Origin of the sequence: Sediminibacterium sp., assembly GCF_051860225.1 — a bacterium.
In the GTDB taxonomy this organism is placed as follows: Bacteria; Bacteroidota; Bacteroidia; order Chitinophagales; family Chitinophagaceae; genus Sediminibacterium.
In genome coordinates this window covers 1-230,686 of sequence record NZ_JBHYEI010000003.1, presented here as the reverse complement: position 1 = coordinate 230,686, position 230,686 = coordinate 1, and the positions used below count along the sequence as shown (strand labels likewise).

At 35.9% G+C, this 230,686-nt stretch carries 211 protein-coding genes, 4 tRNA genes and 3 other RNA genes (1 of these 218 cut by a window edge); 71 read left to right on the top strand and 147 right to left on the bottom strand.

The annotated features are described in order from the left end of the window. The 16 genes from ACTIEI_RS11575 to ACTIEI_RS11500 all read right to left on the bottom strand — a co-directional run. Positions 1 to 907, bottom strand: partial view of a glucoamylase family protein gene (locus ACTIEI_RS11575; RefSeq protein ID WP_439506450.1) — the 5' portion only. 440 nt of this gene lie to the left of the window's left edge; only the first 907 of its 1,347 coding nucleotides appear in the window; it begins with the start codon at positions 905 to 907; its stop codon lies beyond the left edge, outside the window. Between the two features lie 81 nt (positions 908 to 988). Continuing rightward, entirely contained in the window at positions 989 to 1,504 is a 516-nt protein-coding gene (locus tag ACTIEI_RS11570) for a LamG-like jellyroll fold domain-containing protein (RefSeq protein WP_439506449.1), read from the bottom strand. A gap of 119 nt (positions 1,505 to 1,623) precedes the next feature. Further along, positions 1,624 to 1,917 carry a hypothetical protein gene (locus ACTIEI_RS11565; protein ID WP_439506448.1) on the bottom strand — a complete coding sequence of 98 codons (294 nt, stop codon included), beginning with the start codon at positions 1,915 to 1,917 and terminating at the stop codon, positions 1,624 to 1,626. A 23-nt stretch (positions 1,918 to 1,940) separates the two neighbouring features. Continuing rightward, positions 1,941 to 3,491 carry a RagB/SusD family nutrient uptake outer membrane protein gene (locus ACTIEI_RS11560; protein WP_439506447.1) on the bottom strand — a complete coding sequence of 517 codons (1,551 nt, stop codon included), beginning with the start codon at positions 3,489 to 3,491 and terminating at the stop codon, positions 1,941 to 1,943. A 24-nt stretch (positions 3,492 to 3,515) separates the two neighbouring features. Next, positions 3,516 to 6,848, bottom strand: a complete 3,333-nt coding sequence (locus tag ACTIEI_RS11555; protein WP_439506446.1) for a TonB-dependent receptor — start codon at positions 6,846 to 6,848, stop codon at positions 3,516 to 3,518. A 137-nt stretch (positions 6,849 to 6,985) separates the two neighbouring features. After that, positions 6,986 to 8,080, bottom strand: a complete 1,095-nt coding sequence (locus ACTIEI_RS11550) for a FecR family protein (RefSeq protein WP_439506445.1) — start codon at positions 8,078 to 8,080, stop codon at positions 6,986 to 6,988. A 61-nt stretch (positions 8,081 to 8,141) separates the two neighbouring features. Continuing rightward, positions 8,142 to 8,750, bottom strand: coding sequence for a sigma-70 family RNA polymerase sigma factor (locus tag ACTIEI_RS11545; RefSeq protein WP_439506444.1), 609 nt, complete (start codon positions 8,748 to 8,750; stop codon positions 8,142 to 8,144). Beyond that, the gene (locus ACTIEI_RS11540) at positions 8,719 to 10,212 is read right to left on the bottom strand and encodes a S10 family peptidase (RefSeq protein WP_439506443.1); all 1,494 of its coding nucleotides are present in this window, start codon (positions 10,210 to 10,212) and stop codon (positions 8,719 to 8,721) included. Before ACTIEI_RS11540 ends, ACTIEI_RS11545 begins: the two co-directional genes overlap by 32 nt. 32 nt (positions 10,213 to 10,244) lie before the next feature. Then, positions 10,245 to 11,906: a DUF3472 domain-containing protein gene (locus ACTIEI_RS11535; RefSeq protein ID WP_439506442.1), complete on the bottom strand. Its 1,662-nt coding sequence runs from the start codon at positions 11,904 to 11,906 to the stop codon at positions 10,245 to 10,247. A gap of 43 nt (positions 11,907 to 11,949) precedes the next feature. Then, on the bottom strand, positions 11,950 to 13,341 hold the full coding sequence (gene mgtE / locus ACTIEI_RS11530; RefSeq protein ID WP_439506441.1) for a magnesium transporter: 1,392 nt from the start codon (positions 13,339 to 13,341) through the stop codon (positions 11,950 to 11,952). 8 nt (positions 13,342 to 13,349) lie between these two features. Then, positions 13,350 to 14,439, bottom strand: a protein-coding gene (gene prfB / locus ACTIEI_RS11525) for a peptide chain release factor 2 (protein ID WP_439506440.1) whose coding sequence is annotated in 2 segments (ribosomal slippage) — positions 13,350 to 14,378 and positions 14,380 to 14,439 — 1,089 coding nt in all. Because the reading frame shifts where the segments join, the coding sequence is not laid out codon by codon here. Between the two features lie 35 nt (positions 14,440 to 14,474). Beyond that, positions 14,475 to 19,166 (bottom strand): hypothetical protein, encoded by a 4,692-nt coding sequence (locus tag ACTIEI_RS11520; RefSeq protein WP_439506439.1) that lies wholly within the window; start codon positions 19,164 to 19,166, stop codon positions 14,475 to 14,477. A 64-nt stretch (positions 19,167 to 19,230) separates the two neighbouring features. Beyond that, an RNA gene (rnpB, locus tag ACTIEI_RS11515) (RNase P RNA component class A) lies at positions 19,231 to 19,600 on the bottom strand. A 31-nt stretch (positions 19,601 to 19,631) separates the two neighbouring features. Beyond that, positions 19,632 to 20,657 carry a Smr/MutS family protein gene (locus ACTIEI_RS11510; protein ID WP_439506438.1) on the bottom strand — a complete coding sequence of 342 codons (1,026 nt, stop codon included), beginning with the start codon at positions 20,655 to 20,657 and terminating at the stop codon, positions 19,632 to 19,634. Continuing rightward, positions 20,654 to 22,351: an amino acid permease gene (locus tag ACTIEI_RS11505; RefSeq protein ID WP_439506437.1), complete on the bottom strand. Its 1,698-nt coding sequence runs from the start codon at positions 22,349 to 22,351 to the stop codon at positions 20,654 to 20,656. Before ACTIEI_RS11505 ends, ACTIEI_RS11510 begins: the two co-directional genes overlap by 4 nt. Before the next feature lie 31 nt (positions 22,352 to 22,382). Next, positions 22,383 to 23,348 (bottom strand): polyprenyl synthetase family protein, encoded by a 966-nt coding sequence (locus ACTIEI_RS11500; RefSeq protein WP_439506436.1) that lies wholly within the window; start codon positions 23,346 to 23,348, stop codon positions 22,383 to 22,385. Positions 23,349 to 23,458: 110 nt separating this feature from the next. Between ACTIEI_RS11500 and ACTIEI_RS11495 the strand changes: the two genes are divergently transcribed. Continuing rightward, positions 23,459 to 23,935, top strand: a complete 477-nt coding sequence (locus ACTIEI_RS11495; RefSeq protein ID WP_439506435.1) for a hypothetical protein — start codon at positions 23,459 to 23,461, stop codon at positions 23,933 to 23,935. On the opposite strand, the gene ACTIEI_RS11490 is transcribed toward ACTIEI_RS11495, so the two are convergent. From ACTIEI_RS11490 to rpmB, 5 genes are all read right to left on the bottom strand, one after another. Continuing rightward, entirely contained in the window at positions 23,932 to 24,342 is a 411-nt protein-coding gene (locus tag ACTIEI_RS11490; RefSeq protein WP_439506434.1) for a hypothetical protein, read from the bottom strand. The genes ACTIEI_RS11495 and ACTIEI_RS11490 overlap by 4 nt on opposite strands. Positions 24,343 to 24,347: 5 nt before the next feature. Next, entirely contained in the window at positions 24,348 to 25,310 is a 963-nt protein-coding gene (ftsY, locus tag ACTIEI_RS11485) for a signal recognition particle-docking protein FtsY (RefSeq protein WP_439506433.1), read from the bottom strand. A 79-nt stretch (positions 25,311 to 25,389) separates the two neighbouring features. Continuing rightward, positions 25,390 to 25,563 (bottom strand): DUF4295 domain-containing protein, encoded by a 174-nt coding sequence (locus ACTIEI_RS11480; RefSeq protein WP_439506432.1) that lies wholly within the window; start codon positions 25,561 to 25,563, stop codon positions 25,390 to 25,392. 2 nt (positions 25,564 to 25,565) lie between these two features. Beyond that, positions 25,566 to 25,748, bottom strand: a complete 183-nt coding sequence (rpmG, locus tag ACTIEI_RS11475; RefSeq protein ID WP_295189178.1) for a 50S ribosomal protein L33 — start codon at positions 25,746 to 25,748, stop codon at positions 25,566 to 25,568. Between the two features lie 24 nt (positions 25,749 to 25,772). Further along, positions 25,773 to 26,009: a 50S ribosomal protein L28 gene (gene rpmB / locus ACTIEI_RS11470; protein ID WP_295189181.1), complete on the bottom strand. Its 237-nt coding sequence runs from the start codon at positions 26,007 to 26,009 to the stop codon at positions 25,773 to 25,775. Positions 26,010 to 26,393: 384 nt separating this feature from the next. On the opposite strand from rpmB, the gene ACTIEI_RS11465 reads away from it, so the two are divergent. Then, positions 26,394 to 26,831: a hypothetical protein gene (locus tag ACTIEI_RS11465; RefSeq protein ID WP_439506431.1), complete on the top strand. Its 438-nt coding sequence runs from the start codon at positions 26,394 to 26,396 to the stop codon at positions 26,829 to 26,831. Positions 26,832 to 26,886: 55 nt separating this feature from the next. Here ACTIEI_RS11465 and ACTIEI_RS11460 read toward each other — a convergent pair whose 3' ends face one another. Continuing rightward, positions 26,887 to 28,092 (bottom strand): anhydro-N-acetylmuramic acid kinase, encoded by a 1,206-nt coding sequence (locus tag ACTIEI_RS11460; RefSeq protein ID WP_439506430.1) that lies wholly within the window; start codon positions 28,090 to 28,092, stop codon positions 26,887 to 26,889. Between the two features lie 51 nt (positions 28,093 to 28,143). Further along, positions 28,144 to 29,982: a UbiD family decarboxylase gene (locus tag ACTIEI_RS11455; protein WP_439506429.1), complete on the bottom strand. Its 1,839-nt coding sequence runs from the start codon at positions 29,980 to 29,982 to the stop codon at positions 28,144 to 28,146. A gap of 62 nt (positions 29,983 to 30,044) precedes the next feature. On the opposite strand from ACTIEI_RS11455, the gene ACTIEI_RS11450 reads away from it, so the two are divergent. Both ACTIEI_RS11450 and purE read left to right on the top strand, forming a co-directional pair. Further along, positions 30,045 to 30,767: a pyridoxine 5'-phosphate synthase gene (locus tag ACTIEI_RS11450; protein WP_439506428.1), complete on the top strand. Its 723-nt coding sequence runs from the start codon at positions 30,045 to 30,047 to the stop codon at positions 30,765 to 30,767. 10 nt (positions 30,768 to 30,777) lie between these two features. Then, on the top strand, positions 30,778 to 31,296 hold the full coding sequence (purE, locus tag ACTIEI_RS11445; RefSeq protein ID WP_439506427.1) for a 5-(carboxyamino)imidazole ribonucleotide mutase: 519 nt from the start codon (positions 30,778 to 30,780) through the stop codon (positions 31,294 to 31,296). 259 nt (positions 31,297 to 31,555) lie between these two features. On the opposite strand, the gene ACTIEI_RS11440 is transcribed toward purE, so the two are convergent. The 5 genes from ACTIEI_RS11440 to ACTIEI_RS11420 form a co-directional block, all read right to left on the bottom strand. Beyond that, a tRNA-Leu gene (locus ACTIEI_RS11440) sits at positions 31,556 to 31,641 on the bottom strand. Positions 31,642 to 31,683: 42 nt separating this feature from the next. Continuing rightward, positions 31,684 to 31,759 (bottom strand) — tRNA-Gly (locus ACTIEI_RS11435). A gap of 68 nt (positions 31,760 to 31,827) precedes the next feature. Next, positions 31,828 to 32,031 carry a hypothetical protein gene (locus ACTIEI_RS11430; protein WP_439506426.1) on the bottom strand — a complete coding sequence of 68 codons (204 nt, stop codon included), beginning with the start codon at positions 32,029 to 32,031 and terminating at the stop codon, positions 31,828 to 31,830. Positions 32,032 to 32,075: 44 nt separating this feature from the next. After that, entirely contained in the window at positions 32,076 to 33,098 is a 1,023-nt protein-coding gene (locus ACTIEI_RS11425; RefSeq protein WP_439506425.1) for a glycosyltransferase family 2 protein, read from the bottom strand. Between the two features lie 34 nt (positions 33,099 to 33,132). Next, positions 33,133 to 34,269: a serine hydrolase domain-containing protein gene (locus tag ACTIEI_RS11420; RefSeq protein ID WP_439506424.1), complete on the bottom strand. Its 1,137-nt coding sequence runs from the start codon at positions 34,267 to 34,269 to the stop codon at positions 33,133 to 33,135. A 200-nt stretch (positions 34,270 to 34,469) separates the two neighbouring features. Between ACTIEI_RS11420 and rocD the strand changes: the two genes are divergently transcribed. Beyond that, complete coding sequence (gene rocD, locus ACTIEI_RS11415) at positions 34,470 to 35,702, top strand: ornithine--oxo-acid transaminase (protein WP_439506423.1); 1,233 nt, start codon at positions 34,470 to 34,472, stop codon at positions 35,700 to 35,702. On the opposite strand, the gene ACTIEI_RS11410 is transcribed toward rocD, so the two are convergent. From ACTIEI_RS11410 to ACTIEI_RS11315, 20 genes are all read right to left on the bottom strand, one after another. Continuing rightward, the gene (locus ACTIEI_RS11410; protein WP_439506422.1) at positions 35,671 to 36,066 is read right to left on the bottom strand and encodes a hypothetical protein; all 396 of its coding nucleotides are present in this window, start codon (positions 36,064 to 36,066) and stop codon (positions 35,671 to 35,673) included. The genes rocD and ACTIEI_RS11410 overlap by 32 nt on opposite strands. 26 nt (positions 36,067 to 36,092) lie before the next feature. After that, positions 36,093 to 36,725, bottom strand: a complete 633-nt coding sequence (locus tag ACTIEI_RS11405) for a Crp/Fnr family transcriptional regulator (protein WP_439506421.1) — start codon at positions 36,723 to 36,725, stop codon at positions 36,093 to 36,095. Between the two features lies 1 nt (position 36,726). Beyond that, positions 36,727 to 38,151: an OprD family outer membrane porin gene (locus ACTIEI_RS11400; RefSeq protein WP_439506420.1), complete on the bottom strand. Its 1,425-nt coding sequence runs from the start codon at positions 38,149 to 38,151 to the stop codon at positions 36,727 to 36,729. 29 nt (positions 38,152 to 38,180) lie between these two features. Further along, on the bottom strand, positions 38,181 to 39,878 hold the full coding sequence (locus ACTIEI_RS11395; protein ID WP_439506419.1) for a bifunctional metallophosphatase/5'-nucleotidase: 1,698 nt from the start codon (positions 39,876 to 39,878) through the stop codon (positions 38,181 to 38,183). Positions 39,879 to 39,883: 5 nt separating this feature from the next. Beyond that, on the bottom strand, positions 39,884 to 40,957 hold the full coding sequence (locus tag ACTIEI_RS11390; RefSeq protein ID WP_439506418.1) for a c-type cytochrome: 1,074 nt from the start codon (positions 40,955 to 40,957) through the stop codon (positions 39,884 to 39,886). 36 nt (positions 40,958 to 40,993) lie between these two features. Beyond that, entirely contained in the window at positions 40,994 to 41,407 is a 414-nt protein-coding gene (locus ACTIEI_RS11385; RefSeq protein WP_439506417.1) for a DUF6691 family protein, read from the bottom strand. Between the two features lie 3 nt (positions 41,408 to 41,410). Continuing rightward, positions 41,411 to 41,968, bottom strand: coding sequence for a YeeE/YedE family protein (locus tag ACTIEI_RS11380; protein ID WP_439506416.1), 558 nt, complete (start codon positions 41,966 to 41,968; stop codon positions 41,411 to 41,413). Positions 41,969 to 41,979: 11 nt separating this feature from the next. Beyond that, a complete protein-coding gene (locus ACTIEI_RS11375; protein ID WP_439506415.1) occupies positions 41,980 to 42,813 on the bottom strand; it encodes a universal stress protein in 834 nt (277 codons plus the stop codon). A gap of 15 nt (positions 42,814 to 42,828) precedes the next feature. Further along, a complete protein-coding gene (locus ACTIEI_RS11370; RefSeq protein WP_439506414.1) occupies positions 42,829 to 43,140 on the bottom strand; it encodes a rhodanese-like domain-containing protein in 312 nt (103 codons plus the stop codon). Positions 43,141 to 43,148: 8 nt separating this feature from the next. After that, positions 43,149 to 43,442, bottom strand: coding sequence for a thioredoxin (trxA, locus tag ACTIEI_RS11365; protein WP_439506413.1), 294 nt, complete (start codon positions 43,440 to 43,442; stop codon positions 43,149 to 43,151). Positions 43,443 to 43,452: 10 nt separating this feature from the next. Continuing rightward, positions 43,453 to 43,668 (bottom strand): DUF6132 family protein, encoded by a 216-nt coding sequence (locus ACTIEI_RS11360; RefSeq protein ID WP_439506412.1) that lies wholly within the window; start codon positions 43,666 to 43,668, stop codon positions 43,453 to 43,455. Next, positions 43,649 to 43,888, bottom strand: a complete 240-nt coding sequence (locus tag ACTIEI_RS11355) for a hypothetical protein (RefSeq protein ID WP_439506411.1) — start codon at positions 43,886 to 43,888, stop codon at positions 43,649 to 43,651. Before ACTIEI_RS11355 ends, ACTIEI_RS11360 begins: the two co-directional genes overlap by 20 nt. Positions 43,889 to 43,946: 58 nt before the next feature. Further along, a complete protein-coding gene (locus ACTIEI_RS11350; RefSeq protein WP_439506410.1) occupies positions 43,947 to 45,179 on the bottom strand; it encodes an MFS transporter in 1,233 nt (410 codons plus the stop codon). Positions 45,180 to 45,248: 69 nt separating this feature from the next. Further along, positions 45,249 to 45,686, bottom strand: a complete 438-nt coding sequence (locus ACTIEI_RS11345) for a methyltransferase family protein (RefSeq protein WP_439506409.1) — start codon at positions 45,684 to 45,686, stop codon at positions 45,249 to 45,251. 38 nt (positions 45,687 to 45,724) lie between these two features. Next, positions 45,725 to 46,168: an OsmC family protein gene (locus tag ACTIEI_RS11340; RefSeq protein WP_439506408.1), complete on the bottom strand. Its 444-nt coding sequence runs from the start codon at positions 46,166 to 46,168 to the stop codon at positions 45,725 to 45,727. Positions 46,169 to 46,173: 5 nt separating this feature from the next. Further along, entirely contained in the window at positions 46,174 to 47,589 is a 1,416-nt protein-coding gene (locus ACTIEI_RS11335) for an MBL fold metallo-hydrolase (RefSeq protein WP_439506407.1), read from the bottom strand. Between the two features lie 89 nt (positions 47,590 to 47,678). Then, the gene (locus ACTIEI_RS11330) at positions 47,679 to 48,008 is read right to left on the bottom strand and encodes a YHS domain-containing protein (protein ID WP_439506406.1); all 330 of its coding nucleotides are present in this window, start codon (positions 48,006 to 48,008) and stop codon (positions 47,679 to 47,681) included. A 112-nt stretch (positions 48,009 to 48,120) separates the two neighbouring features. Then, positions 48,121 to 49,521, bottom strand: coding sequence for an MBL fold metallo-hydrolase (locus tag ACTIEI_RS11325; protein ID WP_439506405.1), 1,401 nt, complete (start codon positions 49,519 to 49,521; stop codon positions 48,121 to 48,123). Positions 49,522 to 49,602: 81 nt separating this feature from the next. After that, entirely contained in the window at positions 49,603 to 50,418 is an 816-nt protein-coding gene (locus tag ACTIEI_RS11320) for a sulfite exporter TauE/SafE family protein (RefSeq protein WP_439506404.1), read from the bottom strand. Between the two features lie 111 nt (positions 50,419 to 50,529). After that, a tRNA-Cys gene (locus tag ACTIEI_RS11315) sits at positions 50,530 to 50,600 on the bottom strand. Between the two features lie 87 nt (positions 50,601 to 50,687). Between ACTIEI_RS11315 and ACTIEI_RS11310 the strand changes: the two genes are divergently transcribed. Genes ACTIEI_RS11310 through ACTIEI_RS11295 form a run of 4 tightly spaced genes read left to right on the top strand, consistent with a single transcriptional unit; the run spans position 50,688 to position 53,770 of the window. Further along, complete coding sequence (locus tag ACTIEI_RS11310; protein ID WP_439506403.1) at positions 50,688 to 51,563, top strand: nucleoside phosphorylase; 876 nt, start codon at positions 50,688 to 50,690, stop codon at positions 51,561 to 51,563. Positions 51,564 to 51,571: 8 nt separating this feature from the next. Continuing rightward, positions 51,572 to 52,351, top strand: a complete 780-nt coding sequence (gene dapF / locus ACTIEI_RS11305) for a diaminopimelate epimerase (RefSeq protein WP_439506402.1) — start codon at positions 51,572 to 51,574, stop codon at positions 52,349 to 52,351. A gap of 20 nt (positions 52,352 to 52,371) precedes the next feature. Continuing rightward, positions 52,372 to 53,310 (top strand): magnesium transporter CorA family protein, encoded by a 939-nt coding sequence (locus tag ACTIEI_RS11300; protein WP_439506401.1) that lies wholly within the window; start codon positions 52,372 to 52,374, stop codon positions 53,308 to 53,310. 1 nt (position 53,311) lies between these two features. Further along, positions 53,312 to 53,770, top strand: a complete 459-nt coding sequence (locus ACTIEI_RS11295; RefSeq protein ID WP_439506400.1) for an NUDIX domain-containing protein — start codon at positions 53,312 to 53,314, stop codon at positions 53,768 to 53,770. Here ACTIEI_RS11295 and ACTIEI_RS11290 read toward each other — a convergent pair. The 4 genes from ACTIEI_RS11290 to ACTIEI_RS11275 are packed head-to-tail and all read right to left on the bottom strand — an operon-like array spanning position 53,753 to position 59,346. Beyond that, entirely contained in the window at positions 53,753 to 54,766 is a 1,014-nt protein-coding gene (locus ACTIEI_RS11290) for a dipeptide epimerase (protein ID WP_439506399.1), read from the bottom strand. The genes ACTIEI_RS11295 and ACTIEI_RS11290 overlap by 18 nt on opposite strands. Positions 54,767 to 54,775: 9 nt before the next feature. Next, positions 54,776 to 57,688: a 4-alpha-glucanotransferase gene (locus ACTIEI_RS11285; RefSeq protein WP_439506398.1), complete on the bottom strand. Its 2,913-nt coding sequence runs from the start codon at positions 57,686 to 57,688 to the stop codon at positions 54,776 to 54,778. A 53-nt stretch (positions 57,689 to 57,741) separates the two neighbouring features. Next, positions 57,742 to 58,359, bottom strand: coding sequence for a GMC family oxidoreductase (locus ACTIEI_RS11280; protein WP_439506397.1), 618 nt, complete (start codon positions 58,357 to 58,359; stop codon positions 57,742 to 57,744). A 9-nt stretch (positions 58,360 to 58,368) separates the two neighbouring features. Next, a complete protein-coding gene (locus ACTIEI_RS11275) occupies positions 58,369 to 59,346 on the bottom strand; it encodes a GMC family oxidoreductase (protein ID WP_439506396.1) in 978 nt (325 codons plus the stop codon). Between the two features lie 54 nt (positions 59,347 to 59,400). Between ACTIEI_RS11275 and ACTIEI_RS11270 the strand changes: the two genes are divergently transcribed. Next, on the top strand, positions 59,401 to 61,029 hold the full coding sequence (locus tag ACTIEI_RS11270; RefSeq protein WP_439506395.1) for an acyl-CoA carboxylase subunit beta: 1,629 nt from the start codon (positions 59,401 to 59,403) through the stop codon (positions 61,027 to 61,029). Positions 61,030 to 61,037: 8 nt separating this feature from the next. After that, positions 61,038 to 61,523, top strand: coding sequence for a ribonuclease HI (gene rnhA, locus ACTIEI_RS11265; RefSeq protein ID WP_439506394.1), 486 nt, complete (start codon positions 61,038 to 61,040; stop codon positions 61,521 to 61,523). Here the strand turns inward: rnhA and ACTIEI_RS11260 are convergent. Next, entirely contained in the window at positions 61,520 to 62,083 is a 564-nt protein-coding gene (locus ACTIEI_RS11260) for a DUF6580 family putative transport protein (protein ID WP_439506393.1), read from the bottom strand. The two genes, rnhA and ACTIEI_RS11260, sit on opposite strands and share 4 nt — an antisense overlap. 78 nt (positions 62,084 to 62,161) lie before the next feature. After that, positions 62,162 to 63,370 carry a mannose-6-phosphate isomerase, class I gene (gene manA / locus ACTIEI_RS11255; protein WP_439506392.1) on the bottom strand — a complete coding sequence of 403 codons (1,209 nt, stop codon included), beginning with the start codon at positions 63,368 to 63,370 and terminating at the stop codon, positions 62,162 to 62,164. 54 nt (positions 63,371 to 63,424) lie between these two features. Here manA and ACTIEI_RS11250 point away from each other — a divergent pair, with 54 nt between their 5' ends. From ACTIEI_RS11250 to ACTIEI_RS11230, 5 genes are all read left to right on the top strand, one after another. After that, a complete protein-coding gene (locus ACTIEI_RS11250) occupies positions 63,425 to 63,784 on the top strand; it encodes a YraN family protein (RefSeq protein WP_439506391.1) in 360 nt (119 codons plus the stop codon). A gap of 67 nt (positions 63,785 to 63,851) precedes the next feature. Then, positions 63,852 to 64,142: a hypothetical protein gene (locus ACTIEI_RS11245; protein ID WP_295233148.1), complete on the top strand. Its 291-nt coding sequence runs from the start codon at positions 63,852 to 63,854 to the stop codon at positions 64,140 to 64,142. A gap of 42 nt (positions 64,143 to 64,184) precedes the next feature. Next, positions 64,185 to 66,224: a DUF1684 domain-containing protein gene (locus ACTIEI_RS11240; RefSeq protein ID WP_439506390.1), complete on the top strand. Its 2,040-nt coding sequence runs from the start codon at positions 64,185 to 64,187 to the stop codon at positions 66,222 to 66,224. Positions 66,225 to 66,233: 9 nt separating this feature from the next. Next, the gene (locus ACTIEI_RS11235) at positions 66,234 to 66,530 is read left to right on the top strand and encodes a DUF167 domain-containing protein (RefSeq protein ID WP_439506389.1); all 297 of its coding nucleotides are present in this window, start codon (positions 66,234 to 66,236) and stop codon (positions 66,528 to 66,530) included. Between the two features lies 1 nt (position 66,531). Next, a complete protein-coding gene (locus ACTIEI_RS11230; RefSeq protein WP_439506388.1) occupies positions 66,532 to 67,047 on the top strand; it encodes a RidA family protein in 516 nt (171 codons plus the stop codon). On the opposite strand, the gene ACTIEI_RS11225 is transcribed toward ACTIEI_RS11230, so the two are convergent. From ACTIEI_RS11225 to ACTIEI_RS11200, 6 genes are all read right to left on the bottom strand, one after another. Then, positions 67,044 to 68,087, bottom strand: a complete 1,044-nt coding sequence (locus ACTIEI_RS11225; protein WP_439506387.1) for an NAD(P)-dependent alcohol dehydrogenase — start codon at positions 68,085 to 68,087, stop codon at positions 67,044 to 67,046. The genes ACTIEI_RS11230 and ACTIEI_RS11225 overlap by 4 nt on opposite strands. A 42-nt stretch (positions 68,088 to 68,129) precedes the next feature. Then, the gene (locus tag ACTIEI_RS11220; RefSeq protein ID WP_439506386.1) at positions 68,130 to 68,594 is read right to left on the bottom strand and encodes a DUF1569 domain-containing protein; all 465 of its coding nucleotides are present in this window, start codon (positions 68,592 to 68,594) and stop codon (positions 68,130 to 68,132) included. Positions 68,595 to 68,600: 6 nt separating this feature from the next. Next, entirely contained in the window at positions 68,601 to 69,203 is a 603-nt protein-coding gene (locus ACTIEI_RS11215; RefSeq protein WP_439506385.1) for an MCP four helix bundle domain-containing protein, read from the bottom strand. A 26-nt stretch (positions 69,204 to 69,229) separates the two neighbouring features. Further along, complete coding sequence (locus tag ACTIEI_RS11210; RefSeq protein ID WP_439506384.1) at positions 69,230 to 69,673, bottom strand: YciI family protein; 444 nt, start codon at positions 69,671 to 69,673, stop codon at positions 69,230 to 69,232. Further along, on the bottom strand, positions 69,670 to 70,812 hold the full coding sequence (locus ACTIEI_RS11205) for a glycoside hydrolase family 26 protein (RefSeq protein WP_439506383.1): 1,143 nt from the start codon (positions 70,810 to 70,812) through the stop codon (positions 69,670 to 69,672). The genes ACTIEI_RS11210 and ACTIEI_RS11205 overlap by 4 nt, the downstream gene beginning before the upstream one ends. Before the next feature lie 99 nt (positions 70,813 to 70,911). Next, positions 70,912 to 70,986 (bottom strand) — tRNA-Val (locus tag ACTIEI_RS11200). A 118-nt stretch (positions 70,987 to 71,104) separates the two neighbouring features. Here ACTIEI_RS11200 and ACTIEI_RS11195 point away from each other — a divergent pair. Then, a complete protein-coding gene (locus tag ACTIEI_RS11195; protein WP_439506382.1) occupies positions 71,105 to 71,410 on the top strand; it encodes an ATP-dependent Clp protease adaptor ClpS in 306 nt (101 codons plus the stop codon). Continuing rightward, positions 71,411 to 72,049 (top strand): leucyl/phenylalanyl-tRNA--protein transferase, encoded by a 639-nt coding sequence (aat, locus tag ACTIEI_RS11190; protein WP_439506381.1) that lies wholly within the window; start codon positions 71,411 to 71,413, stop codon positions 72,047 to 72,049. Here the strand turns inward: aat and ACTIEI_RS11185 are convergent. The 3 genes from ACTIEI_RS11185 to ACTIEI_RS11175 all read right to left on the bottom strand — a co-directional run bounded on the left by ACTIEI_RS11185 (position 72,046) and on the right by ACTIEI_RS11175 (position 75,617). Beyond that, positions 72,046 to 72,663 (bottom strand): DUF4294 domain-containing protein, encoded by a 618-nt coding sequence (locus ACTIEI_RS11185; protein ID WP_439506380.1) that lies wholly within the window; start codon positions 72,661 to 72,663, stop codon positions 72,046 to 72,048. The genes aat and ACTIEI_RS11185 overlap by 4 nt on opposite strands. A gap of 72 nt (positions 72,664 to 72,735) precedes the next feature. Then, a complete protein-coding gene (ccsA, locus tag ACTIEI_RS11180) occupies positions 72,736 to 75,183 on the bottom strand; it encodes a cytochrome c biogenesis protein CcsA (RefSeq protein WP_439506379.1) in 2,448 nt (815 codons plus the stop codon). A gap of 26 nt (positions 75,184 to 75,209) precedes the next feature. After that, on the bottom strand, positions 75,210 to 75,617 hold the full coding sequence (locus tag ACTIEI_RS11175; RefSeq protein WP_439506378.1) for a cytochrome c maturation protein CcmE domain-containing protein: 408 nt from the start codon (positions 75,615 to 75,617) through the stop codon (positions 75,210 to 75,212). A gap of 705 nt (positions 75,618 to 76,322) precedes the next feature. On the opposite strand from ACTIEI_RS11175, the gene ACTIEI_RS11170 reads away from it, so the two are divergent. Genes ACTIEI_RS11170 through ACTIEI_RS11150 form a run of 5 tightly spaced genes read left to right on the top strand, consistent with a single transcriptional unit; the run spans position 76,323 to position 80,897 of the window. After that, a complete protein-coding gene (locus tag ACTIEI_RS11170; RefSeq protein WP_439506377.1) occupies positions 76,323 to 77,357 on the top strand; it encodes an agmatinase family protein in 1,035 nt (344 codons plus the stop codon). Further along, a complete protein-coding gene (locus ACTIEI_RS11165; RefSeq protein ID WP_439506376.1) occupies positions 77,354 to 77,914 on the top strand; it encodes a hypothetical protein in 561 nt (186 codons plus the stop codon). The genes ACTIEI_RS11170 and ACTIEI_RS11165 overlap by 4 nt, the downstream gene beginning before the upstream one ends. Then, the gene (locus ACTIEI_RS11160) at positions 77,904 to 79,208 is read left to right on the top strand and encodes a radical SAM protein (protein WP_439506375.1); all 1,305 of its coding nucleotides are present in this window, start codon (positions 77,904 to 77,906) and stop codon (positions 79,206 to 79,208) included. The genes ACTIEI_RS11165 and ACTIEI_RS11160 overlap by 11 nt, the downstream gene beginning before the upstream one ends. Then, a complete protein-coding gene (locus ACTIEI_RS11155; RefSeq protein ID WP_439506374.1) occupies positions 79,208 to 80,119 on the top strand; it encodes a DMT family transporter in 912 nt (303 codons plus the stop codon). The genes ACTIEI_RS11160 and ACTIEI_RS11155 overlap by 1 nt, the downstream gene beginning before the upstream one ends. Before the next feature lie 7 nt (positions 80,120 to 80,126). Beyond that, positions 80,127 to 80,897, top strand: coding sequence for a sulfite exporter TauE/SafE family protein (locus ACTIEI_RS11150; RefSeq protein WP_439506373.1), 771 nt, complete (start codon positions 80,127 to 80,129; stop codon positions 80,895 to 80,897). Here ACTIEI_RS11150 and ACTIEI_RS11145 read toward each other — a convergent pair. Then, positions 80,894 to 82,114, bottom strand: coding sequence for a formylglycine-generating enzyme family protein (locus ACTIEI_RS11145; RefSeq protein ID WP_439506372.1), 1,221 nt, complete (start codon positions 82,112 to 82,114; stop codon positions 80,894 to 80,896). The genes ACTIEI_RS11150 and ACTIEI_RS11145 overlap by 4 nt on opposite strands. Before the next feature lie 83 nt (positions 82,115 to 82,197). On the opposite strand from ACTIEI_RS11145, the gene ACTIEI_RS11140 reads away from it, so the two are divergent. Together ACTIEI_RS11140 and ACTIEI_RS11135 are read left to right on the top strand one after the other, a co-directional pair. Next, positions 82,198 to 83,037 (top strand): hypothetical protein, encoded by an 840-nt coding sequence (locus tag ACTIEI_RS11140; protein ID WP_439506371.1) that lies wholly within the window; start codon positions 82,198 to 82,200, stop codon positions 83,035 to 83,037. A 23-nt stretch (positions 83,038 to 83,060) separates the two neighbouring features. Then, entirely contained in the window at positions 83,061 to 84,347 is a 1,287-nt protein-coding gene (locus tag ACTIEI_RS11135) for a bifunctional folylpolyglutamate synthase/dihydrofolate synthase (RefSeq protein ID WP_439506370.1), read from the top strand. Between the two features lies 1 nt (position 84,348). Here ACTIEI_RS11135 and ACTIEI_RS11130 read toward each other — a convergent pair whose 3' ends face one another. From ACTIEI_RS11130 to fbp, 6 genes are read right to left on the bottom strand one after another with little or no spacing between them, the layout of a single operon-like run. Continuing rightward, positions 84,349 to 84,909: an NUDIX hydrolase gene (locus tag ACTIEI_RS11130; RefSeq protein WP_439506369.1), complete on the bottom strand. Its 561-nt coding sequence runs from the start codon at positions 84,907 to 84,909 to the stop codon at positions 84,349 to 84,351. 1 nt (position 84,910) lies between these two features. Continuing rightward, positions 84,911 to 85,471 (bottom strand): NUDIX hydrolase, encoded by a 561-nt coding sequence (locus tag ACTIEI_RS11125; protein ID WP_439506368.1) that lies wholly within the window; start codon positions 85,469 to 85,471, stop codon positions 84,911 to 84,913. After that, positions 85,471 to 85,995, bottom strand: a complete 525-nt coding sequence (locus tag ACTIEI_RS11120) for a YfiT family bacillithiol transferase (RefSeq protein ID WP_439506367.1) — start codon at positions 85,993 to 85,995, stop codon at positions 85,471 to 85,473. Before ACTIEI_RS11120 ends, ACTIEI_RS11125 begins: the two co-directional genes overlap by 1 nt. A gap of 4 nt (positions 85,996 to 85,999) precedes the next feature. Continuing rightward, on the bottom strand, positions 86,000 to 86,764 hold the full coding sequence (locus tag ACTIEI_RS11115; protein WP_439506366.1) for an ABC transporter ATP-binding protein: 765 nt from the start codon (positions 86,762 to 86,764) through the stop codon (positions 86,000 to 86,002). 2 nt (positions 86,765 to 86,766) lie between these two features. Beyond that, on the bottom strand, positions 86,767 to 87,252 hold the full coding sequence (locus ACTIEI_RS11110; RefSeq protein WP_439506365.1) for a hypothetical protein: 486 nt from the start codon (positions 87,250 to 87,252) through the stop codon (positions 86,767 to 86,769). Positions 87,253 to 87,254: 2 nt separating this feature from the next. Next, the gene (gene fbp / locus ACTIEI_RS11105) at positions 87,255 to 88,271 is read right to left on the bottom strand and encodes a class 1 fructose-bisphosphatase (RefSeq protein WP_439506364.1); all 1,017 of its coding nucleotides are present in this window, start codon (positions 88,269 to 88,271) and stop codon (positions 87,255 to 87,257) included. Between the two features lie 92 nt (positions 88,272 to 88,363). On the opposite strand from fbp, the gene ACTIEI_RS11100 reads away from it, so the two are divergent. Continuing rightward, a complete protein-coding gene (locus ACTIEI_RS11100; protein ID WP_439506363.1) occupies positions 88,364 to 89,620 on the top strand; it encodes an aspartate kinase in 1,257 nt (418 codons plus the stop codon). Between the two features lie 9 nt (positions 89,621 to 89,629). On the opposite strand, the gene ACTIEI_RS11095 is transcribed toward ACTIEI_RS11100, so the two are convergent. The 7 genes from ACTIEI_RS11095 to ACTIEI_RS11065 all read right to left on the bottom strand — a co-directional run bounded on the left by ACTIEI_RS11095 (position 89,630) and on the right by ACTIEI_RS11065 (position 99,758). Beyond that, the gene (locus ACTIEI_RS11095) at positions 89,630 to 91,468 is read right to left on the bottom strand and encodes an ATP-binding response regulator (protein ID WP_439506362.1); all 1,839 of its coding nucleotides are present in this window, start codon (positions 91,466 to 91,468) and stop codon (positions 89,630 to 89,632) included. A gap of 86 nt (positions 91,469 to 91,554) precedes the next feature. Then, a complete protein-coding gene (locus ACTIEI_RS11090; protein ID WP_439506361.1) occupies positions 91,555 to 92,244 on the bottom strand; it encodes a L,D-transpeptidase family protein in 690 nt (229 codons plus the stop codon). Positions 92,245 to 92,310: 66 nt separating this feature from the next. After that, positions 92,311 to 94,863, bottom strand: coding sequence for a M14 family metallopeptidase (locus ACTIEI_RS11085; RefSeq protein WP_439506360.1), 2,553 nt, complete (start codon positions 94,861 to 94,863; stop codon positions 92,311 to 92,313). A gap of 43 nt (positions 94,864 to 94,906) precedes the next feature. Further along, complete coding sequence (locus tag ACTIEI_RS11080; RefSeq protein WP_439506359.1) at positions 94,907 to 96,532, bottom strand: ABC-F family ATP-binding cassette domain-containing protein; 1,626 nt, start codon at positions 96,530 to 96,532, stop codon at positions 94,907 to 94,909. A gap of 59 nt (positions 96,533 to 96,591) precedes the next feature. Beyond that, a complete protein-coding gene (locus ACTIEI_RS11075; protein ID WP_439506358.1) occupies positions 96,592 to 97,488 on the bottom strand; it encodes a glycosyltransferase family 8 protein in 897 nt (298 codons plus the stop codon). 14 nt (positions 97,489 to 97,502) lie between these two features. Beyond that, positions 97,503 to 98,498 carry a tRNA (adenosine(37)-N6)-threonylcarbamoyltransferase complex transferase subunit TsaD gene (tsaD, locus tag ACTIEI_RS11070; protein WP_439506357.1) on the bottom strand — a complete coding sequence of 332 codons (996 nt, stop codon included), beginning with the start codon at positions 98,496 to 98,498 and terminating at the stop codon, positions 97,503 to 97,505. A gap of 12 nt (positions 98,499 to 98,510) precedes the next feature. Next, on the bottom strand, positions 98,511 to 99,758 hold the full coding sequence (locus tag ACTIEI_RS11065; protein WP_439506356.1) for an ABC transporter permease: 1,248 nt from the start codon (positions 99,756 to 99,758) through the stop codon (positions 98,511 to 98,513). Between the two features lie 203 nt (positions 99,759 to 99,961). On the opposite strand from ACTIEI_RS11065, the gene ACTIEI_RS11060 reads away from it, so the two are divergent. Genes ACTIEI_RS11060 through ACTIEI_RS11050 form a run of 3 tightly spaced genes read left to right on the top strand, consistent with a single transcriptional unit; the run spans position 99,962 to position 103,499 of the window. After that, a complete protein-coding gene (locus ACTIEI_RS11060) occupies positions 99,962 to 100,663 on the top strand; it encodes a succinate dehydrogenase cytochrome b subunit (RefSeq protein WP_439506355.1) in 702 nt (233 codons plus the stop codon). Between the two features lie 52 nt (positions 100,664 to 100,715). Then, positions 100,716 to 102,689, top strand: coding sequence for a fumarate reductase/succinate dehydrogenase flavoprotein subunit (locus tag ACTIEI_RS11055; RefSeq protein ID WP_439506354.1), 1,974 nt, complete (start codon positions 100,716 to 100,718; stop codon positions 102,687 to 102,689). A gap of 60 nt (positions 102,690 to 102,749) precedes the next feature. Beyond that, positions 102,750 to 103,499 carry a succinate dehydrogenase/fumarate reductase iron-sulfur subunit gene (locus ACTIEI_RS11050; RefSeq protein WP_439506353.1) on the top strand — a complete coding sequence of 250 codons (750 nt, stop codon included), beginning with the start codon at positions 102,750 to 102,752 and terminating at the stop codon, positions 103,497 to 103,499. A 71-nt stretch (positions 103,500 to 103,570) separates the two neighbouring features. Here the strand turns inward: ACTIEI_RS11050 and ACTIEI_RS11045 are convergent, their stop codons facing one another. Continuing rightward, a complete protein-coding gene (locus ACTIEI_RS11045; protein ID WP_439506352.1) occupies positions 103,571 to 104,380 on the bottom strand; it encodes a hypothetical protein in 810 nt (269 codons plus the stop codon). A gap of 156 nt (positions 104,381 to 104,536) precedes the next feature. Here ACTIEI_RS11045 and ACTIEI_RS11040 point away from each other — a divergent pair, with 156 nt between their 5' ends. Genes ACTIEI_RS11040 through ACTIEI_RS11015 form a run of 6 tightly spaced genes read left to right on the top strand, consistent with a single transcriptional unit; the run spans position 104,537 to position 108,996 of the window. Beyond that, the gene (locus tag ACTIEI_RS11040; RefSeq protein WP_439506351.1) at positions 104,537 to 106,621 is read left to right on the top strand and encodes a S9 family peptidase; all 2,085 of its coding nucleotides are present in this window, start codon (positions 104,537 to 104,539) and stop codon (positions 106,619 to 106,621) included. 18 nt (positions 106,622 to 106,639) lie between these two features. After that, complete coding sequence (locus ACTIEI_RS11035; protein WP_439506350.1) at positions 106,640 to 107,359, top strand: tRNA1(Val) (adenine(37)-N6)-methyltransferase; 720 nt, start codon at positions 106,640 to 106,642, stop codon at positions 107,357 to 107,359. A 44-nt stretch (positions 107,360 to 107,403) separates the two neighbouring features. Further along, positions 107,404 to 107,805, top strand: a complete 402-nt coding sequence (locus tag ACTIEI_RS11030) for a hypothetical protein (RefSeq protein ID WP_439506349.1) — start codon at positions 107,404 to 107,406, stop codon at positions 107,803 to 107,805. A 13-nt stretch (positions 107,806 to 107,818) separates the two neighbouring features. Further along, positions 107,819 to 108,367: an inorganic diphosphatase gene (locus ACTIEI_RS11025; RefSeq protein ID WP_439506348.1), complete on the top strand. Its 549-nt coding sequence runs from the start codon at positions 107,819 to 107,821 to the stop codon at positions 108,365 to 108,367. 5 nt (positions 108,368 to 108,372) lie between these two features. Then, entirely contained in the window at positions 108,373 to 108,798 is a 426-nt protein-coding gene (locus ACTIEI_RS11020) for a sulfite exporter TauE/SafE family protein (RefSeq protein ID WP_439506347.1), read from the top strand. Between the two features lie 45 nt (positions 108,799 to 108,843). Then, a complete protein-coding gene (locus tag ACTIEI_RS11015) occupies positions 108,844 to 108,996 on the top strand; it encodes a hypothetical protein (protein ID WP_439506346.1) in 153 nt (50 codons plus the stop codon). Between the two features lie 14 nt (positions 108,997 to 109,010). On the opposite strand, the gene ACTIEI_RS11010 is transcribed toward ACTIEI_RS11015, so the two are convergent. Next, positions 109,011 to 109,793 (bottom strand): C40 family peptidase, encoded by a 783-nt coding sequence (locus ACTIEI_RS11010; protein ID WP_439506345.1) that lies wholly within the window; start codon positions 109,791 to 109,793, stop codon positions 109,011 to 109,013. A 72-nt stretch (positions 109,794 to 109,865) separates the two neighbouring features. On the opposite strand from ACTIEI_RS11010, the gene ACTIEI_RS11005 reads away from it, so the two are divergent. Together ACTIEI_RS11005 and ACTIEI_RS11000 are read left to right on the top strand one after the other, a co-directional pair. Further along, on the top strand, positions 109,866 to 110,429 hold the full coding sequence (locus tag ACTIEI_RS11005) for an RNA polymerase sigma factor (protein ID WP_439506344.1): 564 nt from the start codon (positions 109,866 to 109,868) through the stop codon (positions 110,427 to 110,429). Further along, positions 110,429 to 110,779 carry a hypothetical protein gene (locus ACTIEI_RS11000; RefSeq protein WP_439506343.1) on the top strand — a complete coding sequence of 117 codons (351 nt, stop codon included), beginning with the start codon at positions 110,429 to 110,431 and terminating at the stop codon, positions 110,777 to 110,779. The genes ACTIEI_RS11005 and ACTIEI_RS11000 overlap by 1 nt, the downstream gene beginning before the upstream one ends. Here the strand turns inward: ACTIEI_RS11000 and ACTIEI_RS10995 are convergent. From ACTIEI_RS10995 to ACTIEI_RS10985, 3 genes are read right to left on the bottom strand one after another with little or no spacing between them, the layout of a single operon-like run. Next, complete coding sequence (locus ACTIEI_RS10995; RefSeq protein ID WP_439506342.1) at positions 110,776 to 111,276, bottom strand: cupin domain-containing protein; 501 nt, start codon at positions 111,274 to 111,276, stop codon at positions 110,776 to 110,778. The genes ACTIEI_RS11000 and ACTIEI_RS10995 overlap by 4 nt on opposite strands. A gap of 8 nt (positions 111,277 to 111,284) precedes the next feature. Then, entirely contained in the window at positions 111,285 to 112,502 is a 1,218-nt protein-coding gene (locus tag ACTIEI_RS10990) for a glycoside hydrolase family 27 protein (protein WP_439506341.1), read from the bottom strand. A gap of 13 nt (positions 112,503 to 112,515) precedes the next feature. Next, positions 112,516 to 115,725: a glycoside hydrolase family 2 TIM barrel-domain containing protein gene (locus ACTIEI_RS10985; RefSeq protein WP_439506340.1), complete on the bottom strand. Its 3,210-nt coding sequence runs from the start codon at positions 115,723 to 115,725 to the stop codon at positions 112,516 to 112,518. A 367-nt stretch (positions 115,726 to 116,092) separates the two neighbouring features. On the opposite strand from ACTIEI_RS10985, the gene ACTIEI_RS10980 reads away from it, so the two are divergent. From ACTIEI_RS10980 to ACTIEI_RS10970, 3 genes are all read left to right on the top strand, one after another. Further along, positions 116,093 to 117,460: an ammonium transporter gene (locus tag ACTIEI_RS10980; RefSeq protein ID WP_439506339.1), complete on the top strand. Its 1,368-nt coding sequence runs from the start codon at positions 116,093 to 116,095 to the stop codon at positions 117,458 to 117,460. Between the two features lie 79 nt (positions 117,461 to 117,539). After that, complete coding sequence (locus tag ACTIEI_RS10975) at positions 117,540 to 118,559, top strand: outer membrane beta-barrel protein (RefSeq protein ID WP_439506338.1); 1,020 nt, start codon at positions 117,540 to 117,542, stop codon at positions 118,557 to 118,559. A gap of 154 nt (positions 118,560 to 118,713) precedes the next feature. After that, complete coding sequence (locus ACTIEI_RS10970) at positions 118,714 to 119,733, top strand: DUF6268 family outer membrane beta-barrel protein (protein ID WP_439506337.1); 1,020 nt, start codon at positions 118,714 to 118,716, stop codon at positions 119,731 to 119,733. 15 nt (positions 119,734 to 119,748) lie between these two features. On the opposite strand, the gene ACTIEI_RS10965 is transcribed toward ACTIEI_RS10970, so the two are convergent. From ACTIEI_RS10965 to ACTIEI_RS10940, 6 genes are all read right to left on the bottom strand, one after another. Next, positions 119,749 to 120,147 (bottom strand): DUF2147 domain-containing protein, encoded by a 399-nt coding sequence (locus tag ACTIEI_RS10965; RefSeq protein ID WP_439506336.1) that lies wholly within the window; start codon positions 120,145 to 120,147, stop codon positions 119,749 to 119,751. 229 nt (positions 120,148 to 120,376) lie between these two features. Further along, complete coding sequence (locus ACTIEI_RS10960) at positions 120,377 to 122,848, bottom strand: hypothetical protein (RefSeq protein ID WP_439506335.1); 2,472 nt, start codon at positions 122,846 to 122,848, stop codon at positions 120,377 to 120,379. A gap of 115 nt (positions 122,849 to 122,963) precedes the next feature. Beyond that, positions 122,964 to 123,335: a transfer-messenger RNA gene (gene ssrA, locus ACTIEI_RS10955) on the bottom strand. A gap of 6 nt (positions 123,336 to 123,341) precedes the next feature. After that, positions 123,342 to 124,691, bottom strand: a complete 1,350-nt coding sequence (gene rseP / locus ACTIEI_RS10950; protein ID WP_439506334.1) for an RIP metalloprotease RseP — start codon at positions 124,689 to 124,691, stop codon at positions 123,342 to 123,344. 31 nt (positions 124,692 to 124,722) lie between these two features. Beyond that, on the bottom strand, positions 124,723 to 125,907 hold the full coding sequence (locus ACTIEI_RS10945; protein ID WP_439506333.1) for a 1-deoxy-D-xylulose-5-phosphate reductoisomerase: 1,185 nt from the start codon (positions 125,905 to 125,907) through the stop codon (positions 124,723 to 124,725). 34 nt (positions 125,908 to 125,941) lie between these two features. Continuing rightward, on the bottom strand, positions 125,942 to 127,441 hold the full coding sequence (locus ACTIEI_RS10940; RefSeq protein WP_439506332.1) for a GH3 auxin-responsive promoter family protein: 1,500 nt from the start codon (positions 127,439 to 127,441) through the stop codon (positions 125,942 to 125,944). 149 nt (positions 127,442 to 127,590) lie between these two features. On the opposite strand from ACTIEI_RS10940, the gene rplU reads away from it, so the two are divergent. The 4 genes from rplU (at position 127,591) to ACTIEI_RS10920 (ending at position 130,328) form a co-directional block, all read left to right on the top strand. Further along, the gene (gene rplU / locus ACTIEI_RS10935; protein ID WP_439506331.1) at positions 127,591 to 127,896 is read left to right on the top strand and encodes a 50S ribosomal protein L21; all 306 of its coding nucleotides are present in this window, start codon (positions 127,591 to 127,593) and stop codon (positions 127,894 to 127,896) included. Between the two features lie 48 nt (positions 127,897 to 127,944). After that, positions 127,945 to 128,211, top strand: a complete 267-nt coding sequence (gene rpmA, locus ACTIEI_RS10930; protein WP_439506330.1) for a 50S ribosomal protein L27 — start codon at positions 127,945 to 127,947, stop codon at positions 128,209 to 128,211. A 74-nt stretch (positions 128,212 to 128,285) separates the two neighbouring features. Next, positions 128,286 to 128,531, top strand: a complete 246-nt coding sequence (locus ACTIEI_RS10925) for a hypothetical protein (protein ID WP_439506329.1) — start codon at positions 128,286 to 128,288, stop codon at positions 128,529 to 128,531. Positions 128,532 to 128,651: 120 nt separating this feature from the next. Further along, complete coding sequence (locus tag ACTIEI_RS10920) at positions 128,652 to 130,328, top strand: helix-hairpin-helix domain-containing protein (RefSeq protein ID WP_439506328.1); 1,677 nt, start codon at positions 128,652 to 128,654, stop codon at positions 130,326 to 130,328. Here the strand turns inward: ACTIEI_RS10920 and ACTIEI_RS10915 are convergent. From ACTIEI_RS10915 to ACTIEI_RS10905, 3 genes are read right to left on the bottom strand one after another with little or no spacing between them, the layout of a single operon-like run. Then, positions 130,325 to 134,068, bottom strand: coding sequence for a sensor histidine kinase (locus ACTIEI_RS10915; protein ID WP_439506327.1), 3,744 nt, complete (start codon positions 134,066 to 134,068; stop codon positions 130,325 to 130,327). The genes ACTIEI_RS10920 and ACTIEI_RS10915 overlap by 4 nt on opposite strands. Before the next feature lie 4 nt (positions 134,069 to 134,072). Continuing rightward, positions 134,073 to 134,846, bottom strand: coding sequence for a nucleoside triphosphate pyrophosphohydrolase (gene mazG / locus ACTIEI_RS10910; RefSeq protein WP_439506326.1), 774 nt, complete (start codon positions 134,844 to 134,846; stop codon positions 134,073 to 134,075). 4 nt (positions 134,847 to 134,850) lie between these two features. After that, complete coding sequence (locus tag ACTIEI_RS10905) at positions 134,851 to 135,816, bottom strand: DUF3667 domain-containing protein (protein WP_439506325.1); 966 nt, start codon at positions 135,814 to 135,816, stop codon at positions 134,851 to 134,853. 194 nt (positions 135,817 to 136,010) lie between these two features. On the opposite strand from ACTIEI_RS10905, the gene ACTIEI_RS10900 reads away from it, so the two are divergent. Both ACTIEI_RS10900 and ACTIEI_RS10895 read left to right on the top strand, forming a co-directional pair. Further along, positions 136,011 to 136,730 carry a hypothetical protein gene (locus ACTIEI_RS10900; protein ID WP_439506324.1) on the top strand — a complete coding sequence of 240 codons (720 nt, stop codon included), beginning with the start codon at positions 136,011 to 136,013 and terminating at the stop codon, positions 136,728 to 136,730. Then, a complete protein-coding gene (locus ACTIEI_RS10895) occupies positions 136,717 to 137,787 on the top strand; it encodes a Gfo/Idh/MocA family oxidoreductase (protein ID WP_439506323.1) in 1,071 nt (356 codons plus the stop codon). The genes ACTIEI_RS10900 and ACTIEI_RS10895 overlap by 14 nt, the downstream gene beginning before the upstream one ends. Here the strand turns inward: ACTIEI_RS10895 and ACTIEI_RS10890 are convergent. From ACTIEI_RS10890 to ACTIEI_RS10880, 3 genes are read right to left on the bottom strand one after another with little or no spacing between them, the layout of a single operon-like run. Beyond that, positions 137,784 to 139,649, bottom strand: coding sequence for a monovalent cation:proton antiporter-2 (CPA2) family protein (locus tag ACTIEI_RS10890; protein ID WP_439506322.1), 1,866 nt, complete (start codon positions 139,647 to 139,649; stop codon positions 137,784 to 137,786). The genes ACTIEI_RS10895 and ACTIEI_RS10890 overlap by 4 nt on opposite strands. Continuing rightward, a complete protein-coding gene (locus ACTIEI_RS10885; protein ID WP_439506321.1) occupies positions 139,619 to 140,245 on the bottom strand; it encodes an NAD(P)H-dependent oxidoreductase in 627 nt (208 codons plus the stop codon). The genes ACTIEI_RS10890 and ACTIEI_RS10885 overlap by 31 nt, the downstream gene beginning before the upstream one ends. A 19-nt stretch (positions 140,246 to 140,264) precedes the next feature. After that, on the bottom strand, positions 140,265 to 141,428 hold the full coding sequence (locus tag ACTIEI_RS10880; RefSeq protein WP_439506320.1) for an MFS transporter: 1,164 nt from the start codon (positions 141,426 to 141,428) through the stop codon (positions 140,265 to 140,267). An 88-nt stretch (positions 141,429 to 141,516) separates the two neighbouring features. Between ACTIEI_RS10880 and ACTIEI_RS10875 the strand changes: the two genes are divergently transcribed. Next, entirely contained in the window at positions 141,517 to 144,282 is a 2,766-nt protein-coding gene (locus ACTIEI_RS10875) for a prolyl oligopeptidase family serine peptidase (RefSeq protein WP_439506319.1), read from the top strand. Between the two features lie 94 nt (positions 144,283 to 144,376). Continuing rightward, positions 144,377 to 146,518, top strand: coding sequence for a prolyl oligopeptidase family serine peptidase (locus tag ACTIEI_RS10870; RefSeq protein ID WP_439506318.1), 2,142 nt, complete (start codon positions 144,377 to 144,379; stop codon positions 146,516 to 146,518). A 78-nt stretch (positions 146,519 to 146,596) separates the two neighbouring features. Here ACTIEI_RS10870 and fsa read toward each other — a convergent pair whose 3' ends face one another. Both fsa and ffs read right to left on the bottom strand, forming a co-directional pair. Then, positions 146,597 to 147,247: a fructose-6-phosphate aldolase gene (gene fsa, locus ACTIEI_RS10865; protein WP_439506317.1), complete on the bottom strand. Its 651-nt coding sequence runs from the start codon at positions 147,245 to 147,247 to the stop codon at positions 146,597 to 146,599. An 18-nt stretch (positions 147,248 to 147,265) separates the two neighbouring features. Next, positions 147,266 to 147,365, bottom strand: an RNA gene (gene ffs, locus ACTIEI_RS10860) — signal recognition particle sRNA small type. 47 nt (positions 147,366 to 147,412) lie between these two features. Here ffs and ACTIEI_RS10855 point away from each other — a divergent pair. Continuing rightward, positions 147,413 to 147,847: an FKBP-type peptidyl-prolyl cis-trans isomerase gene (locus ACTIEI_RS10855; RefSeq protein ID WP_439506316.1), complete on the top strand. Its 435-nt coding sequence runs from the start codon at positions 147,413 to 147,415 to the stop codon at positions 147,845 to 147,847. 5 nt (positions 147,848 to 147,852) lie between these two features. Here the strand turns inward: ACTIEI_RS10855 and ACTIEI_RS10850 are convergent, their stop codons facing one another. Beyond that, positions 147,853 to 149,766 carry an ABC-F family ATP-binding cassette domain-containing protein gene (locus tag ACTIEI_RS10850; protein ID WP_439506315.1) on the bottom strand — a complete coding sequence of 638 codons (1,914 nt, stop codon included), beginning with the start codon at positions 149,764 to 149,766 and terminating at the stop codon, positions 147,853 to 147,855. 63 nt (positions 149,767 to 149,829) lie between these two features. On the opposite strand from ACTIEI_RS10850, the gene ACTIEI_RS10845 reads away from it, so the two are divergent. The 3 genes from ACTIEI_RS10845 to ACTIEI_RS10835 all read left to right on the top strand — a co-directional run bounded on the left by ACTIEI_RS10845 (position 149,830) and on the right by ACTIEI_RS10835 (position 153,518). Next, on the top strand, positions 149,830 to 151,659 hold the full coding sequence (locus tag ACTIEI_RS10845; protein WP_439506314.1) for an ATP-binding protein: 1,830 nt from the start codon (positions 149,830 to 149,832) through the stop codon (positions 151,657 to 151,659). Continuing rightward, complete coding sequence (locus ACTIEI_RS10840; protein ID WP_439506313.1) at positions 151,659 to 152,249, top strand: pseudouridine synthase; 591 nt, start codon at positions 151,659 to 151,661, stop codon at positions 152,247 to 152,249. Before ACTIEI_RS10845 ends, ACTIEI_RS10840 begins: the two co-directional genes overlap by 1 nt. 63 nt (positions 152,250 to 152,312) lie before the next feature. Next, the gene (locus ACTIEI_RS10835) at positions 152,313 to 153,518 is read left to right on the top strand and encodes a 4-hydroxy-3-methylbut-2-enyl diphosphate reductase (protein ID WP_439506312.1); all 1,206 of its coding nucleotides are present in this window, start codon (positions 152,313 to 152,315) and stop codon (positions 153,516 to 153,518) included. On the opposite strand, the gene ACTIEI_RS10830 is transcribed toward ACTIEI_RS10835, so the two are convergent. The 4 genes from ACTIEI_RS10830 to ACTIEI_RS10815 all read right to left on the bottom strand — a co-directional run bounded on the left by ACTIEI_RS10830 (position 153,515) and on the right by ACTIEI_RS10815 (position 157,993). Then, positions 153,515 to 155,509 (bottom strand): putative porin, encoded by a 1,995-nt coding sequence (locus ACTIEI_RS10830; RefSeq protein WP_439506311.1) that lies wholly within the window; start codon positions 155,507 to 155,509, stop codon positions 153,515 to 153,517. The two genes, ACTIEI_RS10835 and ACTIEI_RS10830, sit on opposite strands and share 4 nt — an antisense overlap. A 19-nt stretch (positions 155,510 to 155,528) precedes the next feature. After that, the gene (locus tag ACTIEI_RS10825) at positions 155,529 to 156,350 is read right to left on the bottom strand and encodes a purine-nucleoside phosphorylase (protein WP_439506310.1); all 822 of its coding nucleotides are present in this window, start codon (positions 156,348 to 156,350) and stop codon (positions 155,529 to 155,531) included. Positions 156,351 to 156,443: 93 nt separating this feature from the next. Continuing rightward, positions 156,444 to 156,647, bottom strand: a complete 204-nt coding sequence (locus ACTIEI_RS10820; RefSeq protein WP_026751538.1) for a cold-shock protein — start codon at positions 156,645 to 156,647, stop codon at positions 156,444 to 156,446. A gap of 68 nt (positions 156,648 to 156,715) precedes the next feature. Beyond that, complete coding sequence (locus tag ACTIEI_RS10815; protein ID WP_439506309.1) at positions 156,716 to 157,993, bottom strand: DUF5103 domain-containing protein; 1,278 nt, start codon at positions 157,991 to 157,993, stop codon at positions 156,716 to 156,718. A 64-nt stretch (positions 157,994 to 158,057) separates the two neighbouring features. Here ACTIEI_RS10815 and ACTIEI_RS10810 point away from each other — a divergent pair, with 64 nt between their 5' ends. After that, complete coding sequence (locus ACTIEI_RS10810; protein ID WP_439506308.1) at positions 158,058 to 159,290, top strand: ABC transporter permease; 1,233 nt, start codon at positions 158,058 to 158,060, stop codon at positions 159,288 to 159,290. Between the two features lie 5 nt (positions 159,291 to 159,295). On the opposite strand, the gene ACTIEI_RS10805 is transcribed toward ACTIEI_RS10810, so the two are convergent. Further along, the gene (locus tag ACTIEI_RS10805; protein WP_439506307.1) at positions 159,296 to 160,021 is read right to left on the bottom strand and encodes an RNA methyltransferase; all 726 of its coding nucleotides are present in this window, start codon (positions 160,019 to 160,021) and stop codon (positions 159,296 to 159,298) included. A 5-nt stretch (positions 160,022 to 160,026) separates the two neighbouring features. Here ACTIEI_RS10805 and ACTIEI_RS10800 point away from each other — a divergent pair, with 5 nt between their 5' ends. After that, a complete protein-coding gene (locus tag ACTIEI_RS10800; protein ID WP_439506306.1) occupies positions 160,027 to 162,414 on the top strand; it encodes a BamA/TamA family outer membrane protein in 2,388 nt (795 codons plus the stop codon). Here ACTIEI_RS10800 and truB read toward each other — a convergent pair. From truB to proS, 4 genes are read right to left on the bottom strand one after another with little or no spacing between them, the layout of a single operon-like run. Further along, positions 162,403 to 163,113 carry a tRNA pseudouridine(55) synthase TruB gene (gene truB / locus ACTIEI_RS10795; protein WP_439506305.1) on the bottom strand — a complete coding sequence of 237 codons (711 nt, stop codon included), beginning with the start codon at positions 163,111 to 163,113 and terminating at the stop codon, positions 162,403 to 162,405. The two genes, ACTIEI_RS10800 and truB, sit on opposite strands and share 12 nt — an antisense overlap. A gap of 1 nt (position 163,114) precedes the next feature. Further along, entirely contained in the window at positions 163,115 to 164,188 is a 1,074-nt protein-coding gene (locus ACTIEI_RS10790) for a M48 family metallopeptidase (protein ID WP_439506304.1), read from the bottom strand. Then, positions 164,188 to 165,132, bottom strand: coding sequence for a YjgN family protein (locus ACTIEI_RS10785; RefSeq protein ID WP_439506303.1), 945 nt, complete (start codon positions 165,130 to 165,132; stop codon positions 164,188 to 164,190). Before ACTIEI_RS10785 ends, ACTIEI_RS10790 begins: the two co-directional genes overlap by 1 nt. A 12-nt stretch (positions 165,133 to 165,144) precedes the next feature. Then, the gene (proS, locus tag ACTIEI_RS10780) at positions 165,145 to 166,623 is read right to left on the bottom strand and encodes a proline--tRNA ligase (RefSeq protein ID WP_439506302.1); all 1,479 of its coding nucleotides are present in this window, start codon (positions 166,621 to 166,623) and stop codon (positions 165,145 to 165,147) included. A gap of 141 nt (positions 166,624 to 166,764) precedes the next feature. Here proS and ACTIEI_RS10775 point away from each other — a divergent pair, with 141 nt between their 5' ends. Beyond that, the gene (locus tag ACTIEI_RS10775; RefSeq protein WP_439506301.1) at positions 166,765 to 167,598 is read left to right on the top strand and encodes a hypothetical protein; all 834 of its coding nucleotides are present in this window, start codon (positions 166,765 to 166,767) and stop codon (positions 167,596 to 167,598) included. A gap of 12 nt (positions 167,599 to 167,610) precedes the next feature. Further along, on the top strand, positions 167,611 to 169,158 hold the full coding sequence (locus tag ACTIEI_RS10770) for an OmpP1/FadL family transporter (RefSeq protein WP_439506300.1): 1,548 nt from the start codon (positions 167,611 to 167,613) through the stop codon (positions 169,156 to 169,158). 9 nt (positions 169,159 to 169,167) lie between these two features. Here ACTIEI_RS10770 and rimO read toward each other — a convergent pair whose 3' ends face one another. The 7 genes from rimO to smc form a co-directional block, all read right to left on the bottom strand. Beyond that, positions 169,168 to 170,478, bottom strand: a complete 1,311-nt coding sequence (gene rimO, locus ACTIEI_RS10765) for a 30S ribosomal protein S12 methylthiotransferase RimO (RefSeq protein ID WP_439506299.1) — start codon at positions 170,476 to 170,478, stop codon at positions 169,168 to 169,170. Positions 170,479 to 170,520: 42 nt separating this feature from the next. After that, on the bottom strand, positions 170,521 to 170,787 hold the full coding sequence (locus ACTIEI_RS10760; protein WP_439506298.1) for a hypothetical protein: 267 nt from the start codon (positions 170,785 to 170,787) through the stop codon (positions 170,521 to 170,523). 8 nt (positions 170,788 to 170,795) lie between these two features. Then, the gene (locus ACTIEI_RS10755) at positions 170,796 to 171,413 is read right to left on the bottom strand and encodes a hypothetical protein (RefSeq protein WP_439506297.1); all 618 of its coding nucleotides are present in this window, start codon (positions 171,411 to 171,413) and stop codon (positions 170,796 to 170,798) included. Positions 171,414 to 171,480: 67 nt separating this feature from the next. After that, positions 171,481 to 173,037, bottom strand: a complete 1,557-nt coding sequence (locus tag ACTIEI_RS10750) for a M61 family metallopeptidase (protein WP_439506296.1) — start codon at positions 173,035 to 173,037, stop codon at positions 171,481 to 171,483. A gap of 10 nt (positions 173,038 to 173,047) precedes the next feature. Next, positions 173,048 to 174,304 (bottom strand): DUF389 domain-containing protein, encoded by a 1,257-nt coding sequence (locus tag ACTIEI_RS10745; protein ID WP_439506295.1) that lies wholly within the window; start codon positions 174,302 to 174,304, stop codon positions 173,048 to 173,050. Positions 174,305 to 174,349: 45 nt separating this feature from the next. Continuing rightward, positions 174,350 to 175,936: a peptide chain release factor 3 gene (locus ACTIEI_RS10740; protein WP_324483643.1), complete on the bottom strand. Its 1,587-nt coding sequence runs from the start codon at positions 175,934 to 175,936 to the stop codon at positions 174,350 to 174,352. A 59-nt stretch (positions 175,937 to 175,995) separates the two neighbouring features. Beyond that, positions 175,996 to 179,514, bottom strand: a complete 3,519-nt coding sequence (smc, locus tag ACTIEI_RS10735) for a chromosome segregation protein SMC (protein WP_439506294.1) — start codon at positions 179,512 to 179,514, stop codon at positions 175,996 to 175,998. A gap of 277 nt (positions 179,515 to 179,791) precedes the next feature. Here smc and ACTIEI_RS10730 point away from each other — a divergent pair, with 277 nt between their 5' ends. Beyond that, positions 179,792 to 181,000, top strand: coding sequence for a glycosyltransferase (locus ACTIEI_RS10730; RefSeq protein ID WP_439506293.1), 1,209 nt, complete (start codon positions 179,792 to 179,794; stop codon positions 180,998 to 181,000). A gap of 2 nt (positions 181,001 to 181,002) precedes the next feature. After that, entirely contained in the window at positions 181,003 to 182,127 is a 1,125-nt protein-coding gene (locus ACTIEI_RS10725) for a glycosyltransferase family 4 protein (RefSeq protein WP_439506292.1), read from the top strand. Here the strand turns inward: ACTIEI_RS10725 and ACTIEI_RS10720 are convergent. Together ACTIEI_RS10720 and ACTIEI_RS10715 are read right to left on the bottom strand one after the other, a co-directional pair. Then, a complete protein-coding gene (locus ACTIEI_RS10720) occupies positions 182,124 to 182,804 on the bottom strand; it encodes a cell division ATP-binding protein FtsE (protein ID WP_439506291.1) in 681 nt (226 codons plus the stop codon). The two genes, ACTIEI_RS10725 and ACTIEI_RS10720, sit on opposite strands and share 4 nt — an antisense overlap. Positions 182,805 to 182,856: 52 nt before the next feature. Continuing rightward, entirely contained in the window at positions 182,857 to 184,038 is a 1,182-nt protein-coding gene (locus tag ACTIEI_RS10715; RefSeq protein WP_439506290.1) for an AIR synthase related protein, read from the bottom strand. Positions 184,039 to 184,139: 101 nt separating this feature from the next. On the opposite strand from ACTIEI_RS10715, the gene ACTIEI_RS10710 reads away from it, so the two are divergent. Beyond that, positions 184,140 to 185,075 (top strand): bifunctional riboflavin kinase/FAD synthetase, encoded by a 936-nt coding sequence (locus ACTIEI_RS10710; protein WP_439506289.1) that lies wholly within the window; start codon positions 184,140 to 184,142, stop codon positions 185,073 to 185,075. Between the two features lie 55 nt (positions 185,076 to 185,130). On the opposite strand, the gene holA is transcribed toward ACTIEI_RS10710, so the two are convergent. Next, complete coding sequence (gene holA, locus ACTIEI_RS10705) at positions 185,131 to 186,132, bottom strand: DNA polymerase III subunit delta (protein WP_439506288.1); 1,002 nt, start codon at positions 186,130 to 186,132, stop codon at positions 185,131 to 185,133. Positions 186,133 to 186,273: 141 nt separating this feature from the next. Here holA and ACTIEI_RS10700 point away from each other — a divergent pair, with 141 nt between their 5' ends. Continuing rightward, positions 186,274 to 187,239 (top strand): hypothetical protein, encoded by a 966-nt coding sequence (locus tag ACTIEI_RS10700; protein WP_439506287.1) that lies wholly within the window; start codon positions 186,274 to 186,276, stop codon positions 187,237 to 187,239. Positions 187,240 to 187,360: 121 nt separating this feature from the next. Continuing rightward, positions 187,361 to 188,518 carry a sensor histidine kinase gene (locus ACTIEI_RS10695; RefSeq protein WP_439506286.1) on the top strand — a complete coding sequence of 386 codons (1,158 nt, stop codon included), beginning with the start codon at positions 187,361 to 187,363 and terminating at the stop codon, positions 188,516 to 188,518. Between the two features lies 1 nt (position 188,519). Here the strand turns inward: ACTIEI_RS10695 and ACTIEI_RS10690 are convergent, their stop codons facing one another. After that, positions 188,520 to 189,173 carry a head GIN domain-containing protein gene (locus tag ACTIEI_RS10690; protein WP_439506285.1) on the bottom strand — a complete coding sequence of 218 codons (654 nt, stop codon included), beginning with the start codon at positions 189,171 to 189,173 and terminating at the stop codon, positions 188,520 to 188,522. 58 nt (positions 189,174 to 189,231) lie between these two features. Next, positions 189,232 to 191,226, bottom strand: a complete 1,995-nt coding sequence (gene glgB, locus ACTIEI_RS10685; protein WP_439506284.1) for a 1,4-alpha-glucan branching protein GlgB — start codon at positions 191,224 to 191,226, stop codon at positions 189,232 to 189,234. A gap of 103 nt (positions 191,227 to 191,329) precedes the next feature. On the opposite strand from glgB, the gene ACTIEI_RS10680 reads away from it, so the two are divergent. Both ACTIEI_RS10680 and ACTIEI_RS10675 read left to right on the top strand, forming a co-directional pair. Then, positions 191,330 to 194,098 (top strand): TonB-dependent receptor, encoded by a 2,769-nt coding sequence (locus tag ACTIEI_RS10680; protein ID WP_439506283.1) that lies wholly within the window; start codon positions 191,330 to 191,332, stop codon positions 194,096 to 194,098. Next, the gene (locus ACTIEI_RS10675; RefSeq protein WP_439506282.1) at positions 194,085 to 194,840 is read left to right on the top strand and encodes a GLPGLI family protein; all 756 of its coding nucleotides are present in this window, start codon (positions 194,085 to 194,087) and stop codon (positions 194,838 to 194,840) included. The genes ACTIEI_RS10680 and ACTIEI_RS10675 overlap by 14 nt, the downstream gene beginning before the upstream one ends. A 29-nt stretch (positions 194,841 to 194,869) precedes the next feature. On the opposite strand, the gene ACTIEI_RS10670 is transcribed toward ACTIEI_RS10675, so the two are convergent. The 14 genes from ACTIEI_RS10670 to ACTIEI_RS10605 form a co-directional block, all read right to left on the bottom strand. Then, entirely contained in the window at positions 194,870 to 195,580 is a 711-nt protein-coding gene (locus tag ACTIEI_RS10670) for a sulfite exporter TauE/SafE family protein (RefSeq protein WP_439506281.1), read from the bottom strand. Positions 195,581 to 195,582: 2 nt separating this feature from the next. Then, positions 195,583 to 196,020, bottom strand: a complete 438-nt coding sequence (locus ACTIEI_RS10665) for a FixH family protein (protein ID WP_439506280.1) — start codon at positions 196,018 to 196,020, stop codon at positions 195,583 to 195,585. A 9-nt stretch (positions 196,021 to 196,029) separates the two neighbouring features. Further along, positions 196,030 to 197,415: a cytochrome c oxidase accessory protein CcoG gene (ccoG, locus tag ACTIEI_RS10660; protein ID WP_439506279.1), complete on the bottom strand. Its 1,386-nt coding sequence runs from the start codon at positions 197,413 to 197,415 to the stop codon at positions 196,030 to 196,032. Positions 197,416 to 197,433: 18 nt separating this feature from the next. Then, complete coding sequence (locus tag ACTIEI_RS10655) at positions 197,434 to 198,654, bottom strand: cbb3-type cytochrome c oxidase N-terminal domain-containing protein (protein ID WP_439506278.1); 1,221 nt, start codon at positions 198,652 to 198,654, stop codon at positions 197,434 to 197,436. Continuing rightward, on the bottom strand, positions 198,647 to 198,808 hold the full coding sequence (locus ACTIEI_RS10650) for a CcoQ/FixQ family Cbb3-type cytochrome c oxidase assembly chaperone (protein WP_305267870.1): 162 nt from the start codon (positions 198,806 to 198,808) through the stop codon (positions 198,647 to 198,649). The genes ACTIEI_RS10655 and ACTIEI_RS10650 overlap by 8 nt, the downstream gene beginning before the upstream one ends. A gap of 11 nt (positions 198,809 to 198,819) precedes the next feature. Next, positions 198,820 to 200,955, bottom strand: a complete 2,136-nt coding sequence (gene ccoN, locus ACTIEI_RS10645; protein ID WP_439506277.1) for a cytochrome-c oxidase, cbb3-type subunit I — start codon at positions 200,953 to 200,955, stop codon at positions 198,820 to 198,822. 6 nt (positions 200,956 to 200,961) lie between these two features. Then, on the bottom strand, positions 200,962 to 201,123 hold the full coding sequence (ccoS, locus tag ACTIEI_RS10640) for a cbb3-type cytochrome oxidase assembly protein CcoS (RefSeq protein ID WP_295189639.1): 162 nt from the start codon (positions 201,121 to 201,123) through the stop codon (positions 200,962 to 200,964). Then, complete coding sequence (locus ACTIEI_RS10635; RefSeq protein ID WP_439506276.1) at positions 201,120 to 203,546, bottom strand: heavy metal translocating P-type ATPase; 2,427 nt, start codon at positions 203,544 to 203,546, stop codon at positions 201,120 to 201,122. The genes ccoS and ACTIEI_RS10635 overlap by 4 nt, the downstream gene beginning before the upstream one ends. A gap of 52 nt (positions 203,547 to 203,598) precedes the next feature. Further along, positions 203,599 to 204,141 carry a hypothetical protein gene (locus ACTIEI_RS10630; RefSeq protein ID WP_439506275.1) on the bottom strand — a complete coding sequence of 181 codons (543 nt, stop codon included), beginning with the start codon at positions 204,139 to 204,141 and terminating at the stop codon, positions 203,599 to 203,601. Positions 204,142 to 204,234: 93 nt separating this feature from the next. Next, positions 204,235 to 204,948, bottom strand: coding sequence for a Crp/Fnr family transcriptional regulator (locus ACTIEI_RS10625; RefSeq protein ID WP_439506274.1), 714 nt, complete (start codon positions 204,946 to 204,948; stop codon positions 204,235 to 204,237). 38 nt (positions 204,949 to 204,986) lie between these two features. Next, positions 204,987 to 206,858 (bottom strand): alpha-amylase family glycosyl hydrolase, encoded by a 1,872-nt coding sequence (locus ACTIEI_RS10620; RefSeq protein ID WP_439506273.1) that lies wholly within the window; start codon positions 206,856 to 206,858, stop codon positions 204,987 to 204,989. 15 nt (positions 206,859 to 206,873) lie between these two features. Continuing rightward, the gene (locus tag ACTIEI_RS10615; protein WP_439506272.1) at positions 206,874 to 208,199 is read right to left on the bottom strand and encodes an MFS transporter; all 1,326 of its coding nucleotides are present in this window, start codon (positions 208,197 to 208,199) and stop codon (positions 206,874 to 206,876) included. 110 nt (positions 208,200 to 208,309) lie between these two features. Beyond that, positions 208,310 to 209,593 carry a glucose-1-phosphate adenylyltransferase gene (locus ACTIEI_RS10610; protein ID WP_439506271.1) on the bottom strand — a complete coding sequence of 428 codons (1,284 nt, stop codon included), beginning with the start codon at positions 209,591 to 209,593 and terminating at the stop codon, positions 208,310 to 208,312. Between the two features lie 42 nt (positions 209,594 to 209,635). After that, positions 209,636 to 211,051, bottom strand: a complete 1,416-nt coding sequence (locus tag ACTIEI_RS10605) for a glycogen synthase (protein WP_439506270.1) — start codon at positions 211,049 to 211,051, stop codon at positions 209,636 to 209,638. A gap of 125 nt (positions 211,052 to 211,176) precedes the next feature. Here ACTIEI_RS10605 and ACTIEI_RS10600 point away from each other — a divergent pair, with 125 nt between their 5' ends. Together ACTIEI_RS10600 and ACTIEI_RS10595 are read left to right on the top strand one after the other, a co-directional pair. Continuing rightward, on the top strand, positions 211,177 to 212,784 hold the full coding sequence (locus tag ACTIEI_RS10600) for an MFS transporter (protein ID WP_439506269.1): 1,608 nt from the start codon (positions 211,177 to 211,179) through the stop codon (positions 212,782 to 212,784). A 19-nt stretch (positions 212,785 to 212,803) separates the two neighbouring features. Then, the gene (locus tag ACTIEI_RS10595) at positions 212,804 to 213,799 is read left to right on the top strand and encodes an ROK family protein (RefSeq protein ID WP_439506268.1); all 996 of its coding nucleotides are present in this window, start codon (positions 212,804 to 212,806) and stop codon (positions 213,797 to 213,799) included. Here the strand turns inward: ACTIEI_RS10595 and ACTIEI_RS10590 are convergent. From ACTIEI_RS10590 to ACTIEI_RS10580, 3 genes are read right to left on the bottom strand one after another with little or no spacing between them, the layout of a single operon-like run. Continuing rightward, the gene (locus tag ACTIEI_RS10590; protein ID WP_439506267.1) at positions 213,759 to 214,721 is read right to left on the bottom strand and encodes a phosphodiester glycosidase family protein; all 963 of its coding nucleotides are present in this window, start codon (positions 214,719 to 214,721) and stop codon (positions 213,759 to 213,761) included. The genes ACTIEI_RS10595 and ACTIEI_RS10590 overlap by 41 nt on opposite strands. Continuing rightward, positions 214,714 to 215,661, bottom strand: a complete 948-nt coding sequence (lipA, locus tag ACTIEI_RS10585) for a lipoyl synthase (RefSeq protein ID WP_439506266.1) — start codon at positions 215,659 to 215,661, stop codon at positions 214,714 to 214,716. Before lipA ends, ACTIEI_RS10590 begins: the two co-directional genes overlap by 8 nt. Before the next feature lie 32 nt (positions 215,662 to 215,693). After that, positions 215,694 to 216,518 (bottom strand): hypothetical protein, encoded by an 825-nt coding sequence (locus ACTIEI_RS10580; protein WP_439506265.1) that lies wholly within the window; start codon positions 216,516 to 216,518, stop codon positions 215,694 to 215,696. A gap of 45 nt (positions 216,519 to 216,563) precedes the next feature. Between ACTIEI_RS10580 and ACTIEI_RS10575 the strand changes: the two genes are divergently transcribed. Beyond that, positions 216,564 to 216,974, top strand: a complete 411-nt coding sequence (locus tag ACTIEI_RS10575) for an OsmC family protein (protein ID WP_439506264.1) — start codon at positions 216,564 to 216,566, stop codon at positions 216,972 to 216,974. Positions 216,975 to 217,029: 55 nt separating this feature from the next. Here the strand turns inward: ACTIEI_RS10575 and ACTIEI_RS10570 are convergent, their stop codons facing one another. Genes ACTIEI_RS10570 through ACTIEI_RS10550 form a run of 5 tightly spaced genes read right to left on the bottom strand, consistent with a single transcriptional unit; the run spans position 217,030 to position 219,734 of the window. Further along, a complete protein-coding gene (locus ACTIEI_RS10570) occupies positions 217,030 to 217,629 on the bottom strand; it encodes a Maf family protein (RefSeq protein ID WP_439506263.1) in 600 nt (199 codons plus the stop codon). A 2-nt stretch (positions 217,630 to 217,631) separates the two neighbouring features. Next, positions 217,632 to 218,570: a geranylgeranylglycerol-phosphate geranylgeranyltransferase gene (locus tag ACTIEI_RS10565; protein ID WP_439506262.1), complete on the bottom strand. Its 939-nt coding sequence runs from the start codon at positions 218,568 to 218,570 to the stop codon at positions 217,632 to 217,634. A 44-nt stretch (positions 218,571 to 218,614) separates the two neighbouring features. Further along, positions 218,615 to 219,130, bottom strand: coding sequence for a KdsC family phosphatase (locus ACTIEI_RS10560; protein WP_439506261.1), 516 nt, complete (start codon positions 219,128 to 219,130; stop codon positions 218,615 to 218,617). Positions 219,131 to 219,132: 2 nt separating this feature from the next. Then, positions 219,133 to 219,372, bottom strand: coding sequence for a Fe-S cluster assembly protein IscX (gene iscX, locus ACTIEI_RS10555; RefSeq protein WP_305537016.1), 240 nt, complete (start codon positions 219,370 to 219,372; stop codon positions 219,133 to 219,135). A gap of 26 nt (positions 219,373 to 219,398) precedes the next feature. Continuing rightward, positions 219,399 to 219,734 carry a 2Fe-2S iron-sulfur cluster-binding protein gene (locus ACTIEI_RS10550; RefSeq protein WP_439506260.1) on the bottom strand — a complete coding sequence of 112 codons (336 nt, stop codon included), beginning with the start codon at positions 219,732 to 219,734 and terminating at the stop codon, positions 219,399 to 219,401. A 93-nt stretch (positions 219,735 to 219,827) separates the two neighbouring features. Here ACTIEI_RS10550 and ACTIEI_RS10545 point away from each other — a divergent pair, with 93 nt between their 5' ends. After that, on the top strand, positions 219,828 to 220,712 hold the full coding sequence (locus ACTIEI_RS10545) for an alpha/beta hydrolase (protein ID WP_439506259.1): 885 nt from the start codon (positions 219,828 to 219,830) through the stop codon (positions 220,710 to 220,712). Positions 220,713 to 220,788: 76 nt separating this feature from the next. Beyond that, positions 220,789 to 223,410 carry a type I DNA topoisomerase gene (topA, locus tag ACTIEI_RS10540; RefSeq protein WP_439506258.1) on the top strand — a complete coding sequence of 874 codons (2,622 nt, stop codon included), beginning with the start codon at positions 220,789 to 220,791 and terminating at the stop codon, positions 223,408 to 223,410. A gap of 74 nt (positions 223,411 to 223,484) precedes the next feature. Here topA and ACTIEI_RS10535 read toward each other — a convergent pair whose 3' ends face one another. Next, positions 223,485 to 224,561, bottom strand: coding sequence for a fatty acid desaturase family protein (locus ACTIEI_RS10535; protein WP_439506257.1), 1,077 nt, complete (start codon positions 224,559 to 224,561; stop codon positions 223,485 to 223,487). 204 nt (positions 224,562 to 224,765) lie between these two features. Between ACTIEI_RS10535 and ACTIEI_RS10530 the strand changes: the two genes are divergently transcribed. The 3 genes from ACTIEI_RS10530 to ACTIEI_RS10520 are packed head-to-tail and all read left to right on the top strand — an operon-like array spanning position 224,766 to position 226,519. Next, positions 224,766 to 225,647 carry a transglutaminase family protein gene (locus ACTIEI_RS10530; protein WP_439506256.1) on the top strand — a complete coding sequence of 294 codons (882 nt, stop codon included), beginning with the start codon at positions 224,766 to 224,768 and terminating at the stop codon, positions 225,645 to 225,647. Further along, positions 225,644 to 225,973, top strand: coding sequence for a tRNA-binding protein (locus ACTIEI_RS10525; RefSeq protein WP_439506255.1), 330 nt, complete (start codon positions 225,644 to 225,646; stop codon positions 225,971 to 225,973). The genes ACTIEI_RS10530 and ACTIEI_RS10525 overlap by 4 nt, the downstream gene beginning before the upstream one ends. Positions 225,974 to 226,021: 48 nt before the next feature. Then, positions 226,022 to 226,519, top strand: coding sequence for a methylated-DNA--[protein]-cysteine S-methyltransferase (locus tag ACTIEI_RS10520; RefSeq protein WP_439506254.1), 498 nt, complete (start codon positions 226,022 to 226,024; stop codon positions 226,517 to 226,519). On the opposite strand, the gene ACTIEI_RS10515 is transcribed toward ACTIEI_RS10520, so the two are convergent. The 6 genes from ACTIEI_RS10515 to ACTIEI_RS10490 form a co-directional block, all read right to left on the bottom strand. Continuing rightward, a complete protein-coding gene (locus ACTIEI_RS10515; protein ID WP_439506253.1) occupies positions 226,485 to 227,498 on the bottom strand; it encodes a GSCFA domain-containing protein in 1,014 nt (337 codons plus the stop codon). The genes ACTIEI_RS10520 and ACTIEI_RS10515 overlap by 35 nt on opposite strands. A 6-nt stretch (positions 227,499 to 227,504) precedes the next feature. Next, complete coding sequence (locus ACTIEI_RS10510) at positions 227,505 to 228,368, bottom strand: hydroxymethylglutaryl-CoA lyase (protein ID WP_439506252.1); 864 nt, start codon at positions 228,366 to 228,368, stop codon at positions 227,505 to 227,507. 11 nt (positions 228,369 to 228,379) lie between these two features. Next, positions 228,380 to 229,141 (bottom strand): 23S rRNA (guanosine(2251)-2'-O)-methyltransferase RlmB, encoded by a 762-nt coding sequence (gene rlmB, locus ACTIEI_RS10505; RefSeq protein WP_439506251.1) that lies wholly within the window; start codon positions 229,139 to 229,141, stop codon positions 228,380 to 228,382. Between the two features lie 11 nt (positions 229,142 to 229,152). Then, a complete protein-coding gene (locus tag ACTIEI_RS10500; RefSeq protein WP_439506250.1) occupies positions 229,153 to 229,707 on the bottom strand; it encodes an NUDIX domain-containing protein in 555 nt (184 codons plus the stop codon). 2 nt (positions 229,708 to 229,709) lie between these two features. Beyond that, positions 229,710 to 230,204: a hypothetical protein gene (locus tag ACTIEI_RS10495; RefSeq protein ID WP_439506249.1), complete on the bottom strand. Its 495-nt coding sequence runs from the start codon at positions 230,202 to 230,204 to the stop codon at positions 229,710 to 229,712. A gap of 65 nt (positions 230,205 to 230,269) precedes the next feature. Next, a partial coding sequence (locus ACTIEI_RS10490) for a methionine adenosyltransferase domain-containing protein (RefSeq protein WP_439506248.1) occupies positions 230,270 to 230,686 on the bottom strand: 417 nt, incomplete at its 5' end.

Here is a 230,686-nt window from a genome sequence, read left to right as displayed (position 1 = left end):
CTTGATTTACTGTTTCATCCCAATAATTGGCATACTTGTCTTTTAATCCTCGTGGATCTAATCCTAAATAAGAATAATGTGCCCAAAACAAAGGACCTCCATTGGGTGGATTCCCCTGGTGCTTCAAGTTAAGTGGTAGATTATAGGATGTTTTAGTTTCCTTAATCCTCCCATTCATTGCCCAACCTTCATGATAAACTTCTGTTGGTACCCCATGAGTAGGTGAAGATGCCGCCAATATATACATGATTAAACACTCATTATAACCTTTAACTGCAAAATTCATTTTCCATTCATAATTAGGACTCCAATGCCAATACAATACATTCTGCTTGTTTCTATAGAATTCAAAATCAACTTCTTTCCATAGCTTATCTGCTCTAGCAGCAATCGCTTTCTCTTGCTTATTGCCATTTTGAAAATATTGCCTAACACATAATAACCCTTGCAACATAAAAGAACTCTCCACTAAATCACCTCCATCATCGTATTTACTAAACGGCTTTACTTTTCCAGTTTTGCCATTCCACCAATGTGGCCAAGCCCCATGAAAACGATCTGCAGTTTCTAAAAACTGTAAAATAGTTTCTAATCTTTTTACTCCTTGAGCTCTAGTAATAAACCCCCGCTCTATTCCAACTAAAATAGCCATAACCCCAAATCCACCTCCCCCACTGGTTACTACATCTTGGTCATTCTGCGGATAAATATTATCCATATGAACTCTTTCTCTTGCTAACCCACTCACAGTTTCAGCACCATCCCAGAAATATTGAAAAGTAGCTGCCTGTACTTTTCTAAATAAAGCAGTATCCCTCGCTGCAATTGGATCCAGTCTCACTCGTTTATTTTGTGCAATTAAAGTGGAGCATATAAGCAGAAGGACCAGAAATAAATATTTTTTCATAAAATAATTTAATCAATCTAAAATACCCGCCCTAAGGCGGGTATTCGTCAATAATAAACCCAGTATTCAACCCTAAAAAAATTATTTCCCAGCTATCCCCAAATTATAAAGCGCACGAATATGCGCATCAGGCAAAGCAATATTATAAATTCTTAACTCATCTATAACACCTGTCATTGCAGCAAAACTTGCATCAGCACTTACCGATTTGCCAGGAATTACATTATAATTTCCACCAATGATTACTTCACTAGGTTCTGTAGCTCTGAAATTATTATTTCCGGTTCCTCTGCTAGGGAACGCCCCTGCTCTCCTACCATTAATCCATATATCAAAAAACCCATTACTAGCATTATAATTTAACGCCAAGTGAACCCATTTGTCTGGGCCAATTGGAGGGGTGATATAAGGCATGTAATTAGGTGATCCAGGCGCATCCCTCAAAGTATTGATATTGTCTTGTGTACCTCCACCAATAGTGATGAAAGTTGGCTGAACTTTAAGATCAGTTACATTAGATGCTGGAAATGATTGAGTATTTAACACAAAGTTTAAACTACCGTTAAAAATACCAGGTCTAGTTAATTGAAACAACATAGTCCGCCTAGAACCATTATTAGAAATCTGTATCCAGGTACTTATTGCAAAACTTCTAAAAACATCTGTTTTAAAAGCATTAAACTGGGTAGGATAATATAAAAATCCAGCATTTAACCTTAGTGCTTGCCCTTTAATTCCAGTAGCAACATAAAACTATCATTCAATGAGGTACCAGGAGCTGTATTTGACTTAACTTCATTTTTAGAATTATCAAATGGCCAATAAGCAACCAGACTTTCAGGGAATACCTCATCTGAAGAGGAAAATCCATCAATTTTGCCAACATAATCTGCAGTAGATACAGAAGGTAAATTATTGGGATTACCATCTTTTTTACAAGATACCATCCAACTACTCAAAGCAAATAAACCCCAAAGCACGAGGCTTCTTTTAATATTATTCAATTGCATATTCGTATTTTTTATATGTTCAATTAATACCCAGGATTTTGTTTCAAGACCCCAGCTGTTAAATCAATCTGTGCTTGTGGTATGGGTAACAAAGCGTCTCTTGCTGCATTAAAATTAGACTTGCCAGCAGCATTCATTACGTTCTGAGCAATACCCCATCTGACAATATCAAAGAATCGATCATGTTCCATAGCTAATTCTATTCTGCGTTCTCTCCTGATGGCTTCTCTTAATAAACTTTGATCAGTTGTGGTGACATCTGGTAAAATGGAATTATTACCTGCTCTTGCTCTAAACCGCACACTATTTAAAGCATCTCTAGCAGCAGCGATATTATTTGCTCCTCCTACCTCATTTGCAGCTTCTGCATACATTAATACCACATCTGCATACCTAAGAATACGAACATTATTCCACCATCCAAACCTATTTCCTACAGCGGCTCTTGTAGCAGGGTTGGTATGTACTTTATGATTGTATCTAGGATTGGGTAACCCAACAGGAGTAACTTCTCCAAAAATGGTTACACCGGGCGTAGTAGGCGTACTGGTAAATAAAATGGTTCTTGCTCTCCTAGGATCATTGGGCTCGTATGCATCAGCCAAAATAGCACTAGGTGAATTCCAACCCCATCCTAAATCCCATGGACCTGCCCCTCTTACACCTTGTAAATTTGTATATTGAATCCCTTGCGCAGTTGGATTAATTGCATCTGCTCTTGCTTGTACTTCAAAAACAGACTCTTTACTGTTTTCACCCTCTTCTGAAAATATAGTATTGTAAGGTGTACTCAAATTATATTGACCCGAATTCATCACAATATTCGCAGCATTCATCGCTTGCGCCCATTTCTTTTGAGTTAAATACACTTTTGCTAACATCCCATTGGCAGCACCGCTAGTAATTCTTCCCGGAAATTTTACCGCATCCCAAAATGCTGGTAAATAGTTGGCTGCAAAAAGAAGATCATTCTCGATAAATGTATATACTTGATCAACACTACTTTGTGGAACATTATTTTGCGCAGCAGGGTCTGCAAACAATGTATCAATAATTGGCACTCTACCAAATAACCTAGTCAACATAAAGTAGGAATAGCCACGAATAAATCTTACTTCGGCTTGGGATTGTAACTTAATTGCATCAGTAGCTACAATTTGTTTGTTGGTACCTATTTGAAATAAAGTATTATTACATCTATTAATTAAACCATAATAGCCAACCCATAATGCGTTTGATCTAGCACTATTGGGAAGAACTGGGAAATTGTCCATACTAATTACGTCCGCACCACCATCTGAAGGAGTACTACCTTTATCTGCATCATCGCTTCTGATACTAGTAGCATTGATAAATCCATCGACATGTACATTATAATCTCGCAAACTATTGTAAGCACCAAAAATATACTGATCATAAGGTCCTGAACCTCCAGGATAAGGATAATTTTCTTCATCATACCCACCTTGTCTAGCAGTATCTAAAAAATTCTTTTTACATCCTGTTAAAACCGAAAAGGTTAAAAGAAGTAGCATCCATTTAGCAATACTTTGTTTATTAATTAAATTATTCATGGTTGAATATTTTTATCAGTTCAATTAAAATGTAACATTTATACCTACGGAATAAACAGCAGGAACTGGGAATACACCATTATCTGCACCACCGCCTAAGATGCTTCCAATTTGTGCTTCAGGAGAATATCCAGTAACTTGACTCCAGCTCTTAATATTTTGGCCATTTACAAAAACACGCGCTTTAGAGATTCCTAATCTTCTTAATGAAGCGTCTGAAAAAGTATACCCAATTTGCAAAGTTCTCAACCTAAAGTAATCTCCTGGCTCTAAATAATAGCTGCTAAATAAGAAATTATTACCCCTTGTATTATCTAGTATAGGTTCCACATTCGTTGTACCACCACCAGTCCATGCATTTAATCTATTTGCTTCAAAATTTAAAGTTGCAAAGTTGGCAATTCTACGTTGCGTGTAAATCTTATTACCTGCAACCCCTTGTCCTTCAATGGTAAAGTCAAATCCTTTGTAAGCCACATTAATATTTAAACCATAACTGTAAGGGGGGAATGGAGTACCTAAGAAAGTACGATCTGCAGGAGTCAATAATCCATCTCCGTTGATATCAGCGTACGCAATATCACCTGGTAATGAATTATTAAAGCGAGCCATTCTTCCTAATTCTGCGGTAGATTGATAAATACCAATCTGTCGATACCCAAAGAAGTACCCTATTGATTTACCAGTTTCTGTTAAGTTGGCTCCACCATTACCAAAAAGCTGAAAGTTTATTTTATCGCCTATTGAGTTTACAGTGTTTTGATTATAACTGAAGTTGGGAGAGATAGAATAAGTAATTTCTTTACCGATTTTATCAGTCCAGTTTAAACTCAATTCGACCCCTTGATTGGTTATTTTACCCAGATTGGTAAAATAGCTTCTTGTTTCGTTGGGTAAAGTAACTGCGGTTAAAATATCAGAAGTTGTTCTGTTATAATAAGTAAACTCTACATTCAAACGGTTGCGGAAAGTTTTTAAATCAAACCCAATATCTAATCCTCTAACAACTTCCCACCTTAGATTTGGATCTGGAATGTATGCAGCTTGAATGGCTGTGTAAACATTATTACCAAATATGGCAGTTGAAGCATTAGAGATACCTGGCCTAAAAAGATTATCAGCAAAACCATTTGCATTACCAGTTTCTCCCCAAGCAGCTCTGAATTTTAAGAAATTGATGAAATTAATTTTTCTAACAAATGATTCTTCTGATGCAATCCAACCTAAACCCACAGAGCCAAATGTACCCCAACGATTTTGTGGTGCAAACTTTGAACTACCATCTCTTCGAACGGTAGCATTGATTAAAAATTTATTTTGATAAGCATAACTTAATCTACCAAACATACCCATAATGGCACTCTCACTTCCACCGCCGCCATACAACCCTGGATTATTGGGGTTAATGGTACTCAAATACCAAAAATCTGGGTTATTAGGAACATTCACTGAAGTATCTCTTCTATTACCATTAATATTTGTACTTACACTATAAATAGAAGTGAAACCAACCAACGCAGTTAATTTATGCCCATCACCTATTCTTTTATCATAGGTTAGGGTATGATCTTGTTGGTAACGCTTAAATTCAGCCATTTCCTGACTTACACCAGTTCTAACAGTATTGTCAAAAAAAGTAGTAGTTGGCGCAGATCCCTCTCCTAAATTGATGAAAGTAAATGGTAGTGGTGTATATGATCTAGAATTATTAAATCCAAGATCAGCAAAAAAAGATGACTTAAAAGTGAAGTCCTTTAAAAATTTAACCTCGGCGTATAAAGATCCAATAAACCTAAAACCCTTATTAATATCCGTACCATTGTTTCTATTTAATGCGGCAATAGGATTTCCTACTTGTGCACGTTGAAAAGATGGCATGCTAAAGTAAGTAGTTGCATTCTGCTGAATAGGTACAATGGGGGCAGCCCACAATGCATTAGTTAAACTAACTCCTGCAGGATTTTGAATCCAATGAAATGCATTGACTTCTCCACCAACTTTAATATTACTATTGAAACGAACTTCATGATTCAAACGAATCATATACTTCTCATAACTATTGAATTTTACTACTCCGTCTTGTTTATTATATCCAATATTGAGATAAGTACTACTCTTTTCTGAATTATTAGAAACACTTAAGTTATTGGTTGTTAGTAATGCATTCTGTAAAATTTCATTTTGCCAATTGGTATTTGCAGTGTAATTGCTATAATCGAATGGAGCAGCATTAATATTAGCCAATTGAGCGTCATACAATTTTTTGAAACCAGCTGCATCGGTTACTTTTATTTTATCAACAACTTTTTGAAAGCCTACGGTACTTTGGAAATTGATTCTTGTTTGACCTCTTGCTGCTTTTTTAGAAGTGATTGCAATCACACCATTAGCTCCTCTTAAACCATAAATTGCAATGGAAGAAGGATCCCTTAAGATATCAATCGTCTCAATATCTGCCGGATTTAAGAAATCTATATTGTCCTGTAAAATACCATCCACAACATATACTGGGCTTGCACTATTTGTACTGTTCACTCCTCTTATTCTAACGACCGGACTTGCACCAGCAACCCCAGAATTTGCTACGGTTAATCCTGCAACTCTACCCTGAAGTGAGCTAATTGGATTGGTATTAGGCATTTTTGCTAATTCATCTCCTTTGATTGTTGTAACAGATCCAGTAAGGTCTCTTTTACGTTGAGTTCCATATCCAGTTACTACTACTTGTTCTAGATTATTAACAGCAGCAATTAAAGAAACATTCAAATCCCTTTTACCAGCAACTGCAATTTCTTGTGAGTCATAACCAACTGATGATATAAGTAGTTTAGCATTGTCATCTGCTACAGTAATGCTGAATGAACCATTATTGTCTGTTGTAGTACCCACTTGTGTTCCTTTCACTTGAATGGATACACCACTTAAAGGTTCTCCTGAAGCAGATGTTATTCTACCCTTAACTACAATTTCAGCTAATTCGTTGGTTGAGTTACTATTTTCTTTTAGAACAACTAAATTAGTACCGAGTACTTTATAATTAATTCCGGTATTAATTAATAGCTTACCTAAAATTTCATCTAAAGTAGCATCTACCATATTGATGGTAACTTTTGGCTTCCCTTTTACAACCTCTTCAGCAAATAAAAACCGATAATCCGTTTTTTTCTCTACTTCAAACAATGCTTTTTTAAGATCAAGAGAAGCCATCTTTATAGTAATCCGGCTTTGTGATAAACCGATTGCGGAAACTTGCATACATACAAGTAGCAGTAAAGCAGTAGTTATTTTCATGATTCGGGCAAGCTTTTGTATAAAAAGATCTTTGTGTGAAACAACAGGTGTTTCATTATTTTTCATATTTTCAAATTGAAAGGGTTATGAATTACATACAGATTGAACAGTTTGTTTTTTTCTAAACCTGGCGGAGTTCCGCGCCAACGGAACTTCGCCCAATTTTATGTTGAATTCAGTCTTAATCTCATTTGGCAGCAATTTTATTGGTAAATAATAATCGTATTTCCTTTTTGGATTGTCTTAAATGGTATAATTAGTTTTAAGGCTTCTATTGCTTGATCAACCGTTTCTTTTTCAAAATTTCCATTCATTCTGGTTAACTTAAGGCCTTGAGATTGAATCTCAATCTTCACATTATACCAGCGTTCCATCATTATTGCGAGCTCCTCAAAAGTTTGGTCTCTAAAAACGAGCTTATTTTCTACCCATTGATTTTCCGCTACGGTACTATCTGGTGTGATAAACTTCAGCTTATTAATGGAAACTGCAGGTAATAGGTCAATTGTTTTTTGCTTTTTTTGTGCTTCAATCAACTTATTTTCAACAATCAATTTTTCATTAGGAGACAAAATGATTTTATCATCTGGTCTATTTTTGATAGTGACTTCAATTCTACCTTTTATAAGACTTGTCTCAGTTTGTTTGTCTTCAGGGTAGGCTTTTACATTAAACACTGTACCCAGCACTTTGATCCTGATACTTTTGGTATTAATGATGAAGGGGACTTCTTTATTTTTTACTACATCAAAATACCCTTCTCCTGTTAAGGATACTTCACGTGTTGTTTTTCCAAAATCCTTTTGATAGGCAAGTTTGCTCCCCCCATTTAACCACACAACAGATCCGTCTGGTAATTTTACTTGAGACTTCGACCCCAATCGTGTAGAAATTTCATTCAACTCTGGCTGCTTCTTTGCAATTGATTTTATTGTTGGCGCTTTAGTAAAAAAATAGAGCACACCAATAATCATTATCATTGAGGCAGCAGCATAATAAGTCCATTTAGGAATAAATCGAAGTTTACTGATTTTTGGCGAATGTAGTGAATCAGTATTATCCTGCTCTAAATCAAATTGATTTTTTTCGGCCAATTTATTTAAATGAAGCATGAATGCATCTTCAGCCTTTTCTTTATTGTAAACGGGGGGAATTTGCCAGATATTCTCAAGCTGCTGTACTGCAAATTGCCATTCAGGATGATCCTTAATAGATTGGTTAAGCTCAATAAGTTCTTGCTCATTCGCTTCGTTTGCAATCTTTTTAGCAATTAATAACCAAAATCGTTCCTGACTCATTGTTTTAGTTAGTTCCTATACTATAACAACTGAGTGGTGCTTTTACCCCTAAAAAGATAAATTATTTTTTAAATTTTTTTTCTAGCACCGGTTTGGGTTGAAGGTCAACCGGCATACTTTGAGCCATTCTACGCATTGCGATGGCCATTTGCGCCTCTACTGTTTTTACAGAAATAGATAATAATTCTGCAACTTCTCTGTATTTTAATCCATCCTCTTTAATTAACTTGAATATCAACCTGCAGCGATTCGGAAGGCTGTTAATGGCCATTTTAATTTTCAAAACCATGTCTTCTGTAATCATTAATAAGTCGGGCCTAAAATAAATACTATTTAATTGAACCTGCCATTCATCCATTGAAAGCCCTGCTCTTCTCTTTTGCTTTTTTAATAAATTCAATGACATATTTCGAACAGTTGTATAAAAATAATACAACGGAGACTCTAGCTGACAAAGCTGTTCTTTCCGTTGTATAATTAAAATAAATAATTCAGAAACAATATCTTCTGCTTCTTCTTCAGACCTTACAATAGAAAAAGAAAATTGCTTTAATTTCCCGTGTAATTGAATAAATAAAGTGCGATATGCCGACTGATCATTGTTATAAGCAATCGCAATCAGCAAATCTTTAATTTCCTCATTTCCCCCTACTGAATTCGAAGAATGCATCTACGTCTTTTTTAAATTGCACTAGTGATGGTTTGTGAATATAGTACATATGACCTGATTCGTAAAAATAGAACTGCACATTTTTTCTTTGTTCGGGTCTTAAAAACATATGTTCAATATCGTATTGGGCAGTAAAATAAGGTGTCGCAAAATCATAGTAACCAGCTCCCATATATACTTTTAAATCTGGGTTCTTACTCATGGCGTCTCTTAAACTTTCAGCAACATTTAAAAATTGGTTTTGAACATTATTATAATTCCAAGGATAAACCTCTCCAAAAATATTGTACCCGATTTCTTCTTTAAAGTTTAATTCTCTTTGAAAATAATCATTTATTGTTGCCGTAAAAGGCCCATCAATATTGGCAAAGGATGGATCAAAGCTGTTGACTTCACCAGCATCATCTAAATCTCTTCCGGTAAACCTAGCATCTAAACGGCCGATGCTTAATCCATCTTTTCGTCTAAGCTCTTTATAAAATCGGCTCTCTTCTACTCTTAAGTTTGCTTGCAAACAATACTCTTTAGACAAACCAGTATAATAACTCATTTTCTCGGCAATGGCATTCTTTTCAGATTCGGTTAACCACCCACCTTTAATCAGTGCAGACGCATAAGGTCCAATTGCAAAAGCTTCCGCTTCTTTCAAAGCATTTTGCAAATTAGCTTGTAAAGCTGGCGCTAATTTTTTATGATACCATGCTGCGGCTGTATAAGAAGGAATATATAAAGCCCTTGGCAAATCATTCCCCACATAATAATCATTGGTGCCAAAATTGAGCACAGCTGATATCATGAAAATTCCGTTTAGATAAATTCTGTGCTTGTCTTGTAAATATTTGGATAACCCAGCAGCCCTTGTTGTACCATAACTTTCACCAGCTAAGTATTTTGGAGAACCCCATCTTTCATACCTAGATAAAAAATGTCTGATGAATGATGCCATAGAAGTAACGTCTTCGTTAAATCCATGAAACTGTTTAGGATTCTCTCCTGGAGCAGGTCTGCTAAAACCTGTTGAAACCGGATCAATAAAAACCAAATCGGTTTTGTCTAACCAACTGTATTCATTGCTAATAAAAGAATACGGAGGACCTTCAGAAAACCCTTCATCGTTAAACTGAACTCTTTTAGGGCCTAATCCTCCCATATGCAACCAAACAGATGATGAACCAGGACCACCATTAAATGTGAATGTAATGGGTCGCTTTATGGCATCATCTCCGTCTTTTTTGTAATAAGTAAAGAACATTTTTGCTATTAACTTACCTGTATCATTTTTCAAATGCAAGTAACCGGTGTAAGCAGTATAGTCTACTTTTTTTCCCGCAATTGTAACACTGTTCTTTGTTGTTACTACTGAAACACCTGCAGGTGTAGGCTCAATAACAGGCGAAGTTTTTTGTGCTTGTAAAAAAGAAATTGGCACTAATAAAATAAAAAAGAAAAGATACTTTTTCATAATGCTTTCATTTGGGCTTTAAATTAAGTTAATTATTGTTTTGCATCAAGCACTTCAATATCAAATACTAATACACTATTTGCTGGGATATCTTTGCTCCTACTTCTAATCCCATAAGCTAGACCAGAGGGGATGATTACTTTAATGGTTCCGCCAACATTAATTTTTGGAACTGCTAACTGCCATCCTTTAATTAACCTATTCAATGGGAAAGTAGCAGGCTTCTCCTTTGTTTGATCAAAAATACTACCATCGGAAAGCAATGATCCCTTATAGTAAACAGTTACGGTATCAGTAACTTTAATTGGCTTTCCAGCACCTTGTTTAAGTATATGATAGTAAACCGAAGACTCATTTCCAGTAGTATCAAGGGTCCCTTTACTTACCGCTGCTTTTATAGATTCTTCATCTAGTTTAGCCTGAACCAAAGAATCTGAATTTCTATTTAAATCTATATTGGGTCTTTGACCTGTAGGTTGCCTGAATAAGCTTTGGCCAAATTGAATATTAGCTGGCTTAAATCCACCATGACTCAAATAAAATTGCTTTCCATCTACCCCTGCACTATAATCAATCCGATGTCCTGCTTTTCCCGTGGCATCATAAGAAAATTTACTGGTCAACAATTCTTCCCAACGACCATTTGATTTTTGAATCCACTGATTTCCAAAAAAAGCTTTGCGTTCTAGTTGACCATTTAAGCCCCAAAAATTCTCACTAAACGAATACAGATTTTGTAAATAATTCCCATCCTTGGGGGCACGAAAACTTGCTATTAATTTCCATTTTCCAGTTTCAGGAATAAAAAAGTAGCCTGAATAAATGGTATTCGATTTAACGCTGTCGGTTAATGCAAAAACCATGAACTGATATTTTTCTCCAGTTTTCCAAGGATACACAAAATGACTATGCCCCCCTGTTCCCTCATTCCCAAAATCATTCGCCACTACATTGTACCCTTTTGCCAATAATTTTACTTTATTAGAATCAGGTACTTTATTTCGGTCAATTGCTTCATTGCCTGCATCCCAAACAGAAAAAATGACTCTTCGTTCTGTTGGACTATTCACCTGTATGCCAAAATAACCCCTCTTAAATCCACAAGCCATATAATAACTGTACAAATGATCTGCACCAACTGGCACTGTCAATTCATTGTAAAAAGCCATCGCTTTAATTGAATCTTCTAATGGATATTTTAAATGAACAGAAGCCGCATTTCTTCTTTCTACTGGATTAAAATGGATTCCTTCTGTTGCAGATCCTTTTAATTCTAATGATTGAATATTTGCTATGGATTTTCCATTTTTTCTTATGTTAGAAATAGTAACGGAATAAAAGCCTGAATCAGTAATTGTTACTTTACCTACTACTATTTTCTTTAGAGTAGTTCCACTAATCATTTTAGATTGAAAGCTTTTACCCGCAACGGTAATTTCTACTGTGGATCCAGTATTTACTTTGTTAGTGATTAAACTCAATTGAAGATCTCCTGGCTTTTTTACATAAAAAAACCAGCTTATTTTCTGTTGAGGATCAATCCAATTTTGTAACCCATTTTTAGCAGAAAACAAATGGGCATCTTCTTTTTCTGCAGGAACAGCATAACCTGTATAAGCAGGAATCAAGACTGTTTGAGCAGTAAGAATCTTTCCTAAAAAAACAATAAAAAATAACAGCAGAAAACGAGTCATAAGCATGAATTATCCTTAAACTTAGGTAAATCAATGCAGACTTTTACAAAAGCAACCCTTCTAAAAAAAGATAAGCAAAACTAAAATAGATGATTAGCCCAGTTACGTCTACTAAAGTAGCAACAAATGGTGCCGAAGAAACTGCTGGGTCGGCCCCTAGCTTCTTTAATAAAATGGGCAGCATAGAGCCAGTTAATGTTCCCCAAAGTACTACTCCAATCAGCGAAAATCCAACTGTAGCTCCAATCATAGCCCAATGAGGACCATAAACATCAGGAATAATTGAATGCCAAATAGCTACCCTCAAGAATCCTAGCAATCCTAAAACTGATCCTAATAAAATACCACTAATAATTTCACGCTTTAACACCCTCCACCAATCAGAAATATAAATTTCTCCAACTGCCATTGCTTGAATTATTAAAGTGGAAGCTTGAGAGCCACTATTACCGCCGCTAGAAATAATCAAAGGAACAAATAATGCCAATATCAATGCTTTGGCAATTTCATCTTCAAAGTGTCCCATTGCAGTGGCTGTAAGTAATTCCCCAATAAATAAAATGATTAACCACCCTACTCTTTTTCTAAAGAGTTTCATTAATGGGATATCTAAATAAGGTTCATTTAATGCCTCGGTTCCACCCATTTTTTGCATGTCTTCACTAAACTCTTCATTAGCTACCCAAAGCATATCATCAATGGTTACAATCCCTAATAAAATATTATTTTCATCTACAACAGGTAATGCTACTCGATTATTCATTTTAAATACCTGACTTGCATTCTCTTGGTCATCATTTACTTTTAATGACACAACTCTTCCATCAATTACGTCCTCTATTTTTTTTTCGGGAGAAGCTAAAATGATATCTCTAATTCTTACATCATCAATGAGTTGGCCATTCGAGTCTATCACATAAATTACATCAATCGTTTCACTATTTCTAGCGTATTTTCGAATGGTTTCAAACACTTCAGTCATGGTATTATGCAAGAAAACATATACATAATCTGGTGTCATTAATCGGCCAACACTATCTTCTGGATATCCTAATAAAGAAAGGGTAATTTTTCTTTCTTCTGGATCTAATAACTTAATTAAATCTCTTATCGCTGCTTTGGGTAGTTCCTCTAAAAAATCAGTTCTATCATCCGCAGGTAACTCATTTAATAACTCTGCAGTTTTTGCTGAAGGCAATTCTTTTACAATGTCTTTTTGCTGCGCAATATCTAATATTTTAAATACACTAGCAGCCCTATGTATGGCCATATTAGCCACAATCCTTGCTTCGTATTCGGGATATTCATTAATTAAATCTGCAACATCACTAATATTTTGGTCATTTAAGAATTCCCTAATTTCAAGGGTATCTTCTTTTTGAATGAGCAATTCAAACTGTTCAAATAAATTAGGTTGTTCCAGTTCCAAAGACATAATTAAAATTAATTATTTTCTTGTTGCATCATTAAATAGGCTTTAATAAACCCATCAATTTCCCCATCCATAACAGGCGCAATATTACCCACTTCATAATCTGTTCTATGATCTTTAATCATTTTATATGGATGAAAAACATATGATCGGATTTGACTACCCCATTCTATCTTTTTCTTGCCAGCATTGGTTGCGTCAATTGCTTCTTGCCTTTTCCTCAATTCTTCTTCATATAATCGGCTCTTCAACATTTTCATGGCCAACTCCCTATTCTCTCCTTGTGTTCTTGCTTGCTGGCATTCAACAATAATTCCACTTGGCAGGTGTTTTAGACGAACTGCAGTTTCTACTTTATTAACGTTTTGACCACCGCTACCACCACTTCTGTAAAAAGCCCATTCCAAGTCACCAGGGTTTACATTTATTTCGATACTCTCGTCAATTAAAGGATACACGAATACAGATGCAAAAGAAGTATGCCTCCTGGCATTACTATCAAATGGAGATATCCGTACCAAACGATGCACCCCACTCTCTGCTTTTAAAAAACCGTAAGCAAAGTCTCCATCAAATTGTAAAGTGGCACTTTTAATCCCAGCGCCATCCCCTTCTTGAAAATCAAGTTCAGTTACTTTCCAACCTTGTTTCTCACCATACATTCGATACATTCTGAGTAACATTTCTGCCCAATCTTGGCTTTCAGTACCACCTGCACCAGGATTAATTTGCAAAACAGCTGGTAATTCGTCTTCCGGTTTATTTAGTGTGCTTTTGAATTCAGCTTCTTCAATTTGAGAGAGCGCAGACTGGAACGCTTCTTTTGTTTCCTCTTCGGAAGCATCTCCAGCTTTCCAAAAATCGAATAAAAGTGCAAAATCTTCTACTGCATTATCTAATTGTTTATATAATTTAAGCCAATATTCATTGACTTTAATTTCTTTCATGATTGCAGTAGCGCGTACATTATCATCCCAAAATCCAGGTGATAAAGAAAGTTGTCTATCTGTCTCTACTTTATATAGTCGGTTATCAACGTCAAAGAAACCTCCTCAGAACCAATACGCGGTCCCTCATAAATTTAACTTGCTCTTGTGTCATAAGACAAAAGTACAAAAGTTGTAGCAGGATTAATATTAGAGTTTAATAAACTGTTTATGTGCAATCATTCTACCGGAGCCAGTCACTATTTCAATTGCGTAAACTCCTTTAGGAAGTTGGATTAATTCTAAATCGTATACCATATTCCCTATAATATTACTAGTATTGATTTGCTTATTCATTATTACTAAGCCTCCATTAGAAATTACTTTTATGAATGTTTTATCATGGGGCAAAGGCCTAAAAACAATCTTTGTAGAATGCTGAACTGGATTAGGGAACAAATACATTTCTTGTTCAGCCGCAAGCGCTGCTTTAATCTCTATAGTATCTGAAGAAGCAGCACATCTATTCGAATCTGTAACAACCATATGATACTTGCCAATAGTAGAATAAAATACAAATAGTCGATTGACAGTGTCTGGTATAGAGGGAAGTATACTACCGTTTCGGTACCATATAAATTTATTTTTGGTGCGATTGGAATCTGCAAAGGATTTTATAATAGTGGTATCCCCAGGCATGATGTTTTTATTGCCCATAATAGACAGCCTTGCTACTGGCAAAGGCCTTATTGTAACCGTAATTTTTTGTCTAATACTTTCGCATCCAAAAGAAGGATTTAAACTTGAAACCCAGTAAGTTGTATTTCCAATATAAGCAGTTGATGGAAGAGGCGGAGTTACAGCCCCAACACCACCATTGGCAACTGTATACCAACGAAGCCTATCACCAGTTGCTACCAAGGGCTTAGGTGTTTCATTAAAACAATATTGAACATCAACACCAGAAGGTTTCAAAGGAATAAAACCAGTATCTAATATAAAATTGTCTGATTTAGCATAACACCCACTAAATATATTCACTTGTGCACTATATACACCTTTTATGGTTGGATTAAATGAAAAAGTACTATCTGCTAAGGTGAATCTTTGAATTCTAAAATTATTTAAATCTGAAACGTATAAATTTCCGTTGAGATCAACAACAGCATTTACTGGAGCGTCTAATAAATTTGCACTAGTGCCTTTTATCACGCTTCCCGCTATGACAGATCCAGTATCTACACCAATTTCCCAACTTTTCACTCGATTAAACACCCCTGATTCCGTAATAATTAGTTGATTATTGATATCCAAAAAAACACTTGTTGGATTAACCAATTGATTAGAATTGTTGCCTTTGCCATTACCTCCCGCTATAGTGGAACCACTTGATTCGCCTAATTTCCATCTTTGAATTCGGTCATTTTGTGCGTCTGCTATGTATATATTTTCTTTCTGATCTACGAATACACTAACTGGGTAGCTTAGTTGATTAGCCCCTGCACCAGGAAAATTTCCACCTGCCACGGTTTTACCACTCAAACTTCCTTTATCCCAAACTTGAATTCTTGCATTATTAGCATCAGCAATGTATAAAGAAGCAAATGGATCAACAAAAATTCCAGCAGGAAAAGACAATTGGTTCGCTTTATCTCCTCTACCATTTCCACCAGCAACTACTTTTCCAGTAGTGTCACCTTGCTTCCATAAAACTATTCTGTCATTATCACTATCTGCTATGTATATTAACCCATCAGGTGTAACAAAAAAACTTTGAGGATTATTTAGTTGATTTAATTTACTACCTGCTCCATTTCCACCTGCAACAGTAATACCCACTTTAGCACCAGGCAACCATTTTTGTATTCGATTATTTTTTCTATCGCTAATATACAGATGACCGTTATGATCAACATACACATAGTTAGGCTGACCAAACTGAGCAGTATCAGCACTAATTAGCTTCCCAATTACTGTTTCACCAATACTATTAAATCCAGCCTTTTTGAAAAGTAAGTTATTGTTATTTAATGTCCATAAAGCATTTCTAACTTTAGGACTTGTAGACAATTTCATTGGTTCTGTAGATACACAAGTTGGACTAATAATTTCAACAATTGGCTTTTTATGAACAGTAAGCAGTACTTCTGCTGTTGCACTGCACCCACTTACAGAAGATGCTGAAACTGTATATTTAGTTGTTGTTAAAGGCCTAACAATAACGGTATCTCCATTAAAAGAATTCAAGAGTGGATTAGGTGACCATTTATAATTATTTGCGCCAGTTACCACCAATCTGGTTTGTGTTCCCTCGCAAATAGTTGATGAATCAGTTTTGATTTTCAACTGTGGAGCTACTACTACAAAAGCATTTCCAGAATTAGATACACATCCTGAAAAGGATGTTGCTTTAGCAGTATAAGTTCCAGGAATTTTTGTTTGATAAACAGAGTCTATACTAGCGGAAATATTGTATTTTAGAATACGAATATTTCTAGTGTCGGCAACAATCATATTCCCCAAATAATCAAACCCAACAGAATTAGGAAGCTGAAGTTGTTCTAAAGTAAAACCAGAAATCCCATTTATAGAGCCAGCAACTGTTACGCCAACACTATCTAAAAATCTCCATCGTTGAATTCGATTATTCCCACGATCAGTAATATAAATATTACTGTTACCATCAACAAAAATACCAGTTGGAAAATTTAATTGATTCATCAAAATTCCAGCCCCATTATTCCCTGCAACTATTAACCTAGTCGCTTTTGTTTGATCGTACATTAAAATCCGGTGATTCTCTGCATCTGCAACAAAAAGATTATTACGTTGGTCTATATAAACCGCCTGTGGATTGTTCAAACGAATGTTATCATTTCCGGGCAACCCATTACCAGCAACTGTAGTTACCTCATTTCCTGAATTACTCCACTTTTGAATTCGATGATTCCCTGCATCCGCAACGTAAATGCTCCCAAATTGATCAACAAAAACACTTGCAGGCAAATTCAATTGATACTTGCCATTTCCCATACCATAACCGCCTGCAACAGTAATTCCAACAGAATCGCCTTTAGCAAAGTATTGTATTCGATGATTATTCTGGTCTACTATATACATATTACCACCAGCATCCACAAATAAACTTGTTGGGTAATTTAACTGATTCATTGCAAAGCCTTGTCCTTTTCCACCAGCAACAGTTCTTCCAAAAGTATCGCCCTGCTTCCAAAATTGAATTCGATGATTAATGGCGTCGGCCACATATACATTTCCTTGTTGATCAACAAAAGCACTAGTTGGCAACCCAAACTGATTGGGTTCCACCCCAATTCCATTAGCGCCTGCTAATACAGATCCTACTTTATTCCAAGTTGGGAATAGACTTCCAGTTATGATGTCAGGACTTCGGTAAAAATTTAAACTTGCGGCTCTTTGTCCAACAATAGTAGTGGTGATTTTAGATGCATCAGGAGAAAGACAAACCGAAGGTGTAATGATAGGAATAGATTTAAGCCCTACATTAACCGTTAATATACGATTTGAAAAACAACCGCTATCAGAAGTGACACTTATCTTATAGGAGATACTTGAATCGGGTTTCACCAAAAAAAGACTATCATTAATTTTACTTACCCATTTATTGGGTACCCAATTATAATTTTTGCTACCTGTTAGTTTAATTTCCGTTGTTTCACCAACACATAGCGCAGTATTACCACTAATGTTGATCGCTTTTGTTTGATTAATATTAATTAAATTGGATTGCTGAACACAACCAGAAAAAGAACTCGCCCTAACAGTATAAATGCCTCCTTGTAAAGGTTTAAAAGTTGCATCTAATGTATCTACTGCATATTGTTGAACCCTAGCATTTTGTTGATCTAATACGTATAAGTTACCAGAAATATCAAAAGCGATTCCAGTTGGGTAATTCAATTTACCCGCATTTCCGATGATTGTTTTTACAGAAGCATCTCGAATAGATAATTGTTGTACTCTATTATTTCCAGCTTCTAAAACATAAATATCTCCAACAGCATCTACGATAATATCAACCGGTTGAAATAAATTTTCAACACCAATTCCTTTTCCCAATTGGCCCATAATTGTTTTCCCAACAAGTTGGTTCGGAGCAAATTTTTGAATACGATGATTGGCAGAATCTGCTACATAAATATTGTAATTTTTATCAACGGCCACTCCTTGTGGACTATTCAATCTAAGCGAATCTGCACCTGCGCCTAAGCCGCCTGCCACTGTGATACCAGTAACTCCTCCTTGTGCCCACTTTTGAATTCTATGATTGCCCGCATCAGCAATATAAATAAAACCTTGTGCGTCAACGTACACATCTCTTGGATCACTCAACTGATTAGCAGCAGCACCTTTGCCATTTCCACCTGCTACCAAAAAACCATTAGTTGAACCGGGAGCAAAGCGTAATACGCGATTATTATATTGATCTGTTACAAATAAATTACCCAAATCATCTATAAATAAGCCAGAAGGCTTATTTAACTGACTAGGTAAATTTCCATTCCCATTCCCACCTGCAACAACTACCCCATCTGGAGTATTTTTATTGTATGCTACAATGCGGTTATTGATTGTATCAGATACATAAAGATTACCATTATTATCTATTGCAATACCATGTGTGCCTGCAATTTTGGGTTTACCTGCCACATTCCCACTAACAAAAGAACTACCAGTAGGATTAAGCACTACTTTAGATTGTTGAATCACCACATTATTATGAATCCATTCAATTTGATAAGGATTTCTACTGAAAGTAGCAGAAATGCTACTATCACCTGCACATTTTGGGCCTTTAATGCTTACAAATACACATTGAGCAGAAAGCTGATGCATGGCTATTGTTAATAACAACAACAGCATACTTTTCATTTTATTTCTACATGCATTAGACATCTCTAGATGTTCTGTTTAAAAAACCAAAAAAAGAACCATAAACCTCGTAAGCCGGATTCTGTTTTAACTCCATCATTTATCTGGCCGCAACATTACTGTTACGATCTTGCTGCCTACCCTGGATTGCGTTCCAAAAAAATGGAAACGAGAGCGAGCAACTCTCAAACAACCCTTTACATGGCATTACAGTACCCAAGGTTTACCCACAACAAGTGTTACCACTTGTCACCGTGAGCTCTTACCTCACATTTTCACCTTTTCCATGTTTTAGCATGGTAGTTATTTTCTGTGGCACTCTCTCTTTCCCAATAAATTGAGAAGCCGGCGCTTAACCGGTGGGTCGCTCTATACTGTCCGGACTTTCCTCCTCAACAAGTTGAGGCGATGGCTCGGGTTTATAGTATGATAAAGATAAGCAAAGCTATAATAGACTTAATATTTAAAAAATACTTGTGTTGCACCAAATCCAAACCGGGAATCGTATTGATTAAAAAAATGTTTTACTTCTCTTCTAGATTTAAGTAATTCATGAACTTCTTCTCTAAGTTTACCAGTGCCCATTCCATGTATTACAATCATATCGGCTTGACGATGTGCAACGGCAATATCAATCCACTTTTCTAATTCTGCTAACTGAAGCGTTAATATTTCAAAATTAGTCATAGATGAATGGCCATCTGTAAGTTTTTCAATATGCAAGTCAATTACAGAACGAGCAGGTGGTAAATATTCTTTAACTTTTCCTGCATCATACACTTTGTATCCTTTTGCTCGCAAGCTATCTAAAGGCAATGAGTCTAAAGCTTTATCTGGATATTCATTAAAAAGGGTGTAGGAAAAAGTGGGTTCATTGTTCTCTTTGATTAATTCAATTTTTTGAAAAACCTGTTTAGGTTTAAGTTTTAATTGAACCTCATAATGGTCCGCTTTCCCCTTCTGTTGATTGATTAAACTAAAATCAAATGCAAAAGAAGGAGTATCGTTTACTGCTTCAAATTTTATATCGTGTAAATAAAAATCATGGAATGGTTGAATTTCATTTTTCAACGAAAAAAATTCCTCCCCATTAAAGTATTGATGATAAATAAATAGATACCCTTGACTGGTTTTATTTACCAAATGTATTTTTAACAACTCCACTATTTCGTCATTAAAATCATCCAATGCAAATTTGGGAATAAAAGACAACCACACTCCTTCAGAAACCTTAATTTGATTTGGCTGGGGCTTTTCTTTTGGGAGCTGATCTAAATATGTTTTGGATTCAATTTTTTTAGACGGGATGTTCTTTTTCTCTGTAAATCGCTTAAAATAAGGGAAGTCGATTTGATCCATATAAGCTGGGAACTTCACTCCTCTTACTTCAATCATCACCATTTTATCGTTGATGATTTCAATCACTTTACCCTCTTCATTGCTATGCAATACTAAAATATCATCCCCTATTTGGTACTTCATGATTGAGCCAGTTTGCTATTGTTTTTACCGTAAAAGAAATAAATGATTAATCCTAATGCCATCCACCCAAAAAACCACAACCAGCTAATTGCAGGAATTTCAATCATCAGATACAAACAGCATAAAGCTCCAGCAACCGGGATAAAGGAATAAGATTTTAAAAAGCTAAAAACAGCAGTTACCATTGCAATAACCATAAATACAAGAAACAAAATTTCTTGAAATCCTTCATTACCCATATTAACAAATGCATCATTAATTCGCTGTCTAAACAAATAAGTAATCAATAAAACAATTGCCGGAATGATATATTTACCATTAATATAAGGAAGTTTAAATCCTTTCCTACCAGCTCCTTCAGCTATTTTAGGTAAAACTAGTACTCCAAAACAAACCAGCACAAAAGCGAATAAAGTACCAATACTTGTTAGGTCTGTCATGAACCCGCTACTAATGAACAAAGAGGGAATTCCCACTAATAATCCTGTGACTAAAGTTGAAAATGAAGGAGTCTGATATTTAGGATGTACTTGCGCAAATTTCTTCGGTAATAATCCATCCCTACTCATGCTCATCCAAATTCGTGGTTGACCCATTTGAAAAACTAACAAAACACTAGTAGTAGCAACAACTGCGCTCACCGAAATCAAATACCCAATTTTATTCATATTTAATTTATCAAATACATACGCTAAAGGATCATCCACTTTCAATTCGCTGTAATGCACCATTCCAGTAAGCACCAACGCAACTAGAATATATAAAACAGTACAAATTAACAAAGAGTACATCATCCCTTTTGGTAAATCTCTTTGAGGATCTTTGCATTCTTCAGCAGTGGTTGAAATAGCATCAAATCCAATATAGGCATAGAATACCGCTGAAACTCCAGCTAAGACACCACCAAATCCATTGGGTAAAAATGGCGTCCAATTAGTAGTATCAACATAGAAAAAACCAACAATGATAATCCCAACAATTACGGCTAATTTAAAGATTACCATAATATTGGTACTGCGCTTACTTTCTTTAATTCCGATATAAGCTAACCAGGTAATCAACATAACAATAAAAAATGCTGGTAGGTTGATTATCACTTTCCATGAACCAATCATTGGGGCATTCATGATAGCGTCATATCCCAATTTTGCATGCTTTGTCATGGTCTCTGGTGCTTCTCCAGCAGCCAAAGCTTTTACTGCTTCTTCATATCCTAACTGGGCATTACTTGCATTCGTAGCTAGCCATCCTGGTAGGTGAATATGAAAGCCTTCTAATAAATTGTTGAAATAACCGCTCCAACTAATGGCTACAACTATATTTCCAATGGCATATTCCAAAATAAGTGCCCAACCAATAATCCAAGCAACAACCTCACCAAATGAAACATAAGCATAGGTATAAGCACTACCAGAAATAGGAATTCTACTGGCAAACTCTGCATAACAAAGGGCACTGAACCCACATGTAATTGCAGTTATTACAAATAGAATTGCAATACCTGGCCCTCCGTTGTAAGCAGCAGATCCAATGGTAGAAAAGATTCCTGCACCAATTACAGCTGCAATCCCCATAAAAGTTAAGTCCTTAACACCCAAAACTTTTTTAAGACCTGCACTATGTGAATCAGATATACCAGCAGCAGCATCAGCTGTAATTTTATCTAATGATTTCTTTCTAAACAAAGAAGACATGTATAATTATTTTAGTAGGAAGATAAGCAAATTAAACATCTCGTTGAATCAGGAAGTTAGCCAATTCTTTCAATGGCTGTTTCCTAGTAGAGACAACTGCAATATCTTCAAGATGCTTCAATGCAATATTTAAGTATTGTTCTTTTAAAGTATTGGCCCACGAATCTACCCCACATGCTTTATAAATAGACAATACTTTATCTACTTTTCCAGCAGACTGATCTTTCATTAACTGCATCAATTGAAGGCGTTGTTCTTCCGGTGCCACTTCAAGGGTATGCAATAACAAAAATGTTTTTTTATTTTGACGGATATCGCCGCCTACTTCTTTACCAAATTTTTCAGGATCACCAAATGCATCTAAGTAGTCATCTTGAATTTGAAAAGCAATCCCTAAATTTTTACCGAACTCATACAAATGACGACAATTACCTTCGCTTGCACCACCAATGATTGCACCCATTTCTAAACTAGCCGCCAATAAGACAGAGGTTTTTAGCGTAATCATTTCGATATATTGATTAAGAGAAACCATGTCTTTTTGCTCAAAATCCATGTCTAACTGTTGTCCCTCACAAACTTCTTTTGCAGTAGTATTAAAAATGCGGAGTATCTTTTGTAGGTAAGGACCATTCATCTTATTAATATACTCATAAGACTTAATCATCATTACATCCCCAGCCAAAATAGCGGTGTTAGTATTGTATTTTGTATGCACTGTTTCCATGCCCCTCCTTAAAGCAGCCGCATCCATGATATCATCATGAATTAAAGTGAAATTATGAAAGAGCTCAACTGCGGTAGCTAATTGATATGCATCTGAATGAATTTCATTAAATAATTCATTTCCCATTAAACATAAGATGGGTCTAATTCTTTTACCACCAATCGTCAAGAAATAATTACAAGGATCATACAATGATGCAGGCTCATTGTCAAAGTGCGCTACTGAAAACTGTTCGCTAAACTGCGTAACTAACTGTTTAAATGAATACATGTTACAAACCTAATTTAAAAAAAATGGAACTATTCAAGAGCTTAACATTTTTTTTATTTACTCAGTTGATGATTGGCATGATTTTGTTAGTAAAAAACAAAACAAAGACTATGAGAAGAACCCTATTATTATTTGCAGCCTTATTGATTGGAGGAACCACTTACGCTCAAAATAATGGAACGAGTTACCAAACAGCCCTAGGTGTAAAAATGTATCCAGGAGCTATATCAGTTAAACATTTTATTGCAAAAGGAAAAGCTATTGAGGGTTTAGGGTATATTTCAGCTGATGGATTTAGACTGACTGGATTATATGAACTCCACTTTCCCATCGCAGGAGCAGAAGGTTTACAGTGGTACGTAGGAGGAGGTGGACATATTGGGATTTGGAGCGACAATTGGAAAAATAGGTACCCAACAAGAGCTGGGGGATTGGCAATCGGAGTAGATGGAGTTTTAGGATTAGATTATAAAATTAAAGGAGCTCCGCTCAATCTCAGTTTTGATTGGCAGCCCTCCTTTAATATTATTGGGTACAACTATTTTGAAGGCGGTTGGGGAGGCCTTGCAATTCGTTATACTTTCTAAAAAAATAATTGAGACAATACGTTGGCCGGGTCATTGGTAGCAGGTTTTAAACCCAAGAATTTATTCATTTGATTCTTGACCAATATTCCGGTCAATTTAGATTTCAACCCTTGGAATATACCCATTTGGCGTTGTGAATATTCGGCAGGATTGGTCTTTTGCTTAGCAATAAATTGTGCCTTTTGAGTTAAATACTCAGTGATTGCACTAGTGACTTTAGGTTTTTGTGCAGCAGTTAATACCAGCGCTGGAGCTAATTTTCCCATAATACCACTGGTTAAACTGTTCACATCAAAGCCTGCAGCAGAAGTGGCCGCCTTAGCTTTATCCAACACATTTCCCAACTGCGCTTTGGACTCAATTGAAACAATAGCCAAAATGGCCAATAGAATGATACTTTTTTTCATTTTGATTATTTTTGAATGGAAAATAACGTGTCAACGAAAGCTTCTTTATTAAAGAGGAGCAAATCTTCAACTTTTTCTCCTAATCCAATATATTTTACAGGTATATTAAATTGATCAGCAATGGCCAATACAACTCCTCCCTTTGCGGTACCATCTAATTTAGTGATAGCTAAAGCAGAAACATTGGTTGTAGCTGTAAAATGGCGCGCTTGTTCAACCGCATTTTGACCAGTAGAACCATCTAAAACCAATAAAACCTCATGCGGACCGTCTGGAACAACTTTTTGAATTACTCTTTTAATTTTATTTAGCTCATCCATTAAATGAGCTTTATTATGTAAACGCCCTGCAGTATCAATTAAGACGATATCCGCATTTTTTGCAACCGCACTAGCAACTGTATCATAAGCGACCGCACTAGGATCAGAGCCCATAGCCTGCTTTACAATAGGAACTCCCACTCTTTCACTCCAAATGGTCAATTGATCTACAGCAGCCGCTCTAAATGTATCAGCCGCACCAAGTATTACTGAATTTCCAGCTGCTTTGAATCGGGAAGCAAGTTTGCCAATAGTAGTTGTTTTACCCACTCCATTCACTCCCACAACTAGTATAATATAAGGCTTTTTACCTTCAGGTGCAGTAAATCCAATCAGAGAATCTGCAGGTGCATCTACTAAAACTGATGCAATTTCTTCTTGAAGTATCTTATTTAACTCACTTGTATTTAGATACTTATCATTTTTAGCCCTTTCTTCAATTTGCTTAATAATCTTCAAGGTAGTTTCTACTCCAACATCAGCTCCAATCAATGCCTCCTCTAAATTATCTAATACTTCATCATCAATAGTAGTTTTACCAACAATTGCTTTGGTGATTTTAGACAAAAATCCTTCCTTGGTTTTTTGTAGCCCTTGGTCAAGACTTTCTTTCTCTTTTTTACCAAATAATTTATCGAAAAAACCCATTGTACAAGTATTTATGGTTTAATACAAAAAAGCCTCCGACGATGATGAAGGAAGCTTTAAGATTATTAACAGCAAAAGACTACTTAGTTGAGATGAACTCGTTTACTTTGTCTTTGTGAATGATTTGCTCTTTGAAAGTATACGCACCAGTTTTAGGGCTACGAACGGCCTTAATCACTTTGGTCCAGTTCTTTGCTTCAGCTGCTGCTTTTAAGTCTTTTACCTTCGCGTTTTTGGAAGCTACTTTAGCCATGATTATTTGATTTCTTTATGAACGGTTACTTTTTTCAAAATTGGGTTGAATTTCTTCAATTCAATACGCTCAGGCGTATTTTTCTTATTCTTGGTGGTAATATAACGACTTGTACCTGCCTGACCGCTGGTCTTATGCTCAGTACACTCTAATATTACTTGGACCCTGTTACCTTTCTTTGCCATTTTGTAGGTAGTTTACTTGTTTAGTTAGATTTTAGCGCCGTTGGCTCTCATTTCTTTGATTACTGTACTAAGACCATTTTTATTAATGGTTCTGAGAGCGTCAGTAGACACTTTCATAGTTACCCAACGGTCTTCTTCTGCAAAGAAGAAACGCTTTTTTTGCAAATTAGGTAAGAAACGACGCTTGGTTTTAATGTTTGAGTGAGAAACACTGTTACCAACTATTGGCTTTTTACCGGTTATCTGACATACTCTTGCCATGACTCAAATGTTTTTTTCCGATTTTTTCGGACGGCAAAGGTAATTAAATCCACCAAAATAACAAGAGCAAAAGAGGTTTTTTTCCATTTTTTTTCAAAAACATTTTGAAACTACCTTTTTTGGCAACCTTTTATCAAGTGTGAAATAAGCTTTAACAATTCTCATCACAGCAAACAAGGCCTTAACATTTTTTGAACAAATAGCTTAAAAACGGCTACTGCAAACAATTTCAGCGGCTTTTGCAAAAATCAGTTCACCGTATGCTTTACCACTCATCTAAATGCCCCACTTTACAATGTAACCTATCACAATTGACTTCGTCTGATATATGTAAGCAAGTAGTTTTGACTTGTAAATATTAAAAAACAAACAAAAAATAAAGAAATGAAAAAGATTTTAATTGCAGCAGCCATTTTAGTAAGTACCAGCAGTTTTGCTACTACAAACAACCATTCTAATGACAAAGGGAACTTAAAAAGTTTACTTGGAAATGTTTCAAGCGTACAGTGGAAATCAGCAGCTAATTATGAAAAAGCAAGTGTTTTAGTAGAAGAACAAAAGGTAGCTGTCTATTACAATACAGAGGGAGATTTAATTGGTACTACACGATATCAAGATTTTGATAAACTTCCTAAAAATGCCCTAAAAACTATTACAAAAAATTATACCTATCCTGAATACAGTTTACAAGAGTGCATTTCATTTATAGATAATTCAAATGAAAAAACATATTACGTTTCAATGATTAGTGAGAGCAATTACCTTGTATTAGCCATAACCGAATATGGTGAAGTAAATATTTTTGCAAAGAATAAAAGATAGTACTCAGTAGCAATTTGGTTTAAGATGAACGACCGCTCCCAAAAGGGGCGGTTTTTTATTTAGGGAAACTAATTTTCCCCATCGTTACTGCTGGTATACCTGTATTACCCCCGCCTATTTCTAATGCACCTCCTGCCACATGTTCATTAGCTAAAACAGCAAATAGAACTGCTTCTTTTGCATCAGGATGAATATGCAATTCATCAGTAGTAAAAAATCTAGATTCGGGTAACGCAGATTGGATTTGTTCCATCAACAATGGATTATGCATTCCGCCACCACTGCTATAAATAGATAATTTATTATGCCCAATTAGCTCCTGCCCTTTTTGAATAGCTTCTACAATAGATACTGCAGTAAGTCTATTCAAAGTAGCCATGATATCGTACACAGAAATTCCTGTTTGACCCGCTGCTGCTATAGCTTTTTCTAAATAAGCAAGGTTAAATAGTTCGGGTCCAGTTGTTTTTGGGAATGGCTTCGCAAAAAAATCTTCTTCTAATAACACATTTAACAAAGCAGTATTTATATTACCTTTTTTTGCAATTGCAGCATCTTTATCATAAGGCAGATCAAAATGTTTTTGTGCCAATTGATCCATCAGAGTATTCCCGGGACCTGTATCGGTGCTGAAAATATTAGAAGCGTCTAAGCTCCCTGGCAAAAAGGTATAATTAGCAATTCCTCCAATATTTAGCATAATCCGGTCTTCTCCTTTTTTGCTAAAAATAAAGTAGTCGCCATACACTGCCAATGGAGCCCCTTCTCCCCCAGCTGCAATATGTTTTTGTCTAAAATCGCTAATAGTGATAATACCTGTTTTAACAGCAATATGATCTCCATCCCCAATTTGCAAAGTACCGTTCCCAAATTCAGGATGACCGTGCAAGATTTTGGGTGCATGGTAAACAGTTTGTCCATGACTTGCGATTAGATCTATTTCGGAGGGATTAATCCCCCACCCTTTCAAAGTGGCTAAAATAATAGAAGCATGCTTTTCACCAATCCAGGGATTTAACAAACATAGTGTTTCAAAATCAACCATTTTCTTAGAGAAAATAGAACGAATAGCTACTTTAAAGGATTCTTCAAATGGAACTGTCGTAAATTTTTTCAGCACTACATCTGTTTCCATTCCACTTCCAGCTATTTCACATAGCGCAATATCTAATCCATCCAATGAAGTACCACTCATCAAGCCGATAATAGTTCTTTTTCCCGCAGCTCCCATTCGAGCCAATTGAGCAATATATTGGTTCATGCTTGATAATTTTACCTAAAATACGCAAATAGCCGCATTGGGTAAAGGATTTTACGCAATATTCTGCAAACTACCCCCCTTTGCAAAAATCCGATCAATGCGCCTTTCAATGACTGGATCTTTCTCTACCGGCGGTGCATGATGTGATTTAATTCTTGCATCAATTACCAATGGCCCTTCACAACCCCAATGCTTATTTGTAAAACTTTCCTTAATTCCATGCATATCATGCGATGGATTACACCTTGTATAAGTTACCCATAAATAATTTCGCATATTGGCAGCAACAAAATCAGCATCATCACAAACAACGATAATGGCTACTCCTTTCAACAGATCAATCGCATCGTGCAATTGATAGTTCAACATTTTCATTTCCTCTTTCACTGTTGTATAATCGGCAAAAGGTTTGGTTTTAATAGCAACCACCCCAGGCATGACCAGCTTTGGGTTTTCAAATTGAGTCAATCCAGTTAAAATATCGGGAACTTCAGTTGCGAGTTCTCGAATAGGTTCACCATAAGCAGCCAATACCACTTTACTACCTGTATTTAAACCAGTACCTGAATAATCTAAAGTATCAATCGTCGTGTTGGTATGAAAATGAATATCACGTTGCAAGTTGATTCTTTCCAAAACGTACTTCATAAAATCAAACACATGGTGCGCTTTCAATTGGTTGGTATCATCTGCTGCAATAAATAAAAACTTAGCGAGACTCAATTGACCGGTTCCCAATACATGATTGGCAATGGTTAACAGTTCTGCAGGTTGTTTGGTAGGTGTATAGGGAGTATAGCGCTCGCTTCCCACAGCTAATAACAAAGGATGCACACCCGCAGCATCTACTGCATGCACTTCTTTTAGTCCAGGCACTTCTTGTGGAATAGCAGCACCAGTGATTTCATGAATCAACTCCCCAAAACTGGTATCTTCTTGTGGTGGTCTACCAACTACAGTAAATGACCAGATAGCATCTTTTTTAGCATACACTTTATGCACTTTCATCAAAGGGAAATCATGTTGTAAACTATAATATCCCAAGTGGTCTCCAAATGGGCCTTCAGGTTTGTTTTCACCAGGATACACTTCTCCTGTAATCACAAAATCTGCATCGGTGCTGATGCAATAACCATCTTCATAGGTATAACGGAATCTACGGCCACCCAATACTCCAGCAAAAGTCATTTCACTAATTCCCTCAGGAAGCGGCATTACAGCCGATAAAGTATGCGAAGGAGGCCCGCCAACAAAGCAACTCACTTTCAATGGTTGTCCTTTCGCATTGGCCTTTGTTTGGTGCACCCCAATACCTCTATGTAATTGATAGTGCAACCCTATTTCTTTATCTTTTATATAGTCATTCCCGTTGAGCTGTATGCGATACATACCCAAGTTAGATTTCATAATGCCAGGCTGATCAATATCTTCTGTATATACTTGCGGTAGGGTTACAAATGCGCCTCCATCCATTGGCCAATGTTGAATCAATGGCAAATCACTGATCCTAATTTCTTCATACATCACAGGCTTAGACCATGGATTTTTTAATGGCAATGCTTTTAAAGCTGCCAATGCAGCTGACGCATTTTGCAGCGGAGATTTAATCGCTTTGATTGGATCATTTTTTAATTCAATCAATTGTTGCACCGATGCAATAGTATCCCTAAAAATGAACTTTGATCTTTCAAGGGTGCCAAAAATATTGGATGCTGCCCTGAATTTACTTCCCTTTACATTTTCAAATAATAATGCAGGGCCCTTTGCTTCGTATACCCTTAAATGGATGGCCGCCATTTCTAAATAGGGGTCAACCTCTTCTTTTATTCTAACTAATTGACCATTTTTTTCCAGATCAATTAAACAAGCTTCTAATGATGGATAGTTCATATTATATAAACAAAGCTAAACCCCAAAAGTTGATATGCGAATAGTTTACATAATTTTGTGCCATGACAAAATTGAGTGTCAATATCAATAAACTGGCCACGCTGAGAAATAGCAGAGGCGGTAACAATCCCAACTTAATCAAATCTGCCCTTGATATAGAGCAGTTTGGCGCCGATGGGATCACGGTTCACCCTAGACCAGACGAGCGACATATTCGCTATGCAGACGTATATGAGTTAAAAAAAGTGTTACACACAGAATTCAATATTGAAGGAAATCCTACAGAACAAAAATTTGTAGAACTCGTATTAGCTACAAAGCCAACACAAGTAACTCTTGTTCCTGATGCCCTAGGACAATTGACCAGCAACCATGGTTGGAACACGATTGAGCATCAAACTTATTTACAGTCGATTATTGCCCTTTTCAAAAATGCGGGTATTCGTGTTTCTATTTTTGTAGACCCTGTTGTAGAAATGGTGGAAGCTGCTGCAACAACAGGTACCGACAGAATTGAGTTGTATACAGAATCTTATGCAGTTGAATTTGCGAATGGCCACAAAGATAAAGCAATTGCCCCATTTAAAGCCGCAGCTTTTGCTGCTCAACAATTGGGGCTAGGATTGAATGCAGGTCATGATTTGGACCGATTTAATCTGGGTTATTTTAGTAAAGAAATACCTTGGTTAGATGAAGTAAGCATTGGTCATGCATTAATTTGTGATGCTATTTATTTAGGCTTAGAGAACACCGTACAATTATACAAAAGACAATTAACACACTAATAACTATAATATGAACAATCATCCTCAGGTTGGCATTATCATGGGAAGCGATAGCGATTTATCGGTAATGGAAGCAGCAGCATTGGTTTTACAAGAAATGGGTATCTCATTTGAATTAACCGTAGTATCAGCACATAGAACCCCACAGCGAATGATGAACTATGCTTCATCTGCTGCACATAGAGGATTGAAAGTAATTATTGCTGGCGCTGGCGGTGCGGCGCATTTACCAGGAATGGTTGCATCTGTAACAACCTTACCAGTAATTGGCGTTCCCATCAAATCATCTAATTCAATTGATGGATGGGATTCTGTTTTATCCATATTACAAATGCCCAATGGGGTTCCAGTTGCAACTGTGGCCTTGAACGCTGCAAAGAATGCAGGTCTCTTAGCAGCACAAATCATTGGTGCGTTTGATGCAAATATTGCAGAAAAAATGGCCCAATACAAAACAGACATGAAACATGCAGTGGAAGAGAAAGCTGAAGGAATGAAAGCTAAGTGGCCGAATCGGTTTGATCAGTAATTTTTCGGAAAGAATTTTTCTAGAAGTACCGGAACGGATTAGAAAATTACCGGAACGGATTAGAAAATTACCGGAACGGATTAGAAAATTACCGGAACGGATTAGCTCGCTTCGCTCGCTGATTACCGAATAGTGGGTCTTACCCAAAGCCTCCTCACCGCCTTCGGCGTTGAAGGCTTTTTTTATTTGCTCCCTTAGGCAAACAAGTTTGCCACGGTATCAAATAAAAAAGCCTCTCTGAAATCTCAGAGAGGCTTTGTGCCCCGGAACGGAGTTGAACCGTTACTCGCGTTGCGGCGAACAGGATTTTAAGTCCTGCGTGTCTACCAATTCCACCACCGGGGCTGCCATCAAAAAATCCCGACCCATAAAGAGCGGGATTTTTTTTGGAGCGGAAGACCGGGCTCGAACCGGCCACCCCGACCTTGGCAAGGTCGTGCTCTACCAAATGAGCTACTTCCGCGGTTTGTAAGAACTAAATTGGGAGTGCAAAAATAGCAATCTATAGTTCATAACAAAATTTTTTTTCGACTATTTATACTCAGGCTTGTATTTAGAGCTGCTTTGTACTTCTACTTTAGGTTTTCCCTTGTAGCGTTGGTTGTACATACGGTAACAACCACCTAATACAAATGCTAAGATGCAAAATACTTGCAGATAGAATAAGAACCTAGATGAATTAACCCAGTTATTCTTAATGTCTTTTTGTTTGTGTTCTAATATTTCTTGTGACATAGTAAGTTATTGCTTTGCAAAAATAGGGTATGCAACTAAAATTATCATCCCTTTGTGGATATAATTTCAAGAAAACGTTTTTTATTCCGAACAAAATAATTCCAAACAACAGAACCATGGTAAACACCTTGAAGGTTTTGCATGGGTTGAACTACAGGTATTTTGCTCCAATACCTAGTCATAAACCACCATCCAAAAGCCAAATGGGCTTTCATTATTGCGGTAAAAAAATAAAAATCGCCTGATAGTAATCCCTTCCAAGCAGATATTGCATCTAACAAAAATCGAACAGGTAATTTCCAAATCATTTCACCAAAGGGTAAATTTTTGGCCAACATAATCAGGTTGTTCCTGAAATTCAGGAAAACTTTTCTTCCCCCTCTTGGTAAAGTGCCGCCACCTACATGAAATACTTCTGAAGCAGGACAGGCTACAATTTTATATCCAGCCAACTGCATCCGCCAACACAAATCAATTTCTTCTTGATGCGCAAAGAAATAAGGATCAAAACCATTCATTTCATGAAATACCGAAGCTCTTACAAACATGGCAGCACCAGAGGCCCAAAAAATAGGTTCCGCACGATCAAATTGTCCTTTATCCGGCTCACAAACATCAAACACCCTTCCTCGTGAAAAGGGATAACCCAAAAAATCAATCCAGCCACCTGCTGCACCTGCATACTCAAATAATTCAGGTTCATAAAATGAACGCATTTTGGGTTGTGCTGCCGCAATAGACTTATCCTGCTCCATTAAATTTATGACAGGATTGATCCAATCGTTGCTAACCTGAACATCCGAATTAAGCAAAACATAATAATCCGCTTCTACTCTTTGCAAGGCCCAATTATAACCTCCTGCAAATCCTTCATTCGTATGGTGATCTAGTATTTGAATATGTGGATAGGACGCTTGTACAAATTTGATAGAATCGTCTGTGGAGCCATTGTCTGCAACAATAATTTTTAAATTAAGGTAATTAGTAGCCATTACCGATGGCAAAAATTGCGCAAGGTGTTTTTTACCATTATAATTTAAAATGACGATAGCTACCGATGGGCTCAAAATTTCCTTTTTGGCGAAAGTACAATCAAAATAGTTAACTATTAAGCCCCCAATTAATTAATGCCCTGACTTCTCGAGGAACTGTTAGCACCCGCTCCTTAGAAGCTTTATGAGCCAACCGAACGATAACAATTTTTTTGGAGGGAATGGAAATAATATATTGCCCTAAGATTCCTCTAGCATAAAAGATTTCTGGATGTTGAGGGTCTAACCACCACTGATAACCATAGTATACGCACTCCTGCCCTTTTTCATCCTTAATATTACAAGCAGTGATAGACTGCTTCCAGTAAGCACTATCTATTACAGGCACTCCATTAATTTTACCAGAATCAAGCATGAATTTTCCTACACGCGCAAAATCTCTAGCGTTGGTATTAAAACAACAAAAAGCCTTCGTATTTCCAACGTCACCATCCGTACTCCACAATGCATTATGGCTTGCACCCAAAGGCTGCCATAATTTTTCAGCAGCATACTCACTTAAATTCTTGCCAGTGACTTTTTCTAAAATCAACCCCAATAATTGGGTATCACCACTTTTGTACTTATGCAAAGTACCTGGTTGATTAACCATTTTAACCTCTGTAGCTGTTTTCTCTAAATTAGAACCATAATATGCTTCTGCGGTTACCGCCAATGGGTTCCAATAGCTTTCATTCCAATCAGTGCCACTACTCATTGTGAGCAAATCTTTAATCTTAACGGCAGCTTTATCCCCTTTTGCAAAGGCTGGCAAAAAATCTCCAACAGGCTGTTCAACCGACTTAATCTTACCGTCTCTTATAGCAGCACCAATAAGGATGCTAGTTATACTTTTTGCAACAGAAAACGAACCAGATAATGAGCTATCGCTATACCCATCCCAATATTTTTCAAATAAAATAGAATCATTTTTAATCATTAAAACTCCTACTGTTCTTAGCTCTTCTAATAAACTATTTAAACTATCCGGATAAGCTAGTTTATTATATTGATTTGCCAAAGGCCAGGGTTTCGCTAATTTGGCTTTTGCCACGGTATTATTTTTGAAAATGGCGTAATCATCAATGGCAGAAAAATTATAATAAGCCGCCTTAAATAAATAAGTTTTGCCAGATAGTACGGCATAACTAGAGAATGCTCCAATTACAATAATCATTGTGATCAACACCAATTTCAATAATCGCATAAGGCTGAATTTAACATTGAATATAATTAATTATCTTGCATCTATGCTCAACATGCATTTCCTTCATTTTAACTTAGATTTTCTAGACCATCCTGCGGGTACTAGATAAATAAACTTGTACACTTTATTACAGCCGAATACTCATTCCCAACAAGAATTTGAGGCTGGTTTCTATGATTTTATACTATAAATTTTTACCAATGGATACTGCGTTATTATCGCCAGTTACAGCTGCCTATTTGCAATTAGAAGATCAGTATGGCGCACATAATTATCATCCTCTACCTGTAGTCTTGGAAAAAGGAGAAGGCGTTTTTTTGTGGGATGTAGAAGGGAAACGTTACTATGATTTTTTAAGTGGATATTCCGCGGTGAATCAAGGTCACTGTCATCCACGCATAATTGAAAGCTTGATTGATCAAGCAAAAAAACTCACCCTTACTTCACGTGCCTTTCACAATAATTTATTGGGCAAATACGAGCAATTCATCACAGAATACTTTGGCTATGACAAAGTATTACCCATGAATACAGGAGTAGAAGGTGGAGAAACTGCCATCAAATTGGCAAGAAGATGGGCTTATGCCAAAAAAGGCGTTGAAGAAAATAAAGCTAAAATCATTTTTGCTGAAGGCAATTTTTGGGGAAGAACACTGGCGGCTATTTCTTCGTCAACCGATCCTAGTAGTTACCACCAGTTTGGTCCATTCATGCCAGGCTTTGAATTAGTCCCATACAATGATTTAATTGCGCTAGAACAAGCATTGCAAGACCCTACTGTTGCTGCATTTATGGTTGAGCCTATTCAAGGAGAAGCTGGAGTAGTTATACCAGATGATGGATACTTAAGTAAAGTACGAGCACTTTGCACTCAGTACAATGTTTTATTCATTGCAGATGAAATTCAAACAGGATTAGCAAGAACAGGTAAACTATTGGCTTGCGATCACGAAGAAGTTAGGCCAGATATTTTGATTTTAGGGAAAGCTTTAAGTGGGGGTGTTTTACCCGTATCTGCAGTACTTGCAGACGACTTTATCATGATGAATATCAAGCCAGGAGAACATGGATCTACTTATGGCGGAAACCCGTTAGCTTGTGCAGTTGCTATGAGTGCATTAGCTGTAATAAAAGAAGAAAAATTAGCTGAAAACGCAGCAGCTATGGGACGACTCTTACGCAGTGAATTGAATAAGCTCAATTCGCCATTTATCAAAACCATTAGAGGAAGAGGGTTACTTAACGCAATTGTTATAAACCACCCAAATCCTGAAGCTGCTTGGGACTTCTGCTTAATATTGAAAGAGAAAGGGCTATTAGCTAAACCAACCCATGGAGATAAAATTCGTTTTGCTCCTCCATTGGTGATTAATCAAGCACAGATTATGGAATGCGTTGCAATTATTGCTGCTGCTTTGAAAGATCTATCTTAGGTAAGAAAGACATAATCATTGTAATGGCCGAGAAAGCAAGTAGGAGAAATAATCCTACTTGTTTTTTAGGACATTCTCCAGCTGAACAGGTGGTCAGCAATAAATAATTTCTAATGGCAAAAGCAAAAACCATTGCAGTTATAAAAACATTGACTCTTTTAGCCCAAATTTTAGGTATCAAAAATAATAGAGCAGCTATACTCCCCATATAAACAATAAACATTCCTGGCCTACCAAATCGAGTGCCTTCTGCTTTAAAACCAGTGACGGTTATATTTTTACTTTCAATAAATACCCAAGGCATAAAGCACACTAAAATAGCCAGTACCACTGCAATAAATCCGATGGTTTGAGAATGTTTCATTGGTTCAATTATGATTCAAAGGTAACTTAAAAGTCTTTCAGCAATTTAATCTCATTTCTGTACAATAAAATACGACCATCATTTTCTAATTGCTTTAACAATCTAGAAATAACCACTCTTGAAGTAGCCAATTCATCCGCAATTAAGTAATGGGATGCTTTAATCACACTAGATCCAGAAACCTGTTTTTTTTCCCTCAAATAAGCAATTAATCGTTCATCTAATTTATGAAACGCAATAGATTCAATATTTTTGAGCAATTCTAAAAAACGTTCATTAAAACTGCGCATGATATAATTTTTCCAGCTAGGGTATTTACATAACCATTCTTCTAATTTAATATGTGGAATGGCTAGTAACTCAACGTCTTCTTCTGCAATCGCTTTTACTTCACTTTTTTTTGCCTCAACACAGCAACTATAAGCCATAGAGCAACTTTCATTGCTGGTTAAATAATATAATAATAATTCTTTCCCATTTTCGTCTTTACGTAAGACTTTAATCGTGCCTTTTAAGATAAGCGGCATATAACGGATATACTTACCGTAATCCATAATTAGGTCTCCTTCTTTAAATTGTCTTACCTCACCAAACTGGTACATTTCTGTTACCAATGCAGGTTCAAAAAATGCGTCAAAAGGCGTCACCGATTTATTCATGCTAAAAATGATAGTTCAAAACAAAGTTATAGAGAACCATGTTCACTTTATTCATTTCATATTTTGCTTGTTGATAGGTTTCTCCTTGATTGATCTTACCCACAATTAATAATTGTGCATCCATCCCTTGTAAAAAACCTGCAAATGAATAGCGCATATCTGCATTGAATTGAACAAATGATGGCATCCCAAATTTGTTTAAGACAGTATTATTTATGTCAGGCATTTTGAAATAACCACCTGACAAATTAAACTTTAGTCTTTGCTGGGGGATTGCATACGCCGCTTTTGCAACCACTGCGTGTACATCTCCAAAACCCTCATTTCTTTCCCTTGGCATGAAAGTGAAAAATGGATCTCTACCCCACTCTCTTGGCATTAAATACCGTCCTTCTTTAGTGATACGGTTGTAGTTTAAAGAAAAATCCCAAATAGGCGTTTTATAACCCACTCTTGCACCAAAACTAAATGAGCCGTTGTCTTTTTCAATAAATCTCCTAGCAGGATCCTCATTTCCACCATCCTTTAAAGCATGTTGCTTAACTGCTTGTAATGAACCGTAATATTGATGATCCTTTTGTTGCGCGGGGATGGTATAATCGAATTGCAGTAAAGCCGCATTGAAAACCCTTGGCACCGTTAAGTTCCAAGCATGCAAAGTAGCCTTTTTCGTTAATTCTCTATGAATACCTACTTGCACTAAGTTACTCGCTTCTACATGACCAGGATAACCTGACCTTGTACCATCAGGACTAACCCCCGAAGGATAAATACCTATCGATTCGCCTACTCCATACCATTTTACGGTTCCTCTAGGTGAAATGGCATACAATAATCCTCCCTCAATTTTAGTTTTTGGAATATCATTGATTACCGCCCAAATACCTTCAACTCCAGTAGGCCGCATGCGTCCATCTTGCAAATTGATGAAAGGCGTATTAATCAATTGTCGTCCAAGTGTTACAGATGATTTTTTAAAATTGTATTTTAAATAAAATTCTTCTAATCGATCTAAATCCATTGTATTATATGGATCCTCTATATCAAACAATGTGGTTTCATACCTGCTACCTTGCCCAGATGTAGGATCTTTTTTTGCTAAGTCTGAAGAGCCAATATTAAAAATATAAAATCCACTTACCGCAAATTGAAAGCCTTTAAACTTAGCTGTTTCAAAACGTATACCACCACCCGCAGCATTCGCATGAAAATCAGTTAATCCTTTAGCATTATCAGTTGCCATAAAAAAATAACGGAAATGCCCATTCACTGTTCCGGATTTAAATGCATACAACAATGAACTGGTATCTATCGAATTTTCTTTTTTCCCCTTCCACATATCTGGCTTAGCAGTAATTTCTTGGTGTTGTGAAAATGCAGTGGCTGAGCATAGCAATAATGCTATTACTGAATATAAAAAACGCATACTTACTTACTTACTTACTTATTTAATCATTAACGAAACTCATAATCTACCCCACTAACTTGGGTTAACAAGTCTTGTGGTCCATCTAGAATAAGCGCATTTCTTTCCGGTGTAGGAGTGACTGGTGAATTATTTTTCAAATATTCTAGCATAGTACTATGTAATGTATATGGAGTATTCTGCGGGTTCTTTACATTACGCATTCTACACAACATATCAGCAGGATCACCATCTCTTTCACATGCACAAATGGTATAGGTTCTATTGACATCTAACAGTGAACTCCCCACTTTAACCTCTTTCACTCTTTTCCCCTTTTCTGCAAACGCTTCAAATTTTACTGTCATCCCTTTAAACTTAATCACCCATCCGCCAAATCTTTCTACTGCATCTTTTGCAAAAACATTATTCAATTCTTTTTCTAACCAATCCAATATTTGTTTGCCAGTTACTGCACCTGTTCTAACCGTGCTATCAACTGGAAGCATATCAAAAATAAATCCTTCAGTAATGGGTATATTCCCGGTTTGATCCGGCGTAGTTCTTGGCGGGCAAAAACGGAATCCATTCGACAAAACAATATCTGTTTCAGGAAGCTTCCATTTCAAGGCATTAAGTATCATTGTGTCTATGGGATTTTCCACCACAAAATATCGATACAAAGGAATGGTGCTGTACCCTGCCACTTTATAAATCTGATCGGCAAATGGCTGCTCGTATTGGTTGATTAATGAAGTTATCAGTTTATCCGCTTTATAAACAGAAGCATCTACCTCATCTAAACTATATTGATCATCAATTAATTTTCCTTCTTTAAAACGCAATTGTAACTTTCCAACAAAAGAACCAAATGCACCAGGCTCCACTACTTTAGCATATTTGCACACAATTGGTTTTCTTACTCGTTCATGAGTATCTCCTCCTAAAATGTAATCTACGCCTGCACATTCTGATTGATTGGCCAAATGCAATTGCTGAGACAAACCCAAATGGGCAATAACCATAACAGCAGCACATTGCTCCTGGTTTCTCAGTACATCTACATAATGTGCTAAATTTTCCTCTGGCTTGGTATAAATAATTCCCTTACTGTAATTCGGTGACTGTCTTAATGGAACCAATGGATCTGTATACCCAATGAATCCAACTTTAATCCCATTAGAATGCCAAATATGGTAGGGCGGAAAAATTAATTCCCCTTTTTTACCCTGTCCTAAATCATGGTACATATTGGCACAAACCTTAGGTGCATGCAATGATCCCAATAATGTTTGCATGGCTTTTTTGTAATAAATCACTTCCCAATTACCTGGTAAATACAAATCATAGTTCAATGCATTGAGTATCGGCACCATGGCCTTACCCAATGTTTTTACAGACAGCTCACTTCCCTGAAACATATCGCCTGTATCAATTAAAAAACTATTCGGATTACGTTTTTTTTCTTTCGCTAAATAAGTAGCTAAATGCGCATATCCACCTGTCTTTCTAAATATGGCTTTCCCGTTCTCCCAAAATAATTCATCATGTGGATGAACCTGACAATGAACATCGGTAGTTTGTAAAATGGTTAAGGTAGCACTGCCAGCAGTTTCAACTATTGCACTTGTTTCCTTTTCGATTTGATTATCTGCACCAGATACTTCATTGATGCCTGTTGCAGCAACTAGTCCTACTCCACTCAATGCCCCTATTTGCTGAATGAATTTTCTTCTGTTATTTGACATAGGAATTATTTTTTTGCTTTTTCAGCAATGGGTTTAAAAGGACCGTATTTATGTTGTTTTTCTGAGAAAGGGTCTGCATATGGACCAAAAGGATGATCAATAGGCTTTTTAGAAATATCTGGCCAATCTTTTGGTACAGCAATATGCGGACGAGATTGAGCCAACACATAGGCAGAAACATCCCAAGCTTCTTCATCGGTAAGTTGTGGGTTTTCATGTGTAACGCCTAATGGCATATTGTACTTAATATACTTAGCAAAGTTGGTAATTCTATATAATCCAGCACCGTCATTGAAGCTGTGTTTACCCCAGAGTGGCGGAAAACTATATTCAATTTTATCTGGATTCAACACCCCTTCCCCATTTGCTTGGTGACAGCTTTGACACTTGGTTTCGTAGACTGTCTTACCTTTTATTGGATCAGCTGCTCTATCTAAAAAAGCCAAGTCTTTTAAACCTGACCCAGCTGCTTTCTCTCCCTTCGGAACATTGGAACCAATATGATTGATATAGGCAACGATGGCTTGCATTTCTTTACTAGCCGTATCCAATGCTTTACCATTCAGGCTTCTTTCAAAACAATCATTTACGCGCTTATACACGTTTTCTGTTGTACCACTTCTAGCCCTGAATTTGGGATAGGTAGAAGCAACTGAACCATAATTATTCCCAAAAGCCTGCGTTCCTGCCTGCAAATGACAATTCTGACAATTCTGCCCGTTGGTAATTTGTAATACGGAACCATAAGGTCCTAAATATTTAGCGGTATGTGCAATGAGTTCTCTTCCATAATAAACAAGTTCTTTTACAGCTGGATCAGTAACTGCGTCCATTGCTTGTGGTTGCCAGTAAGCAACGGAAGGCTTCTTAGCATTTTCTTTTGCTGGTTGTGATTCAGGGAAAGGAGGCGTTATGGCCTTTTCATTGGACGATTTAAACCACCCCTTTATGCTATCCGCATTGTAAATAACCAATGGCAAGACAACTATAAAAGCAACCAAAACAATGATTAAATTCAACAAACGCTGAATCATTTTGATCATACTTCGCTCTTTTAAACTGGGCTTTTCGGTTTCCATACAGCTTTGTATTTTGAAGGAGGGAAAATTGATAGATTAGTGTGGCAACTTTTTCATAAAAACCCCGTATAAGTAGGTGCCTACTATAGCAAAGAAGAACACGATCGTCATCGATAAGAAACCATATCCAATATTCACCACCATTGGCCCAGGGCAAGCCCCACTCAATGCCCATCCTAATCCAAAAATGGTTCCTCCAATTAAATACCTTGCAACTGATTTGTCTTTTGGAAAAAATGCAATGGGGTTACCATGAAAATCACGGATCTTGAATTTTTTGATCAATGCTACACCAATCACACCAAGTGTTACGGCTGTTCCAATAATTCCATACATATGAAATGCTTGAAAACGAAACATTTCTTGAATCCGAAACCAGGAAACGGCTTCTGATTTTGACATCACTATCCCAAATACAATTCCTAATAATAAAAATTTGATGAACTTCATTGCTTAAAAAATTAATGGCATGATTAAATAAGTCATTGTTAATCCTCCGATAAAAAAGCCTATAACGGCAATCAATGAAGGCAGCTGTAAATTCGATAAGCCACTAATAGCATGCCCAGAAGTGCAACCTCCAGCATACCTAGATCCAAAGCCTACCATTAATCCACCTAATGCTAAGATTAGAAAACCTTTTACAGTGAACACTGCATCCCAGCTGAATAATTCTTTGGGTTGTAAAGACTCTGGTGCTGCAATGCCCAGCTTACTCAAATCTGCAATAGTTGCTGCAGAAATCTCAACAGGCTCTCCATTAGATAAATATTGAGAAGCAATAAAGCCTCCAATGATGGATCCAATTAAAAAAACAATATTCCAAATTTGTGCCTTCCAATTAAAATCAAAGAATTTTGTTTTCTTACCTAATCCTGCTGCAGCACATATGGTGCGCAAATTAGATGAGAATCCAAAAGACTGTCCAAAGTATAAAAGAAAAAACATGATGCTGGCTATCATGGCTCCAGAGAACCACCAAGACCAAGTTTGGGTAATTAATTCACGCATAAAGCATTATTTTATTTTAAGTGAAAAGAAATAATTGGTTTGAATAAATGGTTGATTAATTTCTCTGTTGCACTTTGATGAAGCATTCCACCTTTACCGTGTGTACCAATACAAATCATATCCATATTATTCATTTGATTAAAATGAATAACGCCATTTTCTACATCTTTATCATTGATTACATGGCATTCAACATTTTCTAAGGAATTTAACCGAGCAAACTGCATCATATTGGCTTCAATAGCTGCTTTTTCAATCGCCACATCACCAGATACAATTTGTAATAAATGTACGGTTGGTCCAAAAGCTTTGGTAATCTTGTGCATAAGTCGCAAATTCTCTGCAGTTGGATTAGAAAAATCATGCACCAATAACAAATGGTTAATGGTTAAGTCGGAGCGATCGCACATTAAAGACAATACAGGTACTATAGAATTTCTTGCAACCATTTGAGTTGCAGTACCAGATATCTTTTCTTTAATACCCCAAGCGCCCTTGGTCCCCATCACGATCAAATCCATCTTAGCATTTGCAGCAAATGTAACAATAGCATCAGTGGTCTTACCCAATTGTAAATGAGTATTGATTTGGGTTCCGTATAGGTTTTTTAGATTAGCTAATTTTCGCTCTGCTATTTCTTTTTGCTTTTCAACATAGGCCACATCAATTTCTCCACAGGTATTAATATTACCAGCAGCATCCATGGATACTGTGTCTGGAACGGCCAATACGTGCAAAAAATGTATTTCTGTATTTATTTTCTCTTCCAGCTTTTTTACCATTAAGTAGGCAAATTCTGACTGTACGGAAAAATCTGTTGGGATGACTATTTTTAAAGTTTCCATTTCCATTTTTTTATATTAATGAACAAATTGGGCTACATTCTGCCAAGTTCCACCGTTGATGACATTTTTGAATCCTTGTTGCTCTAATAAAGATTTTGCCATTCCGCTTCTGTTTCCACTTCTGCAAAAAACAATAATATTTTTTTTCTCACGGAATTGAGCAATCTCCTTTGTAATGTTGTCGAGTGGAATATTCACTGATCCTTTTACATGTCCATCTGCAAACTCTCCGGGCGTTCTCACGTCTACTAAAAATGCACCTTCTGCAATAACTGATTTTAAATCAACAGAAGGCCCTCCTCCAAATAATTGACTGAATATACTCATGGCTTTATTTATTTAAATTGTTGAAAAATATTGATTAATCCAGCTTTTGGCACAACCCCACTCTGTCTCCAAAGTGGCTGACCATTTTTAAATACAATTAATGTTGGAACCCCTTGCACTTGATAAGCAGCTGCGGCTTGTGGATTTTTATCCACGTCTACTTTAATAATGGTTACTTCGTCGCCCAAACTATCTTTTACTTCTTTTAAAATAGGAGACATCATTTTACAAGGTCCACACCATTCTGCAAAAAAGTCTACCAACACTGGTTTGTCTGATTGAATCATTTCATTAAATGTCATATCAATGTTTTTAAGAATGAACTGAATTTGATTTTTCTTCTTTTTTAAATAAGCCTAATAACAGGGAACCCATTAAAGCACCGTAAAGCGTACTATTCAATGGCTTAGAAGTGATGGCACAGGTTCCTGAAATACAACCAACTTGCTGCCAATAAATATATCCTCCAATAGCACCTAAAACAGCCCCGAATAAATACAGCTTATTGTTATTTAACCACTTCTTCATAACTAATTTCCTCCGTTGTTTTGGTAGTTTTTTGAATAGGGGTTGCACAACCATTTACACCGCAACAGCCCGTATTGAATAATGCCATAATAGTGAACAATAATCCTGCTATTCCAAATACAGTATCCTTATTTGCCACAGACTGAATTATGATGGCTATACCAGCCAACAATCGTACGATTCTCATGAAACTCCAGTGGTTCAACAAAACTTTTTTCATAATTGAATTAATTGAATACAAATGTAAAATAGCTTTTGTGGTGTATTGGTAACAAAGGTTACACAGAAGGCATACACTCTTGAGAACGCCAAAACAACCTTAAGGTACAACACATTCTTAGGTTAGCGATTAACCCTGCAGCTGCCGTGAGGGCAGCAACTAAATACAGTGCCCAATTTAACCCGAACCAATCTGCTAAAAATCCACTCAATAAAGCGCCAATTACATAGCCTCCATCTCTCCAAAATCGAAAGACACCCATGATTTCAGCTCTTTGAGTAGGGTGTGCATTTTCTGCTACCACTGTTAAAAAATTAGGGTAAACCAAGCCAGTTCCTAAGCCTAGTAAAACGGCAGCTATTATCGCACCAGCAAAAGAAGAAAATACAACCAATAAAACAATGGCCATAGCTTGTAATAACATACCAACGGTAATCAATTGCTTTTTACAAAAGACATCGCCCATTTTACCAGTAAATAATTGAGAAACACCCCAAACCATTGGATATACTCCTGCAATAATTCCAATTTCTTGGATACTAAATGAACGTTGTGCCAATAAAATGGGCACTAGCCCCCACATTACCCCATCATTTAAATTATTGACTAATCCGTTCAAGGTAACTGAGCCAAGATTTCGGTGTTTCCAACTAGTTGAAGCCCAAATATTTTTTAGTAATGGAATATTACTTTTCGCGGTCTCCTTTTGAATGAATGATGTCGTATCATTTACCCAAAAAAGAGATACCACTAAACCTACAAAAACAAAAATCAACCCTGGTATAAATGGATAAAATGCATACCCATAGGTAGATGCAATTGCTGCTGATAGATAGGCTGCTAAACCTACTGACAAGTAGCCTGCAAATTCATTGATACCCATTGCCAACCCCCTGTTCTTTGATCCTACCAAATCTATTTTCATTACAACAGTAGTACTCCAAGTTAAACCCTGACTAATACCTAAGAAAACGTTCGCTAGAATAATCCAATTCCAGTGATTAGCATACATTAAAATAAATGGCACAGGCGATGCAATCAACCAACCTGTTACTAATATTTGTTTGCGGGTAAATTTTCGAGATAGAATACCTACGAAATAATTGCTAGTTGCTTTACTAATGCCAAAAGCAACAATAAAACTGGTGAGTGCTGAGGCGGCTGATAAAGAAAAAATTGTTTTACCAAATTCTGACAAAATAGAACGCTCCATCCCAACCATCGCACCCACAAAGGCATTTACCAATACGAGCAATAAAAACTGGGATTTATTTTCTTTTAAACCTTGCATATTTAGAGAATTAAAAGCAAGGTATAGTTGTTTTTTTACTATGTTGGTAACAAAAGTTACTTAACTCAACTAGTAAATAAAAGGAATTAATTTGTAAGAATTTGCTTGATAAGATGAATAGTGTTGAAATTTCTGTACCAACATTTTTTCTTCCCAGTTCAACTTAGTCACTAAAACAATCAATAGTATAAACCAAACAAGTAGTTTATACCAATGAAAATGTTCTAAGCTTAATCCTGCTGTTAAGAGCAATACAGCAGTATACATCGGATGCCTAATATACCGATAGGGGCCATTGGTTACTAATTCCGCTTCTATATGGGGTATTGGCAATACCCTGATTTTGCTCACCCGCATTACCCATAATGCCCAAGAAACCAACATTACCGCAATGGCAGAAAGTACAAATGCAGTAATGTTTAAATATAGTGGATACGCTGAGAATAACAACCAACCGATGGCTGAAAATTGAAGCAATACTATTGTATAAGCAGCTAGTTTTTCCATAATAATATCAAGCTAATCAAAATTTTGAAAGCTTGAATTTAAGCATGAACAACTCTTACAACTGCATCTAACTTCACTTCAGATTTAATTGAGTTAGATATTAAACAAGCTTTTTCTGTTTTCTCCAACACGCGCATAGCTCTTTCTGCATAATGCCCATCTGTTATTACTAAAACTGGTTTCAATAAAACAGTGGTAATCATGTATTTGCCTTCTGGTTGCTCTAATATACCAACCGCTTTACAATCGAATGATACAAAATCTAATTTTGAATTCTCTGCTATAGCTAAAAAAGTAGTCATATAGCATGAGTTTACAGCAGCAACAAGTAAATGTTCTGGTGACCAAATCCCAGGAATCCCTTTAGGAAACTCGGGAGGAGTAGCTACTTCAATCGAGCTATTCAATACAGGAGAACTAATTGTTCCTTTTCGATCATTTGTCCATGTTAAATCAACTTCGTAATGATGTGCGTTATTCATAATGATTAAATTTTCATAAGCTTAGAAGGGCAAACAAAATCTGTTTTAGGTACAGAGGTTTCAGCAATTGCTTTATATCCTCCGCCTATCTCTGTAAAATTCCTATATCCTCTTGCCTGTAAAATACTGGCCGCAATCATGCTTCTATAACCACCTGCGCAATGCAGAAAAAAATGTTGTTTGGGATCAATATCTTTTATCCAATCATTGATGTAAGACAATGGTTTATTGTATGCATTTTCAACATGCTCTGCTGAAAATTCTGATTCTCTTCGTACATCAATTACCTGATCGGTTTGAGGATCGTAGTTTTCTTCAAACAACAGTGCATTAATCCTTTCAATAGTATCTACTGGCTTACCTGCCTTCAACCATGCTTCATATCCGCCAGATAAAAATCCAATCACGTGATCAAACCCAATTCTACTCAATCTAGTTACCGATTCTTCTTGCTTGCCTTCACTGCAAACTAATAATATGGGTTGATTAACATCAACCATTAACGCACCCACCCAAGGAGCAAAATCACCGTTTAATCCAATATTTACCGACTGAGGAATATAGCCTCTGAAAAAAAGATCTGGATCTCTCGTATCTAAAATGAGTGCTCCTGTTTCTTCTGCTGCTGCTTCAAATGCTTCAACAGACAATGGTTTAGTTCCTTCTGTCAATACTTTATCAAATGGTGCATATCCTTGTTTATTCATTGCTACATTCATTCCAAAATAGCCAGGAGGAGGCAATAAACCATCCGTAACTGCTTTAATAAAATGACTTTTACTTGGCTGGTTCAAGGCATAGTTTAATTTTTTCTGATTCCCCAACGTATCGACCGTTTCTTTCATCATATTTTTACCACATGCACTTCCTGCACCATGAGCTGGATAAACAATTAAGTCGTCTGACAATGGCAGAATTTTATTCATTAAACTATCATATAGTAACCCAGCCAATTCTTCTTGTGTCATGTTAGCTGCTTTTTGCGCTAAATCAGGACGACCTACATCCCCTAAGAACAAAGTGTCGCCACTAAAAATGCAATGTTCTTTTTGATTTTCATCTAACAACAAAAACGTACTACTTTCCATGGTATGCCCTGGCGTATGCAAAACTTTAATGTTAATATCGCCCACTTTAAATAATTCACCGTCAGATGCTGTAATACATTGAAATGAAGCATTTGCGGTAGGTCCATATACTATTTGAGCTCCTGTTTTTTGACTGAGGTCTATATGACCACTTACAAAATCTGCATGAAAATGGGTCTCGAAAATATATTTTAATTGAACATTATCTTTAGCAAGCCTGTCTAGATAAGGCTTGGTTTCGCGCAAGGGATCTACAATTGCAGCTTCCCCATTTGACACAATATAGTATGCACCTTGTGCTAAACATCCAGTATAAATCTGTTCGATTTTCATGGTCAACGTTTTTGTTATTATATATTGTAAATTTCTGAAACAATGAATTGATTCACTGTATCAAAAGTTACAATTGAAAGCGCTTGTTATTATTTTGCTGCAATATGTGCATCCGGAGATTGTAAAAATTCGGTCTTACATTCTGTTGCACAAAAACCATATACTTTTCCTTTGTAATGTGCAGTATCTGCAATTCCTGCAGTAACGGGCATTCCACAAATAAAGTCCCTTTTATTCGCAACCATTGCAGGTGTGAATTTACCCGCGGAATCAGCGTTAGAAGTAGCATGCATGGAAGAACCATGTTTAATGGGGGCCATTGTATTTTCAGCTGCCTTATCATCCGCTTTTTTCTCCTCATTACACGATGCCATAGTTATAAAAAGCAGTCCTACAAAAAGTGTTTTTACAATATTCATATTCAATTTATTTCAGTACAAAATTAACCAACAGAGCTGGGTCAAAAAATGAGTATAATCATAAAAAAAGCTGCCTGGGGGAAGGCAGCTCTAATTTTTCTTTAGGACTTCATTAACCAACTACTGGTTCCCCAGCACTCACCCATTCATTCATTCCCGCAGAATAATTAACCACATTTTTGAATCCATTTTTAGAAAGGATAGAATAGGCAATGGCAGCCCTATCCCCGCCCTGACAATGAATCATCACCTTTTTATCTTTACTGATTTTATCTAAGTTATTAGGCAGTGTTCCTACAAATACGTTGTTCGCATTTTGAATATGACCTGCATTAAATTCAGCAGCTCCTCTTAAGTCAACAACTTGTACAGCAGAATCTGCTGCCAATATTTTTGCTTCTGCTAAATCCACCAAATTTACTTTTTCTAAAGTGCCGCCTGCTTTGGTATATTCGGTTACAGAGGGCAAGTATCCCGCAATATTATCTAATCCAATTCGCATTAATTTTCTAGTTAAATCATCTAACATTGATTCGTCTGCTAAAATCATAAAAGGCTCGTCATAAGTTAGAAACCATCCCGCCCAGGTTGCAAAAGAATTATTGCCTTGAATATTTAAACTACCTGGAATAAATCCTGCAGCAAACTCCGTTTTAGGTCGAGCATCTAACAATTTGATGCCATTAGCCATATTGCTATTTACTTCTTCAATAGTTAATTTTTTTAGCTTAGGCACTTCAGTTAACAAAGGGCGATCCACTTTATTTAACTTCTTCATCATTGCAAAATATTTTGGCGGTTCAGGTTGATCAGCCAATAAATAATTTGTAAATCCAGCTTCATCTGTTGGATATTGGAAAGCCCAATTTCGCGCTTTCTCATACCCTACCGTTGTACTTGGGACAGCACCCAAAGCCTTACCACAAGCAGATCCAGCGCCATGTCCTGGCCAAACTTGGATATAATCTGCTAAGGCATTAAACTTCTTGATACTCTGGTACATTTGCTGTGCACCTTTATCTTGTGTTCCAATCATTCCAGCAGCTTTCTCTAATAAATCTGGACGGCCAATATCTCCTACAAAAACAAAATCTCCTGTGAACAACATCACTGGCTCATAACTAGCAGGATGATCAGTTAATAAAAAACTAATACTTTCAGGAGTATGTCCTGGTGTATGTAATACTTTAAAGCTAAGATTACCTAACTTAACTATATCGTTGTCTTTTAACCCTACATGAGGGAATTCATATTCCCATCCTTCTCCACCTTCATCTGACAAATACAATTGAGCGCCAGTTAATTGAGCCAATTCTCTTGAACCTGCTAAAAAATCCGCGTGAATATGGGTTTCAAAAATATGCGTAATCGTCATATTGTTGGCTTTCGCAATTTCCAAATAAGTATCCACGTCTCTTTTAGCGTCAATTACCGCAGCAACACCTGCTTTTTGACAGCCAATAAAATAACTTGCTTGAGCTAAACTCTTGTCGTAAATGTGTTGAAAAAACATATGGTTTCGTTTTTAGTTTTTAAAAATTTGTACTGCAAATATCAATACTGTAAAATAGTTGTTTGGTAACATTTGTTGCATTTAGTGCCCACCACCAGTTGGGAAAAATAACTCTTTAATGATTATGTAAATACCCATGATTAACACAAACCAACCAAAAGCTTTTTTGAGCTTTTCACCTGGTATTTTTTTAGATAAAATAATTCCGCCAAAAATTCCTATAACTGCAAAAAAAGTGAATGTTAATAATAATTGCCAATCAATTACCTGAGCTCCTTGCAAATCACCTGTAAAGCCAATTAGCGACTTTGCTGCGATGATAAAAAGGGAAGTTCCTACGGCTAATTTCATGGGCATTTTTGCTAATAATACCAAGGCTGGAATAATTAAGAATCCACCACCGGCACCTACTAGCCCTGTAAGCACGCCTACTATTGTACCTTCTAATAAAATCATAGGATAATTATAAACCATTGGTGCCGATTCATCAATCACTGCCTTTTTGCCTGGCTTAATCATGCTCACTGATGCAAGAATCATCACTACTGCGAATAAGAGCATCAAAGCAATTGATTTGGTAATAACGATGCCCCCAATGGATGCCACTTCAGCTGGAATCAACGGCACAATCCATAATCTAGTTGCATAAACTGCTGCTATAGAGGGTATCCCAAAAATTAAAACCGTTTTAAAATCTACTTTCTTTTGGGTAGCACTTTGTATTCCCCCAACTAATGCAGTAGAACCTACTATAAAAAGCGAGTAAGCAGTGGCTAGAACAGGATCAACTCCCATAACATAAACCAAAATAGGGACTGTCAATATAGATCCACCGCTTCCAATTAAGCCTAGAGAAATACCTACTAATGCTGCGAGTAAAAATCCAATAATAACCATTGATTGTTGTTTAGAGTGCAAAAATGCATTAACCCAAAAGATAAAATGGTTACAAAAGTTACATTTAAGTGGCAAATAAAAAAAGGATCACCATTTTGGTGATCCTTTTAGAGGTCCCGAGCGGATTCGAACCGCTGTGGAAGCTTTTGCAGAGCTCTGCCTAGCCACTCGGCCACAGGACCATTGCAGGGATGCAAAAATAGCGTAAACAAACTAATTTTAAAATTCTAAATAAGAAATACCGAATTTTACTTCATAAAAAGTAAAAAATGACAAGAATTGGGGAAAGTGAACTAATTATAAACGAAAGAGGTGCAGTTTACCACTTAAATGTAAAACCAGAAGAATTAGCTAATACAATCATTACCGTTGGCGACCCCGGCAGAGTGGGTGAAGTAAGTAAATATTTTGACCGCATAGAAGGCAAATTTGAACACAGAGAATTCATTACACATACAGGGTTTATTGGAAATAAAAGAATTTCTGTTGTTTCAACTGGGATAGGTCCTGACAATATTGATATAGTATTGAATGAGTTGGATGCTTTAGCAAATATTGATTTTGAAACAAGAACTATCAAACCCAATCAAACAAGATTAACAATAGTGCGTATGGGCACTTCTGGCTCCTTACAGGCTTCTATACCAGTAGATAGTTTTGTAGCCAGTACGCATGGATTAGGAATCGACAACCTACTTCATTTTTATAAATTAATCAATAATGAAGAAGAGTTGCAAATTGCACAAGCTTTCAATGTTCATACGCAAATAGGACATAATGGGCTTCAACCTTATATTGCATCCGCTTCAGCGCATATTTTAAAAGAATTTGTTGTTGGATTTCATCAAGGTATCACCGTCACTTGTCCTGGTTTTTATGGCCCACAAGGCAGAATTCTTAGACTGCCTTTACAGTTCCCAGACCTGATTAATCAATTGACTAGTTTTAGATTTGGAAATCATATCATTTCTAATTTTGAAATGGAAACAAGTGCCATATACGGATTGGGCAAATTATTAAATCATCATTGTCTTAGCTTGAGTGCAATAGTTGCCAATAGAGTTCAACAAACTTTCAGCAAAGATGGAGGTAAAGCGGTTGAGAACTTGATTCAAAAAAGCCTAGAAGTATTAGCAAAAATTTAATTTTCAAGATGGAGCTAGCATTTTATAAATATGAGGGCACTGGCAACGATTTTATTCTAATTGATAATCGCAATGGGGATATTAAACTCAGCCAAGATGAAATTGCCCATCTGTGTAATAGGAGATTCGGAATAGGTGCAGATGGATTGATGTTGCTGAATCTTCAAGCAGGGTATGATTTTGAAATGAAGTACTATAATTCGGACGGAGCAGCGGGAAGTATGTGCGGTAATGGTGGAAGATGTTTAACTCAATTTGCTTTTGATTGTGGCATTCAACAATCGCGTTACCATTTTATTGCTTCAGATGGCCCACACGAAGCAATAATTGAAAAAAAAGGATGGGTTAAATTAAAGATGAAAGACGTAGACAGCATTAGAAAAGAACAAAATGCTTCTATTTTAAATACAGGATCACCCCACTATATTTTACCAGTAAGTCAACTTAATCAACTAGATGTATTTACAGAAGGAAAGAAAATTCGTTACAGTGATGCTTTTAAAATAGAGGGCATCAATGTAAATTTTGTAGAACAGTTAGCAGATAATCAACTACAGGTAAGAACATATGAGAGAGGTGTAGAAGACGAAACATATAGTTGTGGTACAGGCGTAACCGCTGCTGCTTTGTCTAATCCTTTGGCAACTCTTGGAAAAAATACGACCCAAATTATCACGAAGGGAGGAAATTTATCGGTGGAATTTGAAAAAATAGACGAGCAAAATTTTAAAAAAATTTGGTTATGTGGACCAGCAAAATTTGTATTTAAAGGGACCATTGTTATATAATCAACCCAAAGGCGCTAAGTATGATTCAGTATTTCAAAAACGTGAACGGTCAAACCATAGAAATTCCCAAAGCCGACCAAGGAGTTTGGGTAAACTTAGTACCACCTTTCAAAGAAGAGGAATTTATAGAACTCAGCAATGAATTAGAAATCCCTATTGAGTTCTTAAGAGATTCACTAGATATTGATGAGCGTCCACGTTATGAAATGGAAGATAATGTTAGAATTATCATTATCAAAACTCCTACAGAAAACAACTCTTTCAATGACTCCGATGCTTTTTACATTACTATCCCTATCTGCATCATTCTAACCCATAATCAAATTATTACGGTTAACTCCTTTGACAATGGTGCAATTAAAAAATTCCTCAACACTTTTCAGAAAAGACATCCCGACAAAAGGAATATGATGGTTTTAAAAGTGTTTGAGAAAGTAGTTCAAACCTTTTTAGACTATCTAAAGGAAATCAATCATAGCAGAAATCAATACGAGCAAAGTTTATATGATAGCAATAGTAATGTAGACTTACTTAAACTAATGCGCGTACAAAAAAGTCTAGTGTATTTTGTTACAGCACTTAGGAGCAATGAAATGTTGATGATGAAAATGGAAAGGACCAATTTTCTCGGCTTAACTGAAGATGAAAGAGAATTTTTGCAAGACTTAATTGTAGATAGTAGTCAGGCATTGGAAATGGCAAATATATACACCAATATATTAAGTAGCACCATGGATGCATTTGCAAGTATAATCAGCAATAATTTGAATAATGTGATGAAGCGACTAACTTCTATCACCATTATACTTTCGTTACCCATTTTGGTGACTAGCATATACGGAATGAATGTAGACCTCCCCTATCAGCATTCTAATCATGCTTTTTATATTCCAGTAATCATATCTCTTTTCATATCTATAGTTATTGGTGGATATTTTTATAAGAAAAAATGGTTCTAAAATGCCTTTATTTAATGTTCGAGTTTATGGTTTATTAATTGATCAATATCAGCGCTTATTAGTAACTGATGAGTTTATACGAGGTAGTTATATAACTAAATTACCGGGCGGAGGATTGGAATTTGGAGAAGGCACACGAGAATGTTTAAAAAGAGAATTTATGGAAGAAATTGGCATTCATGTAAATGTGGGAGCCCATTTTTATACGACTGATTTTTTTCAAATCTCTGCCTTTAATAATAAAGACCAGATTATCTCCATTTATTATTTAGTGCATACGACAGACACTAATCAAATTAAAACTTCCGAAATCCCTTTTAATTTTAGTACAGAACAAATAAAAGATCCTAATGGAGAAACAGAAGTATTCAGATGGATTCCTTTGAAAGATCTAACTCAAGATTCAGTTACACTCCCAATAGATAAAGTGGTTGTTCAACTTTTAAAAGAAAACGCCTAATCCTGGTCTGTTAGAAAGAACCACTTTCCCGTCTTCAAAAGCAAGTCCTTTTGCATTTGCTTCAGCAAGTAACAATGGACCATCCATATCAACATAATCAAGTTGAGGTAAAAAATGTCCAATAGCAGCAGAACCAATTACCGATTCATTCATACTTCCCATCATTACTTTTAATCCAAGTGAACGAGCTTCTTGAATCATTCTTCTTGCAGGTGTTATACCACTACACTTAGTCAATTTTATATTAATCCCATGAAAAAAACCAACACATTTAGACACGTCCTGTTCCGCAACACAAGACTCATCTGCAATCAATGGCAAACTAGATGTTTCATATAAAATTTTCATCCCCTCCCAATTGTCTTTTGCTAATGGTTGCTCAATCAATTCAACACCTAGTTTAGCTAATATTGGTATAAGTTTTAAAGCCTGTTCAGTTGTCCAACCTGCATTTGCATCAACTCTAAATAGGGCATTAGTTTGTTTCCTGAGTGATTGAATAATATCAATATCATCAGGGGTTCCCAGTTTTATTTTATAAATAGGCCAAGGTTTTGCTTGCATTTTTTGTTGCATCTTCTCAATGGTATCAATACCAATTGTATAATCACATTTGGGCAAACTATTGGTCCAAGCCGTATTCCATAATTCATATAAAGGCTTTGCTTTCATTTTTCCATATAAATCCCAACCTGCCATATCTAAAGCAGCAACTAAAAATGGATTCTTTGGAAATAAATGATGTAGATAATGCCAATATCGTTCAGGATCTGTTAAAGCAAATTTTTCAACTAATTTTTGTTTTTTAGTTAAGTCGTCGATCATTTGCTCAACAGTAATATTATAATAAGCTATCGCTGGTGCTTCGCCATAGCCAATAAAAGGGCCTACTGATAATGCCACCAACAAAGCAGCTTGATGAGTCTTGGTTCTTCCATTAGAGATCGTAAAAGGATCTATAAATGGCAGATTGGTTTGTGTATATTGAAGTATCACTGCATTAATTTATCGACCTGATTTTTTAATAAAACTTTTTAGCTCACTATTAAAATCAGATTCTTCTATTAGTGATTCAATTGAGACATGCATCCTGTAACACCAATAGTGGTCTGGATTTGCGGGCACATTAATTTGTTCTGCTAATGGATTATCCCTTCTAATTTTTTCATTTATACCCATCAAATCTTGAATCTGGAAAACACTCCACATGGCTGGTGAAAACAAGTGTTGAATAACAATAGCTTTGTTGATCCATGCTTCGCAATAATGAGGAGCATCACCCCATTGTCCTAATTCTTGATTATAAAAATGTTGAATGAGCGCTTTATCTTCTTCCCACCACCCTCTAATCGTACTCATATCGTGAGTTGAGGGAGTTACAACACTTAAGTAAGGAGCATCGTTGGGATGAAAAAATTGTTTTTCAGGATTTTTGGGCATTCGTTGAATTTCTAAACTCAATAATCCTAATTGTTGCATCACTTCAGGCACACAAGAAGGGACCATTCCTAAATCTTCGCCGCAAACCAACATATTCGTAACTCTTTTTAAAGACGGTAGTTTCTTGTAAGCCTCTTTTTTCCAAAAATCATCCTGTTGCTTAAAGAAATAATTCACATATAAACCTCGTAGTTGCTCTTGTGTAGTGTACTCCAAATTCTTAAAAGAAGTAGTATGCTCTATTCCAAATCTAAAATGAAAATATTGTCCTGTTCCATCTGAATCAAATAATAGAACATTACTTATTAAACTAAAAATACCTTTTTTGATTTTTTGGTGATACTGATCTTGATCTAACGTAGTAAAATGTTGTTCAACAGCTCTTTGGGTTTCAAAACCTGGTTTTAAAGAGTAAGTCCCATTTAAGTGATTAATCAAAAACATACTCTTCACCAATTCATTATCATACCCAAATATCTCCCAAAGTACCGCATCAGTGATAAAGGGTTTTGTATATCGATCATAACTAAACCAAATGCCATTTTCAGCAAAAGTAGATACACTTATTGGTATAGCTGGAACAAAATGCCCCATAATTCCTTCTACTGCATGAAGTGGAATACTCCAAATTCTGAAGAACCCGAGTATATGATCAATTCTAAAAGCATCAAAATAATGACTCATTTGTTCAAAGCGTTGCTTCCACCAAGCGAACCCATCTTCTTGCATGCGCTGCCAATTATATGTTGGAAAGCCCCAGTTCTGACCTGTTACTGCAAAATCATCAGGCGGAGCTCCTGCTTGAAAATCCATATGAAACAAATCAGGATGTTGCCAAGTATCTGCCCCATACCTATACACACCTATTGCAATATCGCCCTTTATTATAATCCCTTTTGAGTGAGCATATGCAGCTGCCTCTTTTAATTGCAAGTGCAAATGATATTGTAGAAAATAATGAAATGCAATATCATCGTATGCACCCGATTCTGGTTGAATCAGCGCTTCAATATCTTTTTCTTTATAATGCTTAAATGCAGGCCATTTACTAAAATCGACAGTTCCATATTCATCCCTTAAATAACAAAATACAGCATATGGAATTAGCCAATGTTTATTCTGTTGATAGAATGCTATAAAAGAAGATTCCTGCAATAATTTTTTCCCATTTGATTTATAAACTTTTCTAGCAAAGGTTAATTTTGATTGTATGACCGAAGCATAATCAACCGTAGCTAAGGCGTTGAGTTGTAGCCGCTCTTTTTCTAATAGCTGTAATTGCTTAAGCTGTGATTTATTTACAATTTTTGGAAGATTTAAATACAAGGGATGTAAAGCAAAAGCAGAAATTGCAGCATAAGGGTAAGAATCCTTATTGGTATTAGTTGCAGTGGTGTCATTTACAGGAAGCAATTGAATCATCTTTAAACCCACCTGTTCGGCCCAATCTACCATTTTAATCAAATCTGTAAATTCCCCTACACCAAAACTTGATTCAGTTCTCAAACTAAAAACTGGAATAGCAACTCCAGCACCTTTCCAAGTTTGATTGGGCAAATAAGTAAACCCATCATTCACAATTGTTATCTGGTCTTTCATCACCGGATAATGCAATACCCGATTATCGCCGACTTCAAACTCGACTAATTTTTTTGATTCAAGGTCATAAATACCATATTTATATGCAATTGGAAATTGATCTAAGCTCAGGTTAAGGCCTAGTTCAAAGTAAGGAGAAGAGGCAGTTTTTCCCATCATCAATAAATGAGACTCAGACCAATTTTCCGCTTCATTAAATGACCCAGATAAACAAATGACTTGATTTTTAGAAAGCAATGGACTTTTAACTCTAAAAATATGTGTAGTTTTTTTGCTTGCTTTAGCCTTAAACTCGGTTTTAGATTCGGCTAAAAGTACTTGCTGAAAAGCTTCTGTGTAAAAACTATTTTCATAATACCCAGCATGATTCCAAGTGTCTACTAATTGAATTTGACTGGCTTTAAATGCTTTTATATCTAATACTCTATCATTACCCCAATCAATTACAGTGGTTCCATCTGCATTAACCAATACGTAGTTGTATTGAATGGGTTCTCTAGTTGCTTCTTCCGGCCAATCTAATGTAAGGGTCCAAGTTTGCTCATTCAAATACTGCATTGGAACAGCGTTTTCAATATCCCCATTACCAAGTAAGACATGATTACCAGTCAAAAACAGATTTTGCCCGAACTCAGTACGGTATCTTAATTGAAACTGCAATTTTATTTGTTCTTTACCAACAGATATTTTCTTTTGGGTTGTGTTCTTTGTTTTAGGCGCTTCCGATTTTTTTGCCTTAACTGCTTTTTTATCTACCACAACTTTTGGAGAAGTAGCTTCTTGTTTTTTAGGTGCGGCTTTTTTATTAGCAGCAGTAACTTTTTTTTCTACAATAGGTTGTTCGGCCTTTGTAGCAATCGTTTTTTTTGAAGTAGCCAAGTGGAATAAATTTATTGACGCTAAAATAGCAAACAATGTGTAATTATGACATATTAATTATCAGATAATATCATGGACGCAGCTTTTTCGGCAATCATAATGGTGGCTGCATTGGTATTACCTGAAACAATGGTTGGCATGATTGATGCATCAACTACCCTCAGCCCCTTCACCTTCTTAACTCTTAATGTATGATCTGTTACCGCCAAATGATCGACTCCCATTTTACAGGTTCCAACTGGATGATAAAGGGTTTCAAGGGTCTTTTGGATATGCGCTATAATTTCTTCATCAGATGCCATAGAAGAAGGAAAAGTTGTTTTGGTGTCCGAGAAAACTTGTAAAGCAGGGGCAGAAAAAATTGACATAGACTTTTTAATGGCTTGAATAAGTAAATTCAAATCTCTGACATCACTCAATGCCTTATGATTAATATTAACCGTGTCTAAAGGATTTGCAGATCTTAAACCGATCGTACCCCTACTTTCAGGATGCAACAATATAGACATGATACCAATTCCATTTGTGGTAGGAAATGTTTTTAAATTATAGATATCGGTTGAATAGTCGGTGGCAATTCCAATAGGAGCAAAATGATATTGAATGTCTGGTCGCTTTAAATTTTCTTGTAATTGGATAAAAGCATTAGCTTCTAAAGGGCTATTACCCAAGGGTCCTTTTTAAAATAACAAATGTTGTAAGATTGCTTTGGTTTTATTCCATGGCTTTAATAAGGAGTTAGCAGATGGGATATTCGTTTGAACGGTAACCCCACTCCAAAAATGATCTTGTAAATTTTTACCTACACCTGGTAATGTAATCAATACATCAATTCCTACTCGCTTCAATTCTGTTGGGTCCCCAATACCTGAAAGCATCAATAACTGTGGAGATTGAATGGCACCAGCAGAAAGCAATACTTCTTTATGGCAATTAATTCTTTCTGAATTAGTATTAGGAGCAGCAATTTCAACACCAACTGCAGCACCGTTTTCAATTAAAATTCTCTTTACGCGTGTATTTGTTTTTACGACTAAATTCTTTCGATTTAAAATAGGCTTTAAAAAAGCAGCAGCAGCACTATATCGCTTACTATTTTTTATATTAAATTGTAATAGATGCGCCCCTTCTTGAACAGCACCATTATAATCTTCATTTTTAGGAATTCCTATCTGTTCACAGGCATCTAGAAATGCTTCCGCAAATACACTTGGCTGCTTGGCATAACTAACATGCATAGGACCATCTTGACCATGAAAAGGAGATTCAATATTTTCATTGAATTCTGATTTTATAAAAAATGGAAGCACATTATTATACCCCCAACCAGGATTTCCTAAAGCTTCCCATTCCTCAAAATCAGCCTTATTGCCCCTCACATAAGCCATTGCATTGGTTGAACTACTTCCTCCCAAAGTTTTTCCACGTGGTATATATAGTTTGCGATTATCCAAAGCTGGCTGAGGCGTACCCCAAAACTGCCAGTCTACTTCAGTACGATGTAATTCGCCATAAGCACCGGGTATATGTATTTCTGTTTTACTATCTGGGCCACCAGCCTCAATTAAAAGCACTTTGTTTTCTGGGTTTTCTGATAACCTATTTGCCAATACTGAACCAGCAGAACCAGCCCCAATTATGATAAAGTCGTACGTCATATCTTAAATATACTTAAAGTACACTTATATTTGCAAACTAACAACTGTTCGTATATGAATTTGAGTCAAAACCGTAATGAAGATTGGATGAAATTAATGCTGAGCGAAATGAGACAGCGCATGGAAAAAATTGCATTAGGAGGTGGGAAAAAAGCCATTGAAAAACAGAAAGAAAGAAATAAGCTAACTGCTAGGGAACGTATTGCCTACTTATGTGACCAAGAAAAACCTTTTACAGAAATAGGAGGCTTTGCGGCATATGGAATGTATGAGGAAGAAGGTGGTTGTCCGGCAGGAGGAACAGTGGCGGGTGTGGGTTATGTAAGCGGCAGACAGTGTGTTATTGTAGCCAATGATCAAACAGTAAAAGCTGGTGCTTGGTTCCCAATTACTGGTAAAAAGAACTTACGAATGCAAGAAATTGCAATGGAAAATAAATTACCTATTATTTATTTAGTGGATAGTGCAGGGGTGTTTTTACCGATGCAAGACGAAATATTTCCAGACAAAGAACATTTTGGAAGAGTATTTAGAAACAATGCTAGAATGAGCGCGATGGGCATCACGCAAATTGCAGCAGTGATGGGGGCCTGTGTTGCAGGAGGAGCATATTTGCCTATTATGAGTGATGAAACGCTGATGGTAGAAGGCAATGGAAGTATTTTTTTAGCTGGCTCTTATTTAGTTAAAGCTGCCATTGGAGAAGATATTGATAATGAAACATTAGGTGGAGCAATTACCCATACAGAAATAAGTGGTATAGCAGATTATAAATTTAAGACAGAGCAAGATTGCTTAGATCATATAAAAAAAATAATAAGTAAAATGGGAGCCCCTGAAACGGCAGGGTTTGATCGAATTGCACCTGTTGCTCCCGCAAAAAATCCAGAGGAAATTTATAGCATCATTCCCGAAGGAAATTTGAAGCCTTATGATATGCTCGAAATTATTGAGCGAATGGTAGACAATAGCGAGTTTGATCAATTTAAACAAGACTATGGCAAAACCATTTTATGTGGTTATGCTAGAATTGAGGGATGGGCAGTAGGCATTGTTGCTAATCAAAGATTAGTTTGTAAAAGCAAAAAAGGTGAAATGCAAATTGGTGGTGTTATTTACAATGATAGTGCAGACAAAGCAGCTCGGTTTATCATGAATTGTAATCAGAAAAAAATCCCATTGGTTTTTTTACAAGACGTTACCGGATTCATGGTAGGCAGTAGAAGTGAGCATAGTGGTATCATTAAGGATGGAGCAAAATTGGTGAATGCAGTAGCCAACTCTATTGTTCCAAAGATCACCATCGTTATAGGAAATAGCTATGGAGCAGGCAACTATGCCATGTGCGGCAAAGCCTATGATCCAAGATTTATTTTTGCATGGCCATCTGCAAAGATTGCAGTAATGGGGGGTGATCAAGCGGCTAAAACATTGGCACAAATTCAAGTAGCAACTATGAAATCCAAAGGACGTGAAGTTACTCCAGAGGAAGAAAAAACCTTGCTTGATACCATCAAAGATCGATACTATCAACAAACTACGCCCTACTATGCTGCAGCTCGATTATGGGTGGATGAGATCATTGATCCAATCAATACAAGACAGTTGATTGCAGAAAGTATTGCTGCTGCTAACCACAATCCAAAATTAGACCAATTCAATACAGGGGTGTTTCAGGTATAATGCGTAAAATGTATTTATTTCGCGCCATGTCTCACCACTTAATGATTTATACCGACGGAGCAGCAAGAGGGAACCCAGGACCAGGAGGATATGGAATTGTGCTTATTTGGGGCCAAAAACGAAAAGAAATTTCAGCGGGCTTTAGATTAACAACCAATAATCGAATGGAGTTAATGGCTGTTATTGTTGCTTTACAATCATTAACCAAAACAGCCATCCCTGTAACCATTTATACGGATAGTAAATATATTGTTGATAGCGTGCAGAAAGGTTGGTTACAAAATTGGGTTAAAACCAATTTTAAAGGCGGTAAAAAGAACAAGGACCTCTGGTTGCAATACTATGAGTTAGCCAAGCAATATCAAGTTCGTTTTGTTTGGGTTAAAGGACATGCAGACAATGCAATCAATAATAGATGCGATGAATTAGCTACTCAGGCAGCTGATGGGAAACACTTGCTAATTGATGAAGTATACGAAGCTGAAAATGCTTAAGCCAAGTTCAGCCTAGCTGCATTTCGCTTAACTAAATACCAAGTTCCAAAAAGTACTAAACTGAAAAATAAAGTTGAGTAGATACTATTTGGATAAAAAGGCAATCCATCAGCATAGGTCATCATCAATCCTTCGAAAGTTTTTGGCCTATGCAAACCTCCCCCACCTAACCAAACAAGTCCGTTTGATAAAATAAAATAAATAGTAGGTGCAGCTAATGAAGCACCAGCAACAGAAGCAATTTTATCTTGTTTTACAAAGAAACCTATACTTGTTAAACCAATAATCAACAAATAGTTTTTCCATTGACCTCCATAAAATCCGGATATTTCAGTTAAGCCGTTCATGTATAGTATTTGGTATAACCCATCTGAAATAAACATTGAAAGCAATGGTAGCAAAAAAGCTAACTTCTTATTTTTAAAAAAAAGTGATCCAGCAAAAATTGCAATGGCCATTTGAGGAGCAAAACCCATGGGTCTATTAGGAAACACACGGTAGATTGCAGATGCAAGAACCATTAATACTAAGGAAAATATAAATTGTTTGTTCAGTTTCATTTCAGTCTATTTCAGTAACAAAAATAAGGCTATTCATGAAAGAATAGATTTCATTTTTACCCATTATGTGAATAATCGTCAAATAGATGGAACAAAAGCTTTAAAAATTGTCGAATTTCCGGTTGCTTTTAATTCGAATGAGGTATCTGCTAATATTGCTGCTGCTTCTCCTTTCTTTAGCACCAAGTGTTGATTTACAATTACCGCACCTTCTGTTACAATCATAATTTCTAGAGAAAAGCTTTTGCTATAATAACTTTCTCCTGTCTTTAATTCAATTTTGCTCAAACCAAAATCAGGAACAGGACAAGGATAAACAACTTCTCCCCCAGCCCCAGGATTGCCTTGCATTACATTTGGCACAACCGACTCAAATAAAGTATGCTTCATTAATTCAGGAACATCCACATGTTTAGGCGTTAATCCCCCCCTAAGTACATTATCACTATTGGCCATTAGTTCAATATTCTGCCCCTCCAAATAAGCATGTGGGACACCTGCTTTTTGAAAAACAGCTCCCCCTTTTTCTACATAGACAATATTGAAAAAATAAATGGAAAAAATACCCCTGTCTATGTTTTCAGTTATTCCGTTTTCTTCATATAATTTAGCTGCCCACCATGCAGGATTCATTTTATTTATACTGCCTTCTTTTTTTAACCTAATTGCTCTTTTTACAAGCGGAGCAAGCATATTATTGACATCTTCCTGCTGCATTTCCATAACAAATTGATACAAGCCCTTTAGACCAGTTTGTCTGAATAATGGTAATAAAATTTTTAATTCTTGTGTTTCAATCAATACTTCTTCTAAAGCTTCTTTAGACTTAAAACCATGCAGCAACCAGAACTCACTTAATGCAACCATCACTTCTGGTTTATGATTTTGATCTTTATAGTTTCGATGAGGAGCACTAATAGGAATACCTGCTTTATTTTCTTCTGCAAATCCGATTTCAGCTGATTCTTTCGTAGGATGAACCTGAATAGAAAGCATATCTTTCACATCCAACACTTTAAACAAATAAGGTAATTCACCAAATCTTCCCATTACTGAAGTTGTTATAGTTGTTTCAGGATCTTCAGTAATTAACTGATTTAATGATACCCAATCTTGTCCAACTAAGAGCTTTGAAGGTGCTGAAGGATGCGCCCCCATCCAATATTCTGCTGATGGTTTATCCGTAGTTTCATTACTATTCAATAACTGGGGTATAAATATATGACCACCCCAGGCATAATGCTGGATAACTCCTTTTAATTTAAAAATCCGTTCGTTCAGCTGCATATTTAAGTATTTATACTTGTAAGTAACGATAAATTGACCATTATCTTGTTTATCATGCAAAAGAATCATTTAGAAACTGGTGCCGCAGGCGAAGAACTTGCTGTTGATTACTTATTAAAAAAAGATTATTTGATTCTAGAGAGAAACTGGCGTTGTAAACATTTTGAAATTGACATTATCGCTTCACAGCAAAACATATTGGTCTTTGTTGAAGTGAAAACAAGAAAATCAATTGATTTTGGTTATCCAGAGGAAAGTATTAGTAAAATTAAAATGAAAAGACTCAAATTGGCTGGCACATTTTATCATTATCAAAACCCAAAGTATAAAAGAATTCAATTCAATGTTATAGCTATTCTTTTGTTGCCCAATAAGCCTGCTTCAATAGAAATGTTTGAGGATGTATATTTTTAAAGACAAATTGCCATTTATTTAGGATAGGCACAAAACTTGTGACACATAGAATTGTAATTATTATTCTATGAAGAAGTTTCAAGCAATTATTCATTTTAAAATGGACGACCAGTTTATGACACTGGTACCAGCACATCGTACTTATATTAATTTCTTAATGAACAAAGGAATCATTGATAGTTATGCAGTTAGCATGGAATCACAAACATGTTGGATTACTATGAATACAGATACTAAGGAAGCGGCGGACCAGTATTTAGTTAAAACCCCATTGTATAAATATTGGACCTATTCTATTGAGGAGTTGTTTGTTTATGATAGCCAACACTATCGATTACCTGCCCTACAACTCAATTAAACAGAAATAAACTACATTTGTCTACTAATCTTATAGACTTTTATGCGGCAAGCAATTCTTCTCTCGTTTTTATTCATTTCAAGCTTATCCGTTCGTGCTCAAAATTCCTTTAACCCATTGGGCGAATGGAGAGGAAGTTTTCCATTATACAATGGAGAAGAAATTCCATTTAATTTCTCTGTAAGAGCAGATAGTAACGGAAAATATCGGGTGTATTTTATTAACGGTTCGGAAGAATATTTTGGAGGTGATTTAATCCAAGTAAATGATAGTTTGCAAATATGGATTAACCAGTTTGATCGGCTAATGACAATAGGAATAAAAAATAGTAAAATATTAAGGGGATTTTGGCGCAGACAAACCAATGGAGAAGATGCCTTCCCAATTTTGGTAGAGCAGCATAATTCACAGAGATTTATAGAAACACCAGATACAACAGCGCAAAACATTTCGGGCAAATATGATGTAGTGTTTACCAATGATTCTGGCAAACAGGTAAAAGCAATTGGTATATTTAATCAAGAGGGAAATAAGGGTGGTGTAACTTTTTTAAGGCCAAGTGGAGATACCCGTTACTCATTTGGCTCCGTTCAAGGTAAAGAATTTAAGTTTTCCCTTTTTATTGGTTATTCGCCATTACTATTTAAGGGTACTATAGAACCAGATGGATCTTTAAAAGGAATCCAGCAAGGTTTAAAATCAGTGCAATTAATTCGAGCATATAAAAATGAAGCTGCTTTAATTTCAGCCCCTTCCACCTTAACTCAACTAAAAAATAAATCAACCCCTTTTAATTTCAGCTTACCCAATATGGTGGGTAAAAAAATAAGTTTAGATGATTCAGCCTATTTTAACAAGCCTGTTATCTTGACGATTGGAGGAACATGGTGTCCAAATTGTGCAGATGAAGCTAAATTTTTATCTACTTGGTATAAAGCAAATAAATCAAGAGGAATTGAAGTAATTACAGCACAATTTGAAGTAAAAGACGAATTCGGATATGCCCAAAAAACCATGGGGCGATTCAAAGAAAAATTTGGTATAGAATATCAACAGGTTTTTGGGGGATTATCTAACGGAGAATCGGTGTTAAAAACATTTCCGCTCTTAAAAAATTTTACTGGCTTCCCAACCACCCTATTTATTCGTTCTGATAGAACTATTCAAAATATTCATGCTGGCTTTGCTGGCCCTGCTACTGGAGAGTACTACCAGGCATTTATAGACAGCTTTAATAAACACGCCGATGAATTATTAATCAAAGACCATGCAACCCAAATTGAAGATTGGAAAAGGGCGCGCATACATGCATTAAAAGCAGAAGATGGATGGCTTAATTTAGAAGGATTGTTTTGGTTAAATGAAGGGGTAAATACATTTGGATCAGGAGTAAAAAATAAATTGGTATTTCCTTTGGGTACAATTGGTTTAAATGGCGGAGAATTAGTAAAAAAAGGTGACAGTGTTTGGTTAAACCCTGCAGCTGGAATTCGTTTTGAAGTGGATCAAAAAATTACCCAATCGAAAACCCTCTTGTTTAGTAATTCCAAAACTACTGCTGTTGTAAATCATCGAAATTTGCGATTTACGATTATCCAACGTGGAGAAAAGATTGGAGTTAGACTTAGAAACCTTCAATCCAATCAATTAAAAAAATTTGAAGGTATCCAATATTTTGAAACAGATAGCAATTGGCGTTTTAAAGCCAATTTTATTAAGTCTGCTTTTAAACAGCACATCGTCATTAAAAATGCGTTAGGACAAGAAAATCCAACAGAATTAGCTGGTAAGTTCAGATTCGAGTACAAGGGTCAATTTTATACACTCGATGCCATTTCAGAAGGGGATTATTTGTTAATAGTAATGGGAGACGCTACATCTGGGCTATCCACCTATGCTGCTGGAAGGTTCTTGTATATTGCAAAAACTGAGGCAGAAGCACCCGACTTTATGATCGATTTTAATAAAGCATATAATCCACCCTGTGTATTTACACCATTTGCTACCTGTCCCATTCCACCGCCACAAAATATATTGCCATTTGCTGTTACTGCTGGTGAAAAGTTGTATAGCAATCATTAAATTTAATTCATGAATGCTTCCTTTTACAACTGGGATAATGATGTATTGAGTTTAAACATTTTAGTCAGTGCTGGGGCTAGAACCAATTCATGGGGTAAGGTAAAAGGCAATCAAATTAAAATCAGCATTATGACTGCTCCTGAGAATGGAAAAGCAACCGCATTTTTAATTGACTTTTTAGCCAAACATTTTAAAGTATCAAAAAAATCTGTTGAATTAGTGTCAGGGGAATTTATTCCACATAAACAATTTAGAATTCACCAACCCAAACAACTTCCATCTATTATTGAACCTAACTATACCTAAAATGAAAAAAATATTCTTACTTATTTGTATTGTTTTGGCGGTGAAAACTGAAGCACAAACACCAGAAGAAAAATTGACATCAGCAGGTATTATACTTCCTAATTTGTCTGCCCCTGTTGCCAATTATGTTAATGCAGTTAGAACAGGGAATTTATTATTTCTTTCTGGTAAGGGCCCATCGGATCAAACAGGAAAATACATCACAGGAAAATTGGGAATAAACCTAACCATTGATGAGGGATATGCGGCGGCAAAGCTTACAGCTATTAATCAATTGGCAGTGCTTAAAAAAGAATTGGGCGAGCTTTCCAAAATAAAACGAATTGTAAAAGTGCTAGGATTAGTTAATAGTAGTCCTGATTTTTATGACCAGCCCAAAGTAATGAATGGTTTTTCTGACTTAATGGTACTAGCTTTAGGTGAAAAAGGGAAGCACGCTCGTTCTGCAATTGGAACCAACTCACTTCCCTTTAATATGGCTGTAGAAGTTGAACTAGTGGTTGAAATAGAAAACTAAATGGTTTTCATATCAATCACAAATCGATATTTAACATCCGACTTGATTACTCTTTCATAAGCTTTGTTGATCTCATTAACGCCAATTAATTCAATATCTGAATAGATATTATGTTCTGCACAATAATCAAGCATTTCTTGGGTTTCAGCAATCCCGCCAATCATAGAACCAATAATGCTTCTTCTTTTTGAAATTAGTTTAGCCGCGTTATACGCACTTTCTTCAGGAGGGATACCTACAATGATCATTTTACCTTCTAAAGTCAATAGATCTAAAAATTTATTGATATCATGAGCAGCAGCAACTGTGTTCAATATGAAATCAAACTTACCCTTTAAAGCTTTCATCTGAGCAGGATCTGTTGATAGTGCAAAATGATGGGCGCCTAATTTTTTTGCATCTTGTTCCTTAGATGGAGACGTACTCAACATGGTTACTTCAGCACCAAAAGATGCAGCAAATTTCACTGCCATATGACCCAATCCGCCCAATCCCAAAACAGCTACTTTATGTCCCTTCCCTACTCCAGCAAATTTGAGTGGCGAATAAGTAGTGATGCCTGCGCAAAGCAAAGGTGCCACCCCAGCTAAATTTTCTTTTTGAGGAATATGCAATGTATATTTTTCATCAATAACATAACAATTTGAATACCCGCCATAAGTAGGCGTTTTCTTATCGCGATAATAGCCATTATAGGTTGGAACCATCCCCTCTTCACAATATTGCTCTAGCCCTTTTTGACAAGGATTGCAAGTTCTACAAGAGTCAACAAATACTCCTACACCAGCAATATCCCCTACTTTAAATCGAGCTACTTGGTCACCCACTTTTACCACTTTCCCTACAATTTCATGCCCAGGGACAACTGGATATATTGCTGGCCCCCACTCACCTCTAGCAGTATGGATATCTGAGTGGCAAATTCCACAAAAAAGAATATCAATTAAAACATCTGTTGGCCCCACTTCATTTCTATTAAATGACAAGGGTACTATTTCACTTTCTTTACTTGTAGCACCGTATCCTTTAGCTTGTATCATAGTGTTAAGTTTTTGCTAAGGTACAAAGTTTACATAGGGAATCTATGCTTGTTTTTGGATGATGTCTTTGATTATTAAAATATGATGAGCAGTATGGATTGTCAGCATTTTAATTGCTGCATTTTTATTCAATTTTCCAAAGAATGGATGCAAGAAAAATTGATTAGAAGCTAAATTTTCTAGCACTGTTAATCGGGGTACAATTGTTTCAAAAGCATGGATGGTATTGGATGCATTAAACGTTTCAGTTGGTCTTACTTGTTTCGGTGCTTTAGCTACCCCTCTAGGAAATCGGTTCAAACTAAATGCAAAAAAACGCTTTAAATTAAATTGATACTGATAATTAGCAGGGTCAGATGCTTCCATAGCAGCAATAATTTGTGAGAGCACTAATAAAGAATGATCAATATGCCAACCAACGCTAGAACCAGATACTTTTTCATTTAGCATATCCGCTTGCGCAATATAGGTTTGCAACTCGTTTACATATTGTATTAATTTTTTCATTCCAATTTAATTAAGCTGTTGTTGTTGAACGCTAGAAAGGTTGATTGTTTTTGAAGCAAAAACAATTGCTTGGATGATCACGGCTAAAATTATCAACATTGCAAATTGAAATTTTGAACTCAAATCATTTCCTAAAAAAACCACTTTTGTTTCTTCCTTAATGCGCGCGCCTTCTGTAACTTGAATTTCAGAAAGCAGATGCAGATAATTTTCTATTTTAACAACAGATGCTAATAATTGGTTGCCCGATAGCATTTTATTTAATTCTACCTGTAATGCATTAAACAGATTTTCTTCCTTACTTGTCAGTTTAGTTCTACTGTATTTGCTTAATAATACTTGAATCTCTTGATCTAATTTTAACTGCTGTTGAATATTTTTTGAACGCTCCCCATTCAGCTGCATTTCCTGTTTTTGATGTATTAAACTTGATAGTTTAAATAAAAAACTCTCCGCAATTAATCGATCTTCATATATGGTCTCGAAAGATTCATTTAATGATGAAAAATTTCGATTATTCGAAAAAGTAGTAAAAAGAATTAAAAGGAAAACAAGCCCTAAAACAATTGATGCAGTTAATTTATTTTGAAATCCATAAGTCCATTTCATAGCAAGTTCATTAAATTTTACAACATTTAATTTTGACTGATTTTTTCTGCAAATGGCAAGTACGCTGCTAATGCAGCTGACCCATACCATTTATATAATTCAGTAGCAAGTAATCCTGAACTGATAGCAGGGTCGGTTAGGAGTAATTTTTCAGCTTCTTCTATACTGGTTAAATTCAAAATAAAAATTCCCCTATAAGTTTTATCATTCTTACCTAATGGCCCTGCAACCACCAATTGATTGGCTTTTACCATTACCCCCATATTCTGCATATGTCCCGCAAAACAACTATCAATAAAATGCTTATTGGTAGTTTTATTGGGGCCGGTCTTTAAAAGAACCAAAATATAGCTTTTCATCCCATTCTTATCTGCACCCAGCTTCTTTGCAAGCGAAGAGTCATACACTTTATCCTGGGCAATTGCGTTAAAGGAAAATAAAAGAAATCCTATAAGTAAATACTGTTTCATTTGTACAGTTTTAATTCTCGAGCCTTCTTTTCAAAAATGAACTTATCAGAGATGTAGAGTTTATAAAAGTCCATAAAAGAAGGATCTCTACCCACAGGAATAAAATGATCTTGAGAAGGGGCAAAACGATATTTGCCTGTACCATTTACCAACCCACCATCTCTCCAAAGATGGATATAGGATATTTGATGATTCCCAATCCCTTTCATTAATTTCTTAGTAAACCATTCTGCATAAGGTATATTCAAAAATCCAGTCTCAGCCAAAGCAGGAAGTTTTTGATGTTTTCGTGCAATTGAAGTTAAAATCCCTAATCGTTTATCTAATTTTTGTTCAAAATCTGAATTATTGGAAGGATCACCATATTGATAAAAATCAAAACTCATCACATCTACATATTCATCGCCAGGATAATATTGCATGAACTGAGCTTCTGTTTCAAACTTTTCAGGATTATAAGCCCATAACAAATGATGTACTTGTTTGATATTGGTTAAATAATCAAATGTAAACTGCCATAACTTTTTATATTCCTCTGGAGTACATACATTTTGACACCACCAGAACCAATTTCCAGTTAGTTCATGAAAAGGTCTAAAAATCACTGGAATATATTCTCCTTTTTGACCTTTTAAATCAAGCATAAAACTAGCTACTCTGTCTAACCACACTTTATATAGCTCATGCTTTGATCCACCTGGAATAATAGCTGCCACTGCATTCCCCGAAATATCCCAAGCATTTTTACCTGTTACTGGATTATTTGCATGCCAACTTATTGTTATTACCCCTCCTTTCTGATATCCCTCTTTAATAAAGCTTTTCATCTTATTAAAAGGAACACTGTCTAAATTAAAAGTTGCACCTAACTCAAGGTCTCCCAGTTCCCACCCATACATAGCAGGGTATTCTCCAACCGCATCTTGGACCACACTTTTACCAGGAATATATTCCCAACCTAATCCGTATGCTAAATCATCTTGGTGTCCAAATAGAATACCCTTTGGTAAAATGCTGAATAGATTATTATAAAGTTGTACAGTAGTTGCACTTGCTTTTTTATTGGCTGTTTTGTATACTTGGCCTAACATGGGTAATACAATCGTTAAAAAAAATCCGGTAAAGAACAATTTTCGCATTGGAATAACTTGAATTAACTCAATTTACTGATTTAATAGATAGCTTGTTTAATGAGGGATTAATAGAAAAAAAATAACCTCGATAAATCGAGGCTATTGTGGGAGCACACGGGTTCGAACCGCGGACCCTCTGCTTGTAAGGCAGATGCTCTAAACCAACTGAGCTATGCTCCCTTATTGTTTGGGAGTGCAAAAATAGGGGCTCAAATCAAATTACCCAAAAAAAATTATATTTTTTACCAATAAAAATTCATTTTTTTTGAAATAGACGTCCTTAGCATAATTTTACAGCATGTCTAATTTCATTTTTTTGAATAATCCCGAAATTGGGGAAGCTATTGAATCAGACACAGACACGGCTATTGCAGATACATATAGTCTTGTAGTTTGGAATGATGAGGTAAATACTTTTGAATGGGTAATAGAAACCTTGATGGAAATTTGTGGCCATAGTTTAGAACAAGCTGAACAATGTGCACTTTTTATTCATCATAAAGGAAAGTATGCTGTTAAAAAAGGGGATTATGATACATTGAAACCCATGTGCAACAGTATTACAGACAGAGGCATTGGCGCCACTGTTGAACTGAACAACTAAATGCATGTACTTTCCCATAAAATTTGGTTTCCACCCATTGAAGACGCATTAGCAGATGGGTTATTAGCTATTGGTGGAGACCTTTCTACAGACCGACTCATTTTGGCTTATCAAAAAGGTATTTTCCCTTGGTACGAGGGCGAAACACCATTATGGTGGAGCCCCGATCCAAGATTTGTTTTATTCCCTGATGAGTTGATCATCAGCAAAAGCATGAAACAGCTAATTAAAAAAAATCAGTTTCAATATAAAACCAATACTGCTTTTTCAAAAGTAATCAATCACTGTAAAAATCAAATTAGAGATGGCCAAAATGGAACTTGGATAACCAATGATGTGGAATTTGCCTTTAACCAATTACACCAAAAAGGAATTGCCATTTCTGCTGAAACCTGGCAAGAGAACGAATTAGTGGGCGGTTTATATGGCATTAAAATGGGAAAGCTTTTTTTTGGAGAAAGTATGTTCAGCAACGTTTCTAATGCAAGCAAATTTGCTTTTATACAGTTGGTGAAACAATTAATTGAAGAAGGAGTAAGATTAATAGACTGTCAGGTTTATACCAATCATCTAGCAAGTTTAGGCGCAAGAATGATATCTAGAAATGATTTTAAAAAATTTCTTGAAGAATATATTTAACCGGGATACCCATACATTCTTGCTACGTCTTTCACAATTTTTTCCATATCTGCATCTTTGCTAGTAGGATCGTATGCTTGTTTTAGATTACCTCCAAAAATCACCGCTACAGTTTGCCAAAATGCGGCTGTTACAAATCCCTTATACTCGTCAATTATTTCATAGCAATTATTGCCAGTTTCTCTATTGATGAGTTTCATCAATACCCTACCCTGATAAACAGATAATTTCGTTAATTGATCTGTGAACTGCTTTTTCATTTCTTTTTCTCTGTATCGGATAATTTGTCTTCTAACCTTCTTATCCTTTACATTAACCAGTTGCAAATTGATTTCATTAATAATTCTAGAAGCAGCTTTTGCATAAGGATAGGTAACGTATACGGCGTTTCGTAATCTAGTCCACTCAGCCCAGTATTTTTTTCCGGCCGCAGTTAGCTTCCCTTCAACCATAACATTGGGTAACCAAGACTCACCAATGGTGTCGCCTGTAGCAGTTACAAATGCATATACTCGAACAGTATCATATGAACCTTTTTCCTGTCCAAACAAATATTGATGATTGGCCAAAAGGAAGAATGAAATAAAAATAATATAGCGGTTAACGAGTTTCACAGCAATTAAATTTAGTCATATTTGACTAATATTAATACCAAGACACAAAAAAAGTAACCTTCGCTGCCGATATTACAAAACAGACTTTTGTAATTGTTTAACGCGCTGAATAATCGACATTACAAATCCAACTACCATTATAACAATTCCTAACCATAATAAATTGATCATGGGGAACTCATATACTTTAAGGGTAATTAAATCTGTAATATTTCCGCTTTCTTTAACGCCAATTTCAAGCTTACCAGCTTCTTGATCAATTACTTTATTAAACTTCAAGACAAGACTTTGAGAAATAACACTATCCGGCAAAGAACGAAGTTCTTGACCTTTTAAAGCAATACCCGGATAAGCACGATATTGTTTGCCTTCCTTAGAAATGATTGTCATGTCTAAGAATAATGCAGTTTCATCTGCATTGTATTTTGCTTGAAGTTCTTTAGGATTAACCGATACTTTATTCAAGATCATCATGCCATTTCCATAAAACAACGTATCGTTTATTTTAACTGCTTTATTTTTAAAGCTTACCGTATCTGCAGCCCTATTCTCTTGAAATGAAGTAATGTAAACAAAAATGTCTTTGTGCCAATAGTGCTTTGCTGCTGGATTTGCTGCAAACCCTTCCATGCCTTTATTATTCTTGATTACATCTGGGTATAATTTGAATTGCTCAGAACCGTCTTTGGCTTTAAAATCAATTTCAAAGTATCTTTTTCTATCTCTTGGATTGGTGGTATCCATAGTATAAGTAACCATGTATTTACCCATATCAGTTGCCACCGCCTTAAACAAGGTAAGGTTTTCAGCAGGATCTCCGGCAGGATTCCCTTTTTCATCTTTGCTTTCAACACTCAATGGAGTAACTCCAGTGGTGTTCCAACTCAATACGGTTTTTTTACCTGATGAAATCAGTATCCCTACTAAAACCAATCCAAACCCAATATGAGCTACAGATGGACCTGCCGCTTTCACTTTGCCTTTTATTCCTAGCCACAAATAAGCAGTATTGGCTATCACAGCATATACAGCTGCAAAAATACCCAAATGAATTGCCGCTAAAAACCCAGGCCCTTTCTTAGCATATGATATATCTCCCCAAATACTTATTGCCCCTGAAATAACAATAGCTATGATGGTAGGAATTAAGATTTTCTTCCAAAACATTCCCTTTGGGGTATCCTTATACTTTAGATATTGTGTGGTAGCAGTAAGTATTCCTAAAATGATTGCAACAAATATTTGGATCTGGTTGTGAGCAAACTCAGGGTCTTGAGGCGGCGCGATATTGGTTCCAAAAACTTTATTCCATACGGGAGTAGATGTTTTGGCTATAATCACCATGCCTGATAAAAAAAGTACTAATGATCCAATAAACATCCAAAATTCTCTGCTGTAGGTGCTTTCCTCTTTTACAATGGATGGAATACTTTTATATCGAATAAAATACAAAATCATTGCAGGCACAAAGAAAATGAGCACAAATAATAACAACTGTGCATTCAATCCCATATCGGTGAATGAGTGTACCGAAGTATCTCCTAAAATGCCACTTTTCGTTAAAAAAGAGGAATAAAGAATTAATACAAAACTGATGATATAGAAAAAATAAGTTGGTCTTAAAGAATATCCACTGTTTTTATAAATTAAATTGGTATGAAGACCTGCTACTAGTGTTAACCATGGCACCAAAGAAGCATTTTCTACTGGATCCCAAGCCCAATAACCTCCAAATGATAGACTTTCATAAGCCCAAGCTCCACCCATCATAATACCAGTGCCTAATACTGCAGCTGAAAAAGAAGCCCAAGGTAATGCGGGTTTAATCCAATCATGCTCCTTTTTAGACAGTCCTGCAATTGCAAAAGCAAAAGGAACGATGGTAGATGCGAAACCTAAAAAAAGAACCGGAGGGTGAATAACCATCCAATAGTTTTGTAATAAAGTATTTAATCCAGTACCATCTTTAATAAAATCTAAATAATTCGGCTGGCTAAATATGGGCGCATCCATTTCATTACGCAACAATGCAAAAGGGTTAATTCCGACTTTCGACCCAAAGAAATAGATCCCCAAAAGCATAGTAGCAATAAAAAACTGTGCAAAACTAATAACAGTCATTACAGGTGCCTCCCACTTACCTGCTTTCCAAATAAGTATCCATCCTAATACACAATGCCAAAAACTCCAAAGCATAAAGCTCCCTTCCTGGCCTTCCCAAAAACAACTTAGTAAGTATTCAAATTGTAAACTTAAATCACTGTGCGTATAAGCATATTTATATTCAAATAAGTGATTCGAAATAATATAGTATAAGCAGCCAAATAGCACCAAAATACTAATGGTCTCTGCTAAAAAAGCCCACCGAGCAAGTAACAACCAGGGTCTTTTCTCCTCTACTAATTGAGCTTTTGAAGCACTAAAAAAAGCAAAAGTTGCCAACAAAGAGGCAACTAAACTCAGAATTGCAAAAAAATGGCCTATTTGACCGGGCAATAAATGTTCACCTAAATAATTCATGAATACGTTTCTTAGCTGTAAAAAAGTTAGTTAGAAGTTTGAAGTTGCTTTTGCATAGCATTGGGATCATCCTTGTATTTAGAAGGACATTTAAGCAAAATGTGCTCACACTCAAATTGATTATTTTTTACCTTCCCCTTTAACACAATACGTTCGCTTTTTTCCATATCAGTTGGTTTGGTATCGTGATAAACTACTTTAATGGAGCTCCCCAATGTATCAATAGCAGTAAAACTTAAATAGTTAGGATTTTTCACCGCATCGTATTCAATGGCTTGAGTAGTATCTAATTTAGCAATAAGATTCACAAATTTGCCCTCTTTTTCCTTAGCAGATGCAATTGTTTCATAGGTGGTTAAATCTCCACTGTATTGCACTAAAACCGCAATTGCTGCTGCAATTAAAACAAGAATAATAATATGGGTTGTTTTCATGGCTAATTTTGAAATGCAAAGGTAATTTAAAAACAATAGGGAAATAGAATTGTTGCTTTTTGTAGCTTGTTAAAATTTCGAAGTTTCCACAAATAGTAAATATGACTCATAGCCCCGTAAATAATTTTGTTACAACCGAAGACTTTAGGCTATTTATTGCTAGAATTATTTACGGAACATTATTTTTTATCATTGTTCTACAAATGATTTTACATCAATTACCTTATCAATTGCCAATGCAAAATAATACTTGGTTGATGTATCCTTGGATTAGGTCAACGGTTAGTATAACGGCTTCCACGGCGGTTTTGGTCGGTTTTTTTATACCCAGTAGGGTTTGGAGCATGATTTCTGCACTGTGCATGCTGCTATTTAATTTCTGTTACGCCGATTTAGCTAATAACGCCTTTTACAACTTTATATGGTGGGTTTTACTGATTCCATTTTGCCTGAAATCCCCGATAGTCTATCATGTAATGAATAGAAATAAGTGGCTGGTCATATTATTTGCAGTAGCAAATGGATTCAGTTATGGCATTAATATAGTCGCCTTACCCATATATACGCTGTATTTTTTGCCATTTCTACCCTATAAATGGTTATTTGACTCCTTTAACAGGTATTATGAACCCAGATAGGCTATAAATTTATGTAGTATTATCAAATTAGGAACTAACTTGCACCCCGTTTTCAATACTGCTCAATATGACTGACTTATCAGGCTTTAATCCTAATGCGGTAGCCAATCCCAACAACAATATTTTTGGTCTTCCATTTACGGAAGAAGAATCAAAAGTAATTATACTTCCTGTACCTTGGGAAGTTACGGTAAGTTATGGTGCTGGTACTGCAAGGGCAGCGGAGCATATTTTTAAAAGCAGTATGCAAGTAGACCTTTTAGATACAGAGGGAAATGCTGGTTGGAAACAAGGTTTTTTCATGAAGGAAATTGACAAGAAACTCTTGTTAAAAGGAGATTACTTAAGAAAAGAAGCAGAATTATATATCGATTATATTGCACAAGGCGCAGAACTTATAAATAACAAGTTTATGTGCAAGAGTGTTAAAGAAATTAATGAAGGAAGTATTTATCTAAACAACTGGGTTTACGAACAGAGCAAAGCCTTATTAGATAAAGAAAAAATTGTAGGACTGTTAGGGGGAGATCATAGTACTCCATTGGGTTTAATGAAAGCATTAGCAGAAAAACATGGATCGTATGGGATAATACAAATTGATGCCCATTGCGATTTAAGAGTCAAGTATGAAGGATTTACCTACTCGCATGCTTCCATTATGTATAATGCGCTAAATGAAATACCTGCTATCTCAAAATTAGTTCAAGTGGGTATTAGAGATTATTGTGAACAGGAGTGGGAGTATATCTGCGATAGTAATTTCAGGGTAATCACCTATTTTGACAAGAATATAAAGGAGAGATTATTTGAAGGGCAAAACTGGAAAAGTATTACAAACGAAATGATACAGCACTTGCCACAAAAAGTGTATATCAGTTTTGATATAGATGGATTAGATCGAAAACTATGTCCAAATACTGGAACACCAGTTCCTGGTGGATTTGAAAGCGAAGAAATTATTTACCTATTCAAAAAAATTAAAGAATCAGGCAGAGAACTCATAGGATTTGACTTGGTAGAAATTGGAGTTGGTCAAACCGATTGGGACAGCAATGTGGGGGCAAGAATATTATGGAGACTTTGTAACTTAATGGTATCATGAAAACCTTCGACTACATCATTGTATTAAAAAAACGCAATCATTCCACAGTAGATGGGGTAAGCCAAATCATGTTATTAATTGCAATTATTGCATTTATTGGCAATGGTATAAATGGTTTATACAATGCCCTTTCATCATACGCATTTGCAGTTTTGGTAATTGGCTGGGGAGCATTTTGTATTTGGCAAAAGAAAAAAGGCAATGCCCCTTTTTATAGATTTGGATTGTTATTAGCAGCTATGGGTTGGTATAGTATGGCAGATGGTTTATGGATATCTTTAATTTATTTATTAGCAGCAATGCTAGAAAAGCAGGTTAAGTTTCCGGAAGAAATTGCCTTTGATGAAAATGAAATTGTGTTCAACAGTTTTCCCAAAAAAAGATACGATTGGGCAGCTTTAAAAAATGTGGTTTTAAAAGATGGCTTATTAACCCTCGATTTTAAAGACGACAAACTCATTCAGAAAGAATTAGATGCTGATACCACTAAAGCAACAGAAGAAGAATTCAATCTATTTGCAAAAGCACAACTAGAAAAACCCACTTATGTCAGTTAAACCATTTTTGCTGTATTCCGATGGCGAGGGAAATATCTATGAAGACGACACCCTTTATGCTGTTGGCCGTGCAGGCTGGGATGCATTTCCTGTTGAAGCAGATCAATGGATTGAACTACCACAAGGGGGTAATTTATATGAATTACCTGGGAGAAGAGGTATAGGCATAGATGTACAAACTGGTGAAATGAGACTATGCGAAAAGGGATGGGCCGTAGCAGCATTTATTCCACCCGCCTATACAGGATTATTTATTGCAGCATATGAAACAATGCCTGATGCCCCCACTTTACCACTATTCTGTTATACCGCTGTGGGTTGGATGAACGAAAAAAAATATGTCCCAGCCATTAGAATAGAAAAAGATATCAGACAAGAAGCAGCTGGTTTTGATGATACCAAAGTAAAAGAGGGGACCGCTCATTTATTAAAAGCCTACCCAGAAAATAGACTAGTAAAACATCTAATGGAAAACTGTTGCATGACTTATCACTGTCCTGCAGCTAGAAATTTCTCTTTAGGAAGATGGGAATGTCCAATACCCACCTCACCTGCATGTAATGCCAATTGTATTGGTTGTATATCCTTTCAACCAGAAGAAGAAACAATCGTAAGTACACAGGATAGGCTAACTTTTAAGCCAAGGGCCGAAGAAATTGTTGAATTTACGGTACCCCATTTAATCAATGCCCCATATCCAATTGTAAGTTTTGGACAAGGATGCGAAGGAGAACCTTTATTAATGTGGGAGACTATTAGAGAATCTATCATTGAAATCAGAAAGCATACCAACAGAGGTAGCATTAATATCAATACCAATGGATCAAAACCCGCTGCAGTAGATGCACTCTGCAAAGCAGGATTAAATAGCATGCGAGTAAGTACCAACTCTGCTCAAAAACATATTTACGAAGCTTATTATAGGCCTAATAATTATGCATTTGAAGACATCATTGAGAGCTTAAAAGTAATGCGTAAATATGGTGGTTGGACCAGCATCAATTATTTTGTATTTCCAGGTATTACAGACAGCGAAGCGGAATATGAAGCTTTAAGAAAACTAATTTCTGAGACTAATCTTAATATGATTCAGTGGCGCAATTTCAACATTGATCCAGATTGGTATATGGGTAAAATAGGTATGTCTGAAACAGGTGAAATGTTGGGTGTAAAGCAAATGATGGATTTAATTCAAGAAGAATTTCCCGATTTAAAATTCGGCTATTTTAATCCTCCAATGGAAAGAATTAAAGGGGATTATAACCATCAATTTGCAGGAGCGCCTATACAATAATGCAGTCTAAATTAAGCAACCATACTGTTCAAGGTTTTTTATTAGCAATAATTGCCACACTACTTTGGTCGGGTAATTTTATTATCGCAAGAAAAGTCAGTACCGCAATTAGTCCTATCAGCTTAGCCTTTTTTAGATGGACTTGCGCATCATTGGTACTATTCCCATTTGCATATAAACAAGTTATTGCTGAATGGTCTCACCTTAAAGCCAATTGGAAAATTTTAACTTGGCTTGCTCTTACGGGTATTGCGCTATTTAACACATTTGTTTATGTAGCCGGACACAATACTAGTGCAATCAATATGGCTTTAATTGGCACTACCTCCTCTCCCATTTTTGCAACTGCAATGGCCGTTCTTTTTTTAAAGGAAAGATTGGGGTTTTTCAGAATCATAGGAATGATTATTTGCATATTGGGAATTGTACTGTTGATCTCAAAAGGAAGTTGGGAGTTATTACTTTCATTCAAATTTTCTAGTGGTGATGCTTGGATTTTAGCAGGCGCATTTGCATTTGCGGTTTATAATATATTAGTACGGAAGAAGCCCGTTACGATTAGTGCATTGTCTTTTCTGTTGGTCATTTTTGTTTTAGGTGCTTTGATGTTATTTCCTTTTTTTATCCTTGAGCAATATATTGTTAAAGCCCCTACGAATTGGTCACCAACTTTATTCGGATCTATTCTTTACTTAGGAATAGGAACTTCTGTTTTAGCATTCTGGTGTTGGAATTTGGCCATTTCAAAGTTGGGTGCAGGCAGAACCGTTTTATTTGGCAATTTAATTCCCATTTTTAGTACATTAGAAGCTATACTGATTTTGGGTGAAACAGTTACCCCTATTCATTTTTATAGTGGCATATTGGTAATTTCCGGATTAGTCATAGCAAATATTACTTTTAAAAAATAACTATTGGATGGATATCAACACCCTGATATTATTATGCATTTTTGCTTTCCTAGCAGGATTTGTTGATGCAATAGTGGGTGGGGGCGGATTGATTCAGTTACCTGCAGGCATTATGCTATTACCACAATTCCCAGTTGCAACTGTTATGGGATCTTTAAAAATTCCTGCATTTACCGGTACTGCTTTTGCAGCAAGACAATATGTAAAAAAAGTTGCAGTAAACTGGAATCAGGTCGGGCTAATGTGCTTAATTGCTTTTTGTGCAGCATTTGCTGGATCGCAACTTCTATCTATAGTTAGCAATAAATATATGAAGCCGGTAATATTTATTGTTTTAATTATCGTTGCCATTTACACTTATTCTAAGAAAAACTTTGGACAAACTATACATAAGCAATTATCTAATCAACAACAATTGAGGTATGCCTTAATCATAAGTTTAGTGATTGGATTTTATGATGGATTCATTGGGCCTGGAGCAGGAAGCTTCTTTATTATGGCATTCATTGGTATTTTAGGATTTGATTTTTTAAAAGCGGGCACTCATGCCAAACTAATTAATCTCTCTACCAATTTAGGCTCTATTTCTTTATTCATGTTAAAAGGAACCATACTATGGTCAGTGGCTATTCCAATGGCTGTATGCAATGCAATTGGAGGTATTCTTGGTGCCAAACTAGCCATTTATAAAGGCAATCAGTTTATTCGAATTTTCTTTTTGTTAGTAGTAATGGCCACTTTATTAAGGTTTGGATATGATATTTTTTTAAAGGATTAATCCTCCTCTAAAACTACCCTAAAACCTAAATCAACATAATAATTATTTGGAGAAATTTTCCCTCTATAAATTATTTTTGATTTTGAAGATTCGCTAGCACTGCCCCCTCTAATCACTTTTTGTGTACCAGCAGATGGCCCTCGATAAACGGAACCAATAACAAGATTTCTACTACTAGTTTCATACCAAGTAGGATTATACCAATCATTTGTCCATTCAAATACATTCGCACTCATATCATAAATATCAAGTTCGTTTGGATAAGTACTGCCTACTCTTTTCATGACTACATCATTTTTTTTGTAAGTCCAACCGACTTTTTCTATAAAATCTGACCCAGCATAAATGAATTTTTTAGTTTTTTGGCCTCCCCTTGCAGCATATTCCCATTCTGCTTCAGATGGTAGCCGATATTTTTTTTCTGTAACATAGCTTAACCATTGACAATAGTCGATTGCGTCATCCCAAGTAATATTCCGAATTGGAAAATCATCTTGCCATCCAGCTAAGGGAGCGGCAGGCATTTTTCTTTTTGTTTCCGAACAAAAATATCTGAACTGCTTAACGGTCACCTCATATTGTCCAATATTAAAATTGTTAACTGTTGCAGTAAAAGCAGGCTTTGTATCTGATGGATCTTCCTCATTCTTACTGCCCATCATAAAACTCCCCTTTTTTACAGAAACCATTTCGGGCAAGTATGACTTACTTATTTTTCTTTCCATTTCAAATGGATAGTCTCTAAAAATCCCCACTCGATAATTATTGGTGTCGGCATAAAAAATGAACCCATTATTTCTCCAATATTTCTTTTTTTCATCTTCTGTTATACCCACTTTCTTTAACAATTTAGTGGGTCTAAACAAAGGAGACTTTGAAAATGTATCGATTGCCTGATAATATTTTTGGGGGGAACTAGATACCTGAATTTCTGAAATATATTCTTTTTCTAAAAAGATAAATAAAGTTACTACTTCCCCTTTTTTATAAACCAAACACTTCTTAGAAGGGATTTCTTCTCTAAAGGCATAGCCTCTCTTTTCCATCCATTTTTCATGTTTCTTAATTGGCATATTATCTAATAAAAACACCAATTCATCTATCTTATAACCTTCTGCAAAAAATAGCGATAATCTTTCGGTGTCAATTTGTGCAGAAAGATTGCTTGTACTGAAACAAATAATTATGAATGCTAATGTTTTGATAATCAGTTTCATACAACAGTGTGTTTCACAACAAGGTAATAAAATTAACCTTTCATTCCACTAAAAATAATTGGATTAATGTACTTTTATACTTCATGAATCAAGAACGGATATTAGAAAGACAAGATCAACTTAAAGCCACGTTCATCACATTGGTTATAACCGCGATTTTGTTCTCGATATTTTTTTATGTTCGTTACCAACAACCAGCGCCACAAGAACCGATTGCTGGGGAAGGCATAGAAGTTAACCTAGGTAATGTTGAAACAGGGGAAGGCAATATCCCCCCTTCTGCTATAGGAGATTTAAATGAATCGCCTGAGAATTCAGAGACCAATCAAACATCCACAGAAAATATTGATATTCCAGAAAATACAAGTTCAGAAGATGATATACCATTAACAAAATATGTAGTTAAACCCAATAGCAAACCCAGCAATAGCAACAGCTCTACTCCCCCTACCCCAAAACCAAAAGCTGTGTTTACTGGAACAAATAAAAAAAGTAGCGGCGGCAACTTAGCAGATAGTTATAATGGAGTAAACAATCAAGGAATCGCTGGTGGCAAGGGAGATCAAGGCAAACCAATAGGCAATCCTAATTCAGATAGTTACCAAGGCAATGCTGCTAGTGGAAATGGTGGATTGGGTGGTTCAAATGGCGTTGCCATTAAAAGTGGATTAGATGGTAGAAGAATTACCAAGCTTCCTTCTTTTGAAGACGATTTTAATGAAAATGCTAAAGTGGCTGTAGACATTACCGTTAGTCAGTCAGGTGCTGTTACAGCTGCCACGATAAATCCTAAAGGTACTACTACTACCAATCAACGTATCAGGAATATCGCCATCTTAAAAGCAAAATCGCTTAAATTAAATTCGGGTGATACAGAAGAACAAACAGGAACTTTAGTATTTAATTTTAAGCTTAAGAATTAAATTATTTGCACCTTTGCCGCAAGATGAATTACGCAGATACGCTTTCCTATTTATTTAATAAGCTTCCTATGTTTAGTAAAGTGGGAGAATCGGCTTATAAAAAAGATTTAACCAATACCATTGCACTTTGCGAAGCATTAGGAAACCCTCATAAAAAATTTAAATCTATTCATATTGCAGGTACAAATGGCAAAGGTTCTACCAGTCATATGCTTGCAGCAATTTTACAAACAGCTGGATATAAAACTGGTTTGTACACTTCACCGCATTTACATGATTTTAGAGAACGCATTAAAATCAATGGAGAATGTTGTTCTGAAGAATTTGTGATTGAGTTTACCCAAAAAATAAAACCACAAATTGAATCTATTGCACCTTCTTTCTTCGAAATAACGGTTGCAATGGCATTCGAGTATTTTGCAGCGCAATCGGTTGATATAGCTATCATTGAAACAGGCTTAGGTGGCAGATTAGACAGTACGAATATTATTCTTCCCGAACTAAGTATTATCACTAATATTGGGATGGATCATATGAACTTATTGGGAAACACACTCACCGCAATTGCTGGAGAAAAAGCAGGCATCATCAAACCATTAGTTCCAGTGGTTATTGGAGAATACCTTCCAGAAACTTTACCCATTTTTTTATCCGCAGCTAAAACAAGTCTTGTTTCACTTGCACAAGAGAAAAGGTATATTAGTGATTGGTTATTCCAAGATAACCTCCTAAATATTACCGTTGTAGATAAAGAAAAAAATGAGTACCAACATTTTGCTTTAGACTTAACAGGATTTTATCAAACCAAAAATTTATTAACTGTTCTTGAAGCTTGTACCCTACTCCAACAACATGGTTGGAATATTCATTATAGCCATATTCAGGAAGCGCTTAAAAATATAAAAAAACTTACAGGCTTGCATGGAAGATGGGAAGTCATTCAAATGAACCCCATGGTAATTCTAGACGTAGGACACAATGTTGACGGAATTAAAGCAATCCTAACCCAATTAGATTTGATGAATTTCAATCAGCTTCATTGGGTTATGGGAATGGTAAAAGATAAAGATATAACAGCAGTTTTATCGCTATTACCTAATACCGCTAAATTCTATTTTACTAAAGCCAATATTCCTAGAGCATTAGATGAAAATGAATTGCTAAATCAGGCAAATGAAATTGGATTGACAGGTTCAACATACAGTAATGTAAATGAAGCTATCCTTGCTGCCAATGAAAACGCTGGAATAAATGATTTGATTCTTGTTTGCGGAAGTGTTTTTTTAATTGCTGAAGTACAGAGAAATTAAGCTACGCTTTTAGCCAACCTAATTTGATTGCCGCAGCATACATTGCACCAATTTGAGCACCATGCTTAAAAGAATGTGCTAAAAGCTGTTTCATGAAATCTTCCTTAGGCACCAAAACAATTTCAATATCTTCATATGGATCATAGGCTGTTTTACCCTTGGGTTGAACAGCTTTGGCTAAATAGAAATAAGCGTAATTACTTTCTAATGGCGGGTTGGGATGTACTGAATACAGTAGTTCAAACTCATCTGTTTGATATCCTGTTTCTTCTTCCATTTCTCTTTTTGCGGCAACCATTGGATCTTCATTAGATTCAATCATTCCACCTGGTAATTCTATTGTTATAATGCCAGCTGCATGTCGATATTGTTTTACCATGACAATTTCTTCTGAAGGAGTTACCATGAAAATATTACAAAAATTAGGGACATCAATAACAATATAAGGATCAATAATTCTACCATCTGGCAATTGACAGATGTCTTCTTTTATTTTTAACCATTTTTTGGTATATCCAATGTTAGACTGAAGAACAGACCATTGTTTAATATCTTTTTGCATTTTATACTATTAATTTATTAAGCCGCATTAATGCATACAAAATCGTACAAGTTTGCATTGATTGAATAAACGCTTGCGTTTTAAATGCGGTTATAAAATCATCCCATTCCATTTCTATAACCTCAACCTCTTCAGATGTATCTCTTACTGCATTTGGGTCTAAAACTCCACCTTTAGCCAAAAACATATGCATCACATTGGTATTAGTGGTGGGATTGGGAGATATTTTTCCAAGGTATTCAATTTGATCGAACCGATAACCTGTTTCTTCTAAGAGCTCTCGCTCTATTGCATGCGACAAAGAAGTATCAGTAGTATCTACACAGCCCCCAGGCAATTCTAATGCGATGGTGTCTAATCCAGCTCTATAAATTTTCTCAACAATTACCGTCCCTGTCTTAGTGATTGCGACCGCTGTTGCATAATCGGGAAACCCATAAATATAAAATGGCTCTATTATAGAACCATCATTCTTTTGATAACTATTTTTCCTAACATCCGCCCACTGATCTTTGATCAATTGTTCTGACTGTATTAACTTCCACTTCTTGATTTGAGTCATCACCAATTATTTTTTTCTCTTAATAATCTAATATGAGCAGTATGGTGTTTACCATGCCAAGCATACATCCCTAAAAGATACCATAAGCTCATTTCTTTTTTACTACCTGGATGATAAATTGTTCTTTCCCATTGCGCTTGAGTAAGATTTTTAATTGCAAAATGCCACCTAGTATGCAATGCATGTAAAAGGGTCACTGAAATATTAACAGGGAGTGTTTTTACATCATTCAATGTTGTCCAAGCGTTCTCATCGTAGGGTTTTATTGTGGGGCAATCCTCAGTTAGACCAAGTTTAAATCTACAATAAGCATTCATATGGCTATCTGCCAAATGATGAACCACTTCATGTACAGTCCATCCCCCACTTCTGTATGGGGTATGCAATTGTGCCTCATCCAAATTCAAGAGTACCTGTTCAATTTCTTCCGGCAAAAATTGAATATCTGCAAGCCATTGCTGTTTCAAGCTTTCAGAATACGGTTTAAATTCAAACTCCCCAATTGGATAACGTTCATCTATCATACAGTTAATTTTCTGCCCTTAATTCATGCCCAGTCAAGTGAATAAACACATCTTCCAAATTCGCATTTTTAACTTGCTTGGGTCGCTCAAAACCACTGGCCACTAAGTCATCAATCAATTTATCAGGAGAATCAAGTGCAATTACTTTTCCTTTATCAATAATAGCTACTCTATCACATAGCACTTCTGCCTCGTCCATATAATGAGTGGTAATAATTACAGTAGTACCCTTCAGTCTGATTTCTTTGATAAGATCCCATAAATTTCTACGTGCTTGCGGATCTAATCCCGTGGTAGGCTCATCTAAAAATATAATACTAGGATGATTAATTAATGTAGTTGCAATCGAGAATCGTTGTTTTTGGCCACCACTTAATTCTTTGTATTTCGATTTGGCTTTATCCGTTAAATTAACTGTTTCCAACAATTCCATCGGATTAACTGGTTGATTATATAATCCAGCAAATAAAACAATCAATTCAGCTAATGTTAAATTAGGATAGTAACCTGATGTTTGCAACTGCACCCCAATCAGTTTCTTTATTTCATTTGGATCTTTATCTAAATCAAATCCAGCTACTTCAATTGTACCACTGGTTTTTTCTCTAAGTGTTTCAATGATTTCAAGGGTGGTAGATTTTCCTGCACCATTAGGTCCTAACAATCCAAAAATTTCTCCTTCAAACACATCAAAACTGATTCCTTTTACTGCGTGGAAGGAACCATACTTTTTATGTAAATCTTTTACGCTAATGATTGTTTTTGCCATAATTAAAATTGATAGACGATTCCAGCTGATTGTTTTCCCAGACCAAGAGATACGGTTGATTTTTTATGCTGCTGATTAAACAAATCTACCGCTGTCAATAAATGATTTTGGCCCAGCAAATTAAAATACCCACCTGCAATAGATGCTAAAAATCCACTCCCAATCAAAGTCCATCCCATGCTTTTATTAGAGCCAGACAAATTATTCACGCCAACTAAAAGTGTTACAGCCCCAGCAAAACCAAATAGCTGACCAGTAATTTTATTCCTTTGGTGCTTTAAATAAGCATCAATTATTTCTGGGTTTCTCGTTCTATAGAAAAGCTGCTTGAATTGTGTACTCCCTTTAAAAATACTGTCATTATATACTATATTGTTTGGTTTGGTCATAATAGTATAACTCATTGCCCCTCTTGGCAAAGGCTGTTGTGCCATTATCCCCTGAACAGTTAGGAAAAGGAGTGCAATACTGAATAGAATCTGTTTCATGCTTAATTTTTTGTGTCTGTAACCTGAGCTAGTTCCTCCATCATTAATTTACTACCAATAAATAATGGGGTTCTTTGGTGTAAGGAAGTAGGTACAATATCAAGTATTCGACCAACTCCATCTGTTGCTACACCTCCCGCAACTTCTAAAATAAAAGCAAATGGATTAGCTTCATATAAAAGACGCAGCTTTCCTCCGGGCTTTTCCGTTGTTCCAGGATACATAAAAATTCCGCCTTTTATTAAATTGCGATGCACATCTGCCACCATGCTGCCAATATAACGCTGTGTATAAGGGCCCCCATTCTCCTTTGTTTTTCTTTGACAGCCATCAATATACTTCCTTACTCCCTCATTGTATTGAAAAAAGTTCCCATGGTTAACTGAATAAAATTTGCCTGATGGTGGGCAAATAATATTCGGATGACTCATAGTAAACTCACCAATGGAAGGATCTAATGTAAAACCATTAACGCCTCTACGAGTGGCATAAACAAACATGGTACTAGATCCATATACCACATAACCCGCAGCCACTTGATTCTTACCAGGCTGCAGAAAATCCTCTTTTGTACATGGTTTGCCTAAAGGGCTTACTCTTCTATATACCCCAAAAATAGTCCCGATAGATACGTTCACGTCTATATTACCGCTTCCATCTAATGGATCAAATAAAACAACATATTTACTGTTATTACTAATTTCATCATCAAACACTACGAAATCATCCATTTCTTCACTACCAATACCAGCACAACTGATCCCATGTTGTAGAACGCCTAAAAACTGGTTGTTGGCATAGATGTCTAACTTTTTCACATCTTCACCCTGCACGTTAATGCTACCAGCATCCCCTAAAATATCCACCAAACCAGCTTTATTTACTTCAACATTTACTCGTTTTGCAGCCAATGCCATATCCCGTAGTAATCTGCTTAATTCGCCAGTTGCAGTAGGAAACTGTCTTAATTGTTGTAAAGTAAACTCATCTAAAGTGAGGACATTTCTATTAATACTCATATAGTGCAATTCGTTTACATAAAGATAGTAATTGGGCGGGTACGCTGCGTATATTTGTATAGATATTGATCTTCTACTTTAAGTAATAGTATATGAAAATTTTTAAATTTGGTGGGGCCAGTGTAAACAGTGTAGAGAGAATAAAAAACCTTAAAAATATTGTACAGCAATACAGCAATGAGCCATTGGTCATTATCATTTCAGCTATGGGAAAAACAACCAATGGCCTAGAAAAAGTAGTTAATGCATTTTATAAAGGAAATAAAGAGGAAGCTTTAGAATTATTTAGCGTTGTAAAAAACCAACACTTAACCACCGCAAAATATTTATTGGTTTTTAAATACAATGAGTGTATCGCTCAACTAAATGATTTCTTTACCGAAGTAGAATGGTTATTACACGACAAGCCTGTTAGGTCTTATGATTATTATTATGACCAAATAGTGTGCACTGGTGAGCTTTTTAGCACCTGCATCATTAGCCATTTTTTAAATGAAGAAAAAATAGGCAATCAGTGGCTAGATGTTAGAGATTTACTTAGGACCGATAATAATTTTAGAGACGCTGGCGTTCAATATGATTTTTCAGCAGAAAGAATTAAACAAGCAATTCAACAATACCCAGGCAATATAACCATCACTCAAGGATTTATTGGGGCAACAGACGATAATGAAAGTACTACTCTAGGAAGAGAAGGCAGCGACTATACTGCTGCCATTTTTGCCAATATTTTAGATGCGGAAAATTTAACTATCTGGAAAGATGTTGAAGGCGTTATGAATGCTGATCCAAAAAGTTTTTCTGACGCCCAACTTATTCAGGAATTGAATTTTAACGAAGTGATTGAAATGGCCTATTACGGAGCCCAAGTAATACACCCTAAAACAATTAAACCACTTCAAAACAAGGGCATTCCATTATTGGTAAAGTGTTTTTTAGATCCCTCGCTAAAGGGTACTATCATTCATAGTAAAAACATAAAAAATTTACCGCCCATTATTGTAATTAAAGCAAATCAGGTTTTAATGCATTTAAAAACAAAAGACTTTTCCTTTATTGGAGAGGCACCAATGAGTAAGTTGTATGAAATTTTTGGGTTTATAAAAATAAAACCAAATTTAATTCAAACAGGAGCCATCAGCTTACAATTATGCTTAGATGACCATGATGAAAAAATTAATCAATTAGCTTTGGAGTGTAGTGTAATGTTTGATGTTCAATTAGAGAAAGAATTGAATTTATTAACCATTAGACATTACGATACCGACATGATCAACAAGCTATATGAAGGCAAAGAAATGATGCTTGAGCAAAAAACAAAAGATACAATACAATGCGTTTATAAATAGCAGTGAATTTTATACATATTTTTCAATTACAGAATACAATTCGTCTTGCTTAAACGGCTTTACTAAAACTTCATTAATGCCAGCAGCAACATAATCATCAAGGTCATCTTGAACAATAGTAGCTGTCAAAGCAATGATTGGTATTTTTCGCTTAGTTTCATCCGTATATTGTCTAACTATAATTGCAAATTCATCTCCATTCAATTTCGGCACGTTAATATCAGTTAAAACAATATCATATTGATTGTCTTTGAATAGTTGAAGACCAATTTCCCCATCTTTAGCTACGTCATATATTATGCCCACTTTTTTAAGCAACATAGTCAGTAACATAATATTTACCTCATTGTCCTCAATCACTAAAACACTTTTCCCTCTTAATGAGGAAGATACATTATTCATATTCGATAGGTCTTTTTCATTCTCTACTTTACCATCTGCAAGTTCATAAGGAATCCCAAATGTGAATGTTGAACCCTGATTCAATTTACTTTCTACAGCAATTGAACCACCTTGCAACTCAACTAACATTTTACAAATGGATAAACCTAAACCAGTACCTTTTATTGAACGCCTTGTTTCTTTGTTTACATTGCTAGTAGTAACTTGCGTAAACTCCTCAAATACGGTTTTAATTTGATCATTGGGAATTCCAATACCTGTATCAACCACCCTGATTTTAATCATCACTTGGTTTCCGGCATTCCCCACTATATCAGCCAAAATTGTAACCCCTCCTTTTTCTGTAAACTTAATTGCATTACTCAGTAAATTATATAAAATTTGCTTTAGCCTAAATAGGTCTCCTTTGACAGTTAAATCCCGGCCAAGGTTAATGACTGTTTCTACTTTGATGCCTTTTGATGCTGCACTAGTAGTAGAAAGCGCAAAAGCGACTTCTTCAATAGCAGCAGCAATATAGAAAGGCTGTTTTTCCAACTTTAATTTTCCAGCGTCTAATTTGGAAAAGTCAAGCACATCATTAACAGTAGAAAGAAGATGTTCTGAAGAAGTCTTGATCGCATGTAAAAAATTTTTTTTCTCAGCGTCAGTTTCAATTTTATCAATTATCTCTGTAAAGCCCATGATTGCAGTTAATGGGGATCTGATCTCATGACTCATATTACTCAAGAATCTACTTTTTACCTGTGCCAGCTTCACTGCCTTTTCTCTAGCTTCAAGAATTTCATTCTCATAATTAACCATTTTATAAATATTGAAAACCAATACCCCTACAATAAATAAAATAATCAATAAAGAAACCCAGAAAAACTGCTGTATAACGTCTGTTCCAGTTACCGCATTTTTAAAAATAGTTGAATTGAGGTTCTCCCTGTACAAATCTTCTTTCACCAAAACATTCTTAAATAAAAGATTGTAGTCAGCAAGTAGTTTTATTAATGAATCCGAGATTGTTTTATTATTAATATCAATTTTTTGCTCTTTTAAGTCACCACTCAAAAGTTCGAAATCTTTAATTAATTGATCTAAAGATTTTTCTTTGGTTAATTGTTGGGTAATTTGGGCTGCTCTGCCGCTATCGCTTTCTTTTTTTAGTAACTGCAAATGAGCAATTAACTTATCGAAAGATTGAGCTGATAAATTACTTAAACTGGTATCCCCTACTTGAGTAAAGCGAGTAAAAATTAATTGAGCCTCTACTAATTCATCACTGCTCGTCCTTAAAATACTAATATTCTTATTTTCAATACTTAAAGTATCAATTGAGCTCTTTAAAGTAATAATATTACGGGTATTAATCACATTCAGAAACAAGATAGATACAACCACTACTAAACAAGCAGTAATTAAGATAATATTAGAAAAGGAAAGCTTAGCACGCTTCATGTAGGTAATATTAAGAATTAAACCAATGGGTTTTCAGCGGCTAAAAGGATCTTTGTAAGCACAAATTACAAAAAATAAGCAGCTCCTTAACGAGAAATTAATTTATAGGCTCCATTTTGATTGATTCCTATAATTGGAAGCTGCTTATACTGTTCAAAATAATCAAATACCTGCTTTAATTGACTAGTAAAATCATGGTATTGTTGATTTACAGCAGTATGTGACTGTAATACTTTAAAAGAATTTTCATTGGTAAAACGAACTGGGAAAATATGGACAGGTATATAGTCTTGGCCTTGTTTACGAACAATATTGGCTAAAACGTATAGCTCTTCAATTGGATTATTTAAAATAGGAATACAACCTACTGTAGCACATTTACCATGTATATAAATTTCTCCGCCTGGTTTAGCATCTGCAAAAAATAAATCACTTTGATTGGGGTAATTCAGGCCCAGTGAAAAATGATAATCACTATTAGGATTAAACTCATTTATATGATAGAATCCTTCTGGAACCTGCAGATCTCCCTCTCTTCGCTTTGGACCAAGTTTACCTGATAGGGCACAAACATTGTATGTTTTAAATAAAGTGAATGGCTCTGAAAAAGTATTTCTTACCCAAATCTCTAATTGGCCTTCCTGCTTGAAACTCCTGATATACATTTGCTTGGCTGGCCAACTTAAAGCAGCTTGCTCAAATTGTATTTTTAATTGTTTCTCCCTTTTAGCAAAAGCCAATTGTTCTTTTGGAGTTAATCCATTCTGTGCTTGCATATTGTTACTTAACACAATCAAAATGCCCAACAGAAAAAAGGATTTATAAAACAGACTCATAGGTTATCATCTAATTAAATTTCCGAAATAAATTGCATTCATGAACATTTTAGAAGTGCCCAGCCAAAATGCCCTAAAATTCAAATTATCCACCATCGAAATAACTCTCCCTCTTCCAATATTATCAATATTAATAGCAGCAGTATTTCTAACTACATTTTTATAGCCCCTATATAAATAACCACTTTGTAAAGGTTGATCTGTATACATAACGGGAGAATCATAGGCGCCATTGTTTTTATCCATGAATAAAGTGTTCGATTTAAAAATGGTCACAAAAGGATTAGTATAACCGTATCCTAAAGGGTGAGTTAAATCCACTTTAGCTTCAAATAATGAACCCGTCATGTCTTTTGCCCTTGTTTCATCCGAACGCAAAAAATAAGGTAATTGTAACGTCGTATCTCTCTTATCATCGCCCGATTTAAAGAGTGTTTTGGTAAACCCATTGGTTGATAACCATTTGGTAGCATCTTCAGTTGCAATTAAAGTACCGCCAGCGCCAACCCAATCTTTTAGTTTGTCTTGTGCTCCTTTGTTTAAATTATTATAAGCACCAGAAGCCATGATGATTACATTATAACGATCAGCATTCACTGAACCAAACCGATCAACATCTACAATAGTAACAGGCACATTAAATCTAGTATCCATCATATGCCAGATTTCTCCAACATCCGTAGCACTGGTTCCAGTGCCGCCAAACATCATTACACTTGGCTTCTTTAAAGGAACAAAGCTATTACTTCCCAAGTCTATGCCATCCGAAGCAAATCCAGAAGGCAATGTGTACGCATCCACACCAGTTTCCGATATTGCATGTTTAATTGTATTTTCTAAATCTATTAAAGTCATTTCTTGAGTACTTACTGGAATAACAATAGTACCATAATCAAATACTTCTTCTTTATTATTCAGTATCATCTTAAATACTTTGGTAGCAACTTTAGCTTTAATGCCTTTCTCTTGAAGTTTATACAACACTTTTGGACTGTAATATTCGTTCCACTTGATGGCATAAGCGTAGGCTTTACCAGCCCCGTATAAATTGGATTTTAATGGCTCAATAGCATTGAGTTTGGGCGAATTCAAAGAAATAGCAGACTTTAATTCTGCATAAGGTAATCCAAACGCCAAAGGCATTGTCCAGGCAGTCACATCATAAAATAAACTGTCTTTGTAATTAAATGTCTTTTCAAAAACAGTCTTAATAACTTTAAATTGTTTTTGTGCCGTTGGGATTACAAACGCCGAACCAGGTTTGAACGTTTTCCCATCAATTGCCATTTCTGATTGTAAAGGGTAAATATCTACTTCATGCCTTAATAGCATTTCAATAAAAATATTGGTTTTAGCTTTGTCCTGCGCATCCCCAAAAACAAATGCTTTTATAGGAAAACTCTCTGCCTCTTTAATGGTCTCCTTAAAGAAAGAACGCTGATAATTCAGCATTTGCTTTCTCAATCCATTAGCAGCTGCCAAAGTTGATAATGTAGTGGTAAATTGATTACGAATGGTAAAGGGGAAACTCAATAATCCATTCTCTGTTTCTTGTAAATGCCCGCGGCTACTAGCTTGTTCAAATAAAATACCAACTGCCCCATTAATATCAGGATAGGTAGACCCTTTACCGTAATAAAAATCATCATAGCCTTCTTTGGTAAAATACATAGAACCAATACTATCTAAAAATTTTGCGTGGTAGTTTCCAATAGCTGCGGTGAGTTCTTGGTTTTTAGCGGGAGTATTAGGATTCACTCTTGATGGAACACCAGGCTGAAAAAAGAAGGAAGAATTACTTCCCATTTCGTGGTGATCGGTTAAAATATTGGGCTTCCATTGATGGAATAAAGCCAATCTATTTCTACTTTCCTTGTGTTGGGCTGGCAACCAATCGCGGTTTAGATCAAACCAATAATGATTGAATCTTCCACCTGGCCAAACCTCATTAAATTCTCTTGCATTTGGATCGGCAACAGGAGTAAAACTCTTGTGCATATTTACCCAACTTGCAAAACGATTCAATCCATCAGGATTAAAAGAAGGGTCTAAAATAATAACCGTATTTTTTAATAATTCATCCACTGCATTGCCTTGTGCAGCCGCTAAATAATACATAGCCAATAAAGCGGCATTAGCCCCACTGCTTTCATTGCCATGAATACTATAGCCCATCCAAACCACCACAGGCATATCGTCGGTGTTTAATGAACCTGATTTATCGGGGTTGGTTAATGCAAGATGCTGCAACCTAATCTGCTCTAACTTTTGATGATTCTCTGGAGAAGTAATGATTAATGCCAACTGTTGACGTCCTTCATTGGTTAGCCCCAATGGCTTTAATATCATTCTGTCAGATGCTTGGTCAACCGTTTTAGCGTATTGTACCAATCGATCGTGAGTTACATGCCATTCTCCTACTTCATGGCCAATAATATTGGCAGGAGTAGGGATAGCATTATTATACACTACGTTTTTAGGCAAATAATAAGAAAGCTCCTGCGATTGTATGCAGTTCCCAATCAAAAAAAGGACAATCAATAAACTAAATTTCTTCATTACTTAAGTTTTGCGACGGTAAGTTACTGAAGAAAAAAATTATCTAAGCATACATTTCCGCTCTTAATTCTTTTACTCTTGCGTCTTCCATATATTCATCAAAAGTCATCAATCGATCAATAATTCCTTTAGGGGTGAGCTCAATAATTCTATTAGCTACCGTTTGCATAAATGTATGGTCATGGGAAGTGATAAAAACAATCCCAGGGAAGGTTTGACAGCCTTCATTAAAGCTTTGAATGCTCTCTAAGTCTAAGTGGTTAGTTGGTTGATCTAGAATCACTACGTTGGGGTTTTGCAACATCATTCTGCTGACCATGCAACGTACCTTTTCTCCTCCACTAAGTACATTGGTTTTCTTTTGAATATCATCGCCACTAAACAACATTTTTCCTAAAAACCCACGAATAAAAGGCTCATCTGCATCAGTAACATGAGGAGGAACAAATTGGCGTAACCAATCCATCAAACTCAATCCCTCTTTAAAAAACTCATTATTCTCCTGTGGCAAATATGCTTTGGTAATAGTAGTACCCCATTCAAATTTTCCTCCCTCAATGGCAGTATTTTCAGTTATGATATCAAAGAAAGAAGTGATAGCCAAAGGATCTTTACTCAAGAAAGCGATCTTCTCCCCTTTATTTACGCTAAAAGAAACTTTATCAAAAAGCTTTCTTCCATCTACTGTTTTGCTCAAATTCTCTACATTCAATATTTGATTCCCAACTTCTCTTAATGGCTGGAAAATAATGCCTGGATACTTACGATTGGAAGGCTCAATTTCCTCGATAGTTAATTTTTCTAAGGCTTTCTTTCGAGAAGTAGCTTGCTTACTCTTAGAGGCATTGGCAGAGAATCGGGCAATAAAATCTAATAATGCTTGGCGCTTTTCTTCGTTCTTTTTGTTCTTATCGTTAATTTGACGACTCATTAACTGGCTACTTTCGTACCAAAATGTATAGTTTCCTGTAAATACTTTAATTTTTGAACGATCAACGTCTGCAACATGCGTGCACACGGTGTCTAAGAAGTGACGGTCGTGGCTTACCACTAACACGATATTTTCGTAGTCAGCTAAAAAGTTTTCTAACCAGCCAATAGTTTCAATATCTAAACCGTTAGTAGGTTCATCCAATAAAAGGATATCAGGATTACCAAAAAGTGCTTGCGCCAATAATACCCTTACTTTAAAATTACTGGGTATTTCACTCATTAAACTTTGGTGCATATCATCGTTTACGCCCAAACTATTTAAGAAGCTTGCAGCATTGCTTTCTGCCTCATATCCACCCATTTCTCCAAATTCGGCTTCTAACTCCCCTGCCTTCATTCCATCTTCTTCAGTAAAATCTTCCTTGGCATACAAGGCATCTTTTTCATGCATTACATCCCAAAGCCTTTTATGGCCCATTAAGACAGTATTTAATACTGTGCAATTATCAAACTCGAATTGGTTTTGTTTTAATACAGCCATCCTTTCTCCTGGCGTAATTTCCACGGTACCTTTATTAGGTTCTATTTCTCCGCTTAAAATTTTCAAAAAAGTAGACTTACCGGCACCATTGGCACCAATTACGCCGTAACAGTTTCCCTTGGTAAAATTGATATTTACTTCATCAAAAAGCACCCTTTTGCCATAAGCTAGGGTGATATTCCGTGCACTAATCATTGAATTATATAGTTTTCGCGTGCAAAATTAAGATTTTAACGCCGGATTTAAACAACCAATCATAAACGATGAGAAAACAACTTAGTAAGCTTATTGATTACTATTTTAGTTTTATTGGCGATTCTACTAAGTTCACTGATTGCAACGAAATTTTTCCATTCCGTCATTTCTAAATAATGATAAAACTGTTCTCTAAACAATTGAACACCATTGAAACTCTTATAAATTGGTTTGCGTTGAACGAAATGAATAACAAAAGGGTTCCCAGCCGAAACTAAATCAGCAAAATGGTTCCACTTCTTATCTAAACTCAACCATTGATTGTACAAGACAACATTTAAGCCATATTGATCGGGATAATTAGCATAATGAATATTTTCATTCATACATTGAATCAGCTTTTCTGTTATTCCTAGTGATCGCCATGATTTGAGATTCATTAACATCAATCCCGAATTAAAATATATGGCACTTCCTTCAAAGCCAAACTTTTTATAATTTTTAATCCCCCCCCAATTATTATCAAATGTTTTTATTCTTGAATCTTGAACAGCGGCAATTACATGATGGCTTAAATCAAGTTCAAATAAAAGAGAAATATCTTGCTGAAAAATCATATCAACATCCAAATACAACACTTTTTCAACTGATTCATCTATGAAATAGGGAATGAAAAAGCGCATATAAATATTTAAAGGATAACTTGTTCTATCGAGCGGTAAAGTGATATGATCTGGTATCAACCCATCCATATTGACCCATTTCAAACTAGATATTTGTTGATTAACAGAGCGTGTTAGTTTTGCTTTATTCTCTTGGCTAATTTTATCATCAATTATATTAAATATTAACTGATTATCATTAATTAGATTGACTTCAATTGATTTGATTAAAGCAGCTAATAAGACGACATAATGGTCATTGGTTATTACAACAATGTTCAACTGCTTTTTCATTAGTCGCTATCTTATTACCACTCTGCCCTAGCAGACGGATTAACGGATAAAGGAACAAATTGATTATTTAAATACTTATGATATCCTGTGATAGCAATCATTGCAGCATTATCGGTACAATAACTAAAATCGGGGATATACACTTTCCATCCTTTCTGTTGACCTATTGAAGTTAGCGCATTTCGCAATCCACTGTTCGCACTAACACCTCCTGCAATACAAACTTGTTTCACATTGGTTAAATTAACTGCTTTCACCATTTTTTTTAATAGAATTTGTACTATAGTGTGTTGGATAGACGCACATAGGTCATTTCGATTCTCCAAAATAAATTCAGGTGATTGCTTTTGTAAAAAGTATAAAACAGAAGTTTTCAAGCCGCTAAAAGAAAAATTCAGTTCAGGTATTTGGGGTTCTGCAAATTTAAATTTGAGCGGATCACCCAATTGGGCAAATTGATCTATCAACGGACCACCAGGATAAGGCAGCCCCAATAATTTAGCGGTTTTATCAAACGCTTCGCCAGCTGCATCATCAATGGTTTCACCAATTACTTCAAGATCTAAAGCAGATTTAGCCAACACAATCTGCGTATGACCTCCGCTAACAGTTAAACATAAAAAAGGGAAACTAGGTCTTAGGTCTGGAATTAAATTAGCCAACACATGAGCCTGCATATGGTGCACTCCAATGAGCGGAACTTGTAAGGAGAGCGACAATGATTTCGCAAATTGGGTACCAACTAATAAACTCCCTATTAATCCAGGAGCTTGTGTAAAAGCAATGGCATTTAGTTCTGCTAAATCTACATTGGCAGCTTTTATAGCCTGATCTACAACAGGAACAATATTTTGCATATGTGCTCTGCTGGCTAACTCAGGTACAACTCCACCATATTTTTCATGTACAGACTGAGAAGCAATGATATTACTCAATATGACTCCATCCCTACATACTGCCGCTGCTGTTTCATCACAAGAAGACTCTATTGCCAGAATAGTAATACTCATTGAGCAAAAATACTATTTAGTTCTGATGGCAACTACCGGATCCATTTTAGCCGCGATGGATGCTGGAATAATTCCTGCAAGTACACCCAATACAATACAAATGCTTAATCCTAAAATAACAATATTAGGAGCAATATAAATAGGGAAAGGAAGTACAGAGCTTAACACCAACGATAAGAGCCAAACTAATGTTAGTCCAACCAATCCCCCAATAATACATAAGAATGCACTTTCTAAAAGAAACTCAGTTAGTATGGTGCTTTTTTTAGCCCCAATAGCTTTTTTAAGGCCTATCTGACTGGTTCTTTCTCTTACAGTAACAAACATGATATTGGCAACTCCAAATGCACCTACAATTAAACTCAACCCTGCAATAGCCCACCCACCAGCAGTTACTTGTCCAAAGAATCCATTTACTTGTTCACTAAACATTGCCACATCATTGCAAGTAAAATTATCTTCTTGTGTAGGACTTAATTTCCGCAATTGACGCATAACACCATTCAACTCATCCTGCAAAGCAGAAGACGCAATTTTAGGTTTACCTTGAACAATTATATTTGGATTACTTGTTTCGGGGCTAAATACACTAGCAAAATATCGATAGGGAACAATCATACAATCATCATAATTGAAGCCCCCAATTAAGCTTTGCCCTTGTTTTTTTATGACGCCTACAATGTAAACTTTTCTACCTCCATAAGAAATTTCCTTTCCAACTGCTTTCTCTACTTTGCCATATAATTCTTCAGCTACTTTGTATCCTACAATACCCACTGCAGCGCCACGAAAAAAATCTGATTCTATTAAATAACGCCCTTGATCTATATCAATGGTTTGTATGCTATTAAACTCAGGGGTAACGCCATATAAACTCGTATTATTTAAGATATTATCTTCATAACTGTAGTTTACGTTTCTGCTTACAAAAAAAGCAGCGAAAGAAGCTAATTCACTTTTTTGTTTGATAACATCCAATTCTTCAATTTTTACATTAGGCCTTTTCATGTATTTCCACCAAGGATAATCTGGCCCACCACCATAATTCCATTTATCTATGTAAATGGTATTACTGCCTAAAGTTTTAATATCATTTTGAACTTTTCTTTCTAAACTGTCTACAGTGGCCAACACACCAATGATGCAAAAAATACCAATGGTAATGCCAAATAATGACAAGAAAGTTCTTAGCTTATTTACTCTCAGTTCCTGTAGTGCCATCCGGAAACTGTTCCATAAAATACTTAGTAATTTAACCATACTCAAATGTACGGTTATTCAATTCGCATTATTAGGTGTTTTTATGTAAACGGTTGAATGCAATGTTAAAGTAGTTTGCAAAAATGACGGTATCCTATTCAACAGTGGAATAAATGGCTATATTAATTCAACTAAAGTCTTACGTTATTGTATATATAAATGAGTTAAATTTGCGGAGATTTAACCAAATATAATCTTGCTATATGACCTGGAAACAAGTCTTTACATCGTCTGTTGGAAAAAAACTGGTTATGGGACTAACCGGTATATCACTCGTTTTGTTTTTAATTGTACATGCTGGAATCAACGCCTGCATCTTTGCAGATTTAGTTGACCCAGAAGAAAATGGCGCAATGTTCAATAAAGCTGCTCATTTCATGGGGTCCACTGTTTTAATCCGAATTATGGAGATTGGATTATTTGCAGGCATCATTTTACATATTTATCAAGGGTACTTGTTAACCTTAGAAAATAAGCAAAAAAGGACAGTAGGATATGCGGTAACTTATAAAGATGGAAGTAAGTGGTACAGCAGAAGTATGGGGCTTTTGGGTACTTTGATTTTAATTTTCTTAATCTTACACCTTTACCATTTCTGGGTTTCTGCTCGTTTTACCCATCAAGGATTAGACCCCGTAACCTATAACGGTATTGAGATGCACAATATGTTTGCTTTAATGAAAGCAACATTTAGTGAATGGTGGATTATAGCTGTTTACAGTGCAGGCTGTATCTCATTGGCATATCACCTAGCGCATGGATTTCAAAGTGCATTCAGAACACTAGGTGTTTACAATAATAGATACACCCTAATGCTTACCAGTATTGGATATGCCTATTCAATCATTATCGCTTTGGTATTCATTTTAATGCCAGTAAGTTTTAAAATGGGCTGGATAGGATAATCAAGTACCTAACTATTAAAGTATATTCAAATCATCATAAACCTTCGGATCTATGTTAAATGCTAAAATTCCCTCTGGGCCATTAGAAAATAAGTGGGCTGATTACAAGGGACATTGCAAACTGGTAAACCCGGCCAATAAGCGTAAATTGGAAGTGATTGTTGTAGGTACAGGATTAGCCGGTGCTTCAGCAGCAGCTTCTTTGGGTGAATTGGGATATAAAGTAAAAGCATTTTGTTTTCAAGATTCACCTCGTCGTGCGCACTCAATTGCAGCTCAAGGAGGAATCAATGCAGCAAAAAATTATCAAAACGATGGAGACAGTGTCTTTCGTCTATTTTACGATACTATTAAAGGGGGGGACTATCGTGCAAGGGAAGCAAATGTGCATCGCTTAGCGGAAGTAAGTACCAATATTATTGACCAATGTGTTGCTCAGGGAGTTCCATTTGCAAGAGAATACGGTGGTTTATTGAGCAACCGTTCATTTGGTGGAACACAGGTTCAAAGAACATTTTATGCTGCGGGTCAAACAGGACAGCAATTATTGATTGGGGCATATCAAGCGCTAGAACGTCAAGTAGCATTAGGAAATGTAACCATGTATAGCAGACATGAAATGTTGGAAGTGGTAACCATCGAAGGTAAAGCTAGAGGAATCATTGCACGCGACTTAGTAAGCGGCAAATTAGAAAGACATTTTGGGCACGCAGTATTATTGTGTTCAGGTGGATATGGAAATGTATTCTATTTATCTACCAATGCAATGGGAAGCAACGTTACCGCTGCATGGAAGGCACACAAAAAAGGAGCTGCTTTTGCTAATCCATGTTTTACACAAATTCACCCTACTTGTATCCCAGTTAGTGGAGACCATCAGAGTAAATTAACCCTAATGTCTGAATCATTAAGAAATGATGGTAGAATTTGGGTTCCTAAAAAACAAAACGATACCAGAAAAGCAACTGATATACCTGAAGAAGAAAGAGATTATTATTTAGAGAGAAGGTATCCAGCTTTTGGTAACCTTGTGCCAAGAGACGTTGCTTCTAGGGCTGCTAAAGAACGTTGTGATGCTGGTTATGGTGTAGGCAGCAGTAAACAAGCTGTTTATTTAGATTATGCAGATGCCATTTTGAGATATGGTAAAATTGAAGCTGGTAAGCAAGGTAGAAGCAATGTTTCAGAAGAAGAAATAATTGCAATGGGTAAAGAAGTGGTGAAAGCTAAGTATGGCAATCTTTTCGATATGTATGAAAAGATCACTGGAGAAAATCCTTATGAAGTTCCTATGCGCATTTACCCAGCTGTGCACTATACCATGGGTGGTTTATGGGTGGATTATGAATTACAAACAACTGTTCCTGGATTATATGCCTTAGGTGAAGCCAATTTTAGTGACCATGGAGCCAACCGTTTAGGAGCTTCCGCATTAATGCAGGGGCTTGCTGATGGATATTTTGTAATCCCTTATACTCTAGGAAATAACTTAGCCGACGAAATATATAGCAAAGCGATAGAAACTTCTCACCCTGCATTTGAGGAAGCTGAAAAAGCAGTAAGTGATAGAATCAATCAGTTGATGAATATCAAAGGAAAACAAACAGTGGAAAGTTTCCACAAGCGTTTAGGAAAGATCATGTGGGATAAATGTGGAATGGCTAGAAACAAAGAAGGATTAGAACAAGCCATCAGAGAAATACAAGCTTTAAAGAAAGAATTTTGGAGCGATGTTAGAATTCCTGGAGAAGTAAACGAAATGAATACGGAATTAGATAAAGCCAACCGTGTTGCAGACTTTATTGAATTGGGAGAATTAATGTGTGTTGATGCATTAACTAGAGATGAGAGTTGTGGCGGTCATTTCAGAGAAGAATTCCAAACCCCTGAAGGAGAAGCCTTAAGAGACGATGCTGGTCATATGTATGTTTCTGCTTGGGAATTAAAAGGAGAACACCAATGGGAATTACATAAAGAACCATTGAATTATGAAGTCATTAAACCAACCCAGCGTAACTACAAATAGGAAGCGTACTTTAAAAGCATTGTTTAACTGAATTAATTTTACAAAATGGAACATTATCATATGAATCTGAACCTCAAAGTTTGGAGACAAAAAAATAGCAATACCAAAGGAGATTTTAAGACCTACCAAGTAAAAAACATTTCATCTGAAATGAGTTTTTTAGAAATGTTTGATGTGTTAAATGAGCAGCTAATCACCGAAGGAGAAGAGCCTGTTGCCTTTGACCATGATTGTAGAGAAGGTATTTGTGGTATGTGTTCTATGTATATCAACGGAAAGCCTCATGGACCATGGCAAGCAAACACAACTTGTCAATTACATATGCGTGCTTTCAAAGACGGAGATACAATTGTAGTAGAACCTTGGCGAGCAAATGCATTCCCTGTTATCAAAGACTTAACAGTAGATAGGACCTCTTTTGATAGGATTATTCAAGCTGGTGGATACATCAGTGTCAATACGGGTAATGCGGTTGATGGGAATGCCCTACCAATTAATAAAGATAACGCAGACAATAGTTTTGCCGCGGCAATGTGTATTGGATGTGGCGCCTGTGTAGCTGCTTGTAAAAATAGTTCTGCGATGCTTTTCTTAAGTGCAAAAGTGAGCCATTTGGCTTTATTACCTCAAGGAGAACCAGAGCGAAAATCTCGCGTTATGAATATGGTTGCACAAATGGATAAAGAAGGATTTGGGGCTTGTACCAATACCGGTGCATGTGAAGCAACTTGCCCTAAAGAAATTTCATTGACAAATATTGCTCGCTTAAATTCAGAGTATTTAAGTGCAAGTTTAAGCGCAGACAAATAGAACGACTTTAATACTAAAATGGGTCCCGGTTGCAAATGCAAGCCGGGACTTTTTGCTATAACAATCCCCTATTATCGCCTTATTAAATTTCCTGTTTTAGATACCATATGATGTATGGCATTGTCTAGATCTTTTGCTGAATGTTGAATTCCATCCATTACTAAACTGTGGGTATCTGGGTCGTCGGGAACGTCTCTCATTAAAGCAGCTAAGCCTAATATATTACTTAATGGCGCGCGAACGGTATGTGAACTCATGAATGCAATTTCTCTTAGGTATCCATTTTGCTCTCTAATCATTTGTTCCTGGTGCTTTGCTTTGTTACGTTCATTCACCAATCGCTCGTACACTTGTCTTTCAAAATAAATACCTATGTAAGCAAAAACAGCACATAATACAACCACTGCGATTGTATTTGTTGTAAACATCTTTGTATAAATTTCATTTGAAATATTTTGCCAACTACTTTTTTCGGGAATAAGCAAAATAGAAGCAGCAAAACTTAAAACACAGATAACAAAATAGCCGATTACTTCAATTTTGTATTCTCTAGTATTTCCCAGCATAAAAACCAATGCAAAAATGGTTGGAATAATGAATAAAAAGCCTCCTGCATCTAGCCCCTCTACCATTGTTATGCAACTCAAAAAAAAGTTAATGGTAATGACTAAACTAGCATTCTTGTACTTGGTATATCCTTGATAATCTAAAAACATAATCAAGCTTATAGCAGCCGCAAAAATGTAAAGAATATATGCAGATAGCCATAGCCCCCTAGAATGGTTAATCATACCAGTGCCAAGTATAACGGTTAAGGCTACTACACTAAAATAAATTAATCGCTTTGAAGCAGCCCTTTGTTTCGAAATAATTAATACCATAAAATTATTTAACAATAGATATACGATAAAATGTTTCATTCGGTTTTTATGGTTGTTTTTATTTATTTTCCCTGTGAAAATGACTGAATGATGAAAAGAATCTTCGCTATACCGGCTCTTATTGCACTAATAAGCAGCTGTTCAGAAAATACAAATATGAAAAAAGAAATATATAATTGGCCCAATGAGAAAGCCCCGGTTGCGGCACAAAAAGAACATATTAGAATCTTGCATGGAGATACTGTACCTGACCCCTATTATTGGATGATCGATCATTTTAAAAAAGGACCAGATAGTACTGAAGTGTTGAATTACCTCAAGGCAGAAAATGATTACACGGAAAGAATGATGGCAGGCACTAAAGAACTGCAAACCAAGCTTTTTAATGAAATGAAAGCGAGGATTAAAGAAAAAGACGAATCTGTACCTGTTTATAAAAATGGTTACTTCTATTACACCAGAGTTGAAGAAGGAAAACAGTATTATAAATATTGTAGAAAGAAAGGCAGCTTAAATGCAAAAGAAGAAATACTATTAGATGTAGATAAAATGGCAGAAGGCAAGCCCTATTATAATGTTACGGGCATGAGTGTTAGTCCGAATAATAATTTATTGGTTTTTGGCATTGATGAAGTTTCTAGAAGACAGTATACTTTGAAAATCAAAAATATTACCACTGGTGAAATTTTGCCTGATCATATAGAAGGCACGAATGGATACGGCGTTTGGGCAAACGACAACAACACCATTTTTTATACATTAAATCACCCAGTTACATTGCTGTCTGAAAAAATAATGCGTCACCAAATTAATGGAGGCAAAAAAGATGTCACTGTATATCAAGAAAAAGACAATAGCAATTATATAGGTGTAAGCAAATCTAAAAATGGACGTTATATTTTTATCAGTTCTCAAGCAACGCTGTCTTCTGAACAATTTTATATTCATGCGGATGAACCTGAATCGAATTTCAAATCATTTCAACCACGCATCAAAAATGTATTGTATGATGTGGTTGCATTGAATGACAAATTCCTAATCAGAACTAATGAAAATGCATTGAACTTTAAAGTCATGGAATGTCCTTTAGATAAAACTAACCATACTTATTGGAAAGAGTACATTCCGCATAGATCTGATGTATTAGTACAAAATATAGAAGCATTCAAAGACTATACGGTAATTACAGAAAGAAAGAATGGATTAATTCAACTTAGGATTAAGCAAAACATTGGTTCGAATGAGCATTATATTCAGTTTGATGAACCAGCTTATTCTGCGAATTTGGGTTCGAATCCAGAATTTAATAGCGCTACCTTACGTTATACATACACCTCATTAACTACTCCCTTTTCTGTTTTTGATTATGAGCTATCAACTAAAACAAAAACACTTAAAAAGCAACAAGAAGTAGTTGGAGGGTATAATCCATCTGAATATACTAGCGAAAGAATTTATGCCACTGCTAACGATGGCACTAAAATTCCGATTTCTCTGGTGTACAAAAAAGGGTTTAATAAAGATGGGAATGCCCCCCTATTATTATATGCTTATGGGTCATATGGATATAGTATTGACGCCGATTTTAGTAGCACAACGCTAAGCTTATTAAATAGAGGGTTTGTTTATGCAATAGCCCATATTCGAGGAGGTGAAGATTTAGGCAGACAATGGTATGAAGATGGAAAATTATTAAAGAAGAAAAACTCATTTACTGACTTCATTAATTGTGGTGAATTTTTGGTTAGTAATCAATACACCAGCAAAGCTCATTTGTACGCAAATGGAGGAAGTGCTGGAGGATTATTAATGGGTGCGGTAACTAATATGGCTCCAGCACTTTGGAAAGGAGTTATAGCAGAAGTCCCTTTTGTAGATGTTGTAAACACGATGCTTGATGAAAGTATTCCTTTAACTACCAACGAATTTGATGAATGGGGTAATCCAAAAGAGAAAGTATATTATGACTATCAAAAAAGTTATTCTCCTTATGAAAATATTGAAAAGAAAAACTATCCACATTTATTGGTTACAACTGGATTGCACGATAGCCAAGTTCAATATTTTGAACCGGCAAAGTGGGTGGCCAGACTTAGAACAATGAAAACAGATCAAAATGTTCTCTTATTAAAGACAAATATGGATTATGGTCATGGTGGTGCATCAGGCAGATTTGATTACTTAAAAGAGACTGCACTCAACTTTTCATTCTTGCTAGCTTTAGAAGGAATAACAGAATAAAATAAACGAACTGAGTGCATGAGTAATAGCTTCTTCAAGTTTAAGCAATTCACTGTTCATCAAGATAAAACTGCCATGAAAGTATGCACCGACGCTTGTTTGTTTGGAGCATGGGTTGCGAAGCAAATAGAAATAATTGATCTTAAAAATATACTTGATATTGGAACTGGAACCGGCTTGCTTTCGTTAATGTTGGCACAAACAAGTGGGGCAATAATTGATGCAGTTGAAATCAATGAATTAGCTGCTGAACAAGCTGCCATAAATTTTAGCAATTGTCCATGGAAAAACCAACTGCATATTCACCATAAATCCATTACTAGATTTGCTGAAGAACGAGACCATTTATATGACTTGATTATTGCTAACCCTCCTTTTTTTGACAACCAATTAAAAAGCCAAAATAGAGAAAGAAATATAGCCATGCATAGCGAATTACTAAGCTTAGAAGAATTATCCAGTTGTATATATAAACTGTTGGCTGATTCTGGAAAAGCAGCTATTCTACTCCCTTGGAACAGAGTGGAAGAGTGGAAGGCTATTGCTAAAAAAACGGGACTTTTTTGCATTAAAGAAACTGCAGTAAAACAAACTACTAACCATTCCTATTTTAGGTCAATGGTTTTAATGCAAAAAAATGATGCAACAGCTAGTTTCAACTATATTGCCATTAAAGAAGGAAATGACTACAGTAAGGATTTTAGTCAATTATTAGCCCCTTATTATTTAGCATTATAATGCTTGATTATTGATAACCCGCATAATTAACTAACTTAGCATATATGAAATTGTTTACCCTTTTGATGAGCTGGCTGGTGTTGGGGGTTTATGCTTGCAGTAGTCCAGCAAAAAAATATTTACCAGCCGAAAATGGACTTGATGCCGGAAGAGAATTTATAGACGCCTGCCTCAAAGGAGATTTTGCCAAAGCGTCCTTTTATATGGTTGCAGATGAAAAAAATAAAGCACTATTAATACAAGTTGAAGCAAACTATAGAGAAAAAGATAAAGAAGGTAGACAAGAATTAAGATTAGCTTCAATCAACATCAAAGAAGTAGCTGAGCCAAATGATAGTTCGGTAATTATTTATCATAGTACTTCATTAGACACCAGTACGCAACAAACAATTATTCTAAAAAAAGGAAGTCTATGGCAAGTAGATTTAAAACAAACCAATCAATAAAAATATTGCAAAAATGAATCAACAAACCGTTTTACACCCATGGCATGGCGTACATTTTGGAGAAAATGCACCTCGTATTGTTAATGCTGTTATTGAAATTCCACAAGGATCTAGATGTAAATATGAAATTGATAAACCTAGTGGTTTATTAAAATTAGATCGAGTTATATTTTCATCGTTTTATTACCCTATTAATTACGGTTTTATTCCTCAAACTTATGGAGGAGATAAAGATCCACTAGATATTTTAGTGATTACCTCACTACCCGTTCAACCATTAACCTTAATGGAAGCTAAAGTGATTGGTGTAATGCAGATGATTGATGGTGGTGAACCAGATGATAAAATTATTGCAGTTGCAGCAACTGACCCTGGAGTAAATCATTACAATAATATTGAGGAATTACCCAGACACTTTTTTGATGAGCTAAGACACTTTTTTCAAGAATACAAAAGATTAGAGAAAAAAGAAGTTTTAGTGGAAGACTTCGGCGATAAAGCGAAGGCATTAACCATTGTTGAAGAAGCCATTTCCTTTTATAAAGAAACATTCGTTAAATAACCATTATGAGCATTACTACTCTGCTCTTACTAATTATAATTGGCATTGCTGCTGGCTTTTTAAGCGGATTAGTTGGAATTGGAGGTGGTATTATCATGGTTCCCTCGCTGGTGTTTTTCCTTGGGTTTACTCAAAAGCAAGCTCAAGGAACTTCACTTGGGGTTTTAATACTACCAGTAGTTGCGTTAGCCGTTTGGCAATACCATAAACAAGGCCATATCAATTTTAATTATGTCTTTTTAATTGCAATTGCTTTTATCATTGGAGGATTACTCGGTAGTAAATTGGCGCTGAGTTTAACTGACGACAAAGTCAAAAAAATATTTGCCCTGGTAATGCTCCTATTAAGCATTAAAATGTTGTTTTTTGATAAGAAACAAAATGAATTATCAAAAGATTCAATAAAAATTGAACAAACTCAAACACATTAGCGTCAGTTTTGAATTTGCTCCTTATCTTTGCTAAAAATACTGATAATGGAAGCAAAACAATCCACTGGTAAATATTGGGCGCTATTTTTTTTCTGGTTTGCGGCGTTGATTGTACTCCTTTTTGTATACCGTGAATTCTTTTGGTTAGCACTACCAGGTACTGTGACCTATTTTGCTAAAGGAATGGATTTAATGTAGTTGAATACTTTCAGTTATAGTAAGCGCTTTACTATTCGCAACTGATGGGTTCTCTCACCCGTTTGCTTATTTAAAATACCTGCCTGATCTATAAAATCTATACGCACTATTCCTGATGCGTGAATGATGGTGTATTCGTCTAACAGAATTCCAACATGGGTTATTTTACCCTCTTTATTATCAAAAAAGGCTAAATCCCCGCATTTTGTTTCTGCAAGGAAGCCTACATTGGTCCCAAGCTCTGCTTGTTGGTAAGCATCCCTAGGTAATTGAATATTAAAATAGCCATACACTTGCTGTACTAATCCACTGCAATCAATTCCATATAAAGATCTACCTCCCCACAAATAAGGGGTATTGATAAAGATATGGGCGATTCTCTTTACTGAATCCGGCCCAAAAGGTAATTCCCCAGGATTAAATAACTCCCCCTTATATTTGAATATCAACCCAGGAAGGCTTAATTGATTTTCTTGAAAAACGGCTAAAGAACAGCCAAATGGGAGTTGCATTTCTGTTTCATTCAGCATCATTTTGTTTGTAAAGCCAGGCATGATGGCATTGGACCTACGCATATAAAGCTCATCGGATATAATTGCTAACTGCGCACTTTGACACCAACCTTCATATCCATCTTTTAAGCACCTTACTTTAGTAAATGTGCCAGTTGGTAAGAGTGGACTTCCCTCCATTATTTCACCTATTTCACCAAATAATAATTGACTAATCATTTCACTTTGGTGAGCGGCATCTGCCCTTAACGGTATAACTGCCACTATTGCTACAACAAATGCCATGAAATATTTTTAATTGAAAGATATGGAAATTTACGAAGCTAGCATCTTATCAAAAATGCGTTAATTTAACAAGTGATTCAACAGGTATTTAAACATATTACAGACAATGAACTTTTAAAAAAGTACCAAACCGACCAAAACAAAGAATGGTTAGGTATTCTATTGCAGCGCTATACGATGCTATTGCTTGGGGTGTGTATGAAATACTTGAAAAATGAAGAGGAAGCGAAAGATGCTGTACAACAGATTTTTTTAAAAGCCCTAAATGAATTAGGAAAATATCCTGTTGAATATCCTAAAAGCTGGTTATATAAAATTGCTTGTAATTACTGTTTAATGAAGTTAAGAGATCAAAAAGAATTCATTGACATAGAAAGTATACCAATTGTTGATCAAATACAAGAATCGGAAACAGCATTAAGCACCGAGAGAGAGCTTAACTTAGACTTATTAGAGGCATCAATACAAGAACTTAACAAGGAGCAAAAAACTTGCATAACTTTATTTTATCTCCAAAAGAAAAGTTATCAGCAAATAACAACAATTACTGGGTTCAGTTTATTACAAGTAAAAAGCTGCATTCAGAATGGCAAAAGAAATTTAAAAATCATCATGGAGAAAAAACAATCTTTTTAATGAACAATTGGAAAGACATATTTAAAAATAATTCAGCTATATCTAACGAGGAATTGTTAAAATACCTTCATAAAGATATACCTGAAGATGAAATGCATGCCATTGAACAAAAAATGGCTGCCTCAGATTTTGAAAATGATGCCATAGAAGGTCTAGCCCATTTCAAAAACAAAGAAAATATTTTAGCAACAACCAATATTATCAATCAACAATTAAAAAAACAGATTGCTAAAAGTAATAAGAGAAAAAAGAAACATAAAATAGAAGACCAACAATGGATTATTGCTACAATTATGATTATTTTACTCTTTAGTATTGCTGGCTATTTCTTAATTCATTTTAATCGTTAAGATCTACAGAAAGATTTAATCAACGTAACCTGTGTAGGAAACTGGTTAGCTAATTCAGCCGCCTTCGCTAATTCAAAATCAACAAAATCAAAACCAGGTGCAACGGTGCAACCTACCAAAGAGTACTTACCATTTGTTTTAGAGGCAAACCAAGCTCCAGCAGGAACAACAGCTTGGTATTGCTCACCCATCGTAATATTGCTACCTAATTTAATTAGTTCATATCTTCTATCAGGATGTAACACATGAATAGTAACGGAGTCGCCTGCATAAAAATGCCAACACTCATCTGATTGAATCCGATGAAAAGCAGAGAAGGAATATTCTACTAACAAGAAATAAATAGCAGTTGCATAATTGCGATCCCCATTAAACCTTTCTGGCAAACTATTGGCCGGAATAGTTTCATTTGAACGGTAAGTCTCTTTATAAAACCCGCCCTCTGGATGTGGCACTAATTGGTAAAATTGAATAAGCTGCTGAACTTTAGAATCCATTCTTTATACTATTTGTTTTTATTTTTTCTAGTTAACCGATACAGTTTAGTTTGATGACTTAAAATTAAAAACTGATTTAAATCTGACTGCTTAACCAATTGATGCTCCCACAAATCCCTTATCTGAAATTGTTCATCTAAGCCCATCTCTTTTAAATTTAGCGAAAAAGGAACAGATTGATTTGACTTGTTCAATATTGCAATCGCATACTCCCCATTAACCAATGGTTTAACAAACACACTCCATATACTATCATTCATTTTTCTTTCTGCCTGTATTCCTAGTGGATCTTGATTGATTGCAATCACTTCTTTATTTAATAAAATGGATTGTGATGCTTTGTTCATCGTCCTTATATCATTTGAAGCATATAAAGGAGAACACATGATAGACCAAAGACTAAATTGTGACTGATATTCTAAATCAGAACAGCCTATTCCACCACCATCACCAGAGGGCCCCTTCTTGCCATACAATCCAACTACTAACATATCCGCATCATTCCAACGCCCAGGGCCAGCAAAATTACTCAGCGTGGCATTGGTTTCAAGAATATCTAAAATCCCCAGCCCCCATTTTTCATCTGGCTTTTTTACCCATTTATCTCTGATATCGTGTGTTGTTCTCCATATTTGGCCTCCAACTGCTGCAGCCCAATGCCAAGGTTTTCGTTCACCCCACTCGCAAATGCCCAATACAATTGGCCTACCTGTTTTTTTCAATGCTTCTGCCATTTTCTGGTATCGGATTTTTGCAGTATTTGAATCTGCCGGTGCATTGCAGTAATCATACTTTAAATAATCGATTCCCCATTCTGCAAATGTTTTGGCATCTTGTTCTTCAAAATGTAGACTCGCGGTAAACCCTGCACAGGTTAATTGAGCAGCATCACTATAAATGCCCAATTTCAATCCTCGCTCATGCATAAAACTGGCCAATGCTTTTATTCCCGATGGAAATTTAATAGGATTAGCTATGATATTATTTTTCATATCTCTTCCACCTTGCCAACCATCATCAATAAAAATATAATTATATCCAGCTTCTACCATTCCAGTTCGAATCATTGCAGTTGCCATTTCTTTTAGTTCTTGTTCATTCACTTTCTCTGCAAAAAAATTCCAACTCATCCAACCCATTAAAGGCTTTGGCGCCAACGTGGATGGTTGCGCATAACTTATATCAATCAATAAACAACTAAATAAAATTATAATCCCTTTTTTCATATTTCCAATCATATTAGTCAAACTTTATCCAATAACTGTATGCATAGTTTTTAAATGGTACCCGATATTTCTCTAAAGGCCATGCGCCCCAACTATCCATACCTTGTAACCCAGTTTGATTTAAATCTATGTGCAGGTAAATTTCTGGCCGCTTAACTAGCTCGCCACTATGGAACTGCTTTTTGTTTATTGTTGGATCTAAATCATTTAAGTGATATGGCAACGCAGCAAAACTTAACAAATGATCATTATAAATAAACTTGATACTCCTACCCTTCGAATTACTAAGACTCACCCATCTTACTTCAGTGTGATTACCGCTTTCCTGTGGTCTTGCATAAGGATAATATTGCTCATCAATAGTTTGCGTGTATTGTCCAATAAATGTATTGGTTTTTCTATCCCAATAGTTTTCTCCAGGACCTCTTCCATACCAATTAATATTAGAAAAATTACCCGCTACAGTAAGATCGTTTCCTGCTCTTAATAAGAGTGGATATTTACCTTTAATCGCTTCAAATTCATTTTCTATTTTAAGCGATCCATCACTGTAAATGGAATATACTTGTAAATGTTTAGCATCGCCATTCAGTAAGGTTTTGGTGAAACTGATCTTTATTAGTCCTTTATCAATGGGTTCAACCGTATAAGTCATGGCTTTAGAACTATCATAAGCATTGCGCCACATACGTAATGTCTTATTAAACCCAGCTCCAATATCATTGTCGGTAGGGGCTCTCCAAAAAGAAGGTATAGGACCCGATTGTATAATCTGATCTCCTTTTTTAATATAACTTGATAAAACTCCTTTTTCAATATCAAATTGAATTGAAAAAGAATGTCCATTAACTTGAACATACTTGTTCAATTTGCTGAATGATAAGCCTTTCTTAGTTGCTGGAGGTTGATTATTTGCTTGCAATTCATTTAATAAAAACTGTTCAGCCGAAATAATATAGTCTTTACTTAAAAAAGGCTCTTCATTCTTTAATGCGTAGTATATAGTTAACTGATACTCCTTATCTGGTTTTCGCTTAAAATGAGTGGCAATGATAAATGTATTTTCTTGTTGAGGGGCTAAATCAATTGTTTCAATTTTTCCCTGCTCTTTAATGATTCCATTTTCTTGTAAAGCCCAATGCAAATAAATATTCTCCAATTTTTTAAAGAAGAAACCATTCTTTATAGCGACGGTATTATTTCCCTGCCAAGTTGTTTTAATATTTTGATAAACCTGCTTTACTTCTAAGGCCATTGGAGTTAAGTTTCGATAAGCATCTACAACCCCTTTTACGCAAAAATTATTATCGCTTAAGTTTTCATCTACTGGTCCTTCCAAGGGAAAGTCACCACCATAAGCTTTTATCCTTTTCCCATTTTTAATAGTGTCAATACTTTGGTCTATCCATTCCCAAATAAATCCACCTTGTAGCTTAGGATTATTTTCGATGATATTCCAATAGTCTTTAAAATTACCCAGACTATTCCCCATTATATGCGCATACTCACTTTGAATATGGGGTAATTTTGCATTAGATTTTGCGTACTTTAACATATCCATTGGTGAAATGTATTGAGGACAAAATATCTCAGAGAATGGCGTATTATTGGGCTTACCGTAATCAATATCTCTTTCATACTGTATAGGCAATTCAGTTTGCATTCTAAGCCATTCATAAGCGGCATAAAAATTACTACCATCTCCCGCCTCATTACCCAAAGACCAAGTAACAATAGCTGTGTGATTTTTATCTCGCTCAAACATTCGCTGTATCCGCTGCATATGGGCTTCTTTCCAAAGCATTTTATTTCCCAGCGTTACACTTAAATCATATCCTAAACCATGGCTTTCAATATTGGCCTCATCAACTACATACAATCCATAAATATCACAAAGTTCCATCCAATAAGGATCGGGCGGATAATGGGAATGCCTTACTGCATTTATATTGAGCTTTTTCATCATTTCCATGTCTTTTAACATGTCTTCCTTACTTAAAACATGTCCATTTCTAGGGTGATGTTCATGCCTATTCACTCCCTTTAAAAAAACGCGTTTCCCATTAACCAAGAAATCGGCTCCTACAATTTCAATTTTTTTAAACCCAACTCGTTGCGGAATAATCTCCAAAATTTCCCCTTCTTTATTTTTTAAAATAAGGTACAAACTATACAGGTAAGGCGTTTCAGCTGTCCAGGACTTCACTTTTGCAATAATTGATTTAAAAGACACAGTCGATTTATAATTTCCAAGCACAGTTGCAAATCCCTTTGTTTGATCTTGAAAAACCATTACCCCAGAAGCATCTTTCATCTGCACTTCCACTTGGAAACTGTCTTTTTTACTTAAGTACCCTTTTTCTGATTTGTAACTATCTACTTCAACTGTAATATCTAATTCGCCATTTTCATATTGGCGATCTAACCCTGCATTGATTTTAAAATCTCTGATATTTAATTTATTGGTCGCAAATAAGTATACGTCTCTTTCAATACCCGAGAAGCGAAACATATCTTGACATTCTAAATAACTTGCATCGCTCCATCTAAATACTTGAAAGGCAATCAGATTCTCTCCTTCCTTTAAATAACTAGTAATATCAAACTCTGCAGCGAGTTTACTGTCTTCGCTATAACCAACCTTTTTACCGTTTACCCAAACGAATAAGCAACTTTTTGCATTACCAACATGTAAAAAAACCTGCTTTCCTTTAAATCCTTTTGGCAAAAAAATTTTTTTTCGATAAGATCCCACTGGATTATTGTTTGCCGGAATATCAAATGGAGGATTCATTTTATTATAACGAAGATTATGTCCAGCAAAATCATACGGCTGATTAACATAAATCGGCAATCCATAACCATTCACTTCCCAACTTGCAGGAATTTTAAACAGCCCCCATTGATTATCATCAAAATCATTCTCATAAAAACGATTAGGACGCTTATTAGGGTCTTGCACCCAATGAAATTTCCATTCGCCATTTAATGAAAAAAAATTAGCAGACTTCTCTTTGTCAAAACTGTTCGCACTTGCCCAATTTTCAAATGCAAAAGCATCGGCGCGCATTGGCATACGATTAAAAGATACCGTTTCTGGATTTTCTAATTCAGGAGGCAACTGAGCAACACCATTATTAGCGAATAAACCTACAGTCAAGATTGATACAACCCATTTAAAGGAATTAACAGGCCATTCAATTTTAATTATCACGTTAAACATAGACATTTCATTAACTGGTTCAATTTAAAGATTGTTTTGGAGGATATATTGGTAAGTTTTGAAGAAATTTAACATATTAAATAAATATACATTTATCAAAAAGCATCAAAAAATAGAAATTACTAATTAAGAAAAGATTAAAATAACATATTATAAAAAATTTAATTCAACTATACGCAACGAGGTTATTTTCTATTTCTATATTGAAAACCATATACTTAATGAAATAAAATTTATAATATCTGTCTAAAAAAGGAAAATAAAATCACATTAATATAATTTACATATTTATGTTTTGTAGGTTTTTATAAATTATTTAACTATTTTGAAGCTAGAAAAAAACATTATAAATAAAAGTTATTTAATTATGTATCAGAAAAAACTCAACTTTTACAACGTAACACCATTTTTAGTCTTACTTATTGTGGCGATTATGGCCATTTTTGCACCACCCGAATTGAGCTTCGAAGACAAAGAAGGCGTTTATAATGGAGCAGATATTGCTTGGATTTTAGTTGCAACTGCTTTAGTGTTTTTAATGACGCCAGGTTTAGCTTTTTTTTATGGTGGAATGGTGCACAGAAAAAATGTGATTTCAACCATGATCAAGAGCGTGGTTGCTACTGGAGTAGTAACCATCATTTGGGTTACAGTAGGATATAGCCTTTGTTTTGGAGAATCAATCGGCGGTTTTATTGGTAATCCAACTACTTATTTATTTATGAAGGGCATCAATAGCGGTGCTCCATGGAGTTTAGCCCCAACAATTCCGCTAGGCTTATTTGCCTTATTCCAGTTAATGTTTGCCATCATCACACCCGGGCTGGTTGTGGGAGCAGTTGCAGAAAGAGTAAAATTCACTTCATATATTTTATTTATTGCTTTATTTAGTCTTTTAGTTTATGCGCCAATTGCCCATTGGACTTGGCATCCAGAAGGATTCTTGTTTAAAATGGGGGCATTAGATTTTGCGGGTGGAACAGTAGTACATATATCAGCTGGCTGTGCTGCTCTTGCTGGCGCATTGGTATTAAAAAGAAGAAAAGCACATTTAGAACAAAGAGAAATACCCCCTGCAAATATTCCTTATGTACTTATCGGAACTGGATTACTTTGGTTTGGATGGTTTGGATTTAACGCTGGCTCTGCTTTAGGCGCAAATGCATTGGCGGTTTCAGCATTTGCTACCACAAATACTGCTGCAGCAGCTGCTGGACTATCCTGGATGTTTTTTGATGTGATGAGAGGAAAAAAGCCCTCTGTTTTAGGCTTCTGTATTGGTGCAGTTGTTGGACTAGTTGCCATTACACCTGCTGCAGGTTTCGTAGCAGTTCCTCAGAGCATATTTATTGGTTTTATAGCAGCCATCATTTCTAATTTGGCTGTTTATTATAAGTCTAAATCCTCCTTAGACGACACATTGGATGTATTTCCTTGTCATGGTGTTGGCGGAATGGTCGGGATGATTATGACTGGAGTATTTGCAACCAAATCAGTGAATGGTGCAGGTGCGGAAGGGTTGCTTTATGGAAACGCCAGCTTCTTTTTTACCCAGATTAAAGCACTATTTATAGTAGTAACATTCAGCTTTACTGTATCGCTAGGAATATTCAAATTAATCAGTATCATGTTGCCTTTACGAGTAAGTTCAGAAGAAGAAGAACTTGGATTAGATGCAACACAACACAACGAAAAATATTTACAAGGAACCTTATTGGTTTCAGAAAATGCTTAAAAAAAACAAGGTACAGTCTTAATAGAATTCTCTGACCAGAATTCAAGACTGTACCCATTATTAACTAAAAGTCAATACAATGTTAAAGAAAATTCTACTTTCTTGCGCATCTTTCTGCGCAGTGCTGAACAGCTATGCTCAAACCTCAAATCCAACTAAGTCTACAACCACTATTTCGGGATATATAGATGGATATTACAGAGCACTTACCAAGGATGGAAATGGAACGCACAACAATTTTACCAGTTTTACCAATTCGAGTAACTCTTTTAACCTTGGCATGGCAAGTATTAAAATTGATCAGACTTATGGGAAATTCTCTTCAACTATAGATCTTGGAGTTGGAAAAAGAGTAGAGGAATTTTCATATAATGACAAAGACTTACTGACCAATATCAAGCAAATAACTTTATCATACGCTGCATCAAAGCGAATCAAATTAACTGCCGGTAAATTTTTAACTCATATTGGCTATGAGCTGTTAGATGCCACTGCCAATAGAAATTACAGTATGTCATATGGCTTTTCATATGGTCCATTTTTCCATACTGGAATTAAAGCAGATATATCATTAGGTGGAAAGTCTGCGCTGATGATTGGGGTAGTTGATCCAACAGATTATTCCACCATTAACAGTTCGCCCAAATATATAATTGCTCAGTTTAGTACAGCATCTAAAAATGAAAAGCTAAAAGCATTTTTCAACTTTTTACATGGAGATATAACTTCACAATATAATATTGTTCTAACAGCTTCTATATCAAAAAAACTAAGCTTAGCTTTTGATGGAAGTTTGAATAGCCAAAAAAATGCTGCAGGCAATAGTAATTGGCATTCAGAAGCTTTCTATTTGAATTATGATTTCTCTGATAAGATTGGATTAACGATTAGAGAAGATTTTTTTAGTGATAGAAAAAATAATCCAATTGGAATAGGAAACTTAAACGCAACAACTATTTCAGGAAAAATCAAATTCAATAAACTTACATTAATCCCAGAACTAAGACTAGACAATAGTAATACCGCTTTATTCAATTCAAAAACAGGGATGGCAACTAGCGCATCGAGCATGTTAATTGCAGCTGTTTACACATTTTAAAATATGATTCATCACCCTGAAGAATGCTTATCTCAGGGTGATGAATTGATAAATTTTAACTTTTTTGAGGCAAATCTGAAGCATATATAGCCATAGGGTTTAAACAACATGCAATAAGCAAATTATATTTGTGGTTAAAATATGACCATTGCATATGCGAAAAATATTCCTCCCGATTGTCTTATTGCTTACCATAGGTGTAAATGCACAAGAAGATTCTTCAGAAGTTATTGACTATAGTAAATTTGGAGATGCAGAAGGGGTAAAAAGATACACTACCCAAAAAGTCTTGAACCAAGTTCCACAAAGAATACTAAGTATTGGATATGAATATCATGGGGGATTTGCACTGCCAGGTGTTCCGCTAGGCGCATTATTACCGGCATTCCAAGACTTTCAAGTTAAACAGGTATCCGCTATTCGGGCACAAGCTAATATTCCTGTTATTTCTACAAACAAAATTATTTGGCAATTGGGAGCAAATTACTGGTCGAGTAAATATTCAATTGAAAATTCTGGCAGTAATGAATTTACAAGTAGATTAAATAATCGCTCAATGACTTCTGCTGGATTAAACACAACTATTTTTAAGCCGTTGAACGAGAAAAACTTTTTGATATTTCAAGCGAGTGCAGACTTCAATGGAGTTTTTAACCAATTTAGTGAACTTAACGGGAAAGCTTTCACTATTAGCGGTACCGCCATTTACGGTTGGAAAAAATCTGAAAAAAACATGATTGGTGTAGGTCTTTCAAGAACTTATCGCGCTGGACAAATTTTACATGTGCCTGTGTTACTTTGGAACAAAACATTTAATGACCGTTGGGGTATGGAATTATTACTGCCAGCCCGTGGTCATTTAAGATATAACTTTTCAACCTCAAATATTTTACAGTTAGGATTTGAATTGGAAGGAAATCAATTTATGATGAATTTACCCAACAGCCCTAATAACACTGTATTTATTCAACGTGGAGAATTAAAACCAAGGATTATCTGGGATAAAAAAATCAGTGGATTTATCTGGCTAAGTGCACAAGCGGGATTAAGATATAATTGGCGCTTCGATGTAATGAATGAATACAATGGTAAAACTGATATTCAAAGATATTTCACTAGTAATTTAGGCAACCCATTATACTTTAATATTAGTTTGAACTTTGTTTCTCCATAACCAGTAATCCTAGGATTACTTAGCTACTTGCTTAGTCCAAGTATCTGTTCTACCAATAAGGGAAACACCAATATACCCTCTTACCTCGAGGGTATTCGCGTTTAGCATTTTAATCGTGCAGGAATAGGTATTACCATTTTTGGGATCGTAGATATTACCCTCTTCCCATACATTTTTATCTTTGTAAGTAAAGCCCCAAATATTTACTAACCCTAAAATAGGTCTTGTACGGGATGCTTCATCTGAATGATTTTTATCCACTTTTGGTTTCCCAGTTTCAGGATCATTGGGTTCTTTTAACCAAACAATTTTACCTTGAAATTTGTCCCCATTTTTATAAATTTTTACCATTGCATTACCATCCCCAGTTTTCCATACTCCCACTATTGCATTTGATTCTTCTTGAAAAGTCATAAAAGAACTGCTTATAAGAAATAAAGTCAAACAGCTTAAACTTACAAAAATGAAATTTTTAAAAATTGATTGATTATTACGCATGGTATTATGATGATTATTGTTATATATTAATTCAAAATTAAAAAACTCAACGTCCCAAAAGAAAACAGTAAATAAATTTAACACCTATTACAACCATAAAGAATAAATAGTCACAGAATAGTGAATCAGGCTCAATTCTATTTGGCTAATTAGCAGATACTATACTTTCATATCGAATCAATTTACCCTCTTTATTAAATCCTTCAGCAATAACTCTATAACGAGTAGTAATATCATTGTTATTGAACTGGAATTTAAACGCCCCTACTTCTTTGTCTAATTGAATAGAAGGATTCCAGTAGAGTGTTTTACGAATATCCTTATTGGGCTTTTTCCTATCATCATCATAAACTAAGCTAGTTTCCCAATTGGTAGGTCTTGAATATCCCTCTAATTTAACACGCCGCAAATTGGCAAAATCATAATTCCTTGGCTCATCTCCTTTTTTTGTATAAACCACTATTGCTCCGCCTGAACCACCTAAATAAGCACCATAAAATGGGGGACGAAACACTTTTACAAAAGCCACATCTGCCATTGGAATATTATTCAACACTCTGGTATCTTGCAATTGAACTTCGTTTAAAAAAACAGCGGTATTATCCCCTCTCCAAGTAATAGTGGGTGTACCAAACTCATCTAACCGAACTTGCAATCCTGCAACCCTTCCTTGTAAATAAGCAAATACGGAAGGCATCATCATTGCACTATTATCTCCTGCAATATCGAACTTGATTCCATCAGAAGTGAACATGCCAGTGGCATATTTTTCATCCATTATTTCAATTCTAGACTTAACACGTGTAGTTACTACAACATCTTCAAGGGTTTTTGTAGCTACCAATGAATCTAAGAAACGTTTTTCAGCGGCATATTTTTGTTGAATTAGTAATAAAGAATCATTTGAAAGTGCTACTCGTAATGTAGGTACACTTAACATACGACTAGGATTAGCGACCAACAAATTCGTTTGCATATGTACCTTGTTCTCATTAGTGATAACAATTTTATTCGGTTGTAGATATACCGAAATACTATCATAATAAAAGACATCTTCTTGTTTAAAACTTCCGTCATTTTCTAATTCCAAAGACATCATTTGTTTTTCCTCGTCGCTAGTACTCAAAATAAGATTCATGGTACCTGCTTTTTTGGTTCTACGTTCACCCAGATTGGTAATCTGTCCGCTGATTGTTATAAAAGAATTTTCTTTTTTTGCATTTATTGGAATTAGCTTACCAGCAATCGCATCTTTAATATTGGGATACCATATATCTTGTGCTTGTAACCATTGGTCTATCGCACGAAAATTTTGTTGCTGGGCCCATTGAACTGCAAGATTAACTTGAGATGGAAAGGATTGAAAAATATCTGTTCCCATCAACTGATATATACTATTAATTGGATGAACTTTATCAAAATCGGCATCTGTAACAGAAAGTGATAAACTAGTTAATAAACTATCGTCTGTAAGAATCGTAAAAACATTGCTGCCTTTTTTTTCAAAACTCAAAGTGTCCATTTTTAAAGAAAGAGTTGCAGTTTTGGGTTCATCTAAAAAGAATACTCTTTGCCCTAAAATATTTTTATCCTCATCAAACCAAATCAATCGATGAAATCCAGAAGGAAAACTGTCGGTACGAATTCGTCCTTTTAACCTTAATTTTTGTTGCAGAGACACACTTGTTTCTAATAATAGTTCGTCCTTGTGCATTATTGCAATTATCAGCTTTTGATTTGAAAGACTAGCGCCTGTAGTCCTTTGAACAATAAATGAATGATCTACAGGATCAAATCTTAAGGAAACGCCATTTTCAACTACTTTCGGAAGTGCTTGCTGTGCCCAAGTACCATTGGGCATTTCTGCTTGGATATAATAGTTATCAGTAGCTGTAGGTGTAATTTCAACTTGCCCCCATCCATAAGGTGCAGTTGAAACTAAACTGACTACCTGCCCATTTGCATCAACTATTCTACAGTTCATTGCCAATGGCAAATCATTACCATTACGAGTTCTAATTGTCAAAATGGAAGGAATCCCTTGTATCCATATTCCTCCTTCCGGCTCAGCCTTTATTTGTAATCCAGTAGGACTATCATCAGGAGTTAAAACCGCTTGGTTAGATTGTAATACTCTAAAAGCATTCACTAAAAAAGGAGTTGGATTTTGTTCTTGCATCCAAGCAGTATACAATTTCATGTAGACCCATTGACCAGTATATTTTTTGGGAATTTGAAAATCTCCTGCAGCTAAACCCATGATAGAAGGAAGAATTTGACGAGAGAGATATTTACCATCTTGATCATACCATTCTGCGTAAATATTTTTTGTAAAATGGCTAGGTCCATCTTTGCTCATCAAGTAAACTTTATAAAAAATTTTGTCGCCCGAAGCATACTGAAACTGATTAGAATGCACATATGCTTTTTCGGGTTGAAAGCTTGAAAGATAATTTTGGAGCGGATCTTTTAATAATGGTTGACCTATTGCATTTGCACCAGAAAATAAAAAAAGAGTAGTAAAAAAAAAGGCGTGTATTTTCAGCTTGAACATAAAATCAACTTTGGGTTTCATTTTCAATCGCAATATAGTTTTATTTAATATGGCAAATTTCATACCCAATATTTTTATAATAAGTATAACAAAATATACTGAGTGGGGTGTCATCAAAAAAAACTTGGCCCAGATTTTATCTGAGCCAAGCGTTAAAGTGGAGGGTAAGATCCCTACTTGGTGGAGCCGACCGGACTCGAACCGGTGTCCAAACATCGTGACCATTAGCTTTCTACATGCTTATTTCTTTATTAGTTGTCGGCAATGCACCGGAAAAGAACAAACCAATACATTACTTAGCTGGATAATCTTAAGCAATAGGCACAGCATACTATTGCAGCATCTCCTTTTGTTTTGAGTCGGCGGCGGCACCTGGAAAGAAGCGAACCTGTGCGGCGGCCCAAATGGTTACTTAATCACTGATTAAGCAGCCATGGCATACTGAGTATTGCCAGTTAATGGTTGAATATTCAGATTAAAGTGCTAATTATCCAACGCACTGCATGCTTACACCAACCGTAACCTATGCTGTCAAAACCAAAACGGCCCCATAAGTCTATTTAAATAATCTCCAAAAGTCTAACCCCAAAGCGTATGCCATTAATCCCATCAAGAGGATCATTCCTGCCATTTGGGCATATTCCATGAATTTATCGCCAGGTTTTCTTCCAGAAACCATTTCATACAAAGTAAATAAAGCATGTCCTCCATCTAAAGCCGGGATTGGCAGAATATTCATAAAAGCCAATACGATAGAAAAAATACCTGTAAGTGTCCAGAAACGTTCCCAATCCCAAACCCCAGGGAAAGTATTTCCAATACTAATGACACTACCCAAAGAATCGCTCGCATTTACTTTGCCAGTAAATAACTGTTTCAATCCTGTTACATAACGATCAAGCGTTTCCCAACAACGGGTAAATCCTATTGGCACAGAAGCCATCAAATCATATTGAATATGTTCGGTACCTAATATTGCTAATGGACTTACTTGAAAAAATCCAATTGCTCCTTTATCATTAACCAAGGCTTTAATTTGAACGGTGTCTTTACCCCTGATAGCAGTCAATTGTGCTACCGTATTTGCAGCAGCTTTTTTTAGCTGATCGAACTCATGGTAATAAGTAAAAGATTGGCCATTCATTGCAATTAATGTATCCCCTTTTTTTAATTCTCCAGCATTAAAAACAGCAGATTTACTAACAGAATCTACAATCACAGGATATTGAGGAATCAACATCCCACTAAATTTTTTCTGCTCTACAATTTTTTGCATGAAACTTTCAGGAACCTTAATTTCAATTGATTGTCCATCTCTGATGACGGTCAACTTTTTTGCCTCTGTTAAAACTAATTCAGATTCTATTGTTCCAAAGTTGACAATAGGTTTGCCATCCATTGCTACAACATTGTCACCATCTTTTAAACCGATAGATTTACCCAATGAATCTACATGAACACCATATTTGAGATTCTTAACAGGCAATTGCTCATCGCCCCAATACCAGGTAATCCCAATGAAAATTACAATAGCTAGAATCACATTGACTACTACCCCACCAACCATGATAATCAATCTTTGCCAAGCTGGCTTAGACCTGAATTCCCAAGGTTCAGCAGGTTTTTTCATTTGCTCTTTGTCCATGCTCTCATCTATCATCCCAGCTATTTTTACATAGCCCCCAAATGGAATCCATCCTAAACCGTATTCAGTATCGCCTTTTTTCTTTTTAAATAAACTAAACCAAGGATCAAAGAATAAATAAAATTTATCTACCCTACAACCAAACCATTTTGCAGGCAAAAAATGTCCTAGTTCGTGCAATACAACTAATATGGAGAATGATAAAATAAATTGGCCAGCTTTTACTCCAACACTTGCCCAATCAATAGCTAATAACATCATATAAAACCCCTTCTTTTATGCTCAATTAATATTACATATGTAACAGCGAAGCGGCAAAGTTACGTGCCTCTGCGTCGCTATCAAAATAGTCCTGTAAAGTTGGTTTCTGTATGAACTTAATTTTATTCATGGTTTGCTCAACCACTTCGTTGATATCCAGAAACCCAATTCGATTTTTTAGAAATGCAAAAACAGCCATTTCATTGGCAGCGTTCATTACACAAGCTGTATTTCCCCCATCATACAAAGCTTTGATTGCAAGTCCAAGATTTCTGAATGTTTTAATATCAGGCTCTTCAAACGTTAAAGTACCAGGCTTTTTAAAATCGTACCGAGGAAAATCATTGGGAATTCTTTGTGGAAATGCCAATGCATATTGAATAGGCAATTTCATATCAGGCAATCCCATTTGGGCCTTAATACTTCCATCTTCAAATTGAACCATACTATGTATAATGCTTTGAGGATGAATAACCACTTGAATTTGGTGAGCTTCTAAATTAAATAACCATTTTGCTTCAATCATCTCAAGCCCTTTATTCATAAGGGTTGCAGAGTCTATGGTAATCTTCGCACCCATTGTCCAATTGGGATGTTGCAAAGCATGATCACGTTTTACATTAACCAAAAAATTGGGCTTTTTTCCTAAAAAGGGTCCCCCACTTGCAGTCAAAATAATCTTTTCAATTTTATTTCTACCCTCCCCTACCAAACATTGAAAAATAGCAGAATGCTCACTATCTACCGGTATAACTGCAACACGCTTTTCGGCTGCTTTTTGCATCACTAAATCGCCTGCCACCACTAATGTTTCCTTATTAGCCAATGCGATAGGTTTACCCAATTCAATTGCATTTAAAGTAGGTTTTAATCCAGCATAACCAACAATGGCGGCCAACATCATATCATAGCAATCTATAGAAGCAGCTTCGGCCAAAGCATCTTCGCCAGCAAATACCTTTATATTAGTATTAGCAAGAGCAGCTTTAACAGTTTGATATTTTTTTTCATCTCCAATAACCACAATATTTGGGTTAAAGAGAATCGCTTGTTTAATTAACAATTCATCGTTGCTTTGTGCAGTTAAGATTTCTGCACTGAACAATTCAGGATTGGCTTTAATTACGTCGAGCGCTTGTGTTCCAATAGATCCAGTGGAACCGAATATGGCAATACGTTTTTGATTCATAGGTGATTTATCCTTTAACGTGGGCATAGTTACACAAAATACACCAAAAATATCTTTACTATTATCCAGTTATGACAAATTGATTCAATTCATCTGCAATTCTTCGGTCATTGCTCAATCGAGGCACTTTATTTTGCCCTCCCAATTTTCCGATAGATCGCATGTATTCTATGAATCCATTCTTTTGAACTAGGTTAATCTTTAATGGTAATAAAATATTACCCTTCATTAAGTCTTGATAATAAACATTCTTATTGCTCAACGACTCATTCAAATAAGCGGCAAAAGCAGTCAAATTATCAGGTAAGGATTCAAATTCAATAAACCATTCATGATAACTTTTTCCTTCCCCTTGTTGAATCATAGGAGCAACAGTAAACTCAGTCACTTTTGCAGGATGAACAGCTAACGTAGCTTTTAATGCAGCTTCTACTTCTTCTCCAATTACATGTTCCCCAAAAGCCGAAATAAAATGTTTTGTTCTACCCGTAACAATTATTCTAAAGGGATTTAAACTGACGAATTTGATAGTGTCTCCAATATTATAGCCCCACAATCCAGCATTGCTGTTAATAATTAATGCATAGTTCTCTCCCAACTTCACCTCACTCAAACTCAACCTAGTGGGGAATTCATTAAAAATTTCACCAGCAGGAATAAATTCAAAAAAAATACCGCTATTGGTATTGAGCAACATCCCCTCTTGATCTTGAGTATCTTGAAAAGCAAAAAAACCCTCGCTAGCTGGGAACAATTCAATCGAATCAATTTTTTTACCAATGCTCTCAAACAACCTGGCTTTATAAGGTTCAAAATTGACCCCCCCTTGAACCATGATACTAAAATGAGGAAATAAAGTAGAAATATTTTTTCCCGTTTTTTCGATTAGCCTATCAAAATACATTTGCATCCACGGTGGAATACCACTAATCAAAGTCATGTCTTTCTGAATGGTTTCGGCAACAATTTTATCCAATTTGGTTTCCCAATCTTCAATACAATTGGTTTCAAAACTAGGTAATTGATTAGATCTTAAATAAGCAGGAATATGATGATTTACAATTCCACTAAGTCTTCCAGTAGGAATATCACTCGTTCTTTCTAAAATAGGAGAACCACTTAAAAAAATCATTTTGCCGTTGGCAAAAGCAGTGTTGCCTGTTTCTGCCATATAACAAAACAATGCGTTTCGAGCAGTTTGAATATGATTAGGAATAGAGTCTTTTGTAATGGGTATATATTTAACCCCACTAGTTGTGCCACTTGTTTTAGCAAAATAAATAGGCTTTCCTTTCCAAAGAACATTAGACTTTCCTTGCTTGATTTGTTCTATGTAAGGCTTAATCAATTCATAATCTCTGATAGGTACAGATTGGATAAAACCAGCATGATCTTCGACTTGGCTTAAATGGTGATCCTTCCCAAATTGAGTACCCGCTCCATTTTTAATTAGGGACTTAAAGATGATATCCTGGTGCTGTATCGCCTGCATCATCCCTTTTCGAGTCTTATTATATATTACATTGGCAAAAGGTTTTGCCAGTAAAGATTTAAAGTTCATAGGCTAAATTTGATACCAGAACAACAAAAATAGGCTTATCGGAGTCGGTTTTACTCGCTTTAATGCTTATTTAGCAATAATTTATTTCTAAAATCTTTGTGATATATCCCTCAAAAACCTTACCTTTGCCGTCCTAATTTTGGACAGCTATGTTAGCAATAGTAAAAATCGCAGGTCAACAATTTAAAGTACAAGAAGGTCAAAATTTGTACGTTCCCCACCTGCAGGGTAAAACCGGAGACAAAGTAGAGTTTAACGATGTACTGTTCGTAGACAACGGCGGTAACATTTCAACAGGAGATGCTATTAAAGCAACTGTGAAAGCGGAAATCGTTAGCGACCTGGTACAAGGCGAAAAAGTGATCGCCTTTAAAATGAAAAGAAGAAAGGGCTTTCGTAAAAAGCACGGACACAGAACTCATTATACCAGAATTAAAATCGAAAGCATCGCTTAGTAATTAACACTTTATTGGTTAACACCAATAATTTAAAATCATACAATTATGGCACACAAAAAAGGGGAAGGTAGTGTTAAGAACGGTCGTGATTCTCAGAGCAAACGCTTAGGTGTAAAAATCTATGGTGGTCAGCCTGCATTATCTGGCAACATTATCATTCGTCAAAGAGGAACTCAATACCACCCTGGCAAGAACGTTGGAGTTGGTACCGACTTCACACTATTTGCATTAACTGATGGTGTAGTTGAATTTAAAAAAGGAAAAGCAGACAAAACAACTGTATCTGTTTTACCTGCAGTAGCAACCGTATAAAAAATATTTTTTGTAGTTCCAAATAAGAATTTTATTTTTAATGTATTATTTACTAACCATTAAATCTAAAAAACATGGCAACTGCAAAAAAAGCTGCTCCTAAAAAAGCCGCTGCAAAAAAAGCTGCACCAAAGAAAGCTGCTGCTCCTAAAAAAGCTGCTGCAAAAAAAGCCGCTCCTAAAAAAGCTGCTGCAAAAAAAGCTGCTCCTAAAAAGGCTGCTGCTAAGAAAGCTGCTCCTAAAAAAGCTGCTGCTAAGAAAGCCGCTCCTAAAAAAGCTGCTAAGAAAGCTGCTCCTAAAAAAGCTGCTAAGAAGAAGTAATTATCTTCTTATTTCTCAAGCAGAAATAGATTTAATGCCCGTTCCAAATGTGGAACGGGTTTTTTATTTGGAACCAGTTTTAAATTTGTGAGAAAGCAATCAAGTACCTAATTTTCCAGCATGATAACCAATGATGAAATTTCAGATAGTTTTTCTTTATTAGCCAAACTAATGGATATACATGGCGACAATCCATTTAAGGCGAAATCCTATGCAGCAGCGGCTTTTAGCGTTGATAAGTTAACCACCCCATTATCGGAAATGGCTCAAAAAGATATTTTTTCGATTAAGGGTATTGGTGAGAGTGCAGGAAATAGAATCATAGAAATATTACAAACCGGAAGGCTCCAAATATTAGAGGACATCATTTCTAAAACACCTGCTGGTATTTTAGAAATGCTCAAAATAAAAGGAATAGGCCCAAAGAAAATAGCAACTATTTGGAAGGAATTAGAAATTGAAACCTTGGGCGAATTACTCTATGCATGCAATGAAAACAGATTGACCTTATACAAAGGTTTTGGAGAAAAAACCCAACAAAATATAAAAGCATCAATAGAATTTTACATGGGTGCCATGGGCAGGTACCTTTATCAACAAGTTGAAAATTTTTCTGCCGAGTTAGAAAATTTATTGAAAACTAGCCTCCCCTTTTCTTTTCAACTTACCGGAGAAATGAGAAGGCAAATGGAAATTATTGACTCAATTGATTGGGTTACCACTGCAAATACTACTAGCCTAATTCATTTCATGCAGTCGATTCAATTTAAATTAATTGAAGAGCTAACAACCAGTTTAAGTTTTAAAAACGAACAAAATATTACTGTCAAATTCTTTTTAGCTGATTCTAAAAACTTTCAAGCTAGATTATTTGAGACAAGTTGCAGCGAAGCATTTTTAATGGAATGGACCAAAACTACTCAATGGGATAATCAACTGTTTTTTGCTCACGAAGAAGATATCTTTTCAACTTATAATGTATGCCCCATTCCAACTTGCCAAAGAGAAGACGCTACAATTATACATCGAGCAATCCATAATGATTTACCCAATCTGATTGAAAAAGATGATATTGCTGGCATAATCCATGCTCATAGTACTTGGAGTGATGGAGGAAATAGTTTAGCTGAAATGGCTGCAGCAGCTATGGCAAAAGGAATGCAATATTTAGTCATTAGCGATCACTCTAAGTCGGCCTTTTATGCAAACGGACTTAGCGCAGAAAGAATTGCAGCACAGCACCAAGAGATAGCCGCAATCAATCAAAAAATGGCTCCTTTTAAAATATTTAAAAGTATTGAAAGCGATATATTGAATGATGGAAGTTTAGATTATCCAGATGAAATACTAGCCAGTTTTGATATAGTAATTGCCTCTATTCATTCTAATTTAAAAATGAGCGAAGAAAAAGCCAACGCAAGATTATTAAAAGCAATTGAAAATAAATTCACTTCTATATTAGGCCATATGACTGGGCGTCTGCTATTAAGTAGGGCAGGATATCCAATTAACCATGACTTAATTATAGATGCTTGTGCTGCAAATGGTGTGGTAATTGAATTGAATGCCCATCCAAGAAGATTAGATATAGACTGGCGTTGGATAGAAAAAGCAGCTAAAAAAAACGTACTCATTTCAATCAATCCAGATGCACATACTATTGATGGGTTAGAGGATTGTAAATACGGTATTTTAGTTGCCCAAAAAGCAGGATTAACAAAAACGCAAAACTTGAGTAGCTTCAATTTAAAACAATTTGAACAATTTGTTCAAATACAAAAAAATAAAAGAAACTAGTTAGTTGAAGCAACAGGAAATTTAATTTCAAAAATAGTTCCAATTCCATCAATTGATTCATATTGAATTTCTCCATTTGCGTGCTCAACTATCCCCTTGCAAATTGCTAATCCAAGTCCTGTTCCTGCCGACTTTGTAGTAAAGTTGGGTCTAAACATATTACCCCTCATAGCAGGTGGAATACCCCCAGAATAATCCTTTATGATTGTAACTAAATTTTCATTCTGATTAAACAACTTTATCTCAATGGTTGCATTTCCATTCAGCTCCTTCCCTGCTTCCACCGAGTTTTGAATTAAATTCATGAATAACCGATTGATTTGAACTTTATCGGCTTCAATGAATGAATTAGTTGATTCATCAACAAATTGAATGGATACCGAGGCATCGCCCGAGTATAGACTTTGCATTGAATGAATGGTGGTTACAATCGAAAAATTCTCAAGCGTAACAATACCAATATTGGCAAACTGAGAAAAATCACCTGCGATTTTAGCCAATTGATCTATTTGCTCAACCAATGTTTTAGCTAAATTAGTTGTTAGCATAGTTACGTTAGGAGCATCCTGTTGTATAGCTTGTTGTAAATATTGAATACTTAATTTCATTGGAGTAAGTGGATTTTTAATTTCATGTGCCACTTGTCTGGCCATCTCTCGCCAGGCTCCTTCTCGTTCTGTTTTAGCAAGTGATGCTGCACTCAATTCTAACTTACGAACCATATTATTATACTCATTTACTAACACCCCAATTTCATCGTCTCTATTCCATTCTATTTGTTGATTCTTAACACCTAAACTCATCTTTTGCATGGTAGCTCCAATTAAACTTAAGGAGGAGGTAATTTGATTGGTGATAAAAAAAGCAATGGCACCTGCTAAGAGAAAAATAAAAGCATTAAGATTAATTAACGTAGCTAAGAAACCAGAAATTTCCTGATTTAATTCTATCTGAGAATTCAAATAGGGAATATTCAAATAGCCATAGGTATTTCCACTCTCTGAAATTAAAGGAATATAAATACTTAAGTACTTAAATTTTCCAATGGTTTCAGACTGTATGAATCGAATTGCATTATTTCGCCTCATTTCTATAAATGCAATAGGATGCATTTTTTTACTCAATAAATTCTTATTGTAAATGTAGGGTTGTGTAGAAATCAACAAATCACCTTCTGCATTATAATAGTTGATATCAACATCATGTAAATCTGAAATTTCTGCAATTACTTGTTCTAATTCATTCTTAACACCAGAATTATTGGGCTCATCGTCTAGTGCCAAAATGCTTACAATCTTAGCATTTAATTCGTTTGCCATGACTTGTATAGACTTAGAAAGTCGCTCTTCATTAGAGTGATTATAGCGATAAATAAAGAAAGAGATTGTTGCGATGCCAATAACCAAAAAAGAAAAAACGCTAACGAATATAATGGTAGCCTGAATTTGAGTTCTAATATTAAACTGAAGCAACTTCTTCACAAGGTTCCTTCGGAACTTTACTTTAATTAGAATAGATCCTACATGAAATAGGAAAATAATTAGTAAGAAGGAGCAAAATAGATAAGCAAATAAAGTAACAGACTCAATTAACCAAGTATTTCTTTTCACAACAACCACCTGGCGATCATTGCCAGCATTATACCATAGTTCTGTAAAATCATTCTGCGCCTTATACGTAAACTCAAATTGAGGTAATTGATTAGAATGCAGTAACGTAGGGAAATTATAGTTATTAAAATGATTGATTATTTTACCTTTATTGTAGATGGCATAAGCATAATTGCTATTTAAATCTGCGACAATATCCTGTGATTGATTAAATAATTCTGGATATAAAGCTTCACTTTTATACCGCTTAGAATTCATGACAATAAATAAATAGCCAATAATAGAACTACTCTTTTCTACAGTAACTTGATAAATATAATTATACCCCTTAATTGCATTTTCATAAGTAAATAAATTGGGGATTTCAGTTGATTTTGCCTGATTAAGTACGATGGTCTTGATAGAAGCATAATTTAGTGAATCCTCATTAAACAATGGATGGAAAAGGCTATCAAATGTATAAATACGCGTATCGTACTTATTTAAATAACCGGAAAAATTTTGATTGATTAAACTGTCTTTAATAAACTTGTTTACATACTCACTCTCCTGAAACCGACTAAAGTTTTCGCTTAAAAAATTATTATTAAAATTGGCTGTAGCTATCTTTAATAGACTTTCTCCAGATGGATCAGACTGAATGGCTAATTTTTCCGCAATTCTTTTCCGCTGCTCAAATTCAACTAAACGATGTTGATAAATAACCAATGCAGCAATTGACAATGCAAAAATCATCATCCAAAAAATGAAGAATGAAGATTTAAAAATGGGAATTCGCAAATCTTTAGCCCTAATTTTTAACAATAAAAGAAACAGCACTAACCAAACAATTACAATAAAATGAAACAGTATCTGAGAAGCATTATAGTAAAGTAAAATATTGATAAATCCACCGAGAATCACCATGATTATCAGGAATCCTAAAGACTTATTTAAAACGATTATTGGGGTAAGAATGATTTGCGAAAAATAGAAAAACCCTAACACCAAAAAACATAAAATCACCATACTGATGGTGCTGTAAATAGATAAACTAAAGAAGTTGGTTACATCAAAAGAAATTTTAGCATCACTCACCAAACTTTGAACAATTCCTACAAGTAAAAAAGCAGTACAGGTATAGATTAGAACTCGAACCATTTTATTGAATGGCGAATAATGATCAATTGGAAATGGTATTTTAGCTAAATCGTTATTTTTCACAAAACGCATAATCCAATAAAACAGGAATGCATTTAAAAAAAGATCGCCTAAGGATGGATGCAAAAAATTAGATGCGTAAATAGATGGATCAAATAGAGGTAATTTAGAATAGTCAAATGGAAAAGGAAATAGGTATGAAATTAATCTAAGCAAAAAAACTGCCAATAATAGAAAGAGAAAACCGCTCTTAAAATTAACCTGTTCAATTAAATCCTTAGAAATAGCATGTATGAATAATAACAATAAAAAAACAGCAGACAACCTGAAAAAGATGGTAATAATATCATAAGAAACAAACTGCTTCCCCTCTTTCAATTTAATACTAAAAAGAAAAATACCCGATTTACTATAAATAGGTGTATCGGCAGAATCTCCAGTTAAATCATATTGTTCGTCAACTCCAGGGAAATCTGCAAAATCGCCAGTAAAATATTTGTTTTCAATAAAATAGGACCATTTGATTGGCAACATATTTACCAAAAGAAAATGCTTCCCCCTTAATGCAATCTGCTTCTTAGTCAATAGGAATTGTCCATTAGAACTATTAAAAAATTGCAGGGTTTCAGTAGAATAAAGAAAAGCTTGCGGAACAGCCATTTTATTTGTACTCCAAAACAGCTCCTCATAATTAGTTGGGGTATTTTTACGATAAAGAAAAACGCCCGACTTACCCTTTTCTAGCCTCAATTCTACTTCGGTACTAGAGGAATCAAAAACAAGTGAGTTTAAACTAATCGTATCGTTTGAAAATTCTTCGAAATTTTGCTCTTCTCTATGAATGCTGGTTTCAAGATTTTGCCTAATTCGATTAGGGCCAGAATTGTAACTAAAGTAATTGGAGAAAATGAAGGATATAGTATATAACCAAGCTGCAGTTATAATTAAATAACCATTCTTAAACACTGCATTTTGTAAACTGGTAAGCAATTGATTAACTTTTCTTTTTAATGGAATTCCAGATTTCGTCCATTTGAATCAAACTTAAATCAGTCAACTTTAACCCCTTACTTAAAGCAAGTGATTCCATTGCTTTAAATCGTTGAATAAACTTCTGATTCGTCTTTTCTAAGGCCGCTTCAGGATCTACCTGCAAAAATCGTGCGTAATTAATCAAACTGAACAAAATATCGCCGAATTCAGCTTCTATCTCGGATTGATTTTGCTGTATTTCAGCTTGTTTCAGCTCTTCAATCTCTTCATCCACCTTCTTCCAAACATCGGCTTTATTTTCCCACTCAAATCCTACCTGTTTGGCCTTTTCTTGAATACGCAATGCTTTTACAATAGCAGGTAAAGATTTAGGTACTCCTTCAAGAATTGATTTATCTGTTTTTCCCTCAGCTAATTTAATTTTTTGCCAATTGAGCTTTACCTCTTCCTCGTCTTTAACTGATACATCCCCATAAATATGCGGATGCCTTCTGATTAACTTTTCAGCAATTCCATTCAAAACATCTTCTAACAAAAATTGACGCTGTTCATTACCAATTTTACTGTAAAAAAGAAGGTGTAGAAAAAGATCCCCTAATTCTTCTTTGATTCCTTGCCAATCATTAGCGTCAATAGCATCCACTAATTCATATAACTCCTCTATTGTCATAGACCTGAGTGTATGTATGGTTTGCTTTTGATCCCAGGGGCACTGAGCTCTTAATTCATCCATGATGGTCACCAATCTTAAAAAAGCATCTGCGGTTTTGTTCATTTCATTAGATTATCATAAATGAGAAAAGTATAAAGATCAAAAAGAGCAAAGAGAAAATAATTATATTGATCATAAGTAATAGAGAAAACTTCAAGATTGTCTTTCTTCTAGACTGCTGATAGAATTTTCGCAAAGATTTATACCAATAAAATAATAGTACACAAGCAGAAAAACCAGAAGATATAAATCCATCCAAATAATTTTTTTCACCCCCCTTTCCATAATCGTATAAACCCACTGCAGTAAAAGCAATATTCATACACATGACTAAGAAAATGATAATAAAAAAGGCAGCATACAAATGGAGTGTATAAACAATATGATCAGCATAAAAATATCGACCCTTTCGTGCGTATAATAAAAAGAGAATAAAAGCAAAAATGGGTAGAGAAACAAAGAGCAACTTAGGGAACTGATGAATGAACACATCAATTCCTTTTGACCATAATTCTTTGCTATCTGGATATTTTTCTTTCAGAATCAAGTTCTTTCTGGTTAACTTATCTATGATAAACCCGTCTTTTTTATCATTGGGTAGTTTTGCTTGAACAGAATCATATTCACGAATGCTTGAATAACTTCTTTCAAAATTGACTAAATCATTATTTGTAACGGAATCCTTAGGATTAGGGGCAACTTTATCTTCTACTTTATTGGTATTGACTGAAAATAAAAAAAGAAAGAAAAAAGCCGAAGTAAAAATGTATAAGCGAATGGGATGAAGGTAATCGGCTCTTCTACCTTTTAGATGTTCTTGAGATAAAAAACCCGGTTTTAACAACAAGGCTTTCATTGTGCTAAAAAATTTGCCATCAAAATGAAATAGATCGAATACAAAATGGGCAAATAAGTGCTTAAAGGGTTCCCTGGGCTCAATGTTTTCCTGGCCACAAATATGACAGAATCTACCATGAATTACTGCATTGCAGTTTAAACATGTTTTTTCTTGGCGTTCATTTAAATGAGACAAAGCTTATTTTTCAACTAAAATACACAATTAGCTGCTTGTATGGATTACCCATTTAAGATTGTACTTTTGGATAAAGAAAATTAATGAAGTGGCTCATCCTTTTTTGTACCTTGTTTCTAGGAAATTCCCTTTGGGGGCAATTCTACTTAAATGATATCCTTGGATTAAAAATTTCGCAAGAAAAGTACCAATTAATGCGAAAGAACAAGATCATAAAAATCACTGCCAACAGTATAGAAGCCGATGGCTCAAATACAAAAGGATTTCTATTAAATCAGGAATTACAAATTGATGGCAAAAAAATGGTTACTACTATAGCGAATATAGCTAGCTCAACGGAAAAAATTACCAATACCTATGAATTAAGTAAATTAAAGCGTACCATTAAGAACAGATCTAGCATTCAAACCACAACAGACTATACCTACGATGAAAAAGTTTTATTAAATAAAATAACAACTACCACCATTGACTCTATACAAAAAAAACCTATTTCAGAAATTCATCTTTGGGAGTATCAAACAAATGGCATTCCCATTAGCATGGTTAAATGGGGAGATGGGATTGACACCGTTAAAGTAACATTCGTTGCGGACAGCACAGGGAATATCATAGAAGAATATTGGTATAAAAAAGGAAAGAAAATAGAATCCTATTATTATTACTATACCAATAATCAATTAACAGACCTGGTAAGATTCAATGCAAAAGCCAACCGATTAATTCCTGACTTTGTATTCGAATACAACCAACAAAATCAATTGACCAAGATGATTCAAGTAAGTTTTAATGGAAGCTCAGTTATTCATTGGACCTATACTTATCATTCAAATGGTCTAAGAGAAACAGAAACTGCCAGAGATAAAGAAAAAAATATCATCGCAAAAATTACTTATAGTTTTGAAAAACAATAAATCAACTACCCTACCTATTCAAACAGCCATCCTTTCATTTGGCATGTCTGGCAAAGTTTTTCACGCCCCATTTATTCAATACCACCATGGATTTGATTTAGTTGGGATTGTAGAACGTTCTAAAAATGAAGCAGCCCAAATTTATCCGAACACCACGATTTATAAAAATATTGATACTGTTTTAGAAAATGAAAACATTGAATTAATTGTAGTAAATACACCAACAAATACGCATTTTGAATTTGCGCAGAAAGCATTATTAGCCGGGAAACACGTTGTGGTAGAAAAAGCATTTACTACCACAGTAGAAGAAGCCCAACAATTAACTCAATTGGCAAAAGAAAAAGGACTGGTACTGGCTGTATATCAAAACAGAAGATGGGATAGTGATTTCAGCACGGTTAAACAAATAGTAGATGATCAAAAATTAGGTTCAATTATTTCCGCTGAATTTCATTTTGACCGCTATAAGGAATCACTCAGCCCAAAATTGCACAAAGAAACACCTAATGCAGGAGCTGGGCTATTATTAGACCTAGGACCGCATTTGATTGACCAAGCAGTTTATCTTTTTGGAATGCCCTATGCAGTGATGGGAGATATTAGAACAGTAAGGCCTCACTCTTTGGTAGATGATGAATTTACACTAATCCTTTATTATCCTACTCTTCGGGTTACCCTTAAGAGCAGCTTAATGGTTAAAGAACCTTTACCATCCTATATCATTCATGGCAGCAAAGGTTCATTTATAAAAACAAGAGCTGACGTACAAGAAGCTGCATTGATTAATCAGGCTATTCCTTACACCGAAGGTTGGGGGCAAGAACCAGCAACAGCAATGGGATACTTACATACAACAATTAATGATCAAACCATACAAGAAGACATACCCTCTCTTAGAGGCAATTATGGGGCTTTTTATGATGGGCTATATGAAACGATTGTAAATAATGCCCCCTGCTTAGTTGATGGTAATGATGGACTTAATGTGATGAAAATTATTGAAGCAGCAAAAGAAAGTCATTTAACAGGTAAAATAATCTCATTAATCCCTTAATCATTCTCGATTATTTTTGATTTATCCCAGGCATTGTCTGGTTTGTGCTCCATGAACCTACGATCTTCAGCAATAATTCTTTCTTGTTGTTCTATTTCTTCTTTTACACTTTTTACATAACTATCAGAATCGTGTCGGTGCTTAGCTAATTTATAAAGAGCAGCATGATCGTACATGATAAAATCATTTGCTTTTCTAAGAGAAGTATATTTTCTAAAACCTAATTCACTCAATATATCAACCCCCATATAAACAGATGCATGAATGGATTCTCTATATATTTTTTCAACCCCATTATCAATTAATTCATATGCATCAACCCTATTTTTAGCTCTAAAGAATAGCTTAAGATGAGGATAATGTTTGGCAACCAATTCAGACAACTGCAGATTTTTCTCAGGAATATCTAGCGCAGAAACTAAAATTTTAGCCTTGGATATGCCAGCAGCTTCTAATATATCCATCCTTGTAACGTCTCCATAAAAAACTTTAAACCCCATTTTACGTAACAACAAAACTTGATCGCTATTATTATCTAGAATAGTAGCTTCTACTCCATTTGCTCTTAAGAATCTACCTAACGTACTCCCAAAATGCCCAAAACCTGCAATAATAATCTCATTATGTTCTTTGGGATCAACCTTATATTGATGATCAGTCTTTTTCTGAATAAAAAACTTACCAGATAAAAATTTCTCATCTAAAAAAAGAAATACGGGAGAAAGAATCATGCTAACAGTAATTACAGCCATGTAATAATCAAATAAAGGCTCATTAATCATTCCTAATGCACCAATAGATCCCAAAAGGATAAACGCAAACTCTCCAACTTGTGAAAGCAAGAGGGTAAATAAAATTTTTTGCTGTAAAACCAATTTGAAAATAACTGCTACAATGTATAATACAATTGATTTAATGAGCATGAACAGCAGTACTCCAAGTAATATATTGAATGGCTGCTGAACAATTAGGCCAAAATTGATGGTAGATCCAACAGCGGTAAAAAATAAACCCAACAAAATCCCTTTAAATGGCTCTAAATTGCTTTCTAACTCATGTCTGAATTCACTATTAGCCATTAACACTCCTGCTAAAAAAGCACCTAATGCTGCACTAATACCCGCCAAATCCATGAGCCACGAAACAGCAATCACTAAAAAAAGAGCTGATGCCGTAAACAATTCACGCATATGGGCTTTCGCTATCCAGTGTAGTAAAGGACTAAATACGAATTTTCCTAAAAATATAATGGTAGCAACCGCTGCAACAATAGTGATGGTTGGATACTGATCTATCACACCTAAAAATCCTTCCCGAGTATTTTTCACTTCTTTATTTGCAGTGGCAGCTAATAAAGGGATGATGGCTAAAATTGGAATCACTGCTATATCCTGAAACAATAAAACGGCAAAAGACGATTTCCCAGCATGGGTTTTATCTAGATTCTTTTCTTTTAATGTTTGCAGAACAATTGCCGTAGAAGACATGGCAAAAGTTAATGCAAGCGCAATTGCAGTGTTTAGTTCAATTTTTTGAATAAAATAAAACAAACCAAAAAATAGAATCCCCGTCAAAAGCATCTGTAATCCCCCCATACCAAGAATCCTTCTTCTCATTCTCCAAAATGATTGCGGATTCAATTCAAGCCCAATTAAAAAGAGCATCATGACCACACCAAATTCAGCAGCATGCATGATATCCTCCCCTTCAGTTCCAATAAAGCCAAGGGCAAAAGGACCGATAACTATACCAGCAATAATGTATCCCAATACACTTCCGATACCCAGTTTTTTGGCAATGGGCACAAATAACAAGGCAGCACCTAAAAAAATCATTGCGTTTTGTAAAACTGATGCTCCCATTGATCTTCATTTAATTGATTAAAATTTTCTACGAGCTGCAATTTGCTAACATCAATATTATCCTTCATTAAAAAATGGACAATTTGCTCGTAACGAATCATATAGTCTTCAATTTCCTCTGAGCTCAACCTATTGGCACCTGGAACAATAAAAGGAGGCAAATACTCCATCAAACATAAATGAGCCGTTTGATCAAAAGAATTTAAAAACTCCCGATGCGTAAATCGATTCCTTCCCTCTTTTTGATACACATTAAAATTGCCTCCAGATGAAATTACATTCATCGCCCATTTACCTGCTAACATTTTTCCATGAGATCCATAAGCCCAACCATATTCAAGCACTAGGTCTAACCATTGTTTCATTAATGGCGGACAATTATACCAATAAAAAGGATGATGCCAAATGATAATATCGTGTTCAAGTAATAATTGCTGCTCCGCTATAATATTGATATTAAAATCTGGATATAACTCATACATATCTCTGAAAGTCACTCCAGAAAGCTGCTTCACTCCTTCTATTAATTTCACATTAACCTTGCTGTCCTCAAAACGGGGATGAAAAAACAAGATTAATATTTTTTTATTCGACATAAATATAAATAAGGTGAATTTACAATTTAGGGCTATTTGGGGGATTATAGCGTTGTAAAAAAGCAAAAATTGGCCCTATTGCTAAAACCAACCATACCCATTCAAATTGAATCAATTGGATGAAATGGCCAATTAATTGAATACTCAAAATAGTAATTAAGAATCCAATGCTATTAACCATCGTCAAAATACTCCCCCGCAAATGCGCTGGTGCATTTGCGGCGACTAAACTTGAAAACATAGGAGAATCTGCCACTACAAAAAATCCCCAACACAATAAATAAGCTATAAAAAAAGCATTGGATGCAAGAGAAAAAAACAATGGAAAAGTTAAACAGCAAATAGCAGAAATAGCTACTGATACTTTTGCCATTTTATTTGCACCAATTTGAACAGAAAGCAACCCACTAATAGCACAAGCTAAAGAACCAACACCAATGATTAAGAAAGATAAAAGCGCAATATTGAAATTGTCTCCCTGTAATTTTAAGGCGAGCATCATTGGAACAAAAGTCCAAAAAGCATACAATTCCCACATATGACCAAAATAACCAAATGCCGCTTTTCTTAATAATGGAAGCCGAATCACTTCTTTCAATACATGGATATTAACCTGACCCAATTGTTTACGATAAGGCCCATCTTTAACCAAGCCAACTAGTAACAAACCACCAAATACACTTAATAGAGAAGTGCCATAAAAAATGTATTTCCAAGAATAATCGAATGAGAAGAATTTAATTAAATGCGGGAAAGCAGTTCCTAATACTAAGGCCCCAACTAAAAACCCCAGCGATTTACCTAAGCCCTTTTCAAAATAATCAGCGGCTATCTTCATGCCAACAGGATAAATCCCTGCAAGAAAAAAACCAGTGAAAAATCTAGCAATCAATACTTGATTGGCTCCCATCCAATCCAATGTAACCAATCCGTTGAACAAGGAAGCCATCAAGGCAGAAAATAGAAAAACAATGGATGGAGAAAATTTATCTGCAAGGGCAAGTAAGGCAAATAAAAGGGTACCTGAAATGAATCCAAATTGAACAGCACTAGTTAGCAAGACCCAAAAGTCTTGCGCAAACCCCTTATCTAGCGCCATTTCACTGGTCACTGCATTTCCTGCAAACCAAACCGAAGTGCAAGAAAACTGTGCAACAATGATGATGAATAAAATTCGATTCATGTGGCAAAATATTCAAATAAATCAGTTGGTGAGCAAAAACACTCGCACGGCGCTAAACTTTTTTATAACTTGTTACAAATATTCAACTATGCATAAACAATTGAAGGTGTTGATTTGCCTACTTGTTTTAGGTTTTTCTGCTCAAGCACAAAAAAAGCATCTTAGCCCAGAAGATTATGGTAAATGGCAAAGTCTAGGACAAACCGAACTTTCTCCTGATGGAGCTTGGGTAGCCTATCAAATAATGGTACAGGAAGACAATGACAGTTTATATGTTGTGCATAGGGCTACCAATAAGGTTTACAAATTGGCTTTTGCCAGTACCCCTGAATTTTCAAAAGACAATCAATGGTTAGTTTATCGAATTGGATTGCCTTTTAAAGAAGCAGAAAAATTAAGAGACCAAAGCAAGCCCATTGAATTTAAAATGGGACTATTACATCTTTCTACCGGTAAAATTGAAACCGTCTCTAATATCAGTCGGTTTGGTTTTTCAAAAAATGGAAAAATGTTGGCAGCCTATTTAACGCCGCCAAAAGATAATAAAGATAAAGGAAGTGTACTATTGTTAAAAAATCTTAGTGACGGAAGTACTAGAACAATTGGTAATGTTACAGAATACGCATTTAATAAAAAAAGTGATTACTTATCCTATATAGTTGAGTCTGCTAATACAGCAGGTAACTCTGTAGAACTGTTTAATTTAAATACCTATACCTTAAGGGTTGTAGCCAGCGACACCTTGAAATTTTCTAAATTAAATTGGTCAAAAGAAGGTGATGGATTTTCTTTTTTCAAAACATTTAAGAAAGAAGATTTTGAAGAGGAAAATGCGCAGGTATATAGTTGTACCAATTTGAGCAATCCAACAATAACTGTTTTTGATCCATTAAAAACGACCAATTTCCCTGTTGGAATGAGGGTATTCAATGGTTCTACTTTAAGAATAAGTGACGATTTAAGTGCGGTGTTTTTTGGAATTAAAGAATGGACTAGTAAACCTAAAAAAGAAGATAAAAAAATAACCGATAGTTCAAAAACGAAAGCAGACAGTGCAAAAATAGCTGCCGCAAAATTGATGTTAAAATCGGATAATAAATTAGCCGATGTATGGCATTGGAAAGATGCAGAGATTCAACCACGTCAAAAAGTAACGTATATACAAGATAAAAATGCTAGTTATTTATCAGTTTGGAATACTGATAATAATAGTTTTTATCAGATTGCTACCGAAGCATTTCCTAATGCAACATTAAATGGCAATCAAAAAATGGCGGTGATTGCAACAGATAAAAAGTATAAACCAGCATTCAAAGAGGATTATGCAGATTACAGTTTAGTAAATACTAAAACAGGGTCAAGCAAATTATTATATACTCGCCTACAGGCTGGATTTTACACAGCCCCACAATCTTCGCCAGATGGCAAGTATTTGATTTATTTTAAGGATAAGAATTGGTTCACCTACAATATAGCCACCGATCAAAACACCAATATTACTGGCACTATTAAAAGTAGTTTTTGGAATACCCGAGACGATCATCCAGCCACCAAGCCCCCCTTTGGTTTAGGTGGATGGACAAAGGGCGATAAAGAAGTGCTATTGTATGATGAATACAGTATTTGGGCAGTTAATCCAGATGGATCAAGCGCTCGTAAAATTGCCGATGGAGACAAAGAAGAAATTGCCTTCCGAGTTACAAGAGTTGAATTTGAAGAAACTTATTTAGACGATTCAAAGCCAATATATTTTTCTGCTTATGGAGACAAAACAAAAAAGTTTGGTTATTATCAATATGAGAATGGCAAAACAACACAACTTTTATTTGAAGACTTGCAAGTAAATCGTTTGGCAAAAGCGCTAGACAGCAATGTATTTAGTTACATTAAACAAGACTACGACCGCTCCCCAGAATTGTATGTCTCCGAAAATTTTACCAAAGAACAAAAAGCTGCTACTACTAATCCACAGCAACAAAACTATTATTGGGGCAAGAGTAAATTGATTTCATTCACCAATAAGTTGGGCAAAAAAATGCAAGGCGCTTTGTATTATCCTGCTAATTACGAACCTGGTAAGCAATACCCCATGATTGTTTACATGTATGAGATTTTATCTAATAATGTACATAATTATGTAGCCCCAAGCATCAGAAGAGCCTATAATACAACCAACTATACCACAAATGGCTATTTTGTTTTTCAACCAGATATCGTTTATGAAACCAATGACCCAGGAATAAGTGCAGTGAATTGTATTGTTCCAGGTGTAAAAGAAGTGATGAAAACAGGTATGATTGATGCCAACAAAGTGGGGATCATGGGCCATAGTTGGGGCGCTTACCAAACTTCATTCTTAATTACCCAAACAGATATTTTTAAAGCAGCAATTGCTGGTGCTCCATTAACCGATTTAATTAGCATGTCACTTTCCATCTATTGGAATACTGGTACACCCGATCAGAAAATTTTTGAGACCAGTCAAGGTAGATTTGATGGCCCTTGGTATGAAAGAACAGAAGCCCATATTCGGAACTCTCCCATGTTTAGTGCGAGCAAAATAAAAGCACCGCTATTGGTTACATTTGGAGATAAAGATGGGGCTGTTGATTGGCACCAAGGAATAGAAATGTATGGTACGATGCGCAGAATGGAAAAACCTTTTGTGATGTTGGTGTATGCCGATGAAAACCACAATTTCACCAAAAAAGAAAATCAAATAGATTATCAAAAAAGACAGAGAGAGTGGTTTGATCACTATTTATTAGGTAAGCCAGCCGAGAAATGGATTACAGATGGGATTAGTTATGTAGATCGCATGAAAGAGAAAGAAAAAGAGGCGCCTAAAAATTAGTTCCCTTTGAAACACCGCAAAGAGATGCAATAGTCAAATCATTTCTTAAGATTCATCGAGTTCAAAAGTATAGTGAATTAATAAAATTACTCCAATGAAAAATATTTTTCTAACAACTTCTGCGCTATTGCTTTTAGTGGCTTGTAATCAAAATAGTGTTGAAACTGATTTTAAAAAAATTGAAGTGAAATACCCAATTGCACAAAAAGATAGTACGGTAAAAGATATTTATTTTGGCACCACTGTTGCCGACCCCTATCGTTGGATGGAAAATGATACTTCAGCCCAAACCATCGCTTGGGTGAAAGCAGAAAATGAAGTTACTGATGCTTATTTAGCTAATATTCCTTTTTTACAATCGATACAATCAAGATTAAAAGAGCTATGGAATTACGACAAATATTCTGCCCCTTTTAAAGAAGGTGATTACAATTACTATTCTAAAAAAACAGGGTTGCAAAATCAATCGGTCATTTACCGTCAAAAAGAAGGACAAAAAGAACCAGAAGTATTTTTAGACCCCAATACATTTTCTGTTAATGGAACTACTTCATTGGCAGGCATGAATTTTTCTGCGGATGGATCCTTATGTGGATACCAAATTTCTGAAGGTGGAAGCGATTGGAGAAAACTCATCATTCTTAATGCTATTACCAAAGAACAAATTGGAGATACCTTAATGGATATAAAATTTAGCAGTGTTGCATGGAAAAAAAATGAAGGTTTTTATTATAGCAGTTATGACAAACCAAAAGAAGGAAGTCAATTAGCCGGAAAAACCGATCGTCACAAATTATATTACCATCGCTTGGGCCAACCTCAAAGTGAAGACCAGCTTGTGTTTGGAGGAGATATTACTCCTAGAAGATATATTGGAGCAAGTGTTTCTGAAAATGAAAAATGGCTATTCATTTATGCAGCGAATAGCACTTATGGTAATGAAATGTATGTACAAGATCTTACCAAGCCCAATGCACCTATCATTCCAATTGTTAAGGATATGGCTTCCTCTGTAAATATTTTAGATGCAGATGACCAATATTTTTATATTCAAACAGACAAAGGAGCACCAAATAGTAAAGTAGTGATTGCGTTATTAAACCAACCCCAATCTGAACATTGGATTGATTTAATACCTGAACAAAAAGAAGTGTTATCGGTCAATACTGGCGGTGGAAATTTCTTTTGTAGCTATTTAAAAGATGCTATTACCAAGGTATTACAATATGATATGAAGGGCAATAAAATAAGAGAAGTTGTATTGCCAGGTTTAGGCACAGCCAGTGGTTTTAGCGGGAAAAGAAAGGAGAAAACACTATTCTACAGTTTTAGCTCTTATACAACGCCTTCTACCATTTATAAAATGGATATTGCTAGTGGAAAAACAGAAGTGTACAAAAAACCAACACTACAATTCAATTCTGAAGAGTACGAATCTAAGCAAGTATTTTATCCTTCCAAAGACGGCACCAAAATTCCTATGATGATTACCCACAAAAAAGGAATCAAATTGGATGGAAATAACCCTACCCTCTTGTATGCTTATGGCGGTTTTAGTGTAAGCCTCACGCCTTATTTTAGCACCAGTGATATTATCTTACTAGAAAATGGGGGGATTTATGCAGTCGCTAATTTAAGAGGAGGCGGTGAATATGGAGAATCCTGGCATAACCAAGGCATCAAAACCAAAAAACAAAATGTGTTTGATGATTTTATATACGCAGCTAAATACCTTACAGAAAACAAGTATACTAGTAAAGAAAAATTAGCCATTCAAGGTGAATCGAATGGAGGTTTATTAGTTGGAGCAACCATTACGCAACAACCTGATATTTGTAAAGTGGCATTTCCTTTTGTGGGAGTAATGGACATGTTGCGTTACCATAAATTTACAGCAGGTGCTGGTTGGGCTTATGATTATGGAACAGCAGAAGATTCAAAAGAAATGTTCGACTATTTAAAAAGCTATTCACCCGTACACAATGTAAAAGAGGGAACCAATTATCCGGCAACATTAATTATGACTGCCGATCATGATGATCGAGTAGTACCTGCACATTCTTTTAAATTTGCTGCTGAATTGCAAGAAAAACATAGAGGAGAAAACCCGGTATTAATCAGTGTTGAAACCAAAGCTGGTCATGGTGCTGGAATGTCTACCGAACAAATGATCAAGTCTGAATCTAACAAATGGGCTTTTATGTTTTATAACCTTAAAGTGAGCCCAAAAAAATAAGTGCACTAATACATTTATTCCATAAAAAAACCCTTGCAAGATTTATCCTGCAAGGGTTTTTAATATGTTGATATCAAATTACATTTTCTTAGCGTCTTCTAAAAACTTAGCTAATCCAATATCCGTTAAAGGATGCTTTAACAAGCCAACAATAGAATCTAGTGGACAAGTGCAAATATCAGCACCTAATTCAGCAGCTTTGATAATATGTAAAGGGCTTCTAATAGAAGCGGCTAAAATTTCGGTTTTATAATCTTGAACATCAAAAATATGACGTAGTTGAGCAATCAATTCTAAACCATCCCAGCCACTGTCATCTAAACGGCCTAAGAAAGGAGAAATATAAGATGCACCAGCTTTTGCTGCTAAGATACCTTGACCAGCAGAAAACACCAATGTGCAATTGGTTCTGATTCCATTATCAGTAAACCACTTAATTGCTTTAATACCATCTTTAATTACGGGAACTTTTACAACTATATTTGGATGTATAGCAGCTAGTTTCTTTCCCTCTTCTACCATGGTTTCAAAATCGGTTGAAAGCACTTCTGCACTCACATCTCCATCTACAAGTTCGCAAATGGTTTTGTAATGTTGCGCAATAGCTTCTTCGCCCTTGATACCCTCTTTAGCCATTAAAGAAGGGTTGGTAGTAACACCATCCAAAATACCTAAGTCGTTTGCTTCTTTAATTTGGGCTAAGTTGCCAGTGTCAATAAAAAATTTCATAATAGTAGAATTAAAAAAATATGGCAGGCTACTCACATCGCACCGCTACAACCGCTTATCCTTGCTGCATTCCTGCCCTGGGGAGGTTCAGCAGGAGCTGGTCGTGCAAGACCTGCCACACCGCAAAAGTAAGGATTGAATCCTTACCTTTGAAAAAAAATATTTATGGGCGTAGCAGATCAATTAGCACAGTTAAAAGCAGAGAAAGCAGCTGCCAATTTAAAAGAAGGGCAGGATTTTTTAGAAACCAATCAACAAAAACAAGGTGTCGTTGCATTGCCAAGTGGCCTTCAATACGAAATCATCACAGAAGGTACTGGACCAAAACCAGCAGCACATAACGAAGTAACCTGTCATTACCACGGAACCCTTATCAATGGAACTATTTTTGATAGTTCTGTACAAAGAGGTCGCCCTGCTTCATTCCCATTAAATATGGTTATTAAGGGTTGGACAGAGGGATTACAGCTGATGCCAACGGGAAGCAAATGGCGCTTCTTTATCCCACCGCATTTGGGTTATGGCGATAGACAAGTGAGTGCACAAATTGGACCAAACAGTACCCTGATTTTTGAAGTTGAATTAATTAGCTTTATCTAAAATCATTATTGAAACTCGCTGAGCTCTAGCCAGCGAGTTTCTTTTTCTTCTAATATTTTTTCAATTTGAACCAGGCGGTCACTAATTTTTTGAATGGTTTCAAAAGATGCAGTACCCGAACTTAATTCATTGGTTAATTCTAGCTTTTCTTTTTCTAAAATGGGCATGTCTTTTTCTAGTTGCTCAAATTCTCTTTTCTCTTTAAAGCTTAACACTTTTTTTACAGGAACTTTAGGGGTATCCACTTTTGCAGTCACAATATCTTCGGTACTTGCGCCCTTTCTTTTACCAGCTTCTAAAGCGTCCCATTTATTTTCTTTCTTTTCATTTTCTTTCTGCCAGATTCTATACTGAGAATAGTTTCCAGGGAAATCCCTCACTTCCGCATTGCCTTCAAAAACAAATAAATGGTCTACTAATCGATCCATAAAATAACGATCGTGTGATACAATTAACACACAACCAGGATAGTCTACTAAAAAGTTTTCTAACACCGCCAAAGTAGGTAAGTCTAGATCATTGGTAGGTTCGTCGAGTATTAAAAAGTTGGGATTGGTAAATAAAACCACCAATAATTGTAATCGCTTTTTCTCTCCCCCACTCAAAGAATTTAAATAAGTGTATTGCTTATCAGGCGTAAACAAAAACAATTCTAAAAATTGTGCAGCACTCAAGGTAGTGCCATCAGCCAAAGGAAAATTTTCAGCAAAGCCTTTTACATATTCAATCACTCGAACATTTTCTTTGAATACAAGCCCTTGCTGAGAAAAATTACCAAACACCACCGTGTCACCAATATTGATTTTTCCACTGTCGGCAGGTTCTAATCCTTGTAAAATATTTAAAAAAGTAGACTTCCCTACCCCATTTTTTCCAATAATACCAATGCGCTCCCCTTTGCTAAAATTGTAATCAAATCCTTTTAGTATGGGCAGGTCTCCATAATTCTTATACACTTTTTTCATTTCCACCACTTTACCACCCAATCTGCTCATTTTTACTTGTAGCTGCAATTGCGCATCTTCAATTTTTTGCTTAGCCCTAGCTTCCACTTCATAAAAATTATCTTGTCTGCTTTTACTCTTGGTGGTTCTGGCTTTGGGCTGCTTACGCATCCACTCCAATTCTTTGCGATACGTATTTTTGGCTTTATCTATGCTGGCTTGCTCACTCTCTAAACGGGCAGCTTTCTGCTCCATGTACTGTTCATAATCCCCCCGGTAAACGTATAAATTTTCTCTCTCCAACTCCCAAATTTCATCGCAGGTGGCATCTAAAAAATAACGATCGTGACTAACCAGTAAAAGCGTCACTTTCTCTTGGTTTAAATAATGCTCTAACCACTCAATCATTTCAACGTCTAAATGGTTGGTGGGCTCATCCATCATGAGTAAGGTATGCTGGTGTGCAAAACCAATATCTATAAGGGTTTTAGCCAATGCAACCCGCTTTCTTTGGCCACCGCTTAACTCTTTAACCGGATTGGTTAAATGATGAATATTCAATTTATCCAAAATCTGTTTTACTTTGGCTTCAAAGTCCCAAGCACTTAAATCGTCCATGGCTTCAATGCCTTCCGTAATACCGATAGGGTCTTCGGCTTCAATAGCAGCTTCATATTTTTTTATAGCGGTAATCACCGGATGGTTCAGGTGAAAGATATTCTCTAGCACCGACCAAGACTCTTCAAATTGGGGATCTTGCTCAAATAAAGCTACCGTAACATCTTTGTGGATCCAATGTTTACCAGCATCTGGGGTTTCTAAACCCGCTAGAATTCGTAACATGGTTGACTTCCCAATCCCATTTCTGGCAATTAGGGCTATTTTATCGCCTTCGTTAATATGAAAGGAAATATTACTGAAAAGTGGATTAATACCATAGCTTTTGGTTAATCCTTCTACCGAAACATAATGCATGCTGCAAAACTAAGTATCTTAGACGCTAATTCCGAGAAACATAGAACCTAGTTTATAAAAGAAATGACCAAATCAATTTTTAGGAACCTGAGTATAAGAAAAAAGCTATTTCTTTCACATTTCATGATTTTATTGATTACTGTAATTGTAATCATCTTATCAGTAAAAGTGAACGACAATAGAAAAGAGATGCATCAAATGATGAATCAGCTAGATGATATTAGAAATAATATAGGAAAGCAGTCAGCAGCAAGGCAAGCCTTTTTAATGAATGAGCGTTTTACAGAGAGCTTTTATATCACAGGCACATCTGAATCAATTAATATTTACCAGAAAATGGTGAAGCAGATTGATAGCAGCTTAGTGTTAATTAATGAAAATAAAATAGCGAGCAAATCTCCCATTGCAGAAAAAATTGTGTCAATAACACGGAATATTCATGCGCAAGAAGCTTTTTTTGAAAGAATAGTAGATTCAGTAAAGCAGTTGGGCATGAAAGACTACGGATTAATTGGTGCGCTAGTTCAATTGAAAAATGAATTAGAGAATAGTAAGCTAATGGACTTGGCAGATATTAATCAATTAGATGCACTAGCCAATGACTATTTATTAAATCGAAATGAAAAAGCCGCTATACAATTTGATTCGCTAGCAAGAAAATTAGTATTTACTTATGGAAATAATCCTAGCGCAGAAACCATTCTAGATCAATATCGAAAAACCTTTGTCAGAATTGTAAAATTAGAGCGAAGCATTGGAAACAATAGCGAAGTAGGGTTACAAAATGAATTACTGGCACAAAGTAAAAATAATGACGATCAATTACTAGCAACTATACAATCAGTTAATACACTTTTTGAAGCCAATTTAGACCAACTTGAAACTATTTTTTATAGCTTATTGGGGATTATACTTGTAATTGGTTTGTTGTTAAGTTATCTGGTTTCAAATGCAATTACAAAACCACTGATACAATTAAATTTAGCAACCAAGGAAGTGGTAGAAACTAAATTTAAAGATGATATCAACCCAGATTTTATTGACGAATCAAGAACAGATGAAATAGGTCAACTGGCCACGAATTTCAATCTAGCTATTCGGAAAATCAGAAGAAGTATAAAAATAATTCAGGATAAATCTGAAAGCTTACAAAGTAAAAACAAGCAACTCTTAGAAAATGAAGAAACCCTAAAACTAATCAGCTCTCAGAAAGATCAATTTCTGTCCATTATTTCGCACGATATGCGAGCACCACTCACCAGTATCGTTAGTTTTTTAGATTATTATAAGAATAATTTTAAAAGCTTCACTGCGGCAGAAATTGAGTTTGTGTCTACCAACTTAAATACGCACGTAAAAAAAGTACTAGAAATGTTGGATGGATTATTGCTTTGGTCTAAGGCACAAACTGGAGAAATTCAAATGAACCTGCAGCCGATTGATTTAGCACAAACCATTACGGATGTTGTAGCAGTATTAAATCAAAGCGCCATCAATAAAAAGATAAAGATTGAAACAAACTTGCATAGTCAATTAATTTGGGCCGATAAAAATATGACTGCATTAATCATCAGAAATACGCTCAGCAATGCAATTAAATATTCAAATGAGCAAAGCGTCATTGAAGTAAATACCAAACGCAACAAAACCAATGCATTTGTAATCATTAAAGACACTGGTGTTGGAATGAATCAAGACACACTCTCCAAACTATTTGAAAGCAACTCAAGCTTCACAACTTTTGGAACCGCCAACGAAAAAGGAATTGGATTGGGGTTATTGCTGTGTAAAAATTTCATGGATAAAATGAATGGCAGCATAGAGATAGAAAGTGTAGCAGGAGAAGGCACCACCGTAAATTTATTATTCCCATTGGTGAGCAGAGGCGATTAATGGCACACCAATATTTTATATTGAACAAGCCCTACAATATGGTTTCGCAATTTAAAAGCAGCCATATTGTTCGGTTATTGGGGGATTTAAACTATCCTTTTCCGGAAGGCACTCATGCCATTGGCAGACTCGACCATCATTCTGAAGGCTTGTTGATTTTAACCACCAATAAAGCCATTACGCGCTTATTGTTTCAAGGCCCCAAACCCCATACAAGGGTATACCATGTATTGGTGAACAATCTTGTGAGCCCAGCACAATTGGCAGCGCTCAGCAATGGAGTTCAATTTAAAATAGGCGAACAATCCTTTCATACAACAGCCCCCTGCGAAGTAGCCATTGTAGATCCTCCCTTGGTGCAATTCCCCGGCGCCTACATTCTGTCAGAACGAGTGCCCCATACCTGGTTAAGCATTGGCTTAACAGAAGGCAAATACCACCAAGTCAGAAAAATGCTGACCGCCGTTGGACTCAAATGCAAACGCTTAGTGCGCGTAAGTATTGAAGACCTGCACTTGGGAGATTTACCACCCGGCGAAGTAGCCAGCATTTCAGAAGCCCAGTTTTTTGAAGCGTTGAAGTTGGGTTGACCCCATTTCCGCTCATCGCAGCTACAAGACCCAACTATTTCTTAACTTTGTGGTTTATATACCATGAAGCAATTCACCATACCCAATATATACCGCAGTAACCTAATTAGCGAGATCAAGGAATCGAGAAGAGCGGCTGACAAACTGAAAAAAGACTTTAGCCCTACCTTGTTGAATTTGGGGCCAGTGCAGATTTATTTGGCTAGGCATTTCGGGTTCTGCTATGGGGTCGAAAATGCGATTGAGATTGCGTTTAACACCATCGAGCAAAACCAAGGCAAGCGCATTTTTTTGTTGAGTGAAATGATTCACAACCCACAAGTGAATGCCGATTTAATTGCCAGAGGGGTGCAATTTTTACAAGACACGTATGGCAAACAACTGATTCCTTTTGAGGACTTAACTGCAGAAGATGTGGTGATCATTCCGGCTTTTGGTACCACCCTTGAAATTGAAGCCATGCTGAAAGCCAAAGGGATTGCTGTTGAAAAATACAATACCACTTGTCCGTTTGTAGAAAAGGTTTGGAACAGAAGTGAACAAATAGCTGGCAAGGGTTACAGCATTGTAGTGCATGGAAAACCCAAACACGAAGAAACCAGGGCTACTTTTTCTCATGCATCTGCCAACACGCCTACAGTTGTGGTAAATGATATGCAAGAAACCATAGAATTGGCCAAATACATTACGGGCGAAAAACCTGCTGCCGATTTTTATATTGAATTCAAAGGCCGTTTCTCGGAGGGTTTTGATATTACCAAAGACCTTCAGAAAATTGGCGTGGTTAATCAAACCACCCAACTCGCTACAGATACCCAAGCTATTTCTGATTATTTAAAAGAAGTGATTCTACAACACTTTCAATTAGACCAATCCAGCATTGCTTCTCGGTTTGCAGATACCCGCGACACTTTGTGTTATGCCACCAACGACAACCAGTCTGCGGTGAAAGGCATGTTAGATACGGATGCTGATATTGCCATTGTGATTGGCGGTCACAACAGCAGCAATAGTTCGCACTTGGTAGAATTATGCGAAGCCAAATACCCCACTTATTTTATTGATGGCCCCGAGAAGCTTTTGAGTAAAGAAGCTATTCTTCATTGCAATTGGCATACCAAGGAAATGAGTACCATTCATGGCTATTTGCCCAATGCAAATCCTTTAAGAATTGTAATGACCAGTGGTGCCAGTTGTCCTGATGCCGTAGTTGAGCAAGTGATTCGTAAGATTGCTGATTTTTATGGTGTAGCCAACCAGTTGAATTAGTTTACAAAATTCCACCAAATACCGATCCTATTCCATAGCCCTTGCCCTGGATAATTAATTGCCTGTGTATTTACATTGGTAATTAATGCGTTTAAATTTTCGAACCGTACAAAGCCTTTAAAGCTTTTAATTCTAAAATGTAAAAATGCATTTACATCTGGTCGATTAGAAATGATGGTATTATTTTGTAAGAAAAATTGTCCGAGCAAGGGGCTATAATTGTCGGCTTTATAAGCAGTGTTATAGCGAAGTTCAAGCCCTGTAGATAAAAATAAATTCGTGTAAAAATTGCCTTCAAAAGCAAATCGGTTGCGGGTGATGATCAACGGAATATTAACGGGTGCCCCTCCGATGGCTTGTTGAATATTTACTTCTGCATACCAGTTTAAATATTTAGCCAATTTTATCTTCTTTGAAATACCGAACTGCAATACATTAAATAAAGTGGCTTCTTGTTTTGCGGTAAAAAAGCTATCAAAATAAAGATAGTTACTCACCACATTGTATTCACCCGTGATGGTTAAATTTTTAGATGGATTTTCATACACTCCAAATACACGGATAATATTTTCTTTATTATACCCTACCCGATTGGCTATCGGGAATGTACTTAAACTATTAAAAATATAGGAGGGTGATCGGTTCACATTGTGAAAGCCCACATTCAAGAAGCCAATCTTCTTGCCCAGCAAGCGTTTCATGCTAACGTATGCACTGTAATCGCCTGCGTTAAATCCATTTAAATAAAATTGGCCCTTCGCTTCTAAATCCCAAACCTGATTCTTTGTTCTATTTCGATATTCTCCTGAAACATAAATATTATTGAGCGATACGGTATTAAATGTATCGAGTGTCCCTTTTATATTTTGTAAACCAATCCCTGCTTTTAGAAATTGACTTTGGTTATTCTTATCAGGAAATGTAAGTAAACTAAACTCGTTGGTAAAAATATTCCAACTGTCTTTAAATTGGAACGACTGTGCATTTCGCGTATTGTAGTTAAAGTAAGTTCTATATCGAAGAGAGTCTACACTATTGTCAAAAAAATGCGCAAGCTGTTGTTGATATTTCAGAATATGTTCTACCCTAAATCGAGGATAAAAGATCTTATAAGTAACAGAGTCGGTTACGATTGAATCCTTTTTTCCAATATCATAATGATGCTTAATCAGTAGCATATTATCTCTTTGTAAGTTACCGGTACTTACATTGGTATTAAATGGATTGCGTATGGCTGCACCTGATCTGCCCATTCTTGTTTCTAGCTCAAAGGGATCATTGAGCGCTAAACTGTCTAGTTTTTTAATATCTACTAAGCCTCCGTTTTCTGATACAGATGCCTTATTGGCCATGTACACAAAAAACACTTCGTACTGCCGATTATTGGTTTGATAATGTGAGGTAAACCTAAAATTATTATGGCTTGCATTTTGATTTTTTAGGGCCCCAGGAGAATTGCTGAAGCGATATTCGAATCCAAAATTAAAATTGCTTTTTCTGTTCTGTGTATGTTTTAAATCGATGATTTGTTCTGCCCTTGCACCTAATACATATCCTAACTCTGTATAGGGGCGCGTGGTTTGATAAAACTTCGTATTCTCTAGGGTAAACTTGTACATATCAAACTGATGAAAACCTGCATCAAAGCCCGCTTTCATGAGTGGATTAAAGCGCATAGATTGGGCAGCCGTTCCAAAATTCCCTAAATGGTGATATTGAAATGGCATAGGAAAACGAGTAGTAAAATCATTGATGGAAGAGTCTAAAACCCTTGTTCTTGTAGAATCAAAATATCGATAGAAGATCGTGATTGAGTCTGCATACAAGTCTCTTTTCTGCAGCGAATCATTTTTGCCTTTCCCTGTTCTTGATTGTTGCATTGCACTACCCGACCCAAAAGAGCCCATTTGTCCTGGCCTAAATGACTGCGCTCTTGTAGTAATAAAACCTACAACCAAAAGAAAGATGAATATGAACGCACTCTTTTTCATTTGCAAAGCAAGGTATAATTTACAGCCCCTTAACCAATTCTTTAAATAAAAGGGTGAGCTTAGGTTCTGCCTCTTTGGCTGCTTGTAACACTTCCTCGTGCGTGATAACGTTTTCCTCTTCGCGTATTCCCAAATCAGTAATTACACTTGTTGCAAACACTTGCATTCCACAATGAACAGCTACTATATTTTCTTGCACGGTACTCATGCCTACTGCATCTCCACCCAATGCATGAATCATTTTATATTCAGCTCTGGTTTCAAAAGTAGGACCCGTTACTCCTGTGTAAACACCTTGTTTTAACTGAATGCCATTTGCTGTAGCAATCTCAAGAGCTTTTGATACCAATGCCTTGCTATAAGGTTCACTCATATCTGGAAACCTGGTTCCCAAAGCTTCTTCATTTTTACCCAACAAAGGATTTACAATAAACATACTAATATGATCGGTAATCACCATCAAATCACCAACGCTAAACGCGGGATTAACACCGCCAGCTGCATTAGACAACAGCAGGGTTTTAACACCCAATAAATGCATGGCTCTTACAGGATAAGTTACTTGTTGTGGCGTATAGCCTTCGTAAAAATGAAAGCGGCCACTCATCACCCAAACTTTTTTTCCGCTCAATTCTCCAAACATCAAACTACCCCCATGTCCTTCTACTGTACTTACGGGGAAATAAGGAATTTCGCTATAAGGGATGCTTACTTCAACTTTTATTTCATTGGCTAAATTTCCCAATCCACTTCCGAGTATAATTCCTATTTCAGCATCAAATTCAACTTTAGATTTTATATAGGCAGTTGTTTCTGCTAACTGATTCATTAAATTGCTCATATTCAAAAATTAGAGGGCAAATATACTTCAAATAAAAAAAATAAGGCCACCAACTAGAAGTTGATGGCCTTAGGTAAGGTATGTAATTTAAGACTAGCTTAAACGTTTTACATTTACTGCATTCAAACCTTTTCTTCCTTCTTGCACGTCAAAGATAACTTTATCGTTAGCTTCAATTTGGTCAATTAGACCATTTGCATGTACAAAAGTTTCTTTGTTAGAATCATCATGCTTGATAAAACCAAAACCTTTTTCTTCGTTAAAGAACTTTACAGTTCCTTGAATTTGTGTGTCCATTGTAAAAATTGTAAATTAATAAGAGTGCAAAGATAGGCTTAATATGCTCCCCGCCCTAATGTTAATTGTTAAAGTCGAGAATTAGGCAGCAAACTGCTGATTTGTCTCAATCCAACCAATTCATCATGTCTTCCACCAAAAGGTCGATAATACACCAATATGGTATAGTTATTTTCTGTTTCCCAATAATTTCCTTCGGTTAAAGCTGGATTGGCAATTGCTTGCAAACGCTTATTGTCTTTGGTTACATAAGTGTAACTATAATATCCTTGCTTCAGCAGTAAACGCTTGTAATACACCCCTTTACGTTCATCAAACTCCATTAAAGAAGAATCGCTAATTTGATTTCCAGATAATTCACCCACAATATATACTGATTGCTGACTAAATGGCTGCTTGTTTTCTGTAGCTAAGGTAAACTCAACTTCTGCATAATCCGATTGCCACCATGGATTAATGGATTCAGTAGTAGAAATATCACTAAAACCATTCAAATCTCTATACCATAAATAACGCAGACTGGTTCTTATTGCATCCGTTTTAGCATAAACTAATACCGGTATAGCTGTCCTAGCAATGCGCTCCACCCGATCACTTTCAAATCTTAAACTGCGCAAATCTAGCCAACGGTATTCTTTTCCTGCAGGAAACAAACAGTCTTGTTCGGCATTGTATTCTAATAAACTACCTCTGATAAAACTAGGCTGTAATTTTTGGGCTGCATTATCCCATCTCCCATTTTGTAATATAGTTGTTTGAATTTGCTGTGGATTAATTGAACTCAATGGAGCGGTGTTAACAGCCAATTGAATTTTTTGATGTGTTTGATTTAGTTGTGCGCTAAAGGGTTGTTGCATTTGTGCGGCTATTCCAACTTTATTGTCTACCACATAAAATCTTCTGGTAAATAACAACTTAGCCGTATCAGCATCTTGAAACACTTTTAAAATATAATTGCCGCTACGGGTAGGAACTGCGGATCGCTCAGGCAACATTGCTTGATAATGCACATATTGTACTTGTGCAATAGAAGATACGCGGTATTGACTAATACGGTTCTGTTGAAAGCCACGGATATAATCGAATGGACTCCATTGTGCTTCGGTCCAATCTGCGTTACACAACTGATAAGTATAAAAATAATTTTTTGGATAGGCCCCCAAATCATCAAAATGCAATTCGAGTTGATCAGTAGAATTTAATCCAATGATGGGCAATGCAAACTGATTGTTTTGAGGAAATAATTTAACGGTTCTGATAGAAGTCATGAATACTTTATCGGGCTGCACCTGTCCTTGAACAATCGTGTTAAAGAAGATAAAAACAATACAAACAATCTGCTTCATAAAGTATAAACTTAGTTAAACTATTCTATTATTAGTAGCTTTGGAATAGCCAAAATCGTACCAATTGAATTTTTCCTTTTACCTAGCCAAAAGACTTGCCTTTAGCAAACAGCAGTCTTTTTCTCGTTTCATCATCCGACTTTCGGTAGGTGCAACTACGGTTGGCATTGCGGCAATGATTATTACCTTATGTTTTGTAAATGGATTTCAACAAACCGTTGCAAATAAAGTGTACAGCTTTTGGGGACATATTCGTGTTCAACATTTTGAGCCCGATAAATCGTTAATGGCCGAAGAAATTCCGATTAAAAGAAATAATGCTGTTGAAAAACAAATTCAATCACAAGCAGGAATTGCCAGGGTTCAGGCATTTGCCACTAAATCTGCTGTATTAGAAGCGAACAAAAATATTGAAGGGGTATTATTAAAGGGGATTGAAGCTGCCTATGATAGCAGCAGCTTTAAACCTTTTATTACCCGCGGCAGATGGATTCATTTTTCCGATTCCCTTTATAGCAAAGAAATATTGGTTTCAGAACAAATTGCCAATCTATTAAATATTCATTTAAACGATACGGTTACTGTTTATTTTGTAGGAACCGACGAAAGCAATACAAGCTATAGAAAACTTCGGGTATGTGGCTTTTACAAAACAGGGATTGAGGAATACGACAAATTATTTTTGTTGGCAGACCTTAAATTAATTGCAAGGGTGAATAACTGGGGCGATGAAGAGATTGGAGGATATGAAATTTTTGCAAGGCCTTCCTCCAATTACGATTCGCTTAATGCTATTTTAATGAATGAATTACCCACCGAATGGATGAGTAGAACAGTGGCATCCATTTACCCCAATGTCTTTGATTGGTTAGCTATTCAAGACATGAATAGAAATGTCATTTTCATTATTATGGCTATTGTTGCCATTATTAATCTAATTACTTGTTTACTCATTTTAATTTTAGAGCGCACCAAAATGGTTGGCTTATTAAAAGCATTGGGTGCAAGTGATCCCACCATCATCAAAGTGTTTTTATATTATGCAGCTGTTATTGCAACCAGGGGCATTATTGGTGGTTTTATTGTAGGTATGGGAATCGTTTGGCTGCAACAGTATACTGGTTTTATTAGCTTAGACGAATCTGCTTATTATGTAAAAATTGCTCCTGTGCAAATCATTTGGTGGCAAATAATTACCGTATGTGTAACTACTTTTTTGGTCTCTTTTTCAGTCATGATTATTCCTGCCTTACTGATCAAAAAAGTGAATCCCATTAGGGCTATCCAATTCAGATAAAAGGCCTATTGCTTAATCAAATGAGACAGTAAAATGCCTGCGGCTACTGCGGCATTCAGCGATTCCGCTCCCCCTATTCTTGGTATATGTACTGGCGAATTGATGAATGGCATTAAAGACGCGTGTATTCCTTTTGACTCGTTCCCTATTAATAGCACGCCTTCTTGAATAGCTGGCTGTTGGTAAATGGAAGCTCCATTGAGTAATGCCCCATAAATGGGCACTTGGGAGTCTGCCAAAAGCGTTGCTAAATTACCATACCCCACTTTTACGCGTATAAAACTACCCATGGTACTTTGTATCACTTTAGGGTTGTACAGCTCTACAGAGTCGGCTGAAGCAAGAATGGTATCGATGCCAAACCAGTCTGCAATACGAATCAGTGTTCCCATATTACCAGGATCTTGTATTCCATCTAATGCCAAGATGATTTTACCTTTTGTAGGCTTTTCGGGTTGAACCATTTGTTGTTCTGCTATCGCCAGCACTTTATTGGCTGTTTGCAAACCACTTATTTTTTGTAAGGTTTCGGCTGAAACCCTTTCCAATGGGGCTTTTCCCATTAATGGATGTTCCCATTGGTCTACTGCGACTATTTTTTGTACCTTGAAATGGCTATTTAATAATTCATCTACCCCTTTTACCCCTTCTACAATAAACAAGTTTAAAGCGTCCCTTTGTTTTTTGTGGTACAAACTTTGAATATATTTGGCCTCAATCTTGCTTAACATTGTCTATGCAGTTTATAATAAATAAGAGATTCAGTGTGTTTTTCGGGTTGTTCCTCACCTTGATGCTACTGGCCTCTTGTTCTGAACAAAAGCGAACTTGGGTTAGGAATTATCCCAAGAACACTCCTTTTGTTTACAATAACCAAATCAATCTTCAAGGCAATTTTTCCAAAGATGAGAAAAAACGTTTATTAAACGACTTGCAAAATTATTGGGACGATAGCTTGAAAGTTCCCAAACAACAGCAGTTTGGATTATTTTATAAAATAAAAAATCCTGCCGTTTTTGATACTGCCAATATCAATAGTTCTGCTTTGTTCATGAATTCTTTTTTAAATGCACAAGGTTACTATTATGCTATTTTAACCAATCGCTTTACATTAGATACGGTAAAAGATCAAATAAGGGCAAGTGTTTACATGAATATTGATGCGGGTAAAAATATTACCATTGATCAGGTAAACTATGAAATGAACGACTCGAGTTTGCAAAAAATTGCAAGTACATTATCCAGTAAAAGTTTATTGAAAAAAGGCAATCCTTATTCCAAACAAATTATCAGTAATGAATTGGATAGAATCGTTGGTATCTTTAGAAGAAATGGGTATTACAAAATTACCAGAGAAGATGTTTACGCCTATGTAGACTCTAACAATACCAATCTTTTTTCATTAACCATAGATCCATTTGAACAAGCTAAATTATTATCTGAAGTTGCCAAAGCTAAAAAAGAAAATCCCAATTGGGATATCACCATCAGACAAAGAGAAGTAGAAGACAGTTCTAGATTATTTAAATACCATATTGGAAATTTATTCTACTACCCTGAAACAAAAATTACCGACGTTCCAGATAGCTTGATTCGGGATAAATCTTTTTTTGAAAAAAGAAACAATGAATCGATCATGCGGTACAAGAAAGGGTTGTTTAATTATAGACCCTTGAAAGAAGATACTTATTTTAAAAAGGGAGATATTTATAATGAAGACAAATATTTTAAAACAGCCAATGCCCTAGGGCAATTAGCTGCTTGGCAAAACGTAGACATTAGACCTTTCATCAGAGATAAAGATACTTTAGACATGTATTTTTATATGACTCCTGCCGTTAAACAAAGTTTTACGGTTGATTTAGAAGCCAGCCGAAATATAGCTGATATTGGCGTTACCAATTTATTGGGGATTACTACCAACCTATCTTATAATAATCGCAATGTTTGGAAGAACGCGATTCAATCCATTGCCACTTTTAGAACGGGAGTTGAATTAAATATCTTAAACACCAGTAATCAACCCGATCAGTTATTACAAACCTTCTTAATTAATGTAGGTCATACTTATGTTTTCCCTGGCATTGTTCAACCCTTTAAAAGGTGGAAAGGCTTGGACAATATTGATAATAGAAGAACCCTTTGGTCTGTAAATGGAGGGTATGTAGATAGAAGGAATTTTTATACTATTCGTACATTAACTACCAGCTTTGGTTATGAATGGAAAAAAGGAAATAATTCCTTTTTATATAAGCCCATCAACGTAGAAGTATATGCCATTGACAAATTAGATTCGCTAGACCAATTGATTATTAAAAACCCTTTTTTAAAAGCCTCTTTTAACGAGGGAAGCATTGTAAGTCAGAGTTTATCCTTTGTTAGAACAACCAATGGAATCAACAATCCAAATAAAAATAAATTTTATCGAGTTGCCATTGAAGAAGCAGGTGGTTTATTCGGTTTTATTCCTGGTCTTAAAGGCAATATCTATCGTTATTTAAAAGTAGAAACCGAATACAAGCAATCGGTAAAATTTTTAAAGTCTGAACTAGCTTATAGAGCTTTTGCTGGTTTGGGTTACAATTATGGAGGGGACACCATCATTGGACCAACCTTACCGTTCTTTAAACAGTTTTCTGCTGGTGGCCCCAATAGTATGCGAGCTTGGAGATTAAGGCAACTAGGCTTGGGTAGTTCTAATCAAAGTGAACAGGATACAGCCATTAACGCGTTTCGTGATCGCTTTGGTGACATGCAACTAGAGTTCAATGTGGAATATCGTTTTCAGTTAGCTACCATTGGTAGTTTCAAAATTGGATCGGCTGTATATGCAGATATTGGAAACGTTTGGAACATCAGAAAAGCAGCTTCTACCGACTCAGATACCCGCTTCTCCTTAAATAGTTTTACGAGAGATATGGCCATCGGTATTGGAACTGGGCTAAGATTTGATATGTCTTATTTTTTAATTCGGCTAGATTTTGCTTACAAATTAAAAGACCCATTAAGGGCTGCTAATAATGGTTGGATGAGCATCAAAGACTTTACGTGGAATGATATACGACCCAATGGAATTAGAGTACCCAACTTTGCTTTACAATTGGGCATTGGATTACCCTTCTAAAGCCTTAAGCTGATGTATTGCAGTCTCAAAACCTTCCATGGTTTGAGCTTCTTCTACTTTAAATTGACCAATACGGGTTCTTCTTAAGCTGCTCATATATCCTCCAACCCCCAGCGCTTTTCCAAAGTCGTGGGCTAGGCTTCTTATATAAGTACCTGTTGAGCAAATCACTTTAAAATGGATGACTGGTAATTCAATCTTTACAATCTCAAAAGCGTGTATGGTAATTGGTCTCGGCTCTAGTACTACATCTACCCCCTTTCTTGCCGCTAAATAAACCGGTTTCCCGTCTTGCTTAATGGCTGAATGGATGGGTGGCACTTGCATAATTCGGCCAATAAATTGCTGTGTGGCTTGATGAATTTGCGCTTCGGTTAAATGCTCAATTGAACAAAACGAGGTTGGCTCAGATTCTAAATCGTATGTAGGCGTAATAGCACCGAGTGTAAAAGTACCCGTGTATTCCTTTTCCATACCCATGTATTCATTGATCTTCTTGGTAAACTTTCCTGTGCAAACAATTAGTAAACCAGTTGCCAATGGATCTAATGTTCCAGCATGCCCTACTTTTATGATTCTGGTGATATTCCTGATTTTTCTTACGACATCAAAAGAAGTCCAATCCAGTGGTTTATCAATTAATATTGCTTTGCCCTCTAAATAAGGTTGTAAAGCTGGATGAATTTCCTTTTGCTTCATGTTATTTTAGTTCGCTCCATAATGAATCCAAAACTGGATTGGGTGCAAAGGAACTCTTTTTATAAGGAATAGCAAATTCATTCGCATGTTTAATTCTGTCGTCTGTAGCTGGATGAGAAAGCATAAATGAAAATGCATCTGGAATTTCGGGGGTATTTTCCTTTAATCGTTGCATTAATTTTTTCATCGCTAATGGGTGTATTCCATTCTTCACCAATAACTTCATCCCCTCTTCATCTGCATTGGCTTCAATTCCTCTAGAAAAATGCATGGTTCTAAGTCCTTCCGCATTTTCAACAATGATTGATAAAATACCCGATACATCATTTAAGACAACCGATACCATTAAACCTGTTGCAGCACTTCTTAATATAGATTTTAAACTATGCCGTTCGTTAATATGAGCTGCTTCATGCCCTAATAAAGCTGCCAACTCATCGGGAGATTTCATCGCTTTTAAAATGCCTGTATAAACCACTATATTTCCCCCCGGTATAGCATATGCATTCACTTCTTTATTTTTTACCACCGTTAATTTAATGGGATAGTCTTTACTGAGTTTTAATTCTTTGGCAAACTGCTGCAGAACTGCTGTGCGCCTTTCATCAATGGTTTCTCCTCTCATCATTGATTCATGCATTTTTTCACCGATTTCTGTTTCGGTTTCAGGTTTAATTAATTTTAACCCTGCCCAAGGGACAATGGCAGATATGGCCCAATACACACCAGCAAATAAGACCACTACCATTAACAATAAAGTAAGTGCATTCATCCTTAACAAGGAACCTGCAAAAGATGAATCTTTCTGTTCGAGTTGTTGCTTTAAGGACTGTACAAATGATTCGTTTGTATTAAAAGAAATATAATTGGTAGCTTCTTTATTCAAGAATACAAAAAAATTATTGCCCGTTTGTTGAATTTTGCACTGATTATATGCATAAAACAAAACGGTAGCTTCTTTATTCCAATAGAATCCCATTTGAATAAAAATGCCTTCTGTATTATAATACATCAAAGCAGGATTAGCTCCCGCTTGCATTCCATCAAAAAAATCTACTGAATAAACTTGCTCCATTATATGATAAATCCAAAGTCTAAAAAGTCTGCAATATCTTCTCCTGTGGCATCACTATAATTGGCTTGGGTTTGTCTTAGTTCATCAAATGCAATTGTTCCATCTAATGAAATACTAGATACAATAAAGCGAGTTGTTCTCATGATAATCCAAGGAGTTGCCAATCCTAAAGTAAAAACAAATAAGAGTAAGTTTACTAAGATTAATTCAAAAAAATCTCCACCAGTTGCGGTTGATTTAACCAACATGGTTTGATCATCTTTAGTAAGCCTTAAATTGTCAATAAAATAATTAAACAAATCTTTTTGCCACCAGAAAAAGTAAATACCAAATGTGATAAGCGTTAGTAAATAGCCTTTTACATTTAGCCAAAAATATTCACCCCCAACGCCTTTATAAGCAAATCTTGCATCCCCAATTTTTACATTACAAAGCAAGTACCTTCTTAAATTCATAGCAAACCAAGCCCCATAAATGCCAAATGTAAAAATGGTTAATAACGTACCCTTTACACATAAAAAAAACAAATCCCATTTATCGCCCATGTAGCCAAATCTAATTCCACTCCAAACAGTTTTTGCAAACCGGTATCGATAGGATCCATGAATAGCAAACGGAATAATTAATACTAGCACTATATATAACAATACAAATCCTACTAATTCCTGCTCATTTAAGGCCAAATAAACCACTAATGCATAAAGACCCAAAAGCAGTATAAATGCTTTAATAAATCCTTTAAACATTTCTGATCCTGTACCAGTAAATACAAAGGGCTGATTATTAAAAATAGTATTCCCGTAAAAGAAATGAAGCGTTCTAGCTTTAGCCCACGGGTAATACAAACCAAGGGTAATGGTAGTGAGTATAATATTAACTAACTGAATTTTGAAATACTCAAATCCATTTCCCTTAAAGACGAGACTATATTTATTATATTCCATTTAATAAATATATCAATATGCTCTTGCAAAAAGCACTCTTTGGGTAGATTTTTTTTGAGTTAAAATACACTGACCTTCTTCCTGAGGATTATCCAAAGGAATACAACGAATAGTTGCCTTGGTCAGTTCTTTAATTTTATCTTCTGTTTCAGCCGTACCATCCCAATGTGCAGACACAAAACCAGCATTGGTATCTAAGATTTGAACGAATTCATCCCAAGTATCGGCCTTTCTAATATTTTCTTGTTGAAATGCTTTTGCTTTGTTGTACATAGACACTTGAATATGGTCTAATAGGTCTTTCACATAAGCCGAAATTCCTTCTAATGCTACCGTTTGTTTTTCTTTGGTATCTCTTCTAGCTACTTCTACTACTTTATTCTCTAAATCTCTTGCCCCTACAGCGATTCTTACAGGTACTCCTTTTAGTTCATATTCTGCAAATTTCCAACCTGGTCTACTGTTATCTGAATCATCATATTTAACGGTAATACCTAATGTAACCATTTCCTTTTTCATTTGATGTACTACATCATCAATTTGGGCTTTCTGCTCTTCCCCTTTATATATAGGAACAATCACCACTTGAATTGGGGCAATTCGAGGTGGTAAAATCAAGCCGTCGTCGTCACTATGTGCCATCACCAATCCCCCAATTAAACGGGTACTAACTCCCCAACTGGTTGCCCATACATAGTCTAACTTATTTTGCTTGTCACTGAATTTTACATCAAATGCTTTGGCAAAATTTTGTCCTAAGAAATGAGAAGTACCAGCTTGTAATGCTTTACCGTCTTGCATTAAAGCTTCAATACAATAAGTATCTTCGGCTCCTGCAAAGCGTTCGTTAGGTGATTTAACTCCTTTAATAACCGGCAACGCCATCCAATTTTCTGCAAAGTCTGCATACACATCTAACATGCGCTTTGTCTCTTCTATTGCTTCTTCTGCTGTTGCATGTGCAGTATGCCCTTCTTGCCACAAGAACTCTGCTGTCCGTAAAAACAATCTGGTTCTCATCTCCCATCTTACTACATTGGCCCACTGATTAATCAACAAAGGCAAATCACGATAGCTTTGAATCCAACCTTTATAGGTATTCCAAATAATGGCTTCACTAGTAGGGCGCACCACTAATTCTTCTTCTAATTTTGCCTCAGGATCAACCATTAATTTCCCTTTATTATTGGGATCTGTTTTTAATCTATAATGGGTAACTACTGCACATTCTTTTGCAAATCCTTCTGCATTTTTTTCTTCTGCCTCAAATAGGCTTTTGGGTACAAAAAGCGGAAAGTAAGCATTCTGGTGACCAGTGTCTTTAAACATTTTGTCTAACACATCACGCATATTTTCCCATAGTGCAAAACCGTAGGGCTTAATCACCATACATCCTCTAACAGCTGAGTAATCTGCTAAGTTTCCCTTGATAATTAAGTCGTTATACCACTGTGAATAATCCTGTGCCCTAGCCGTTATTTCCTTACCCATAAAATATTTTGTTTTTTTTAACCCACTCAACACTAACATTTGTTAGTTGGCATGTATTTTGCCATTATATTGAAAGAAGTTATTAATCGCAAATGTATGTAACTTCACCCAACCAAATTGATGAACCTAAAAAGGAAAATCATGAAAAAATTATTTGTAAGTGCTTTTGTTGCTACCACCCTACTCAGTGGATGTAGTACTGCTTATCAATTAGGACAAACTCCTGATGATGTATATTTTTCGCCAGGACAAGAGGTAGAATCCTATGCCTCCAATAACAATAAGAATAACGACGAACGTTATCAAGAATATGTGAGCACAATGGACGACCGCTATCTACGCATGAGAGTCGCTAATAGAAACCGTTGGAGTACCATCGATAACTTTAGCTATTGGAACGATATGCGTTACGATTTCTCTCCTTTTAGTTTTAATCATTTTAATTCGTTTAATCCTTGGATTCTAGACCCTTTCAGGTTTAATTTGAACCCATGGAGTATTGGGTTTGGATTTAGACCAGGTATCAACGCTTGGAATAACTTTTATGGTGGTGGTTTTTTTGGTGGCGGATGGAATGGTGGAATTTTTGGAAATCGAATGGGTTGGGGAAATCCAATGTTCTCTGTGGTGAACTATGCAAATCCAAAAGCAATTACTCCTGCGTATAATTCAGGATCAAACTTAAGTGCTTTAAGAAACAGAAGTTACAATAATAGTAACAATGCAAAAGGCGGAAACTGGTACGCTACTGGCGGCTCTAATAGCAGCAATAATTTTGGCAATTTAGTAAAGCGTGTATTTGCTAATCCAAATACTTCGGGAGGCTCTGCAACCACTTATGATCGTTCTATCAGAACTTTTGGCAACAGCTCAAGCGGTAGTATTCCTGCTACGAGCAGCAGTGCGGGTGGTGCTAGCGGTGGTTTTAAAAGTACTGGATCTAGTGCCAGCACAGGACGTGGTGGTAGAAACTAATTAACACTTTGTATGAAAAAATATTTCGGCTTTTTATTAAGCGGACTGGCCATTTTTGTTCAAACCGCAACTGCTCAAACACCTGAAGAAGCACTTAGGCTTGCTTGGTTTACTCCCAATGGAACTGCTAGAAATATGGCAGTAGGTGGAGTCATGGGATCTTTAGGTGGAGATATTACTGCTAACCATGTAAACCCAGCTGGTATTGGTTTATACAAAACAAGAGAGTTGGTTTTATCGCCTGGTTTTTTACTTAATAATAATAAATTCAACTACCGAGGAACAGATTCTAGCACCAATAAATCAGGATTCGCTTTAGGTACTAGTGGACTTATTTTAGCAGGGAACAACCGATCTGGATATAGCAAGTGGACAAGTTCTGCATTTGCCATATCCGTAAATCAATTGGCCAATTATAATAATCAAGTAAGTTTTAGTGGGCAAAATAATTTCAGTTCTTTTACTGAAAAATATTTAGAAGAATTAACCCGAGATAGAGCTGATACCAATGCAGCTTTAAGTAATTATATTTTTGGTTCATCACTGGCTTTCAGAACTTTTTTAGTAGATACATTAAGTGGCCTAGGTGGTGCAGTTGCGGGATACCAAAGCTTGGTTCCTATTTCTTCTGGTGTTACCCAATCGTATAATGCAAGAACCAGTGGTGGATACAATGAAATCGCGTTGGGGTTGGCGGGTAATATGGCCGACAAACTCTATGTAGGTGGAAGTTTTACCATTCCAATCATTAAATACACTAGGGAATTGGTTTACAGCGAGAGGGATATTACCAATGACCCTACCAATCAATTTAACTTTTTTGAATACAAAGAAACATATACTTCCCAAGGTGCAGGTATTGGATTGAAATTAGGAACCATTTACAAACCAACTGAATTTGTCAGAATTGGATTTGCATTTCACAGCCCACAGTTAATTACCATGACGGATAGAATCCGTTCTTCTTTGATTGCGGATACGGAAGGATATGCTGGAAGGCGCTCAGAAAGTAGCGATGATCTAAACAATGGTCGTGCAGGCACCAGCAAGTATAATATTACTACTCCTTGGAGAGCCATCGGTAGCTTTAGTCTTGTTTTCAGAGAAATTAATGATACCCGTTTACAAAGAGGTTTTATCAGTGCCGATATTGAATATGTTCACTATAAGGGAGCAAGATTTACCGTAACTGGTGAAAATGCGGCAGATGCAGGTTTTCGCAATTATTATTCTGCCTTAAATGAATCCATCATTGATAATTACAAAGGCAATATCAATGCTAAAATTGGCGGTGAATTAAAATTCAATACAGTAATGTTCAGATTAGGTGCTGCTTATTATGGTAGTCCTTATCAAGACGAAGCATTGAAAGCCAGCAGAATCATTGGTACTGGCGGATTGGGATATAGAAATAAGGGGATATTCATAGACCTATCCTATTCGCATATCATGAACAAAGATGCGGTGTTTGCATATCGTTTAAATGATAAGCCCAACACTTTTGCAGAACAGCGTGGTAATAGAGGAAATATTATGCTTACTTTAGGATTTAAATTTTAATCCTAGCAATTAAGCAACTACTTCTCCTTCTAAATCGTAATCGTAGGCTTTGGTGATTTTCACTTGTACAAATTCCCCAATAGGCAATTTTTTAGTACTGTGAATGACTACTTCATTGTCTACTTCTACACTATCAAATTCAGTTCTACCTAAGTAACGACCAGCTTCTTTTTTATCAATCAATACTTTAAAAATTTTTCCTACTTTTTCTTGGTTTTTCTCGTAAGAAATTTCCTGTTGCACTTCCATGATCTCTTGCGCACGTGCCGCTTTTACTTCAGCGGGAACATCATCTTCTAAATCATATGCACTGGTATTTTCTTCATGACTATAATTAAAAATACCTACCCGATCAAAGCGGTGTTCCTGTAAAAATGCTTTCAATTCTTCTACGTCTTCTTCAGTTTCCCCTGGAAAACCCGCAATCAATGTGGTTCTTAAACAAATACCTGGAACAGCTGCTTTTATCTGGTGAATCAATTCAGACATTTCTTCTCGGGTAATATTACGACGCATCGCTTTTAGCATACGATTGCTTGCATGTTGCAATGGCATGTCTAAATAATTACAGATATTTTCTCTGCGCTGCATTACTTCTAAAATTTCCAAAGGAAATTTACTTGGATAAGCATAATGTAATCTAATCCACTCCAATCCTTTTATATCGGCCAGTTCATCTAACAATTTAGGCAATGCACGCTCTTTATACAGGTCTAAACCATAATAAGTTAGCTCTTGGGCAATCAACATAATTTCTTTCACGCCCTTTTGAACCAAAGATTCAGCTTCTGTAACCAGGTCCTCAATAGATCTACTAATATGTTTCCCTCGCATTAATGGGATGGCGCAAAAAGAGCAGGTTCTATTACACCCTTCTGCAATTTTTAAATACGCATAATGCTTGGGAGTACTCAACATGCGTTCGCCCAACAACTCTGCCTTATAATCGGCTTCAAACTGTTTTAAAATCAAAGGCAATTCTAGCGTGCCAAACCATGCGTCTACTTCTGGCATTTCTGCTTCTAAATCGCCCCTGTATCGCTCACTTAAACAGCCTGTAACATATACTTTATCTAATTTACCTCTACGCTTGAGTTCAACCTGATCTAAAATGGTATTAATACTTTCCTCTTTGGCTTTATCGATGAACCCACAAGTGTTCACCACCACAATATTGTGGTCTAATTTGGCATTTTCATGCACTACGTCAATATCATTAGCAGCCAATTGACCACTTAATACTTCTGAGTCCACTAAATTTTTACTGCAGCCGAGGGTAATAATATTAACCTTATCCTTTTTGAGTGTTTTTGCCTTCATGAGAGGGCAAAATTAAGGATTTTGAAGGGAACCCATATTGGACTAAATCAATTTGCCCACTAAGCCTACCAAAAGTTCTAATCCATTCTGCATATTGGATAGTGCTTTTATTTTATCATTATTGCTTTTTGTTTGGTCTTTAATGAGTTTAATTAACTGATTAAACTCCGCCGTATTCATAGAATTTTCAGTCAATAATTGGTCAATTTCTTTTTGCTTAATGCTAGTCAATTGATCAATCTGATTGGATAATGCAGCATCAGTTTCTTTTTGTGCTTGCTTTGCTTTCTTTTGCCATTGATTATTCATAACAGCTTTTATTGGTTCAATACTTTATTTAAGTCTTTGTTCAAATTCACTATGAGCCCACCAATATTCCCGGAAGAGTGAATAAATCGATCCAATAGTTCAGCCAATTGGTCATAATCAATACCCTTCCGCTTAAACCAATTCGATTGATTCAATAATTGCTTTTTTTCTTCATTTAATTTTACTGCAGATTCTAGTAATTTTTTCATCTCAGTATTAGCCATATTATATTTTGCAAAATCGGCATTGAGCTGATCCATAATTTTAATTTTTGCTGAATCTAGTGCCATTTGCATAGCATACTGACGCTCATTAATCATTGGCAGAGCTGCAGCCATTATTTGTGGCAATTCCGATTTAACATCTAAGTCATCATCCAAATCGCTGGTCATTTTATGAATGATGCTGGGCGTATACTCATTCTTGATAAAATCATTGACCCGGGCTTTTTTTTCAGCAAATAATTGATGCATCAACAAGGTATTCAGTTGATGCATTCTAGCCCCTTCCTCTTGAATACGTTCCGACAAAGTGATGCTTTGTAATGGAATTCTTGTGCAAGACCCAAACCCACATCCAAGACCAACTATAAGCAAGAAGAGAAAAAATGAAAACCTGTTTCGCATGCGCCTAGATTAATGTACCAAAATAAGGTTTAGCGAAAAGATGTGCAACCGTGTTTTCACGGAGATTTTAATCCCCCAACCAACTATTTAAGATGAACAATTGATCAGCAGTAATGGAAGGCAATACACTGATTTTATATTGCAACTTTTTCTGCCCCGATTTTTCAACTTCAGTGCTAGTAAGGGTTAAACCAGCATAGCCCAAGTATTTTTGATAATCCAATCCCTTAGTAGTTGAAATATATTCAAATTCATTGGCCAAAGAAGTTCCAGCCATTTGCTCACAGGCTGCTTGAAATTCTGCATCAGTAAACCCACGCTTTAATCGTTGATAATATTCTTGGTACATAAAGCGCATTACCTGATCTAAACTGTATTGATTGTTGGATGCATTACGTATAGCTAAGTCTAATAACATACCCACCACAGGGCCTTTATCATAATAAGAAATGGCTTTATTTTTGTCTTGACCGCTTGTACCAAAAGGGCCATCAGACCAAGTGTTATAACTGGCTTGCAATAAACTTTGGTGAGCTTTACCTGGATTATTTTCGTGAGCGGTAATATTATTTGCAAGGTTATCTAAAAAAGTTTCCCTATCCACAATCTTAGCCCGTTTCACCATTAAGTATTCAAAGTAAACCGATAAGCCTTCGCTGATCCATAGCTGGGTGGTCTTACTCCCCTTATCATAATCAAAAGGCCCTAACTCTACGGGTCTTATTCTTTTCACATTGTAATGGTGAAAATATTCATGACTTAAAAAATTCATGATTCTGTTAATATCCGCTGGCGTTTTCAATTCATTTCCGTTAAAACTGACGGTAGTATTATTCAAGTGTTCAATGCCTCCCCTACCCGGTCCAATTCCAATAAAAGTATATTCCTTAAACGGAATATGATCTATAATATTCACCCCTTGTTCAATCGCTTTTTGCAATGTATTCATGAAGAGTACTTCATCAAAACTGCCCATATTATACCCAATAAAACGATGAGGTACACCCCTTACCGTAAAAGCTGGTAATTCTTTTAAATCTCCAATTAAAATGGGGCAATCATACAAGATATCAAAATTGGGTGCAGTAAATACATTGGTTTTCCCTTTCACCAGTTCTAATCCTGTTGCAATTTTATTGAATTTAGGTTGATCAGCACTGTTGATTTTTACTTGAACTGGCAGTTGTAGCATAGAAGCTACATACATAAAATGATTAGCAGGCACTATATATGCGTGAGCACTATCAATAAAACTATTGGCAACAAATTTTCGCTTTGTTTGAATTTGATAAGTAACGCGAAAAGGACTATTCTTTTTATTAAAAATTATCCATGTATTATTATTAGTCTTTCTAACTTTTAATGGGGTGCCATTGATACTTTGCGCAAAAAAAGAATCTACTGTATTGGCATAGTTCATTAACTGATAGTACCCGGGCATCCAGTTGGGCATTTTTAGCACAATAGAATCTTGGTTAAACCCAGCAACATCAAGGCTTATATGAAATTTTCCCTTTGCCGCCTGTGGCATTGAAACAGTGTAATGCAATTGAGGTTGAGATTGAGCCCTAATCATTCCTGCAATCAGGAAGAAAGCACTTAAGCAAAAAATTTTTGTTTTCATAATCAACCCTTTATTTACGAATTAACTCAATATGCGCTCTTTGCAATTTTTGCGCTAACCATGCTTGAAGTTTTGAGGCGCTTGTACTATCTAATCCATTGGTATGTTGATACAACAAAACCGTTACTTGCTTGCTACTATCTGTGCCCAAATAATAGTCGTGATTGCCCATAGAAACGGGAACTATATCAGGAAATAAAATAGCCAACTCTTTAAAAATCTGTTCTTGATTGAGCGATTGTTTTTCCAACTCTTTTTGAACGGAAAGTAGATAGCCAATGTCGTTTGAAACAGATGTATTCACAATAACTGAATCTTGTAAAATGACCAAACTAGTGTTTGGAAGATTGTATTGAGCTAATTTGTTTTGTAAAGAATCAACTTCATGATTACTAAATCGTTTGCTTAAAAAGGCCAATTCTATTTTACTGGTTGGAAAAACAGCTACTTTTTTATGGACCACCATTTGTCCCTTTTCTATAAATTCTGTTTTGATAAATTCATCAACCCTTGCTCTGAATTTTTTCTCCTGAATCATTTGATAAGCAAAATAGATACTCGGAACTAAAAGCAATACAATCAAAAAACTAATGGTGTTTCTTATTTGTTTCTGTTTTACTTTATCAACATGATTTACCAATGGATACTTTAAGTATTTCACTATCACAAAAGTGGCAATCCCAATGAAAAAACAATTAATGGTATAAAGAAATAACGCTCCTAGAAAGTACGCATAATTGCCCATGGCCAACCCATACCCTGCTGTACACAAAGGGGGCATCAGCGCCGTTGCAATAGCTACTCCAGGAATAGGATTACCCTTTTCGGCCCTTGTAATAGCAATCACCCCTACCAAGCCACCAAAAAAAGCAATCAATACATCATAAATATTGGGCGAAGTTCTGGCCAATAATTCACTTTGTGCATCTTTAAAAGGGCTGATTAAGAAATATAAAGTAGAAACCAGTAAGCTTACTAGCGTAGCAATCAACAAATTCTTACCCGACTTTTTCAATAAAGCAAAATCATAAGTTCCCAAAGCAAAACCAGCACCCACAATGGGTCCCATCAAAGGAGATATCAGCATAGCACCAATGATAACTGCAGTTGAATTCACATTCAATCCAACAGAAGCCACCACAATGGCACAAGCCAATATCCACAGGTTAGCACCTCTAAAGCTAGTATTGCGTACAACATTATCTAGCACTTTGGCTTTCTCTTCCTCGCCATTTTGCAAATCAATAAAACCGAGTAATTTGTTCATACACTTAAAGATACAATTTCCTTAAATGCATATCATGTACCAGTATTACTTATGCACTTCACTGGTAAAGTGGAACGTAATGTCGGGGTTATTAGTGATTTCAGTATTCAAGAACCATTCACTTTGTGCTAAGTATACGGGCTGACCATCTTTGTCTTCTGCTGCGTTTTGTTGCTTGAATCTTAAAAAGTCTTCTAACTTTTTAGGGTCTTTACTGGTTAACCAACAGGCTTTATAAAAAGGTAGTGTTCTAAATTCACAAGCAGCTCCATACTCTTGTAAAAGACGGTATTGAATAACTTCAAATTGTAATTCACCCACACAACCAATGATTTTTTTATTACCTCCATGTTGGGTAAATAATTGAGCAACTCCTTCGTCCGTCAACTGGCTGATTCCTTTTTCGAGCTGCTTGGTTTTCATTGGGTCTTTGTTGACCAACTCCTTAAATATTTCTGGAGAGAAAGTAGGAATTCCACTAAAGTAGTAGTTCTCTCCTTCGGTCATGGTATCCCCAATTTTAAAATTACCCGTATCAAATAAACCCACCACATCACCCGCATAAGCATCTTCCACTACTTCTTTGGAACGAGCCATAAAGCTATAGGGATTACTAAAGCGCATGTCTTTGTCTAAACGAACATGGTGATAATATTTATTGCGCTCAAACTTACCACTACAAACTCGCATGAAAGCAATTCGGTCTCTATGTTTAGGATCTAGGTTTGCGTGTATCTTAAAAATAAATCCACTGAACTTTTCTTCTCCTACTTCAATGGTTCGGGTGGTTGTTTCTCGAGAACGAGGAACTGGTGCTATTCTAATAAAAGTGTCGAGCATTTCCTTCACCCCAAAATTATTCACTGCTGATCCAAAAAATACGGGAGCGATGGATCCACTTAAATAATCAGCAGGATTTAAGTCACCATATACCCCATCAATCAGCTCTACGTCTTCTCTGAGTTGGTTGGCATCACGGACACCAACTTTTGCATCCAATACGGGGTCTGCTAAATCGGTAATGGCAATCACATCTTCTTCCTCTGCCTTAGTACTTGCCGTAAATAACCGCAAACTCTTATTGTCTAAATTATATACCCCCTTAAACTCTTTACCACTATTGATAGGCCAAGTCATTGGGTGCAGGGATATACCAAGTTCTTTTTCTATCTCTTCTAACAAATCAAATCGATTCTTTCCATCACGGTCCATTTTATTGATGAACACAATCACAGGTGTATCGCGCATACGACACACTTCCATTAGTCTTCTGGTTTGTGCTTCTACCCCGTTCACACTATCAATTACCAAGATAACACTGTCTACTGCAGTTAGTGTTCTGTAAGTATCTTCCGCAAAGTCTTTGTGGCCAGGCGTATCCAACAAATTGATAAGAATATTCTGGTATTCAAAAGTCATTACCGAAGTAGCTACGGAGATACCCCTTTGACGCTCAATTTCCATGAAGTCGGAAGTGGCCCCTTTTTTAATTTTATTGCTCTTTACCGCACCTGCCACTTGAATGGCACCTCCAAATAATAATAACTTTTCCGTTAAAGTAGTTTTACCAGCATCTGGGTGAGAGATGATGGCAAATGTTTTTCTTCTGTTAATTTCTTTCTCGTACTTCATATATATAATAAAAGCGCCCCCAATAATAAAATGGAGGCGCAAAGGTAATCTTTATACAGTTAGTTTAAACTCCTGAAATCTACAGGGACCAGCTTACTCACCCCAGGCTCCTGCATGGTTACTCCGTAAATCACATCTACGGCTCCCATGGTTTGCTTGTTATGGGTTACAATAATGAACTGAGAATTATCACTGAATTTCTTAATCATTTGGGTGAATTTACCCACGTTGGCATCATCCAATGGCGCATCTACCTCATCCAAGATACAGAATGGTGCTGGCTTAATTAAGTAAATAGCAAATAATAAGGCGGTTGCAGTCAAGGTTTTTTCTCCTCCACTCAATTGGGTAATAGAACTAGGACGCTTACCCTTGGGCTTAGCCACAATCTCAATACCTGTATCTGCTAAGTTATCCGGATTTACCATCAACATATCTGCAGTATCTTCCTCTGTAAATAATGCTTTAAACACTTTTTGGAAGTTCTCTCTAACCTTGTTAAAGGTTTCTAAGAACAATTGATTGGCTGTTTCTTCCACTTCTAAAATGGTTTGCAACAAGCTTTCCTTAGCGGTAACCAAGTCGTTCTTTTGCTCTAAAATAAAGTCGTAACGCTTCTTCATTTCAGTGTAAGCTTCAATAGCAGTAGGGTTTACTTCACCCATATTGTCCATGCGCTTGCGCATTCTATCTGAAGCAGCTTGCAATTCTTCTAAAGGCGTATCAGAAGTTCTAGGTTGATCAAGGATCTCGTCTAGTTCAATCTTAAACTCAACATGCAAGCGCTCCTTCATTCCAGCCAATTGCAATTTAAGTTCATTGAGTTTATCTTTGAGTTCATTGACTAAATGATCAATCATCTCCTTGCTCTTCACTTTCATACGAAGCGCACTTTCTTTCTCTTGCAATGCATTTCTATAATTATAGTAAGCTTGATCGGCTTCATTCAATTTAATTTCTTCCGCTTCCTTATTACGCATTAACTCAAGCAATAGTTGCTCAACTTCTTGTAAAGAAGCCACCCCATCTACAATTGCTTGTTCGGCTTCAGCTAATTGAGCGGTATTGGTCTTGATTTGCTCATGCAAATCATTCAATTGATTCTCTTTAAATAATAACTCTTGCTTAATAGTAGTTAATTTACTCTGCTGACGAGTCAACTGTAAATTGGTTTCATTAAACTGACCCGATGCAAAATGATAGGCTTTCTCTGATTCTTGATAGTCTTGTTCTAGATTACGCATTTGCGCTGCAGTATCTTGCAATTGACTGTTTAACTCAATCAAAACTTCTCTGGTTTCAGCAATAGCATCTTGCTCATCTTGCAAACGGCCTTCTATATCAGCCAAGCGCTGCTCTCCGTTTTGTTGAGCAGCCTGTAAATTTTCTATTTTATTTTTAGCAGCAAAAACTTGATTGGTCAATTGATTGATCTCTTGCTCTGTAGCCTTAATAGCATGTTCTTTCAATTGATCGCTAAACGCAATAACTTCATTGTGTTTGGCTTGAATATCTGCTTTTAATAAACTCACTACCGATTCTTGATCCTGAATTTCTTCTGCCAATTTTTCTAAGTTTTTGGCACGACCAATTTTTTTACCTTCAAATAAGCCAACACTTCCCCCAGTTAGGGTATACTTCCCTTTAACGTATTTACCTGTTTTCTCTAAAACAACCGCACCATTTGAGTGATGGATGGCTTCTTCGTTTTCCCCAATATATACATTGCCCAATAGGTATTCAGCAAGTTTATAATATTGGTCATCCACTTCTATTACATCCAATGCTTTTAGCGTATTGGCTGGCTGGTTGGTATTATTTTGAAAATTGGCAAATTGGTCTAATAAAAAGAAATTGGCTTTGCCTTTTTTGTTATCGTCTAATAAATGAACGGCTTTTAATCCTTCCGCTAAATTATTAACCACATAATAGTTTAGGTAAGGCTCCAATACATTTTCAACTGCAGTTCGGTATTCTTCTTTTACATAAATAATATCTGATAAAATAGGGGCAGCATGATTCCAATCATTGTTCTTATGTAAAAACTTAATGCTCTCAGGATACCCCTCCATTGAATCAATCAAGCTTTTCAACAAATTAAATTCGTTGCGCTTAGCATCTAATTTGCGGTTCTCATCGGCCAACTCCCCTCTCAACACTTCTAATTGTTGTTGGGTTTCAAAAATCTGCTCTTTGGTTTTTTCATGCTGCTCTTGCAATTGAACCAAATCAATCCGCTTCATTTCTAAGGCTTCTTCTTTTTCAGCGCTTTCAGACTGCAATTGGTCTAACTGTTGCAAACGATTGGTTCGTTCATCAGACAACTGCAATTGCATTCTTTGTAAATTCTGAATAGAGGTATCTGCAACAGCTACTTTTTTCTCTGCATCAAATTGATTGCGTTGAAATTGTTGGTACTGGTTTCTAACCGCATCCACCCCCGAACGCTTTTCATCAAATACCTGGCGCTTGGTCTCCACTTCTATTTTAGCTTCAGTAACACGATCTTGTAAAACCGCCAAATTAGCTTCCTCTTCGCCTACTTGCATTTGAGAATATTCAATTGAATCCCCAATGGTTTTTAATTGACCTTCCGCTTTTTCTAAGAAATCTTTTAAATTGGTTTCTTTCTCTTTTAGGTACTGAAGTTTTTGACTGGCAAGGTTTTTATCATTTTCTGTTGAGCGAAGATTTTGCTGCAATTCATTAAAGCCCTGCTGCATACTTTGAAGGGCTCTTTCTTGCGTAATAAATGCCACTTTCTCTTGTTCAATAGCCGCTTCTTCAGTAGCAATTTCCGCTTCCAATTGCATCTTCTTATCCATCTCGAGCTCTTGTTGCTCGGTTAACTCACGATAAGAAATATTGAACCCCTCCAAAGCTGCTTTGGCTAATTCAACCGCTACTTCTTTATATTCCTTTTTAATTTCATAAAACTTCTCTGCCTTTCTCGCCTGGCTCTCCAAGGTTTTTAACTGGTTATTGATTTCGAACAAGAGGTCTTCGATACGAGCTAAGTCTTGTTCTGTAGCATCCAGTTTATTCTTCGCTTCTTTTTTACGCGTTTTGTAAATGGTAATTCCAGCCGCTTGTTCCAACATTCTTCTACGACTGTTTTCTTTGTCTTTGATGATATCATCTACCATTCCCAATTCAATGATGGCATAACTGTCTGTACTCACTCCGGTATCCAAAAACAAATTATGAATATCCTTCAATCTACAGGTAACATCATTCAATCTATATTCACTCTCTCCATTTTTATAAAAACGCCTAGTAACTGTCACCGTACTAAATTCGGTGGGTAGTAAGTTTTTAGTATTTTCAAAAGTCAAGCTTACTTCTGCCAATCCACTTGCACTTCTAGTTTTACTTCCGTTGAAAACCAGTGCTTCTAAATTCTCGCTTCTTAAAGCCGAAATCTTTTGCTCTCCAATTACCCAACGAATACTATCGATGATATTGCTTTTTCCACAACCATTCGGTCCAATAATGCCTGTTATGCCTTCGTCAAAGCTTACCACTGTTTTATCAGCAAAACTTTTAAACCCCTTGATTTCTAATGATTTTAATCTCACGTTATCGTTGTTTAGTACTTGCGAACATAAGGTAAAAGAAGAAGAATTTATAGGGCTGAAGGGCTATTGTGAATAACAAGTGTAGAATAAAAACATCTAGTCCTACAACCTTGCTATCAAAATATAAATAAAATATAGCTATAACATTGCAAATCAATTATTTAAAATAATTTAATTAATATTAATTAAAAATATAAAAATGAATAAATAAAGAAGGAGTTATCCACCTAAATTCGTGAATAAATCAAGGCCACTCGATTGAAACTATATTTGTGTTATGCAGTCCATTGTTTTCACCGTTACTAATGATATCAGCTACGACCAGCGGATGCATCGAATCTGCAGCAGCTTAGCAGCCAAAGGTTTCTCGATTAGGATTATAGGGGTGAATAGGTCTGGATCTATACCGCTGCCCATTCCACCGCTATATCAAGCTTCTTACCAACAACAACGTTTGAATTGCTTTTTCCAGAAGGGACCGTTTTTTTATATAGAATTTAATATTAAGTTACTAATCGTATTATGTTCATTATCATATGATATTGCTTGTGCAATTGACTTAGATACCATCCTACCTGTATGGTGGGCCACTTGGTTAAGGGGTAAGAAAAGGGTTTACGATGCCCATGAGTACTTTACCGAAATGAAGGAAGTTAGGAGTCGTCCCATGGTACAAAAGGTCTGGAAATGGATAGAACGAATTGCGGTTCCCCATTTTAAACAGGGTTACACGGTAAACCAACATTTAGCTAGCCTGTTTTATGGTCGACTTCAAATTAAATTTGAAGTCATTCGAAACCTCCCTTCCATCCAAAACCAACCCAATATCAGCCACTTAAAAGCCATTCAAAAAGGCGCCGTTTTGGCAGAAAACCCCATCGACAACCTTCAATATGCATATAATTTTACATCAAATAGACTCATACAATTAATTAATAATCAGCTCAAATCAAAATTTATTATATATCAAGGTGCTGTGAACCATGGGAGAGGGTTTGAACAACTTATTCCTGCGATGCAAGAAGTGAATGCCCCCCTTTTGATAGTTGGACAAGGCAACTTTCTAACCCAAACAACCTCCTTAATTAAGGAGTACGGTCTGGAAGAAAAGGTCTTCATTCATCCTCCCATCCCCCCTGCTGAACTAAAAATGCTTACCCCATTATCGCATATTGGACTCACCATTTTTGAAGCAGAGGGTATTAACCAATATTATTCTTTGGCCAACCGTTTTTTTGATTATATGGCTGCGGGTGTTCCACAGGTATGTGTCAATTACCCGATGTATGCGGAAATTGTTGAAGCAAATCCATTTGCTTTGCTAATCAATAATATTGAACCTTACACAATTGCAACTGCTTTGAACAATTTGCTATCAGATGATGTTCTTTACAACAGACTCCAACAAGAATGCTCCAAAGCAACTAAAGTGTTGAACTGGGAGAACGAGTCCAATCAATTAATTGCCTTTTATAGCCGTCTCTAATTTTGGAAAAGCACTTACATATTATTTCTTTTGACGTTCCCTACCCTGCTAATTATGGGGGTGCAACCGATGTTTTTTATAAACTACCTGCTTTTCATGCGCAGGGGATCAAAGTACATTTTCACTGTTTTGACTATGGAAGAGGTCAACAAAAAGCCTTGGATCAATATTGTGAGAGTGTACATTACTATCAACGAACCGAGGGGCATAAGGGCTTTTCGAGTAAGTTACCCTATATAGTAAGTAGCCGCATTAATGAAGATCTTTATCAAAATTTACTGAAAGACGACCACCCCATTTTTATGGAAGGAGTCCACTGCACTTATTTATTGCATGATAATCGTTTTAAAAAACGCGACTGTTTTGTACGCTTGCATAATATAGAATACCAGTATTATCGAGACTTATATACCAATGCGAGCTCCCTTTTCAAAAAAGCCTATTATTGGAACGAATCGAGATTGCTGAAAAAATACGAAGCTGATTTAGCGGGTAAAGCTACTTTTTGGGGTGTTAAAGAAGCCGATAACGATGTGTACCGCCACGAATTTGGCTGTAAAAATATAGAAGAACTCAGTTTATATATTCCTGATTGGAAACTGAGTTGCGAAGAAGGTATTGGCTCCTATTGTTTATACCATGGAGACCTGAGTGTAGAAGCGAATGAGAAGGCAGCGATCTGGCTACTAGAAAAAGTATTTAAAAACCTAGAGATTCCGTTTGTAATTGCAGGCAAAAATCCTTCAGAAAAACTGAAAGCAATCGCTTATTCTAGCAAATATTCTTGCTTGGTGGGTAACCCCTCCGAGAAAGAAATGCAGGATATGATTGCAAAAGCACATATCCATTTGTTGCCTGCTTATATTAGAACAGGAATGAAAATTAAATTATTGAATGCCTTATTCAATGGAAGGCATGTAGTGGTAAATGAAGCGATGATTGCTGATTCTGGTCTTGAACCGCTTTGTCATGTGGGAACCAGCGCCAATGCGTTCAAAGACTTGATTGCACAACTATACCATCAACCTTTTACTGAGGAGGAAATCAGGTTGAGGAATAAAATTCTAGTTCCCCGTTTTAACAACGAAGCCAATGCAAAAAAGCAAATTGGTTGGATCTGGGGTTAGTGGGCTGCACTATCTGCCACTTTTCCGTTTTCGGTTTTCAACATCCTACTAGGATAACGATTGATCACAATGAAATCGTGTGTGGCCATTACTACGGATGTGCCATAGTCTTTGGCAATTTGAAACAACAATTGCATGATTTCATCACTTGTTTCTGGATCTAGATTTCCGGTAGGCTCATCAGCCAATATTAGTTTGGGGGAGTTGAGCAGTGCTCTGGCTATTTCTACCCTTTGTTGTTCGCCACCACTCATTTCAAAAGGCATTTTAAATCCCTTGCTTTTTAAGCCCACTTTCTCTAAAACATCCGCTATTTTTTCCTCCATTAAACGTTCATCTTTCCAGCCCGTTGCCTTTAAAACAAACTTGAGGTTCTCATGTACATTCCGATCGGTCAACAATTGAAAGTCTTGGAATACTACTCCGAGGTTTCTTCGCAAAAATGGAACTTTCTTCCAATCCATTCCCCTTAAATCAAATCCTACTACAGATGCTTCTCCTTCGGTTAGCGTTAATTCTCCATATAAAGTTTTTAGTAAGCTACTCTTACCTGTTCCAGTTTTACCCACCAAGTAAACAAACTCTCCTTTACTAATAGTGAAATTAACGTCTTGTAAAATCAAGCTATTGCCCTGGTATATATTTACGTTCTTTAAAGAGACTACTGTTTCAGACATATTGTACATAATATAGTATTACAAATATAAGTGCTCCGCCAATAAGCAATCGTTAATATTGATAAGATACTTCACCAAATGAACCTTTCAGTAATAAAGAAGAGTGCCCCGTATGGGCAGCTTCTACCCTTCCTACAATTTGTGCTTCAATTCCCAAGCTAGCAGCGGTTGCAATCATTTGATGGGCTGTTACTTCATTGGTGAAAATTTCTAATCGATGTCCCATATTAAATACTTGGTACATTTCTCTCCAATCTGCTCCAGAATTTTCTCTGATTAATTCAAACACCGGTGGTGGGGTAAACAAATTGTCTTTTACAATATGCAAGGGTTTGGGCAAATATTTCATACACTTTGTTTGACCACCGCCACTGCAATGGATTACGCCGTGTATTTGATCAAAATGCACATCCAATAATCGCTTCATCAAGGGAGCATAGGTTCTAGTGGGAGACAACAATAATTTACCAATAGAAATAGACTCCCCATTAATTTGAATGGCATCGGTCATTCTATTTTTACCAATGTATATCACACTATCTTGCAACTGTGGTTCAAATGATTCAGGATATTGATTAGCATAATACTTTTCTAACACATCGTGCCGTGCACTGGTTAAACCGTTACTACCCAATCCACTATTGTACTCCGTTTCGTAATGGGCTTTCCCAGCACTAGCAAAACCAACAATCACATCCCCTTCCGCAATCAAATCATTGGTGATTAATTTATGCTTAGGCCACCTTGAAGTCATGGTACCATTCACCGCAACCGTCCTAACTACATCGCCCACGTCTGCTGTTTCTCCTCCTAAATAATGAATATTGACCCCATAGGTTTTGAGGGTATCAAAGAATTCCTGGGTTCCATTAATGATGGCTTCTAAAATGTCGCCATTAATTAATAATTTATTTCGATCGATGGTGCTTGAAAACAAGAGTTGGTCAGTTACTCCTACGCAAAGCAAGTCATCTAAATTCATAGCTACTGCGTCTTGTGCAATCCCCTTCCATACGGATAAATCGCCTGTTTCCTTCCAATATAAATAAGCTAGTATACTCTTGGTACCTGCTCCATCTGCATGCATAATATTGACCCATTCAGGGTCATTGCATAAAAAATCGGGATAAATTTTACAAAAAGCATGGGCATATAATCCCTGATCTAATTTTTGTATCGCTTGGTGTACTTCTTCCTTTTGAGCAGAAACCCCTCTTTGAGCATATAAAGACATGTATCGCTTTTTATTATGTATTGAATTGGGGCAAAGGTACAAAAAGGGGGTATGCAAAGGGAAGGAACTTTGCCTTGGAGTTCTTACTTTTGCGCCTGATTATGAAGGTACATCGTGAATTAGCCCCCTCGCTTCCCCATTTCAACCATGCGGTCATTACCATTGGCACTTTTGATGGCGTGCACCATGGCCATCAACAAATATTGGCTCAAATGAAAGCCGAAGCGGCTAGGGTTAATGGCGAAACAGTCATCATCACTTTTCATCCACATCCTAGAAAAATTGTTTCCTCTGTTCCAGGCGATATCAAACTCATTAATACTTTAGAAGAAAAAATTAGTTTGTTAGAAAATGCGGGAATTGATCATTTGGTGGTTATTCCATTTGATCATGCTTTTTCCAACCAAACTGCGGACGATTATATTCGTGACTTTCTATATAAATACTTTCAACCCAGTGTGATTATTATTGGCTACGATCATCGGTTTGGCAAAGGCAGATCGGGGGATTATCACTTGCTGGAACAGTATGGCCGCGAACTGGGTTTTGAAGTAAAAGAAATTTCAGAAGAAATGTTGAATCAAGTAGTCATTAGCTCTACTCGTATTAGAGAAGCACTATTGCATAATGACATTGATACTGCTAATCATTTTTTGGGTTACCCTTATTTTTTTAAAGGCCTCGTAGTAGAAGGCAATAAGATAGGTCGTACCATCGGATTTCCTACTGCCAATATGCATATCAGCAGCGAAGAAAAATTGATTCCTGCTAATGGAGTTTATGCCGTTTCCATTTCAATGGATGCTGAAACCTTTACGGGCATGATGAATATTGGGGTTCGCCCAACTGTGGATGGAAAAAAACGCGTGATTGAGGTAAATATCTTCGATTTTGATAGAGATATCTACGGAAAAAAATTAGAAATCCGTATTGAAAAATTTCTTCGTGGCGAAGTGAAGTTCAATGGCTTAGACGAATTGAAAGCCCAATTGAATGCAGATAGGGCCAATGCAATACTGGCTTTATCTTCTAATTAGTATCATTACTCATTTCTGGAAATCGCTTGAAGGTCGCTTTGCGCCAGCTCGTTCGCTATGACATAATTTTCACGACCAATTCTTTCATGAGCCCCGCATCATTTGCCGAACCATTGTGCACTCCCAAGCTTCTTAAATTGTATTCGTGCAACAATAGTAAGACTCTTTCTACTGAAGGGAAATCATACTTACGCGCGGCGGCGTAATAATCTTTTATAAAAAATGGAGAAACACCCAGCGCCGCCGCAGCGCTGCTTTCATTGGCATCTTTCAAAGAAAGTAATACATATAATTTGCTAAAGAAATTAAATACAGAAGGCAATACCAATTGAATGGGTCCTGCTTTAGGATTCGATTCAAAATATTGAATGATACGAATACTTTTAGGTAAGTCACGCTGCGCAATTGCTGCCTGCAATTCAAACGCATTGAACTCTTTACTAACCCCAATGAAGTTTTCTACATCATCCTCGGTAATTGATTTACGTGTTCCGAGGTTAAGCATGAGCTTCTCAATCTCATTTTCAATCCGGCTCAAATCATTGCCAATATGATCCACTAGAATCACAAGAGCCTTAGGAGAAATGGTTAGTCCATGGTTCTTAACCATTTGACCAGCCCAATCGGGCAATTGGTTATCGTACAATTTTTTAGTGGTGAAAACTTCCGCTTTACTCTTCTTAAGTGCTGCAGCCAATTTACCACGACCGTCCAGCTTTTTCTCTTTATGGCTTACGATAAAAATGGTGGAGCTTAAAGGCTGCTCAATATAGCCGAGCAATTTCTCCACGTCTTTCATTTGCTGGGCTTCTTTCAACAGCACCACTTGCTTATCCCCAAACATGGGATATTTTTTACAAGTATTGACTACTTCGGTCCAATCGGCATCTTTTCCATAAAAAATGGATAAATTAAATTCCGCTTCTGCTTCAGTCAAAATTTTCTTTTCGGCATAATCTACCAAAGTATCAATGAAATAAGCTTCCTCTCCTTCTAACCAATAAATGGGTTTAAAGCTATTTTTTTTCCAATCAGATAATATTTTCTCAGCAGACATGCCACAAAGATGCTGCACCTAGTAGGATTTTCCATATTGAAAACGGCTTTTTTGTACACAAAATTTGATCTTAAAAAGGTTTTGGCACGATTTTGGAAAATAAGCACCCATAAGCAATCAACATCTTAAAAAACCATTTTTATGAGTACAGTAAACAATGGCGGTGCACCAGATAACCGCAAAACCATTTACGGAATATTAATAGCAGCATTGGTACTAACCTGGGGCTATATTTTCTATGATAAAAGCCAAACCAAAGAAACCATCATTGGCTTAGAAACCAAAATCAGCAATGTAGACAGTGCTAGGTTAGCAATACAACAAGAGTTCATGAATGTATCTGCAAAAGCAGACTCTTTAACCAAAGACAACCTTGAACTCCAAGGTGATTTAGCAGAAAAAAATGCCGATATCCAAAAATTAAAGGGCAATATTGGTTCAATCTTAAAAAAGCGCAACGCAACTGCTAAAGAATTAGCAGAAGCTAAACAATTGATTGGAGAATTAAATGGAAAGATTGATGGATTATTTGCAGAAATACAACAGTTAAAAGGCGAGAACCAACAATTAACTACTGCAAATGAACAGTTGAATACAGAAAAAACCCAGCTGACAACAGAGAAACAAAATTTAGAGAGTAATTTAAATACTACCAGAACCGAGAAAAAACAGTTAGAAGAAAAAGTAGACGTAGCATCTACCCTTCATGCATCTAACATTGGCATCAATGCCATCAATATTAAAGGTACTGGTAAAGAAAAAGAAACCACTACTGCAAAACGTGCAGACTTAATCAGAATTTCATTTGTAATTGATGAGAACAGAATTACCCCATCTGGTACTAAAGATTTCTATGTAATTGTTACCGCACCTGATGGAAAAGTAATTACGGAGGGAGCCAATTTTAATACTAGAGAAGAAGGAAGTCGTCCTTATACAAATAAAGTGTCTGTAAACTATGAGCAAAATAAAGTGATCCCAGTTAGTTTTGATTGGAAACAAAAAGACGCATACAAAGAAGGAGATTATAAAATAGAGATTTATAACAATGGATTTAAAATAGGTCAAGGTGTAAAAACTTTAAAAAAAGGTGGATTATTTAGTTAGTTAGTTTAAGCAAGCAATCGTGTCAAGAGCCGCTCCAAACAAATGGGGCGGTTTCTTTTTTAGACCTATCCATTTTGGGTAATATTGACCAACAACGCAATCAAAAGTGTATTTTAGTAGCATGTTTAAAAGCTGGTTCAATTTTACCAACGCATTATTTTTAATGGCCATTATTATTGTAAGTGGCACCATCGTGTATTCACAATATATAGCTCAACAAATTGCCATTAAAGAAAGAATAGCCGTTGAATCTTGGGTTGAAGCTGAGCGAACCATCTTAAATTCAACAGACACTGTTTCCATCAACCTTGCAACTAAAATCATCACAGAGAATAATTTTATTCCTATTATTGAAACCAACGAACAGGACCAACCAACTGGGAATTATGTGAATATTGATGAATTAAAAATAAAAGAAGACACAAATTATTTAGCGCAACGATTACAAGAATTTAAGTTGTATAGCAAAACACCTATTGAAGTAAAATTAAAAGCTAGTGATTCTACTTCTATCCGATATTATTATGGACAAAGCAAATTATTAAGAGAAGCCAAATGGTATCCCATTGTACAATTGATGTTGGTAATCATGTTTGTATCGATTGTGATTTACTCGTTACGTACACGTCATAAAAGTGGCCAGAACCAGCTCTGGGCTTCCATGGCAAAGGAAACAGCCCATCAACTGGGTACACCCGTGAGTAGTTTAGCAGGTTGGCTAGAAATCTTAAAAGAGAAAACAGACAGCAAAGAAATTGCCAATGAAATAGCCAAAGACATTAATCGATTACAACTCATCACTGATCGATTTGGTAAAATAGGCAGCACCCCAAAAACCGAATTCTGCAATCCATATGACCGAATAAAAACTGCAATGGATTATATGAAAAAAAGAAGCAGTGATCAGGTGGTTTTTTCATTAGATCCAACCAATACAGCCGAATTAAACTGTTTACTCTCCCCTACGCTCTTTGATTGGGTAATAGAAAATTTATTGAAAAATTCCTTAGATGCCATGGATGGAAAAGGCAGTATTCAAATCAACATGGCCCAAGAAAACAATCAATTCAATATTCTAGTAAAAGACAGTGGTAAAGGAATCCCAACTAATCAATGGAAAAAAGTTTTTCAACCTGGATTTACTACAAAAAAAAGAGGCTGGGGAATTGGGTTATCTTTAAGTAAGCGCATCATAGAACAATACCACAACGGACAATTATTTGTGCAATCCAGTGAATTAGGAAAGGGAACCGTATTCTGCATACAGCTCCCATTATAAATCAAAATCGCTTCACCGTACCCCCACTGCTCACTTTAATATCGCGGATTAAGCCTTCGCCTTTGTAACGGATAGAACCGCCACTACTAGCTTTTGCATTTAATTCTTTTGAAACATTTACTTGAACTCCACCACCGCTAGAACTTTCTGATTCACAAGTGTTAGTAGTCAAATTATACCCTTTGAACATCGCACCACTACTAACATCTACATTCAAACTATTGGTTCTTCCTTCCAATTCAGCAAATGCGCCACTGCTCATTTTCACTTCCAAGTTATTAAAACTTAAATCGGCACCGGTAATATTTGCACCACTATTGGCTTTGATTGACTTCAGATCCTTATAAGATAAATACACGGTTACTTTCCAATTCTTCCATTGGTTCCAAAATTTCCAATCTTGTTCACGGGTAATTTTTAGAACCCCATCTTTTACAGTAGTTTCTATATATTCCAAATAGGCAGGATCGCCTACTGCTACCGCTAATTCCTCATTATCACTTTTGGTTAGCATTACTTTAATGCCCGAAGACACGTCAATACTATGGAAAGACTTTACAGCTCTTTTTTGTGCATTGGATTCAGCAACTGTTTTTTGAGCATAAGTGCCCATTGCAAGAAGAATAATAGAAGCAAGCAGTACTAACTTTTTCATATTTGTTTTTTGTGTTAAACGAAATACAAAAAAGAATGTTACAACCGTTCATCATTCTTTATCGCAACACAACAGCACCTAATGCCGGCAAATGCACTTTTAACTGGTAACATTTAGAAGGCTTGTCTACCAATTTGCTTTGTATGGTTGGATTAAATACGTCTCCAGTCCCCCAAAACTCTTTTCTATCGCTATTGAATATTTCAGACCACTTACCTTTTCCATGAACAAAAATTTCCCAATCGGTACGCACTACAGGTGTAACATTTAAAATCACCAACACATCGTCTTTTTCTTTTTTGCCCTTGCGCTTGTAAACCATAACAGAATCAGATCGATGGTTTAAATCAACCCATTCAAATCCACCTGGCTCAAATTGTTTTTCGTACAAAGCAGGTTCAGATTGGTATAACTTATTGAGTTGTTGTACACAATATTTCATGCCGCCATGACTAGGATGTTGCAATAAATCCCACTGCAATTCGCTTTTATAATTCCATTCATTGGTTGCGCCAAATTCATTGCCCATGAACAATAACTTGGCACCAGGATGGGTAAACATATAGGTATAGAGTATGCGCAGGTTGGCAAATTTTTGCCATTCATCTCCGGGCATTTTATACAACATGGGGCTCTTGCCATGTACTACTTCATCATGACTTAGGGGCAACATAAAATTCTCATCGTAGAAATACATCATACTAAAGGAGAATTTATCTTGATGAAATTGCCTGAAAATGGGATCCATTTTATAATAGTCCAATGTATCGTGCATCCAGCCCATCATCCATTTCATACCAAAACCAAGGCCTCCCTCAAAAGTAGGTTTACTAATCTTAGGCCAATCTGTTGCTTCTTCTGCAATGGTTTGAATATCTGGAAAATCTCTATAGAGTGTTTCATTCAAATCTCTAATAAAATCAATGGCTTCTAAATTGCCATTACCTCCGTATTCATTGGGTTCCCACTGACCTTGGCCGCGGCTATAATCCAATCGTAACATGGAACTCACTGCGTCTACGCGCAAACCATCTGTATGAAACTGATCACACCAAAAACGTGCACTACTGATTAAAAAAGATTTGACTTCCCCTCTTTTATAATTAAAAATATAAGAGTTCCAATCGGGGTGATAGCCTTTGCGCATATCCGCGTATTCATAAGTATGCGTTCCATCAAACATAAACAAGCCATGTGCATCATAAGGAAAATGTGAAGGAACCCAATCGAGTATCACACCAATGCCTGCTTGGTGAAAAGCATCTACCAAATAAGCATATCCCTGCGGGGATCCAAACCGCGAGGTAGGCGCAAAATAGCCCGTGCCTTGGTAGCCCCAACTCCCATCGAATGGATGTTCCATCACAGGCATAAACTCTACATGTGTGAAACCCATTTCTTTTACATAAGGAACCATTCGTTCCGCAATCTGCTCATAAGTATTATATGACTCTTCATCGTTTTTATCAGGACGCATCCAACTAGCCAAGTGCACTTCATACACAGAGTAAGGACTCTTTAATGAGTTTTTTGTCTTTCTATTTTTCATCCATTCTTGGTCCTTCCAATCATAATTGGTTTGCCAAGTAATGGATGCAGTAAATGGTCGCTTCTCCCAAAAATGTGCAAATGGATCACCTTTATCTAATTTGATTCCATTGAATCCATGTATATGATATTTGTATGCTTCCCCTTCTAATACATTCGGAATAAAGCCTTCCCAAATTCCTGAGTTGTCTAATCTAACTTTTAGCGGATGACTGGTTTTATCCCAATTATTAAAATAGCCAGTTACTGAGATATAAGTAGCATTGGGTGCCCAAACGGCAAAATAAGTTCCTTTAACATCTAGCACGGTTAATTGCTTGTTCCCAAAATACTCATACAAACTATAGTGCGTTCCATTTTGAAAATTACGCACAGCTTCTTCTGTAAACAAGGAATAATTCCATACAGTTTGTTGAGTATCAACAAAATGTATGTCTTCATATTTTTTTTTGTCAGCCTTTACAACTTTTAACGTTTTCTTGTTTCTTGATGATGCACCGGACATATTATGATTTTATTAACTGAAAAAAGTATGAACGGTAAAAATTGTTCACGAACATTTATGGAATTTACGACAAAATTCATCTAAAGACGAATTAACTGCATTTATGACCAAACTAACAATGATTGGGCTATTTTTTTTAGCTACTATCACAAACACTTTTGCCCAACAGGTTTCTATTAAAGGAACAATAACAGACACGTTAAATAAGCAAAACCTTTCAAACGCAGTGGTATCAGCACTTCGAGCCAAAGACTCTGTTTTGGTAAAATTTACCCGTACTAATAAAGATGGTAATTTTGAAATACCAAATTTGGTTGCGGGTAAATACATAGTAATGGTTACCTATCCTTCTTATGCCGATTATGTAGATATTATTAATACAACAACGGGCGTCACCGACTTAGGAAAAATCCCAGTAATTACAAAAGCTACTCTATTACAGGAAGTAATTGTAAAACAAACCATCGGGTCTATTAGAATGAAGGGCGACACCACTGAATATAAAGCAGATAGTTTCAAAGTAAGCGCCAATGCAGATGTACAAGAATTGTTGCGTAAAATGCCAGGTATACAAGTTAATAGCAAGGGAGAAATTACCGCACAAGGTGAAAGGGTGCAAAAAGTATTGGTGGATGGAGAAGAGTTTTTTAGCGATGATCCTGCAGTTGTTACCAAGAACTTAAGAGCTGATGCGGTTGACAAAGTACAAGCATTCGATAAAAAAAGTGATCAAGCAGTTTTTACGGGTATTGATGATGGTCAAAAAATAAAAACACTGAACCTTACTTTAAAAGAAGATAAGAAGAAGGGATATTTTGGTAAAGCAGAAGCTGGGGGCGATTTTGACCGCTATGGATATGGTAAGTTATTGGCCAATTCATTTAAAGGAAAAAGAAAAATCTCTGGCTATCTTACCACCGACAATACCAAATTTGAATCATTGAATTGGAATGAAAACCAGAACTATGGAGGCAATACCAATATGACCACTGAAGTTACCGATGATGGTGGCATCATGATGTGGGGTTCAGGCGATGAATTCAGTTGGGGGACTGGTTTCCCAAGATCTATAACAGGAGGATTTCACTTTAGCAATAAATGGAACAAAGACAAACACAATTCGAACAATACTTACCAATTCAATCAATTAGATGTAAGCGGAATTAATTCTAATAAAACCCAAAATATTTTACCTGGTGCAGACCTTATTAGTACCAGTGTGCAAGATCAAGTGAGTAGCAGAAAAAGGAACAAAATTACTAGTACATATGAGTGGCAAATTGATTCGACTAGTTCATTAAAAGTAACCGCAAGAGGGTCTATTGTAAATAGTAATATGGCATCAAATTTTATAGGTCGAACCATCACAAGTGATAGTATTTTATTGAACCAAAGTAACAGAAATACTTCTACGGTAGACGAAAACAAAACTATGAATACCACCATTTTTTATCGCAAAAGATTTAAAAAAATGGGCCGAACCATTTCGTGGAATAATGATATCAATTACAACGATCGAGCTGATGACGGGTTCTTAACTGCCGAAAATACTTTTTATGATGCTTTCGGCACTTTGATAAGAAGAGATAATGTTGACCAACAAAAAACAAATAAACAAATTGCTACCACCATCAATTCTACCATCAATTATACTGAACCACTTTGGAAAAATACTTTTTTAGTATTGAACTATAAATTAAGTGTAAGCAGAAATGATGCAGAGCGAAACACCTTCGCAAAAAACGCTGCCAATAATAAATATGAGAACTTGGTAGACACATTAAGTAACCACTTTATATTCAATACAACAGGGCATAATGGAAGTGTGAATATCCGATACAACGTAAAGAAATTTAATTTCTCTATTGGAACAGGTATTGGTACAGTAAATTATCGACTCAATGATTTGGTGAAAAAAACAGACCGCAATGTTGTTTTCAACAATTTCATTCCTGCTGTTACATTCAACTATACCCCCAAACAACAAAGAAGATTGAATTTTTCTTATAACGGATCCACTAGAAACCCCTCCCTTTCACAAATCCAACCCATTATTGATAATATTGATCCACTCAATTTAACCATTGGTAATCCTAATTTAAAGCAATCCTTTGTTCACCAATTTAACTTTGGAGGGTCAGACTACAAGGTTTTGAAAAGCAGAAGTGTAAGATTTAATGTCAACTATTCTAAAACAGAAAATGCCATTTCCAATTCAAGTTTTGTAGACAATCAAGGTAGAAGAATTAACCAAGCCATTAACGTCGCAGGCAATTATAGTTTAAGTGGAAGTGTAGGTTATAATTTTGAAATCATCCCATCATTTAATGTTGGAGTTAATATTGGTCCTAGAATCAACCAATTTGCCAATAGGGTAAACGGGATTGATAATATTACTAAAAACAGATCCACTGATTTCAGTTTTAATATGGGATACTGGGGTGATAAATGGATTAATTTTTATGCCTATGGAAGTGCAGTACGTAATAACTCCACTACTTCTATTCGCCCAGATATCAGCACTAAGTTCTGGTCTTATAATGCTTACGCCAATCTGCAGTTTAAGTTGAAAAAAATTAAAACCTATATCGACTTTGATTTAAATGCCAATATTTACCAGAAGACAGCGGTATTTGCAGATCAAAGAGATGTCTATATCCTAAATGCCTCAGCCAGAAAAGTAATTTCCAAAAATGACCAATGGGAAATTAAAGCTTCTGTGAACGACTTGTTTAACCAAAACCTTGGTATCAACAGAAATGCATCCAGCAACTTTATAACTGAAAGTACTAACCAAACCATTCAACGCTATTTCTTATTTTCTTTAATCTGGAATTTCAGCAAAAATGGCAAACCCAATGAAGGATTTTAATATGAAAAAGACCATCATCAGTTTTACGATTTTATTGTTTAGCACTTATTTAAGTGCCCAAGTTCAATTCATCCAATCTGGTAGAATAGAGTTTGAAAAAAGAGTCAATCAACATGCTCCTATTCTAGATGAAGGGGAAAATATGTGGAATGCTGAAATGCTCAAACAAATACCCAAATTTGTATCAGACATTTACGAACTAAAGTTTACTGCAGAAAAATCTGTATTCAAATTAGCTAAGGAAAATCCCAATAATAAGTATATGTGGGGCACCAAACCAGTTGATACTGATGTAAGTATGCAAGACTTAAAAAAAGGGATTTCCATCAGTCAAAAAGAGGTATTTGAAAACACGTACTTAATCAAAGACAGTAGCCGCACTTGGGAATGGAAAATTGCAGATGAAACCAGAGAAATTGCTGGATTTGAATGCAGAAAAGCGGTTACCAAAATTTGTGATTCAGTATATGTAGTGGCTTTTTATACCGATCAAATTCCAGTAAGTGCCGGTCCAGAAAGTTTTGGTGGATTGCCAGGAATGATATTAGGGCTAGCAGTACCGAGACTGAATACCACTTGGTTTGCTACTAAACTAGAATTAGTAACTCCTACTGTGGGAGAGCTAAACGTAAAACAAAAAGGAAAACAAGTTGGTCGTACTCAGTTAACTACTGAATTGTCCAAAGCTTTAAAAGACTGGGGTAAGGAAGGAGCTAGAAAAATGTGGGTTGCACAATTGTAATTATCATTTAGGATGTTCAATAAAAATGCCTAATGCGTACAATGGATGGCATCTGTTCCTTGTATAGCAGCATTTAAATAAGGACTAACAAAAGGTATGTCTAAATTTAGTCCGCGGAGAATAAGTAAACAACCAATAATAAAAGTAAATACAGGAACCAGTTTTCTAAATTGGTTCCTTATTTTTTGGGGTAAATACTGAGCAGCAGCAACTAATAATATCATCGCTGGTATGGTCCCAATTCCAAAAAATCCCATAAACAACATCGACTCATATATATTATGAGCTACTAGAGAAGCTGCAATTGCTGTATATACTAATCCACAGGGTAATAAACCATTTAATAACCCAAAAACAAACATCCAACCTGCAGACTGTTTCAACATGATTTTCTGCATGGTATTGATTTGCCATTGCTTAAATCCTTTTAATAAAGGCAATGATGTTTGCGGAAATAGTCTAGGTGCTAAAACCGAAAAAACGATAACAAGGCCAAGTACAATTGAAACAATTTGGGTAACCCCAAACCAATTTACCCCCCTACCCAATAAACCAGCTGCAATACCAATACCAATATATGTACTTACTCTTCCAATATTATAGAAGAATACAGCGAGACATTTGTAAACACCTTGAAATGATTGGAATGGCAAAGACAATGCCAACGGACCACACATACCAATGCAATGAACACTGCCCCCAAAGCCTAGAACAAAAGCAGATATCAGCAGTACTTCCATAATTAAGGAATAAAAATAACTTCTTCTGTGTAGTAGTTTTTACGAGCACTGGTAAAACTGATTTTGGCTATGTACTTTCCTTTATTGAATTGTGCAACCGGAAAAATATAAAGACCATTATTGGATGCGGCTAAGTTCAATTTCCTATCCGATTTCTCAGATGCTGGATTATAAAAATGAACTTCAGCATTGGTAATAGCAGCGGCAGTTGTTGAGTCAATTTTTAATAAAATTTGCTGATCCTGTTTCACTACACTAACCTTTGTAGCTAGTGCATTTGCATTGGCAGTAGCTTGTAACTTTCCATTAAAAGCCATTTCTTTTTCATAGTAATTGGATTCCACCATTTCAATATCCACCTGCATGGTTTTCCATACCAGAAATAATATAAATGCTACACCCAAACCAAATGCCACTACAATTCTGTATCCCCAATTCATTTTTTTATTTTAAAGGTCGCTAATAAATATGGCTTTCTTAGTAGTAATCACTTTATCGCCACTGAGTAATTTTATTTCATATTCCTCTTTCCTATGCTTGATCTTATTACTATCTACTTTTATGAAAAAAGTTTCCTCGGCCAATTGTCTGCCCTTTAATGTATCTAAGGTTTGACCAATTCGTTCAATTTGAACATCAGGGTCTGTAGCAACCAATCGATAAGGAAGATCTCTATTGCTCTTATTGGTCACTTTAATTCTAAACAAGTTGCTAATAGTTCCGTCTTTGTTTTCTTGCATACCTTGGCCTGGCACACGCAAAATGGTTGCATCAAAAGTGGTTCTTGTAACAATTAAAACGCCCAACAACACCATTAAAATAACCAATACCCCTGAGTAAGCTTTAATGCGATAAGTAAACTCAAATTTCTTGCCAGATGCTATTTGATTTTCAGAAGCAAATGTGATCAGATTTTCTGGCTTGTTCACTTTCTTCATCATCATATTACAAGCGTCAATACAAGCCGTACAGTTTACACATTCTAATTGAGTACCATTTCTGATATCTATATTGGTAGGGCATACATTTACACACATACCACAATCAATACAATCACCCGCACCTTCTGTTGACTTCTTTTTATTCCTAGGTTCCCCTCTTAAATAATCATAAGCAACTACTATAGAATTTTTATCTAACAATACTCCTTGTAATCTTCCATAAGGACAAATAACCGTACATACAATTTCTCTCACAAAAGCATATACCGAATAAAAAACCAAGGTGAAAAAGATAATGGCAATAAACCCCCCAATATGCGCAGACAAAGGATCTGCAATGATTTTAAACAGTTGATCTGTTCCAATAATATAGGCTAGAAAAGTATTTGAAATAGCAAAACTGACTGCTAAAAAAACAATATGTTTGATGGTTTTTCTGACATATAATTCAGTAGTCCATTTTTTTGCATTATTGATTTTTTGCTTATTGCCATCCCCTTCAATAAAGTACTCAATTTTCCTAAAAATCATTTCCATAAAAATGGTTTGCGGACAAACCCATCCACAAAAGAAACGACCATAGATTAAGGTGAAGATGACAATAAATAGCATGAAGATGATCATGCCTAACCCAAACATGATAAAATCTTGCGGAGTAAAAAGAGAGCCGAAAAAAGTAAATTCTCCTTGAGGTATATTAAACTGAAACAAAGGATTGCCATCTATTCGAATAAATGGCATGGCAAAGAACAACAATACATATACATAACTTAAATAGGTTCTGTATTGGTATAATTTACCTTTGGGTTGTAGGGCGTGCACCCAGTTCCTTTTTCCTTTACTGTCAACAGTTGAATGTAAACTCCTAAAATCTGCTTGCTTCGACTCGCTCATAGTTTCAATTTAATCAACTTACTTCATTGCTGGGGCCGAAGTTGAATCAGCGGCAGCAGGTGCTGCACCAGTTTCAACAAACAGTTCTCCTTGTTTTTCTTTGGCTGGCTGTGGATTAGTACCCTGCAATGATTTTACATAACTAGCTATCTGTGCAATTTGAATGGGTGAATAATCATCCTTCCAACTCTTCATTCCCTTTTCTGGCCAACCATATTTGATAGAATAAAATATGGCTTTGATATCTCCTTTGTGTAACCAATAATCATCGGTTAAATTAGGTCCAATTCCAGGTGCACCGTTTACTATTGCACTTCCATTTTCAGCATGACAGGTTGCACAAGCGCCGGGTTTAATATATAATTCCTTCCCTTTTGCAATATCATCTGCACCCATCATTTTTACGGTATTTTCATCTACATTATTGGCAGATTTTTCTAAATAAGCAGCTTGTTGAATAGCAGCTTGTTCCATATCCATGGCCAACTCTGCTTGTTGTAATGGCTTAGTACCCGCAACATGATAATTGTATAAATAAACAACGCCAAAAATTAAACTTAGTGCAAATCCCCATCTCCACCAAACAGGCACTTCATTATCCAATTCTTTAATACCATCATAATCATGCCCTAAATCTAAACGAGCAATGTCTTCATTGGTATTTCTGTTATACAATCGATCGAACCAAGCGATTTTTTCTTTTTTAACAACAGGAGTAGCTCCAGTAGCAACGGCAGTTTGAATAGCTTCTTTTTTCAAAAAGCTTCTGATACCATTGGCAAAATAAACAATGATGATCATTTCTAACAGCACTATGAATGCCAACATTTGTATGATGGTTTCAGATACTACCGTTTTAGTTCCTGCAGGCACATTGGCAGATTGAGCAAATAATGACCCAGTTGAAATCAGCACAAATAAAACAGTTAATACAGCAGTTTTTGAAGCATTGCTTTGCTTTTCTTGTTCTATTTTATTTTTAATAGCTAGGATAAAAACATTGCCCAACATAAAAATAACCATGGCAAGTAGACCAATTACGGTTATCAACACATAGGCTACGGTGGAATCATAAAAAACTTCTTTAGCAACTGGTGCTGCTTCTTTAGCAGCATCCTGGGCCCATATAATATTTGCGGCTAAACTGCCCAATAAAAGCAGGAGCAATTTTTGCATCAATGCTTTTTGTTTGTTGAAATAAGATATACTAGTTAACATATACATTTTTTTATCAGTCATTGATCGGAATTTGGCTATTCTTTTCCATTTTTTCTTTGTTGGCAGACAAAACATACCAAGTAACCACAGCAAAAAATACCGTGAATATGACCAAAGAAACCATTGGATAAATATTAACGTTTTCAATACTGGTTACATAATTTTTAAATTTCATACAGCTGAATTTTAGTGTAATGTTTTAATTTCTGCTTCAGGTGCTTTCTTCAAGTCTGCACCCAATCTTTGCAAATAAGCAATCAATGCAATAATTTCTTTGCCGCTATTTGCTTTGATTCTGTTTGCATTTAAATCTGCCGCAATTTCATCTGCCTGAATTTTCAAATCGTTATTGGCTTTTTGATCGTAGCCTTCAGGATAAGGAACACCTAAAGTTTGCATTGCCCTGATTTTTCCAGGAGTAGTGCTGATATCTAAATCATTGTCTAATAACCAAGGATAAGGAGGCATGATAGAACCTTGAGAAATTTCTTCAGGCTCATTCATATGTCTATAATGCCAGCTATTAGGATATTTATTTGCCTGACGAGCCAAATCTGGACCAGTACGCTTACTTCCCCACTGGAATGGATGATCATACACAGACTCCCCTGCTTTAGAATAATCTCCATACCTGGCTACTTCATCCCTGAATGGACGAACCATTTGTGAGTGACAAGTATAACAGCCCTCTCTAATATAAATATCTCTACCCTGTAATTCAAGCGGTGTATAAGGCTTAACAGTACTGATGGTAGGAACGTTTTCCTTTACAATAAATGTTGGAATGATTTCAATAGCACCTCCAACAGACACTACAATCAAACTCATTACCAACATTTGCACTGGTCTTCTTTCAATGATAGAATGCCAATATGCTTTGCCTTCTGGTAGTGGTTGAGCAGCTAAGGCAGGAGCTTCGCCATGTTCTTCTGGAACAAATGAACCAGCTTTTGCAGTTCTGATTAAATTAACTACCATGATGATTACCCCTACTAAATAGATGGTACCACCCAATCCTCTTAAAATATACATAGGAATGATGCGAGTCACTGTTTCTAAAAACTGGAACTTCAACTGTCCTTCTGGAGTAAATTGTTTCCACATCAAAGCTTGAGAAATAGCAGCCCAATACATTGGGATAGCGTATAGCAAAATACCTACGGTACCAATTAAGAAATGGGTATTGGCCATTTTAACAGAATGCAATTTAGTATTGTAAATTCTAGGAACTAACCAATATAACATACCAAAAATCAAGAAGCCGTTCCATCCAAGCGCTCCTACGTGAACGTGTGCAACGATCCAATCGGTATAGTGCGCAAATCCATTTACATTCTTTAAAGAAAGCATTGGTCCTTCAAAAGTGCTCATACCATAACAGGTTAAAGCAACGATGAACATTTTCAAAATGGGATCTTCTTTTACTTTATCCCAAGCGCCACGTAAAGTGAATATACCATTTAACATACCACCCCAACTTGGAAGTATTAGCATGATACTAAATACCACACCCAATGATTGTGCCCAATCAGGCAAAGCGGTATACAATAAGTGGTGAGGACCTGCCCAGATATAGATAAAGATCAAAGCCCAGAAGTGAATGATACTCCACTTATATGAATAGACTGGTCTACCAGCCGCTTTAGGAACAAAATAATACATGATACCCAGCATAGGGGTGGTCAAGAAAAACGCAACCGCATTATGACCATACCACCATTGTACCAATGCATCTTGAACTCCTGCGTACCAGCTATAACTATGAGTCATAGAAGTAGGCAATGAAAAGGAGTTTACTATATGTAGTAGAGCAACAGTTACCCAGGTACCAATAATAAACCAGATAGCAACGTATAAATGTCTTTCTCTTCTGGTAAGAATGGTTGCAAACATATTGATACCAAACACTACCCAGATAAGGGTAATAGCAATATCAATAGGCCAAATTAGCTCAGCATATTCCTTTCCTTGTGTTAAACCCAAAGGAAGTGTTACTGCTGCTGCAACAATGATTAACTGCCAGCCCCAGAAATGGACTAATCCGAGTGCTTTACTCCACATACTGGTCTTAAGCAACCGGGGCATCATATAATACACACCGGTGTAAATACCGTTGCCCACAAATGCAAAAATGACTGCATTGGTATGCAATGGCCTTAATCGTCCAAAACTAGTATAGGATATACCTAAATTGAGTGCAGGGTAAGCCAGCTGAAACGCAATGATTACCCCAACCAGCATCCCTACTATTGCCCACAAAACAGTGGCAAAAGCAAATTTCCGGACGATGGAATTGTCGAAACTGAATTTTTCTAACTGCATGGTTTTCTATTTATTCTCTGTTGGTTGATTGGTTTGATCAAATAAAATTTTATTCGCTGGTGTGAAATGGTCATCAAACTGTCCTGTTTTTGAACCCCATATAAATGCAATTAGGAATCCCGATGCAACTAATAGGCTAATGATGAGTAAAAAAACAATTACAATCATTGATGGATATTTTTTAGGTCAGCAATATTTTTAAAGCAAAATTTTTCAATTAGTGCAGCACCCAACATAGTAGAAAGAACAATGGTAAAAGTGCTGGAAGGCATTAAAATGGCTGCTACTAAGGGAGACATTTGAGCGGTAACAGAAAAATACAATCCTACTACATTATACAAAGTAGAAATAACAAAAGTCGTTTTAATTAAATTCTTTGACCATTTAGCAGCTTTCATGTATTGATCTATCAAGGGTAGTTGATCAGACAGCATAATGGCATCACTAGCCGGAGAAAACTGAATGGTATTGTCTACTACAGCAATCCCTACATTACTCTTACTTAAAGCACCTGCATCATTTAAACCATCCCCTACCATCATGACTTGCTTACCATTTAATTGCAATGATTCTATGTAAGCCAATTTAGCTTGAGGTGATTGATTAAAATGATAAGAAATAGGCCGTTGTAATTGCTGCTTTAAATAATGCTCCGAATTGTTATTGTCTCCACTTAACACAGATACTGGGTAAGGCAATTCATGAATAAGACGATCTACATGTGCCCTTAAAATATTTTGAATAATGAACTTACCAAATATTTTATTGTCAATAGATACCCATACTTCTGAAGCAATTGGTTCAGCAGATTCATTTCCAACAAAACTGGCCGAGCCTAATTTATAGTGGGTTTCATTTTCCCATGCTTCAATACCAGCACCAGCAACTTCTTTGATATGTTCGAGTGAACGGGGGGTAGAATTAATTTTATTAGCAATTGCCTTACTTAATGGATGTAAAGATTGAGCTGACATAGCAGCGATAATTTGTAAATCTTCACTTGAAATGGTGTTCCCAATATACTCCACCGAAGAAGCATGCGGATAAGTAAGGGTTCCTGTTTTATCAAAAACCACCTGGTCAATTGTTGCAATAGTTTGTAACACTTGTGCATTTTTAAGGAATAGACCGTGTTTGCTAAAAATATTCAACACAAAGCCCTCAGTAAAAGTGGCGGTAATTAACAACGCACAAGGACAAGCAACAATTAATACCGCAGTCATTGCCTGCCAAGCATTGGCAATATTAGTAGGATACCAATAAGCAAAACTGCTGAATGCTACTGTTAAAACCGCTAATGAGAAATAATTACTAATTACTGTGGTGAATGAATAAACATTCTTATCTGACTTTTTAAATGCCTCATTATTCCAAAGTCTAGTAAAATTGCTTTGAGAAAATGGCTTCACAACCAACAAATCAATTGCGCCATTTAACTGTTTGCCACCTGCATAAACAAGGTCTCCAATAGCAACATCATTCGGCTCATTCTCTCCCGTTACAAAACTATAATCGATTTCTGCTTTACCTAGTAAATGTAACCCATCTACTGGTATCACTTCATTGTTTCTGATACGTATCTTATCATCCACTTTAACCTCCTGAACAGGAATATAAGATTCTTCTCCTCTTTCATCCAATAAACAAACGGCAACTGGAAAATAAGATTTAAAATCTCGATTAAAAGATAGGTCAGCAAAGGTTTTTGTTTGAAAAGACCTTCCTAATAACATAAAGAAAATAATACCAGACATACTATCTAAATATCCACCCCCAGTGCCAGAAATAATTTCATACACACTTCTACTAAATGTTACTGCCAATGCCAGTGCTATGGGCGCATCTATGTTAAGCCTTCTTTGTTTTACACTAAACCAAGAATTAATAAAAAATTCTGACCCGCTGTAAAGCAATACAGGTAAAGCCAATAATAAATTAACGTATCGGAACAAATTGGCTGTTAAGCCATCTACGGTAATAGTTTCCAATCCTAAATACTCAGGAAAGCTTAGCATCATGATATTAGCAAAACAAAAACCAGCGATGCCGATTTTTACCATAGCAGTACGAGACACCATTTTCTCTTGCCTTTTAGACTGTTGTCCGTCGTCTAAAGTAATATAGGGTTCGTATCCAATAGAAGCCAATAACTCAGCAATAGCCCTTATAGAAATAGAAGCAGGATTGAAATAAATGGTTGCTTCTTTTGTAGGAAAATGAACCGAAGAAAAATAAATGCCATCATTTACTTTTTGCAAATTCTCTAATAACCAAATGCAAGAACTGCAATGAATTTGAGGTAAATAAAATTTAACCGCTAATTGGTTCGGCTTAGAAAATACGATATAAGAAGCTGCTATCGTTTCATTATCTAAAAAACCAAACTTTTGTTGGTCTTGTTGTTCAGGAAGCTTGACTCCAGAAGCATCATGGATATTGTAATAATCACAAAGATTACTTTTATTCAAAATTTGATAAACAGAACTACAACCACTACAACAAAAAGCTTTTTCGTCAAATACCACTGGCTCCCCTTTGCAAGTATCCCCGCAATGAAAGCATTTGGTTGATTCGATGGTCCTATTTAGCATTTTATTAAAAAGTTGTTAAAAGTTAGTTCATACTGAACTATTTTCAAAAAAATTAATCGTGTTTTTCAGGCTGCTCAGAAGTTGTTTTTATTCCCAATCCTCTATAAATATTTGATTTAAAACAACTACAAGAATTCAAGCGATCTTCTATCATTTTATTCCACCTAAATTTTTCCTTTATAAAAGTCCCCGAAAAGGATTCCGCCAAATCATGTTGTTTTATTGCTCCGTTTTTAAAAGTATTTGTATCTAATGCACTAGTTAAATGATGAACATGTGCCATTATTTTATGTTCCTTACTGCGGGTAAGTTGCATTAAATCAAACAAATTGGGAAGCACCAATTCTTTTGAAGATTTGGCATTAAAGACCTTCATTACAGAGGGGAAAACTAATTTTTGTTCACAGGTAACCAATGAACTAAAGTCGTTACGCAGATTTTGCATTAACTCAACTAAATAGGCTTGTTGTTCCTCATCATACTCCTTCAAAAAATTACAATTGATAGCATTTTGGAGCTTCAACTCAAGGCAGGGGTATACATTTTCCAGAAGATGCTTTATCAATTCTTCTGTTTGATCTGCGTGTTTACACATTTGTAGTTATTTACCCTACAAAGATGTATTTAGCTATTCTAGAAATGAATGAGTTTTGCTGTGGCATTATATGATTTAAATCATATAAATTACCTAGTCTTCAATATTGGCGGTTTGAATTAGCTTTTGTAAATTAATAATGCTAATTTTTTTCCCTTTTAACGAAATCAATTTATCGTTATTAAATTCAGATAATAAACGAATGCAACTTTCGGTAGAAGTTCCAACATAATCTGCAATTTCTTCTCGGCTTAAACTTACATTGATTGTTTGATTGTCTTCTTCAAACCCATAAGTTGCTTTTAAAAAGAGTAAGGCTTCTGCCATTCTTTCTCTTACACTTTTTTGAGACAATGAAACAATATGATCTTCCGCTACTTTTAAATCGTTGCTCATTTTTTTGACCACTTCAAACATCAGTTTAGGGGAAGCAGAAATGGTATCAAAAAAATATTTTTTATCAATCATACAAATAGAAGCGTCTTCTAAAGTAACAGCAGAACAATGGTATCGCTCATTAGACAATAAAGCCCTATAACCAACTATATCACCTGATTTTACTAATCTTAAAATTTGCTCTTTGCCATCGTAGCCAGTGGTGGTCAATTTTATTTTACCACTATTGATACAGAACAATCCTGAGGGTAATCCATTTTCTGTAAATACATATTGTCCCTTTTTATAGACTGCACAAGATTTATGTAAACTCAAATCTTTGGCTTGATCATTATCTAAAACATTGAAAACAGAGTGTAATCTCACGTTACAATGCATACAACCAGTCTCAAGGGGTCCATTATTCTTCATCACTTCTATTGACTTTAATCAAAGTTAACTTATTATATTTATTTGGTTAACAAAACTACCCTAGATTCCATAGGACCAAGCTCAATATTATTTACCCCCTTTACTCCCGTCATAACATCCTGGAAGCCATTGAATCCATTGGTTCTTTCCAAATAATTGGCCAAAGAAACCGTTTTCATTTTATTGGAAGTATTCAATAGAATCATTACTGTTGAACTTTGGTCATACCTAAAGTAAACATAAAGCCCATCATTGGGAAGCCATTGCATCATTTTACCTGTTTGTAATGCAGTGTTTTGTTTCCGAAAATTAGCCAGGGTTTTCACATAATTAAAAGCAGTATTTTCAGTTTGATCACGGCCGCTAACTACCCGCTTGTCTTTATCATCATTCGGAAAACCTCCAGGAAAATCTAATCGCACCATTCCATCATTGGGATCTTTAAAGTTTTTCATCCACAATTCTGTTCCATAATACAATTGAGGTATCCCTCTAAGAGTCAATAATAAATTCATCCCCATTTTGTATTTATTCATATCTGACCCAATCATTGATACAAATCTTTCCATATCGTGATTGTCTAAGAAAATGCAATTTTTCTCAGGCGCTTGATACAATAAATCTTGAGAGAGTGTCATGTATAATTTATTCAAGCCTTCTGTCCAACCAAATGGCTTATTGATGGCATCCATCATGGCATAACTCAACGGGAAATCAGTAGTACCAGGGGCATTATGCTTAAAAGCAGTCTGCATATTATTCTTGGTAAAATAAGCACTACCTGTTACAGTATTAGCCACTGCTTCGCCAAAAATGCTGATGGTAGGAAAATCTTTTTCTAAGGCATTATTCACGTTGTTTAAGAATTGTTCATCACAATATTTATACGTGTCCACTCTCCAACCATCTATACCAAATTCTTCAACTGTCCACAAAGCATGTTGAATTAAAAAATTAGCCACAAAAGGATTACGTTGATTAAGATCTGGCAAATGAGGAACAAACCAGCCATCCAACATTACTTTTTTATCTGCAGCATTACCCATTGGATCAAATATGGCTTCATCTCTATGATTAGTATTTGTATATGCAGGCCAATGATTAATCCAATCTTTACTTGGTGCATCTTTATACATCCAATGTTCATTACCCACATGGTTGTATACTGCATCTTGAATAATTTTAATCCCCTTTGCATGAGCCGCTTCAATCATTTTTTTATACCCTTCATCACCACCTAATCTTTTATCGATTGCATAATGATTGGTGAACCAATAACCATGATATCCTGCCATCATCCCAGCTTGCTCACTTTGCAATGGCATATCATTTTCTAAAACAGGAGTCATCCAAACAGCCGTAACACCCAAATCATTCAAATAATCTAAATTATTCACCACACCCTCCAAGTCTCCTCCATGTCTTTTGATCGGATCCTTCCGATTTACTAAATTATCTTTATAACCAGACACTATATCGTTTGAAGGATTACCATTACTGAATCTATCAGGCATTAATAGATAAATGAAATCTTTGGAACTAACCCCTTGAGCAAAGTTTTTTCCCATTCCTTTTCTACGTGGCTTCAATTCCCATTCAATGGATTCTACATTTTCTGAACTTGTTATTTTAATTTTGACTTTACCAGGTTTAGCCGTAGGACTGATCGCTAAATCAAGGGCTAAATATTTTTTATTATCAAAGGAATGTACTTTGGTTAATTGAATACCCGCATAATTTACACTTAGTTTTGCATTGGAGAAATCTGTTGTTGTATTGCGAACAATCAACTGTACTTTATTCCATTTCATCCCTACGAACCAACTAGTTGGATACAAATCAATCTTGCTCTGTGCGTATAAATTAAAGGCCAATAGTAAGCACCCAACAATTTTTATAATTCTAGACATATAATGCATTTGAAATTATTCATTTTCTTTTACGACAATAGCGCATACAATTGCAGCTGCAATAAGCAATCCCCCCCCTACTTGTACTGCTAGCAAACGATCATTATGAAGTACCGTTTCCATTACGTTCCCAAAAAATAAGGAGGCAATAATTTCTGGCAGTACAATAAAGAAATTAAAAATGCCCATATAAATACCCATTTTTTGTGGGGGTATACAACCCGCTAACATAGAATAAGGCATAGACAAAATAGAAGCCCATGCAATACCTACCAATCCCATTGATAAATACAAATAGGATGGCTCTGTAACATAGTTTACCGATATTAATCCTGCACCGCCCAATAACAAACAAATGGTGTGGGTATATTTTTTACCTAATTTATTTACCCAAAAAGGAAGCGTAAAAGAGAATCCAAATGTGACTAAGTTCAAAATAGCAGAAGTAGTATTCGCATATTCTAAACCCTGCGTGTATAAATCACTTGAAGTGGTGGTATTACCTCCAAAGATATCCGAAGCAACGCCTGTACTATAATAAAACCACATCAAAAACAAGCCAGGCCAGGTTAAAAAATTCACCAAAGCCAATCGCTTCATTTGATCTGGCATATTGGCAACTGAAGTGAAAATTTCTTTTACACCACCCATAATACCTTTGCCCTCTGCATCTAATTTGTTTTTCCAATCAGGATCAGTAGGCGGATATTCCTTACTCTTAATTACGGTGTACAAAACGGCCAATAAAAAAACAGCTCCGCCTATGTAAAAAGAATACATAATATTTTCCGGAATGCCCCCCGCCGTTTTATCCCTAGACACGCCAAACCATTGTACCAGTTTTTGTGGCAAATAACCTGCTACAAAAGAAGCCAATCCAATAAACATACTCTGCATAGCAAAGCCCATGGGTTGTTGCTTCTTATCCAAATTATCTGCAACAAAGGCTCGAAAAGGTTCCATACTAACATTAATCGAAGAATCTAAAATCCAGAGAACCCCCGCAGCCATCCATATAGCTGAAGAATTAGGCATGATGAATAATGCCAATGAACTTAAAATAGCACCTATCAAAAAATAAGGCCTTCTTCTGCCCAACTTAGGATGCCAGGTTCTATCGCTCATATAACCAATAATAGGCTGAACAATCAATCCAGTCATTGGTGCAGCTAACCATAATCCAGGAATTTGTTCAGGGGAAGCCCCCAAGTATTCGTAAATGGCACTCATATTGCCCATTTGCAAACTCCATCCAAACTGAATTCCAAAGAATCCGAAACACATATTCCAGATTTGCCAAAAACTCAGTTTAGGCAATACCGCTTTTGAAGAGGTAGACATAGCAATCGTTGTTGATGATAAATATTGTGTATCGAATACACATCCCAATATACAATAAAAAACATCCTCATAAAGAGGATGTTTGATAATTTTTTATGGTGACTATTCGCTTAAATTACGAAGCCATCAGGAAGTATTGCAGTCTTTTTAACCACTACAATCCCATCTTTAACAGTGTAAAGTGGATGATCTGTATTAGCCAAATGACTGCCCCCATTAATTCGAACATCATTTCCAATTCTACAATTCTTGTCGATAATCGCGTCTTTGATATAACAACGTTCGCCTATTCCAATTTTAGGAAGTCCCTTACTGGTATTCAGCTCCATTTCTTCAATAGTTTCATAATAGTCATTACCCATAATATAAGTACTAACTACAGTTGTTCCATGGCCAATTCTGGAACGGATACCTACTACGCTTTGTTCAATTCGGCTTGCATGAATGATAGAACCTTCCGCAATAATGGTTTTCTCTAAAGTAGTGCCGCTGATTTTTGCTGGAGGCAACATTCTAGCTCTACTGTAAACCGTTTTATCATTATCAAATAAATTGAATGGTGGAATCTCTTGAGTTAAGGCCAAGTTAGCTTCATAAAAAGAGTAGATATTTCCAATATCAGTCCAATATCCATCATATTGGAAGCTAGACACTTTATAATTTTCTATAGAATCGGGAATTATTTCCTTACCAAAATCAGTTGCTTTTGGATGTGCCTCATTCAATAATTTATCTAAGATTTTTTTATTGAAAATGTAAATACCCATAGAAGCCAAATAATTCCTGCCTTTTGCTTGCATTTCTGCACCAGTGTCACTAATCCATTCAGGTAATAATTCTTTTTTGGGCTTTTCAATAAAAGAAGTGATCACATTCTCTTCATTGGTTTTTAATATACCAAATTCAGGAGCATCTCTATCATCTACCGGTATAGTAGCGATAGAGATATCAGTATTACTACTGATATGATTCTTGAGCATATCACCAAAATCCATTTGGTACAATTGATCACCACTTAAAATTAAAATATGGTCGTATTCTAAATTAGAAATATGTCTCAAAGATTGTCTTACCGCATCGGCTGTACCTTGGAACCATCCTGGATTATCAGGCGTTTGTTCTGCCGCTAATATGTCTACAAAGCCAGTACTAAAAGCACTAAAATGATAGGTGTTTTTAATATGCTTATTTAAAGACGCAGAATTAAATTGAGTAAGAACAAACATGCGGTTAATTCCGCTGTTGATACAGTTACTAATGGGTATATCGACTAAGCGATATTTACCTGCAATAGGAACAGCCGGTTTAGATCTGCTCGCTGTTAGCGGAAAAAGCCGCGTTCCTGCTCCACCCCCTAATATTACTGCCAAAACGGATTGCGAAAATGTTTTCATATACTTGATTGCTTATTTGATATTGATTTGAAATTAACTTATTTATTTTAAACTTAAATATACCCTTTTGTATTCATCAACAGTACCTTCCCAAGAATGGTCTATTTGCATCATATGCTTTCGCATCCACTCCATATGATTACTATCTTGGTAAACGGACACCCCCCTGCCAATAGAATAAGCCAAATCATCAATAGTTGCATTATTAAATCGTATCCCAAAACCATTTGTTTCACCCATATCGGTTACTGTGTCTTTTAATCCACCTGTACTTCTCACTACAGGAACAGTTCCATACCGCATAGCATACATTTGATTGAGTCCACATGGTTCTACTCTACTAGGCATCAACAAAAAATCAGCCCCAGCATATATTAAATGACTCAACTGCTCATTATAACCAATATAAGCATTATAAATACCTTTATACTCATTAGTCATTTGTTGTAACTCCCATTCAATACTCGTTTCTCCACTACCCAAAATTAAAAAGCAAGCATTTCCCTGTGTTTGATGAATTGCAGTTTTGATTGCATCAGGCAAAATATCAGCCGCTTTTTCTCCAACCAATCTTCCAATAAAAACAAATAAAGGTTTAGTAATATCCAATCCAAATTGATCGCAGAGTATTTTTTTATTCTGCTCTTTCCCTTTAGTGACTGTTTTAACAGTAAAACGATTCTCTATGTATGTATCTGTTGATGGATTCCAAACATCATTGTCAATTCCATTTAAAATACCTACACATTTACCCTTCTCAAATTCAAATAAAGCTTCCAATCCATTGGCATTTTCTCTCAACTCATCCATATAACTCCAACTCACAGTGGTTACTTTATCGGCACATTTCACACCAGATGCTAGGGGATTAATGCTGCCTGCCCAATCAAGCATCCCGCGCTTCCAAAGATCCCACCGAGGAATGTAGAGACTTTTATCCCACCCCATCCAACCCTGATATTGACCATTATGAATAGTCACTACCGTTGAAACCGATGCTAAATGCTGAAAGTCATAACAGTACTTCATCATAAAGGGAATCAAGGCTGTATGATGGTCATGACAATGTACCACATCAGGCTGGTGTTCCCAACTGCTTATCCAACTCACTACCGCAATTTGAAATGCGGTAAAACGCTCTGCATCATCATCATATCCGTATATTTTTTGGCGATCTAATAAGCCATTGATATCAATTAAGAAAAGGTCAAATCCAAGCTTATTAGTTGGTTCTTTAATTACGGTGAATTCAAAATACCAGTTACCCAGATTGGCACTACCTTTAAAATCTACCGTCCAATCATTTTCGTATAAGAACTTGGTTCTATACATGGGCATTATGACCTTAGCAATATCACCTGACTTACATTGGTATTTAGGCAAAGCACCTACTACATCCCCCAATCCGCCAGCTTTGGCAATAGGATAACATTCAGCACTAACATGTATAATTTCCATAAGAAAGAATTAAATCTTCAAATTTCAAGATAACCAATTAAGCGATTCCATCAAATTACGATTTTAAAATTTTTCCTTCGACCAATTATTCCTATTTTCCATTATTCTAAAAACGAACGATTGATATGAGTCAAACCAAACAACCTACTAACACCGGTGCGCTTGCTACACTGGTAATCGTATTTTTTTTCTGGGGTTTTATTGCTGCATCAAACAGTATATTCATCCCATTTGCAAAAAATCATTTTCAGTTAAACCAATTTGAATCACAATTAATTGGATCTGCATTTTATGGAGCTTATTTTATAGGATCCTTAATCCTATTCATTTTGTCTAATTTATTTGGATACGATATCTTAAATAAGATAGGTTATAAAAAAGGAATCATCTACGGCTTGGGAATCTCAGTTGTTGGTGCTTTATTAATTATACCCTCTGCAAATGCTAATTCTTTTCCTGCTATTCTTGGTTCATTCTTTATTGTTGCATTAGGATTCTCTTTACAACAAACATCTGCTCAACCATTTGCGATTACATTAGGTGACCCTTCTACGGGTTCTCACCGATTAAATTTAGCGGGTGGCATCAATTCACTAGGAACTACGCTAGGACCGATTATTGTAAGTTTCTTTTTATTTGGATCAGTAGGTAATGCAAATGCAGAAGTTACCGTAACCAATATCAATACTTTGTATTTGATAGTAGCTGGCGTATTTGCAATTGTTGCGATTTTCTTCGCTCTATCAAAATTACCTGAAGGCAAAAACGACGAAAAATTTGAGAAAGCAAATAAAGCTGCATCCTCTTTATTAATGATGACATTTTTAATTGGTCTTATCATCATTGTAGGTCAGTTTACTGAAGTGCCTAAATTAACATTATTACTTTTATCACTTATTTCAGTGGTAGGAATTTTATTTTATTCCAATAACCAAGCGGTTAAAAATCCAACTGGTTGGGGCGCTATGAAATACCAACAATTAATTTATGGTATGATTGGAATCTTTGTTTACGTCGGAGTTGAAGTAACCATCGATAACAATTTTGGCGCTTTATTAAAAATCCCAGGCTATTTAACTGAAGCAGGTTTAGAAGAAAGTCAAATTTCCAAATATGTATCCCTTTATTGGGGTAGCTTAATGATTGGTAGATGGACTGGTGCGATTGGTGTATTTAATTTGAAGGGCATGAGCAAAACCATTGCTACTATTTTGGTTCCCTTTTTTGCTTTTGGTGTGGTTCTTTATGTAAATAATTTATACGGAAGCGATGTGTCTGATTTATTTGGATATGCTGTATACATTGCATTAGCTATAGCAGCCTTTTTTTATGGCCAAGAAAAACCCGTTAAAACATTAATCGCTGTGTCTACATTGGCTACCATAGCAATGTTGATAGGGGTGTTTACGAATGGTTTAGTTTCTGTTTACTCTTTTATGGCAGGTGGTTTATGTTGTTCAGTAATGTGGCCTTGTATTTTTTCTTTAGGCGTTGGTGGCCTTGGAAAGTATACCAGTCAAGGGTCTGCATTTTTAATCATGATGATTTTAGGAGGTGCAATTATTCCACCATTGCAAGGTGCTATAGGAGACCTTTCAGTAGTGGGCATGCACCAATCTTATTTATTAGCAGCCGCATGTTTTGCATTTTTAATTTACTTAGCTATCAAAATGAAAAACGTACTGAAAGCACAAGGATTAGATTTTGATTCACAAGTTGGAAGTGGACATTAATCATTTGAAAGATCGATATATGAATACTAAAAAAGATAATAGAACTAATTCAACAGGAATGGAACAATTAGCCGTAGGAATTGATATTGGTGGTACTGGTACCAAATATGGGATTGTAGATAGAGTAGGAAATTTATTATTCTCTGGTGAAATGAGTACCAGGAATCATTCTGAAGTAATGCCCTATATAGAAGAACTTTATCAAAATATTGCCCCCTTAATAGAACAAGCAGGAGGGGCAGGTAGAATTAAAGGAATAGGAATTGGGGCGCCCAATGGCAACTTTTATAAAAATACGATTGAGTATGCCGCAAACTTACCTTGGAAGGGAATTATCCCTTTTGGGAAAATGGTTGAAGATATATTCAAATTACCCGTTGTTCTTACAAATGATGCCAATGCTGCCGCATTAGGAGAAATGATGTATGGCGCAGCAAAAGACATGAACGACTTTATCATGATTACCCTTGGTACAGGGGTTGGTAGTGGAATCGTTGCGAATGGGAAATTAATTTATGGCCATGATGGATTTGCTGGAGAATTAGGCCATAATATTATTATTCCAGACGGAAGATACCATGAGGGCACGGGCAAAAGAGGTTCTTTAGAGAGCTATGCTTCGGCAACTGGTGTAAGATTAAGTGCTATAGAGTTTCTTGAAAAAAGCGATAAACCAAGTTTGTTAAGGGATATTCCTACCGATAAAATTGATTCGAAAAAAGTGTATGAAGCCGCTATTGAAGGCGATGATTTAGCCAAAGAAATATTTGATTATACGGGTAAAATTTTAGGGATGGCATTGGCCAACTTTGTCATGTTTTCTAGCCCCGAAGCCATTGTATTATTTGGAGGATTAACCAAAGCAGGAGACTTTATTTTAAAGCCTACCCGTGAACATATGGAAGCCAATTTGGTAGAGGTATTTCAGAATAAAGTAAAAATTCTAGTCAGCCATTTAAAAGAATCAGATGCAGCTATATTAGGCGCTTCTGCCCTTGTTTGGGAGATGAAATAATAAATACAGCGGGAACCGGGCGTTGCCCGGTTTTATCGCTTGGCTTGATGGTTTCTTTACCATTGATCAGCATAGTACTACTTCCTCCCCCATCTAAATTTAATGCCTCAACACAACCAGTGGATTGCATTAATTCGGCTAACTGAGTTAGGCTAGCTCCTTCAGCGATACCTGGATTTCTTCCTTCTACTACCATAACAATTAAATGCCCGTCTGCAGTGTAACCCATTGCAGTCCTAGGATGCTTATCATTAATTTGCTTACCCGCAAATCTTTGCTCTTCATTATTGGAGATATTAATTTGACCTGCTTGAATTAAAACGGGACCTCCCGCAACAGCAGTTTGCATTTTCCATTTTTTAAAATTCCCAGGTAGCATTGTTTTTTTCAGCACCGCAATACTATCTTTAAAAAATGGTACTGGTACTTGAGAAGCTAAAGGGTATTTAGCTGCACTGTCTGTAAATAACCAAGCAATATCAGCCTTCCTATTTTTACTAATTCCAATTGCTCCTGAAAAGGCATGGCGATAAGTTAAAGTGTCTTTCCCTTTACCTGCAATATTGTGTAAATTAAATGCAAGCAACTGGCCTTTATTAACGACGGCATTAAGATTACGATTTTCTACAAATTCAAAGAAAGTGGTGTTTACAACTAATAAAGGGGCATTATGCTGTTGATAATATTCAGTTGGCGTAAAACGCTTACCATTACCAACAGCTACCAGAAAATCTAATTCTTTTTCATTTAAAGGAACTGCTATATAATAAGCTTTATTGGGCTTACCATTCAAAGAGTCATTTGAAAAATACACATGAACATGGTTGGGCAAAACACCAAAAGCAGTGTCTACATTTACCCAATTGGGTTGCCCTATAACAAATAGTGGTCCTAAAAAAAATAAGAATAGTACCTTATACATTAACTGCTTTTTCCATCTTCCACTTGTTAACCCCATAACCAGGAATAACATGTTTTTCACTATGGTAAGATGATCGAACTAAGGGGCCACTTTCAACGTAATCAAATCCTATACTGTAGCCTATTTCTCTTAATTCAGCAAACTCATCTGGATGCACAAAACGTTGCACTGGCAAATGCTTTTTAGTAGGTTGCAAATACTGTCCTAAAGTAATAACATCTGTACCTACAGCAACTAAATCTTTCATGGTTTGAACCACTTCTTCCTTGGCCTCACCCAATCCCAACATAATCCCTGTTTTTGTACGCATGCCTCCTTTTTTCAAGGTTTCTAATACTTCTAAACTTCTTCTATATTTAGCTTGAATTCTTACTTGTTTTGTAATACGTTCAACTGTTTCCATATTATGACTAACCACTTCAGGGGCTGCATCAATGATGCGTTGAATCTGATCCTTGAACCCCCTAAAATCTGGAATCAAGGTTTCCAAAGTGGTGGTAGGATTAAGGGTTTTGACTGCTTTGATGGTATTGTACCAAATGATTGAACCCCCATCTTTTAATTCGTCTCTGTCTACACTGGTAATTACAGCATGCTTTACTTTCATTAAGTGAATGGCTTCAGCAACTCTTTGTGGTTCATCAAAATCAACCGCCAAGGGACGCCCAGTTGCTACAGCACAAAATCCACAACTACGGGTACAAATATTACCCAAAATCATAAATGTAGCTGTCCCCTCACCCCAACATTCACCCATATTGGGGCAATTACCACTTTCGCAAATGGTATGTAATTTATGGGTATCTACTAAGCCTCTTACATGTTTATAACTCTCTCCAATTGGTAATTTAACCCTTAACCAGTTGGGTTTCTTTAAAGGGGTATCAGCAGTAGTGATGGTATCAGTTGGCATTTTGGGTACTACAGGTAATTCTTGCATGCGCTACAATTCTAAATTGATTACAAAATTAACTACTTTCTTCTACCAAAAGTGAATGCAGCATAGGCATTAAAGAAGAAGTTTTTTTCCTCATTTAGTAAAAGAATGGGCATTTTCTGTGAATAATAAGCAGCATTTACCCCAACTTCTATTGCAGAAAGCAATTCATTGTATCTACCATAATCAAATCTTAATGCAAGTTTTGCATGGGCCCCAGGAACTACTTTCATTTCTCCAAATCCCTTAAATAAACCTCCCTTGCCTAAAATCCGATTAGGGTCTAAAAAAGCAGTTGAGTTGGTGCCATCATATTTTATTTGCTCACTTATTCCAGTTTGTTGGTTCTGTACTTCTAAATAATAAGGTTTTAGGAGACCTGCAGTAATACCCCCGCCATATATTGCGGAAACAGCAATTCCGTTTTTATTCCCTTTACCTCCAATCAACTTTTGTTGCCCAAAACCTAGATTTAAGTAATAAAAGTTATTTTGTTTACCATAAATATAATTGGAAATCAAAATAAAGCCTCCAGAAGAAGATAGTGTAGGAATTCGCTCTTCTTTAGGATGTTTTCTTTCTCCTAACTCTAGCCACATAATATTGGTGGTGGTAATTGTTTTATATTTCCCTTTTTCAAATTTAAGGCCCCAACCGTCCGTATTTAAGTTGATGCTAAAGGCATTTTGTTTATTGAAAATTAGTGCACCCTCTTCCTCTTGTTTTATTAACTGATTAATTTTCTCTTTGCGTTCTTCTTTCTTTTGCGCACGTTGCATAGCTGCTTCTGAAAGCTGTTTTTTCTGAGCCAACAACCCTGTTCCCGATAAAAGGAATAATATTAAAAATAGTTTCTTCACTTCCATTTGATTTGTTATAGGTAAATTTAAAGCAAAATTGATGCAATGACTTCACAAATTATTTACACCAGTGATCTAAGAACAACAGCCACTCATTTACAAAGTGGATCAGCAATAGAAACCGATGCCCCAACCGATAACAAGGGAAAAGGAGAAAGGTTTTCTCCTACCGACTTAGTTGCAACCGCTTTAGCATCTTGTATGATTACCACCATGGGAATCAAAGCGCAATCTATGGACAATATTGTACTAGATGGAACCAAAGCCGATGTTACTAAAGTCATGTATAGTGACCCTAGAAGAATCGGTAAAATAATTGTTATCATTCAATTTCCGGAATCGCTCAAACATTTAAGTGATAAAGAAAAAGCGATCTTGGAAAATACTGCTAGAACCTGCCCAGTGGAGAGAACTTTACATCCCGACGTAGAGCTAGATCTTCAGTTCAACTGGTAAAAGATACCAGTAAAACTTAATTTGCTGCCCCGTTGAATTCAACAACCTTAATTGCCTATACAACTTTTTGATCCAGGGTGGTTAGTTCTTGAACCACCCTGCTAATGGGCAAACCCATTACATTATAAAAATCCCCCGTTATTGAGGCAATACCAATTACCCCAATCCATTCCTGAATGGCATACGCACCTGCTTTATCAAAAGGTTGATAGTGATCAATATAATATTCAATTTGCGCTTTAGTCAAGGGATGAAAATGCACATGCGTTGTTTCAGAAAAAGCAACTTCAACTTCATTTAGCATAATAACGACACCAGTAATCACCCTATGTTTTCTCCCTGATAGCTTTTGCAATATTTCAATAGCTTCGGTTCTATTTGCAGGCTTATTAATAATTTCTTTATCTAATACAACCACCGTATCAGCCGCTAAAAAAAATATATGATTGACCTGCTCATTTGATGCAAGCATTTTATTTTTTACTGCACACGCCTTGGCTTTAGCAATATGAATGGGAATCCTTTCTGCTTCCATATTTGGATCAAAACTTTCATCAGTTGGAACAACTTCAACTTTAAATGAAACCTCCGCCCACTCCAGCAAGGTTTTCCTCCGAGGACTTTGAGAAGCAAGAATAACTGGGGTTCTTATCATGTTTATTGCAAATAAAATCTAAAAAAAAGCATGGATACAATTCCAGTAAACATAACTAGTTTAATCCAGGTACTTACTACATGAAAATCGGCTGAATTACTAGCATGATATAATTTTTTAAGAATGACCATTAAGGGTAAGATGATCATTATGAAACAGTAAAGAGCACTTTCCCACCATCCAAGACCCAATACATAAATCTGCAAAATAATTAATGCGGCAATTAGTACCACCATCCATACGGCTATAAATACTTTACTAGCCCTTATCCCCCACAATATTGGCATGGTAGTACATCCATATCTTTGATCTCCCTCAATGTCTTCCATATCTTTTACTACTTCTCTTACCAATGAGATAATGAATGCGAAGGATGCATATAAAATAGACAACCTAAAAAACCTTACTTTATCATGATCAACTATGAGAAGCTCATTTAACAAAAGAGGGAATTTGGAAAAAAATAGGATTAAAATAACCCATGCAGTTAATAATGAGATGATAATATTACCAATCAACAGTTGTTTTTTAAAATTGGTAGAATAAAACCAAAGCAAGAGGATAGCCCCTAAATTTCCTAAAACCAAGTGCCAATAAAGTTGAATCGGCAATGCCAGCATAGTAAAAAACAACCCTGCCAAACTCAATAACATATGCCAAAAAATCACCCACCTTCTATTGATAATAGTATTCACGACCATTTTAGTTGGTTTATTAATCTGGTCGATATTTTGGTCAAAATAATCGTTAATTATATATCCAGCCGCAGCTATGAATAGCGATGCAAGCAGAATTAATAAAAATTGAAAATGATTAGATGCTTCGAATTCTAAAGGATACACCCTTGCATAAATACACCATTCAAATAAAAATTGAGTAATAACGATGAAAACCAAGTTAGGCCATCTTACCAAACGCAGAAAAGCTGAAATTAATTTCAAATGGTGTTATTGAGTAAGTAGTTAATAGAAATTCATTAAAAATATTATTGTGCCCTTACTGAGATATCTTCATTCCAATCGCCCCTCAATTTCATCACTTTTTCAATCACATCTCTTGCACATCCCATTCCTCCGGATACTGAAGAGACGTATATGGAAATTTCTTTAATTTCTGCAACAGCATCTGCAGGACAAACAGGAAGACCAACCCATTTCATGCATGCCAAATCAGGGATATCATCCCCCATAAATAAGCAACTATTTTGAGCAGTATTTGTTTCACTCAAAATTGACTTGAGCAAACTCAACTTATCTGTTACTTGCATGTGTACCGACTCAACTCCTAACTTATTTAATCGTTCTTTAACTTCAGGGGAATCCCCCCCCGAAATAACAATCACTTGATACCCTTTTTTAATAGCTAGTTGCAAGGCATACCCGTCTTTAATATTCATTCTACGGGCCATTAACCCATTGGCCAATACCAATAAGGAGCCGTCTGTTAAAACGCCATCTATGTCAAATATGAAAGTATTGATATAGTTGAACTGTTCCAGCATATTTATTTTTGATTATCTCTCCATTCATAAACCCAAGCACTTTGAATCATTTCTAAATGACCTTCAGTACTTTGTTCTCTGGTTCCCTCAAAGCGTGGAATTTCTAAAACCCATTCCAATAAATCAGTGAAACGAATGCGGTAAATTTTAGCTTCAGTAAAATCATCCCCAAATCTTTCATATAATTTCATGGCAATATCTTCGTGATCGTTCCAATTAATGGGTGGCTCAAAATGACTCATAGTAAGACGTTAATAAGTTAAACTAATTATTCTCCCAAAAATTGGGTTTGGTCAGGTAAAGTAATATTTATGACTCCTGAGCCTGGTTGTAAAACACACTGACAGCCTAATCTAGAATTGATTCTTGGACTGACCGCGCGATCAATAAAATCTTCTTCCCGATCGCTTAATTCTTCTAAATATTCTGCACCGCTATTTACATACAAGTGGCAGGTACTGCAGGCGCAAACAGCACCACAATTATGATGTAGCTCAATTCCATTGTCTAAGCAAACTTCTAATAAGCTTTGATCAGGTGAAATATTATTTAAAACTACTTTTTCTAAGCCTTTTTGTTCAAAATCTATTTCTATCGTATACATAATCACTATTTGGATTGCAAAAGTATTTCAAAATTGGTATTAACCGATTTATTACTAAAAAGTTTAGAGTTATTAATTAAATATCTTTGCAAAATGAAGATGAAACTGAGTCAGCGATTGATGCTGAAATATTACAAGGCAAAAATTAGGACCATAGGAATGGTATCGCCTGAAAAAGCAGCTACAGAAGCATTTGATTTATTTTGCACCCCCTATAAATCAAAAAAATCGCCCAAAATCCCCCCCATTTTCCATCAATCATTGCCAGTATCAGTTGATATTGGGGGGATTACAGTTAGGGGGTTCCAATGGAAATCCGACTTAGCCCAATCAAAAAAGGTTTTGATTGCACATGGCTTTAGCAGTTACTCATACAAATTTGAACAATATATTATAGCGCTTATAAAAGAAGGATTTGAAGTTTTGGCTTTTGATGCTCCTGGACATGGAATTAGTGATGGGAAACGAATTCATTCATTAATTTACCGAGATACCATTTTAGCAATAGAAGCAAATTTTGGCCCTTTATATGGTATAATAGCTCACTCTATGGGTGGCCTAGCAGCTGCTTTGGCTTTTGAATCTATGTTAAATACCAGTGAAAGAAAATTAGTATTGATTGCCCCCGCAACTGAAACTAAAAGTGCAATTGAAAATTTATTTACACTTATCCCGGTTACACCTGCTGTAAAACAAGCTTTTCAACAGTATGTAACCAACTTGGCAGGAAAACCAATTAGTTATTTTTCTGTTGCAAGGGTGGTAAGGACATTGAAAGCACAAGTTTTATGGATACATGACGAAACAGATACCATTTGTACTTTTAAAGACGTAGAACCCTTATTATCAGAAACCATCCCTTCAACAGAATTCTTTATTACCAAGGGGTTAGGACATAATCAAGTGTATAAAGAAGCCAGCACAAGAGAGCGTATTTTGGCATTTATTCAATCCCCCTCAAACGGAGATTTTTTGTGATTTAATGGTTTCCCCTAATATTGCAAAGCATTTGTTCCTAATAATTGAAGTAAAACCGTAGAATCGGATTTCGTACATGGCTAAAAATTTACTGATCGTTGAGTCGCCCGCAAAAGCAAAAACCATTGAAAAAATTCTAGGTAAGGATTTTGACGTGAGAAGTTGTTATGGTCATATCAGAGACCTTGAAAAAGATGATATGGGCATTGATGTTAATAATCATTATCAACCCAGGTATAAGGTTCCTGAAGAAAAAGAGAGAGTTGTAAAGGAACTTAAGCAGATGGCCAAAAAAGCAGATGAAGTATGGTTGGCATCGGATGAGGACCGTGAAGGAGAAAGTATTAGTTGGCATTTAGCCGAAGTGTTAGGATTAGACCCTAAAGTAACCAAACGCATTGTCTTTCATGAAATTACCGCCCCAGCTATAAAGAAAGCGGTAGATAACCCAAGAATCATCAACATGAACTTGGTAAATGCACAACAAGCCAGAAGGGTTTTAGACCGTTTGGTAGGATTTGAGCTGAGCCCAGTATTATGGCGCAAAATAGGCATGCAAAGAAGCCTAAGTGCAGGAAGGGTTCAAAGTGTTGCAGTAAGATTAATTGTAGAAAGAGAGCGAGAAATCAATCATTTTGTTTCGGAAAGCTCTTATAAAATAGAAGCCACTTTTAGTGCCACTGACATTAATGGGAAACTGGTTCAGTTTAAAGCTGAGGGGCTAGGAAGACTGCATACAACAGAAGAGGCGGAATCTTTCTTAGAAAGTTGTAAAAATGCAGGATACTTAGTTAAAGACATACAAGTTAAACCGGCCAAAAGAACCCCTGCAGCCCCTTTTACCACTTCTACCCTACAACAAGAAGCATCCCGCAAAATGGGGTATAGTGTAAGTAAGACCATGCTCATTGCGCAAAAGCTATACGAGAGTGGAAAGATTACCTATATGCGAACAGACAGTATTGCATTAAGCGAAACTGCATTAGCGGATATTAGCAAAGAAATCAATCATAGCTACGGAGCCAAATACCACCAACCTCGTAAATTCAAAAATAAAAATGAAAATGCGCAAGAAGCGCATGAAGCCATACGACCTACCTATATGAGCAATCATACGGTAGAAGACGACGAGTGTAAACGTTTATATGAATTAATTTGGAAAAGAACCATTGCTTCACAAATGAGTGATGCTGCTTTTGAAAAAACCACTGCAAAAATTGAAATAAGTACCAATAAAGAATTACTTACAGCAAGTGGAGAAGTTATGCAATTTGATGGCTTTCTAAAAGTGTATATGGAGGGTAAAGATGAAGAAGATGAAGAAAGTACTGAAGGTATGCTCCCTCCCATTAAAGTAAATGAACAATTGAATTTCTTGTACATGAATGCCAGCGAGAAATTCACTAAGCCAGCAGCAAGATATACTGAAGCATCCCTAGTAAAAAAACTGGAAGAGTTAGGAATTGGGCGTCCGTCAACTTATGCACCAACCATTTCAACTATTTTGAAACGCAACTATGTAGAAAAGCGTGACAAAGAAGGAATAAAAAGAGCTGCGGCATTATTGACACTTACTCCCAATAATCAGATTGAAAAAGAAATTATTCAAGAAAATACAGGAGCCGAAAAAAGTAAATTATTCCCAACAGATTTAGGGATGGTAGTGACCGACTTTTTAAAGCAACATTTTAATAAAGTAATGGACTTTGGTTTCACAGCTAAAATTGAAGCGGAGTTTGATGAAATTGCAGGAGGAAATTTAAAGTGGAATAATATGATTGATGGTTTTTATAAACCATTCCATGAAACCATAGAACACACTTTAGAAAATGCTGAACGCGCCAAAGGAGAAAGAGAATTGGGAATTGACCCTGTATCAGGAAAAAGAGTTATTGCGAGAATGGGGCGATATGGACCAATGGTTCAAATTGGCGATACCAGTGATGAAAACGACAAAGCTCGATTTGCAAAACTAAAGCAATCTCAAAGCATTGAAACCATCACCATGGACGAAGCAATGGAACTCTTTTCATTGCCTAAAACATTGGGGGAATACGAAGGGGCAGAACTTTCAGTGAATATTGGAAGATTTGGTCCTTATATTAAATTAGGAGAACAATTCATTTCTATTCCTAAGGGAGAAGATCTACACGAAATGGATTTAAATCGTGCAATTGAATTATTGAAAGAAAAGCAAGCGGCGGATGCACCGGTTGCATTTTACGATGAATTACCCGTTACAAAAGGAAAAGGAAGATTTGGACCATTCATTAAGTGGAACGACTTATTTATTAACATTCCAAGGGCTTATAATTTTGATTCATTAAGTCAACAAGACATTAATGAATTAATAGAAAAGAAAATGGAAAAAGAAGCGAATCGTTTTATCAAACAATGGCCTTCAGAAAAAATAGCGATTGAAAATGGCAGATGGGGACCATTCATTCGATTTCAAAAGAAGATGCTTAAATTAGGAAAGCAAGCAGATGGCAATAAACATACTCCTGAAACCCTTGCTAACATTGAATTAGAAGAAGTTAAGCGTTTAATTGAAGAACAGGTTCCTGGGGCATTCACTAAAAAGGTTACAGTTAAAAAAGCTACCCCTAAGAAAGCTGCTTCAAAAAAAGCACCCGCTAAAAAAGCAGCTACGAAAAAAGCAGCAGCGCCCAAAAAAGCAGCAAAAAAAATAAAATAAATAAGGCTTAATAGCACAAAAAAACTCCGATTATTAATCGGAGTTTTTTTTATCGTGATTACAAATAATTGAAATTACGCTCTACCCATTTCTCTTAAGAAACGAACGTGGGCAACAACAGCTCTACGCATAGTAGGATATTCTATGTATTGAATTTGATATTCCTGACATACTTTCTTCACAATTTCACTTATTGCAGGGTAATGTACATGAGAAATCTTAGGAAACAAATGGTGTTCAATTTGAAAATTCAATCCACCAACTAACCAACTAATCAATTTATTTTTGGTAGCAAAATTAGCGGTCGTCTTAATCTGATGAGCAGCAAACTCATCAGGTAATTTATGGGTTTCAATGTCTGCAACAGGGAATTCGGTATGCTCTACGGTATGCGCTAATTGAAATACAATACTTAATACAAAACCTGCAAAGAAAGTCATGACAACAAAACCAATTACCCAATTTACCCAACCAACAATAGCAACTGGAATGACAATAAATACAGCAGCATGATAAACTTTAACCAACCAGAACTCAATATGGTCTGCCGTGCTCATTTTTTTCAAAGGAACATTTCCAATTTTTTGAGTGAAATATTTTTTATAATCGGTAAAGAAAATCCAAAATACATATAGTAACATGTATAATACCCAAAAGTATAAGTGTTGAAACTTATGAGCCCCTATTCTTTTTTGGGTTGGAGCCATTCTCATAAGTATACCCACTTCAATATCATCATCTACACCGTCAATATTGGTAAAGCTATGGTGGATCATATTATGCTTCATATTCCACATAAAATGATTTGCCCCTAATAAGCTAATAGAAGAAGCAGCAAATTTATTAACCCAACGATTAGTACTAAAACTACCATGACTACCGTCGTGCATAACATTAAAACCTATACCTGCAACTAAACCACCTAACAATAAACATTCAGCTAAAGCAAAGTACCAAACAGGTGTAAAGAAAACCAAGTGGGTGTACACAATTACAAATGCAATTACCATTACAATTGCTTTTGTAAATAATTTAGGGGTTCCAGTTGCATCAATGCCTCTTTCATCAAAATAGGCCTGAACTCTTTTTTTCAACTCTAAGTGAAGGGATTGCTTAACAGCAGGAAATTTGGGGATTGTAAATGTACTCATTCAAAAAAATTAATAATAACAAAGTTAACCCATAACATTCAGTTTTGGTGTTAATAATACTAATTTAAGATAGAAATGACAATTCAACGACTAACTGTTTAAATTATTATGTTGAAAAAACAGGTTATATCCACAAGAGTGGAATAACTTATACTTGACTATTCGGCAAAAATTAATTTAGTTTGGTGAGAATTTAAGTTCAATATGCAGGAGACCAAAGAATTAAATGCCCTGTTTACCCTCATTGATGACCCAGATGAAGTTGTATATACAACTGTTACAGAAAAACTGGTAGGCTATGGAAAACCAGTAATTCCAAATTTGGAGCACCTATGGGAAACTACACCAAATGAAGTCATTCAAGAAAGAATTGAAATGATTATTCATCGGTTACATTTTACAGATTTACAACATGATATAAAAGAGTGGAATAGCAGTGCTTGTCCAGACTTATTGTTTGGAGCACTCTTAGTAGCTAAATTTCAATACCCCGACTTATCAATTGCACCAGTAATTCAAGATATAGAAAAAATTAGAAGAAATGTTTGGCTAGAACTTAATAGCTTTTTAACGCCACTAGAACAAGCTAATGTGCTGAGCAGTATTATTTACAATTACTATCACTTAAAAGGAATTGAATTAAAATATGAAAATCCTGATGAATTTTTCATTCATAAAGTGTTAGATACTAAAAAAGGAAATGCAATAGCCAATAGTATCATCTATCAAGTTTTATGTGAAAAGCTAGACGTAAATGCGAAAATTATTGGTATCCCAAAACAATCAATTATTGCATTTTTTAATTCTGAATTTGAATTTGGAGAAGCAGACATGCCCTATAGAGATCAAATTCTCTTTTTTGTAGATGCAACCAATGGTCAGGCTTATACCCATACCGACATAGAAACTTATTTAAAAAGAATGGGACTCTCAATAGATCAAAACTATTTTACTCCCTTAAGTCATCCTCAAATTATCCAGCAACTTATTAAGCAGGTAGCAAAATGCTTTTGTAAAGACGAGAACAATTATAAAAAAGAAGAACTGATGCAATTGGCTAGCATATTAGCTGAATCAAACAAATGATTACTTGGAGTGATTTTGAAAAAATTGATATCCGAATAGGAACTATTCTAGAAGCAAACGCCTTTCCAGAAGCCATAAAACCCGCTTATCAGCTTACCATTGATTTTGGTGAATTAGGATTAAAAAAATCTTCCGCACAAATTACTGCACACTATACACCAAATACATTAGTAGGCAAACAAATCATTGCTGTTGTAAACTTTCCCCCTAAAAAAATTGCACACTTTTTTAGTGAATGTCTTGTATTAGGGGTATATGATGAAAACAAACAAGTTATACTACTTCAGCCTGACCATCCTACTTCAAACGGATTTAAAATTGGATAATAAACCAATTAGTTTATTATATTTAATCAAGCTATAAGTTATTCTTAAATGGGTGAATTGCATTATACTTATTATGAAAGTCCATTAGGGCTTTTACAAATTGGAGGCACTGATCAGTATATTGGCGAATTAAGCTTTGTAGATAATAAAGAACAGTTAATCCATGGAGAACCTGGTATTACTGAAATAATGCACCAATGCACTGAACAATTAATTGAATATTTCCATGGAAAAAGAAGACATTTTGATTTACCTATTCACCAGAATGGAACTGATTTTCAGGTAAGAGTTTGGAATAAATTAATTGATATAGAGTTTGGAAAAACCATTAGTTATCTCGATTTAGCCAAAAAATTGGGAGACCCCAAAGTAATAAGAGCAGCAGCAACTACAAATGGTAAAAACAAAATTGCAGTTATCGTACCATGCCATAGAGTAATTGGTAGCGACCGATCTTTAACAGGCTATTCAGGAGGTATGTGGAGAAAGAAATGGTTATTACAACACGAGTTTAAAATTGCTCACGGGGTACAAACCCTGTTTTAAAATAATTTAGTTCATCGGTTAATTGAATAAATGGGAACTGTTCCATCAATCGCGCTGTTTCATTTTCATATTTTCTTAAAAATTGTTGGTGCTGAATGGTTTGCGGGTTAAATGGCTTATGTTGGTAGGCTAATTTTATTTCTTTAATTAATTTAAATAAATCGCTAGCTTCTTTTGCTATACAAGCATCCACCAATTTTTCCCAAACATATTGTGTAGCTTGGTAATTGGGGTGCACCAAATCTTCCGCATAAAAACGATAATCACGCAAATCGTCAATCACTAACTCATATGCCGGAAAATAATATGTAGCAACATTTTGATTTACCAAATCATGCACTGCCTGAATTAATACTGCCTTGCTTCTATTATTATCAATCACTCCTTCACGTAAATGCCTTACTGGACTTATGGTAAAAATGATTTGCAAATATGGATTAAGCTTAAGCAAACTATCAACCATTTGTTGCAATAATTTTTGTGTTATTTCGGCAGTCAATAATTCTCTTGTAAACCATGTTGAAGGCGCTTTATGATTATTTGCAGCAACAGATCCTGCTTCACCATCTGCAGCATCTGTTAACCGATAAACCCATGCGGAACCTAATGTAATCATAATATGACTAGCCGATTTCAAAAATTGACCTGCTGCAAATGTAGAAGCATTAATTTTAGCTACTGTTGCTGCAGGAGTTATATCCGAGAAACGACTATGGTGTTTCCAACTATGCCAGGTTTCATTTAATAAGAATAAATCTGATTCATTAATTTGCTTTTGATGAATATAACTATCTACAGCTTCTACAACACTAACTGGATTGAATAAAATTCCATTTGGGTTCTCTAAAACAGTAAAGCAATGACGCTTCAATAAATTACCGATATTCTCAGTAAAGCAAGAACCAATCATCAATGTTTTATGATAATGGGTTAGCGGAACAGGAATTTTTTTGATTGGGAATTCGTAATGAAATTTCATTTTACATTATTGAAAAACAACCGATGCCATATTGCTACAAAGTTGTAATTGTTGGAAATTGATTCCTTTGATTTTTTGCTTAGAGACCAAGTATGGAATAATCAACTCGGTATCCATATTGCCAACTAAATCATCTTGGGCCATTGGGCATCCGCCAATCCCTTTTAAAGCCCCATCTATCCTATTACAGCCCGCATTAATCGCTGCAGCCAGTTTGGGCTCCCAATTAGCAGCACTAGCGTGTAAATGGACGCCAAATTGAATTTGGGGATATTGAGGAATTAAAATTGATAAGGCACTAAATATCTGCTCAGGACTGGCTAATCCTACTGTATCTGCTAAAGAAATGGTTTTGACGCCCAACGCTGCCATTTGATCTGCCCAATAGAGCAAAATGGACTCATTATAAAGGTCTCCATAAGGATTACCAAAACCCATACTCAAATAAATAACCAGTTCTTTTTGATGTGCAACACATAATGCTTGAATGGCTTTCACTCTTTCAAAACTTTCTTCTAAACTACTGTTGGCATTTCTTAATTGAAAGCTAGGTGAAATAGAGAAAGGGAATCCCAAATAACTAATTTGATTATAAGTCACAGCTTCTTCAGCGCCTCTCTGATTGGCTACTATTACTAATAATTTAGTTGAACTATTTGTAAGGTCTAACGCATTCAATACTTCTGCAGTATCTGCCATTTGTGGGATTGCTTTAGCTGAAACAAAACTTCCACAATCAAGTACTTGAAAACCTACTTTAAGTAAGGCGTTGAGGTAATCAATCTTTTGTTTGGTTGGTATAAAATTTTTCCATCCCTGCATAGCATCCCTAGGACATTCTACCAAAATCATTTGATTAATATCATTCATTTAATAAAACATTATTTATAAACTGATGAAACACCCATTCTTTGTTTCATTCCCTCATATAAAATCATACCCGTGGCAACTGATACATTCAATGAATCAAATTTTGCTGCCATTGGAATTTTAAAAAAAGCGTCGGCTGCTTTAGCAAGATAAGGTTGGACTCCCCTCCCTTCATCCCCCATAATTACACAACATGGTATGGTATAGTCTAAATCGTACACATTTTTTTCTGCCCTCATTTCACTTGTATAAACCGCAATTCCATTTAAATGCAAATCGTCCACTGCTTTTAATAAACTACCTACTCTACAAATATGAATTTTCTCTAGTGCTCCAGCACTGCTTTTCATTGCCTCTTCATTTAATGCACCTACTCCCTTATCAGGGATGATTATTGCCTGTGCACCGCAACAAACCGCCGTTCTAGCAATAGCACCAATATTTCTTACATCCGTTACTCCGTCTAACATTAGAAATAAAGGCGCAACACCAGCAGATACAACATGGTCAATTACTTGCTGTAAATCTAGGTATTGCACTAACGCAACAATTGCAATTACTCCTTGGTGATTGGCTTTAGTTAATCCATTCAATTTTTCAACTGGAACCAATTGAATAGGAATATTGTGTTCACGAGACAGCGTGCGAATTTGGTGTACTACTTCACCACTTGCATTTTTCTGCAATAAAATTTTATCTATGGCTTTGCCAGATTGCAAAGCTTCTATCAAGGGCTGACGGCCAATAATCAAGGAGGTTTTTTTCAATGCCATCTGCAAATGTATTAATTCAATTTTCCCTGCAACAATAAGAGTTGAACTTTATATACCGCCGCTACCGTCATAGAGTCTGTAATAATGCCATTCTCCACCATTTTAACCATTTCTGCAAATGGAATTTTTTTGACCACTAATTGCTCTGTTTCTTCAGGCGCTGCCTCACCTTGATATAAATTCCTTGCTAAAAAGATAATGGCTAATTCATCGCTTACAGAATTTGACAAATGCATTTGCATTAATTCAGTCCATTCTTTGGCCACAAGACCAGTTTCTTCTAACAATTCACGCTTCGCGCTATCTAGCGGCTCCGATCCCACCGGACTACCGCCCTCAGGCATTTCCCAGCTATAGGAACTTAACGTAAAGCGATATTGCCCTACTAAATAAGTATTTTGGTTTTCGTCTAGCACCAACACGCCAACTGCAATATTTTTAAAATGAACCTTACCATATATTCCCTTTCCGCCGTTAGGATTAATTACATTGTATTCGGTAAGAGAAATCCAAGGATTGGTATAAACTTTTTTTTCACTAACAATCTTCCAAGGGTTGGATTCCATTATTATTTTTTGTAGAAAAAGAGATAAGAGATACTAATTACAAGATACAATAATACTACCAGTAGTAATAAAAATTTAGCCCCAGCAATACAACTGGTTAAAACCAATGATGTGTCGGTAAAACTACCTGCAAAACTATCCAACATCATTTTATTTTCGATCAAATCTAATCCACCCGCTATATAAACAACTTTAGGTAAGAACAATCCTAGATTACTCATTGATTGATTAGCCCATACACTAGCACAAGCTTGAACTGCATTGGAGAAAAACAATACATAAAAAGGAATAAAAACAAAGTCTAAATAGATATTAACTTTTATATCTGCATTTGACCAACCAAACAAAACTTTGTTTAATCGTTCTGGGGTATTGGCAAATTCAAAGTCTATAATGCCAAGCGGAGTTGTTTCTGTAATTAAACTTGTGCCTTGAATTCTTAAAACTAAAAATAAGAGCGCAGCTAGAGAACCAAAAAAGATAAGTTTTGATTTCATGTATTGAATATAATAAAAACGGCTGTATTTTTTATACAGCCGTTCATAAAATTTATACCCAATAGCTATTTTAACCCAAAAGCCTTCTTCACCTTCGTTACATGGTCTAGTTTCTCCCAGGTAAACAATTCTACTTTTACTTTCTTCTCTTTACCGTCTGGGGTCTTAAAGGTTTTGGTAACTACTTCAGACTTGCGACCCATATGACCATAGGCTGCAGTTTCACTGTAGATAGGGTTTCTGAGCTTTAAACGCTGCTCTATAAAGTAAGGACGCATATCAAATAAACCTTCTACAATCTTAGCAATCTGACCATCAGTCAATTCTACTTTAGCCGTGCCGTAGGTGTTCACGTTGATTGAAGTAGGCTGTGCCACCCCAATCGCATAAGACACTTGTACTAATATTTCGTCCGCTACACCAGCAGCTACCAAGTTCTTCGCAATATGACGCGTAGCGTAAGCTGCAGAACGATCTACCTT

Excerpts from the sequence above, each read along its gene's own strand:
- ACTIEI_RS11570 (WP_439506449.1), bottom strand. The coding sequence starts at position 1,504 with ATGTTGTTTCAATTAACTAGACCTGGTATTTTTAACGGTAGTTTAAAC.
- ACTIEI_RS11565 (WP_439506448.1), bottom strand. The coding sequence starts at position 1,917 with ATGCAATTGAATAATATTAAAAGAAGCCTCGTGCTTTGGGGTTTATTT.
- ACTIEI_RS11560 (WP_439506447.1), bottom strand. The coding sequence starts at position 3,491 with ATGAATAATTTAATTAATAAACAAAGTATTGCTAAATGGATGCTACTT.
- ACTIEI_RS11555 (WP_439506446.1), bottom strand. The coding sequence starts at position 6,848 with ATGAAAAATAATGAAACACCTGTTGTTTCACACAAAGATCTTTTTATA.
- ACTIEI_RS11550 (WP_439506445.1), bottom strand. The coding sequence starts at position 8,080 with ATGAGTCAGGAACGATTTTGGTTATTAATTGCTAAAAAGATTGCAAAC.
- ACTIEI_RS11545 (WP_439506444.1), bottom strand. The coding sequence starts at position 8,750 with ATGCATTCTTCGAATTCAGTAGGGGGAAATGAGGAAATTAAAGATTTG.
- ACTIEI_RS11540 (WP_439506443.1), bottom strand. The coding sequence starts at position 10,212 with ATGAAAAAGTATCTTTTCTTTTTTATTTTATTAGTGCCAATTTCTTTT.
- ACTIEI_RS11535 (WP_439506442.1), bottom strand. The coding sequence starts at position 11,906 with ATGACTCGTTTTCTGCTGTTATTTTTTATTGTTTTTTTAGGAAAGATT.
- mgtE (WP_439506441.1), bottom strand. The coding sequence starts at position 13,341 with ATGTCTTTGGAACTGGAACAACCTAATTTATTTGAACAGTTTGAATTG.
- ACTIEI_RS11520 (WP_439506439.1), bottom strand. The coding sequence starts at position 19,166 with ATGCTGTTGTTGTTATTAACAATAGCCATGCATCAGCTTTCTGCTCAA.
- ACTIEI_RS11510 (WP_439506438.1), bottom strand. The coding sequence starts at position 20,657 with ATGAAGTACCAAATAGGGGATGATATTTTAGTATTGCATAGCAATGAA.
- ACTIEI_RS11505 (WP_439506437.1), bottom strand. The coding sequence starts at position 22,351 with ATGTCTTCTTTGTTTAGAAAGAAATCATTAGATAAAATTACAGCTGAT.
- ACTIEI_RS11500 (WP_439506436.1), bottom strand. The coding sequence starts at position 23,348 with ATGTATTCATTTAAACAGTTAGTTACGCAGTTTAGCGAACAGTTTTCA.
- ACTIEI_RS11495 (WP_439506435.1), top strand. The coding sequence starts at position 23,459 with ATGAGAAGAACCCTATTATTATTTGCAGCCTTATTGATTGGAGGAACC.
- ACTIEI_RS11490 (WP_439506434.1), bottom strand. The coding sequence starts at position 24,342 with ATGAAAAAAAGTATCATTCTATTGGCCATTTTGGCTATTGTTTCAATT.
- ftsY (WP_439506433.1), bottom strand. The coding sequence starts at position 25,310 with ATGGGTTTTTTCGATAAATTATTTGGTAAAAAAGAGAAAGAAAGTCTT.
- ACTIEI_RS11480 (WP_439506432.1), bottom strand. The coding sequence starts at position 25,563 with ATGGCTAAAGTAGCTTCCAAAAACGCGAAGGTAAAAGACTTAAAAGCA.
- rpmG (WP_295189178.1), bottom strand. The coding sequence starts at position 25,748 with ATGGCAAAGAAAGGTAACAGGGTCCAAGTAATATTAGAGTGTACTGAG.
- rpmB (WP_295189181.1), bottom strand. The coding sequence starts at position 26,009 with ATGGCAAGAGTATGTCAGATAACCGGTAAAAAGCCAATAGTTGGTAAC.
- ACTIEI_RS11465 (WP_439506431.1), top strand. The coding sequence starts at position 26,394 with ATGAAAAAGATTTTAATTGCAGCAGCCATTTTAGTAAGTACCAGCAGT.
- ACTIEI_RS11460 (WP_439506430.1), bottom strand. The coding sequence starts at position 28,092 with ATGAACCAATATATTGCTCAATTGGCTCGAATGGGAGCTGCGGGAAAA.
- ACTIEI_RS11455 (WP_439506429.1), bottom strand. The coding sequence starts at position 29,982 with ATGAACTATCCATCATTAGAAGCTTGTTTAATTGATCTGGAAAAAAAT.
- ACTIEI_RS11450 (WP_439506428.1), top strand. The coding sequence starts at position 30,045 with ATGACAAAATTGAGTGTCAATATCAATAAACTGGCCACGCTGAGAAAT.
- purE (WP_439506427.1), top strand. The coding sequence starts at position 30,778 with ATGAACAATCATCCTCAGGTTGGCATTATCATGGGAAGCGATAGCGAT.
- ACTIEI_RS11430 (WP_439506426.1), bottom strand. The coding sequence starts at position 32,031 with ATGTCACAAGAAATATTAGAACACAAACAAAAAGACATTAAGAATAAC.
- ACTIEI_RS11420 (WP_439506424.1), bottom strand. The coding sequence starts at position 34,269 with ATGCGATTATTGAAATTGGTGTTGATCACAATGATTATTGTAATTGGA.
- rocD (WP_439506423.1), top strand. The coding sequence starts at position 34,470 with ATGGATACTGCGTTATTATCGCCAGTTACAGCTGCCTATTTGCAATTA.
- ACTIEI_RS11410 (WP_439506422.1), bottom strand. The coding sequence starts at position 36,066 with ATGAAACATTCTCAAACCATCGGATTTATTGCAGTGGTACTGGCTATT.
- ACTIEI_RS11405 (WP_439506421.1), bottom strand. The coding sequence starts at position 36,725 with ATGAATAAATCGGTGACGCCTTTTGACGCATTTTTTGAACCTGCATTG.
- ACTIEI_RS11400 (WP_439506420.1), bottom strand. The coding sequence starts at position 38,151 with ATGCGTTTTTTATATTCAGTAATAGCATTATTGCTATGCTCAGCCACT.
- ACTIEI_RS11395 (WP_439506419.1), bottom strand. The coding sequence starts at position 39,878 with ATGTCAAATAACAGAAGAAAATTCATTCAGCAAATAGGGGCATTGAGT.
- ACTIEI_RS11390 (WP_439506418.1), bottom strand. The coding sequence starts at position 40,957 with ATGGAAACCGAAAAGCCCAGTTTAAAAGAGCGAAGTATGATCAAAATG.
- ACTIEI_RS11385 (WP_439506417.1), bottom strand. The coding sequence starts at position 41,407 with ATGAAGTTCATCAAATTTTTATTATTAGGAATTGTATTTGGGATAGTG.
- ACTIEI_RS11380 (WP_439506416.1), bottom strand. The coding sequence starts at position 41,968 with ATGCGTGAATTAATTACCCAAACTTGGTCTTGGTGGTTCTCTGGAGCC.
- ACTIEI_RS11375 (WP_439506415.1), bottom strand. The coding sequence starts at position 42,813 with ATGGAAACTTTAAAAATAGTCATCCCAACAGATTTTTCCGTACAGTCA.
- ACTIEI_RS11370 (WP_439506414.1), bottom strand. The coding sequence starts at position 43,140 with ATGAGTATATTCAGTCAATTATTTGGAGGAGGGCCTTCTGTTGATTTA.
- trxA (WP_439506413.1), bottom strand. The coding sequence starts at position 43,442 with ATGACATTTAATGAAATGATTCAATCAGACAAACCAGTGTTGGTAGAC.
- ACTIEI_RS11360 (WP_439506412.1), bottom strand. The coding sequence starts at position 43,668 with ATGAAGAAGTGGTTAAATAACAATAAGCTGTATTTATTCGGGGCTGTT.
- ACTIEI_RS11355 (WP_439506411.1), bottom strand. The coding sequence starts at position 43,888 with ATGAAAAAAGTTTTGTTGAACCACTGGAGTTTCATGAGAATCGTACGA.
- ACTIEI_RS11350 (WP_439506410.1), bottom strand. The coding sequence starts at position 45,179 with ATGCAAGGTTTAAAAGAAAATAAATCCCAGTTTTTATTGCTCGTATTG.
- ACTIEI_RS11345 (WP_439506409.1), bottom strand. The coding sequence starts at position 45,686 with ATGGAAAAACTAGCTGCTTATACAATAGTATTGCTTCAATTTTCAGCC.
- ACTIEI_RS11340 (WP_439506408.1), bottom strand. The coding sequence starts at position 46,168 with ATGAATAACGCACATCATTACGAAGTTGATTTAACATGGACAAATGAT.
- ACTIEI_RS11335 (WP_439506407.1), bottom strand. The coding sequence starts at position 47,589 with ATGAAAATCGAACAGATTTATACTGGATGTTTAGCACAAGGTGCATAC.
- ACTIEI_RS11330 (WP_439506406.1), bottom strand. The coding sequence starts at position 48,008 with ATGAATATTGTAAAAACACTTTTTGTAGGACTGCTTTTTATAACTATG.
- ACTIEI_RS11325 (WP_439506405.1), bottom strand. The coding sequence starts at position 49,521 with ATGTTTTTTCAACACATTTACGACAAGAGTTTAGCTCAAGCAAGTTAT.
- ACTIEI_RS11320 (WP_439506404.1), bottom strand. The coding sequence starts at position 50,418 with ATGGTTATTATTGGATTTTTACTCGCAGCATTAGTAGGTATTTCTCTA.
- ACTIEI_RS11310 (WP_439506403.1), top strand. The coding sequence starts at position 50,688 with ATGACAAGAATTGGGGAAAGTGAACTAATTATAAACGAAAGAGGTGCA.
- dapF (WP_439506402.1), top strand. The coding sequence starts at position 51,572 with ATGGAGCTAGCATTTTATAAATATGAGGGCACTGGCAACGATTTTATT.
- ACTIEI_RS11300 (WP_439506401.1), top strand. The coding sequence starts at position 52,372 with ATGATTCAGTATTTCAAAAACGTGAACGGTCAAACCATAGAAATTCCC.
- ACTIEI_RS11295 (WP_439506400.1), top strand. The coding sequence starts at position 53,312 with ATGCCTTTATTTAATGTTCGAGTTTATGGTTTATTAATTGATCAATAT.
- ACTIEI_RS11275 (WP_439506396.1), bottom strand. The coding sequence starts at position 59,346 with ATGACGTACGACTTTATCATAATTGGGGCTGGTTCTGCTGGTTCAGTA.
- ACTIEI_RS11270 (WP_439506395.1), top strand. The coding sequence starts at position 59,401 with ATGAATTTGAGTCAAAACCGTAATGAAGATTGGATGAAATTAATGCTG.
- rnhA (WP_439506394.1), top strand. The coding sequence starts at position 61,038 with ATGTATTTATTTCGCGCCATGTCTCACCACTTAATGATTTATACCGAC.
- ACTIEI_RS11260 (WP_439506393.1), bottom strand. The coding sequence starts at position 62,083 with ATGAAACTGAACAAACAATTTATATTTTCCTTAGTATTAATGGTTCTT.
- manA (WP_439506392.1), bottom strand. The coding sequence starts at position 63,370 with ATGCAGCTGAACGAACGGATTTTTAAATTAAAAGGAGTTATCCAGCAT.
- ACTIEI_RS11250 (WP_439506391.1), top strand. The coding sequence starts at position 63,425 with ATGCAAAAGAATCATTTAGAAACTGGTGCCGCAGGCGAAGAACTTGCT.
- ACTIEI_RS11245 (WP_295233148.1), top strand. The coding sequence starts at position 63,852 with ATGAAGAAGTTTCAAGCAATTATTCATTTTAAAATGGACGACCAGTTT.
- ACTIEI_RS11240 (WP_439506390.1), top strand. The coding sequence starts at position 64,185 with ATGCGGCAAGCAATTCTTCTCTCGTTTTTATTCATTTCAAGCTTATCC.
- ACTIEI_RS11235 (WP_439506389.1), top strand. The coding sequence starts at position 66,234 with ATGAATGCTTCCTTTTACAACTGGGATAATGATGTATTGAGTTTAAAC.
- ACTIEI_RS11230 (WP_439506388.1), top strand. The coding sequence starts at position 66,532 with ATGAAAAAAATATTCTTACTTATTTGTATTGTTTTGGCGGTGAAAACT.
- ACTIEI_RS11225 (WP_439506387.1), bottom strand. The coding sequence starts at position 68,087 with ATGATACAAGCTAAAGGATACGGTGCTACAAGTAAAGAAAGTGAAATA.
- ACTIEI_RS11220 (WP_439506386.1), bottom strand. The coding sequence starts at position 68,594 with ATGAAAAAATTAATACAATATGTAAACGAGTTGCAAACCTATATTGCG.
- ACTIEI_RS11215 (WP_439506385.1), bottom strand. The coding sequence starts at position 69,203 with ATGAAATGGACTTATGGATTTCAAAATAAATTAACTGCATCAATTGTT.
- ACTIEI_RS11210 (WP_439506384.1), bottom strand. The coding sequence starts at position 69,673 with ATGAAACAGTATTTACTTATAGGATTTCTTTTATTTTCCTTTAACGCA.
- ACTIEI_RS11205 (WP_439506383.1), bottom strand. The coding sequence starts at position 70,812 with ATGCGAAAATTGTTCTTTACCGGATTTTTTTTAACGATTGTATTACCC.
- ACTIEI_RS11195 (WP_439506382.1), top strand. The coding sequence starts at position 71,105 with ATGTCTAATTTCATTTTTTTGAATAATCCCGAAATTGGGGAAGCTATT.
- aat (WP_439506381.1), top strand. The coding sequence starts at position 71,411 with ATGCATGTACTTTCCCATAAAATTTGGTTTCCACCCATTGAAGACGCA.
- ccsA (WP_439506379.1), bottom strand. The coding sequence starts at position 75,183 with ATGAATTATTTAGGTGAACATTTATTGCCCGGTCAAATAGGCCATTTT.
- ACTIEI_RS11175 (WP_439506378.1), bottom strand. The coding sequence starts at position 75,617 with ATGAAAACAACCCATATTATTATTCTTGTTTTAATTGCAGCAGCAATT.
- ACTIEI_RS11170 (WP_439506377.1), top strand. The coding sequence starts at position 76,323 with ATGACTGACTTATCAGGCTTTAATCCTAATGCGGTAGCCAATCCCAAC.
- ACTIEI_RS11165 (WP_439506376.1), top strand. The coding sequence starts at position 77,354 with ATGAAAACCTTCGACTACATCATTGTATTAAAAAAACGCAATCATTCC.
- ACTIEI_RS11160 (WP_439506375.1), top strand. The coding sequence starts at position 77,904 with ATGTCAGTTAAACCATTTTTGCTGTATTCCGATGGCGAGGGAAATATC.
- ACTIEI_RS11155 (WP_439506374.1), top strand. The coding sequence starts at position 79,208 with ATGCAGTCTAAATTAAGCAACCATACTGTTCAAGGTTTTTTATTAGCA.
- ACTIEI_RS11150 (WP_439506373.1), top strand. The coding sequence starts at position 80,127 with ATGGATATCAACACCCTGATATTATTATGCATTTTTGCTTTCCTAGCA.
- ACTIEI_RS11145 (WP_439506372.1), bottom strand. The coding sequence starts at position 82,114 with ATGAAACTGATTATCAAAACATTAGCATTCATAATTATTTGTTTCAGT.
- ACTIEI_RS11140 (WP_439506371.1), top strand. The coding sequence starts at position 82,198 with ATGAATCAAGAACGGATATTAGAAAGACAAGATCAACTTAAAGCCACG.
- ACTIEI_RS11135 (WP_439506370.1), top strand. The coding sequence starts at position 83,061 with ATGAATTACGCAGATACGCTTTCCTATTTATTTAATAAGCTTCCTATG.
- ACTIEI_RS11130 (WP_439506369.1), bottom strand. The coding sequence starts at position 84,909 with ATGCAAAAAGATATTAAACAATGGTCTGTTCTTCAGTCTAACATTGGA.
- ACTIEI_RS11125 (WP_439506368.1), bottom strand. The coding sequence starts at position 85,471 with ATGACTCAAATCAAGAAGTGGAAGTTAATACAGTCAGAACAATTGATC.
- ACTIEI_RS11120 (WP_439506367.1), bottom strand. The coding sequence starts at position 85,995 with ATGATAGATGAACGTTATCCAATTGGGGAGTTTGAATTTAAACCGTAT.
- ACTIEI_RS11115 (WP_439506366.1), bottom strand. The coding sequence starts at position 86,764 with ATGGCAAAAACAATCATTAGCGTAAAAGATTTACATAAAAAGTATGGT.
- ACTIEI_RS11110 (WP_439506365.1), bottom strand. The coding sequence starts at position 87,252 with ATGAAACAGATTCTATTCAGTATTGCACTCCTTTTCCTAACTGTTCAG.
- fbp (WP_439506364.1), bottom strand. The coding sequence starts at position 88,271 with ATGAGTATTAATAGAAATGTCCTCACTTTAGATGAGTTTACTTTACAA.
- ACTIEI_RS11100 (WP_439506363.1), top strand. The coding sequence starts at position 88,364 with ATGAAAATTTTTAAATTTGGTGGGGCCAGTGTAAACAGTGTAGAGAGA.
- ACTIEI_RS11095 (WP_439506362.1), bottom strand. The coding sequence starts at position 91,468 with ATGAAGCGTGCTAAGCTTTCCTTTTCTAATATTATCTTAATTACTGCT.
- ACTIEI_RS11090 (WP_439506361.1), bottom strand. The coding sequence starts at position 92,244 with ATGCAAGCACAGAATGGATTAACTCCAAAAGAACAATTGGCTTTTGCT.
- ACTIEI_RS11085 (WP_439506360.1), bottom strand. The coding sequence starts at position 94,863 with ATGAAGAAATTTAGTTTATTGATTGTCCTTTTTTTGATTGGGAACTGC.
- ACTIEI_RS11080 (WP_439506359.1), bottom strand. The coding sequence starts at position 96,532 with ATGATTAGTGCACGGAATATCACCCTAGCTTATGGCAAAAGGGTGCTT.
- ACTIEI_RS11075 (WP_439506358.1), bottom strand. The coding sequence starts at position 97,488 with ATGAAAAAGCAGTTGAACATTGTTGTAATAACCAATGACCATTATGTC.
- tsaD (WP_439506357.1), bottom strand. The coding sequence starts at position 98,498 with ATGAGTATTACTATTCTGGCAATAGAGTCTTCTTGTGATGAAACAGCA.
- ACTIEI_RS11065 (WP_439506356.1), bottom strand. The coding sequence starts at position 99,758 with ATGGTTAAATTACTAAGTATTTTATGGAACAGTTTCCGGATGGCACTA.
- ACTIEI_RS11060 (WP_439506355.1), top strand. The coding sequence starts at position 99,962 with ATGACCTGGAAACAAGTCTTTACATCGTCTGTTGGAAAAAAACTGGTT.
- ACTIEI_RS11055 (WP_439506354.1), top strand. The coding sequence starts at position 100,716 with ATGTTAAATGCTAAAATTCCCTCTGGGCCATTAGAAAATAAGTGGGCT.
- ACTIEI_RS11050 (WP_439506353.1), top strand. The coding sequence starts at position 102,750 with ATGAATCTGAACCTCAAAGTTTGGAGACAAAAAAATAGCAATACCAAA.
- ACTIEI_RS11045 (WP_439506352.1), bottom strand. The coding sequence starts at position 104,380 with ATGGTATTAATTATTTCGAAACAAAGGGCTGCTTCAAAGCGATTAATT.
- ACTIEI_RS11040 (WP_439506351.1), top strand. The coding sequence starts at position 104,537 with ATGAAAAAAGAAATATATAATTGGCCCAATGAGAAAGCCCCGGTTGCG.
- ACTIEI_RS11035 (WP_439506350.1), top strand. The coding sequence starts at position 106,640 with ATGAGTAATAGCTTCTTCAAGTTTAAGCAATTCACTGTTCATCAAGAT.
- ACTIEI_RS11030 (WP_439506349.1), top strand. The coding sequence starts at position 107,404 with ATGAAATTGTTTACCCTTTTGATGAGCTGGCTGGTGTTGGGGGTTTAT.
- ACTIEI_RS11025 (WP_439506348.1), top strand. The coding sequence starts at position 107,819 with ATGAATCAACAAACCGTTTTACACCCATGGCATGGCGTACATTTTGGA.
- ACTIEI_RS11020 (WP_439506347.1), top strand. The coding sequence starts at position 108,373 with ATGAGCATTACTACTCTGCTCTTACTAATTATAATTGGCATTGCTGCT.
- ACTIEI_RS11015 (WP_439506346.1), top strand. The coding sequence starts at position 108,844 with ATGGAAGCAAAACAATCCACTGGTAAATATTGGGCGCTATTTTTTTTC.
- ACTIEI_RS11010 (WP_439506345.1), bottom strand. The coding sequence starts at position 109,793 with ATGGCATTTGTTGTAGCAATAGTGGCAGTTATACCGTTAAGGGCAGAT.
- ACTIEI_RS11000 (WP_439506343.1), top strand. The coding sequence starts at position 110,429 with ATGAACAATTGGAAAGACATATTTAAAAATAATTCAGCTATATCTAAC.
- ACTIEI_RS10995 (WP_439506342.1), bottom strand. The coding sequence starts at position 111,276 with ATGGATTCTAAAGTTCAGCAGCTTATTCAATTTTACCAATTAGTGCCA.
- ACTIEI_RS10990 (WP_439506341.1), bottom strand. The coding sequence starts at position 112,502 with ATGAAAAAAGGGATTATAATTTTATTTAGTTGTTTATTGATTGATATA.
- ACTIEI_RS10985 (WP_439506340.1), bottom strand. The coding sequence starts at position 115,725 with ATGTTTAACGTGATAATTAAAATTGAATGGCCTGTTAATTCCTTTAAA.
- ACTIEI_RS10980 (WP_439506339.1), top strand. The coding sequence starts at position 116,093 with ATGTATCAGAAAAAACTCAACTTTTACAACGTAACACCATTTTTAGTC.
- ACTIEI_RS10975 (WP_439506338.1), top strand. The coding sequence starts at position 117,540 with ATGTTAAAGAAAATTCTACTTTCTTGCGCATCTTTCTGCGCAGTGCTG.
- ACTIEI_RS10970 (WP_439506337.1), top strand. The coding sequence starts at position 118,714 with ATGCGAAAAATATTCCTCCCGATTGTCTTATTGCTTACCATAGGTGTA.
- ACTIEI_RS10965 (WP_439506336.1), bottom strand. The coding sequence starts at position 120,147 with ATGACTTTTCAAGAAGAATCAAATGCAATAGTGGGAGTATGGAAAACT.
- ACTIEI_RS10960 (WP_439506335.1), bottom strand. The coding sequence starts at position 122,848 with ATGAAATTTGCCATATTAAATAAAACTATATTGCGATTGAAAATGAAA.
- rseP (WP_439506334.1), bottom strand. The coding sequence starts at position 124,691 with ATGATGTTATTAGCTATTGATTGGGCAAGTGTTGGAGTAAAAGCTGGC.
- ACTIEI_RS10945 (WP_439506333.1), bottom strand. The coding sequence starts at position 125,907 with ATGCCCACGTTAAAGGATAAATCACCTATGAATCAAAAACGTATTGCC.
- ACTIEI_RS10940 (WP_439506332.1), bottom strand. The coding sequence starts at position 127,441 with ATGAACTTTAAATCTTTACTGGCAAAACCTTTTGCCAATGTAATATAT.
- rplU (WP_439506331.1), top strand. The coding sequence starts at position 127,591 with ATGTTAGCAATAGTAAAAATCGCAGGTCAACAATTTAAAGTACAAGAA.
- rpmA (WP_439506330.1), top strand. The coding sequence starts at position 127,945 with ATGGCACACAAAAAAGGGGAAGGTAGTGTTAAGAACGGTCGTGATTCT.
- ACTIEI_RS10925 (WP_439506329.1), top strand. The coding sequence starts at position 128,286 with ATGGCAACTGCAAAAAAAGCTGCTCCTAAAAAAGCCGCTGCAAAAAAA.
- ACTIEI_RS10920 (WP_439506328.1), top strand. The coding sequence starts at position 128,652 with ATGATAACCAATGATGAAATTTCAGATAGTTTTTCTTTATTAGCCAAA.
- mazG (WP_439506326.1), bottom strand. The coding sequence starts at position 134,846 with ATGAACAAAACCGCAGATGCTTTTTTAAGATTGGTGACCATCATGGAT.
- ACTIEI_RS10900 (WP_439506324.1), top strand. The coding sequence starts at position 136,011 with ATGCGAAAGAACAAGATCATAAAAATCACTGCCAACAGTATAGAAGCC.
- ACTIEI_RS10890 (WP_439506322.1), bottom strand. The coding sequence starts at position 139,649 with ATGGGAGCATCAGTTTTACAAAACGCAATGATTTTTTTAGGTGCTGCC.
- ACTIEI_RS10885 (WP_439506321.1), bottom strand. The coding sequence starts at position 140,245 with ATGTCGAATAAAAAAATATTAATCTTGTTTTTTCATCCCCGTTTTGAG.
- ACTIEI_RS10880 (WP_439506320.1), bottom strand. The coding sequence starts at position 141,428 with ATGAATCGAATTTTATTCATCATCATTGTTGCACAGTTTTCTTGCACT.
- ACTIEI_RS10875 (WP_439506319.1), top strand. The coding sequence starts at position 141,517 with ATGCATAAACAATTGAAGGTGTTGATTTGCCTACTTGTTTTAGGTTTT.
- ACTIEI_RS10870 (WP_439506318.1), top strand. The coding sequence starts at position 144,377 with ATGAAAAATATTTTTCTAACAACTTCTGCGCTATTGCTTTTAGTGGCT.
- fsa (WP_439506317.1), bottom strand. The coding sequence starts at position 147,247 with ATGAAATTTTTTATTGACACTGGCAACTTAGCCCAAATTAAAGAAGCA.
- ACTIEI_RS10855 (WP_439506316.1), top strand. The coding sequence starts at position 147,413 with ATGGGCGTAGCAGATCAATTAGCACAGTTAAAAGCAGAGAAAGCAGCT.
- ACTIEI_RS10850 (WP_439506315.1), bottom strand. The coding sequence starts at position 149,766 with ATGCATTATGTTTCGGTAGAAGGATTAACCAAAAGCTATGGTATTAAT.
- ACTIEI_RS10845 (WP_439506314.1), top strand. The coding sequence starts at position 149,830 with ATGACCAAATCAATTTTTAGGAACCTGAGTATAAGAAAAAAGCTATTT.
- ACTIEI_RS10840 (WP_439506313.1), top strand. The coding sequence starts at position 151,659 with ATGGCACACCAATATTTTATATTGAACAAGCCCTACAATATGGTTTCG.
- ACTIEI_RS10835 (WP_439506312.1), top strand. The coding sequence starts at position 152,313 with ATGAAGCAATTCACCATACCCAATATATACCGCAGTAACCTAATTAGC.
- ACTIEI_RS10830 (WP_439506311.1), bottom strand. The coding sequence starts at position 155,509 with ATGAAAAAGAGTGCGTTCATATTCATCTTTCTTTTGGTTGTAGGTTTT.
- ACTIEI_RS10825 (WP_439506310.1), bottom strand. The coding sequence starts at position 156,350 with ATGAGCAATTTAATGAATCAGTTAGCAGAAACAACTGCCTATATAAAA.
- ACTIEI_RS10820 (WP_026751538.1), bottom strand. The coding sequence starts at position 156,647 with ATGGACACACAAATTCAAGGAACTGTAAAGTTCTTTAACGAAGAAAAA.
- ACTIEI_RS10815 (WP_439506309.1), bottom strand. The coding sequence starts at position 157,993 with ATGAAGCAGATTGTTTGTATTGTTTTTATCTTCTTTAACACGATTGTT.
- ACTIEI_RS10805 (WP_439506307.1), bottom strand. The coding sequence starts at position 160,021 with ATGTTAAGCAAGATTGAGGCCAAATATATTCAAAGTTTGTACCACAAA.
- ACTIEI_RS10800 (WP_439506306.1), top strand. The coding sequence starts at position 160,027 with ATGCAGTTTATAATAAATAAGAGATTCAGTGTGTTTTTCGGGTTGTTC.
- truB (WP_439506305.1), bottom strand. The coding sequence starts at position 163,113 with ATGAAGCAAAAGGAAATTCATCCAGCTTTACAACCTTATTTAGAGGGC.
- ACTIEI_RS10790 (WP_439506304.1), bottom strand. The coding sequence starts at position 164,188 with ATGGAGCAAGTTTATTCAGTAGATTTTTTTGATGGAATGCAAGCGGGA.
- ACTIEI_RS10785 (WP_439506303.1), bottom strand. The coding sequence starts at position 165,132 with ATGGAATATAATAAATATAGTCTCGTCTTTAAGGGAAATGGATTTGAG.
- proS (WP_439506302.1), bottom strand. The coding sequence starts at position 166,623 with ATGGGTAAGGAAATAACGGCTAGGGCACAGGATTATTCACAGTGGTAT.
- ACTIEI_RS10775 (WP_439506301.1), top strand. The coding sequence starts at position 166,765 with ATGAAAAAATTATTTGTAAGTGCTTTTGTTGCTACCACCCTACTCAGT.
- ACTIEI_RS10770 (WP_439506300.1), top strand. The coding sequence starts at position 167,611 with ATGAAAAAATATTTCGGCTTTTTATTAAGCGGACTGGCCATTTTTGTT.
- rimO (WP_439506299.1), bottom strand. The coding sequence starts at position 170,478 with ATGAAGGCAAAAACACTCAAAAAGGATAAGGTTAATATTATTACCCTC.
- ACTIEI_RS10760 (WP_439506298.1), bottom strand. The coding sequence starts at position 170,787 with ATGAATAATCAATGGCAAAAGAAAGCAAAGCAAGCACAAAAAGAAACT.
- ACTIEI_RS10755 (WP_439506297.1), bottom strand. The coding sequence starts at position 171,413 with ATGCGAAACAGGTTTTCATTTTTTCTCTTCTTGCTTATAGTTGGTCTT.
- ACTIEI_RS10750 (WP_439506296.1), bottom strand. The coding sequence starts at position 173,037 with ATGAAAACAAAAATTTTTTGCTTAAGTGCTTTCTTCCTGATTGCAGGA.
- ACTIEI_RS10745 (WP_439506295.1), bottom strand. The coding sequence starts at position 174,304 with ATGAACAAATTACTCGGTTTTATTGATTTGCAAAATGGCGAGGAAGAG.
- ACTIEI_RS10740 (WP_324483643.1), bottom strand. The coding sequence starts at position 175,936 with ATGAAGTACGAGAAAGAAATTAACAGAAGAAAAACATTTGCCATCATC.
- ACTIEI_RS10730 (WP_439506293.1), top strand. The coding sequence starts at position 179,792 with ATGCAGTCCATTGTTTTCACCGTTACTAATGATATCAGCTACGACCAG.
- ACTIEI_RS10720 (WP_439506291.1), bottom strand. The coding sequence starts at position 182,804 with ATGTCTGAAACAGTAGTCTCTTTAAAGAACGTAAATATATACCAGGGC.
- ACTIEI_RS10715 (WP_439506290.1), bottom strand. The coding sequence starts at position 184,038 with ATGTCTTTATATGCTCAAAGAGGGGTTTCTGCTCAAAAGGAAGAAGTA.
- ACTIEI_RS10710 (WP_439506289.1), top strand. The coding sequence starts at position 184,140 with ATGAAGGTACATCGTGAATTAGCCCCCTCGCTTCCCCATTTCAACCAT.
- holA (WP_439506288.1), bottom strand. The coding sequence starts at position 186,132 with ATGTCTGCTGAGAAAATATTATCTGATTGGAAAAAAAATAGCTTTAAA.
- ACTIEI_RS10700 (WP_439506287.1), top strand. The coding sequence starts at position 186,274 with ATGAGTACAGTAAACAATGGCGGTGCACCAGATAACCGCAAAACCATT.
- ACTIEI_RS10695 (WP_439506286.1), top strand. The coding sequence starts at position 187,361 with ATGTTTAAAAGCTGGTTCAATTTTACCAACGCATTATTTTTAATGGCC.
- ACTIEI_RS10690 (WP_439506285.1), bottom strand. The coding sequence starts at position 189,173 with ATGAAAAAGTTAGTACTGCTTGCTTCTATTATTCTTCTTGCAATGGGC.
- glgB (WP_439506284.1), bottom strand. The coding sequence starts at position 191,226 with ATGTCCGGTGCATCATCAAGAAACAAGAAAACGTTAAAAGTTGTAAAG.
- ACTIEI_RS10680 (WP_439506283.1), top strand. The coding sequence starts at position 191,330 with ATGACCAAACTAACAATGATTGGGCTATTTTTTTTAGCTACTATCACA.
- ACTIEI_RS10675 (WP_439506282.1), top strand. The coding sequence starts at position 194,085 with ATGAAGGATTTTAATATGAAAAAGACCATCATCAGTTTTACGATTTTA.
- ACTIEI_RS10670 (WP_439506281.1), bottom strand. The coding sequence starts at position 195,580 with ATGGAAGTACTGCTGATATCTGCTTTTGTTCTAGGCTTTGGGGGCAGT.
- ACTIEI_RS10665 (WP_439506280.1), bottom strand. The coding sequence starts at position 196,020 with ATGAATTGGGGATACAGAATTGTAGTGGCATTTGGTTTGGGTGTAGCA.
- ccoG (WP_439506279.1), bottom strand. The coding sequence starts at position 197,415 with ATGAGCGAGTCGAAGCAAGCAGATTTTAGGAGTTTACATTCAACTGTT.
- ACTIEI_RS10655 (WP_439506278.1), bottom strand. The coding sequence starts at position 198,654 with ATGACTGATAAAAAAATGTATATGTTAACTAGTATATCTTATTTCAAC.
- ACTIEI_RS10650 (WP_305267870.1), bottom strand. The coding sequence starts at position 198,808 with ATGAAATTTAAAAATTATGTAACCAGTATTGAAAACGTTAATATTTAT.
- ccoN (WP_439506277.1), bottom strand. The coding sequence starts at position 200,955 with ATGCAGTTAGAAAAATTCAGTTTCGACAATTCCATCGTCCGGAAATTT.
- ccoS (WP_295189639.1), bottom strand. The coding sequence starts at position 201,123 with ATGATTGTAATTGTTTTTTTACTCATCATTAGCCTATTAGTTGCATCG.
- ACTIEI_RS10635 (WP_439506276.1), bottom strand. The coding sequence starts at position 203,546 with ATGCTAAATAGGACCATCGAATCAACCAAATGCTTTCATTGCGGGGAT.
- ACTIEI_RS10630 (WP_439506275.1), bottom strand. The coding sequence starts at position 204,141 with ATGTGTAAACACGCAGATCAAACAGAAGAATTGATAAAGCATCTTCTG.
- ACTIEI_RS10625 (WP_439506274.1), bottom strand. The coding sequence starts at position 204,948 with ATGAAGAATAATGGACCCCTTGAGACTGGTTGTATGCATTGTAACGTG.
- ACTIEI_RS10620 (WP_439506273.1), bottom strand. The coding sequence starts at position 206,858 with ATGTCTAGAATTATAAAAATTGTTGGGTGCTTACTATTGGCCTTTAAT.
- ACTIEI_RS10615 (WP_439506272.1), bottom strand. The coding sequence starts at position 208,199 with ATGTCTACCTCTTCAAAAGCGGTATTGCCTAAACTGAGTTTTTGGCAA.
- ACTIEI_RS10610 (WP_439506271.1), bottom strand. The coding sequence starts at position 209,593 with ATGAAAACATTTTCGCAATCCGTTTTGGCAGTAATATTAGGGGGTGGA.
- ACTIEI_RS10605 (WP_439506270.1), bottom strand. The coding sequence starts at position 211,051 with ATGGAAATTATACATGTTAGTGCTGAATGTTATCCTATTGCCAAAGCT.
- ACTIEI_RS10600 (WP_439506269.1), top strand. The coding sequence starts at position 211,177 with ATGAGTCAAACCAAACAACCTACTAACACCGGTGCGCTTGCTACACTG.
- ACTIEI_RS10595 (WP_439506268.1), top strand. The coding sequence starts at position 212,804 with ATGAATACTAAAAAAGATAATAGAACTAATTCAACAGGAATGGAACAA.
- ACTIEI_RS10590 (WP_439506267.1), bottom strand. The coding sequence starts at position 214,721 with ATGTATAAGGTACTATTCTTATTTTTTTTAGGACCACTATTTGTTATA.
- lipA (WP_439506266.1), bottom strand. The coding sequence starts at position 215,661 with ATGCAAGAATTACCTGTAGTACCCAAAATGCCAACTGATACCATCACT.
- ACTIEI_RS10575 (WP_439506264.1), top strand. The coding sequence starts at position 216,564 with ATGACTTCACAAATTATTTACACCAGTGATCTAAGAACAACAGCCACT.
- ACTIEI_RS10570 (WP_439506263.1), bottom strand. The coding sequence starts at position 217,629 with ATGATAAGAACCCCAGTTATTCTTGCTTCTCAAAGTCCTCGGAGGAAA.
- ACTIEI_RS10560 (WP_439506261.1), bottom strand. The coding sequence starts at position 219,130 with ATGCTGGAACAGTTCAACTATATCAATACTTTCATATTTGACATAGAT.
- iscX (WP_305537016.1), bottom strand. The coding sequence starts at position 219,372 with ATGAGTCATTTTGAGCCACCCATTAATTGGAACGATCACGAAGATATT.
- ACTIEI_RS10550 (WP_439506260.1), bottom strand. The coding sequence starts at position 219,734 with ATGTATACGATAGAAATAGATTTTGAACAAAAAGGCTTAGAAAAAGTA.
- ACTIEI_RS10545 (WP_439506259.1), top strand. The coding sequence starts at position 219,828 with ATGAAGATGAAACTGAGTCAGCGATTGATGCTGAAATATTACAAGGCA.
- topA (WP_439506258.1), top strand. The coding sequence starts at position 220,789 with ATGGCTAAAAATTTACTGATCGTTGAGTCGCCCGCAAAAGCAAAAACC.
- ACTIEI_RS10535 (WP_439506257.1), bottom strand. The coding sequence starts at position 224,561 with ATGAGTACATTTACAATCCCCAAATTTCCTGCTGTTAAGCAATCCCTT.
- ACTIEI_RS10530 (WP_439506256.1), top strand. The coding sequence starts at position 224,766 with ATGCAGGAGACCAAAGAATTAAATGCCCTGTTTACCCTCATTGATGAC.
- ACTIEI_RS10525 (WP_439506255.1), top strand. The coding sequence starts at position 225,644 with ATGATTACTTGGAGTGATTTTGAAAAAATTGATATCCGAATAGGAACT.
- ACTIEI_RS10520 (WP_439506254.1), top strand. The coding sequence starts at position 226,022 with ATGGGTGAATTGCATTATACTTATTATGAAAGTCCATTAGGGCTTTTA.
- ACTIEI_RS10515 (WP_439506253.1), bottom strand. The coding sequence starts at position 227,498 with ATGAAATTTCATTACGAATTCCCAATCAAAAAAATTCCTGTTCCGCTA.
- ACTIEI_RS10510 (WP_439506252.1), bottom strand. The coding sequence starts at position 228,368 with ATGAATGATATTAATCAAATGATTTTGGTAGAATGTCCTAGGGATGCT.
- rlmB (WP_439506251.1), bottom strand. The coding sequence starts at position 229,141 with ATGGCATTGAAAAAAACCTCCTTGATTATTGGCCGTCAGCCCTTGATA.
- ACTIEI_RS10500 (WP_439506250.1), bottom strand. The coding sequence starts at position 229,707 with ATGGAATCCAACCCTTGGAAGATTGTTAGTGAAAAAAAAGTTTATACC.
- ACTIEI_RS10495 (WP_439506249.1), bottom strand. The coding sequence starts at position 230,204 with ATGAAATCAAAACTTATCTTTTTTGGTTCTCTAGCTGCGCTCTTATTT.